Source organism: Megasphaera indica (assembly GCF_046614755.1).
Classification (GTDB): domain Bacteria; phylum Bacillota; class Negativicutes; order Veillonellales; family Megasphaeraceae; genus Megasphaera; species Megasphaera intestinihominis.
Map to the genome: position 1 here is coordinate 112,940 of NZ_JBKKJR010000001.1, position 191,750 is coordinate 304,689.

The 191,750-nt window shown below is 54.3% G+C and carries 179 protein-coding genes, 1 other RNA gene, 2 pseudogenes and 1 other annotated feature; of the genes and pseudogenes, 164 read left to right on the forward strand and 18 right to left on the reverse strand.

Annotated elements, in window-relative coordinates:
* Window positions 1–34: 34 nt before the first annotated feature.
* From ACFCTO_RS00580 to sufU, 11 genes are all read left to right on the forward strand, one after another.
* Window positions 35–685 carry an RsiV family protein gene (locus ACFCTO_RS00580; RefSeq protein ID WP_292262238.1) on the forward strand — a complete coding sequence of 217 codons (651 nt, stop codon included), beginning with the start codon at window positions 35–37 and terminating at the stop codon, window positions 683–685.
* 105 nt (window positions 686–790) lie between these two features.
* Window positions 791–952 (forward strand): rubredoxin, encoded by a 162-nt coding sequence (locus ACFCTO_RS00585; protein WP_054336352.1) that lies wholly within the window; start codon window positions 791–793, stop codon window positions 950–952.
* A 288-nt stretch (window positions 953–1,240) separates the two neighbouring features.
* Complete coding sequence (locus tag ACFCTO_RS00590) at window positions 1,241–1,636, forward strand: hypothetical protein (RefSeq protein WP_292261952.1); 396 nt, start codon at window positions 1,241–1,243, stop codon at window positions 1,634–1,636.
* A 71-nt stretch (window positions 1,637–1,707) separates the two neighbouring features.
* On the forward strand, window positions 1,708–1,848 hold the full coding sequence (gene scfA / locus ACFCTO_RS00595) for a six-cysteine ranthipeptide SCIFF (RefSeq protein WP_014017076.1): 141 nt from the start codon (window positions 1,708–1,710) through the stop codon (window positions 1,846–1,848).
* A 69-nt stretch (window positions 1,849–1,917) separates the two neighbouring features.
* A complete protein-coding gene (gene scfB, locus ACFCTO_RS00600; RefSeq protein ID WP_020310472.1) occupies window positions 1,918–3,351 on the forward strand; it encodes a thioether cross-link-forming SCIFF peptide maturase in 1,434 nt (477 codons plus the stop codon).
* The gene (locus tag ACFCTO_RS00605; RefSeq protein ID WP_020310471.1) at window positions 3,344–3,550 is read left to right on the forward strand and encodes a hypothetical protein; all 207 of its coding nucleotides are present in this window, start codon (window positions 3,344–3,346) and stop codon (window positions 3,548–3,550) included. Before scfB ends, ACFCTO_RS00605 begins: the two co-directional genes overlap by 8 nt.
* 165 nt (window positions 3,551–3,715) lie before the next feature.
* Window positions 3,716–4,453: a Fe-S cluster assembly ATPase SufC gene (sufC, locus tag ACFCTO_RS00610; protein ID WP_292108376.1), complete on the forward strand. Its 738-nt coding sequence runs from the start codon at window positions 3,716–3,718 to the stop codon at window positions 4,451–4,453.
* A 131-nt stretch (window positions 4,454–4,584) separates the two neighbouring features.
* Entirely contained in the window at window positions 4,585–5,949 is a 1,365-nt protein-coding gene (gene sufB / locus ACFCTO_RS00615; RefSeq protein ID WP_292261954.1) for a Fe-S cluster assembly protein SufB, read from the forward strand.
* A gap of 15 nt (window positions 5,950–5,964) precedes the next feature.
* Window positions 5,965–7,101 (forward strand): SufB/SufD family protein, encoded by a 1,137-nt coding sequence (locus tag ACFCTO_RS00620; protein WP_292261950.1) that lies wholly within the window; start codon window positions 5,965–5,967, stop codon window positions 7,099–7,101.
* Window positions 7,064–8,284, forward strand: coding sequence for an aminotransferase class V-fold PLP-dependent enzyme (locus tag ACFCTO_RS00625; protein ID WP_292261949.1), 1,221 nt, complete (start codon window positions 7,064–7,066; stop codon window positions 8,282–8,284). The genes ACFCTO_RS00620 and ACFCTO_RS00625 overlap by 38 nt, the downstream gene beginning before the upstream one ends.
* A 14-nt stretch (window positions 8,285–8,298) precedes the next feature.
* Entirely contained in the window at window positions 8,299–8,736 is a 438-nt protein-coding gene (gene sufU / locus ACFCTO_RS00630) for a Fe-S cluster assembly sulfur transfer protein SufU (RefSeq protein ID WP_020310466.1), read from the forward strand.
* Window positions 8,737–9,014: 278 nt separating this feature from the next.
* On the opposite strand, the gene lgt is transcribed toward sufU, so the two are convergent.
* Window positions 9,015–9,803 carry a prolipoprotein diacylglyceryl transferase gene (gene lgt, locus ACFCTO_RS00635; RefSeq protein WP_292260363.1) on the reverse strand — a complete coding sequence of 263 codons (789 nt, stop codon included), beginning with the start codon at window positions 9,801–9,803 and terminating at the stop codon, window positions 9,015–9,017.
* A gap of 125 nt (window positions 9,804–9,928) precedes the next feature.
* Here lgt and ACFCTO_RS00640 point away from each other — a divergent pair, with 125 nt between their 5' ends.
* From ACFCTO_RS00640 to rnhB, 9 genes are all read left to right on the forward strand, one after another.
* Window positions 9,929–11,683: a glycosyl hydrolase family 18 protein gene (locus ACFCTO_RS00640; protein WP_481325042.1), complete on the forward strand. Its 1,755-nt coding sequence runs from the start codon at window positions 9,929–9,931 to the stop codon at window positions 11,681–11,683.
* An 87-nt stretch (window positions 11,684–11,770) separates the two neighbouring features.
* Entirely contained in the window at window positions 11,771–14,251 is a 2,481-nt protein-coding gene (gene leuS, locus ACFCTO_RS00645; protein ID WP_292300349.1) for a leucine--tRNA ligase, read from the forward strand.
* A 245-nt stretch (window positions 14,252–14,496) separates the two neighbouring features.
* On the forward strand, window positions 14,497–15,111 hold the full coding sequence (locus tag ACFCTO_RS00650; RefSeq protein WP_292300351.1) for an NUDIX hydrolase: 615 nt from the start codon (window positions 14,497–14,499) through the stop codon (window positions 15,109–15,111).
* A 348-nt stretch (window positions 15,112–15,459) separates the two neighbouring features.
* A complete protein-coding gene (locus tag ACFCTO_RS00655) occupies window positions 15,460–16,611 on the forward strand; it encodes an acyl-CoA dehydrogenase (RefSeq protein ID WP_292260354.1) in 1,152 nt (383 codons plus the stop codon).
* A 73-nt stretch (window positions 16,612–16,684) separates the two neighbouring features.
* Complete coding sequence (locus ACFCTO_RS00660; RefSeq protein ID WP_292260351.1) at window positions 16,685–17,497, forward strand: electron transfer flavoprotein subunit beta/FixA family protein; 813 nt, start codon at window positions 16,685–16,687, stop codon at window positions 17,495–17,497.
* Window positions 17,498–17,517: 20 nt separating this feature from the next.
* The gene (locus ACFCTO_RS00665; RefSeq protein WP_020310461.1) at window positions 17,518–18,534 is read left to right on the forward strand and encodes an electron transfer flavoprotein subunit alpha/FixB family protein; all 1,017 of its coding nucleotides are present in this window, start codon (window positions 17,518–17,520) and stop codon (window positions 18,532–18,534) included.
* 297 nt (window positions 18,535–18,831) lie between these two features.
* Window positions 18,832–19,046: a binding site (T-box leader), on the forward strand.
* A gap of 36 nt (window positions 19,047–19,082) precedes the next feature.
* The gene (thrS, locus tag ACFCTO_RS00670; RefSeq protein ID WP_499876169.1) at window positions 19,083–20,990 is read left to right on the forward strand and encodes a threonine--tRNA ligase; all 1,908 of its coding nucleotides are present in this window, start codon (window positions 19,083–19,085) and stop codon (window positions 20,988–20,990) included.
* Between the two features lie 139 nt (window positions 20,991–21,129).
* Window positions 21,130–21,993, forward strand: coding sequence for a ribosome biogenesis GTPase YlqF (gene ylqF, locus ACFCTO_RS00675; RefSeq protein ID WP_499876170.1), 864 nt, complete (start codon window positions 21,130–21,132; stop codon window positions 21,991–21,993).
* A 2-nt stretch (window positions 21,994–21,995) separates the two neighbouring features.
* The gene (gene rnhB, locus ACFCTO_RS00680) at window positions 21,996–22,784 is read left to right on the forward strand and encodes a ribonuclease HII (protein ID WP_226884142.1); all 789 of its coding nucleotides are present in this window, start codon (window positions 21,996–21,998) and stop codon (window positions 22,782–22,784) included.
* Here the strand turns inward: rnhB and ACFCTO_RS00685 are convergent.
* Window positions 22,776–23,729 (reverse strand): magnesium transporter CorA family protein, encoded by a 954-nt coding sequence (locus tag ACFCTO_RS00685; protein ID WP_020310458.1) that lies wholly within the window; start codon window positions 23,727–23,729, stop codon window positions 22,776–22,778. The two genes, rnhB and ACFCTO_RS00685, sit on opposite strands and share 9 nt — an antisense overlap.
* A gap of 246 nt (window positions 23,730–23,975) precedes the next feature.
* On the opposite strand from ACFCTO_RS00685, the gene smc reads away from it, so the two are divergent.
* The 8 genes from smc (at window position 23,976) to ACFCTO_RS00725 (ending at window position 35,327) form a co-directional block, all read left to right on the forward strand.
* Window positions 23,976–27,530, forward strand: coding sequence for a chromosome segregation protein SMC (gene smc / locus ACFCTO_RS00690; RefSeq protein ID WP_499876171.1), 3,555 nt, complete (start codon window positions 23,976–23,978; stop codon window positions 27,528–27,530).
* A gap of 2 nt (window positions 27,531–27,532) precedes the next feature.
* On the forward strand, window positions 27,533–28,477 hold the full coding sequence (ftsY, locus tag ACFCTO_RS00695) for a signal recognition particle-docking protein FtsY (protein ID WP_292301212.1): 945 nt from the start codon (window positions 27,533–27,535) through the stop codon (window positions 28,475–28,477).
* Between the two features lie 11 nt (window positions 28,478–28,488).
* Complete coding sequence (locus ACFCTO_RS00700) at window positions 28,489–28,953, forward strand: NanQ anomerase/TabA/YiaL family protein (RefSeq protein ID WP_292301214.1); 465 nt, start codon at window positions 28,489–28,491, stop codon at window positions 28,951–28,953.
* A 14-nt stretch (window positions 28,954–28,967) separates the two neighbouring features.
* Complete coding sequence (gene thiM, locus ACFCTO_RS00705) at window positions 28,968–29,780, forward strand: hydroxyethylthiazole kinase (RefSeq protein WP_292301216.1); 813 nt, start codon at window positions 28,968–28,970, stop codon at window positions 29,778–29,780.
* Window positions 29,773–30,276, forward strand: a complete 504-nt coding sequence (thiW, locus tag ACFCTO_RS00710; protein ID WP_020310453.1) for an energy coupling factor transporter S component ThiW — start codon at window positions 29,773–29,775, stop codon at window positions 30,274–30,276. The genes thiM and thiW overlap by 8 nt, the downstream gene beginning before the upstream one ends.
* 121 nt (window positions 30,277–30,397) lie before the next feature.
* Window positions 30,398–30,988 (forward strand): TetR/AcrR family transcriptional regulator, encoded by a 591-nt coding sequence (locus ACFCTO_RS00715; protein WP_292301218.1) that lies wholly within the window; start codon window positions 30,398–30,400, stop codon window positions 30,986–30,988.
* A gap of 2 nt (window positions 30,989–30,990) precedes the next feature.
* A complete protein-coding gene (locus ACFCTO_RS00720; RefSeq protein ID WP_292107327.1) occupies window positions 30,991–32,163 on the forward strand; it encodes an efflux RND transporter periplasmic adaptor subunit in 1,173 nt (390 codons plus the stop codon).
* Window positions 32,164–32,174: 11 nt separating this feature from the next.
* Window positions 32,175–35,327, forward strand: coding sequence for an efflux RND transporter permease subunit (locus ACFCTO_RS00725; RefSeq protein WP_302484952.1), 3,153 nt, complete (start codon window positions 32,175–32,177; stop codon window positions 35,325–35,327).
* 234 nt (window positions 35,328–35,561) lie between these two features.
* Here the strand turns inward: ACFCTO_RS00725 and nadE are convergent, their stop codons facing one another.
* Complete coding sequence (nadE, locus tag ACFCTO_RS00730) at window positions 35,562–37,463, reverse strand: NAD(+) synthase (RefSeq protein WP_292300309.1); 1,902 nt, start codon at window positions 37,461–37,463, stop codon at window positions 35,562–35,564.
* A gap of 162 nt (window positions 37,464–37,625) precedes the next feature.
* Between nadE and ACFCTO_RS00735 the strand changes: the two genes are divergently transcribed.
* The 7 genes from ACFCTO_RS00735 to recO are packed head-to-tail and all read left to right on the forward strand — an operon-like array spanning window position 37,626 to window position 44,797.
* The gene (locus tag ACFCTO_RS00735; RefSeq protein WP_499876172.1) at window positions 37,626–39,377 is read left to right on the forward strand and encodes a B12-binding domain-containing radical SAM protein; all 1,752 of its coding nucleotides are present in this window, start codon (window positions 37,626–37,628) and stop codon (window positions 39,375–39,377) included.
* Window positions 39,374–40,324: a tRNA modification radical SAM protein MnmL/YtqA gene (gene mnmL, locus ACFCTO_RS00740; protein ID WP_292261351.1), complete on the forward strand. Its 951-nt coding sequence runs from the start codon at window positions 39,374–39,376 to the stop codon at window positions 40,322–40,324. The genes ACFCTO_RS00735 and mnmL overlap by 4 nt, the downstream gene beginning before the upstream one ends.
* Window positions 40,325–40,338: 14 nt before the next feature.
* Window positions 40,339–41,301, forward strand: coding sequence for a PhoH family protein (locus ACFCTO_RS00745; protein WP_499876173.1), 963 nt, complete (start codon window positions 40,339–40,341; stop codon window positions 41,299–41,301).
* A gap of 15 nt (window positions 41,302–41,316) precedes the next feature.
* Entirely contained in the window at window positions 41,317–41,790 is a 474-nt protein-coding gene (ybeY, locus tag ACFCTO_RS00750; RefSeq protein WP_370854615.1) for an rRNA maturation RNase YbeY, read from the forward strand.
* Between the two features lie 19 nt (window positions 41,791–41,809).
* Window positions 41,810–42,703, forward strand: coding sequence for a GTPase Era (gene era, locus ACFCTO_RS00755; RefSeq protein ID WP_499876174.1), 894 nt, complete (start codon window positions 41,810–41,812; stop codon window positions 42,701–42,703).
* Window positions 42,704–42,714: 11 nt separating this feature from the next.
* A complete protein-coding gene (locus tag ACFCTO_RS00760) occupies window positions 42,715–44,064 on the forward strand; it encodes a hemolysin family protein (RefSeq protein WP_292261356.1) in 1,350 nt (449 codons plus the stop codon).
* Entirely contained in the window at window positions 44,036–44,797 is a 762-nt protein-coding gene (gene recO / locus ACFCTO_RS00765) for a DNA repair protein RecO (protein ID WP_499876175.1), read from the forward strand. The genes ACFCTO_RS00760 and recO overlap by 29 nt, the downstream gene beginning before the upstream one ends.
* A 267-nt stretch (window positions 44,798–45,064) precedes the next feature.
* On the opposite strand, the gene ACFCTO_RS00770 is transcribed toward recO, so the two are convergent.
* A complete protein-coding gene (locus tag ACFCTO_RS00770) occupies window positions 45,065–45,547 on the reverse strand; it encodes a hypothetical protein (protein ID WP_292261359.1) in 483 nt (160 codons plus the stop codon).
* A gap of 190 nt (window positions 45,548–45,737) precedes the next feature.
* Here ACFCTO_RS00770 and ACFCTO_RS00775 point away from each other — a divergent pair, with 190 nt between their 5' ends.
* Window positions 45,738–47,075, forward strand: a complete 1,338-nt coding sequence (locus ACFCTO_RS00775; protein WP_292300311.1) for an MATE family efflux transporter — start codon at window positions 45,738–45,740, stop codon at window positions 47,073–47,075.
* Window positions 47,076–47,253: 178 nt separating this feature from the next.
* Here ACFCTO_RS00775 and ACFCTO_RS00780 read toward each other — a convergent pair whose 3' ends face one another.
* Window positions 47,254–48,816, reverse strand: a complete 1,563-nt coding sequence (locus ACFCTO_RS00780; protein WP_302484954.1) for a nitrite/sulfite reductase — start codon at window positions 48,814–48,816, stop codon at window positions 47,254–47,256.
* Between the two features lie 177 nt (window positions 48,817–48,993).
* On the opposite strand from ACFCTO_RS00780, the gene ACFCTO_RS00785 reads away from it, so the two are divergent.
* The 18 genes from ACFCTO_RS00785 to ACFCTO_RS00870 all read left to right on the forward strand — a co-directional run bounded on the left by ACFCTO_RS00785 (window position 48,994) and on the right by ACFCTO_RS00870 (window position 70,845).
* Complete coding sequence (locus ACFCTO_RS00785; RefSeq protein WP_292262511.1) at window positions 48,994–50,475, forward strand: sensor histidine kinase; 1,482 nt, start codon at window positions 48,994–48,996, stop codon at window positions 50,473–50,475.
* Window positions 50,472–51,158 carry a response regulator transcription factor gene (locus ACFCTO_RS00790; RefSeq protein WP_481325051.1) on the forward strand — a complete coding sequence of 229 codons (687 nt, stop codon included), beginning with the start codon at window positions 50,472–50,474 and terminating at the stop codon, window positions 51,156–51,158. Before ACFCTO_RS00785 ends, ACFCTO_RS00790 begins: the two co-directional genes overlap by 4 nt.
* Before the next feature lie 121 nt (window positions 51,159–51,279).
* Window positions 51,280–52,818, forward strand: a complete 1,539-nt coding sequence (locus ACFCTO_RS00795) for an ArnT family glycosyltransferase (protein ID WP_499876176.1) — start codon at window positions 51,280–51,282, stop codon at window positions 52,816–52,818.
* Between the two features lie 81 nt (window positions 52,819–52,899).
* Window positions 52,900–53,196 carry a hypothetical protein gene (locus tag ACFCTO_RS00800; RefSeq protein WP_499876177.1) on the forward strand — a complete coding sequence of 99 codons (297 nt, stop codon included), beginning with the start codon at window positions 52,900–52,902 and terminating at the stop codon, window positions 53,194–53,196.
* Between the two features lie 364 nt (window positions 53,197–53,560).
* The gene (locus tag ACFCTO_RS00805) at window positions 53,561–54,250 is read left to right on the forward strand and encodes a tRNA (adenine(22)-N(1))-methyltransferase (RefSeq protein ID WP_499876178.1); all 690 of its coding nucleotides are present in this window, start codon (window positions 53,561–53,563) and stop codon (window positions 54,248–54,250) included.
* Window positions 54,235–55,353: a Nif3-like dinuclear metal center hexameric protein gene (locus ACFCTO_RS00810; protein WP_499876179.1), complete on the forward strand. Its 1,119-nt coding sequence runs from the start codon at window positions 54,235–54,237 to the stop codon at window positions 55,351–55,353. Before ACFCTO_RS00805 ends, ACFCTO_RS00810 begins: the two co-directional genes overlap by 16 nt.
* 490 nt (window positions 55,354–55,843) lie before the next feature.
* Window positions 55,844–56,488 (forward strand): thiamine phosphate synthase, encoded by a 645-nt coding sequence (gene thiE, locus ACFCTO_RS00815; RefSeq protein WP_499876180.1) that lies wholly within the window; start codon window positions 55,844–55,846, stop codon window positions 56,486–56,488.
* A 952-nt stretch (window positions 56,489–57,440) separates the two neighbouring features.
* An RNA gene (gene rnpB, locus ACFCTO_RS00820) (RNase P RNA component class A) lies at window positions 57,441–57,788 on the forward strand.
* A gap of 265 nt (window positions 57,789–58,053) precedes the next feature.
* On the forward strand, window positions 58,054–59,277 hold the full coding sequence (locus tag ACFCTO_RS00825; protein ID WP_298677564.1) for an aspartate kinase: 1,224 nt from the start codon (window positions 58,054–58,056) through the stop codon (window positions 59,275–59,277).
* 9 nt (window positions 59,278–59,286) lie between these two features.
* Window positions 59,287–59,586 (forward strand): hypothetical protein, encoded by a 300-nt coding sequence (locus tag ACFCTO_RS00830; protein WP_020723737.1) that lies wholly within the window; start codon window positions 59,287–59,289, stop codon window positions 59,584–59,586.
* A 396-nt stretch (window positions 59,587–59,982) separates the two neighbouring features.
* Complete coding sequence (acpS, locus tag ACFCTO_RS00835) at window positions 59,983–60,348, forward strand: holo-ACP synthase (protein ID WP_337466044.1); 366 nt, start codon at window positions 59,983–59,985, stop codon at window positions 60,346–60,348.
* 805 nt (window positions 60,349–61,153) lie between these two features.
* The gene (locus tag ACFCTO_RS00840) at window positions 61,154–62,806 is read left to right on the forward strand and encodes an NAD(P)H-hydrate dehydratase (RefSeq protein WP_444321402.1); all 1,653 of its coding nucleotides are present in this window, start codon (window positions 61,154–61,156) and stop codon (window positions 62,804–62,806) included.
* Window position 62,807: 1 nt separating this feature from the next.
* A complete protein-coding gene (locus ACFCTO_RS00845; RefSeq protein ID WP_292262590.1) occupies window positions 62,808–63,740 on the forward strand; it encodes a ComEC/Rec2 family competence protein in 933 nt (310 codons plus the stop codon).
* Window position 63,741: 1 nt separating this feature from the next.
* A complete protein-coding gene (locus ACFCTO_RS00850) occupies window positions 63,742–63,960 on the forward strand; it encodes a DUF3006 family protein (RefSeq protein WP_020310910.1) in 219 nt (72 codons plus the stop codon).
* 586 nt (window positions 63,961–64,546) lie between these two features.
* Entirely contained in the window at window positions 64,547–65,506 is a 960-nt protein-coding gene (locus ACFCTO_RS00855; protein ID WP_294023894.1) for a hypothetical protein, read from the forward strand.
* Window positions 65,507–66,201: 695 nt separating this feature from the next.
* Window positions 66,202–67,263, forward strand: a complete 1,062-nt coding sequence (locus ACFCTO_RS00860; protein WP_499876181.1) for a protein tyrosine phosphatase — start codon at window positions 66,202–66,204, stop codon at window positions 67,261–67,263.
* 375 nt (window positions 67,264–67,638) lie between these two features.
* Window positions 67,639–69,030 (forward strand): S-layer homology domain-containing protein, encoded by a 1,392-nt coding sequence (locus tag ACFCTO_RS00865; protein WP_499876182.1) that lies wholly within the window; start codon window positions 67,639–67,641, stop codon window positions 69,028–69,030.
* Between the two features lie 474 nt (window positions 69,031–69,504).
* A complete protein-coding gene (locus ACFCTO_RS00870) occupies window positions 69,505–70,845 on the forward strand; it encodes an S-layer homology domain-containing protein (RefSeq protein WP_499876183.1) in 1,341 nt (446 codons plus the stop codon).
* 767 nt (window positions 70,846–71,612) lie between these two features.
* Here the strand turns inward: ACFCTO_RS00870 and ACFCTO_RS00875 are convergent.
* The gene (locus ACFCTO_RS00875) at window positions 71,613–71,843 is read right to left on the reverse strand and encodes a type II toxin-antitoxin system MqsA family antitoxin (RefSeq protein ID WP_481325404.1); all 231 of its coding nucleotides are present in this window, start codon (window positions 71,841–71,843) and stop codon (window positions 71,613–71,615) included.
* 6 nt (window positions 71,844–71,849) lie between these two features.
* Window positions 71,850–71,984, reverse strand: a complete 135-nt coding sequence (locus ACFCTO_RS00880) for a DUF4258 domain-containing protein (RefSeq protein ID WP_368043719.1) — start codon at window positions 71,982–71,984, stop codon at window positions 71,850–71,852.
* Window positions 71,985–72,400: 416 nt separating this feature from the next.
* Here ACFCTO_RS00880 and ACFCTO_RS00885 point away from each other — a divergent pair, with 416 nt between their 5' ends.
* The 3 genes from ACFCTO_RS00885 (at window position 72,401) to hpf (ending at window position 74,166) form a co-directional block, all read left to right on the forward strand.
* Window positions 72,401–72,673 (forward strand): DUF4160 domain-containing protein, encoded by a 273-nt coding sequence (locus tag ACFCTO_RS00885; protein ID WP_292107498.1) that lies wholly within the window; start codon window positions 72,401–72,403, stop codon window positions 72,671–72,673.
* A 4-nt stretch (window positions 72,674–72,677) separates the two neighbouring features.
* Window positions 72,678–72,980, forward strand: a complete 303-nt coding sequence (locus ACFCTO_RS00890) for a DUF2442 domain-containing protein (protein WP_292302429.1) — start codon at window positions 72,678–72,680, stop codon at window positions 72,978–72,980.
* A 661-nt stretch (window positions 72,981–73,641) separates the two neighbouring features.
* A complete protein-coding gene (gene hpf / locus ACFCTO_RS00895) occupies window positions 73,642–74,166 on the forward strand; it encodes a ribosome hibernation-promoting factor, HPF/YfiA family (protein WP_499876184.1) in 525 nt (174 codons plus the stop codon).
* 165 nt (window positions 74,167–74,331) lie between these two features.
* On the opposite strand, the gene putP is transcribed toward hpf, so the two are convergent.
* A complete protein-coding gene (gene putP / locus ACFCTO_RS00900) occupies window positions 74,332–75,837 on the reverse strand; it encodes a sodium/proline symporter PutP (RefSeq protein WP_499876185.1) in 1,506 nt (501 codons plus the stop codon).
* Between the two features lie 231 nt (window positions 75,838–76,068).
* On the opposite strand from putP, the gene secA reads away from it, so the two are divergent.
* The 21 genes from secA (at window position 76,069) to ACFCTO_RS01005 (ending at window position 98,300) form a co-directional block, all read left to right on the forward strand.
* The gene (secA, locus tag ACFCTO_RS00905) at window positions 76,069–78,534 is read left to right on the forward strand and encodes a preprotein translocase subunit SecA (RefSeq protein WP_302420474.1); all 2,466 of its coding nucleotides are present in this window, start codon (window positions 76,069–76,071) and stop codon (window positions 78,532–78,534) included.
* Between the two features lie 159 nt (window positions 78,535–78,693).
* Window positions 78,694–79,816 (forward strand): peptide chain release factor 2 gene (prfB, locus tag ACFCTO_RS00910; RefSeq protein WP_337518117.1). Its coding sequence is split into 2 segments (ribosomal slippage): window positions 78,694–78,762 and window positions 78,764–79,816, totalling 1,122 coding nucleotides; the frame shifts between segments, so codons are not numbered across the junction.
* 5 nt (window positions 79,817–79,821) lie between these two features.
* Window positions 79,822–80,508, forward strand: a complete 687-nt coding sequence (locus tag ACFCTO_RS00915; protein ID WP_292261503.1) for an LmeA family phospholipid-binding protein — start codon at window positions 79,822–79,824, stop codon at window positions 80,506–80,508.
* Between the two features lie 23 nt (window positions 80,509–80,531).
* Complete coding sequence (locus tag ACFCTO_RS00920; RefSeq protein WP_444309392.1) at window positions 80,532–82,580, forward strand: DUF5693 family protein; 2,049 nt, start codon at window positions 80,532–80,534, stop codon at window positions 82,578–82,580.
* Entirely contained in the window at window positions 82,573–83,706 is a 1,134-nt protein-coding gene (csaB, locus tag ACFCTO_RS00925) for a polysaccharide pyruvyl transferase CsaB (RefSeq protein WP_292261507.1), read from the forward strand. The genes ACFCTO_RS00920 and csaB overlap by 8 nt, the downstream gene beginning before the upstream one ends.
* Window positions 83,703–84,389: a cell division ATP-binding protein FtsE gene (ftsE, locus tag ACFCTO_RS00930; protein ID WP_292261510.1), complete on the forward strand. Its 687-nt coding sequence runs from the start codon at window positions 83,703–83,705 to the stop codon at window positions 84,387–84,389. Before csaB ends, ftsE begins: the two co-directional genes overlap by 4 nt.
* Window positions 84,379–85,266: a permease-like cell division protein FtsX gene (ftsX, locus tag ACFCTO_RS00935; protein WP_499876186.1), complete on the forward strand. Its 888-nt coding sequence runs from the start codon at window positions 84,379–84,381 to the stop codon at window positions 85,264–85,266. The genes ftsE and ftsX overlap by 11 nt, the downstream gene beginning before the upstream one ends.
* A gap of 1 nt (window position 85,267) precedes the next feature.
* A complete protein-coding gene (locus tag ACFCTO_RS00940) occupies window positions 85,268–86,440 on the forward strand; it encodes a murein hydrolase activator EnvC family protein (protein ID WP_299722324.1) in 1,173 nt (390 codons plus the stop codon).
* A gap of 158 nt (window positions 86,441–86,598) precedes the next feature.
* Window positions 86,599–87,756, forward strand: a complete 1,158-nt coding sequence (locus ACFCTO_RS00945; protein WP_337510113.1) for a S41 family peptidase — start codon at window positions 86,599–86,601, stop codon at window positions 87,754–87,756.
* A 135-nt stretch (window positions 87,757–87,891) separates the two neighbouring features.
* Window positions 87,892–89,163, forward strand: a complete 1,272-nt coding sequence (obgE, locus tag ACFCTO_RS00950; RefSeq protein WP_499876187.1) for a GTPase ObgE — start codon at window positions 87,892–87,894, stop codon at window positions 89,161–89,163.
* Between the two features lie 111 nt (window positions 89,164–89,274).
* Complete coding sequence (locus ACFCTO_RS00955; RefSeq protein ID WP_020310895.1) at window positions 89,275–89,568, forward strand: YhbY family RNA-binding protein; 294 nt, start codon at window positions 89,275–89,277, stop codon at window positions 89,566–89,568.
* Between the two features lie 13 nt (window positions 89,569–89,581).
* A complete protein-coding gene (proB, locus tag ACFCTO_RS00960; protein ID WP_020310894.1) occupies window positions 89,582–90,712 on the forward strand; it encodes a glutamate 5-kinase in 1,131 nt (376 codons plus the stop codon).
* 14 nt (window positions 90,713–90,726) lie between these two features.
* Entirely contained in the window at window positions 90,727–91,971 is a 1,245-nt protein-coding gene (locus ACFCTO_RS00965; RefSeq protein WP_302420478.1) for a glutamate-5-semialdehyde dehydrogenase, read from the forward strand.
* Window positions 91,972–92,118: 147 nt separating this feature from the next.
* The gene (gene nadD / locus ACFCTO_RS00970; protein WP_027895745.1) at window positions 92,119–92,760 is read left to right on the forward strand and encodes a nicotinate-nucleotide adenylyltransferase; all 642 of its coding nucleotides are present in this window, start codon (window positions 92,119–92,121) and stop codon (window positions 92,758–92,760) included.
* Window positions 92,718–93,314: a bis(5'-nucleosyl)-tetraphosphatase (symmetrical) YqeK gene (gene yqeK, locus ACFCTO_RS00975; protein WP_292301605.1), complete on the forward strand. Its 597-nt coding sequence runs from the start codon at window positions 92,718–92,720 to the stop codon at window positions 93,312–93,314. Before nadD ends, yqeK begins: the two co-directional genes overlap by 43 nt.
* A gap of 2 nt (window positions 93,315–93,316) precedes the next feature.
* The gene (locus ACFCTO_RS00980; protein ID WP_292301606.1) at window positions 93,317–94,285 is read left to right on the forward strand and encodes an LCP family protein; all 969 of its coding nucleotides are present in this window, start codon (window positions 93,317–93,319) and stop codon (window positions 94,283–94,285) included.
* Between the two features lie 27 nt (window positions 94,286–94,312).
* A complete protein-coding gene (gene rsfS / locus ACFCTO_RS00985) occupies window positions 94,313–94,696 on the forward strand; it encodes a ribosome silencing factor (RefSeq protein ID WP_014017001.1) in 384 nt (127 codons plus the stop codon).
* Window position 94,697: 1 nt separating this feature from the next.
* Window positions 94,698–95,552: a CvfB family protein gene (locus ACFCTO_RS00990; protein WP_499876188.1), complete on the forward strand. Its 855-nt coding sequence runs from the start codon at window positions 94,698–94,700 to the stop codon at window positions 95,550–95,552.
* A gap of 646 nt (window positions 95,553–96,198) precedes the next feature.
* On the forward strand, window positions 96,199–96,753 hold the full coding sequence (locus ACFCTO_RS00995; RefSeq protein ID WP_020310887.1) for an ECF transporter S component: 555 nt from the start codon (window positions 96,199–96,201) through the stop codon (window positions 96,751–96,753).
* 13 nt (window positions 96,754–96,766) lie between these two features.
* Window positions 96,767–97,588, forward strand: coding sequence for a pyridoxamine kinase (locus tag ACFCTO_RS01000; RefSeq protein ID WP_292301208.1), 822 nt, complete (start codon window positions 96,767–96,769; stop codon window positions 97,586–97,588).
* Between the two features lie 109 nt (window positions 97,589–97,697).
* Window positions 97,698–98,300, forward strand: coding sequence for a TatD family nuclease-associated radical SAM protein (locus ACFCTO_RS01005; RefSeq protein ID WP_294023930.1), 603 nt, complete (start codon window positions 97,698–97,700; stop codon window positions 98,298–98,300).
* Between the two features lie 242 nt (window positions 98,301–98,542).
* Here the strand turns inward: ACFCTO_RS01005 and ACFCTO_RS01010 are convergent, their stop codons facing one another.
* Window positions 98,543–99,016 carry a CBS domain-containing protein gene (locus ACFCTO_RS01010; protein ID WP_020310884.1) on the reverse strand — a complete coding sequence of 158 codons (474 nt, stop codon included), beginning with the start codon at window positions 99,014–99,016 and terminating at the stop codon, window positions 98,543–98,545.
* A gap of 383 nt (window positions 99,017–99,399) precedes the next feature.
* Between ACFCTO_RS01010 and ACFCTO_RS01015 the strand changes: the two genes are divergently transcribed.
* Together ACFCTO_RS01015 and ACFCTO_RS01020 are read left to right on the forward strand one after the other, a co-directional pair.
* Window positions 99,400–100,212, forward strand: a complete 813-nt coding sequence (locus ACFCTO_RS01015) for a histidine racemase CntK family protein (protein WP_292301206.1) — start codon at window positions 99,400–99,402, stop codon at window positions 100,210–100,212.
* Complete coding sequence (locus tag ACFCTO_RS01020) at window positions 100,209–100,373, forward strand: hypothetical protein (RefSeq protein ID WP_302484974.1); 165 nt, start codon at window positions 100,209–100,211, stop codon at window positions 100,371–100,373. Before ACFCTO_RS01015 ends, ACFCTO_RS01020 begins: the two co-directional genes overlap by 4 nt.
* Before the next feature lie 67 nt (window positions 100,374–100,440).
* On the opposite strand, the pseudogene pckA reads toward ACFCTO_RS01020, so the two are convergent.
* A pseudogene (pckA, locus tag ACFCTO_RS01025) lies at window positions 100,441–102,023 on the reverse strand (phosphoenolpyruvate carboxykinase (ATP)).
* A gap of 407 nt (window positions 102,024–102,430) precedes the next feature.
* On the opposite strand from pckA, the gene htpG reads away from it, so the two are divergent.
* Window positions 102,431–104,380, forward strand: coding sequence for a molecular chaperone HtpG (gene htpG, locus ACFCTO_RS01030; RefSeq protein WP_499876189.1), 1,950 nt, complete (start codon window positions 102,431–102,433; stop codon window positions 104,378–104,380).
* Window positions 104,381–104,682: 302 nt separating this feature from the next.
* On the opposite strand, the gene gltS is transcribed toward htpG, so the two are convergent.
* Window positions 104,683–105,945 (reverse strand): sodium/glutamate symporter, encoded by a 1,263-nt coding sequence (gene gltS / locus ACFCTO_RS01035; protein ID WP_499876190.1) that lies wholly within the window; start codon window positions 105,943–105,945, stop codon window positions 104,683–104,685.
* 81 nt (window positions 105,946–106,026) lie between these two features.
* Complete coding sequence (locus tag ACFCTO_RS01040) at window positions 106,027–107,235, reverse strand: tRNA(Met) cytidine acetate ligase (RefSeq protein ID WP_292301241.1); 1,209 nt, start codon at window positions 107,233–107,235, stop codon at window positions 106,027–106,029.
* A gap of 257 nt (window positions 107,236–107,492) precedes the next feature.
* Between ACFCTO_RS01040 and ACFCTO_RS01045 the strand changes: the two genes are divergently transcribed.
* The 3 genes from ACFCTO_RS01045 to ACFCTO_RS01055 are packed head-to-tail and all read left to right on the forward strand — an operon-like array spanning window position 107,493 to window position 109,980.
* Window positions 107,493–108,029 carry a hypothetical protein gene (locus ACFCTO_RS01045; RefSeq protein WP_020310879.1) on the forward strand — a complete coding sequence of 179 codons (537 nt, stop codon included), beginning with the start codon at window positions 107,493–107,495 and terminating at the stop codon, window positions 108,027–108,029.
* Window positions 108,030–108,060: 31 nt separating this feature from the next.
* Window positions 108,061–109,257: an acetate/propionate family kinase gene (locus ACFCTO_RS01050; RefSeq protein ID WP_292301243.1), complete on the forward strand. Its 1,197-nt coding sequence runs from the start codon at window positions 108,061–108,063 to the stop codon at window positions 109,255–109,257.
* Between the two features lie 36 nt (window positions 109,258–109,293).
* Window positions 109,294–109,980, forward strand: a complete 687-nt coding sequence (locus ACFCTO_RS01055) for an HAD family hydrolase (protein WP_292301244.1) — start codon at window positions 109,294–109,296, stop codon at window positions 109,978–109,980.
* Window positions 109,981–110,013: 33 nt separating this feature from the next.
* On the opposite strand, the gene ACFCTO_RS01060 is transcribed toward ACFCTO_RS01055, so the two are convergent.
* Window positions 110,014–110,403, reverse strand: coding sequence for a hypothetical protein (locus tag ACFCTO_RS01060; protein WP_292298685.1), 390 nt, complete (start codon window positions 110,401–110,403; stop codon window positions 110,014–110,016).
* 5 nt (window positions 110,404–110,408) lie between these two features.
* Window positions 110,409–111,320, reverse strand: coding sequence for a LysR family transcriptional regulator (locus ACFCTO_RS01065; RefSeq protein ID WP_014016983.1), 912 nt, complete (start codon window positions 111,318–111,320; stop codon window positions 110,409–110,411).
* A gap of 488 nt (window positions 111,321–111,808) precedes the next feature.
* Between ACFCTO_RS01065 and nifJ the strand changes: the two genes are divergently transcribed.
* From nifJ to arsB, 15 genes are all read left to right on the forward strand, one after another.
* Window positions 111,809–115,324: a pyruvate:ferredoxin (flavodoxin) oxidoreductase gene (nifJ, locus tag ACFCTO_RS01070; protein WP_499876191.1), complete on the forward strand. Its 3,516-nt coding sequence runs from the start codon at window positions 111,809–111,811 to the stop codon at window positions 115,322–115,324.
* A 270-nt stretch (window positions 115,325–115,594) separates the two neighbouring features.
* A complete protein-coding gene (locus tag ACFCTO_RS01075; protein WP_292302133.1) occupies window positions 115,595–117,214 on the forward strand; it encodes an EamA family transporter in 1,620 nt (539 codons plus the stop codon).
* Between the two features lie 587 nt (window positions 117,215–117,801).
* On the forward strand, window positions 117,802–119,778 hold the full coding sequence (recJ, locus tag ACFCTO_RS01080) for a single-stranded-DNA-specific exonuclease RecJ (RefSeq protein ID WP_499876192.1): 1,977 nt from the start codon (window positions 117,802–117,804) through the stop codon (window positions 119,776–119,778).
* 14 nt (window positions 119,779–119,792) lie between these two features.
* Window positions 119,793–121,997, forward strand: a complete 2,205-nt coding sequence (locus tag ACFCTO_RS01085; protein ID WP_418519578.1) for a RelA/SpoT family protein — start codon at window positions 119,793–119,795, stop codon at window positions 121,995–121,997.
* A complete protein-coding gene (dtd, locus tag ACFCTO_RS01090) occupies window positions 121,994–122,443 on the forward strand; it encodes a D-aminoacyl-tRNA deacylase (RefSeq protein ID WP_292260773.1) in 450 nt (149 codons plus the stop codon). The genes ACFCTO_RS01085 and dtd overlap by 4 nt, the downstream gene beginning before the upstream one ends.
* Window positions 122,444–122,458: 15 nt before the next feature.
* Window positions 122,459–123,094, forward strand: a complete 636-nt coding sequence (locus tag ACFCTO_RS01095) for an MBL fold metallo-hydrolase (protein WP_020310870.1) — start codon at window positions 122,459–122,461, stop codon at window positions 123,092–123,094.
* 3 nt (window positions 123,095–123,097) lie between these two features.
* On the forward strand, window positions 123,098–124,192 hold the full coding sequence (locus ACFCTO_RS01100; protein ID WP_292301902.1) for an AI-2E family transporter: 1,095 nt from the start codon (window positions 123,098–123,100) through the stop codon (window positions 124,190–124,192).
* Complete coding sequence (locus ACFCTO_RS01105; RefSeq protein ID WP_302485522.1) at window positions 124,164–124,694, forward strand: Fur family transcriptional regulator; 531 nt, start codon at window positions 124,164–124,166, stop codon at window positions 124,692–124,694. The genes ACFCTO_RS01100 and ACFCTO_RS01105 overlap by 29 nt, the downstream gene beginning before the upstream one ends.
* Window positions 124,615–126,150 carry a coproporphyrinogen dehydrogenase HemZ gene (gene hemZ, locus ACFCTO_RS01110; RefSeq protein ID WP_418519574.1) on the forward strand — a complete coding sequence of 512 codons (1,536 nt, stop codon included), beginning with the start codon at window positions 124,615–124,617 and terminating at the stop codon, window positions 126,148–126,150. The genes ACFCTO_RS01105 and hemZ overlap by 80 nt, the downstream gene beginning before the upstream one ends.
* Window positions 126,151–127,416, forward strand: a complete 1,266-nt coding sequence (gene hisS / locus ACFCTO_RS01115) for a histidine--tRNA ligase (RefSeq protein ID WP_054336406.1) — start codon at window positions 126,151–126,153, stop codon at window positions 127,414–127,416. It abuts the gene before it with no gap.
* A 7-nt stretch (window positions 127,417–127,423) separates the two neighbouring features.
* Window positions 127,424–129,217 (forward strand): aspartate--tRNA ligase, encoded by a 1,794-nt coding sequence (gene aspS / locus ACFCTO_RS01120; protein WP_020310866.1) that lies wholly within the window; start codon window positions 127,424–127,426, stop codon window positions 129,215–129,217.
* Between the two features lie 328 nt (window positions 129,218–129,545).
* Window positions 129,546–129,857 (forward strand): ArsR/SmtB family transcription factor, encoded by a 312-nt coding sequence (locus ACFCTO_RS01125; RefSeq protein ID WP_292260794.1) that lies wholly within the window; start codon window positions 129,546–129,548, stop codon window positions 129,855–129,857.
* Window positions 129,858–129,929: 72 nt separating this feature from the next.
* The gene (gene arsD / locus ACFCTO_RS01130; protein WP_499876193.1) at window positions 129,930–130,418 is read left to right on the forward strand and encodes an arsenite efflux transporter metallochaperone ArsD; all 489 of its coding nucleotides are present in this window, start codon (window positions 129,930–129,932) and stop codon (window positions 130,416–130,418) included.
* The gene (gene arsA / locus ACFCTO_RS01135) at window positions 130,415–132,148 is read left to right on the forward strand and encodes an arsenical pump-driving ATPase (RefSeq protein WP_302485524.1); all 1,734 of its coding nucleotides are present in this window, start codon (window positions 130,415–130,417) and stop codon (window positions 132,146–132,148) included. The genes arsD and arsA overlap by 4 nt, the downstream gene beginning before the upstream one ends.
* 118 nt (window positions 132,149–132,266) lie before the next feature.
* Entirely contained in the window at window positions 132,267–133,301 is a 1,035-nt protein-coding gene (arsB, locus tag ACFCTO_RS01140; RefSeq protein ID WP_292301542.1) for an ACR3 family arsenite efflux transporter, read from the forward strand.
* A 344-nt stretch (window positions 133,302–133,645) separates the two neighbouring features.
* On the opposite strand, the gene ACFCTO_RS01145 is transcribed toward arsB, so the two are convergent.
* A complete protein-coding gene (locus tag ACFCTO_RS01145; protein WP_292301540.1) occupies window positions 133,646–135,157 on the reverse strand; it encodes a dihydrolipoyl dehydrogenase family protein in 1,512 nt (503 codons plus the stop codon).
* Window positions 135,158–135,495: 338 nt separating this feature from the next.
* Between ACFCTO_RS01145 and rpsO the strand changes: the two genes are divergently transcribed.
* The 28 genes and pseudogenes from rpsO to ACFCTO_RS01285 all read left to right on the forward strand — a co-directional run bounded on the left by rpsO (window position 135,496) and on the right by ACFCTO_RS01285 (window position 162,219).
* A complete protein-coding gene (gene rpsO / locus ACFCTO_RS01150; RefSeq protein ID WP_014016966.1) occupies window positions 135,496–135,762 on the forward strand; it encodes a 30S ribosomal protein S15 in 267 nt (88 codons plus the stop codon).
* 139 nt (window positions 135,763–135,901) lie between these two features.
* Entirely contained in the window at window positions 135,902–138,052 is a 2,151-nt protein-coding gene (pnp, locus tag ACFCTO_RS01155) for a polyribonucleotide nucleotidyltransferase (RefSeq protein WP_499876194.1), read from the forward strand.
* A gap of 5 nt (window positions 138,053–138,057) precedes the next feature.
* On the forward strand, window positions 138,058–138,504 hold the full coding sequence (locus tag ACFCTO_RS01160) for a dCTP deaminase/dUTPase family protein (RefSeq protein ID WP_292106698.1): 447 nt from the start codon (window positions 138,058–138,060) through the stop codon (window positions 138,502–138,504).
* Between the two features lie 168 nt (window positions 138,505–138,672).
* The gene (locus ACFCTO_RS01165; protein ID WP_292281514.1) at window positions 138,673–139,233 is read left to right on the forward strand and encodes an NUDIX hydrolase; all 561 of its coding nucleotides are present in this window, start codon (window positions 138,673–138,675) and stop codon (window positions 139,231–139,233) included.
* 12 nt (window positions 139,234–139,245) lie between these two features.
* Window positions 139,246–140,418 (forward strand): phosphopentomutase, encoded by a 1,173-nt coding sequence (locus tag ACFCTO_RS01170; RefSeq protein WP_499876195.1) that lies wholly within the window; start codon window positions 139,246–139,248, stop codon window positions 140,416–140,418.
* 4 nt (window positions 140,419–140,422) lie between these two features.
* Window positions 140,423–141,727 (forward strand): thymidine phosphorylase, encoded by a 1,305-nt coding sequence (locus tag ACFCTO_RS01175; protein WP_499876196.1) that lies wholly within the window; start codon window positions 140,423–140,425, stop codon window positions 141,725–141,727.
* A 65-nt stretch (window positions 141,728–141,792) separates the two neighbouring features.
* Complete coding sequence (rlmD, locus tag ACFCTO_RS01180) at window positions 141,793–143,175, forward strand: 23S rRNA (uracil(1939)-C(5))-methyltransferase RlmD (protein ID WP_499876197.1); 1,383 nt, start codon at window positions 141,793–141,795, stop codon at window positions 143,173–143,175.
* Window positions 143,176–143,569: 394 nt separating this feature from the next.
* Window positions 143,570–143,839 (forward strand): chorismate mutase, encoded by a 270-nt coding sequence (locus ACFCTO_RS01185; RefSeq protein ID WP_499876198.1) that lies wholly within the window; start codon window positions 143,570–143,572, stop codon window positions 143,837–143,839.
* 2 nt (window positions 143,840–143,841) lie between these two features.
* Complete coding sequence (gene recD2 / locus ACFCTO_RS01190; protein ID WP_481325316.1) at window positions 143,842–146,001, forward strand: SF1B family DNA helicase RecD2; 2,160 nt, start codon at window positions 143,842–143,844, stop codon at window positions 145,999–146,001.
* A 12-nt stretch (window positions 146,002–146,013) separates the two neighbouring features.
* Complete coding sequence (locus ACFCTO_RS01195; RefSeq protein ID WP_481325315.1) at window positions 146,014–146,601, forward strand: ComF family protein; 588 nt, start codon at window positions 146,014–146,016, stop codon at window positions 146,599–146,601.
* Between the two features lie 288 nt (window positions 146,602–146,889).
* A complete protein-coding gene (locus tag ACFCTO_RS01200) occupies window positions 146,890–147,903 on the forward strand; it encodes an ABC-three component system protein (RefSeq protein ID WP_499876199.1) in 1,014 nt (337 codons plus the stop codon).
* On the forward strand, window positions 147,896–148,399 hold the full coding sequence (locus tag ACFCTO_RS01205) for an ABC-three component system middle component 2 (protein WP_499876200.1): 504 nt from the start codon (window positions 147,896–147,898) through the stop codon (window positions 148,397–148,399). Before ACFCTO_RS01200 ends, ACFCTO_RS01205 begins: the two co-directional genes overlap by 8 nt.
* Before the next feature lie 14 nt (window positions 148,400–148,413).
* Window positions 148,414–150,210, forward strand: a complete 1,797-nt coding sequence (locus ACFCTO_RS01210; protein ID WP_481325312.1) for a hypothetical protein — start codon at window positions 148,414–148,416, stop codon at window positions 150,208–150,210.
* A gap of 356 nt (window positions 150,211–150,566) precedes the next feature.
* Entirely contained in the window at window positions 150,567–151,067 is a 501-nt protein-coding gene (locus ACFCTO_RS01215; protein ID WP_481325311.1) for a hypothetical protein, read from the forward strand.
* Between the two features lie 126 nt (window positions 151,068–151,193).
* On the forward strand, window positions 151,194–151,364 hold the full coding sequence (locus ACFCTO_RS01220) for a hypothetical protein (RefSeq protein ID WP_499876201.1): 171 nt from the start codon (window positions 151,194–151,196) through the stop codon (window positions 151,362–151,364).
* Window positions 151,351–151,662 carry a hypothetical protein gene (locus tag ACFCTO_RS01225; RefSeq protein ID WP_499876202.1) on the forward strand — a complete coding sequence of 104 codons (312 nt, stop codon included), beginning with the start codon at window positions 151,351–151,353 and terminating at the stop codon, window positions 151,660–151,662. The genes ACFCTO_RS01220 and ACFCTO_RS01225 overlap by 14 nt, the downstream gene beginning before the upstream one ends.
* Window positions 151,652–152,779 (forward strand): annotated as a pseudogene (locus ACFCTO_RS01230) (DUF2800 domain-containing protein). The gene ACFCTO_RS01225 and the pseudogene ACFCTO_RS01230 overlap by 11 nt, the downstream one beginning before the upstream one ends.
* A gap of 12 nt (window positions 152,780–152,791) precedes the next feature.
* Window positions 152,792–153,358, forward strand: a complete 567-nt coding sequence (locus tag ACFCTO_RS01235) for a DUF2815 family protein (RefSeq protein WP_499876203.1) — start codon at window positions 152,792–152,794, stop codon at window positions 153,356–153,358.
* Between the two features lie 12 nt (window positions 153,359–153,370).
* On the forward strand, window positions 153,371–153,562 hold the full coding sequence (locus tag ACFCTO_RS01240; RefSeq protein WP_499876204.1) for a hypothetical protein: 192 nt from the start codon (window positions 153,371–153,373) through the stop codon (window positions 153,560–153,562).
* Window positions 153,563–153,621: 59 nt separating this feature from the next.
* The gene (locus ACFCTO_RS01245) at window positions 153,622–155,610 is read left to right on the forward strand and encodes a DNA polymerase (protein WP_499876205.1); all 1,989 of its coding nucleotides are present in this window, start codon (window positions 153,622–153,624) and stop codon (window positions 155,608–155,610) included.
* 87 nt (window positions 155,611–155,697) lie between these two features.
* Window positions 155,698–156,360 carry a Rha family transcriptional regulator gene (locus ACFCTO_RS01250; protein ID WP_499876206.1) on the forward strand — a complete coding sequence of 221 codons (663 nt, stop codon included), beginning with the start codon at window positions 155,698–155,700 and terminating at the stop codon, window positions 156,358–156,360.
* 3 nt (window positions 156,361–156,363) lie between these two features.
* Complete coding sequence (locus ACFCTO_RS01255) at window positions 156,364–156,588, forward strand: hypothetical protein (RefSeq protein ID WP_499876207.1); 225 nt, start codon at window positions 156,364–156,366, stop codon at window positions 156,586–156,588.
* On the forward strand, window positions 156,566–156,961 hold the full coding sequence (locus tag ACFCTO_RS01260) for a DUF7768 domain-containing protein (protein WP_499876208.1): 396 nt from the start codon (window positions 156,566–156,568) through the stop codon (window positions 156,959–156,961). The genes ACFCTO_RS01255 and ACFCTO_RS01260 overlap by 23 nt, the downstream gene beginning before the upstream one ends.
* 5 nt (window positions 156,962–156,966) lie before the next feature.
* Window positions 156,967–159,210, forward strand: a complete 2,244-nt coding sequence (locus ACFCTO_RS01265; RefSeq protein WP_499876209.1) for a phage/plasmid primase, P4 family — start codon at window positions 156,967–156,969, stop codon at window positions 159,208–159,210.
* 195 nt (window positions 159,211–159,405) lie between these two features.
* Window positions 159,406–159,657 carry a VRR-NUC domain-containing protein gene (locus ACFCTO_RS01270; RefSeq protein ID WP_499876210.1) on the forward strand — a complete coding sequence of 84 codons (252 nt, stop codon included), beginning with the start codon at window positions 159,406–159,408 and terminating at the stop codon, window positions 159,655–159,657.
* Window positions 159,654–161,024 (forward strand): SNF2-related protein, encoded by a 1,371-nt coding sequence (locus ACFCTO_RS01275; protein ID WP_499876211.1) that lies wholly within the window; start codon window positions 159,654–159,656, stop codon window positions 161,022–161,024. The genes ACFCTO_RS01270 and ACFCTO_RS01275 overlap by 4 nt, the downstream gene beginning before the upstream one ends.
* Window positions 161,021–161,470, forward strand: a complete 450-nt coding sequence (locus ACFCTO_RS01280) for an ArpU family phage packaging/lysis transcriptional regulator (protein WP_499876212.1) — start codon at window positions 161,021–161,023, stop codon at window positions 161,468–161,470. Before ACFCTO_RS01275 ends, ACFCTO_RS01280 begins: the two co-directional genes overlap by 4 nt.
* Window positions 161,471–161,859: 389 nt before the next feature.
* Complete coding sequence (locus tag ACFCTO_RS01285) at window positions 161,860–162,219, forward strand: HNH endonuclease (RefSeq protein WP_499876213.1); 360 nt, start codon at window positions 161,860–161,862, stop codon at window positions 162,217–162,219.
* Between the two features lie 114 nt (window positions 162,220–162,333).
* On the opposite strand, the gene ACFCTO_RS01290 is transcribed toward ACFCTO_RS01285, so the two are convergent.
* Window positions 162,334–163,410, reverse strand: a complete 1,077-nt coding sequence (locus tag ACFCTO_RS01290; RefSeq protein ID WP_499876214.1) for an Abi family protein — start codon at window positions 163,408–163,410, stop codon at window positions 162,334–162,336.
* Between the two features lie 134 nt (window positions 163,411–163,544).
* Here ACFCTO_RS01290 and ACFCTO_RS01295 point away from each other — a divergent pair, with 134 nt between their 5' ends.
* The 8 genes from ACFCTO_RS01295 to ACFCTO_RS01330 all read left to right on the forward strand — a co-directional run bounded on the left by ACFCTO_RS01295 (window position 163,545) and on the right by ACFCTO_RS01330 (window position 170,112).
* Window positions 163,545–163,784 carry a hypothetical protein gene (locus ACFCTO_RS01295; RefSeq protein WP_299000275.1) on the forward strand — a complete coding sequence of 80 codons (240 nt, stop codon included), beginning with the start codon at window positions 163,545–163,547 and terminating at the stop codon, window positions 163,782–163,784.
* Entirely contained in the window at window positions 163,720–164,958 is a 1,239-nt protein-coding gene (locus ACFCTO_RS01300) for a site-specific DNA-methyltransferase (protein WP_499876215.1), read from the forward strand. Before ACFCTO_RS01295 ends, ACFCTO_RS01300 begins: the two co-directional genes overlap by 65 nt.
* A gap of 61 nt (window positions 164,959–165,019) precedes the next feature.
* Window positions 165,020–165,883: a hypothetical protein gene (locus ACFCTO_RS01305; RefSeq protein ID WP_499876216.1), complete on the forward strand. Its 864-nt coding sequence runs from the start codon at window positions 165,020–165,022 to the stop codon at window positions 165,881–165,883.
* A gap of 107 nt (window positions 165,884–165,990) precedes the next feature.
* Window positions 165,991–166,893 carry an amidoligase family protein gene (locus tag ACFCTO_RS01310; protein ID WP_499876217.1) on the forward strand — a complete coding sequence of 301 codons (903 nt, stop codon included), beginning with the start codon at window positions 165,991–165,993 and terminating at the stop codon, window positions 166,891–166,893.
* A 76-nt stretch (window positions 166,894–166,969) separates the two neighbouring features.
* Window positions 166,970–167,581 carry a DUF4314 domain-containing protein gene (locus ACFCTO_RS01315; protein WP_499876218.1) on the forward strand — a complete coding sequence of 204 codons (612 nt, stop codon included), beginning with the start codon at window positions 166,970–166,972 and terminating at the stop codon, window positions 167,579–167,581.
* 111 nt (window positions 167,582–167,692) lie between these two features.
* Window positions 167,693–167,959 carry an Nmad4 family putative nucleotide modification protein gene (locus ACFCTO_RS01320; RefSeq protein ID WP_499876219.1) on the forward strand — a complete coding sequence of 89 codons (267 nt, stop codon included), beginning with the start codon at window positions 167,693–167,695 and terminating at the stop codon, window positions 167,957–167,959.
* Window positions 167,960–168,043: 84 nt separating this feature from the next.
* Entirely contained in the window at window positions 168,044–168,514 is a 471-nt protein-coding gene (locus ACFCTO_RS01325; RefSeq protein WP_499876220.1) for a phage terminase small subunit P27 family, read from the forward strand.
* The gene (locus tag ACFCTO_RS01330; RefSeq protein ID WP_499876221.1) at window positions 168,511–170,112 is read left to right on the forward strand and encodes a terminase large subunit; all 1,602 of its coding nucleotides are present in this window, start codon (window positions 168,511–168,513) and stop codon (window positions 170,110–170,112) included. Before ACFCTO_RS01325 ends, ACFCTO_RS01330 begins: the two co-directional genes overlap by 4 nt.
* 6 nt (window positions 170,113–170,118) lie before the next feature.
* Here ACFCTO_RS01330 and ACFCTO_RS01335 read toward each other — a convergent pair whose 3' ends face one another.
* A complete protein-coding gene (locus ACFCTO_RS01335; protein WP_499876222.1) occupies window positions 170,119–170,949 on the reverse strand; it encodes a class I SAM-dependent methyltransferase in 831 nt (276 codons plus the stop codon).
* A gap of 112 nt (window positions 170,950–171,061) precedes the next feature.
* Here ACFCTO_RS01335 and ACFCTO_RS01340 point away from each other — a divergent pair, with 112 nt between their 5' ends.
* From ACFCTO_RS01340 to ACFCTO_RS01385, 10 genes are read left to right on the forward strand one after another with little or no spacing between them, the layout of a single operon-like run.
* Window positions 171,062–172,318, forward strand: a complete 1,257-nt coding sequence (locus tag ACFCTO_RS01340; RefSeq protein WP_499876223.1) for a phage portal protein — start codon at window positions 171,062–171,064, stop codon at window positions 172,316–172,318.
* Window positions 172,308–173,012, forward strand: a complete 705-nt coding sequence (locus ACFCTO_RS01345; RefSeq protein ID WP_299000291.1) for a head maturation protease, ClpP-related — start codon at window positions 172,308–172,310, stop codon at window positions 173,010–173,012. The genes ACFCTO_RS01340 and ACFCTO_RS01345 overlap by 11 nt, the downstream gene beginning before the upstream one ends.
* 16 nt (window positions 173,013–173,028) lie before the next feature.
* Entirely contained in the window at window positions 173,029–174,219 is a 1,191-nt protein-coding gene (locus ACFCTO_RS01350) for a phage major capsid protein (protein WP_499876224.1), read from the forward strand.
* 3 nt (window positions 174,220–174,222) lie between these two features.
* Window positions 174,223–174,504 carry a head-tail connector protein gene (locus tag ACFCTO_RS01355; RefSeq protein WP_499876225.1) on the forward strand — a complete coding sequence of 94 codons (282 nt, stop codon included), beginning with the start codon at window positions 174,223–174,225 and terminating at the stop codon, window positions 174,502–174,504.
* Between the two features lie 13 nt (window positions 174,505–174,517).
* Entirely contained in the window at window positions 174,518–174,859 is a 342-nt protein-coding gene (locus tag ACFCTO_RS01360; RefSeq protein WP_499876226.1) for a phage head closure protein, read from the forward strand.
* Window positions 174,846–175,265, forward strand: coding sequence for an HK97 gp10 family phage protein (locus ACFCTO_RS01365; protein ID WP_299000297.1), 420 nt, complete (start codon window positions 174,846–174,848; stop codon window positions 175,263–175,265). Before ACFCTO_RS01360 ends, ACFCTO_RS01365 begins: the two co-directional genes overlap by 14 nt.
* Window positions 175,262–175,726, forward strand: a complete 465-nt coding sequence (locus ACFCTO_RS01370; protein WP_299000299.1) for a phage tail terminator family protein — start codon at window positions 175,262–175,264, stop codon at window positions 175,724–175,726. The genes ACFCTO_RS01365 and ACFCTO_RS01370 overlap by 4 nt, the downstream gene beginning before the upstream one ends.
* Window positions 175,707–176,789 (forward strand): phage tail sheath subtilisin-like domain-containing protein, encoded by a 1,083-nt coding sequence (locus ACFCTO_RS01375; RefSeq protein ID WP_499876227.1) that lies wholly within the window; start codon window positions 175,707–175,709, stop codon window positions 176,787–176,789. The genes ACFCTO_RS01370 and ACFCTO_RS01375 overlap by 20 nt, the downstream gene beginning before the upstream one ends.
* A 14-nt stretch (window positions 176,790–176,803) precedes the next feature.
* Window positions 176,804–177,232, forward strand: a complete 429-nt coding sequence (locus ACFCTO_RS01380) for a phage tail tube protein (RefSeq protein WP_499876228.1) — start codon at window positions 176,804–176,806, stop codon at window positions 177,230–177,232.
* A gap of 13 nt (window positions 177,233–177,245) precedes the next feature.
* Window positions 177,246–177,662: a phage tail assembly chaperone gene (locus tag ACFCTO_RS01385; protein WP_499876229.1), complete on the forward strand. Its 417-nt coding sequence runs from the start codon at window positions 177,246–177,248 to the stop codon at window positions 177,660–177,662.
* A 200-nt stretch (window positions 177,663–177,862) separates the two neighbouring features.
* On the opposite strand, the gene ACFCTO_RS01390 is transcribed toward ACFCTO_RS01385, so the two are convergent.
* Window positions 177,863–178,558 carry a hypothetical protein gene (locus ACFCTO_RS01390; protein ID WP_499876230.1) on the reverse strand — a complete coding sequence of 232 codons (696 nt, stop codon included), beginning with the start codon at window positions 178,556–178,558 and terminating at the stop codon, window positions 177,863–177,865.
* A 79-nt stretch (window positions 178,559–178,637) separates the two neighbouring features.
* On the opposite strand from ACFCTO_RS01390, the gene ACFCTO_RS01395 reads away from it, so the two are divergent.
* From ACFCTO_RS01395 to ACFCTO_RS01485, 19 genes are all read left to right on the forward strand, one after another.
* Window positions 178,638–180,758, forward strand: a complete 2,121-nt coding sequence (locus ACFCTO_RS01395) for a phage tail tape measure protein (protein ID WP_499876231.1) — start codon at window positions 178,638–178,640, stop codon at window positions 180,756–180,758.
* A complete protein-coding gene (locus tag ACFCTO_RS01400) occupies window positions 180,758–181,492 on the forward strand; it encodes a hypothetical protein (protein WP_370783991.1) in 735 nt (244 codons plus the stop codon). The genes ACFCTO_RS01395 and ACFCTO_RS01400 overlap by 1 nt, the downstream gene beginning before the upstream one ends.
* A complete protein-coding gene (locus ACFCTO_RS01405; RefSeq protein ID WP_499876232.1) occupies window positions 181,467–182,981 on the forward strand; it encodes an XkdQ/YqbQ family protein in 1,515 nt (504 codons plus the stop codon). The genes ACFCTO_RS01400 and ACFCTO_RS01405 overlap by 26 nt, the downstream gene beginning before the upstream one ends.
* Window positions 182,982–182,987: 6 nt before the next feature.
* Window positions 182,988–183,407: a DUF2577 domain-containing protein gene (locus ACFCTO_RS01410; RefSeq protein WP_065360657.1), complete on the forward strand. Its 420-nt coding sequence runs from the start codon at window positions 182,988–182,990 to the stop codon at window positions 183,405–183,407.
* Window positions 183,400–183,849 carry a DUF2634 domain-containing protein gene (locus ACFCTO_RS01415; protein ID WP_499876233.1) on the forward strand — a complete coding sequence of 150 codons (450 nt, stop codon included), beginning with the start codon at window positions 183,400–183,402 and terminating at the stop codon, window positions 183,847–183,849. Before ACFCTO_RS01410 ends, ACFCTO_RS01415 begins: the two co-directional genes overlap by 8 nt.
* Window positions 183,846–184,913: a baseplate J/gp47 family protein gene (locus tag ACFCTO_RS01420; RefSeq protein WP_499876234.1), complete on the forward strand. Its 1,068-nt coding sequence runs from the start codon at window positions 183,846–183,848 to the stop codon at window positions 184,911–184,913. The genes ACFCTO_RS01415 and ACFCTO_RS01420 overlap by 4 nt, the downstream gene beginning before the upstream one ends.
* Window positions 184,900–185,466, forward strand: a complete 567-nt coding sequence (locus ACFCTO_RS01425) for a putative phage tail protein (protein WP_499876235.1) — start codon at window positions 184,900–184,902, stop codon at window positions 185,464–185,466. Before ACFCTO_RS01420 ends, ACFCTO_RS01425 begins: the two co-directional genes overlap by 14 nt.
* Window positions 185,459–186,529 (forward strand): phage baseplate protein, encoded by a 1,071-nt coding sequence (locus ACFCTO_RS01430; protein WP_499876236.1) that lies wholly within the window; start codon window positions 185,459–185,461, stop codon window positions 186,527–186,529. Before ACFCTO_RS01425 ends, ACFCTO_RS01430 begins: the two co-directional genes overlap by 8 nt.
* Window positions 186,530–186,541: 12 nt before the next feature.
* A complete protein-coding gene (locus ACFCTO_RS01435; protein WP_233539609.1) occupies window positions 186,542–186,799 on the forward strand; it encodes a hypothetical protein in 258 nt (85 codons plus the stop codon).
* Between the two features lie 11 nt (window positions 186,800–186,810).
* Window positions 186,811–187,173, forward strand: coding sequence for a hypothetical protein (locus ACFCTO_RS01440; protein WP_499876237.1), 363 nt, complete (start codon window positions 186,811–186,813; stop codon window positions 187,171–187,173).
* A complete protein-coding gene (locus tag ACFCTO_RS01445; RefSeq protein WP_026385590.1) occupies window positions 187,166–187,396 on the forward strand; it encodes a hypothetical protein in 231 nt (76 codons plus the stop codon). Before ACFCTO_RS01440 ends, ACFCTO_RS01445 begins: the two co-directional genes overlap by 8 nt.
* A gap of 14 nt (window positions 187,397–187,410) precedes the next feature.
* Window positions 187,411–187,917 carry a hypothetical protein gene (locus tag ACFCTO_RS01450; protein WP_370838510.1) on the forward strand — a complete coding sequence of 169 codons (507 nt, stop codon included), beginning with the start codon at window positions 187,411–187,413 and terminating at the stop codon, window positions 187,915–187,917.
* Between the two features lie 12 nt (window positions 187,918–187,929).
* Entirely contained in the window at window positions 187,930–188,790 is an 861-nt protein-coding gene (locus ACFCTO_RS01455) for a hypothetical protein (RefSeq protein ID WP_499876238.1), read from the forward strand.
* 2 nt (window positions 188,791–188,792) lie between these two features.
* Window positions 188,793–188,972 carry a hypothetical protein gene (locus ACFCTO_RS01460; RefSeq protein ID WP_026385700.1) on the forward strand — a complete coding sequence of 60 codons (180 nt, stop codon included), beginning with the start codon at window positions 188,793–188,795 and terminating at the stop codon, window positions 188,970–188,972.
* Window positions 188,969–189,526: an N-acetylmuramoyl-L-alanine amidase family protein gene (locus ACFCTO_RS01465; RefSeq protein ID WP_370838508.1), complete on the forward strand. Its 558-nt coding sequence runs from the start codon at window positions 188,969–188,971 to the stop codon at window positions 189,524–189,526. The genes ACFCTO_RS01460 and ACFCTO_RS01465 overlap by 4 nt, the downstream gene beginning before the upstream one ends.
* Window positions 189,523–189,795, forward strand: a complete 273-nt coding sequence (locus tag ACFCTO_RS01470; protein ID WP_499876239.1) for a hypothetical protein — start codon at window positions 189,523–189,525, stop codon at window positions 189,793–189,795. The genes ACFCTO_RS01465 and ACFCTO_RS01470 overlap by 4 nt, the downstream gene beginning before the upstream one ends.
* Window positions 189,796–189,917: 122 nt before the next feature.
* Window positions 189,918–190,310 carry a hypothetical protein gene (locus ACFCTO_RS01475; RefSeq protein ID WP_026385703.1) on the forward strand — a complete coding sequence of 131 codons (393 nt, stop codon included), beginning with the start codon at window positions 189,918–189,920 and terminating at the stop codon, window positions 190,308–190,310.
* Window positions 190,303–190,464 carry an SHOCT domain-containing protein gene (locus tag ACFCTO_RS01480; RefSeq protein WP_299000320.1) on the forward strand — a complete coding sequence of 54 codons (162 nt, stop codon included), beginning with the start codon at window positions 190,303–190,305 and terminating at the stop codon, window positions 190,462–190,464. The genes ACFCTO_RS01475 and ACFCTO_RS01480 overlap by 8 nt, the downstream gene beginning before the upstream one ends.
* 49 nt (window positions 190,465–190,513) lie before the next feature.
* On the forward strand, window positions 190,514–191,659 hold the full coding sequence (locus ACFCTO_RS01485) for a recombinase family protein (RefSeq protein ID WP_499876240.1): 1,146 nt from the start codon (window positions 190,514–190,516) through the stop codon (window positions 191,657–191,659).
* The last annotated feature ends 91 nt before the right edge of the window (window positions 191,660–191,750 follow it).

The window sequence follows — 191,750 nt, forward strand, 5'->3', positions numbered from 1 at the left end:
TATAATAGAAAGAAATGAAAGAGGAGGGATTATGATGATGAAAAAGAAAGTCCTCACCGTTTTATGCGGCGCCTGGCTCATGGGGGCCGCCGCCATGGCCGCTTCGCCGGCCGTCATCCAGGATGCGCCCAAAGCCGTGTATACTCACAGCGATGGCAGCGTCCTCAGTATCCAATACCCGTCCATCACGATGACGGAAAATGCCGGAGCTGCCCAGCTGATAGCCCAGTATTTTGCCGATGAGCAGCAGCAGGCCAAGACCTTTTTCGACCAGCAGGGCAATAAAGGCGTCAAATTGACGGAAGAGAAGACCTATACCGTCACCTTGAACGATGGCAAATATTTGTCCTTCCTCGATGAAGGCTATCTCTATTTCGACAGGGCTGCCCATCCGACCAGCTGGAAGACCGGCGTCGTCTTCGATATGGCGACGGGCAAGCGCATCACCAACTGGCGTGACCTGGTTAAACCGGGCGATGAAAAGTATTTCACCCTCAAGAAAATCACCAATAAACTGACCCTGAGCGGCCACGTCCTGTCGACGTACTTCAACGGTCTGACAGAAGACCCGAAGAATTTCTATCTCGACAAGAGCCGCAATATCCACTTCGTCTTTGGCCAGTATGAGGTAGCACCGTATTCGTCGGGCATCATTGATATCAATATGGGCAGACAGGCAAAATAAGTCATAAAATAATCTTGCTTTTTTTGGACCAATATGATATTATAAACGTGTCAAAATAATTAATAAGAATTATTCGTTAATACGTTGATTCAGGAGGAAAAGAACATGGATAAGTACGAATGCAGCATTTGTGGTTACATTTATGACGAAGCTGAAGGCGATGCAGATAACGGTATCGCAGCTGGCACGAAATTCGCTGATCTCCCGGCAGATTGGGTATGTCCGACCTGCGGCGCTGATAAAGACGCTTTCGTAAAAATGGACTAACAAACTAGCAGCTAGCTGCTAGCCGCTTAAAAGGGACTGTCGCACGAATGTTTATTCTATCGTGTGCGGTCCCTTTCTCTTTATAGTTTGTAGTTTGGCGCCAAATATCTGGGCGGGCCTTTGGGACGGCCCTACGAACTGCTAGTTGCTAACGGCTAACTGCTAAAAAGGTCCTGTCGCATAGCGACAGGACCTTTTTATTGACAATATCCCGGAAGCACGATACAATGATTACAGTTAGACATAAATATTCGTCATGTTTCACATGATTTTGCAGGGGGTGCTTCTGTGAATTTAAAATATGTCAAAGGCAGTTACATGGATGAAATCATGTACGAAGGCCGGCCTGTCCTGTTTACCCTCGATGGCCTCGAAGAAGGTCATGAAGAGGAAGCACAGCAGTACGGTGAAGAAGTTTGGAACTGGGTTTTGGCGCACCGCTCCCGTGTCATCGCTCATGCGCCGCTGATTGCGAATTTCAAGAACAAGAAATGGCGCTCTGACGGCGAACCGGAAGTGACAGCCGAGGAAATCCGCAGTTATTTAAGTCGCATCACTTCGATTTATGCTACTTATAAGAAAGGCTTCGACGTATTCTTCGATACCAATGACGTATTCGATGAACGGTCCATCGTCATCAGCATGGGCAAGAATTTCTTCTTTGAAGGCTTCAAACTCTTGTAATCCTGTCATATTGTAGAATCACCGAGAATGTGGTAAAATAAGGAATAATCATTGATAGCGAGGTGAATATCATGGCAAAACACATCATTACGATCAACACAGAATCGATCCAGAAGACGGCACAGCACGCTGGCTGCAGCGAATGTCAGACGTCCTGCCAGTCCGCTTGCAAAACTTCTTGCACTGTTGGCAATCAGATCTGCACAAAATAAGTTACGTGAAGGAAAAGGGGCGTCGCTCACGCGGCACCCCCTTCTTTTTGTATGGAGGAAACATTATTCATGGCTGAAATTAAACCAATGATTCATAAATACTGTCAGAACGGGACGTACATGCTCCTCGACGTCAACAGCGGCATCATCAACGTCATCGACAAGATGACCTACGATGTCCTCGACGTCTATGACGGTACCAATAAAGACGCTGTCTATCAGGCCTTTGCCGGGACGTACGATAAAAAGGATTTGGACGAAACCCTGGGCGAACTGGATGAGCTCATCGAAAAGGAAATGCTCTTTGCACCGATGACGGAAAACTTCAAGGTCGTCGCCGAAGAAGAACCGGTCATCAAATCGCTCTGCCTGAACATTGCCCACGATTGCAACCTGCGCTGTCAATACTGCTTTGCCTCCCAGGGCGATTACGATACGCACAAGCGGGAACTCATGAGCTTCGACGTAGCCAAACACGCTGTCGACCTGCTCATCAAGAGCACCGAAGGCAAACGCCAGCACTGCGAAATCGACTTCTTTGGTGGCGAACCGCTGATGAACTTCGGCGTCGTCAAGCAGACCATCGAATACATCCGGGAACAGGAAAAAATCCACGATAAAGTCTTCAAGCTGTCCCTGACGACGAACGGCATGCTCCTCGACCCGGCCAAGGTCAAGTATTTGACGGATAATCACATTAGCCTCATCCTGAGTCTCGACGGCCGTCCGGAAGTCCACGACCGCATGCGTCCCGATGCCGGCGGTCACGGCTCGTACAAGACCTGTGCTGACAATCAGGTCTATGCGGCGAAACACCGCAACGGTGAAGAATATTACGTCCGCGGGACGTATACAAAATACAACCTCGATTTCACCAAAGACGTAGAACACATGGCCGACCTCGGCTTTGAAGGCCTGTCCATGGAACCCGTCGTCGGCGACGACTTGTCCTATGCCATCACCGATGACGACTTGCCCCGCATTTATGAAGAATACGACCGCCTGGCCGATTTCTACCTGAAACGCATGGATGAAGGCCGGCCCTTCATTTATTATCACTTCATCATGGACCTCTATCGCGGTCCCTGCATCGCCAAGCGCCTGCGCGGCTGCGGTGCCGGCCATGAATACATGTGCGTCGTCCCCAACGGCGACATCTATCCCTGTCATCAGTTCGTCGGCCAGGACGACTATGTCATCGGCAACGTCTATGACGGCGTGACCAATACGGAACTGCCGCCGCTCTTCCGCGACATGCACGTCCTCAACAAGCCCATCTGCTGCGACTGCTGGGCCAAGTTCTTCTGCAGCGGCGGCTGCCATGCCAATAACATCAAGTACGGCGGCAACATCCAGACGCCGTATGAACTGAGCTGCAAGATCCAGAAGAAGCGCATCGAATGTGCCATGTACATCCAGGCCGTCCTGGCTATGCGCGGCCAGAAAGCCCGCCTCTTCGGGGACCCGGAAGAAAATTGTGAAGGATGCGGCGCCTGTGAATAAGCTGACCAAGCTCATGAAGCTCAAGGTCTTCTTATGGATCGTCGTCTATGCCTATTTACTCTATGCCATCGTCGTCGACGGCCCGTCGGCAGGTCTTCTAGGCCTGCTGGCGGCAGCTGTCGCCGTCTGTGTCATGCAGGTATGGATGCATAGCAAGGCCCGGGCCCGGTGGATGCATAATAAATTTGATAAAAAATAACCAGAAACGCTACTAAATAGGTTGACTTTGTGGCGTTTATGGAGTACATTAAGAACAGTCCAGTAAGTGTATCTAAATGGTACACTTTATCAATACAAAAATTCGCGCTCTGTCCTGCTGCGCAGGGGAGAGGTGAAACGTATAACTTATGTAGGAGTGATACTGATGAGTGAATTATTAAGAGTAGAAGGCTTGCACATCGCTGTCGAAGGCAAAGAAATCCTCAAAGGCCTCGACCTGACGATCAACACAGGCGAAACACATGTCATCATGGGTTCCAACGGCGCCGGCAAATCGACGCTGTTCAATGCCATCATGGGCAACCCGAAATACGTCGTCACAGCCGGCAAGATCTTCTTTGAAGGCAAAGATATTACGGAAGCTCCCGTCAATGAACGCGCCAAAGCAGGCATCTTCATGGCCTTCCAGCAGCCTATCGCCGTCCAGGGCATTTCCGTTGAAAACTTCATTCGCAACGCCAAGAGCACCGTATCGGGTCAGCAGCAGCGCATCATGCCCTTCCGTAAGAAGCTCCACGCCCAGATGGAACAGCTGAAGATGGATAAGTCCTATGCTGAACGCTATGTCAACGACGGCTTCTCCGGCGGCGAACGGAAAAAGACGGAAATCCTCCAGATGTGCATGCTCGAACCGAAACTGACCATGCTCGACGAAATCGACTCGGGCCTCGACGTCGATGCCGTCCGCATCGTATCGGACACGGTATCCAAGTACCACAATGAAAACAATTCCATCCTGGTCATTACCCACCACAGTGAAATCTTGCAGCACTTGAAACCGGATTTCGTCCACATCCTCATCGACGGCAAGATCGTCAAGACCGGCGATGCATCGCTCATCCAGGCTATTGAAGCCAACGGCTACGACGCATACAAAGGATAGTAGGAGGTACAGCTATGGCTGATAATAAAGAAAAGCTGGTCGATCAGGAAAAAGAAAAACTGGTCGAACAGAAAGAAGAAAAAATCGCTGAAGAACGCCAGAAGATCGATACCTTCGCCGACTTCGGCAACATGTATAACTTTAAGAAAGATTTTACCTATTCCTATAAGACCGATGCCGGTCTGACGGAAGACATCGTCCGTGAAATTTCGGAAAAGAAACATGAACCGAAGTGGATGCTCGATTTCCGCCTCAAATCGCTGGATATCTTCAACCACATGGAATATCCCGACTGGGGCCCGGACATCAGCGAACTCGACATGGACAACATCGTCACTTATGTCCGCCCGAACGCTCAGATGAAAGCTGACTGGAACGACGTCCCCGATGACATTAAAGACACCTTCGACCGCCTGGGTATCCCGGAAGCCGAAAAGACGTCCCTCGCCGGCGTCGGTGCCCAGTACGACTCGGAAGTCGTCTACCACAGCATCCAGGACGAACTGGTCCAGCAGGGCGTCGTCTATACCGACTTCGATACGGCCCTGGAAAAATATGAAGACATCGTCAAGGCTCATTTCATGAAGCTCGTCCCGCCGACGGACCACAAGTTCGCCGCTCTGCACGGTGCCGTCTGGTCCGGTGGCTCCTTCGTCTACGTTCCGGCCGGTGTCGATGTCTCCATCCCGCTGCAGAGTTATTTCCGACTCAATGCACCGGGCGCAGGCCAGTTTGAACACACGATGATCATCGTCGAAAAGGGCGCGAAAGTCCACTTCATCGAAGGCTGTTCCGCTCCGAAATACAATGTCGCCAACCTCCATGCAGGCTGCGTCGAATTGTTCATCGGCGACGATGCATCCCTGACCTATTCGACCATCGAAAACTGGTCCAAGAACATGTACAACCTCAATACCAAGCGGGCCATCGTCGGCAAGAACGGCACGATCAACTGGGTCACGGGCTCCTTCGGTTCCCATACGTCGTGCCTCTACCCCATGAGTATTCTCCAGGGCGAAGGCGCACACTGCGAATTCACAGGCGTCACCTTTGCCGGCAAGGGCCAGTACCTCGACACGGGTTCGAAAGTCGTCCACAACGCACCGAACACGACGAGCAACATCAATTCTAAATCCATCAGCAAGAGCGGCGGCGTCTGCATCTATCGCGGCAGTGTCGTCATCAACCCGCCGGCTGACGGTGCCAAGGCCAACGTCAGCTGCGAATCGCTCATGCTCGACGAACAGTCGCAGTCCGATACGATTCCGGCTATCGTCGTCAAGAACGACAACATCGACCTCGGCCACGAAGCTTCCATCGGCCGTATTTCCGACGAAGCCATCTTCTACCTCATGAGCCGCGGCCTCAGCGAAGATGAAGCGCGGGCTATGCTCGTCCGGGGCTTCGTCGAACCGGTATCCAAGGCACTGCCTTTGGAATATGCCGTCGAAATGAATAACCTGATCAATCTCGAACTCAAAGGTTCGTTGAAATAGGGGAGGAGGAACATCATGGCAGTAAAGACAGAAAAAATCCAGTACAACCAACTCCCGCGCCCGACCTTCCGCTGGATGAAGGTCAATCACCTGGAATTGGACCCCTTGAAAGCCCAGGCTGCTCCGGCTTATACGCCGGAAGAACGCCACGACGGCGACGCAGCGGTGACCTTCTATGAAGGCAATCAGATGCCGGACCTCGGCGATTTCCAGGGTTCCAATGCGGAAGAACTCCAAAAAGCACTGAACCAGGCCAATTCTGGCTGCGCCGTCAGCGTCGGCGAAAACCAGAAAGGGTCGGTTCATTTGAAATACAGCCTCAGCGAAGCGATGCCTCAGCTTACGGCTCAGCTCAAAATCGAAGCCGCTGCCCACAGCGATTTGACGGTCTACCTGGAATTTGACGGCAGTGCCGATGACGGCTCAGTCAACTTCCTCACTTACGTCAAGACCGGCGAAGGGGCTCACGTCAAAGTCAGCAAGGTCCAGCTCAACGGCGAAAACGTCCGCCACGTCGAACACCGCTACGGCGATGCCGGCAAAGAAAGTACGATTGACTACGTCAGTGCCGAACTGGGCGGCAAGGCAGCCATCGTCTATTACAAGACAGACCTCATGCACGATGAAAGCAATTTCAACAGCCAGGCCATGTACCTCGGCCATGACGACCAGGTCGTCGACTTCTCTTACTGGGTTCCCACACAGGGCGTCAAGACCAATACGGACATCTTGACGACAGGCGCCCTCCTCGATACGTCGAAGAAGTTCTTCCGCGGTACTATCGACTTCCTCCGCGGCGGCAAGAAAGCCGTCGGTTCTGAATCGGATACGTGCATCCTGCTCAGCCCGAAGGTCCATTCCATTTCCGTACCGCTCCTCCTCTGCAAGGAAGACGACGTCGTCGGGAACCATGCTTCCAGTGCCGGTCAGATCGATAAGGACAAGCTCTTCTACCTCATGAGCCGCGGCTTCAATGAAACCGGCGCCCAGCTGATCATCGTCGAATCGAATATCCGCCCGGTCATCGATGCCCTGGGTGATAAAGATTTAGAAAATAAAGCGCTCCAGGCTGTACGCGAAAAGATGCAGTTCTGCCGCAAGAAAGGTGATTGCCATGCTAAATGTACGCAAAGATTTCCCCATCTTGACTAAAGTTCATAATGGACATCAGATCGTTTACTTTGATAACGCTGCGACGACGCAGAAACCGTACCAGGTCATCCACGCCATCGTAGACCTCTTGGAACACCACAACGGCAATCCCCATCGCGGTGCCCACGTCCTCAGCATCGAAGCCGGTGAATTGTACGACGAAGCCCGCGAAGCAGTCCGCAAATTCATCAACGCCGCTTCGACGGAAGAAGTCATCTTCGTCCGCAATACGACGGAAGCGCTGAACCTCGTAGCCCGCAGCTATGCAGAACCGCGCCTGAAGAAAGGCGACAAGATCGTCATCCCCATTTCGGAACACCATTCCGACCTGGTCACGTGGCAGCGCGTCTGCCAGAAGACCGGCGCCGTACTCGATTATATGTACCTCGACGAAGAAGGCCACTTCACAGAAGAAGACCTGGCTAAGATCGACGACAAGACGAAAATCGTCGCCTTTGCCGCTGTCAGCAACGTCTTCGGCATGAAGCGCCCGGTCAAGGAAATCGTCGCCAAAGCCCATTCCGTCGGAGCCATCGCCATCGTCGACGGTGCTCAGTCGACACCGCACATGAAGACCGACGTCCAGGATATGGACTGCGACTTCTTCGCCTTCTCGGGCCACAAGATGTGCGGTTCTGCCAGCACGGGCGTCCTTTACGGCAAGAAAGCCATCCTGGAAGACATGGAACCGTTCCTCCTCGGCGGCGACATGATCGAATATGTCAAGGAACAGTCGACGACCTTTAACGAACTGCCCTTCAAATTCGAAGCCGGTTCCCAGAACGTCGAAGGTGCCGTTGCCCTGCACGCTGCCATCGACTATTTGCAAGACCTGGGCATGGACAACATCGAAGCCCATGAAGAAGAACTGACCCGCCACTGCCTGGAAGGGATGAAGAAAATCCCTCATATCCACATCATCGGCAGTACCGACCCGGCTGAAAAGACCGGCGTCATTACCTTCACCATCGACGGCGTCCATCCCCATGACGCAGCGACCATCCTGGACAGCTTCGGCATCGCCATCCGTTCGGGCCACCACTGCGCACAGCCTTTAGGCGCTCACTTGGGCGTAGAAGCCTCGAACCGCGCCAGCTTCTATATCTACAATACCCTGGAAGAAGTCGACTACTTCCTGGAAAAACTGCCCCTCGTCCGCAAACAGATGGGCTTTAAAGATTAAGGAGATAGAAAGTCATGGAAAATATGAACGAATTGTATTCCGACATCATCTTGGAACACAATCAGTGTCAGGAAAATAAACATCCCCTGGAAGATGCCAACCTCAGCGAACACGGCCACAACCCGAGTTGCGGTGACGACATCACCCTCCAGGCCGACATCCAGGACGGCGTCATCAAAGACGCTGCCTATACGGGCCACGGCTGTGCCATCAGCCAGGCTTCGGCGGACATCATGATCGACCTCATCAAAGGCAAGACCGTCAAAGAAGCCCTGCGCCTGGTCGACCTCTTCCTGGATATGATCAAACGGGAAGTCACCGACGATGACCAGTTGGAAGAACTGGAAGACGCCATCGCCCTGAAGAACATCTCCAACATGCCGGCCCGCGTCAAATGCGCCGTCCTGGCATGGCATACCCTGAAAGATGCCCTGGAACGGGAAGAAAAGTAGCCGCTAGCAGTTAGCTGCTAGCGGCTTGTAGGGGACGCCCAGAGGGCGTCCCGCTTGTGGAAATCCCATAAATCAAAAGAGGCTGTTGCATTAAGCGCATGTTTTTGCTTAATGCAACAGCCTCTTTTGCGTGTACAGAGATTCAGGCGGGCCGCCAGCCTCTGCTGTCCATTCCAGCAACCGTCCTGCGCCTTCCGTTGGTCGGTACCTGACGGGCTGGAAAGGCTTTTAGGACGGCCCCTGCGGCCTGCAGACTGCGAGCCACGAGTCACGAACCACTAGCCACTGACTTTTTCATCCACGCTGCCTTTCCACTGGATGAGGATGAAGGCGATGAGGGCGATGGCGAAGGCGATGACGCTGGTCATCTGGGCCGATTTCAGGCCCAGCGTCAGGTTAACGTAGTCGCCGCGGAGGAATTCCAGGAAGAAGCGTTCGACGGCGTAGAGCATGACGTACAGGCAGAATACCTGGCCCTTTTTGTGGGGGAAGCAGCTGTAGAGGAGCAGAGCGACGAAGACCAGAACGTCAATCTGGCCTTCCCAGACTTCGGCCGGCCACAAGGGCTGATTGCCATACGTGTGATAGGCCAGGGTCGTGTCGGGATAGACGATGCCGAAGTCACCGCCTGTGGGATGGCCGAAGGCGTCGCCGTTCATGAGGTTGGCCATGCGCCCGATGGATTGGCCCAGGATGATGGCCGGTGCCAGGAGGTCGGCAAAGGCCCAGGTGTCGATGTGATGGTACTTCGTGTACAGGATGCCGGCTACGGCGCCGAAGAGCAGGCCGCCCTGGATGGCCATGCCACCCTGCCAGACGTAGGGGATTTCCGTCAGATGGTTGTGATAATAGGCCCAGTCGAAGAAGAAGACGTCCCATAGACGGCCGCCGACGATGCCCGACAGGCCGCAGTACATGGTGAAGTCAAAGATGTGGACGTGCCAGCCCCGGCCGTCGCGTTTCATGATATAGTAAGCCGTAATGCCGGCAGAAACGATACCCAGCATGAATAACAGCCCATAAGCCCGGATCGGGAAGGAACCGATAAAAAATAGATATTGATGCAATATAAAACACCCCTTTGTTGTGGTATAATGGAACAATGTGAACGGAACATGAAAAGGTTCACGGTTACCATAGAATTATACAGGATTGAGGACTTTTTTCCAATCCTCGTGAGGAGCAAATGACGATGAAATACAACCATGTTATGCGGACGTCCTGTCTGGCCGCCTTGATTTGTCTGTCCCTGAGTGCTGTTTCCTGGGCCAATGGGCCGGCTGCGGACAGCGCCAAGGCGTCGGACCCGGCCTTCAATGTACCTACCGTAGCCAATCCTATCCCTGATGAAGCCATCAAAGACCTGGAAATCGTCGAAGACCAGGGGCGTTGGCTCGTCTCTGACAAGGCGCTGGAACAATACGGCATCCGTGAAGCCGACCACGCCAAGGGGACCTACTGGTTCCGCCTGCCGAAGGCCCAGAACGGCTCGACGGCCTGGCAGAACGAAAACGTCCAGCTGACTCTGCCGGGACGAGCAGTCAGCGGCGGCCGGACCATCAATATCCGCCATGTCCGCCGTCCCCTGGGCATCAGCTACGTCCTGGGCAACGGGACGACAGAAAAGAACGAACTCCTGCCGCCATCCCAGCCCGTCCATACGGTACCGGAACTCCGCCAGGTACAGGACGCAGTACCGGCAGCGGCTAAGGAAGGGAAGATGGGGACCGTCCTCTTTTGGGACCCTGTCATGAAGGAAGACGCCAGCCTGCCGTCTTTGCAGACCCGTCAGCCCGTCATGTCGCCCTGTGCTTTCCGCCTGACGGAAAGCGGCGTCGAACTGCGCAATCCCGACTTCGATATGCTGGCTTCGACGTATACCAGCAAGGGATACGCTATGTGGCCTTTGATCGACAACAATTTCAACCCCAAACTGACCCATCAGGTCCTGAGCAACAGCCGTCTCCAGGACACGATGGTCCGCCAGCTCGTCGGCTATGCCTTATTATATGATTTCAAAGGCTATAACATCGACTTTGAAAACGTCAATTACAGCGATAAAGATGCTCTGACGGCTTTTGTGGCCAAACTGTCCCAGGCCTGCCATGCTTATGGTATCCAGCTTTCCATGGATGTCACGCCCGTCTCGGACAGCCCCAACTGGTCCCTGGTCTATGACCGGGCGGCCCTGGCTCCGCATCTCGACTACCTCATGGTCATGGCCTATGACCAGTTCGGCCGGGCCAGCACGACAGCCGGCCCTGTCGCTTCCTATCCCTGGGTCGAACGGGCTGTACAGAATACGATTGATCTCGTACCGCCGTCGAAAGTCCTGCTGGGCATGCCGTTGTACATGCGCTTGTGGTATGAATCCAGCGATGGCCGCGATTTGCCGAAAGACATCCACGACTGGCCGGCTGTCGTCGGCGCACCGCCGGCAAAGGGCGTGAAATACAGCGAGGCCAGAGAAGAAGCAGCTGAAGAAGCGGCTGGGCCGATGCTGGTCCAGGTCGTAACGGCGGAACAGGAAAATGTCCGTCGGGCCAAACAGCCGGTCATCATGCCTGTCGAACTCGATGGGGAAACGTATAAGCGCCGTGTCCTGCCGCGTCGTATCAAGACGGCCCCCAAAGCTGCAGCCACGGCTCCGGCGCGCAAGAGCGGCGGCAAGGGCAAGCTCTTCGTCCGCACGTTGACCATGGCCGACAGCGAAGACATCCTCAAGGCCTATAAGGACTATGTCGTCTGGAACGATGATCTGCAGCTCTATTATCTAGAACTGCCGCTGACGACGGGGACCGTCAAGATCTGGTTTGAAGATGAAAAGTCACTGAAAGCCAAAGCCGGCCTGGTCCAGACCTATGGTTTGGGCGGCGCTGCCTTCTGGCGCAAAGGCTTTGAACCGGCACATTTTTGGCAGCGTTTTGCAAAACATGAATTGACTTGACGACGCCCTGCCACTATAATAATACTCAAGACGCTGTAGTACAGTCTGTCTGTATTTTGACTGGGGCAGGATAGGAGGCTCTCACAATTGGAAAAGTATATTCCACAGGAAATAGAAAAGAAATGGCAGCACGTATGGGAAGAAAGTAAATGCGACTGCTGCACCGAAGACAACGGCAAGCCGCCGTACTACGTATTGGAAATGTTCCCGTATCCGTCGGGTAACCTGCACATGGGTCATGTCCGCAATTACACGATTGGTGACGTCATTGCCCGTTATCGCCGCATGAGCGGCTATAACGTCTTGCATCCTATGGGCTATGATGCTTTCGGTATGCCTGCAGAAAACGCAGCTATCAAACACAATATCCCGCCTGCAGAATGGACATACAGCAATATTGAAAACATGACACGCCAGCAGAAAGCCCTGGGCCTGTCGTATGACTGGGACCGCGAAGTCGCTACGTGCCACGAAAAATACTATAAATGGACGCAGTGGATCTTTGAACTGCTCTACAAACGCGGCCTGGCTTACCGCAAAGAAGCTAAAGTCAACTGGTGCGAAAAATGCAACACCGTATTGGCCAACGAACAGGTCATCGAAGGCAAATGCTGGCGCTGCGACACACCGGTCGTCAAAAAGGACTTGAAACAGTGGTTCTTCAAAATCACCGACTACGCAGACCGCCTGCTCGACGATCTGAAACTCCTGCCGGGCTGGCCGGAACGCGTCAAGACTATGCAGAAGAACTGGATCGGCCGCAGTGAAGGCTTGGAATTCAGCTTCGACATTCCCAGCCTGAAGGAAAAAGTAGCCGTCTACACGACGCGTCCTGACACGATTTACGGTGTCACTTTCGTCGTCCTGCCGCCGGAACATCCGCTGGTCCACAAGATTTTGGAAAACAATCCCAAGAAAGCCGAACTGGAAGCATTCTGCGAAAAAGTACGCAATACCAGCGATATCGAACGGACGAGCACGGAATCGGAAAAAGTCGGCATGTATACCGGCATCGACTGCGTCCATCCGCTGACGGGCAAGAGCGTCCAGATTTGGATCACCAACTACGTCCTCTACGATTATGGTACCGGCGCCGTCATGGGCGTACCGACGGGTGACCAGCGTGACTGGATGTTCGCTACGAAATACAACATCCCGAAGATCATCACTTTGCAGCCGAAAGACCACGAACTGAAGCTGGAAGAAATGGACCATGCCTATGAAGACAAGGACGGCGTCCTGGTCAATGCCGGTCCTTTCACGGGCATGGAAATGCATAAAGCCATGAAAGCCATCATCGACTACATGGAAGAAAAGGGACTGGGGAAACGCCGCGTCAACTATCGCCTGCGCGACTGGCTCATTTCCCGTCAGCGCTATTGGGGCGCTCCTATCCCTATCATCTACTGCCCGAAATGCGGCGAACAGCTCGTACCGGAAGACCAGCTGCCGGTCAAGCTGCCGGAAGACGTCAAGTTCACGGCTGGCGCCGTATCGCCGCTGGCTACGAGCGAACACTTCGTCCACTGCACGTGCCCGAGATGCGGCGGCCCGGCTACGCGTGAAACGGATACCATCGATACCTTCGTCTGCTCGTCGTGGTACTATCTCCGCTATACCGATGCCCGCAATGATGAAAAAGCCTGGGATCCGAAGAAAGCCAACCATTGGATGAACGTCGACCAGTATATCGGCGGCATCGAACACGCCATCCTGCACCTCATGTATTCCCGTTTCTTCATGAAGGTCTTCTATGACGCCGGCCTGGTCAACAATGTCGAACCTTTCGAACGCCTGCTGACACAGGGCATGGTCCTCCTCGACGGCAGCAAGATGAGTAAGTCCAAGGGCAACATCGTATCGCCGGAAGAAATCATCGCCAAATACGGCGCCGATACGGCCCGCCTGTTCATCCTCTTCGCGGCTCCGCCCGAACGCGACCTGGCCTGGTCTGACCAGGGCGTCGAAGGCTCTTACCGCTTCCTCAACCGTGTATGGCGCATTGTCCATCAGTTCCAGGACTTGGTCAAAGACGGCCTCGAAGGGACGGACTATACGGAAGCCGAAAAAGAACTGCGTTTCCAGGAATTCAAAGCCATTGCCAAGGTCACAGAAGACGTCCGCGGCACAGACGGCAACTACGGCCTCAATACGGCTGTCAGCTCGATTATGGAATACGTTAACGCCATGCATGCCTATGTCGGCGCTAACAAGACCATCCACAAGGCCGTTGCCTTGGAAGCCAACAAGAACCTGCTCAAGCTCCTGGCTCCCTTCACACCGCATATTACGGAAGAACTCTGGCAGAAATGCGGCTTTGAAGGCAGCGTCCATGCTCAGGATTGGCCGGAAGTCGACAAATCGGCTCTCGTCGTCGATGAAATCGAACTGCCTGTCCAGATCAACGGCAAAGTACGCGACCGCCTGACCGTAGCCGTCGACATCGACAAAGATGCCTTGCAGGAAAAAGTCCTGGCTTTACCGCACATCCAGGAATTCATCGGCGATAAGAAAGTAGTCAAATTCATCGTCGTACCGAAGAAGATCATCAACATCGTCATAAAATAAGTAGAGGCTCGCACGTGACGAGCCCGCCGGCCGCAGTTCGCAGTTTTGCCTCCCCTGATAGGGGAGGTGGCCTGAAAGGCCGGAGAGGTTGGGGTTAGCTATAAGCTGATGGCTAGCCACTGACAACTAACAGATACGGGCGCCCAGCGTGGCGCCCCTACAGTAAAAGGGCTTGTCGAAGTACGACAGGCCCTTTTACTTTGTACTTCTTTGAACTTAGTCTTTTCCTCAGAAAGGAGCCTTGTATGAAAGCATTTAAGCCATGGCCGGACCGTATCGTCCGCCAGAACACCTGTATGAATACGCGGGCTTGTGCCGTCTTAGTGCCGATTATCTACAAAGACGGGGAAGAACAGGCCGTGTTTGAAGTGCGCAGCAGCAAGCTGGGCTGGCAGCCTGGCGACGTCTGCTTCCCCGGCGGCCGCATCGACGACGGCGACGACAGCGCTCTGGAAGCGGCCCTGCGGGAGACGAAGGAGGAACTCGGCGTCGACCCGTCCCATATCCACGTCTGGGGCCCCCTGGACTACATGGAATCACCTGTAGGCGTCACCGTATGGCCCTTTGCCGCCTATATGGATACAGATGACTTCGTCCTCAGCCGGGGCGAAGTGGACCATACCTTTACGGTCCCTCTGTCCTGGTTCGATGAGCATGGACCGGAAATCGGCCGCGTCGAACTGGCTACCCGGCCGGCACCGGACTTTCCCAAGGGCCTGGATATTTCCCATCAGACAGGCTGGAAACAGCGCCGGACGTATAACGTCAAGATTTATACGTATGAAAATTATAAAATCTGGGGAATTACGGCACACATCCTTGACAACTTCCGGGGTATCCGTGCTATAATACAACCGTAAGCTTTCCTTAATATTTGTAACCAGCATAGTTAGGTATACGTACAAAAGCGTATACGGAAAAGCAAGGCGTACTCTGTCAAGAAGATTTTAATCTTTTTGCCTCCATTAGTACAAAAAAGTCTTGTTAAAGTTTTAGGATGAGAAAATGGAATAGTGATATTGTGCTTTATAGGCTTTTTGCTATTGATTTAACATGTGAAAAGTTGTACAATGCATTTGTAAGCACTGAGGCGGTGTGAATATATATCCAGACAGAATTTACTGTAAGGAAATGTATCGCCTCGATGTTCAGGTTTTTATCTTATGGCTTTACTAAACTAACTATACACTAAGGAGAGTGGAAACATCATGGATTTTAACTTAACAGATATTCAACAGGACTTCTTAAAACTCGCTCATGATTTCGGCGAAAAGAAATTAGCTCCGACCATTACGGAACGCGACCACAAAGGTATTTATGACAAAGACCTTATCGACGAACTGCTCAGCCTCGGTATTACTGGCGCTTACTTCGAAGAAAAATACGGCGGTTCCGGCGATGACGGCGGCGACGTTTTGAGCTACATCCTCGCTGTTGAAGAATTGGCTAAATACGACGCTGGTGTTGCTATCACCCTGTCGGCAACGGTTTCCCTTTGCGCTAACCCGATTTGGCAGTTCGGCACAGAAGCTCAGAAAGAAAAATTCCTCGTTCCTTTGGTTGAAGGTACTAAACTCGGTGCTTTCGGCTTGACCGAACCGAACGCTGGTACTGATGCTTCCGGCCAGCAGACTGTTGCTGTTAAGAACGACGACGGCACATACACGCTGAACGGCTCCAAGATTTTCATCACCAACGGCGGCGCTGCTGATATCTACATCGTCTTCGCTATGACCGACAAGAGCAAAGGCAACCACGGCATTACAGCCTTCATCCTCGAAGACGGCATGCCTGGCTTCACTTTCGGTAAGAAAGAAGACAAGATGGGCATCCATACTTCGCAGACCATGGAACTCGTATTCCAGGACGTCAAAGTTCCGGCTGAAAACATGCTCGGCGAAGAAGGCAAAGGTTTCAAGATCGCTATGATGACTTTGGACGGCGGCCGTATCGGCGTTGCTGCTCAGGCTCTCGGCATTGCAGAAGCTGCACTGGCAGATGCTGTTGAATACTCCAAACAGCGTGTACAGTTCGGCAAACCGCTCTGCAAATTCCAGTCCATTTCCTTCAAACTGGCTGACATGAAGATGCAGATCGAAGCTGCTCGTAACCTCGTTTACAAAGCTGCTTGCAAGAAACAGGAAGGCAAACCCTTCACCGTTGACGCTGCTATCGCAAAACGCGTTGCTTCCGACGTTGCTATGCGCGTAACGACTGAAGCAGTCCAGATCTTCGGCGGCTATGGCTACAGCGAAGAATATCCGGTTGCTCGTCACATGCGCGATGCTAAGATCACTCAGATCTACGAAGGCACGAACGAAGTTCAGCTCATGGTTACAGGCGGTGCTCTGTTAAGATAAGTGAAGTTTATGATGCAGGCTTGGCATCAGCCAAGCCTGTTACATAAAAAAAGATTTTAGGAGGCAAACGTAAATGGAAATATTGGTATGTGTCAAACAAGTTCCGGACACAGCAGAAGTTAAGATTGACCCCGTAAAACATACCGTCATTCGTGCTGGTGTTCCTAACATTTTTAACCCCTTCGACCAGAATGCTCTGGAAGCAGCTCTTCAGATGAAAGATGCTGACAAAGACGTAAAGATTACGTTACTCTCGATGGGTCCTGATCAGGCAAAAGACGTTCTTCGTGAAGGCCTCGCAATGGGCGCTGACGATGCATATCTTCTGTCCGACCGCAAACTCGGTGGTTCCGACACGTTAGCTACGGGCTATGCTTTGGCACAGGCTATCAAAAAATTAGCTGCTGACAAAGGTATCGAACAGTTCGATATCATCCTTTGCGGCAAACAGGCTATCGACGGCGATACCGCTCAGGTTGGCCCGCAGATCGCTTGCGAACTCGGTATTCCTCAGATTACGTATGCCCGCGACATCAAAGTCGAAGGCAACAAAGTTACTGTTCAGCAGGAAAACGAAGAAGGCTACATCGTAACGGAAGCTAACTTCCCGGTATTGATTACCGCTGTTAAAGACTTGAACGAACCGCGTTTCCCGACCATTCGTGGCACCATGAAAGCAAAACGCCGCGAAATCCCGAACTTGGACGCTGCTGCTGTTGCAGCTGATGACGCTCAGATCGGTTTGTCTGGCTCTCCGACTAAAGTCCGCAAGATTTTCACACCGCCTCAGAGATCCGGTGGTCTCGTTCTCAAAGTTGAAGATGACAACGAACAGGCAATCGTCGACCAGGTTATGGAAAAACTGGTTGCCCAGAAAATCATTTAATCTAAGGAGGAACAGTGAAAATGGATTTAGCAGAATATAAAGGCATTTATGTAATTGCTGAACAGTTCGAAGGCAAATTACGTGATGTATCTTTCGAATTGTTGGGCCAGGCTCGCATCTTGGCTGACACCATCGGCGACGAAGTCGGTGCAATCCTCATTGGTAAAGACGTAAAACCGTTGGCTCAGGAACTCATCGCTCACGGTGCTCATAAAGTATTCGTATATGATGATCCTCAGCTCGAACATTACAATACGACGGCTTATGCAAAAGTTATTTGCGATTTCTTCCATGAAGAAAAACCGAACGTATTCCTCGTTGGCGCTACCAACATTGGCCGTGACCTCGGCCCGCGTGTCGCTAACTCCTTGAAGACTGGCCTCACCGCTGACTGCACACAGCTCGGCGTTGACGACGACAAGAAGACCATCGTATGGACCCGTCCGGCTCTCGGCGGCAACATCATGGCTGAAATCATCTGCCCGGACAACCGTCCGCAGATGGGTACTGTCCGCCCGCACGTCTTCAAAAAACCGGAAGCAGATCCTTCTGCAACTGGCGAAGTTATCGAAAAGAAAGCTAACCTCTCCGATGCTGACTTCATGACCAAATTCGTCGAACTCATCAAATTGGGCGGCGAAGGCGTTAAAATCGAAGATGCTGACGTTATCGTTGCTGGCGGCCGTGGCATGAATGGTGAAGAACCGTTCAAGACCGGTATCCTCAAAGAATGCGCAGACGTCCTCGGCGGCGCTGTTGGTGCATCCCGTGCAGCTGTTGACGCTGGCTGGATCGACGCTCTCCATCAGGTTGGCCAGACTGGTAAAACAGTTGGTCCGAAGATCTACATTGCATGCGCTATTTCCGGTGCTATCCAGCACTTGGCAGGCATGACTGGTTCTGACTGCATCATCGCTATCAACAAAGACGAAGATGCTCCGATCTTCAAAGTCTGCGACTATGGTATCGTAGGCGATGTCTTCAAAGTTCTCCCGCTCCTCACAGAAGCTATCAAGAAACAGAAAGGCATTGCATAAGTTATCTAACCGTGTATAATCAAAAGGTCTATCGCTATGCGATAGACCTTTTTTGCTGCTGGCAGCTGGCCGTTAGTGTCTGACCGCTGGTTCGTAGGGGTTCGCACGTGGCGAACCCGTTTCAGCATATGTGTGGTTTCCTATTCAAGTTGCTAGAAACATCGTGCAAATACCTGGCGGGTCGCCCACGGGCGACCCCTACAAACTCAAAAAGAGGCTGTCGCTTTAAGACAGCCTCTTTTCTCTCTTGACAACCCCCATTTCCTGCCGTATAATTTACGCATACATAGAGATATGTAAGATGCTTTGAAAAGGACAACACTTGATAGCTCCTTTATTACAGAGAGAGGCACGATGGTGAGAGTGCTTTATAAAGTCTGGCAAGTTACCGCCTTGGAGCAGGATTCCCGAAGTAAGTAGGGGATCCCGGCCGCCCCGTTATCGCGCTTGAGTACATCGGATTTTCCGGTGAACTAGGGTGGAACCACGTGAGTTATGCTCTCGTCCCTTGAGGACGAGAGCTTTTTTTATTAAGGAGGATGTTTGTAATGGCAGAATTAGTATTAAAAGACGGAAGCAAAAAACAGTTTCCCGATGGCATCTCTCTTGCCGAAGCTGTCAAACAGCTCAGCAACAGTCTTGCAAAGAAAGTATTAGTCGCAAAGGTAAACGGTGAAGTCACGGACCTCCGCGAAACCATCGTCGACGGCTCGACCGTTGAATTCCTCACCTTCGCCGACCAGGAAGGGAAAGATACGCTCCGCCATACAGCATCTCATGTCATGGCACAGGCTATCCAGCACCTCTTCCCGGGCGTCAAGTTCGCCATTGGCCCGTCCATTGAAAACGGCTTCTACTACGACCTCGACACAGAACACCGTTTCACACAGGAAGACTTTGCTGCCATTGAAGCTGAAATGGCTAAGATCGTCAAAGAAAACCTTCCCATTACCAAAGAAGTCTTGTCTCGTGCCGACGCTTTGAAACTCTTCAAAGACGCTGGCCAGGATTATAAAGTAGAACTCATCGAAGACCTTCCGGAAGATGCCGTCATTTCCATCTACCGCCAGGGCGACTTCGTCGACCTCTGTGCCGGTCCGCACTGCGCTTCGACCGGTGCCGTCAAGGCCTTCAAGCTGCGCACCGTTGCCGGCGCTTACTGGCGCGGCGATGAACACAACAAGATGCTCCAGCGTATTTACGGGACCGCTTTTGAAAAGAAATCGGAACTCGATGAATACCTGAAGATGATGGAAGAAGCTGAAAAGCGCGACCATCGTAAACTGGGCAAACAACTCGACCTGTTCAGTTTCCACGAAGAAGGCCCGGGCTTCCCGTTCTTCCATCCCAAGGGAATGATCCTGCGCAACAACTTGCTCAAATTCTGGCATGAACTCCATGACGAAGCCGATTACGACGAAATCATGACCCCGATGATCCTCAACCGTCATCTCTGGGAACAGTCCGGCCATTGGGATCACTATCGCGACAATATGTATTTCACGACTATCGATGAACAGCCTTACGCCATCAAACCGATGAACTGCCCGGGCGGCATCCTGGTCTATAAGAGCAACGTCCACAGCTACCGCGACTTCCCGATGCGCATGGCTGAACTCGGCCTGGTCCATCGCCATGAACTCCACGGGGCTCTCCACGGCCTGTTCCGCGTCCGTTGCTTCACCCAGGACGATGCTCACATCTTCATGCTGCCGAGTCAGATGAAAGAAGAAATTTCCGGCGTCATGGACCTCTTCGACAAGGCTTACAAACAGTTCGGCCTGGAATATCACGTCGAATTGTCCACTCGTCCGGAAGACTCCATGGGCTCCGACGAAATCTGGGAACTGGCTACCAAGACCTTGCATGACGTCATCGAAGAACGCCACATCCCGTACGTCATCAACGAAGGCGACGGCGCATTCTACGGTCCGAAACTGGACTTCCACCTGAAAGACTCCATCGGCCGTACCTGGCAGTGCGGTACTATCCAGCTCGACATGCTCATGCCGGAACGCTTCGACATGACCTACATCGGCGAAGATGGCCAGAAACATCGCCCGGTCATGGTACATCGTGCCTGCTTCGGCAGTATCGAACGCTTCCTGGGCATCATTACCGAAAACTATGCCGGTGCTTTCCCGGTATGGCTGGCTCCGGTCCAGATCAAGTTCCTGCCCATCTCCGACAAACACCTGGCTTACTGCAAAGACCTGGCTAAGAAGTTCAAGAAATTGGGCATCCGCGTCGAAGTCGATGAAAGCAGCGAAAAAATCGGCTACAAGATCCGCAAGGCTCAGATGGAAAAAGTTCCTTACATGGCTGTCGTCGGCGATAAAGAAATGGAAAACGGCACCCTCGGCCTGCGTGACCGCTCCAAAGGCGATTTAGGCGCCAAACCGATCGACGAAGTCATCGCCCACATCCAGAAACTCACCGCAACAAGAGAAGGCTAATAGCGTGAGTTTGTAGTTTGCAGTTAGAAGTTTTAAAATAAAGCCATCTACTAAAAACTAACAACTAGTCACTAACAACTAAAAAGGGCTTGTCGTCGTTCGACAAGCCCTTTTTTCTCATCACCAAAGGAGATTCACTATGATAATCAATTGGTATCCCGGCCACATGGCCAAGGCCAAGCGCCTTATTCAGGAAAATCTCAAGATCATCGACGTCGTCATCGAACTCGTCGATGCCCGTATCCCTATGAGCAGCACCAATCCCATGATTAAGTCCCTCATCAGCGACAAGCCGTCTGTCGTCGTCCTCAACAAGGCCGACCTGGCCGACCCGGCCGTCCTCGACGAATGGGTGGCCTATTACAAGCAGCAGGGACGCAAGGTCCTGGCCCTGAACAGCAAAGGCGGCAAAGGGGTGAAACAGCTCATTTCCCTGGTCCGCTCCCTGGCGGCGCCGAAGCTGGCCCGCTGGAAGGCCCGGGGCCTCAAGAACCGCGCCGTCCGTACCATGATCCTGGGCATCCCTAACGTCGGCAAATCGACGCTCATCAACAAGTTGTCCCGCCGCAGTGCGGCCAAGACGGCCGACAAGCCTGGCGAAACGAAGGGCAAGCAGTGGGTCCACATCGGCGACCAGCTCGACCTCCTGGATACGCCGGGCGTCTTGTGGCCAAAACTGGAAAACCAGGTCTGTGCCTACCGCCTGGCAGCGACAGGGGCCATTTCCGATACGGTCTTCGACATGGAAACGGTCATCATGCAGCTCATCGAACAGTTATCGGCCCAGTACCCTGATGAATTGAAGGCCCGTTATAAACTGGAAACCCTCTGTGACAAACCGCTGGACACGATCGAAGCCATCGGCCGCAAGCGGGGCTGTATTGTTTCCGGCGGCATCGTCGACCTGGAAAAGACATACAAGCTCATCCTCAAGGAATTCCGCGAAGGCAAGATCGGTGCCATCTCCCTGGACCGGCTGGGCGAATGGGAAGGGGAGGACTGACCATGGACATCGAGAAACTCCGCGTCGCCGACCTCAAGGCCCGCCTGGCCGCTGGCGGTGACGTCCAGGACCTCCTGGCAGCCATGAAAGAAGACGGCCGCGTGTCGGTCCGCAAGCTGGCTGCCGCCTATATGCGCCAGAAAATCCGGGAAGAAGCCGAACGGGAACGGGTCCTGCACATGTATGCCCAGGAAACGGCTTACTACAACCAAGGGCTGTACCACGTAGCCGGCATCGACGAAGCCGGCCGCGGCCCGGCTGCCGGCCCGGTCATGGTGGCCGCCGTCATCCTGCCGCCCTACTGGGAATGTCCCGGCCTCAATGACAGCAAAAAAGTCCCGCCGGCCAAGCGGGACGTCCTCTATGATAAAATTATGGCTGAAGCCGTTGCCATATCCTGTGTGGCCAAGTCGGAAAAAGAAATCGACGAACTCGATATTTACCACGCCACCATGCAGGGCATGTACGACGCCGTGAACGGCCTGGCCGTGCCGGTTGAAGCCGTCCTGGTCGATGCCATGCCTCTTCGGGAACTGACCGTGCCCCATAAGTCCCTGGTCCACGGCGACGCCCTGAGCGCGTCCATCGCAGCCGCTTCGATTATCGCCAAAGTCACGCGTGACCGCCTCATGGTCGAATACGACAAAAAATATCCCCAGTACGGCTTTGCCGTGCACAAGGGATATTTGACGAAAATGCATATGGAAGCGTTGCAAAAATACGGGCCCTGTCCCATTCACCGCCGCTCTTTTGAACCCATAAAGAGCATGGTGAAGGGCCTTTCAGAATAAATCCTTCCGCCAGAGCATGATGACGGCGACGACGGTGCAGAACATGGCGATGCCTACGACGTAATAGAAGCCGGCTGTCGTGTCCTGGAAGGGGACGGGGACGTTGATGCCCCACAGGCTGAAGATGATCGTCGGGACGGCCAGCATGATCGTAATGGAAGCCAGGAATTTCATGACCAAGTTCAGGTTGTTGGAAATGATGGATGCAAAGGTATCGGACATATTCATGAGGATGTTGGAATACATCTCGACCATTTCGATAGCCTGCTTGTTTTCGATGATGACATCTTCCAGGAGGTCTTCGTCTTCTTCATACATCTTGATGAGGTGGTGGAGCGACGTATTGCGGCGCAGGCGCATGAGCCGTTCCATGACGATGCCATTGCTGCGCAGGGCCGACGTGAAGTACGTCAAGGATTTCTGTAATTCCAGGAGCAGGAAGAATTCCTTGTTGCGCATGGAATGGCGCAGGATTTCCTCGATGTCATCGGTCCGGCGGTTGATCTGCATCAAGTAGCGCAGGAACAGCGTCGCCGAACGGTACAGGATCTGGAATAAGAAACGCGTCTTCTTGAATGTATAGAACAGAGGATACTTATTCTCCGTAAAGGCGCGCATGACTTCTGTTTCTTGAATACAGAGGGTGATGATGAAGTCCGGTGTAATGAAAATGCCCAGGGGCAAGGTGTCATAACTGTCCGTTTCCAAGATGATTGGGATGTTGATGACGACAAAGATGTAGTTATCTTCGATTTCGACGTGGGAACGTTCTTCCGTGTCCAAGGCGGTTTTCAGAACATCAGTGGGGATTTCCGTGACCATGGATACGAGCTGTAAATCTTCGGAATCGGGATTTACGACGTGGATCCAGGATCCTTTTTCAGCCGATGCCAGGGAAATGTTGTCTTCCAGATGGCCGTTGCTGTGTTTATAAACTTGAATCATTACGGTACTCTCCCTTTCTGCAGAATGAGGGCCTTCAAACCCAAATTCTAATATAATCCATTAAGACAGGACTCGTCAAGGTTTTCCCTGATATTTTACACAAACTTTGCCCAGCCCTGGCTGGCGACGCCGTGGTGGCGGCAGGCTGGTAATTATGGTATCATTAACTGTACGAGTAAATAAGCAGGACTGCCATGCGGCGCCATACCGTGTCCGCCCGGGCAGTCCACAGAGAGAGTAGAAACTATGCAATTATTGAAAATGGAACTGCGGGGATTCAAGTCCTTTGCAGATAAGACGACCCTGACCTTCGACAAGGGCATTACGGCCATCGTCGGGCCCAATGGCAGCGGCAAGAGCAATATTTCCGATGCCGTCCGCTGGGTCATGGGGGAACAGAATGTCCGCCAGCTGCGGGGGCAGAAGTCGGAAGACATCATCTTTGCCGGGACCCAGACCCGCCGGCCCCAGGGGGCAGCGGAAGTCTCGCTGTACTTCGATAACAGCGACCACGCCTTGGATACGGAATTCACGGAAGTCGTCGTCACGCGGCGCCTCTTCCGCTCCGGCGACAGTGAATACTATATCAACCGCCGGCCGTGCCGCCTGAAAGATATCCATATCCTCTTCGCCGATACGGGTATCGGCCAGGACTCTATGGCTGTCATCGGCCAGAACCGCGTCGACCGCATCCTCAACAGCAAGCCCGAAGAGCGGCGGGTCATCTTTGAAGAAGTTGCCGGCATCAGCCGCTTCAAAGGCCGCAAGGCCGACGGCCTGCGCAAGATCGCCGAGACCGAGCGCAACCTGGAGCGCATCCGCGACCTCATGAGCGTCCTCGAAGAGCGGCTGGAACCATTGCAGGAACAGGCAGAAACTCTGCAGAAATTCCGCTGCCTCGACAGCGAGCGCCTGGCCTATGAAGGGACCGTGACCTTGCAGGAACTGCGCAACAGCGAACGCCTCCTGGCCAAAGCCGAGAACAGCCGCATGACGGCGGCGGCAGAAGAAGAAAAGGCCGCCCAGGAACTGGCAGCGGCCGAGGGAAAACGCAAGGCCCTGTTGGAGGTCATGGCGGCAGACGACGAAAAACTGCGCCGCCTCGATGAAGAAGCCATGGCCGTCCACAACGAGCTGGACAGCCTCGTCCACCGCCGTGAAGCCTGCCGGCAGCGGCAGGCCGAACTGGCCGATAACGAATCCCAGGCCGCTGACGACGCCGCTCAGCTGCAGCAGCGCCAGGCAGCCTGGCAGGAACAAAAAGAAACCCTGCAGGCCCAGAAGGACCAGAAAGCAGCTGAACTGGCTGCGGCTCAACAGGCCTTGACCTTGACCCAGACTTTGTTCGGCCAGGCTGAAGCCAAGGCCGAAGCGGCAGCCAAAGCCCTGCAGGAACGGGTCGACGCCAACTCCAAGCGCAGCCGCGACGCTTTCATGCTGCGCCGGGACAGTGAAGACCTGCGCCGCCGCCTGGAAGAAAATGAAGCCGCCTGCCAGCAGGCCCTGAAGCAGTGGGAAGACAAGAAGCAGACCCTGACAGCGGCAGAAGCCCGCCATGAGGAAGCCCGGGCCCAACAGGAAGCGTGCCAGAAAAAAGCCGCCGCCTTTGAAAAGCAGGCCGCCTCGCTGCGACAGAAGGCTCAGGAAAAGGGCCAGCGCCTGAAAAAAGGAGAAGACGAATACCGCCGCCTGCGCGGCGATGTCGACGCCGCCTCCCAGCGCATGCGCGTCCTCCAGAGCATGGAACAGGAACATGAAGGCCTGGGACGGGCGGTCAAAGTCGTCCTGACGGCCAGCCAGCCCTGGCGCAGCCGGCTGTGCGGCGCCGTCGGCGAACTCTGCCAGATCCCGTCGCGCTTTGCCGTCGCCATCGACGTCGCCCTGGGCGGTGCCGTCCGTTACGTCGTCGCCGAAGACGAAAGGGCGGCCAAACAGGCTATTTCGTATTTAAAAGACAGAAAAGCCGGCCGGACGACCTTCCTGCCCCTGGATACCCTGCGCAGCCGGCAGCGGACAGCCGATGAAGAACGGGCTGCCGGCGAACCGGGCATGCTCGGCTTCGCCTCCGATGCTATTTCTTATGATGCCAAATATGAAAAGGTCTTTTCATCCCTCTTAGGGCGGACCCTCCTGGCCGATACCATGGATACGGGCTCGGCTGTGGCCCGGAAATACGGCCATCGCCTGCGCATCGTCTGCCTCGACGGGACGCAGTTCAACGCCGGCGGCTCCCTGACCGGCGGCAGCGCCCGCAATCAGGAAGGTTCCCTCATCAGCCGGCGGGCGCTGCTGCAGGAATTGCAGGAGACCTGCCGCCGTGGCCAGCAGCGCCTGGAAACCCTGGCCGCTGAGGGCCGGGAACTGCGCCAGCAGGCCGAAGAATCTGCCCGGGAACTGGCCCAGGCCGAAGACCATTGGCGCAAAGCCAGCCAGGCTGCGGAACAGGCCCGCTGGCAGGGCGGTCAGGAAGAGAAGGGCCTGGCCGATATCCGCCAGGCCCTGGCTGATTTTGACCAGCGCGTCGAAGCCTTGGAAAAGGAACGGGCCGACATGCAGGCCCGGCTGGTCGCCAAGGAAGCCGCCCTGGCCGATATGGAAACGGGGCCGGCCGCCGATGTCCAGCAATGGCAGGACGCCTGTGATGCTGCCAAGGCCGAAGCCGCCCAGTGCCGCCAGACCTTGACGGAACGGCAGATTGCCGTAGCCAAACTGACAGAACAGGCCAGCCATGGCGACGACCAGCTGCGCCAGCATGACAAATGGCAGCAGGAACTGACGGTACAGGAACAGGCCCTGGCCCAGCGCCGCCGGGATTTGCGCCGCCGCCAGGAAGAAGCGGCCCGCCTGTTGACAGAACTGTCGAAAAATATTACCTTGAAAGAAGCCGATACGGTCCGCTGCGACCAGGCCAAAGAGGCTTTTTATCAGACCCGCAATGAGTCTTTGAAACAGAGCCAGGACCTGGATGGTGTCGTCGACGACCTGCGCCGGCGCCATCAGGATTGGCAGCAGCGCTGCAACGCCGCCGACATCCAGCGGGAAAAATACAAGAGCGATATCAGCCATCACGAAGAACGGCTGGCCATGCAGGGCCTGAGCCGCCAGGAAGCCATGGAGCGCCGCCGCGAAGGCTCGCTGAAAGAGCTCCACGACAAGGTCGCCTCCCTGAAAGGGCAGATTACAGCCCTGGGGACCATCAACCCGGCAGCTGAAGACGAATACAAGACGGCTCTGGAAAAGCGGGACTTCTACAACCGCCAGTGCGATGACCTGAAAGAATCGCGGGAAAAACTGCGGACTGTCGTCGCTGAAATCGACGCGGCCATGGCCGAACAATTCGCCAAGGCCTTCAAGGAAATCGGCGTCCACTTCCAGGATATCTTCAGCCGTCTCTTCGGCGGCGGTACGGCCCACCTGGCCCTGACCGACAAGGAACATATCCTGGAAGCCGGTGTGGAAATCTATATCCGCCCGCCAGGAAAGAAGCAGCAGTCCCTGACGCTTCTCTCCGGCGGCGAACGGGCCCTGACGGTCATTGCCCTGCTCCTGGCTTTTCTGGCCTATCATCCGGCACCGTTCTGCCTGGTCGACGAAGTCGACGCCGCCCTGGACGAAGCCAATGTCGAACGCATGGCCCGATACCTCAAGAATTACAGCGGTGCGACGCAGTTCATCGTCATCACCCACCGCCGCAAGACCATGGAAGCGGCCAATACCCTGTTGGGCGTGACCATGGAAGAAAAAGGCGTATCGCGCCTGCTGACTGTCAAAGTAGATGAATTGTTAAAGGAAGGAACATAACTATGGGATTTTTTTCAAAACTGCGCAAAGGCTTAGAAAAGACGAAACACTCGCTCATCCAGAATATCGAAACCGTCGTCCGCGGCTATGCCAAAATCGACGACGACATGTACGATGACCTGGAAGCGGTCATGCTCACCGGCGATATTGGCGTCGAAACGACGGAATACCTCCTGGACCAGATCCGGACCGGTGTCAAATCGAAGGAAATCAAAGACGGCAACGACGTCGTCCCGTATTTGGAAAAATGCATCGTCGCCCTGCTCAATGAAAACGATGAACCCCTGCCGGAAACAGACGGGACGCGGGTCATCTTCATCGTCGGCGTCAACGGCGTCGGCAAGACGACGACTATCGGCAAACTGGCCAAGTATTACAAGCAGCAGGGGAAATCGGTCATGCTCGCCGCCGGCGATACCTTCCGTGCGGCAGCGTCGGAACAGCTGACCATCTGGGCGGACCGCGTCGGCGTACCCATCGTCAAGCATCAGGAAGGCGCCGATGCAGCCGCCGTCGTCTTCGATGCCACGGCGTCGGCTAAAGCCAAGGGTATGGATATCCTCCTCGTCGACACGGCCGGCCGCTTGCAGACCAAGTCCAACCTCATGGAAGAATTGCGGAAAATGGCCCGTGTCGCCAGCCGCAACATCGAAGGAGCTCCGCAGGAAACGCTCCTCGTCCTCGATGCCACGACGGGCCAGAATGCCGTCAGCCAGGCCAAACTCTTCGGCGACGTCGTCCCCCTGACGGGCGTCGTCCTGACCAAGCTCGACGGGACGGCCAAAGGTGGCGTCATCTTGTCGGTCAAGCGGGAATTGGGTGTTCCCGTCCGCTGGGTCGGCGTCGGCGAAGGCGTCGACGACCTGCGTCCCTTCGATGCCGCCCAGTTCGCCGATGCCCTGTTCGATAAAAACGTCGCAGCCCGCGAAGCCAGCGACGAAGATTAGGAGGGAATCCCATGTTCGTAGGTAATATTTCCCAGTATGAAAAGGAAAGCCGTTTCCTGCCGGAATATATCCGGCCGTGGATCGAGAAATTGTCTTCCCTGGTCAAGTCGGACTTGAATCCCGGACGCCATACCTTCGATACGGTGAACTACATGAATGTCGACGTCACGGAAACGGCGCCGGCCAGCCAGCGTCTGATGGAAGCCCACCGCGACTACATCGACGTCCAGTACGTCCTCGAAGGCGAAGAGAACATCGGCTGGCAGCCCTTATGCCAGGCCGGCCCTGTCGTCGATGACAGCCGGGCCGACAGCGATGCCTGGTTCTACAATCCCGATGTCGCCGACGATACGGTCATTGCCATGACGCCGGGAACGTATGCCATTTTCACGCCGGCTGACGGCCATCGCTGCCTCTGCGCGCCGGACGGGGAGGGGAAGGCCATCAAGAAGGCCATCCTCAAGCTCCACGTCTAGAAGGGGGGATGAAGATGGAACTTATTCCGGCCGTCGCCAAGGCCCTTGAGGAACTGCGCCGTCAGCGGCCCCTCATTCACCATATCACCAATTTCGTCACCATGACTGACTGCGCCAATGCGACCCTGGCTATCGGCGCGTCGCCGACTATGACCAATGCCGTCGAGGAAGTCGCCGAAATGGCGGCTGCCGCCAGGGCCCTGGTCCTCAACCTGGGGACGCTCCAGGCGTGGACCCTGGAGGCCATGCTGGCAGCCGGTAAATCGGCCGCTGCCCACGGCGTGCCCATCGTCTTCGACCCCGTCGGCGCCGGCGGTACGACCTTCCGCACCCAGGCGGCCCTGCGCCTGCTGGATGAACTGCCTATGGCCGTCATCCGCGGCAACACGTCGGAAATTACCTGCCTGGCAGCCCATAAGAGCGGCCAGGATTTCGGCGTCGACAGCCGTCTAGGCCCAGCCGACCCGGCCCTGGCTTCGTCCCTGGCCAGCCATCTCGGGACGACCGTCGCCATCACCGGCGCCGTCGATGTCCTTTCCGATGGCTGCCAGACGGCCGAAATCCGCAACGGCTGTCCCATGCTGACCTATGTGACCGGTACGGGCTGCATGACGACGTCCCTCATCGCCTCCTTTGCCGCCGTGGCCGACCCGTTCACAGCCGCAGCCGGCGGCATCCTGGCCATGGGCATCGGCGGTGAGCTGGCCCTGGCAGAGGAGGGGAAGAATGGGCCGGGGACCTTTCACGCCCGTCTCTTCGATGCCTTTTATCAATTAAATGATGCTATCTTACAAAAATATGGAAAGGTTGTAGTACATCGTGAATAATACTGAACTCAAGAAAATGACAGTGACGGCGATTTTCATCGCCATCGGCGTCCTCCTGGCGCCTTTCGTATCCTTTCCCTTCGGCGGTGCCCGGGTCTTCCCGCTGCAGCACCTCATCAATGTCCTCTTGTCGGTCCTCGTGGGCTGGCGCTATTCGACGGCCGGTGCTTTCTGCATTTCATCCATCCGCATTGCCATGGGCGTCGGTACCGTCCTGGCCTATCCGGGCAGCATGATCGGCGCCGCTTTATCCGGCGTTTTGTATAAAAAAACAAATTCCATATGGGGTGCCGTCATCGGGGAAATCGTCGGGACCGGCCTTCTGGGCGGCCTCATCGCCTATCCTGTCGCCGCTTTCGTCCTCGATTCCAAAGTCGTCGCCTTATGGTTCTTCATCGTTGCCTTTTTGCCCAATACCTGTATTGGTGCGGCCTGTGGTGCTGTTTTATACAAAGTCCTGCCGATTCGGAAATTTGCCGAAGAATTGAGAAAATAATAATATCAACTTGTTTATTGACTTATAAGGTGCTGTATATTAAACTATAAATTGGTACTGAGTTTTATAGTTTGAGTTTCAAAAGCAGCACCTTGTATTTTTTTGAGTAGGACGTGTTTACATGACAGAAAATATCCGCGCCAAGATTCTGGCCGAAGCCCTTCGTGAAATCAACCGCCATGGCTCCGATTTCCACATGGACGACTTAGCCCGTAATCTGCGCATCAGCAAGCGGACTTTATACGAAAATTTTTCGTCGAAACAGGAAATCATCGAACAGGCCATCACCGATTTTACCGATAAGATCTATGCCTATCATCAGCGTATCGTCAGCAATCCGGCCATGACTTGCGAAGCCAAGCTCATCGCTTATTTCGACGTGCCCAGTGACAACTGGCAGGTCCTGTCCGTGCGGAAAACATCGGATCTCCTGGCAAAGATGCCCGGTACTTGTGAACGCTTGCAGTCCCGCTATAAAAAAGACTGGCTCCTTTTGGAACGGCTCCTCGATGAAGCTCAGGAGACAGGAGAATTCAAGCCCTTTGATAAGTTCCTGTTCTTGCGTATCCTGCATAGCGCAGCCGATGACATTATCGATTATTTTAATGATGTCAAACACGATTCCACCTTTAGTGACTATATGAAGCGCTGTATCAACGTCTTGCTCTATGGCATTAAAAATCAGGAATCGAAAGAAATAGGAGGAAAGTGAAGATGATACAAAAACGCAAACTTGCGACGATGAGCGTCACCGTACTCACCATCGCCGCGCTCTTAGCCGGCTGTGGGGCCAACCAAAGTGCGACTAAGGCTCCCGTTGCAGTCAACACGTACAAAGTCGTCGCCGCGGACACGCCGGTCAAGGCCGAGTACAGCGGTACTGTGACGGCAACAGACAAGGTGCCTGTCCGTCCCAAGATTTCCGGCCGTGTCGTAGAAAAATACGTCCAAGGCGGTCAGGAAGTCACGGAAGGGCAGCCGTTGTTCCGCCTCGACAGCCGGACCTATGACGCCGCCCTGGCCCAGGCCAAGGCTACCCAGGCCCAGTCCGAAGCCAATCTGGCCAATCAGCAGCTGAACCTGCGCCGTTACCAGACCCTGGCCAGCCAGGACGCCATCCCGCAGCAGACCGTCACCGACCAGGAAGCGGCTACGCAGCAGCAGCAGGCTGTCGTCGAAGCCAATGCAGCCCAGGTCGACGCTGCTCAGGATAACGTCGACGATACCATTGTCTATGCTCCGTTCAGCGGCAAATTGAACGTCGATGACGTACCTATCGGTACCTTTGCGACGGCCGGTTCGACGGCACTGGTCACCATTTCTTCGACCAATCCGGTCTATGTCGAATTCTCCATCAGTGAAGCCGAATACCTGCAGATGACCAAGCAGGCTGCGGACAACGCCGGCAGCTGGGGCGACCATCTCCTGCTCCGCTTGAGCGACGGCACCATGTATCCTTATGAAGGCCATGTCACCCAGGTCAACCACGGCATGGATGGCAACTCTGGCTCGATCATCGTCAAGGCCGTCTTCGACAATCCGGATAATCTCCTCATCCCAGGCCTCTATGCGACGGTCGTTTCCGATACCCAGATCCAGCGCAATGCCCTGTCCGTACCGCAGCGCGCCGTCCAGCAGACGCTGGGTAAATATTATGTATCCGTCATCGACGGCAATGGCGAAGCCCAGAACCGGGAAGTCACGCCGGGCCAGAAAGTCGGCAAATTCTGGATCATCAACGATGGTCTTCAGGATGGCGATACGATTATCGTCGACGGCTATCAGAAGGCCAAAGGCGCTGCCTTGGACCAGCACCTGCTGACCAAGGCCGATATCGACAACGACAGCTCCGATACGTCGTCGGACACATCATCGTCAAATAGTTAGGAGGCGGGATCGTGATATCTAAGTTCTTTATCGACCGGCCTATCTTCGCTATCGTCATTTCGCTGATCATTTCCATCTTCGGCCTGTTGTCGATGGCGACTCTGCCGGTTGCCAAGTATCCGCAGGTCACGCCGCCGCAGGTCCGCGTCTCGGCTACTTATATCGGCGCGAATGCCGAAGTCGTCGGCACGACCGTGGCCAGCGTCATCGAACGCCAGCTCGTCGGTGTCGATAACCTGGTCAATATGGAAAGCTCGACGAACGATAACGGGTCTTACTCCATGACCGTCCAGTTCAAGTCCGGCAGCGATGGTGATATGGACACGGTCAACACTCAGAACCGCGTCAGCCAGGTCCAGTCGACCTTGCCGTCAGAAGTTACCCAGACCGGCGTTACAGTCCAGAAGTCGACGAGTTCCATGGCTATGGTCTTCGCCCTGGTTTCCCCCAATGGCTCTTATGATGCGACGTTCATGAAGAACTATGCTACCCAATACTTCATGGATGAACTGAAATCCGTCCCGGGCATCGGCGACGTCCAGGAATTCGGGTCTGACTATGCCATGCGCATCTGGCTCAACCCGATGAAGATGAATATCTTGAAGATTACACCGACCGATGTCATCTCGGCTATCAGCACTCAGAATAAACAGGCCGCTGTCGGCACCATCGGCTCCCAGCCGTCGCCGAACAACCAGACCTACCAGTATACCCTGCGTACCGACGGCCGCTTGCAGACGGCGGAACAGTTCAAGAACGTCATCGTTCGCACCAATCCCGACGGTACCATGGTCCGCGTCGGCGACATTGCCGATGTCAGCCTGGGCTCCAAGGATTATTCCGTTGCCACTAACCTCAACGGCGGCAAGGCTGCCGGTTTCATGATCAGCCTGACAGCAGACGCCAATGCCATGCAGTCCGTCAGCGGCGCCCGCAAGGTCTTGGAAAAGGCTAAGCAGGCTTTCCCGGCTGATATGGATTATAAAATCGTCTACGATAGCACGACCTTCGTTACGGCGTCGATTCATGAAGTTATTGAAACCTTCATCGAAGCCCTGCTGCTGGTCGCCCTCATCGTTTACATCTTCCTTCAGAGCGGCCGGTCGACGCTGATCCCGCTCATCGCCGTCCCTGTATCCCTTCTGGGTACCTTTGCCTGCTTCAAGGTCCTGGACTTCTCCATCAACACCCTGACGCTGTTCGCCATGGTCCTGGCCATCGGCCTCCTCGTCGACGACGCCATCGTCGTCATCGAAGCCGTCGAATACGAAATCAAGTACAACGCCCGAAGTCCGCGGGAGGCGACGATCATCGCCATGCAGAACGTACAGAACCCGGTTATCGGTGTTGCCTGCGTCCTGGCCGCCGTCTTCATCCCCGTCGGCTTCATCAGCGGCATGAGCGGTATCCTCTACCGCCAGTTCGCCCTGACCATTGCCGTGTCGGTCCTCATTTCGGCCTTCGTCGCTTTGACCCTGACACCGGCCATGTGTGCGTCGATTTTGAATGTCCACAAACCCAATGACAACCCCAAGGGCATTTACAAGTTCTTCCAGAAATTCAATGATGCCTTCGATAGGCTCATCGCCTGGTATGGCCTGCGCCTGGCTCACTTGCAGCTTCACCTAAAATGGTGCGTGGCCTTCCTGGTCATCATCAGCGCCCTCACGGCAGGCGTCTTTAAAATCATGCCGACAGGCTTTGTCCCGTCGGAAGATAATGCCTTCGTCATGATGAACGTCACCTTGCCCGAAGGCATTTCCCAGACGGAAACGAAACAAGTCAGTGAACAAATCAGCAAATGGCTGGAACAGCAGCCGGGCGTGACCAGTGTCATGAACGTTGTCGGTTTCAGTATCCTGGCCAATGGGCCGAAATCGAATGGGGCTACGTCCTTCATCGGCATGAGTGACTGGGATGAACGTAAAGATAAATCCCTGTCCGTCGACGCCCTGGTCGGCAAGATCATGGGCATGGGCAATCAGATTCCTCAGGCTACGGTCATCGCCATGAACCCGCCGCCGATTGACGGCATGGGCACGTCGTCGGGCTTTACGATGCAGCTGGAAAACCGCGGCAGCCATACGACGGCCGAATTGTCAGCGATGGCACAGAAATTCATCGCCGCTGCCCGGAAGCGGCCGGAAATCGGGTCGGTCTACACGGCCTTTGCTGCCGATACGCCGGGCTATCAGCTCGACATCGACCGCGATAAAGTTGCCAAAGAAGGCGTTTCCCTGAGCGACCTCTATTCGACGCTCCAGTCCTTCTATGGTTCCTATCAGGTCAACGATTTCACCATGTTCGGTCGTAATTTCAAGGTCGTCGTTCAGGCCGCTCCGGAATTCCGTGAAACCATCGATGCCAATAACCACATCTACGTCCGCAACAGTGCCAACCAGCTCGTTTCGGTGGCCAACTTTGTCCGACCGAAAGCCATCGGTTCGGCGTCGATCCTCAACCGTTTCAACGACTATCCGGCCATCAAGATTCAAGGGGCCCCGGCTAATGGCTACAGCTCCGGTGATGCCCTTAAAGCGCTGGAAGAAGTCGCTAAAGACACGCTCAGTGAAGGCTATGCCTATGAATGGAGCGGCATGAGCCGTGAAGAAGTCGAAGCCGGCAACAAGACGGTCTACGTCTTCGCCCTGGCTATCCTCTTCGTCTTCCTCGTCCTGGCCGCCTTGTATGAAAGCTGGAAAGTACCCTTTGCTGTTATGTTCAGCCTGCCGGCCGGTGTTTTCGGGGCTTCGGCTTTTGCCTACCTCCTGAACCAGCAGAATAACCTGTACTTCCAGATCGGTCTGCTGGCCGTCATCGGCCTGGCCGCCAAGAACGCCATCCTGATCATCGAATACGCCAAAGTCCGTGTCGATGAACGCGGTATGGATCCCGTATCGGCTGCTATCGAAGCCGCCAAGATCCGTCTCCGCCCGATCATCATGACGTCCCTGGCCTTCGTCGTCGGCTCTATCCCGCTGGCCATGGCCAGCGGCGCCGGCGCCGCATCGCGAGTCACTATGGGCATCACCGTCGTCTTTGGTACGTCCATTGCGACTATCTTCGGCGTCTTCCTTATCCCCATGATGTTCATCATCGTAGAAACATTCGGACACAAACGGGTCCGTCCTAAACAAACAGTCGGAAGACTGAAAGATATGTAGTATGAAAAAAGGCTTGTCGCATGTGCGACAAGCCTTTTTGAGTATTCAGTTTGTAGTTTTTAGTGAAGGTTTTTAAATTTGAAACCATCTTCTACAAACTACAAACTCTGTACTACAAACTATGTTGAAAGAGCAACCTCTCAGTCAGCTGCGCTGACAGCTCCCCTAGCAGGGGAGCCGGGCCACGAGCCACTAACCGCTAACTCCTAACCCCTATCCACGAGCCACTAATCCCTAATCTCTCGCCAGCAGCCGTTCTTTCATTTCCAGGTAGCGCGTCGTGTAGTACGGTGCCAGCTGGGCTTCGCGCAGGTCGCTGCCGAAGGGGCGGCGGCTGATGGAGAGGATAGGCGGGCTCTGGATGCGCTTGGCGACGGCGAAGCCGGCGATGAGGCGCCACCACCGTTCCAGGTCGTCGATGAAGGCTTTTGCCGTCGGGAAGAGCTGATGGACATCGACGCTGCAGCCGATGTTCTTTTCCAGGGTGCCGTTGATGTACCATTCGAGGATGGTTTCCGGCGTGGCCCGTTGCCAGCGTTCGATGAAGGCGGAGAAGAGGTAGTCGTGATAGGGGTAGATGATCGGGTCGCCCTGGCCCTTGGTGATATCCTGCTTGTCCGACAGTTCGGCGCTGGGGACGATGTCGATGCTGCCCTGGGGCACGACTTCGCGCTGGAAGACCTGGTCATTGAGGTAGCGGGCCAGGTCGTAGACCTGATGCTTCCACAGGTCCGCCGTAGCCGCCAGGTAGCCGGCGCTGTCGCCGTAGAGGGTGGCGTAGCCGACGGACAGTTCGGCCTTGTTGGCATTGCACGTGAAGACGCCGCCAAAGGCTGCGGCCGCTGCGGCCAGGATACGGCTCGACCGGTCGCGGGCCTGGATGTTTTCTTCAATGAAACTGGTCAGTTCCAGATGGCCCTTGTCCTGGCCTTTCTGGCTGAGCCCGGCTCCTTCGAACTGGTGCCGCGTCAGTTCCAGGCTGTCCTGGACGGGGACGACCGTGTACAGGCAGCCGATGTTGTCGGCCAGTTCTTTGGCCAGGCTCTTGGTCATGTCCGAGTTGTAGCAGCTGGGCATGTTGACCAGCAGGATGTTTTCCGGCGGCAGTACCGTCGCATAGAGGGCGGCGTTGACGGCCGAGTCGATGCCGCCGGAGACGCCGAGGACGACTTTATGGACGCCAATGGCATCCATGAAGGATTTCAGGCCGTAGTGCAGGCTGGCGTAGATGTCTTCGATGGGAGACTTTTCCGGCTGCAAGTGCGACGGCGAGACGAAACGCTGGGCCTTTTCATCGAAGTCGACGATGACCATTTCTTCCGTAAAAGGCGTACATTCGACGTGTTGCGAACCGTCTTTCTGGTACGTGCTGCTGGCGCCGTCGAAGGTGTAGATGTTCTTGCCGTTGTTCTGGATACCCGTGCAGTTGACGTAGATGGCCGGGCAGTGGATCTTGTCGATGGCCTGGCCGAAGAGGCGGTGACGCCGCTGGGTCTTGCCCAGAGTGAAAGGCGAGTTGGAAATGTTGATGAACATGTCGATGTCGTACATTTTCCCTAAATAGCTCATGGGCTTGAAGGGATAGTTTTCGTCCCAGCTGTCTTCGCAGATGAGCGGTCCCATGCGGAACTTGCGGCCGTCGTCGAAGGGAATCTGGACGGGCGACAGGAAGTCTTCCGGGAAGGCATGGCGTTCCTGGGCGACTTCGATGAGCGACGTGAAGTAGCGGATGTCGCTGAATTCGCGGTAGTTGGGCAGGAGCGTCTTGATGTAGAAGGGGTAGGGCGAGCGGGCCGGCGAAATCCAGCGGCCGTTGTAAGCGATGAACATGGCGTTGTACTTCCGCGTCCGGCCGTCGAGGTTGACCCGGTCCGTCTCTTTGGCGACGTTGCCGAAGATGATGGCCATGCCGTCGGACAGGGCCTTGATTTCTTCACCGAAGCGGACGCAGTCGTCGATGTAGTCGGGCTGGTCCCAAATATCACCGATGAGATAGCCCGGAATAGCGAGCTCCGGGAAGACGATGAGGTCGCAGCCGGCTGCTTTGGCCTTGGCGATACATTCTTTCATGACGGCCGTGTTCTGCCGTGGATTGCCAGGGTGGACATTTGTCTGGGCAAGTGCTATTTTAAACAAGGAAAAGCCTCCTTTTCGTAGGGGAAAAACTATATACTATCTCATCTTATCATAAAAAGGGGCAGGCGAAAAGGCTGTCCCCGGCCAGGGGCGGAAAAGACATGACAGAACGCCGTCCTTGCGGTATACTTAATACATATAAAAATTTAAAGAGAGGCTTTCATGAAAACACTGCTTACCATCTTGAATTCCAAATTCATCCAATCGTCCCTGGCCCTGCGCTGCCTGTCGACGGCGTGTGACCACCAGGGCGTCGTCGTGTCCGTAGCCGAATATACGATCAATCAGAACAGCTATGACATCCTGCGCCACATCGCCTCGTTCGAGGCCGACGTCATCGGCTTTTCCTGCTATATCTGGAATATCGAAATGACCTGTCATCTCATCGACCTGGTGAAACAGGTCTTTCCCCAGACCAAGGTCTTCGTCGGCGGCCCGGAAGTATCCTATACGGCCCGGCAGATACTGGAAGATTATGAGCATATCGATTACGTCCTCCAAGGTGAAGGGGAAGAGATGGTACCGGCTTTCCTGAAATCCCTGGCAGCCGGCCGCGATGGGACAGAAGTCCCCGGCGTCCTCGGCCGCGTCGGCGGCGTCATCCAGGGCGACGAGACCTTCCAGGAAGTAGAAGACCTGGACAGCCTGCCTTTTCCTTACGAGCATCAGGACTTCCGCGAACTGGACCACCGCATCATGTATTATGAAAGCTCCCGGGGCTGTCCTTTCCACTGCCAGTACTGTCTGTCGGGCATGAACGACCGCGTCCGCTTCCGCTCGGTCCCGTTGGTCCTGAAGGAACTGCAGGCTTTCGTCGATGCCGGCGTCCATCAGGTCAAATTCGTCGACCGCACTTTCAACTGCAGCCCGGCCCATCACCGGCCGCTCATAGCGTACATGATTGCCGTCGATAAGCCCATCAATTTCCACCTGGAAATCGAGCCCGGCGTCCTTACCGATGACGACATCGACCTCCTGGCCCAGGCACCGAAAGGACGGATCCAGCTGGAAATGGGCATCCAGACGACGTATGAGCCGACGCTCCAGGCCATCCACCGTCATAATGACTGGCCGCGCATTACGCATATCATGGAACGCCTTGTCGCCTTGGGGACGATGCATCTCCATTTAGACCTCATCGTCGGCCTGCCTTATGAAGACTACGGCCATCTGCGCCAGTCCTTCAACGATATCTATGCCCTGCACCCCCATAAATTGCAGATCGGTTTCTTGAAGCTCCTCAAGGGCTCCGGCATCCGCTGCGACTATCCTGACGATTACCGGTACGACCCGCAGGGGCCCTATGAAGTCCTGGCGACGACGTGGCTGCCTTATGAAAAAGTCGCCTATATGAAGGTCCTGGAAGACGTCTTCGAGCGGACTTATAATTCCGGGAAATTCACTTATTTCTTCAACTGGCTCGGCCGCCGCTATGCTCCGGATTATATGAAACTCTACGAGGCCTTGACAGACGAGTGGCTCGTCCTGCATAATGACCAAAAGGCCTTGTCCGATGAGTCCTTGTGTCATTTCCTCTGCCACTGCATCGAAGATATCCTGCCCCTGACAGAAGACCAGCAGCGCTTGGCCAAAGACCTGCTGGCCCTGGATATGCTGACCTTTTTCCGCTTCCGCCTCCATCCCGATTTCCTCGGCTGGTGCGAAGCGCCGCGCAGCCAGACCGACGCCATCTTCCGCGACGAAGCCTGGCTCCGCCAATTTGCCAGGGACTATCATTTCACCAACTGGCGCGACATCAAGATGCGCTATCGCATCTGGCCTGCCAGCCCGGCCCTGAAAGGGGAACTGCGCCGCTACGGGCCCGTCCCGGAAGGCGCGGCTTATGTGCTGGCTGAAAAAAAGAAAGACCGGGCCGAATGGTGCGTCATCCCGGTCAAAGGAGAACCATCGTGAACGAACGTTACCGCGTCTACTCGACGTATTTAAAAGAAACATATGGCGAAAAAGTCTATAAACTGCCTATCAGCATCCCCGATACCTGTCCCAACCGCGACGGGACCCTGGGCGTCCGGGGCTGTGCCTTCTGCGGCTCCATCGGCGCCGGCTACGAGAACCTGCCGGCGACGGTGACCATTGGCCAGCAGATCGAGCAGAACATGGCCCACATCAAGCCCAAGTACAAGGCCAATAAATTCATCGCCTATTTCCAGAATTTCACCAATACCTACCTGCCGCCAGAGCGTTTCCGGGATTACCTCGCCGCCGCCTGCCAGCCCGATATCGTGGCCCTGGCCGTAGCGACCCGGCCGGACTGCCTCAACGAGACCTATCTCGATATCATGGCTGACGTCAAAGAAAGGTACGGCGTCGATATCCTCGTCGAACTGGGCCTGCAGACGGTCAACTATAAGACCTTGGCCAAGATCAACCGCGGCCATACCGTTGCCGAATACATCGACGCCATGGTCATGCTCCGGGCGTATCCTTTCCGGACCTGTACGCATGTCATCCTCGACCTGCCCTGGGACACCATGGAAGACACCGTCGAGACAGCCAAAATCATTGCCGCCCTCGGCTCTGACGAAGTCAAGCTCCACGCCCTGTACATCATTAAGAACACGGCCATGGCCGAATGGTATGCCCAGGGAAAGATCAAGCTCTGGACCTGCGAAGAGTACGTCCGCCGCGTCGTGGCCTTCCTCGAATACAGCCGGCCCGATACGGTCTTCCAGCGCCTCATCGGCCGGGCGCCGAAGGAAGCGACGGACTTCGCCAACTGGGGCATGGGATGGTGGCGCATCCGCGATATGATCGATGAAGAACTGGAAAAACGCGGCACCTGCCAGGGAGCCCGCTGTGACTACCTGCACGGCAAGGCCGTCCGTAAATTCATGAAATAAAGGAGTATCTCACTTTGGTAGAAAAGAAACTGCAATTTTCCGATTTGCGTGAAGCCCGGGCCGTCCTGGGCATGAAAGACGAATTCCTCAAGACGATGCAGCGCGAATTCCCGGACTGCCGCATTGCCGTCCGCGGCGATACGGCCATGATCGTCGGCAGCGAAGAGGATGTGGCCTATGTGACAGAAGTCTTCCGCATCCTGCGCTACTTGTTCCGGGAAAACACCTATCTGACGACGCAGCACGTCCGCTATTCGGCCAGACTCATCAAAGAAGGCCAATCGGAGGCCCTGCACAACCTCTATGAAGATACGGTCGGCATTTCTGCCCGGGGCCGCCTCATCAAGCCCAAGACGCTGGGCCAGAAACGCTACGTCGATTCCATCCGCAAGAACCTGGTCACCTTCGGCATCGGCCCGGCCGGGACGGGCAAGACCTATCTGGCCGTAGCCCTGGCGGCTTTTTATCTCAAGAACCGCGAAGTCGAACGGATCATCCTGACCCGGCCGGCTGTCGAAGCCGGGGAAAAACTGGGCTTCCTGCCCGGCGACCTGCAGGAAAAGATCGACCCGTACCTGCGCCCGCTCTACGACGCCCTGGCCGACATGTTCGGCTATGACCAGTTCCAGAAGATGATCGACCGCAACATCATCGAAGTGGCGCCACTGGCCTACATGCGCGGCCGGACCCTGGAAGAATCGTTCATCATCCTCGACGAAGCCCAGAACACGACGCGGGAACAGATGAAGATGTTCCTCACCCGTATGGGCAACCACTCGCGGGTCGTCGTCAACGGCGATGCGACCCAGATCGACCTCGTCGACCGGCGCATGTCGGGCCTGACGGAAGCCGAAAAGATACTCAAAGACGTCCGCGGCGTCGGCATGGTCTACTTCAGCGATGAAGACGTCGTCCGTCACGATATGGTAGGCCGCATCATCAGGGCCTACGAAACTTATTATCATCACGATCACTAGATTGGGGGAATTGCCATGAATATCAACATCAATTACGAAGATCCGTCGTTCCAGAACGATGAATATGAAAAAGTCATCGACCGCGTCTGTGAAGAAGCCGCCCTGGTCTACGGCCTGGGGCCGAAGGCTGAAATCAGCATCCTTCTGTGCCATAACGACTATATCCATACATTGAACAAACAGTACCGCAACATCGACCGGCCGACGGACGTCCTGTCCTTTGCCCTCAACGAAGGGGAAGAAGACGGCTATGACGGCCCCGATACGGCCCTCTTGGGGGATATCATCATTTCTCTGGAAAAAGTCCAGGAACAGGCCGACGAATACGGTCATTCTTTTGAACGGGAACTGGCCTATCTGACCATCCACGGCATGCTGCATATCCTCGGCTATGACCACATGGAACCGGACGATAAAGCAGAAATGCGCAAAGAAGAAGAATTCATTTTACAGCGCCTGGGCTATGTCCGCGAAGGCGAAGAATTATAAGGGAGGAATTACGATATCTATGGAATCATTTAAATCGGGTTTCGTCGCCGTCGTCGGCCGCCCGAATGTCGGCAAGTCGACACTCATCAACCGCATCATCAAGCATAAAGTCTCGATCGTCTCCGATAAGGCCCAGACGACGCGCAACCGCATCCTCTGCATCCATACGGACGACGAATGTCAGATCGTCTTCCTCGACACGCCGGGCATCCACAAGCCGAAACATAAGCTGGGGGAATTCATGGATGAAGCGGCCTATCAGTCCCTGCGCGACATCGACGCCGTCCTGTTCCTCATCTCGGGCAATGAAAAGAAGGGCCCTGGCGACCTCTTCGTCCTGGATAAGCTGAAAGACGTCGGCGTTCCGGTCTTCTTGATCATCAACAAAGTCGACCTCATGACGAAAGAAGAGATACTGCACAAGATTACGGAATATGCCGAACTCTATCCTTTCGCCCAGGTCATCCCCATTTCCGCCCTGAAAGGGGACAACGTCGATGCCGTCGTCGACGAACTGCGCAAGATCCTGCCGGAAGGGCCCAAGTATTTCCCTGACGACATGATCACGGACCAGCCGGAACGCCTTTTGGTCGCTGAAATCATCCGGGAAAAGCTCTTCCGCTGTACCCGCGATGAAGTGCCCCATGCCATCGCCGTCTATGTCGAAGAAATGAAGGACCGCGGTCACAACAAGGTCTATATCCGGGTCACGGTCTATGTCGAACGGGATTCGCAGAAGCGCATCGTCATCGGCAAGAACGGCACGGTCCTCAAAGAAGTAGGCAACCTGGCCCGCCAGGAAATCGAAAACCTCCTCGGTTCTTCGGTTTACCTCGACATCTGGGTCAAAGTCAAGCGGGACTGGCGCAATAAGTCGGGCGCCCTCAGCGAATTGGGCTATAAGAACGAGTAGGGGGCTGCATGATGGAAGTACAATCAATCGTCCAATGTCTGCTCGTCTTCCTCATCTGCCTGGCCGTCAGCGCCATCTGCGTCACCGGTAAATTCGCCTTTGCCCAGCTGCGCCGGGAATACCTGGAAGAACTCGTCCGCGACGGCGATACGTCGCTGAAACCGCTCTTGTCCCTCTACGACAAGCCCATCGTCTTTCTGGGGACGGCCCAGCTCGGCATGGCCTTGTCCGGGCTCATCGCCGGCGCTGCCGGATTCTGCGGCCTCTATGGCCTCTACGGCCTGCTGGCTCCGTATATCGGCCATACGTGGCTCATCTGGCTCATCGAAGTCTGCGCCGGTATCGTCCTCTGCTTCATCCTCTGGGTCTTTGGCGAGCTCATCCCCAAGTCCATCGGCCTCCAGCGCCCGGAAAAGAGCCTCAAGGCTCTGCGCCGCTTCATCCAGCCCTGGAGCCGGCCCTTCATGCCCTTCATCCTCTTCGGGAACTGGCTGGGCCGGGCTATCCTGGCAGACCGCAATCTCGATGTAACCAACGAAATCGATATGGCCCATTCGGAAGATGAAATCCGCATGCTGGTCACGGCCAGCCACAAGGAAGGGAAAATCGACCAGGTCGAAAGCGAACTCATCGGCAACGTCTTCGATTTCGCCGACCGCCTGGCCAAGGAAATCATGGTGCCCCGCCAGGACATCGTCTGCCTCTATACGGAAGATACGATGAACCAGCATTTGCAGACCATCCGCCAGTCGCGGCATACGCGCTATCCCCTCTGTGAAGACGATAAGGACCACGTCCTGGGCCTGGTCCACATCAAGGACATCATGGACCTCTATATCCACAAGCGCAGCAACTTGAACCTCATCAAGCGGCCGATCCTCATGGTCCCGGAAATCATGCCGGCATCGAAGCTCCTCCAGCTCATGCGCATGCGCCGGACCTACCTGGCCATGGTCGTCGATGAATACGGCAGCACCGTCGGCCTCATCGGCCTGGAAGACATCCTGGAAGAACTGGTCGGCACGATCCAGAACGAACACACCCAGGAAAAAGAAGAAATCCAGCCCCTGCCTGACGGCGCCTATGAATTTGCCGGGACAGTCCTCCTCGACGACGTCGAAGAGCTGCTGCACATCCCCGTCGAAGACGATGTCGATACCGATACCATCGGCGGCTACGTCTTCAATGCCCTGGGCCATACGCCGAAAGTCCATGACGAAGTCACTATCGGCGCCTACTGCTTTACAGTCCTGGAAATGCAGCGCTTCCGCATCGTCCGCCTGAAAGCCGTGCCCCTGCCGGGAGCGGCTGCCCCTGGGGAAGACAGCGGGGATGAAGAAGATAAGACTCATGAATCGTAGCGGCTACTATGGCCGCAAACCGTCGCGGTCCTATGAAGGCATCATCCTCACCGTCCGCAAGACCAGTGCCAAACAGCTCGTCGTCACGGTCCTGACCCGGCAGGCCGGCATCCTCCACGTCCTGGCCCGCCGCAGCACTCAGGGCAAGATGGGTTACGGCGCCTTGACGCCTTTGGCCGAGATGACCTTTGACGTCTTTGAAAAAGACGGCGTCTACACGCTGACGGAATACGACTGCCGCAGCAACCAGCGCCTCCGCGAGCTGACCTGGGACGGCTATATCTATTCGCAGATCTTCGTCGAAATGGTCCTCTTCATGGCCGGCGGCGGAGCCGATGAAGTCCTGTACAATCTGGTCCACCTCTATGGCCGGGCCATCGAACTCAAGGACATCCGCATCGTCACCATCATCGCCGGCTGGCAGCTCATGGCCCTGACGGGCTTCCTGCCGGACATCGACACGGCCCGCGTCTTCTGTCAGGGCCAGGGCTACTGCCGGCAGCCCGTCTATTACATCGACGATGAAAGGCCGGAAAACATGAAAGAACTGCCCCTGACGCCGTCTGTACGCCAGACCTGGAAGACCCTGGTCCACTATCCCTGGGGAACCCAAGAAACCGTGAACCTGCGCATGGCCGACCTGAAATTCCTGGAAGCCCTGCTCTACAACTACGTCAACCAGTGCAGCGAACGCCAGATGAAGACACCGGAATTATTAGTGGCTCGTGGCTAGTGGTTAGTGGCTCGTGGCTCGCGGATCGTAGGGGGCGGCCCACCTGGCTCTCTTGATAGGAGAGCTGTCAGCAAAGCTGACTGAGAGGTTGCTCTTTTAAATAGTTCGTGTTTCGTAGGGGTCGCCACGTGGGCGACCCGTTAGGGATTTGTGTGATTCTTCTAGCAGACTGGTCGGGAAATCGTACATATTTCAGAGCGGGCGCCCCACGTGGACGCCCCTACAAAAAAGAGGCTGTCGCGCATGCGGCAGCCTCTTTTTGCTCCCTCACCGCTTATGCAGCGGGTCGTATTTCCAATGATGGGCGTATTCTTTTAAACTTTCGGCGACGGCGTATTGGGCCGTATCAGTATAGACCATCTGCGTATCTACGGACTCTTCCCAGATGGGGACAGGCCAGTCGCGGGGCGGTTCGATGTAATAGAGCAGGAATTCCCTGGTCTTTTCGATGAACCATTCCGGCAGGCGGGGGTGGAATTTCTTGTAGAAGATGAACAAGTGGATGTGATTGGGCATGACCGTGAACTCTTTGATGATGGCAATCTGGTTGTTCCGCTGCATGGCCTTGAGGGCCCGCGTCGCCGCCATGCCCCAGGCGGTCGGCCGCCAGATGTGCTGTCCCTGATAGCGCAGGACTTTCCCCAGTGTCTCTTCTTTTTGATACGTACAAAAGGTGATGAGCTGGCACCGGGGAACGGTAGAGAAGGGTTCCCGCCATGCAGGAAGGGAGAAAAACGGTCTGTGATACATGGGCAACACCTCCGAAAAAAACAAAACGTTTAAAACAAGATGCGTGTTACGCCTATTGTACCCTGGAAATATGAAAGGGAAATTAAAAAATCAGGGGCCTTGATTAAAAAATGATTAAAACTTGTTTTTGTGCCCTATCATGCTATAATAAAACTATTTCACTCCTCGTTATTAGAGAAAGGACGATTCCATGGTTCGCAGTATGACTTCGGGCAATCCCATCCGCCTCATCCTGGCTTTTACGGTGCCCCTTTTAATCGGCAATGTTTTCCAGCAATTCTATAATATCGCCGACATCATCATCGTCGGCCGCACTATCGGCGTCAATGCCCTGGCCGCTGTCGGCGCCGTGGCACCCGTCTTTATGGCCGTCTTCGGCCTGACGATCGGTTTGTCTTCCGGCTTTTCCGTCATCACGGGTCAGCGCTTCGGTGCCGAAGACATGGACGGCGTGCGCCGGTCTGTGGCGACGTCGGCCATGCTGGCCCTGGTCATCACGCTGATGCTGACGGCCTGCGTGAGCCTGGCCATGCCGCTCATCATGCGGCTCATGAACATTTCAGATGTCCTCTACGACGACGCCTATCATTACATGCTCATCGTCGTCCTCGGCCTGGTAGCCATGATGAGCTATAATCTCCTGTCCTGCATCTGCCGGGCCCTCGGCGACAGTCGGACGCCGCTTTATTTCCTTATCGTGTCGTCTCTCTTGAATATCGCCCTGGCCCTGTTGTTCATCGTCGCCTTTGGCTGGGGCGTCCCCGGCTCGGCCATCGCCCTGGTCATCGCCCAGGCCGTATCGGCCGTGCTCTGCCTGTGTTTCATGCGCCGCCGCTTTCCCATGCTGCGCCTGACCCGGGCCGACTGGAACTTCGACTGGCCCTTTGCCTGGCAGCATTTGCGCCTGGGCCTGCCCATGGCTGTCCAGTTCCTTATCATTTCCATGGGCATCCTGGTCCTGCAGTCGGTCTGCAATACCTTTGGCCCTGAAACGATTGCCGGCTTCGTATCGGCGACGAAAATCGAACAGCTGGCCTTGCAGCCCATGATTTCCTTCGGCATCGCCATGGCTGTCTATTCGGCACAGAACTACGGCGCCAGCCAGTATGGCCGCATCCGCCAGGGCGTCCGTCAGTGCTCCCTCGTGTCCCTGGTATTCTGCCTGGCCGCAGCCGTGGCCATGTACAGCTATGGCCAGGAACTCATCAGCGTCTTCACGACGGACCACGACGAAGTCCTCAGGGAACAGGCTTTCCTCTATCTGAAGATGTCCGTCCCGTTCTATCTCTTCCTGGGCCAGATCTTCGTCTACCGCAACGCATTGCAGGGCATGGGCATTTCCAGCGTGCCCCTCATCAGCAGCATCCTGGAACTGGGCGGCCGCAGTGTATCGGCCCTGGTCCTGGCCGCCATGTGGGGCTACTTCGGCATCTGCTGTGCCAGCCCTATCTGCTGGGTCCTGGCCTGCTTATTTACAGGCGGTTCCTATTTCTGGGTCATGCACACCATGAAGGCCAAAGGCCGTTAAGGCGATTGTCGCACGAAGGCTTCTGCCATCATGTGAGGTTCCTTTCGCTTTATAGCTTGTAGTCCGGAGTTTGTAGTTTGTAGAAGATGGTTTTAAAGTTAAAGCCATCCGCTAACCACTAACTGCTAGCCACTAACAACTTAAAAGGGCTTGTCGCACATGCGACAAGCCCTTTTTCCTATTCAAACTGATTGACTAATTCTATGAGTTTTTCTTTATGCTGGGGATACCATTCGCCGTAGGACTGGTTGGCATCGAGAAGGGTCTGGTTGAGGGCCAGGAAGAAGTCGGGCAGGTGCTCGATGGTGATGACACCGATTTGTTCGCCCATGACGCCTTTACCGATGGCGTAGTTGCCGCCGGCGTAGATGTTGAAGGCCGGTTCCATCTTGTCGCCGACTTTTTTGCTGGCGCCGCGCAGGCCCAGAGGAGCCAGCTGCTGGACCGTGCAGTTCGACGGACAGCCAGAGAAGTGGCATTTCGGCAGGAAGTGGCTGTCGATGCCGCGGTCTTTGAAGAGCTGGGCCAGTTTGACGAAGGTGCCGTGAGAATCGCGCAGGCCCTGCTGGCAGACCGTAGCGCCGATGCAGCTGACGGAATGTTCAAAGGCCGTCGTCGCCGTGTCGTTCGCCGTGAGGGCAGCGACTTTACGGGCTTCGTCTGCCGTGAGGTTGATGATGTAAGCCGTTTCGTCGGCATTGAGGCGGATTTCTGCGCCTTCCATGGTCTGGAGGGTCTTGAGCAGTTCGCGGAAGACGGAGAGTTTCGGCGTGCCGCCTAAAGGCTTGTATTCGACGTAATAGAGGCCGTCCTGTTTCTGTTTGCCAATGCGGCCGTCTTCGAGGACACTGTCATCGGCGCCGCTCTTAGCTAACGGCGTTTCTTCTTCGATGGTCAGGCGGTAATCGCCTTCGGCCTTGGCTTTGGCGACGGCATCGCGGACGGCCTGGCGGAAGGCATCGTCGCCGAGCTTGGTGAGGATGAAACGCGAACGGTTCTGGCCGCGGTGTTCATAGTCGCCGTATTTCATGTAGACGTCCCGGCCATAGCCCAGGATGTAATAGGAAATATCCAGCGGATCGACGCCTTCGTCGATGAGGATACCGAAGCGCGAGCCGTTGAGTCCGAAGCCGCCGCCGGCATAGACGTCAAATTTGTGGTCCGGACGGGCGACGAAGCCCAGGTCCTTGAAGGTCGCATGGCCTTCGTTGTCCAGGCCGCTGGAGAAGCTGATTTTATATTTACGCGGCAAGTTGAATTTGGGAATGCAGTTGATGACGAAGTTGGCCGCTGCCTTGATGTACGGCGTCATGTCGAAATATTCGCCCGGAGCGACACCGTGGAGCGGGCTGGCCGTGATGTTGCGCGGATTGTCGCTGCCGGCGCCGACGCAGTAGATGCCGTGGTCGAAACATTCCTGATAGAGGGCGAGGACTTCTTTTTCGCCCAAATGATGGAGCTGCAGGGCCTCACCTGTCGTGAAGTGGACGAGGTCGATGTCGTAGCGGTCGAGGACGTCCTTCAGGAAAGCGATGTGTGCCGGTTCGATGGCACCGCCGGAAAAGCGCAGGCGCAGCATGCTGCTATGGGCCCCCCGTTCGCCATAGCTGCCGAACTTGCCCGACGTGCCCTTATATTTGGCCGGCGGTAATTCCTTGGCGTAAAAAGCCCGCGTTGCTTCGACGAACTGTGGGAAGCGGCGGCTGATTTCTTCCTTTGTTTCTTTTGTGATTTGAGTCATTTCATAAACACCCCTTATTTAATCCTAATCTCAAAACTATACTAGATTTGTACCCTATTATAACAGACTTTTTTAAAGAGGGCAAAAAGATTCACCAGAAAATTTGCTTTTTGTTATATTTTTGTTTAATCTCAAGATATATAATAAAAGAAATTTTAGAGAAACCAGGTGAGGACTATGCAACTCCGGGACTGGCCGCTGCGCAAGCGCCTCCTTTTTTCCAACTTCATCATGATTTTCATTCCCGTCCTGTTTACGGCCGTCGTCAGCATCGCCATCTTTTTGGCCCTGCAGTTCGGCAACATTAACCGGGCCAGTATCATTTCCTTTATCTGGCCCGAGAGCGGTCAGAACATGTCCATCCAGTTCGAGCTGAGCCGCCTCCGTGTCCGGGCCGACCAGTATAATGGCAACATGGACCGTCTCCTCCAGGCCGCCGATCATTTGGAGGACCAGGGCCTCAATGTATCCATTTGGCGCGATAAGGAAGACCTCTACGATACGGATGGCATCGACAAGGTGTACCTGCGCCAGCAGGTCATGGCCGGTCATCGTCAGGGCCATGCCGACTTTACCTGGACTGGCGAAGGCCTGCGCTTTTACTACGTCTCGCCTCATACGGACATCCATTTGGCCGTCGCCGGTGCCGTGCCGAGTTATCCCGAAAACGAGTACATCGACTTGTCATCGAAGGACATCTTGAAGGTCGCCTTTTACGTCCTGGCTATTCTGACTATCTTGCTGACCATCCTCGTCGGCCTGAAACTGTCGCGCTGGATGGCCGGCCAGATCGTCGGTCCCGTCGAAAGGCTGCGCAATATGGCCGATGCCATCAGCCAGGGCGATTTGGACCATCCCGTCCCGATTTTGTCGCGTGACGAAATCGGCGATACCTGCCAGGCTTTTGAAAAGATGCGCCTCCAGCTGCGGGCTGCCCGGGATACGCGGGATAAATACGACAAGAACCGCAAGGAACTCCTGGCCGGCATTTCCCATGATTTGTCGACGCCTTTGACGAAAATCGAAGGCTATGCCAGCGGCATCCTCGACGGCATCGCCAATACGCCGGAAAAAGAACGGCACTACCTGGGCATGATCGTCGATACGTCGCGCCACATGGCCAGCCTGGTCCGGACGCTCTTCCTCTTTTCCAAGCTCGACCTGGGTCAGGTGCCCTTCCATTGGGAAGACGTCGACGTGGCGGCCTACTTAAAGGATTATATCGGTGAACAGGCCGACCATTTCCACCAGCAAGGGCTGGACGTGACCTTCCAGTCCTCCCTGGACAAGGCCGTCATTTCTATGGACCGTCAGCAGTTCCAGCGGGTCATTGAAAATATCCTGGGCAACAGCCTGAAATATAAAGACCAGGCCGTCGGCCATCTGGCCATTACCCTGACCGATGGCGGGGAAGGGGCATATCTCCTTTCCTTTGCCGATGACGGCTGCGGCGTCGAAGAGAAGGAACTGCCGAAGCTCTTTGAAAGTTTCTACCGCACCGACAAGGCCCGGACCAATGTGGCCAAGGGAAGCGGCTTGGGACTGGCCGTGGTCCAGCAGATTGTCCATGCCATGAAGGGAAAAATCTGGGCCCAGGCGACAGTGCCTAAGGGATTGACCATTTGCATTTCGTTACCGAAAGGGGAATCACATACATGAAACGTATCTTGATTATTGAAGACGACCAGGGCATTGCCGAATTGGAAAGGGACTACTTGGAAGCCAATGGCTTCAGTGCCGACATCGCGGTCGATGGCAAGATAGGGGAAAAGAAAGCCCTGGAAGACGCCTATGACCTCATCCTGCTGGACATCATGCTGCCCAGCCGCGATGGCTTCCAGATTTGCCGGACTATCCGCGAAGCCAAGGACATCCCGATCCTCATGGTATCGGCCCGGCAGGAAGACATCGACAAGATCCGCGGCCTCGGCCTGGGCGCCGATGACTACATCGTCAAGCCCTTCAGTCCCAATGAGCTCGTAGCCCGCGTCAAAGGCCACCTGGCCCGGTATGAACAGCTCACGTCCCGCGAAGTCCATCGCGACGTCCTGCACTACGGCGATTTGGAAATCGATGAGAGCGGCCACCGCGTCTTCGTCAAGGGGAAAGAAGTGACCCTGCCCAATAAGGAATTCGAGCTCCTCTTGTTCTTTGCCAAGAATCCGGGCATCGTCTTCAGCAAGGAGACCCTCTTCGACCGCGTCTGGGGCAGCGAAGCCCTAGGGGAAACAGCGACCGTGTCGGTCCACGTCAACCGCATCCGCGAAAAAATCGAAGAGGATACGGCCAACCCCCGCTACATCGAAACGGTCTGGGGCGCCGGCTACCGCTTCCGGGGTTAGCCTGACGGAATTTTTTACGGTCCTTTCTCGTTTTGTTATCGCTCTGTTTATCTTTTATTTAACTTCCCTTCCTATACTGATACCATCAAAACGGTAACGAATAGGAAGGGGAGTTTTTATTATGTATGAATTTCGTGCAAAACAGGAAGACGTGGCCCTGTCGGTATGGCAGCGCCTGTGGCAGAAAATCATGGCTTCGCCGGCTGTCATCCTCCTGGTCCTGGCAGCCATCCTCTGTTTTGTGGCTAACCACCTGCTGGTCGTCACGGACCCTGTCGAATCGAACTATGTTTTGACAGCTAAGGAAATGCTCGCTTCTGGTGACTACTTCTCACCGCGCATCTTCGGCAATTACTGGTACGATAAACCGATTTTCTTCTATTGGGAACTCATTGCCGCCTTCAAGCTCTTCGGCATCAGTAATTTCTCGGCCCGCTTTTTCCCGGCCCTATTCGGTATGGCCGGCATCCTCCTGACCTATGGCTTCACGGTCCGCCTCTACGATAAGAAGACGGGATTCCTGACCGGCCTCATCTTGCTGACGACGGTAGAATATTTTTACCTCTCCAAGGCCATCATTACGGATATGCCCCTCTTCGTCTTTTATTCGGCCTGCCTCATGGCCTTTTACATCGCCTACAGCGAAGGCAAACCGCGCTGGTACTACCTAGCCTACGCCTTTGCCGGCCTGGCCGTCCTGACCAAAGGGCCTATCGGCTTCTTTCAGCCCGGGCTGATCATCCTGCTCTTCCTCGTATGGCGCCGGGACCTCAAGGCCCTGCTGCACATCAAGCTCTTTTCCGGCCTGATCCTGTTCCTGGCCATCACCCTCATCTGGTATGGTCCGATGTACGCCATGCATGGCAGCGACTTCGTCAGCCAGTTCATAGGCGTCCATAACGTCCTGCGGGCTACCGTTTCCGAACATCCTCAGTTCAATGTCTGGTATTATTACAGCGCCATCTTCCTGGCCGGCTTCGTACCCTGGGTCTTCACCCTGCCCCTGGCCTGGCGCGACTATGGCCTGACCCGGAAAATCGCGGCGGCCTGGCGGGAAAAACGACTGCGCCTGCCTGCCTTGTCCATGAAGACCCAGTTCCTCATCGTCTGGGCGGCTACGATTTTCGTGACCTATCAGCTCATGGCGACGAAATACATGACCTATACCTTCCCGTATATGATTCCCCTGGCCATCGGCTTTGCGTCGTATTTGAAGAAATATGACCGCCTGGTCCTCAACATGGCCGGCATCGTCCTGGCCATTTACGTAGCCGCTACGTGTACAGTCATCGTGCCTCAGTGCCAGCAGGCTTCGGCTTATGATGCCGCCCAGGTCGTCAGCGGCCTGGCCGATAATGAAACGATTGTCGTCACCTATGGCGGCCGCTACCCCGTGTCCCTGACCTATTATTCCGGTCATTCGGCTTACCGCCTGGAACCGGCTGAAGACATCGCTCATATGCTGCCTGGTGGCATCAGCTGGAATGCCAAGAACGTCATGCCCTTCATGGCCATCGAAGACCTGCCCGACCATGCTAAAGTCCTGGCCGTTGTCCGCAACCGCGATGAAGCCCACTTCCTCCAGGAAGTACCGGGGACCTGGAAATGGCGCACCCAGAAAGGCGTTTGGGCCATATACCAAAAAGAAGCTGATTTGTAGCCCTCCTGAAATGGCCTTGTGACTGAATTGTAACGGCTCATGAGTATACTATGAGTAACCTAAATAAGGAGAGTGATACTTATGAAGAAGTTCAACTATATAGTACGCATGATGCTGGTTTTGGTCGTTACCTTCATGACCTTCAGCGGCGCCGCCCTGACGGCCCAGGCCACAGGCCCCAGAGATTATCCACAGCGCTGGGAACAGCGCGATGACCGCGACTATCGTCATGATCACCGCAACTGGGAAAAAGAACGGAAAGATTGGGAAAAGAACCATAAGACATCGACCCAGAAAGATGTCGACAAAGCCAACCGTAAGGCCAACATCGCCATCGGCGTGGCCGCCGTCGCAACCATCATCGCCTTGACGAAGTGAGTGGGAATAATAGTGGCTAGTGGTTCATGGATCTCCTTATAGGAGAGCTGTCAGCGAAGCTGACTGAGAGGTTGCTCTTTAAAGTTTGTAGTACGGAGTTTGTAGTTTGGAGAAGATGGTTTTAAATTTAAAACCATTCGTTAGCCACGAACCACTTAAAAGGGGCTGTCGCACATGCGACAGCCCCTTTTTTTCGACGAACGATGAACGACCTACGACTCTAACCGCTAACTGCTAACCCCTAACTGCTAACCCCTAACTACTAGCCCCTAACCGCTAACCCCTACCCCCCTTTCAATTCTCGTCCCGTCTGTTATAATAGGGAGTGCAATTAGATTCTGTTTATAAAGGAAGTGTTTATATCATGAAATTAACGGACCGCCTGGCTGCGGCTGTATCCCTCATTCCACAGGGGGCCGTCATTGCCGACATCGGGACCGACCACGCCTATATCCCGGTCTCCGTCTGTGAGAGCGGCCATTGTCCGTCGGCCATTGCCGCCGACATCGTTCCGGGACCGCTGGCAGCGGCCGTGGCCCACGTCCGCGGTGCCGGCTTGACCGACCGCATCGACTGCCGCCTGGGCGACGGCCTGACCTGCATCAAAGCAGGGGAAGTCGACGGCGCTGTCATTTGCGGCATGGGCGGCCCGCTGATGGTGCGGATACTCCAGACTTCCTATGCGGTCTGGCAGTCTTTGAAATTTGTCGTCTTGCAGCCCCAAAGCGATGCCGGTGCCTTGCGCCGCTACCTGTATGAGCATGGCTGGCACATCGAAGACGAACGGCTGGTCATCGACGACGGCCGCCTTTACGAACTGATGCGGGCCGTGCCGGGACAGGCCGGGGTCCTGCCGGACTGGATCTATGATATCGGTCCCGTGAACTGGCAGCGCCGCGACCCGCTGCTCAGCCGCAAGATAGACATTCTCATGGAAACAAAAGGGCACATCCTGGAAGGCCTGAAGAAGAGCCGCAAAGATGTGCACGAACGGATGGAAAAAATAGAAAGCGAATTGCGCTTCTGGAGGGAATTGAAATGGCAACTACAGTAGGTGAAATCGTCAAAGTATTGAAAGCTTGGGCGCCGTTGTCGCTCAAAGAATCGTGGGATAATCCGGGCCTGCTCATCGGCAGCCCTGACGAACCGGTCGATAAACTCATGGTCACCCTGGACGTCATGATGGGGACCGTCGATTATGCCATCGAACACGGCGTCCAGATGATCGTCAGCCATCACCCGGTCATTTTCGATGGCTTGAAATCCCTGCGGACCGACACGTACAGCGGCCGCATGTACCAAAAACTCCTGGCCCATCACATTTCCGTCTACAGCGCCCATACCAACCTGGACAGTGCCGACGGCGGCGTCAATGACGTCCTGGCCCGCCTCCTGGGCTTGACGGATTTGAAGGGCCTCGTCCCCGTAGCCGAAGATAAACTCTATAAAATCGCCGTCTACGTCCCGGAAAGCCATGGTGACGCCGTCCGCCAGGCCTTGGCCGACGCCGGTGCCGGCTATATCGGCAACTACAGCGACTGTTCCTTTACGGCCAAAGGCGAAGGCCGTTTCAAAGCCCATGAAGGGACGCATCCCTTTATCGGTGAAATCGGGCAAGTCGAAAAAACGGCAGAAGAACGGATCGAAACCATAGTCCCCGAAAGCAAGCTCCGTCAGACCGTACAGGCCATGCTGGCCGCTCATCCCTATGAAGAACCGGCGTATGACCTGTATCCGCTGAAAAATGCCGGTCATCCCTTCATGATGGGCCGCGTCGGGACCTGGCCGACACCGGAACCGGCTATGGACGTCTTGAAGAAAATCAAAGTCCTCCTTCATCGCGATGCCTTGTCCTATGCCGGCGATACGGACGTCATCGTCCGCCGCGTCGCCCTTCTCGGAGGCGGCGGAGCTGGCTTCATCAAATTGGCGAAAGACGCCGGTGCCCAGCTCTACCTCACAGGTGACGTCAAATACCACGACGCCCAGGAAGCCATCCGACAGGGCATCGTCGTCGCCGACGGCGGCCACTTCGGCACCGAATCGCCTGTCGTCGCCGACCTCTGCCGACGCCTGGAACGAGCTGCCGAAGAACAGCAATGGCACATCACCTGCGAAACCGACCCGACCAGTAAGGACATGCTTCATTATATGTAAAGCGCCTCACGGCGCGCCGTTCGCAGGTCGCAGGCCGCAATGGCTCCCCTGATAGGGGAGCTGTCAGCGAAGCTGACTGAGAGGTTGATTTCCTGTCAGATAGTGCCGCTGTGAAATTCAACCACAGCCCATTCTTATCCAATGGCGGGTTTTTACGAGCCACGAGCCACGAACAACGAGCCACGGCTCTTTCCTCGGATTTAGAGGCGGCAGTTCACTGCGACAGACTCATGAAATAAACGCCGTTCGCAGGTCGCAGATGGCAGGCCGCCATGGCTCCCCTGATAGGGGAGCTGTCAGCAAAGCTGACTGAGAGGTTGATTTCCTGTCAGATAGTGCCGCTGTGAAATTCAATCACAGCCCATCCTTGTCCAATGGCGGGTTTTTACGAGCCACGAGCCACGAACAACGAGCCACGGCCTTTTCCAAGGCGAACCGCGGCCTGCGGGGCCGTCAGGCCCCATTAATTCCCATAGAAAGGAAACGTATCATGACTAAAGAAGAACATGTAAGACATTTATTAGAAGACCCGGTATATGCCATTATGGGCAACGAGGAACTCTGCCTGGGCCGTAGCAATATGGACGTCGCCAAGAAATTGATCGCGGCTGGCGTCACGATTATCCAGTACCGCGAAAAACATAAGAAATGGCGCGCCAAGTACGAAGAAGCCAAAGCCATTGCCCAGCTCTGCCACGAACACGACGTGACCTTCATCATGAACGACTCGACAGACCTGGCCATCGCCTGCGGCGCCGACGGCATCCACGTCGGCCAGGATGATGCACCGGCCCAGATCGTCCGTCAGCTCGCCGGCCCGGACGTCTTCATCGGTGTATCGACCAATACCGTCGATGAAATGAAACAGGCCCTGGCTGACGGAGCCGATTACGTCGGCTTCGGTCCCATGTTCCCGACACAGTCCAAGAAAGACGCCGACGAAGTCGTAACGCCTGAAGCCAAGGAATATGCCCTTAAATTCGACCTGCCCGTCGTCACCATCGGCGGCATCAGCCTGGCTAACATCCGCAGCCTCTACGACGAAGGCTTCCGTTCCTTTGCCATGATTTCCGCCATCGTAGGCCAAAAAGACATCAAAGGCGCCGTAGAAGAAATCCGCCGGACCTTGCGTTAGCTATAAGCGAATAGAGCTTATAGCGCCGGTCGCAGTTCGCAGACCGCCGTCCGCTCGGACTCAAATGCGGCTTCGCCGCGACAGACTCAAACTGACAACGACGCTTCGGGAAACCCTCAGCGCGTAGCGGGCCGCCCGCCGTCCGCAGATGGCCGTCCGCAATGGCTCCCCTGATAGGGGAGCTGTCAGCGAAGCTGACTGAGAGGTTGATTGGCTGTTTCCTCGGATTCATATGCGGCGTTGCCGCGACAGACTCATGAAATAAACGCCGTTCGCCGTCCGCGGATGGCCGTCCGCAATGGCTCCCCTGATAGGGGAGCTGTCAGCAAAGCTGACTGAGAGGTTGATTTTCTGTCAAATAGTATCGCCGTCCGCTCGGACTCAGATGCGAAGTTCTGCCGCGACAGACTCATGATTGTATTACGACCATGTATCACCTGTCATAAATTCCGGCTGTGCCCAAGATTCACGGCGGGACGCCTTTCAGGCGTCCCCTACGGTATCGCATACAGGCGATGAATGGAATATCGTTTACGGGATATAATAAAAACACATGGCAAAGGCCTTGTGCGTAGGGGCTGTCCCAAGCCTTTTTGGCCCGTCAGGTGCCGACCGACGGAAGGCGCAGGACGGTTGCCAAAACGGACAGCTGTGGCTGGGCAGCCCGCTGTGAAATTCAACCACAGCCCATTCTTGTCCAATGGCGGGGGTTTACGAGCCACGAACAACGAGCCACGGCTTTTTCCATGAGCCGAGGGGTTACTCGAGGCGATGTCGTCAATTTGAGCTTGTCGCCGCGTAGCGGCAACTGAGTCCAAGGCGGCCTGCGACCTGCGAACGGCGGCCTGCGACCTGCGGAGCCATCAGGCCCCTGATTCGATGAACGGAATCGGCCTGCGGGCCCGTCAGACCCTTGACTCTCATCATCAAATATGGTATCCTATACGAATGATGAGTATGAAAAGCAATCGCTAGTGCTTTTGCATTAGAGGAAAGTCCGAGCTCCGTAGGGCAAGATGCCGGCTAACGGCCGGCGAAGGTGACTTTAGGGATAGTGCCACAGAAATGTGTACCGCCACGCAAGTGGTAAGGGTGGAACGGTGCGGTAAGAGCGCACCAGCGGTGCAGTAATGCATCGGCTAGGTAAACCCCATCTGGAGCAAGACCGAATAGGGGAGGGATGAAGCGGCCCGCTGATCTTCCGGGTTGTGTCGCTTGAACATGCCGGCAACGGTATGTCTAGATAGATGATTGCTGCTGCGCAAGCAGAACAAAACTCGGCTTACTGATTACTCATCACCTTGTGAATCTAAAAGGACTGTTACACGAAGGCATAGGCCATCGTGGACAGTCCTTTTTTTTTTGTTTGAAAACGGCCATTTCATCACGATGAACGGAACGGCGGCCTGCGAACTGCGGCCTGCGGGCCTTTAGGCCCTACAAGCCCTTTACATTTCCCCTTGTCCATGATATCATTTCAATAAGTGGTTTCAGATGGTAATAAACCATAATAATGAATTACCATGATAATGAATACTTAAACAAACAAAAGCGAGGGATTTAAGTTGGCATTAATCGTTAAGAAGTTCGGCGGCAGCTCCGTTGCGACACCGGACAAAATGCGGGCTATTGTACAACGAGTCTTAAAAGGCAAAAAGCCTGAAGACAAAATCGTCATCGTTGTTTCGGCAATGGGGGATACTACCGACGATTTAGTGACATTAGCAAAGCAGATTACCTCTAAGACTTACGGCCGTGAAATGGATATGCTCCTGACGACGGGCGAACAGGTCTCCATCGCCCTCATGGCTATGGCTTTCCAGGAAGCCGGCCAGAAGGCTATTTCCTTTACCGGTGCTCAGGCCGGCATCAAGACCAGCGATGCCTTTAACAAAGGCCGTATCTTGGCATTGAAACCGGGCCGCATCATGAAAGCGCTGGATCAGGGCAATATCGTCGTCGTCGCTGGCTTCCAGGGCATTACGGGCCATGGCGATATCACGACGCTGGGCCGCGGCGGTTCCGATACGACAGCCGTTGCCATTGCCGGTGCCATCCATGCTGATGTTTGTGAAATCTATACCGACGTTGACGGCGTATACACGTCCGATCCCCGTGTCGTTCCCAATGCAAGGAAAATCGAACAGATTACATACGGCGAAATGCTGGAAATGGCGAAACTCGGCGCCGGTGTCATGCAGCCCCGTGCCGTCGAAATGGGCAGCCGCTTCGGCGTCCCCATCCATGTACGCTCGACTTTTTCTGAAGATGAAGGAACTATGATACAGGAGGATTGCTCTATGGAAGTCAAACAGTATCTCATCCGCGGCGTCGCTTCGGATAAAAATGTTGCAAAAATCACCGTTTTAGGGATTCCCAATAAACCGGGCTTCGCTTATCGCGTTTTCGCTGAATTGGCAGAAAAACACGTCGACGTCGACATGATCGTCCAGAGTGTCCGCATTGCCAACGAAGGCGTAACGGATATTACCTTTACCATTGCCCGTACGGACCTGGAACAGGCCAAAGCTGTCTTTGCCAATCTGCGCAAGGAAATGCCTGTCGAAGATATCCTCATCGATGATAAGATGGCTAAAGTTTCTGTCGTCGGTGCTGGCATGGCCGGTCATCCGGGCATCGCTGCCGGCATGTTCGGTGTCCTCGGCGATAACGGCATCAATATCGAAATCATTTCCACTTCGGAAATCAGCATCACCTGCCTGATTGCAGAAGATGTCATCGACAAAGCCGTCAAAGCTATCCACGCGCACTTCTTCGACGAAGACTGAGGGGGATACATGTCTGTATTGGATAGCTTTACAGAAGAGATGTTGCAGTCTGAACTGCCCAAACGGGTCATCCTCGAACGCCTGACCCATGGCCTGGAAGTAGAAAAGCCGCCGCAGTTTGCCATTCCGGCTCCCAAATACACCTTTGAGACCAATCTGCACGGCTTCCGTTACGACTATCAACATCAGACCGTCACCATTTCCTATAAAGTAGCCCACGGCCTTCATGACGATATGACCGTATCCTTTATGACTTTCCGGGTCATCCTGGAAGGATTGGGCGTTTGTATCCGAATGCAGAAGTGGTAGTGAAATACAGAGGGGGTTGTCGCCAATGCGGCAGCCTCCTTTTTGTGGTGAAGGAGGGGAAACGCCGTTCGCAGGCCGCAGATGGCAGGCCGCAACGGCTCCCCTGATAGGGGAGCTGTCAGCGAATCTGACTGAGAGGTTGATTTTCTGTCAAATAGCATCGCCGTCCGCTCGGACTCAGATGCGAAGTTCTGCCGTGACAGACTTATGAAAAAAACGCCGTTCGCAGGCCGCAGATGGCCGGCCGCAGATGGCCGGCCGCAATGGCTCCCCTGATAGGGGAGCTGTCAGCGAAGCTGACTGAGAGGTTGAGAGGCATGCGTAGGAGCCGCCAGGCCCCAAAAACTCGACGAACGATGACGTGGGCCGTCAGGCCCAAAAAGGAGGGGAAATGCGATGCACTGCGGAACCGATATCGTACAAATCAGCCGTATAGCGGACATGGCCGCCCGTCACGGCCGTTCTCTGGGCCGCTTTTTTACGGAACAGGAACTGGCTTATTGTCAGCGGAACGATGGTACCTGGCGGGCTGAATCGCTGGCCGGTATCTTTGCTGCCAAAGAGGCTTTGTTCAAGGCCTTGGGGACCGGTTTCCGCCAGGGAAAATGGACGGACGTCGAAGTCTGCCATGACTCGTTGGGAGCTCCGTATTATCAGTTCTATGGCTATTATGCCCAGGCCGTGGGCCAGGATGGCCAGCTGCCGTCCCTGTCCATCGCCCACGACGGCGATTACGCCATTGCCTTCACCGTGTTAGGGTAGAAAAAAAACGCAGTCCGCAGACCGCAGATGGCCGGCCGCAATGGCTCCCTTGATAGGGGAGCTGTCAGCGAAGCTGACTGAGAGGTCGATTTTCTGTCAAATAGCATCGCCGTCCGCTCGGACTCAGATGCGAAGTTCTGCCGCGACAGACTTATGAAATAAACGCAGTTCGCAGGCCGCAGATGGCCGGCCGCAACGGCTCCCTTGATAGGGGAGCTGTCAGCAAAGCTGACTGAGAGGTTGATTTTCTGTCAAATAGTATCGCCGTCCGCTCGGACTCATATGCGAAGTTCTGCCGCGACAGACTTATGAAAAAAACGCAGTCTGCAGACCGCAGATGGCCGGCCGCAATGGCTCCCCTGATAGGGGAGCTGTCAGCAAAGCTGACTGAGAGGTTGATTTTCTGTCGAATAGCATCGCCGTCCGCTCGGACTCAGATGCGAAGTTCTGCCGCGATAGACTTATGAAATAAACGCCGTCCGCAGGCCGCAGATGGCCGGCTGCAATGGCTTCCCTGATAGGGGAGCTGTCAGCTGGAGCTGACTGAGAGGTTGATTGGCTGTCAGATAGTGCCGCTGTGAGGTTCAACCATAGCCCTTTCTTGTTTAATGGCGGGGTTTTACGAGCCACGAACTACGAGCCACGAGCCACGGCTTTTTCCATGAGCCGAGGGCTTCCCGAGGCGATGTCGTTCCTTTGAGTTTGTCGCCGCGCAGCGGCATTTGAGTCCATGGCGGCCTGAGATGGCGGGGCCGTCAGGCCCCTTTACACGTGCCCTTTTCAATAAAAATAGGAGAGAATTACTATGCAAAAAGTTACTACTGCCGCTCAGATGCGGAATATGGATCGGATAGCTATGCATGGCATATATGCCATTGCGCCGGCTGTCCTCATGGAAAATGCCGGCCATGCCGTTGCCGAACGGGCCGGTGCCTGGCTGGAAGGCTGGGATGGCAAGGATGTCGTCCTCTTTTGCGGCAAAGGCAATAACGGCGGCGACGGCTTCGTCATTGCCCGCCACATCTTAGCCGCCGGGGCCAGAGCCTATGTCTATGTCCTCGGGGAAGAAGCCGACTATAGCGATGAAGCGCGTCAGCACCTGCATACGCTGCAGCAGCTGGCCGACGATGAAACGTGCCTGCTCTTGCCGGCGCCGCAGTCGGAAGCTGACTGGCAGGTCCTGCAAAAACGGCTCCTCGCCTCTTCTGTCGTCATCGATGCCATGCTGGGGACGGGCTTCCACGGCAGCCTGCGCCAGCCCATTGCCTCTATCGTAGCGGAAGTCAACGCCGCTGCCGCCGCCGGTGCCGTCACGGTCATCGCCGTCGATATGCCGACTGGCGTCAACTCCGATACAGGTGCTGTCAGCAACGGTGACGACGATGAAGACGGCCCGCTCTTTGCCGATATGACCGTCACCTTTGGTGCCCTCAAACGGGGCCTGGTCCTCTATCCCGGCCGGGCTTGTGCCGGCCACGTTGAAGTCGACCCCATCGGCATGCCTGGTCCGTTGCTCATGCAGCTCGAAGAAGACCCGGCTTATTTGCTGCAGGAATCGGATATCGCTGAAATCGTCGTGCCCCGCAGCCCGGACAGCCATAAAGGGACTCACGGTACCATCGCTATCGTCACCGGCAGCATCCAGATGGCCGGAGCCGCCCTCATGGCCGCTCATGGAGCCGTCCGCAGCGGGGCCGGCAAGGTCTTCCTCCGCGTGCCCGGTGCGACGGCGCCGTACTGCATCGGCGCCCAGCCGGAAATCATGGTCCGCGGCGTCGGTACTGGCGACCACTTCACTGCTGCTGATGCCGATGAAATCATTGCTGAAAGCAAGAATTGGTCCGTCCTGGCCATGGGCCCCGGCATGGGCCGCGACGCCGGGACGAAAGAATTTCTCCTGAAAGTCCTGGCCGCTGTGGATTGCCCTGTCGTCCTCGATGCCGATGCCCTCAACCTGCTGGCCGGAGAAAAGGCCCTCATCGCTTCGCGGGGCAGCCGGATTATCATGACGCCGCACTTGGCCGAATTTTCTCGCCTCAGCGGCCTGTCCATGACGGAAATCAAAGCGGACCCCATTGCGGCAGCCCGTCATTTTGCCTCGGAATGGAAAGTCAACCTCGTCCTCAAAGGGGCGCCGACGCTCATCGTTTCGGCCCGGACGGGGAACGTCTACATCAACTCCACGGGCAATGCCGGCATGGCCTGTGGCGGCATGGGGGACGTCCTGACCGGCATGATTGCCGCCATGACGGCCCATCAGGGCATGAGCGATTTGTGCAGTGCCGCCTGTGCCGGTGTCTATCTCCACGGATCAGCCGGCGATGCCTGCCGCAAAGCCCGCGGCCCCTATGGCTTTACGCCCATGGAAACAGCCGATGCCCTTCCCGGCGTCCTGGCTTCTTTAGAAGAAGATTTGGCCCTGCCCATTTTGCAGCAGCCCTTGATTGGAGGAAAATAAATTGAAAAAAAGAAAACTCTTTACCGCCGCCCTGGCCCTGGTCATGAGCTTCATGCTCGTCCTGGCCGGCTGTGGCAACAGTGCGTCGTCCAGCTCGTCTGGTGGGGCCAAGGCCGTCCAGTCCCTGAGTGCCTCTGACAAGGACCTGCGCATATCCGTCCTCAACGTCGGTCAGGCCGATGCGACGCTCATCCAGTATAAAGGCAAGAATATGCTCATCGATACAGGCGAAGTCGACAGCCGGGCCGATTTGGTCAAACAGCTCAAGGAACGCAAGGTCAAGGATATCGACATCATCGTCATCACTCATCCCCACGGCGACCACCTGGGCGGCATGGCGGAACTGTTCAAGGACTTCAAAATCAAGCAGATCTATGACAATGGCCAGAGTGCCAATACGGCCATGTACCGCAATTACCTGAAGAACATCAAGGCCAAGAATATTGCTTATAAGACCTTGAAAAAGGGCGATACCTTCACCCTGGGCGATGACGTTACCTTTACCGTCCTGTCGCCGGGCAAGCCTTTCACTAAAGAAAATACCCAGGGCGTTTCTGAAAGCGGCCTGACCAATGACAATTCCATCGTCTGCAAGATGACCTATGGCCAGTTCTCTATGATGTTTACTGGCGATGCCCAGAAAGAAGTCGAAGAAAAGATCCTCAAGGACTATAAACCAGCTGACCTCAAATCGGACGTCCTCAAAGTCGGCCATCACGGCAGCAAGACCTCGTCGTCCGACGCCTTCGTCAAAGCCGTAGCCCCGAAAGCGGCAACCATTTCCTGCGCCGCCGGCAACCAGTACAAGTTCCCGCACGAACCGACGCTGAAGACCTTGCAGAAATACAACGTCGAAGTCTATCGTACCGACCGCAACGGCGTCATCACCATTACCACCGACGGCTCGTCATACAGCATCGAAAAGGAGCATTGATATGAAAAAAGAACTCGTCGGCAGCATCGACCGCATAACCGAACAGACAGCCTACATCATCCTCAACGACGATGAACACGAACTCCAGTTCCCACTGGAACTCTTGCCAGACGGCGCCGATGAAGGCATGGCCTTCACTATCACCATCGAACGCAACGAGGAAGAAGAAAAACGACTGGCCGAAGAAATCGAGGCCTTGAAAGAAGGCCTCTCCCAATAGGGAGAGGTTTTCTTTTTAAGCCATTGGCTCTCTTCATAGGAGAGCTGTCAGCGAAGCTGACTGAGAGGTTGAAGTAGGGAAAAGAACGCAGACCGCAGGCCGCAGATGGCAGACCGTCGCGGTCCTGCGGACCGAAAAAAATACACGGCCAGCGGCCGAATTGTAGGGGCTTCCCGTGAGAAGCCCGCCAGAGAGATTTCATCACATCCCATTCGAGTATAATGGCAAGCTTTTACGAGCCACGAGCTACAAATCACGAGCCACGGCTCTTTCCTCGGACTCAGATGCGGCGTTCCGCCATGACAGGCTCAAACCAACAACGACGCTTCGGGAAACCCTCAGCGCGTAGGGGGTATCAGTTCTAAAATTCGATGAACGAACTGCGACCTACGATGAACGGATTTTCGCCTGGCCGCTAGGCCCCAATTTACATTAACGATTCCTTAAGTTTTCGGAAATTCGATTAAAAAACGATTAGAATTTCTGTTTGCCCCTGTTTTGTGGTGTATCATGGAATCATGAGCCGCTCTATTGCGGAGCGGGAACGATTATTATACAATAAAAATGAATCTGGAGGTGTGATGTCATGTCCGATTCGGCACAACAGGCCAAGGCGCAAAAGAAAGCGTATGACGAGGCGTGCAAGCGGGTCCTTTCAGAGCGGGGCATTATGGCCCATATCCTGAAGGCCTGCACGGAAGAATTCAAGGATTGTGATTTGCAGGATATTGCCCAACGCTATATCCAGGGTGAACTGAGCATCAGTCGCATTGCGGTGGAACTGGAAGCTATTTCGCCACGCATCGAGAGTGAGCAGACAGAAGACAAAGCCAGCGCAGAAGGAACGGTCTATTACGATATCCGGTTCCATGCCGTAGCTCCCGGGGATGGAAAACTCATCCAGCTCATCATCAACTTGGAAGCGCAGAACGATTTCAATCCGGGCTATCCCTTGTTGAAGCGAGCTGTCTATTATTGCGGACGCATGATTTCCAGTCAGTATGGGACAGTCTTTGTGAAATCTCATTACGAAAAAATCCAGAAGGTCTATTCCATCTGGATTTGCACGATGCCAACGAAAAAATGGGAGTACAATATTTCAAGGTATCGTCTCACGGAAGACCATTTAATTGGTCATACACAGGCCGAACGAAGTCATTATGATTTGATCAGTATCGTCCTGGTCTGTCTGGGAAGCAAGAGCTATAAACAGTTAAAAGGTATCCTGCGGCTGCTAAACATGCTGCTCTTAGATAACATGGGTTCCCAAGAAAAGCAGGAATTGCTAGCAAAAGAATTTAACGTAACGGTAACGCCGCACTTGGAGAAAGGAGTGGCAACAATGTGTAACTTGAGCGAAGGTATTGAACGGCGTGGCGAAAAACGCGGACGTAAACTAGGCGAAAAACGTGGTTGGAATTTAGGGAAGCAGGACGATGTACTGGAAATGCTGAAAGATGGCGTACCTTTTGAAAAAATTGCTCAGTATACCAAGCTATCCCTGGAAGTTATTGCTGATATCGCGAAGAAAAATAAATTGATTTAATTTTCGTGAAAAAACTTTTTAAAAATATGGCATTTAGCCGATAGGGAAGGGACTGTTGCTTGAAAGCATAGACTATCATGCGCAGTCCTTTCTCAGATTCAAATGCGGCGTTGCCGCGACAAACTTATGGAATAAACGCAGTTTGCCGGCCGCAGCTGGCAGACCACAAAAATAGCCCCAATCGGGGGCATTCGTAGGGGCTGTCCCGAAAGCCTTTTTGGCCCGTCAGGTGCCGACTAATAGGAGGCGCAGGACGGCTGCTCAAACGGACAGCTGTGGCTGGGCAGCCCGCTGCAATATTTAGCCACAGCCTATCCTGGTATAATAGGTAAGTCTGTAGGGGCTTCCACGTGGGAAGCCCGCTAGAGAGATTTGACCACAGCCCATTTGAGTATAATAGCAGACTTTTTACGAGCCACGAACGACGAGCCACGAGCCACTATTTTTTCACGAGCCGAGGGTCACTCGAGATGATGTATTCAATTTGAATTTGTTGCCTTGAGTCCAAGGCGGCCAGCGGGGCCGTCAGGCCCGAAATTCGATGAACGACGAACGACATACGATGAACGAAAAAATGCGGCGGTCTGCAAACGGCGACCGGCGGGGCCGTTAGGCCCCTTATATATATTCCCTAACACGTTTTACTAAACACACATAATGCATGAAAATAAATAATTACTACAGGAGGTAATTTTATGATTGGGTATAAAAAAATCGCAGTCATCTTGGCCGTTTTTTCGGCTATGGGGATGGCTGTTCAAGGTCAGGGAAATGGCGACAGTATCGCGCTTTCTCAAGGTGTACGAACTCCCTTGCCAGCTTTGGCGCCGATGGCGTATCGCGGTCATTTCTGGCGTATTGATGCGGAAAATAATGCCTCGCTGCCTCGTAATTTCCGCACTTGTCAATCGCCTTTTCATGCGGTAGAACATAAATATGCATCGGAAGTCGATGCGTCTTATGTTCCGTCCCGGAAGGGCTTGGATGACCTGCGTATTTCCGGGTCCGGCCAGTTTTCGGCCCGCCAGTTCGACGCCCTCATCCATGAGCTGCGGAAAAAGACCAAGGGTCCTATTTATGACGTCGACTTGCGCCAGGAGTCACACGGCTTTTTTGACGGCACGGCCGTCAGCTGGTATGGCCGTCACGATTGGGGAAATATAGGAAAGTCCCAAGCCGAGGTTCTCATCGATGAACAGCAGCGCTTGCAGGCCGCTTTGGGGACAGACGTCACGGTCTACGACCAGGGGAAAGGCGATTTGCCCGTTCACCCTCAGATTATGACCGTACGACGCGTCCAGACGGAACAGGAACTGGCAGAAAGCAAGGGCGTCCACTACGTCCGCCTGGCCAATACGGACCATCTCTGGCCGACGCCGGGCGAAATCGACGCCTTCCTAGTTTTCGTCCGCACTTTGCCAGACGATGCCTGGCTCCATTTCCATTGCGAAGCCGGAGCCGGCCGGACGACGGCTTACATGGTCATGTACGATATGATAAAGAATCCCGACGTACCTTATCGGGATATCGTCTATCGCCAGTATGAAATCGGCGGCAACTACACGCCACATGACGTATCCCGTCCCAAACGAGGCGATTGGAAAGGCCCGTATTATCATGAAAAACACGAAATGGTGTCATTATTTTATCAGTATGTACAGGACCAGACGAAACAGGGATGGAGCCAGTCATGGTCACAATGGTTGCAGAATAAAAGAATGAGAGTCAATAACGTTTATAACGATAACGACATATAAAACGACAAGAACTGTATAAATAACCATTTACAAAATTTTTATGCAAAAATAAGCTTTAGGGAATCAAAAAATAAGATTAAAAAATGGAAGCTGAATGGCGCTGTTAAGCCAATCTTTATTTTGCTAAAACTGAGTTACAGATATGGAGTTTTGACAAACTTCAGGAAAAGTTGTATAATAATCGCAACAGGTGTGGTGCGGATGCAGGCAACACCTGCGGAAAGAGCAAAAAAACAGTACCTTTTTCAAGGCAGTAAAAGAGAGGAAACTAGGACAACTCGCCAATGAACCCTTGGAAAAAATACGTTTCGGTGCTCGCTAGTAACGGTGTAAGACTTTACGAAACTTATTTTTATTGGAAAAGGGGTAATTCTCATGAAATCCAAAGTATTAGCAGCTCTCGTAGCAACTATGGCTGTTGGCGCAACCTGCGCATTCGCAGCTAACCCGTTCGTCGACGTACCGTCCGACAGCTGGGCTTACAAATCCGTCGTAGAATTGGCTGACGCTGGTATCATCCAGGGCGTTGACGGCCAGTACTTCCAGGGCAACCGTAACATCACCCGTTACGAAGCCGCTGAAATGGTCGCAAAAGCTATGGCTCACATGGACAAAGCTTCTGTCGAACAGCGCGCCCTCATCAACAAACTGGCTGACGAATATGCTGACGAACTCAACAACCTCGGCGTTCGCGTAAGCGCTTTGGAAAACCGCGTTGGCAACGTTAAATTGACCGGTGACGCTCGTATCCGTTACATCAACCAGGGCGGCGATGATCAGAAAACCGATAAACATGATGGAACGACTACTGACCACAAGGTTAAAAACGATGATTCTTGGACTTATCGTGTCCGCGTTCGTGCCAATGCTCAGGTCAACGACCGTACGAAAGTCGTCTATGGTATCAGCACCAACAATGTAAGCTTCGCTGATAACACGACTGCTAGCAATAGCAAAAATGACAATATCTTCACTGACCGTGCTTATGTTGACTACAACTTCGGCGGCAATAACTGGGATTTGATGGTTGGCCGCTATGAATACGACATGGGCGGTGACCGTGGCTATGGCTTCCTCTATGGCGATAACTTTGATGGCGCTCAATTGAAGTACCAGAATGACAAGTTCGCTGCTACGGCTGGTTATGGTAAATTCAAAGAAGGCATCATCGGTGGCAATACAGCTGTTGGTGCTTGGTGGAAAGATGAAAATGGCAACTTTGAAAACAAAGTATCGAATGAAGCTTCAAAAACTGCTTACGGTGAATTGGAAGGCTTCTTCGGCGGCGGCCGCGTAGCTGGTTCTGCAGTAGGGGTATATTATAATAATATTATGCCGCAGAATGATGCTGACAATCTTGACGTTTGGGGTTCTTATGCTAGCGTTAACTTCGGTAAATGGAATGCCTTCGCTAACTATGAAAACTACAAAGATGCTATTGATGGAAAAGACGATGCTGAAGTTTGGATTGGCAAATTAACCTATAACAAGGCTAACTTCGCTACGCCGAAGTCCTGGGATGCTTGGGTCGAATACCTCAATGCTGATGATGCATTTGTTGATGAAGAAGGAAACTTCCTTGGTTCGACTCGCAGCTGGAGAAATGGCAACCTCTTGAACAACGTTAAATCTTGGGGTGTCGGCGTTGACTACACCTTCGCTAAGAACGCTCAGTTCCAGGTAATGCAGTCCTTCGCTTCCAGCGCTAAAGACGGCAACAACGACCCGGGCGAAGAAACACGTGCTCAGTTCGTATTCGTATTCTAATCTCTCCTTTTTTCAGGAAGATTGCAAAAGACCACTCAGAAATGGGTGGTCTTTTTTTATGGATGAATAAAGGGCAATGCCAATTTTCTATGAAATGTTTAACGACATGTGAAATCGATATGGACAACCCCAATAGAGCGAATATAAATGGTATAGCTTTTTTTGCATATGCTAAATTGGCATAATTAGTGAAAGATGGCTTATTTAAGCAGTTTAGTAGCCTTATTTAATGAACTTGTATTTACGAAATTTTGACAAAAGTTACAAAATACGGTATAGTGAAAAAGAACTAGTGTAGTGCATTGCAGGTATACTAGTGAAAAGAGGTACGAAGAAACAGACGGTCTGAGGCAGTAAAAGAGAGGAAACTAGGACAACTCGCCAATGAACCCTCAGAAAATATGTTTCTGTCTCTCGCTTGTAACGGAGTAAGACTTTAGGAAACTTATTTTTATTGGAAAAGGGGTAATCCTCATGAAAACAAAAGTATTAGCAGCTCTCGCAGCAACTATGGCTGTTGGCGCAACCTGTGCTTTCGCAGCTAACCCGTTCGTCGACGTACCGTCCGACAGCTGGGCTTACAAATCCGTCGTAGAATTGGCTGACGCCGGCATCATCCAGGGCGTTGACGGCCAGTACTTCCAGGGCAACCGTAACATTACCCGTTACGAAGCCGCTGAAATGGTCGCAAAAGCTATGGCTCATATGGACAAAGCTTCTGTCGAACAGCGCGCTCTCATCAACAAATTGGCTGACGAATATGCTGACGAACTCAACAACCTCGGCGTTCGCGTAAGCGCTTTGGAAAACCGCGTTGGCAACGTTAAATTGACTGGTGACGCTCGTATCCGTTATATCCACCAGAGCGAAGGCGACAAAGATAAAGCCGGCGAACCGGTTAATGCAGCTACGAAGAACGATGATTCCTGGTCCTACCGTGTCCGCGTCCGCGCTAATGCTCAGGTCAACGACCGCACGAAAGTTACTTATGGTATTAGCACTAATAGCATAAGCTTTGCTGACAATAGCACGGCTAGCGATAGCGATAATAACAATATCTATACGGACTTGGCCAACGTCGATTACAACTTCGGCGGCAACAACTGGGACCTCCTCGTAGGTCGTTATGAATACGACATGGGCAATGGCCACGGCTATGGCTTCCTCTATGGCGATACCTTCGACGGCGCTCAGTTGCAGTATCACAACGACAAATTTGCTGCAACCGCTGGTTATGGTAAATTTAAAGAAGGCTCGATGGCTACGGATACCGATGGTGTCAAGACCGGCTACGGCGAATTAGATGGCTTCTTCGGCGGCGGTCGTGCAGCTGGTTCGGCAGTTGGTGTTTACTACAACGATTATACTGTTGCTGGTGGCAAGGATCGTACCGGTAGCTTTGGCTTTGATGATTCTTGGGGCGCTTATGCTAGTGCTAATTTCGGTAAATGGAATGCCTTGGCTAACTATGAAAAATATAACAATACGGACAGCTCTAAGGACGATCCCGAAGTATGGGTTGGCCGCCTGACCTACGGTGCTGCTAACTTTGCTACGCCGAAATCCTGGGACGCTTGGGTTGAATACCTCAATGCAGACGATGGTTTCGCTGATAATGGCGACTTCATTGGATCCACCTATGGCTGGAGAGAAGGCAGCCTCTTGAACAACGTTAAATCTTGGGGCGCTGGCGTCGACTACACCTTCGCTAAGAACGCTCAGTTCCAGGTAATGCAGTCCTTCGCAACCAGCGCTAAGAAAGGCGATGCTGATCCGGGCGAAGAAACACGTGCTCAGTTCGTATTCGTATTCTAATCTCTCCTTTCACAGGAAGATTACAAAGACCACTCAGAAATGGGTGGTCTTTTTTTGCACAAAAAAGACGCAGGCCACAAAAAAACACGGCCAACGTCCATGTGCGTAGGGGCCGACCTTTTAACCTCTCAGACCGCCTTTGGCGGCCAGCTCCCCTATAAAGGGAGCCTTGTGCGGCCCGCTGCGATATTCGACCACGGCCCATTCGGTTTTAATGGTATGTTTTTTGATTACGAATAACACGCCACGGCCTTTCCTTGGACTCAGATGCGGCGTTCCGCCGCGACAGACTCATGATTGTATTACGACCATGCGCCGTCCGTCATAAATTCCGGATATGCACAGAATTCAGGCGGGCCGCCCGTTGGGACGGCCCCTACGGTATCGCAGCCAGGCGATGAAAAAAGAGCGTGGTCTGCAGGCCACAAAAAATACACGGCCCATGGCCGAACTGTAGGGGCTTCCCGTGCCTTTTCAGTCCGTCAGGTCATGACTGTAAGGAATGGCAAGACGGCTGCTGAAACGGACCGCAGTAGAGGGGAAGCCCGCCAGAGAGATTTCATCACAGCCCATTCGAGTATAATGGCAGGTTTTTACGAGCCACGAACGACGAACCACGAGCCACTATTTTTTCACGAGCCGAGGGTCACTCGAGGCAATGTAGTCAATTTGAGTTTGTTGCCGCGAAGCGGCATCTGAGTCAAAAAAAATAGCTGTCTTCTCATTAAGAGAGACAGTTATTTTTTGAATCGAATACAAAGTTTTTCTTATGCTGCGGAATGATAATTGACTACGGCAATTTCTGTCATTGAATTACGGACGCTGTTTACGATATGTTCCAGCTGTTCGGCTACTTCATCAGTATATGAAGTTTCATCACACTGGGTACATACCTGTGATGGAACATTGCGAACGATGACGATACAATTTCCTAAATCTACCATAAAAGTCGTCAGCTGGTTTTCAATTTTTCCCTTGCACAAAAAGCAGGTCGACATGATATTTCACACCTTTCTCCTTGTAAAAGATGAATCCCACATAGTTTCATCGGGACGATAAGCTGTAATAATCCACAATTTATCATCACCGATTCCGCAGACAACATGCAAAGGTTTATTTAGTGAAGTAATTCCTAAGATTAACCAACATTATCGTATCATATCCCTGTGTTAAAGTACAAGTAATCAGGCTATTGCGTCGGAGATGAGAACAAATAAGAACGCAAGCCGCAGTTCGCCGCGGTCCTGCGGACCGCAAAAATACACGGCCAGTGGCCTTGTGCGTAGGGGCCAACCTGATTAAGGCGTCCCGTTGCGAGATTTCATCACAGCCTTTTCGAGTATAATGGCAGGCTTTTACGATGAACGAAAAAGGATAGTGTCATTATTCTGAATCTGTTGCGCGCAGCAGTATTTAAATTCGACGTAAGTTTCTATTTATGGTGCAGTTATACGGCCATAGAAATGTGTAGGATTTAGTCTTAATTTGCCCTATGTTTTCTAAAGAAATTTGAGTATAATATAAATATAGTTTTGCTTTCAGTATTAGGGATGTGATGATGATGCCTGTAATTAGTATGTTTTTTGGTATTCGTATTACGATTTATTATAATGACCATAATCCACCACATATTCATGCAGAATACGCAGGTAATAAAGCGTTAATTGATATTCAAAATGCTTGTGTTATTCGTGGATTCTTACCAAGCAGGCAATTAAAAATTGTTTTAGCTTGGTGTGTATTGTATCAAGATGAACTTATGCAGAATTGGGAACTGGTTAAAGATGGAAAGGAACCTGTTCCTGTACCGCCAATGAGAAAGGGCTGATTTTATGGATAATTTCATTCCGGAAGTTTTACAGGCTGTTCCCGGTGAAGGTTATTCTATATTTGTGTATTTCAATGATGGAACCGTACGGAAATATGATGCTTCTCGATTAGTTACTCAGCCAGGGGTTTTTCGGAAGTTACAGGATATGGATACATTTCGTTCATGTATGACTGTGTTGAATGGTACTGTCGCTTGGGATTTAGAAGGCAATCGTGATGAAACACGATGCATTGATATTGATCCCTTTACCGTTTATGATTCGCCAGTCGTCAAAGACCCGTTAGAAAGTATGCAGACGGCATAAAATAATACACGACGGCACTATCTTTAAATGAAATGCTGTTGTGCTTTCCTCGGACTCAGATGTGGCTTCGCCACGACAGACTCATGATTGTATTACGACCGAGTGCCACTCGTCATAAATTCTGGCTATGCACGGGATTCGCGACGGGACGCCCTCCGGAACATCCTCCGGGTCGTCCCCTACGGTATCGCATACAGGCGATGGAAATGAGCGCAGATCGCAAAAAAAATACACAGCCAGCGGTCTTGTGCGTAGGGGCCGACCTTTTAACCTCTCAGACCGCCTTTGGCGGCCAGCTCCCCTATAAAGGGAGCCTTGTGCGGCCCGTTGCGAGATTTGGCCATACCTATTCTTGTATGATGGTAGGTTTTTACGAGCCACGAACGACGAGCCACGAGCCACTATTTTTTCACGAGCCGAGGGTTACTCGAGGCGATGTATTCAATTTGAGTTTGTTGCCGCAAAACGGCATCTGAGTCCGAGACGGCCTGCGACCGGCGGGGCCGTCGGCCCCAAAATAAAAAAATTCAAATTTTTTTGTTTTTTTAGAAGGAATTTGCATCCCCGTGTTGAATACTATACATATAAGGGAAGAGACCACAAGGAATGAAAGCCATACATTCTTTAGACAGGATCTCCCCACGAAAGGAAGGGATGTTTTATGGCAACCATCGTTAGAGGTAAAAATTTAGAAATTACACCGGCTCTGAAAGATCACGTTGAAAAACAGGAAAAGAAAGTTACGAAATACTTTGATGACGAAGTCAATGTCCAGGCCCTGCTTTCTGTAGAAAAAGATCGGAAAATCGCTGAAATCACGTTGAAAGTCGACGGTGTCGTTCTCCGCGGCGTCGAAGCCAACGATGATATGTATGCTGCTATCGATTTAGTCTATGATAAACTGGTCCGCCAGATTCATAAATACAAAACAAAAATCGCCCGCCGCATGAAGAAAGGTGCTTTCAATGACGCTCTTGTCGAAGGGCCGGCTGTTCCGGAAGAAACCTTTGAAGTCGCCCGCGTCAAGAAATTCGCCGCTCGTCCGATGGACGTCGAAGAAGCTATCTTGCAGATGAACCTCGTAGGCCACGACTTCTTCGTCTTCCTCAATTCCAAGACCGATACGATTAATGTCGTCTATAAACGGAAACACGGGAAATACGGCCTCATCGAACCGGAATATTAGGGGCTAGCCGTTAGCAAGCTAGCAGTTAGCAACTAGTGAATAAAAAAAGCTGTCGCATTAAGCAGGAATGCATAATGCGACAGCTTTTTTAAGTATTCAGTTTGCAGGAGAGGCAAATAATGGCGGTCTGCGACTGCGACCTGCGGGCTCGACACGTGCGAGCCCCTACTCTTCCTCATTATGGAGGACGCTGATTTTGGGGGTATGGTGGATGGCTTGTTCAAATTCGTCCTGGATTTCCTGGCTCGGTCCGCCGTCGAGTTTGCTGACGATGTAGATGGCGATGAGCGAGAAGAGGAAGCCCGGTACGATTTCATAGAGGCCGAACCAGGCGAACTGTTTCCAGATGAGGACGGTCAGGCCGCCGACGATGATGCCGGCCAGGGCGCCGTTCTTGGTCATGTTCTTCCAGTACAGGGACAGGAGGATGGTCGGGCCGAAGGCGGCACCGAAGCCAGCCCAGGCATAGGAGACCATGGTCAGGATGTAACTGTTCGGGTTGAGGGCCAGGACGATAGCCAGGGCGGCGACGACGAGGACCGTCAGGCGGCTGACGTAGATCAACTCTTTATCGCTGGCGTTCTTGCGGACGAAGGTGTGGTAAAAGTCCTTGGAAATGGCCGATGCCGTGACCAGGAGCTGGGACGAAGCGGTACTCATGATAGCAGCCAGGACGGCGGACAAGATGAGGCCCGATGCAAAGGGCGGGAAGAGATGGCGGCTCATGACCAGGAAGACTTTTTCCGAATCGGCGCCGACTAAGGGGGTCGGGATGATGACTTTGCCTACCAGGCCGACCAGGACGGCAGCGGCCAGGGAGATGACGACCCAGGTCATGGCGATGTGTTTCGATTTCTTCAGTTCCGTCGGGTCGCCGATGGCCATGAAGCGGACCAGGATGTGCGGCTGGCCGAAGTAGCCAATGCCCCAGGCCAGGGCGGAGATGATGCCGATGATGCCTGTCGTCGACGTGTCCGGAGCCATTTCCAGCAGGTTCGGTGCCGTCGTAGCCAATCGGGTCATGACGGCGTCACAGCCGCCGAAGGCAATCATGCCGACCAAGGGGACCAGGACGATGGCCAGGAACATCATGCAGCCCTGGATGAAGTCGGTCCAGCAGACGGCCATGAAGCCGCCCAGGAAGGTGTAGATGACGACGACGCCGGCACTGAGCAGGAGGGCCGAGAAGTAGTCCATGCCGAAAACCGATTCAAAGAGCTTGCCGCCGGAGACGAAGCCCGATGACGTGTATATAAGGAAAAATATAAGGATGAAAATAGCCGAGATGATGCGGATGATATTTTTTTCATCGTGGAAGCGGTTCTTCAAATAGTCCGGCATGGTCAGGCTGTTATTGGCCACTTCGGTATAGTTACGCAGCCGCTGGGAGACGAACTGCCAGTTGAGATACGTGCCGATGGCGATGCCAATGGCAATCCAGGCGGCAGAGATACCTGTAGAATAGGCGAAGCCCGGTACGCCCATGAGCATCCAGCCGCTCATGTCCGACGCTTCGGCACTCATGGAAGTAATCCACGGACCCAGGCTGCGCCCACCGAGGATGTAATCGCTCAGCCGCTGCTGGGACCGGGAATAATAGACGCCAATCGCCAGCATTGCCAGTAAGTAGAGGGCAAAGGCTGTCAATATGGACACATCATATTGCATCATAATGATAAAACCCCTTTCACGTGGTGGATAAATAAATAATAAAATCATTTTAGCATATTCATGCGGCATTGTATATGGGAAAATACCTGTTCTTTCCCAAAGGAATACGTGTATATTTTCTTAAATCCCTTTGAAACGGTTGCAAAATAGGCGGCAATCACGGTATAATGTATAATTGATATAATATCACAGAGTAGATTGCAAATTGTGTAAATTGGAGGTCTCGGATAGGTGTTTAATAAACTGATACAAAGACTGCTCGGGAATAACACGGAGCATGAATTAAAGAAGATGTGGCCCATTGTCCGCCGCATCAATGATCTGGAACCGAAATTGGCAGGCCTGAGCGATGCGTCGCTGCAGGAGAAGACCTTCGAGTTCAAGAATCGTCTGGCCAACGGTGAAACATTGGACGACATTCTGCCCGAAGCCTTTGCCGTCGTCCGCGAAGCTTCGCGTCGTGTGACGGGGATGCGCCATTTTGACGTCCAGCTCCTGGGGGGCATCGTCCTCCACCGCGGGGATATCGCCGAAATGCGTACTGGTGAAGGCAAGACCTTGGTCGCGACGCTGCCGGTATACCTCAATGCCCTGACGGGGAAGGGCGTCCACGTCGTCACCGTCAATGACTACCTGGCTACTCGTGACAGTGAAGACATGGGCCGTATCTATAAGTTCCTCGGTCTGTCTGTCGGCCTCATCGTCCACGACCTCACGTATGACCAGCGCCGCCGGGCATACAACGCCGACGTCACGTATGGGACGAACAATGAATTCGGCTTCGACTACCTGCGCGATAACATGGTCATCAGTGCCGACCAGATGGTACAGCGGCCGCTCAATTATTGTATCGTCGACGAAGTGGACTCGATCCTCATCGACGAAGCGCGGACGCCGCTCATCATTTCCGGCCCGGGTGAAAAATCGACGGACCTGTACTACACGCTGGCAGGCATCGTCAAGACCTTCACCAAGGACGACTACACGATGGACGAAAAACAGAAGACCATCGCGCCGACCGACTCGGGTGTTGCTAAAGTCGAAAAGATGCTGGGCATCAGCAACATGTTCGATAACGACCACCTCGACTTGAACCACCTGGTCATCCAGGCCTTGCGGGCGCGCTTCATGATGCACCGCGATAAGGATTACGTCGTCAAGAACGGTGAAATCGTCATCGTCGATGAATTCACCGGCCGCCTCATGTTCGGCCGCCGTTACAGCGATGGCCTCCATCAGTCCATCGAAGCGAAGGAAAACGTCAAAGTCCAGGGCGAAAGCAAGACCTTGGCTACGATTACCTTCCAGAACTACTTCCGCATGTACGATAAGCTGGCCGGCATGACTGGTACGGCCAAGACGGAAGAAGACGAATTCAATAAGATTTATAAGCTCGATGTCTACGTCATCCCGACTAACAAGCCAGCCATCCGTAAGGACTTGCCAGATGTCATCTACAAGACGAAAAACGCTAAGTACCGCGCCGTCGTCCGGGAAGTCAAGAAGCGCCACGCTACGGGCCAGCCGATCCTGGTCGGTACGACATCTATCAACCAGTCGGAAATCCTCAGTCAGCTCTTGGACAAGGAAAATATCGTCCACAACGTGCTCAACGCTAAGTACCACGAAAAAGAAGCGGAAATCATCAAGAACGCCGGTCAGAAAGGCATGGTCACTATCGCTACTAACATGGCTGGCCGCGGCACGGACATCAAGCTCGGGCCAGGCGTCGCCGAATTGGGCGGCCTGATGATCATTGGTACGGAACGCCACGAAAGCCGCCGTATCGATAACCAGCTGCGAGGTCGTGCCGGCCGTCAGGGCGACCCTGGTACGACGCAGTTCTTCCTGTCTTTGGAAGACGACCTCATGCGTATCTTTGGCTCAGAAAATATTTCCAAATTCATGGATAAGCTGGGCATGGATGAAGACGAACCGATTACGGCCAAGATGATTACCCGGTCCATCGAAAAGGCTCAGAAGAAAGTCGAAAGCCATAACTTTGAAATCCGTAAGTACGTCCTGGAATACGATGATGTCATGAACCAGCAGCGTGAAGTCCTCTACAGCCAGCGCTGTCAGGTCCTGACAGCGGATTCCCTGCGCGATACCATTATGGGCATGGTCGACGATATCATCCACGAAGGCCTGGATAAATACGCTGACGAAAAGCTCTATCCGGAAGAATGGGACTTTGCCGGTCTCCTAGCTCAGATGCAGCAGTATTTCGTACCTAAGAACGCTACGACAGTAGAAGAACTGGAAAACTTGAGCCGCGTCGAAGTCCAAGATAAATTGAAACAGATCGCCGTCGACCTCTATGACGAACGTCTCAAGGAAATTGGCGAACAGACCATGAAAGAACTGGAAAAGGCTATCATGCTCCGCGTCGTCGACAGCAAGTGGATGGACCACCTCGATGCCATGGATGCCCTCAAGGAAGGTATCAATCTGCGGGCTTATGGCCAGAAGAATCCGCTCGTCGAATACAAATTCGAAGCCTATGAAATGTTCGAGGAAATGATCGAATCGATTAAACGGACCGTCGTTACTTTCCTCTATCATATCCAGGTCACGTACAGCAAGCCCGTACCGCAGGCGGAAGATCATCTCCAAGGGGCTCATGAAGTCCATGAAGAAAGCAAACCCGTCAGCGCCGAAGATATCAAAAAAGACGAAGAACGGGAACGGCAGTAATGTTTGACGTTTGACGTTGTGGGGATAAATTTAAACCCATATTATCCCGTGTAGAGGCGCCTGGGCGAATCCTGTGAACAGCCCGTTGTAGGGGCGCCCGCGCGAATTATGTGAACATTCCATTATAGTTATGTTTTATGAAAGATGGTGATACTTGTGTTGTTAGATGAAATGCGTAAACCGCTGGAAGACCTCAAACATAGAATACAAGAAATCGGGGATTCACTTTAACTTACCTCGGAAAAAAGAACGTATCATGGATTTAGACATGCAGATGAGTGACCCGACCTTCTGGGATGACCCGGATAAGGCCAAGAAGATTTCCCAGGAAGCGACGCTTCTCAAGACGGAAGTCGAAGGCCACGAAGAACTCGTCCGCAAAGCTGACGACCTCAGCGATTATTTGGAAATGGCCATGGAAGACGGCGATGCCTCTTTTGCCGAAGACATTGAAAAGCAGTACCACGACTTGCTCAAGGACATTGAAAAGCGGGAAGTGCGGCTCCTCTTGTCCGGCGAATACGATAAGTGCAACGCCCTCATTACCTTCCACGCCGGTGCCGGCGGTACGGAAGCCCAGGACTGGGCGCAGATGCTCATCCGCATGTATACCCGCTGGGCTGAACGCAATGGCTATAAACTGACTATCCTGGATATGCAGCCCGGCGATGAAGCCGGCGTCAAGAGCGCCGCTTTCCGCGTCGAAGGCGAATACGCCTATGGCTATTTGAAATCGGAAAAAGGCGTCCATCGCCTGGTCCGCATTTCGCCTTTCGATGCTGCAGCCCGGCGCCACACGTCCTTTACGGCTGTCGATGTCATGCCGGAACTGCCGGACGACGTCGATGTCGAAATCAATATGGACGACGTCCGCGTCGATTACTTCCGCGCCTCCGGTGCCGGCGGCCAGCACGTCAACAAGACGAGTTCCGCTGTCCGCATGACCCATATGCCGACGGGCATCGTCGTCCAGTGCCAGAATGAACGGTCACAGCTGCAGAATAAGGAAATGTGCCTGAAGTACTTGCGGGCTAAACTCTTTGAATTGGAACAGGAAAAGCAGGAAAAACTGAAAGCCGAAATCGGCGGCGTCCACCAGGCTATCGAATGGGGGAGCCAGATCCGCTCGTACGTGTTCCACCCGTACAACCTGGTCAAGGACCACCGGACCAATGTCGAAACGGGCAATATCCAGGCTGTCATGGACGGCGACCTGGACATCTTCATCGAAGGGTATTTGCAGCAGGAAAAAGAAAAGAAGTTAGCAAAGCAGGAGCTCTAAAGTAAATGAAAAAATGGATGATTTTCTTTGTCATCGTCGCAGCCCTCTTGGTCGGCGCCAATTCCTATGCGCCCCAGCTGGCCGAAGCCGGCCTCTGTCAAGCCTTGTCGGCGACACTCAATCTGCACAGCGATGATGTCCGCGTCCAGGCGTCGCCAGGGGCGAAGATCTTCCTCGGCGACATCGACGCCATTACGGTCCATGCCAATAATTTCCAGGCTGGCGATCTGACATTCGCCCACTTCGACTGCAATCTCTACGGCGTCCATTTCAAGCCGCTCCTGGCCCTGGCCGATCAGGAAGTCCGGGTCACCCGGGCCGAGAGCGGTGAGATGACGGCATCCATCCGCAGCGAAGAACTGGAAAAGTTCCTGGTCAAGAAGGTCCAGGGACTGACGGACCCGCAGGTCTCCTTTGAAGACGACGCCGTCCGCGTCCAGGGACGGGTGAAGCTGGGCGGCCTCGTGTCGGCCCAGGCTGATGTCCGCGGTCATTTTGGCATGAAAGGGTCGAAGCTCATGTTCATCCCGTCGTCCGTGACGGTAGAAGGCATGGGCATGCAGATCAGCACGACGCAGATGGCCAATGCTGAGATTTACGACTTTGCCGGGTTTCCCTTGGGAATCCAGCCGGACAGCGTCACCATGCGCGACGGCCTTCTGACCATCCATGGCCAGGTGAGCAACTCATAGATAAGGTGAAGAGAATGACAAACATGAATAAACGCAGTATGCTGGCGATGATACTGGCCGTCTTTATCGGCCTCGTATGTGCGCTGGGCATGTGCGTACAACGCAATGCGATAGAAAATGAGTCGACGACGATAGAACAGGCTATGGACTATGATGCCATCGTCGTCATGGCCCGTAACGACGGCTACGACCTCGACACGGCACTCCAGATGTGCCGCGATGCCGGCGTTACGAGCTTTACCATTTACGATACTACCCTCAATAAGCTGACCCAGCGCGGCGAACTGTCGCTGGTGACGAAACTCGGTGCCGACCTCTATTATCCTCAGTTCGGCATTACCGACAAATCCTATGACTACTACCTCATCGGCAAGCTCCAGGGCCAGACGGACCTCTATTTCGACGAAGTCGTGTCCGACCTCAAGACCCGCCTGGGTGACGATAAAGTCAAGATCATGTCCCATGGCCCGTACCGTATTGCCGGTATTCAAGGTGTCATGCCGGGCTTAGGCGATGTCAACCTGGGTATCCTCAGCGCTGACGCCAAGACTATCAGCGACCACGGCTTCCACGTCATCCTGCGGCCGACGAATTACAGCAACCCGACGAAGGAACAGGTCGCTCATTTCTTCGACCGCGTCGACCAGATCAAGAACGTATCGGGCATCATGTTCGTCGGCAAGGAAGTCCTGGGCTATACGCCGGTCAACGCCGAACGCAAGACCATGCTGGACTATACGGCGGACAACCTGAACGACAGGGACATTCCTTTCTATATGATCGAATCGGTCAACCAGCTCCAGTATAATCAGCAGGACGGCATGTATGACCTGGCCGGCCTGGTCCATTACCGCACGGCCCGCGTCTATGCCATGGCCAAGGAAGAACTGGAAAAGATTACGCCCGAAGAAGCGGCTATGCGCTTTTACATCAGCGACCTGGAACGCAATGCCCGGGTCAATCTCTATCCGCTCTATAAGAAGCCTCTCCACGGCATGAACCTGACCCAGACCAACTTGTCTTACGTCAAGATGGTTTCGCAGAAACTAACGGACCGGGGTTACACCCTGGGTCGGGCTTCCATCATGCCGGCCTATTATCCGAACCGCCTGCTCCTGGCCATTACGGCAGCGGCAGCAGCCTGCGGCTTCGTCTTCGTCCTCAACCTGCTCCTGCCCTTGACGGACCGCAAGAACTACATCCTCATGGGCCTGGGCATCGTCTGTGCCGTCATCGGTGCTATCGTTGCCAAAGGGGCCTTGTTCCTCCAGGTCTGGGCTATCGGCTGTGCGACGGCTGCGCCGACAGCGGCCATTCTCCTGGCCCTGGACCACTGGAAGAAGATGAAAATCACTAAGAAACTCGGCTATGGCCGCGTCGTCCGCGATGGCACCATCGGCTTGTTCTTTGCCGTCGCCGTGGCCATGATCGGCGGCCTCTATATCGCCGCCATGCTGGGCAATATCCGCTTCTTCATGGAATTCGACTTCTACCGTGGCGTCAAGCTGACCTTCATCCTGCCCCTGATCCTGGTGGCTATCGGCTATCTGCGCCGCTTCCCGCTCATGGGGCAGACCATCGCCTCGCCGGAAGACCTAAAGGTCTTCGTCAAGGATTTCCTCAATATTCCCATTAAGATGGGGACCATCCTCATCCTGGCCGTCCTGGCCCTGGCTGGCGTCATCTTCGTCGGCCGCAGCGGCCACACGGCAGGCGTCCCCGTACCGGGCGTGGAAGTCGCTATGCGCCGCTTCCTGGAAAATGTCCTCTATGCCCGCCCGCGGGAAAAGGAATTCCTCATCGGCCATCCGGCCTTCTACCTCATGGTTGCTGCCCTGTACCGTAAATGGCCGCAGCTGCTGCACTTCTTCCTGGTCATTGCCGCTGCCATCGGCGTCGGCTCTATGGTCGAAACCTTTGCCCATATCCGCACGCCTTTCCTCATGTCCTTCATCCGCGGCATCAACGGCTGGGTGACGGGCATGGTCATCGGTATCGGCCTGATCATCGCCATTGCCATCGTCAGCTATGTGACGACGTGGCTGGGAAAGCAGGTGGCCCATCGTGACTAGAGTCGTCATTTCCGGCTATTACGGTTTTGCCAATGCCGGCGACGAAGCCATGCTGGCGGCCATTGTCGGCTCCCTGAAAGACATCATTCCCGACGTATCGATTACGGTCATCACCGGCAACTGCCGCATGACCCGGGAAAACCATAACGTACAGGCTGTACACCGCCTGAACTTCTTTGCTATCGCAGCGGCCATTCGCCGCTGTGATATTCTTATAAGCGGCGGTGGCAGCCTTTTGCAGGACGTGACCAGCGCCCGCAGCCTCTATTATTACTTGTGGATCATGAAAATCGCCCTGTTCTTCAAGAAGCCCGTCATGCTCTACGCTCAGGGCATCGGCCCCGTCCGCGGTGCCAAGGCCCGCCGGGCTGTGCGCGATGTCTTGCAGCGCGTCGCCGTCATCGGCGTCCGCGATGCCGATTCCAAAGCCGAACTGGCCGCCATGGGCGTGACCCGGCCGCCTATCCACGTCACGGCCGACGCCGTCTTGTCCATGCATCCCGTCGACAAGAACATCGGCCTCTATATCCTCAAGAAACACGGCATCACCGGCATCCGCCGGCGCCTGGGCATTGCTGTCCGCAACTGGCAGGACCATGAAGCCTATAAGGACGCCATTGCCGCTGCTGCTGACGAGCTGCAGGAAACACAGGACGTCCACGTCATCTTCATCCCCATGCAGTACCCGGCCGACGTCGAAGCCGGCCGCGACATTGCCAGCCGCATGAAGACGAAAGCCGTCGTCCTCGACGGCCACTATACGACGGTGGAATTCATGTCCCTCATGGGCTGTATGGATGCGGTCATTGCCAACCGCCTGCATGCCCTCATCTTTTCGGCTATCATGCAGGTGCCGGCGACGGCCGTGTCGTATGACCCGAAAATCGACAGTTTCATCGACCTCATCGGCGATAGGGTCTGCGGCACGACAGAAGACGTCCAGGCTGCGGATATCGTCGCCGACGTGAGCCAGAAATTGGCCCTCGGCCATTTGGCGCCGGAAATCAAGGCCCGCCTCAATCATCTGCGGCGCCAGTCCCTGCGCAATGCCTATCTGGCCCTGCGCATCCTGGAAGGCCGCAAGGGCGTCCGCAAGCGCCTGCAACAGCATCGGAGGTCCTTATGATTGAATTAAAGAACGTATCCAAGGTCTATGACAATGGCTCCATTGCCCTGGACCACGTATCGCTCCACATCGGCAAGGGCGAGTTCGTCTTCGTCGTCGGCGCCAGCGGTGCCGGCAAGTCGACGCTCATCAAGCTCTTGTCCCATGAAGAACTGCCATCGCGGGGTTCGGTCTTCGTCAACGGCATTGAAGTCAATAAGCTGGCCAAGAACCGCGTGCCCTATCTGCGCCGTAAAATGGGCATCGTCTTCCAGGATTTCCGCCTCCTGCCCAATAAGACGGCTCAGGAAAACGTGGCCTTTGCCATGGAAGTCATCGAAGCGCCGCGGCGCCTCATCCGCCGCCGTGTCCGCGATGTCCTCGACCTGGTCGGCCTGGTCGGCAAGGCCGATGCCCTGCCTAAGAACCTCAGCGGCGGCGAACAGCAGCGCGTAGCCATCGCCAGGGCCATCGTCAACCGGCCGCTGCTGCTCATTGCCGATGAACCGACGGGGAACCTGGACCCGGAAACGTCGCGGGACATTATGGAAGTCTTCAAGAAAATCAACCACATGGGGACGACAGTCCTCATGGTGACTCATGATAAGACCCTCGTCGACATGATGAACAAGCGGGTCATCGAAATCGACGGCGGCAAAGTCGTCCGCGATGAACAGAAGGGGGGCTATGACGATGAAAATTAGGACCATGCGCTACTACATGGCCGAAGCCATTCAGTCGTTCTGGCGCAACCGCTTCATGTCCATCGCGTCCATCGCTACCGTCGCCTTGTCCCTGTTCATCCTGGGCATTTTCCTGACCCTCGTGGCCAACCTCGATTATTTTGCTGAGAGCCTGGAAAGCCAGGTCGAAATCACGGTCTACCTCAAAGACGACGTGACCCAGAAGGACATCGACAGCGTCGGCCGCCGCCTGAGCGCCCTGCCCGATGTGAAGTCCGTATCCTTTACCGACAAGGACCAGGCCATGGACATCCTCAAGGAACGCATGAAGGACCAGCCGGGCATCCTAGACGCCCTGGACGGCAAGAATCCCCTGCCCAGTTCTTATGAAGTGACCTTTACCGAACCGGAAGCTGTGCGCCGGACAGCCGACATCGTCGCTGACTATCCCGAAGTCGAAGGGACCCATTACGGCCAGGAAATCATCGAACAGCTCTTCCAGATCACACGCATCATCCGCTGGGGCGGCATTGCCCTGATCATCTTCCTGACCCTGGCCATGCTGTTCATCATTTCCAACACCATCCGCCTGACCGTCTTCGCCAGGCGCAAGGAAATCGCCATCATGAAATACGTCGGCGCGACGAACTGGCTCATCCGCTGGCCGTTCCTCCTGGAAGGGCTGCTCCTGGGCTTCATCGGCGGCGTCCTGGCCGACCTGGCCTTGTGCCAGTTCTACGGCTTCGTCGTCACGGCGGTCCACCAGTCGCTGGCCTTCCTGCCCATGGTCAGTGTTTATCCCTTTATGTACCGCACGGCAGCCATCCTCTTGGTCATCAGTATGATCATCGGCGCCCTGGGCAGTACGATTTCGCTGAAACGATATATGAAGGTGTAATATGGTAAGAAAATATATCATCCTCGCCGTGACGGCAGCCCTGTTATCGCCGTGTCTCCTGACCTTTGCCGACGATGACCTGCAGGGCCAGCTGGACGACGTCCAGACCCGCATGGCCGAGCAGAGTGAGAAGAAGGCCCAGGCCCAAATGGTCATCGACAACGTCAGCGATAAGCTCTATGAAATCCAGAAGAGCCTGGAAGCCGCTCAGGGCGAATACCAGGCGGTGACGGCCGATTTGGCGGCGACGGAAGAAAAAATAGCCGCGACCCAAGCTGAGCTCGACGAGAACCGGGCGCGCCTGCAGAAGCGGGAGAAAGTCTTTACCAAGCGCATCCGCAATATCTATATGCACGGCCAGCTGAGTTATCTCGACGTCGTCCTCGGCGCCAAGGATTTCAGCGACTTTTCTAACCGCCTGGAACTCCTGCGCCGCGTCGTCGATGCCGATATCTCCCTCATTTCTGACATCCGTCAGGAACGGGCAGCTATCGAAGCGGCTCAAAAAGAATTAGAAGTACAGCGCGACCGCCAGGCCCAGCTGCGCGATGAAGCGAAGGCCAAGCGCGACGAAATCGCCGCCCATAAAGACGAACAGCAGGCTGTCCTCTACCAGGCCCAGAATGATAAGGCCACGGCTGAGAAGGCCTATGCCGAATATCAGCAGGCTTCCCAGTCCCTGGGCGACAAGCTGCGCCAGCGGGCTGCCGAAGAAGCAGCGGCCCAGGCCGCGCCGCCTGCCCCGGACAGCAGCGATGGCAGCGATTCCCAGCCCGTCAGCAGCGGCGGGACGGGAGCCATGATCTGGCCCGTCAACGGCGTCATCACGTCGCCTTACGGTTACCGGACCCATCCCATCTTCGGGACGACCATCTACCATAGCGGCATCGACATCGGCGTCGATTATGGCACGCCCGTCCAGGCAGCCGATGGCGGTACCGTCGTCGAAGCCGGCTGGATCAGTGGCTATGGCTACGCCGTCGTCATCGACCACGGCAACGGCCTGTCGACGTTGTACGGCCACAACCAGGAACTCGCCGTTTCGCCGGGCCAGGCCGTCTCTCAGGGCCAGGTCATCGCCTATGCCGGCTCGACGGGCAACTCCACGGGCCCGCACGTCCACTTTGAAGTCCGCGCCAATGGCGACCCCGTCGACCCCCAGGGGTATTTGTAGGGGAAGTCGGCGCGTCACGGCTTCTGTTGCCAGGCACGAGTACCTAATCGTTTTTCGTTCGTCGTTCGTCGTTCATCGTGATGGGTAATTTTTTATCTTTTACGATCAACGATGAACGGACTACGATGAACTTTTTTTACACACAAGGAGGCACCCTGATGGGGAAACATAGTTTACGGCAGACGTGGGAGCGCGTCCGCCGGCCGCTGGGATATGTCTGCAGCGGTATGATCATCATGATTGTCGCCATGGTTGGCCTCTTTTGGTATTATACGGGCCGGCCTTCGTCGATGTTCGAGTTTTTCCGGACCTTGGAAATCATCGAAAGCCATTATGCCGAAAATGTCGATAAAAACGCCATCTTTGACGGTGCCTTGAAGGGCATGGTCGGTACTTTGGGCGATAAACATTCGACCTATCTCGGCGGCGATTTGTATAAAGATTTTTCCGCCCAGATGAGCGGCACTTACGCCGGCATCGGCGTCTACATCGCCTCTACCGATGAAGGCATCCTCATCGCCGGTGTCATGGAAGGCAGTCCGGCTGAGGAAGCGGGTCTCCAGCGCGGTGATATCCTGGTGTCCATTGATGGCACGTCCGTCGAGGGCTATCAGCTGGAAGATGTGTCCAAGAACATCCGCGGGCCTGTCGACACCAGCGTTGACCTCGTCGTCCGCCGCGATGGCGAAGAACAATCCTTTACCGTCCAGCGCCGCCAGATCCACGTGCCGACAGTCGCCGGCAAGATGGTCGACGGAACGGACGTCGGCTATATCCGCGTGGCCGTCTTCAGTGATGGCACGGCTGACGATTTCACCAAGGAATTCACCAAGCTCCGCGAACAGGGCATGAACAAGCTCATCCTCGACCTGCGTGACAACCCGGGCGGCATCGTCGAACAGGCCGTCGGCGTGGCCAGCAATTTCGTTCCGCCCAACAGTACCATCGTGTCTTATACGGAACAGGATGGCAAAGTGGATCAGTACACGGCTCAGGGGACGGATGACCCGATTCCCATCGTCGTCTTGGTCAATGAAAATTCGGCCAGCGCTTCGGAAATCGTCGCCGGTGCCGTCCAGGACATGAAACTCGGACCCATCGTCGGCGTCAAGACCTACGGCAAGGGGACCGTCCAGGGCGTCTTCCCCGTCGACTCGGCATCGGCTGTCAAAGTGACCGTCGCCAAGTATCGGACGACGAATGGCCGCGAAATCGACGGCGTCGGTATCGAACCGGATGTCGTCGTTCCCTTGACGCCGTCCGACCCGGAAGACAGCCAGTTTGAGAAGGCTTTGGAAATTATTCAGGAAAAATGACTTTACAGATGAGCGAATATGCTTTAAAATTTGATAGTAACGTCAATTAGATATTTTTGGACAGATAGACAGGAGACATGGTATATGTATGCTGTGTCTCTTTCTGTATCCGCATGTATTCCTATGAGGTGAAATATGTTTATAGACAGAGCAAGAATTTTTGTACAGTCCGGCAAGGGCGGCGACGGCATGAGCAGTTTCCGTCACGAAAAGTTCGTCCCCAAGGGCGGGCCGAACGGCGGTGACGGCGGCCAGGGCGGCAACGTCGTCCTCGTCGCCGACCGCAACGTCAATACCCTGGTCGACTTCCGGTTCCGCCGCCTGTTCAAGGCCAAGCCCGGCGGAAAAGGTGAAGGCAGCAACAAGTACGGCCGCAATGCCGAAGATTTATTGATCACTGTTCCCTTGGGGACCATCGTCAAAGATGAAGAAACGGGCCAGGTCATGGCCGACTTATCCCGCGACGGCCAGCGGGCCATCGTCGCCAAAGGCGGCCGCGGCGGCCGCGGCAACTGGCATTTCCGCACCAGTGCCAACCGGACGCCGACCTTTGCCGAACGAGGCGAACCGGGGGAAGAACGGTGGCTGCGCCTGGAACTGAAGGTCCTGGCTGACGTCGGCCTCCTGGGTTACCCCAGCGTCGGCAAGTCGAGTATCCTGCGCAAGGTTTCGGCAGCCCAGCCGGAAGTCGCAGCTTACCACTTCACGACGCTCAACCCGATTTTGGGTGTCGTCAACCTGCCGGACCACCGCAGTTTCGTCATGGCCGATATCCCCGGCCTCATTGACGGCGCCAGTGAAGGCGTCGGCCTGGGCCACGATTTCCTGCGCCACATCGAACGGACGAAGATCCTCATCCACGTCGTCGACGTGTCGGGCATCGAAGGGCGCGACCCCATCGAAGACTATGAAAAAATCAATGCCGAACTGGCGAAATACAGCGAAAAACTGGCGCGCAAACGCCAGGTCGTAGCGGCCAACAAGATCGACCTCCTCGGCGATTCGGACAACCTGGAACGGCTCATGGACTACATGACCGCTCACGGCGTCGAAGTCTATCCCATCTGCGCCATGACCGGCGAAGGCATGGACAAGCTCCTGGAATGGGTCTGGACGATGCTCGAAGAGTACGTCGAAGAACCGGACGAAACGACGGAAGAAGTCGTCTATAAAGCCCAGAATAAGCCGGACTTTGAAGTCAAGCGCGACGACGACGGCGCCTTCGTCATCACCGGCGCCCGCATCGAAAACCTCGTCGCTATGACCAACTTCGATGACGACCAGTCCCTGCGCCGCTTCCAGCGCATCTGGCGCTACATGGAACTGGACAAGCTCCTCCAGGAACACGGCATCCAGGACGGCAACACCGTCCGCATTTATTCCATGGAATTTGAATACCACAAATAACGCAGGCCGCCATTGGCTCCCCTGATAGGGGAGCCATCGTAGGGGCCCGCACGTGGCGAGCCCGCCTGAGTCCAACATATTTTATATAATAATGAACCTAAGGAGATCCATATGAACAATAAAGATAAGAAGCAACTCAAGGGCATGGCCAGCCTCATGCCGTCTGTCGTCCAGATCGGCAAGGACGGCCTCAGCGATGCCGTCATCGACAGCGCCCGTGCCGCTATTACGGCGCGGGAACTGATCAAGGCCCACGTCCTCAACAACGCCAATCTGCCGACGAAGGAAACCATGGAAGATTTGGCCGACATGCTCGGCGCCGAACTCATCCAGGTCATCGGCCACTACGGCGTCTTATTCAAGAAGAAAGATAAGAAATCTCATTACGAATTTATTAAAGACTAGGACGTGAGGCTTTGTGAACAGTACAAGCAGGGACTTCGGCCAGAAGAAACGCATCGTCGTCAAGGTCGGGTCCAGCACCATTTCCCATGCTACGGGAAAATTGAACTACCGGCGCATGGAACACCTGGTCCGGGAACTGGCGGATCTCCAGAACCAGGGTAAGCAGATGATCCTCGTCAGCTCCGGCGCGACCAATGCCGGCATGGCGCCGCTCCACATGGACCACCGGCCCAGGTCGATACGGGAAAAGCAGGCCCTCGCCGCCGTCGGCCAGGGCGTCCTCATGCATACGTATGAACGGCTCTTCCGCGAATACGGCCAGGTCGTCGGCCAGGTCCTTCTGACCCGCATGGATTCCCAGGACCGGAGCAAGTTCATGAACTCCCGCAACGCTTTGCTGACGATGCTCGACATGGGCGTTATTCCCATCATCAATGAAAATGACGTCGTCGCCGTCGATGAATACAAAATCGGCGACAACGACACGCTGTCGGCTATGGTCAGCGGCCTCGTCGATGCCGACCTGCTCATCCTCTTGTCCGACATCGACGGCCTCTACACGGACAATCCGCGGACCCATGATGATGCCAAAATCATCCCTGTCGTCGACAACATCGACAAGCACATCTATGAAATCGCCGGCGACGCCGGGTCCAGCATGGGTACGGGGGGCATGTACACTAAGATACAGGCCGCGTCCATTGCCACGGCAGCCGATGTGGACATGGTCATCGCCTCGGGCAGTGAAGACGGCATCATCAGCCGTATCTGCGCCGGCGAAGAAGTGGGGACGCTGTTCAAAGCTAAAGAAACGCCGCTGCACTCGAAGAAGCGCTGGCTCGTATCGGGCAGCAAGGCTCAGGGCCGGCTCGTCGTCGACCAGGGCTGCCGCAATGCCATCATCGACCACGGTTCGAGCCTCCTGCCCGTCGGCATTACCGCCGTCGAAGGCATCTTTGATGAAGGGGACATCGTCAGCGTCGTCTACGACGGCCTGACCATTGCCAAGGGCATCAGCAACTACAGCAGCGTCAACATCAATGCCATCAAGGGCCTGCAGTCTGCGGACATTCCCAAGGTCCTGGGCCACAATGGCATTTATGAGGAAGTCATTCATCGCGATAATCTCGTCGCCATGTATTAAAGGGGGTATTTTCTATGATATCCGAAGTATTCCGCAAAGGCCGCGACGCCAAGGAAGCCTCGTACGTCCTGGCCGCTGCCTCTACGGCGGAAAAGAATCAGGCCCTGGCCGCCATCGCCGACGGCCTCGTCGCCCATGAAGCCGATATCCTGGCAGCCAATGCCGTCGACTTGCAGCGGGCTAAAGCCAAGGGCATGGCGCCGGCCATGGTCGACCGCCTGACGCTGACCAAAGAGCGCATCGCTGCCATGGCCGAAGGCGTCCGCCAGGTCATCGCCCTGCCCGACCCGGCCGGCGTCGTTCTCGACGAATGGGACCGCCCCAACGGCCTGCACATCCGCAAGGTCAGCGTGCCCTTAGGCGTCATCGCCATCATTTATGAATCGCGGCCCAACGTCACGGTCGACGCCGCCGTCCTCTGCGTCAAAGCCGGTAATGCCTGTGTTCTCCGCGGCGGCAGTGAAGCCATCGCTTCCAATACGGCCCTGGCTGCAGTCATCCGTGAAAGCCTGGCCGCAGCCGGCCTTCCGGCCGATGCTGTGAATCTCATCGAGGATACCGACCGGGCCCTGGTCAAAGAACTCTTGACCTTGCGCCGCTATATCGACCTGGCCATTCCCCGCGGCGGGGCCGGCCTGATCCGCATGGTCGTCGACACGGCGACAGTGCCCTGCATCGAAACGGGGAGCGGCGTCTGCCACGTCTACGTCGACAAGGATGCCGATTTGGACATGGCCGTCAGAATCGTCGAAAACGCCAAGGTCTCGCGGCCGTCGACGTGCAACGCCATGGAAACGCTCCTGGTCCACCGCGACGTGGCCCAGGCCTTCCTCAAGAAACTGGCGCCGGTCATGAAAGCCGACGGCGTCGAGCTGCGTGGTGACGACGAAGCCTGCCAGTCCAGCGCCATGAAGGCTGCCAGTGACGACGACTGGGCGACGGAATACAACGCCCTCATCATGTCGGTCAAGGTCGTCGGCTCCCTCCAGGAAGCGCTGGACCATATCCGCCGTTTCAGCACCCATCATTCAGAAGCCATCATCACGGAAAACAAGGCCACTGCGGCTGCCTTCCAGGCCGCCGTCGATTCGGCCGCTGTCTACGTCAACGCGTCGACGCGCTTTACCGATGGCTTTGAATTCGGTTTTGGCGCCGAAATCGGCATCAGCACGCAGAAGCTGCATGTCCGCGGACCCATGGGGCTGGAAGCCCTCGTGTCCTATAAATACCTCGTCGACGGCGACGGTCAGGTCCGTTGAGGCTGCGGAAGCTGCGCGGGTATGGACGGACCCTGCGCCAGTACGCTGCGTCGCCGAAGACACAGTTTGAATACCGGCATTATGCCAGATTTTTATTGCTTTACGCGTTAGCAGTAGCTATCGCCTGGGGAGGAATCTATTGGTACCATGGAAATCACTAGGCTCGGCATCATGGGAGGGACCTTCAATCCCATCCATTTAGGGCATCTCATGATCGCTGAAGAAGCGCGCCAGACCTTTCACCTGGACAAGGTCCTCTTCGTGCCGTCATACATCACGCCCAATAAGAACGTCAACGGCGCGACGGCCGAGCAGCGCCTGGCCATGACGCGCCTGGCTACGGCTGACAACCCGCATTTTACAGTCAGTGATATGGAGATGCGCCGCAAGGGCAACTCCTATACGGTCGATACGCTGCGCTTCCTGAAGAAGCTCTACGGACCGTCGTATATCTTGTATTTTATATCCGGCACAGACACAATCCACGACCTGCACAACTGGAAGGAACCGGAAGAAATCCTGAAGCTGTGCCAGTTCGTCGGAGCGACCCGGCCCGATGGCTCAGAACAGATTGATTCCATCATCGCCTCTTTCGGAGAGCTGGGGAAGCATATCCTCAAGCTGCCCGTACCGACCATGGAAATCTCATCGACAGAACTACGCCGCCGCATCCGCTTAGGGCTATCTGTGCGCTATATGATACCGCCGGCTGTGGCCGAATACATCAGAAAAAATGGAGTATATCAATGTACAACGAAGAATTCAAAGATAGAATCAAAGAGGATTTAAAGAAATCTCTGTCTTCTCATCGCTATACCCATGTACTGGGTGTAGCAGTAGCGGCCCGCGAATTGGCAGACCGCTACGGCTGCGATGCCGATACGGCTGAAGTAGCCGGCCTTTTGCACGATGCTGCCAAACAGCTGCCCCTGCCGGAGATGCAGGCACTGGCGGAAAAATCCTTTCCCGTCCTGCCGGCACCTATCCTGGCTAACGGCGGCCTGCTCCACGGCTATGCGGCCGTGACCATCGCCAAGGAGCGCTATGGCATTACCGACCCGGCCCTCTTGGGGGCCGTCGCCCACCACACGACCGGGGCGGAACAGATGAGCACCCTGGAAAAAATCATTTTCCTCGCCGATTACATCGAAGTGAACCGCGACTTCGACGGTGTCGACGACCTGCGCCAGGCAGCCAGGCGCGACCTCGATGAAGCCGTCCTCTTGGGCTATGATTCGACAATCCGCCATCTCCTCGACCAGGGCAAACCTATTTTCGTCGGCACCGTCGTCAACCGCAATGCCCAGATCGACGTCGTCCGTGCCGCAGATGGGAAGGCCTGAGGATGACACAGGAGAAACGAAGAAAGATATTATACCGCATCCTGACCGTCGTCGCCGCCATCGCCATCGTCCTGGCAGCCCGGTCCCTGTACCTGCATTACCAGTCCATCAAAGAGGCGCCGATCCAGCAGGATGTGCCGGACACGAGCCAGACCCAGAGCGACAGCTCCGTCTTTGCTCAGACCAGCCCGGACAAGCCGCTCTACGTCCTGCTCCTCGGCACCGATGGCGGGGACCCGCAGCAGGCGAATTTCGTCGGCGTCGCAGCTATCAACAAGGCCAAGAAGCACATCGACATCATCATGCTGCCTGACGATACGAAAATCGAAGGGCGCAAGGAAAAGGGCATCCAGGAATTGCAGGATGTCTACAGTGAAGGCGGCATGAGCCTGGTCCGGGCCGTCGTCGAAGACATTTTCCACATCCCCATCCCGTATTATGCGACCTTTACGGCCGATTCCTTCTCGAAGATGGTCGACCTCAGCGGCGGTGTGCCGATTTACGTCGAAAAGAACATGTACCACGGCGACGAAACGACGGGGAAGACCGACATCAACCTCTTCCAGGGCTATCAGACCCTGACCGGGAAGGAAGCCGCCGGCTATATGCGCTATATCGATGCGGACGGCTATCTGTCGCGGACGCAGCGGCAGGAACGGTTCATCAAGAACTTCTATGAAGACCGGCAGGACTGCTTCGGCGTGACCAATGCCTTCTTCATGTACCGGGCCTGGCACAACGTCGATTCCAACATTTCCGCCAAGGACATGGCCCAGCTGGCCTTCGATTTCCGCGGCGTGACGGCTGACAACATCGATTTCTATATCCTGCCCGGCGAAATGGCCATGAGCGGCAAGAACGGCGATACGAAATACTACTGGACCTACGATCCGGTCGAAGTCCAGAAAGTCATTGGCCGCACGAACAACGCCATCTCGACGGCGCCGGAACCGGATGATACGAAACAATAATTACGTCATAAAGGAGTTACTATATACATGCCAATTACCATGAAAGCAGCGAAAGCTGAACAACCGAAAGAACTGAAGAGCTATGAAATTGCCTGCAAGGCCGCTGACGACAAGAAAGCCTGGGACATCGTCACCCTCGATATGAGCGATTCGTCCCTCATGGCGGACTACTTCGTCATCTGCAGTGCCCGCAACAACCGGCAGTCCCAGAGTATTGCCGACAATATCGAAGAACAGATGGAAAAGAACGGCTATGATGTCCGTCACGTCGAAGGCTACCGCGAAGGCAAGTGGATCCTCATCGATGCCGGTGAAGTCATTGCCCACGTCTTCGTCGAACAGGATCGTCAGTATTACGACCTGGAAAACTTATGGTGCGACGCACCGCGCATTGCCTACGAAGGTGAATAAGATGATGACACTTCAGGAAAATAGTATTGTTACGCTGGAAGTCCTGCGCCAGAGCGATATGGGCGTCTTTTTGAACGGCGGTACGGGCAATACGAACGACGATATTTTACTCCATAAGAACCAGCAGACAGGCGACGTCAAAGTCGGCGACAAAGTGACGGTCTTCTTGTACCACGATCCGTCGGGCCGCCTGACGGCCTCCATGCGCCTGCCGAAGATTAAAGTCGGCCAAATCGGCTATGCGCCGGTCATCAATACGACACGCTTCGGCGCCTTCGTCGACGTCGGCACGGAACGGGGCATCTTCATGCCCTTTGCCGAAATGAAAGGCCGCCCCAAGGAAGGGGAATACGTCTGGGTCAAGCTCTATGAAGACAAGTCCCACCGTCTGGCCGTCTCTATGGAAGTGGAAGACGAAATGCGCCGGGCTTCGCGGGCGGCGACGGACGCCAAAGTCGGCGACTGGGTCGAAGGGGCGGTCTACAACATGACCGACCAGGGGGCATACCTCATGACCTGCGAACGCTGGATCGCCTTCCTGCACCGCAGCGAATTCAACGGGCCCATCCTCATCGGTCAGATGATCAAAGGCCGCATCACCTACCTGCGCGAAGACGGCCGCATCAACATCTCCCTGCGCCAGACCAAGGAAAATGCCATCAATCCCGATGCCGAACGCATCCTGGACTTCCTCAAGCAGCGCAAGGGCAAGATGCCCTATGGCGACAAGACGGCACCGGCCGTCATCAAAGCCAAATTCGGCCTGAGCAAAGCCGCCTTCAAGCGCGCCTTGGGCCACCTCATGAAAGAAAAGAAAATCCACCAGGACCAGGGCTGGACCTATTTGGATATGTAGGGGCTCGCACGTGGCGAGCCCGCCGTTCGCCGTTCGCAGGCCGCAGGCCGCAGCGCCATGAATCATGTCGCCATAGGGGCCATCGCATTTTGATATGTAGGGGCTCGCGCGTGGCGAGCCTGCATGTGGCACGTTGTGGGAATCCCGCAAGCTGGTGTGATTGAGCGGTTCGTATAACCAACGGGACCGTGCACGAAGACATATGTCGTCGTGCACGGTCCCGTTTTGATTTTATAGGGGCTTGCACGTGGCAAGCCCAATCCAGAATATGAACGCTTTTCCCGTTTGAGGAGAGTGCCGCCAAATACCCGACGGGCTCCCCACGTGGGAGCCCATACGGATTGAACTTTTTCTGTTAGATTCAGGCGGGACGCCCTTTGGGACGGCCCCTACGGATTGAACTTTTTCTGTTGGATTCAAGCGGGACGCTCTTTGGGATGGCCCCTACGGATTGAACTTTTTCTATTGGATTCAGGCGGGACGCCTTTTAGGCGTCCCCTACGGATTTATTTTTTTCTGTTAGACAGAAAAAAATAAATCTGTCCCATTTACAATGGGGTGGATATACCCTAAAATAGAGTACAGATTAATCATAACCATACATTGGCCAATGTGTGAAACTCTATAACCGTTAGGGGGATTTCACATGTCATCATATTCTATGGAACACAAACAATCGGCCACTTCGGCTGGGAGCCTTTGTTATGCGGCCGTTTTGACGGCGTTGGTCTTCGTCCTCACTTTTGTGCCGAAGATTCCCATTCCACTGGGCTATGCTCATTTGGGAGACGCGATTATTTTTGCGTCGGTCCTGTTCAGTACACGCCGGCAGGCGGCCCTGGCTGCCTCTATCGGGTCGGCCCTGTCCGATTTCATCGGCGGTTTCCCGATTTGGATCATCCCGACGCTGATTATCAAGTACGTCATGGTCGAAGCCGTCTTTTATACGGTACGCCCGGACAAACGGGAATGGACGCTGACGTCGCCGCGCGTCTTCATCGGTTTCTTCTTATCCGCTGCCTGGATGGTCTTGTCTTATACCGTATCGGGCAGTCTCCTCTACGGCAGCTGGGCCGTCGGCATCCCCATGGTGCCGGGGCTCATCGGGGAAGGCGTCGTCAATATGATTGCCGCTTATGCACTGGCCGCTTGTCTGGTCAAGGCTAAATTCCATGGTTATGGTTATAGCCTGAAAAGATAAGGAATGATTGTATATGCATCAGAAGAAACTGGCTCTGGTCAATGATGTGACCGGTTATGGCCGCTGCAGCATCGCCGTGGCCCTGCCCATCGTGTCGGCCCTGAAGGTCCAGGGCTGCATTTTGCCGACAGCCATCTTGTCGGTCCATACGGGCTTCCACGACTATTATCTCGACGACTATACGGACCACATGGTGCCGTATATCGAGAGCTGGAAGAAGAACGGCCTGACCTTTGACGGCATCAGTACGGGCTTCCTCGGCTCGGCCCGGCAGATCGACATCGTCCTCGATTTCCTCCGCGATTTCAAGGGACCCCATACATTGGCTATCGTCGATCCCGTCATGGGCGACAATGGCCAGCTGTATCCGTCGTATACCCAGGAGATGTGCGATGAAATGCGGCGTCTCCTGTCCTATGCCGACGTAGTGACGCCCAATGTGACCGAAGCCTGTGAGCTTTTGAACCTGCCGTACCGGTCGGACCGCGACCTGAGCGAGGACGATTTCGCCGCCATGGCCAAGGCCCTGGCCGCCAAGGGACCGCAGGGCGTCATCTTGACGGGCATCCACGAGGGGCCGTACATCGGCAATTTCATCTATGACCAGGGGAAGATGAGCTGGGTCCGGGCCAAAAAGGTCGGCGGCGACCGAAGCGGTACAGGCGATGTCTTTACGGCCATCGTATCGGCGTCCGTCGTCCGCGGCGAAAGCCTGGAACAGGCCGTACAGAAGGCGTCGGACTTTATCTGCCGCGTCATGGCCTATACGGAAGAACTGGACCTGCCGCCCAACGCCGGATTGGCCTTTGAAGAATATCTGACGACACTGAGATGATGTCTGCCATTCAGGCAGCTCTAAATAACAAAAAAGGGGATAGGGTATTATGATCGTTTACACTGTAGTAGGACAAGGACAATATGTAGATCTCGCAGATGGCTTGAAGATGAAGCCTGAAGGGCAGTGGAGCATGTACGTCAATCTGACCAACCGCTGTACCTGTTCGTGTACTTTCTGTCTGCGCTCCATGAAGAAGATGGCCGAAAATGAAACGCTGTGGCTGAAGCGGGAACCGACCGTCGATGAAGTGAAGAAGGCTCTCGATGGCGCTCCCTGGGACCACATCAACGAAGTCGTCTTCTGTGGCTTCGGCGAACCGACGGAACGGCTGGCCGATTTGACGGCCCTCTTGAAGTACGTCAAGGAAACGCATCCCGGCGTAAAGACCCGCGTCAATACCAACGGCCTGTCCGACCTGGCCTATGACCGCGATACGGCTCCCGATTTTGGCGGCGGCATCTTGGATACCATTTCCATCAGCATGAATGCGTCCAATAAGGAACGCTACCTGGAACTGACGCGCAGCAAATTCGGCATCCAGTCTTATGACGCCATGCTCAAATTCGCCGTCGACTGTAAACAGTACGTCCCCAACGTCGTCCTCACCGTCGTCGACCACGTCGAAGACAGCGAAGAAATCAAGAAATGCCGCGCCATCTGCGACAAACTGGGCCTCCACCTCCGCGTCCGCGTGTATGAAGATAAATGAGTTTGCAGAATAAATAACGATGTAGGGGCTCGCACGTGGCGAACCCGCTGCCATAATGGGTTTGTAGTAGCCCAACATGTAAAGCATACGATTCCGAATAGGACGAGAATTAACCTCTCAGTCAGCTACGCTGACAGCTCTCCTAGCAGGAGAGCCGGGCCGCCAGCCGTCAGTAGCTAGCTGCTAACTGCTAGCTGCTAACTGCTAAAAAAGCGCTGCCGCATATGCGACAGCGTTTTTTTTCACTGCGTATTTTCACCGTATTCGTTATAGAGTTGTTTGAGGATGTTCTTTCGTTCTACCATGCCCAGGAGCTTCTTGTCCTTGACGATGGGGATGGCTTTCAGGTGTTCTGCGACCATGACGCTGGCCAGGTCTTCCATGGTAGCGTCCGGGCCGGCCATGATGACTTTTTTGGTCATGAGTTGTTCGGCCGTGCAGGCAAAGAGTTTCTTGAAGCCCTGCTGGTATTCCTTGAGGTTGCCGTAATAAATGTTGGCTCCCAGGAGGTTGACGTATTGGGGGACACAGGGCTTGACTTCCTTGTACAGGAGGTCTGCGTCGGTGACGATGCCGATGATTTCCTTGTCGTCTTTGATGATAGGAATGGCCGTGATGTTGTTTTCTACGAACATATCGACGAGGTCAAAGATAGACGTATCTTTCTGCGCCGTAATGACATTTTTTTCCATGATATCTGCTGCCGTTTTCGACATAAGATCAACCCCTTTATCATAAATTCGATGGGAGCATGACTCCTATTCAATTACATTATACCATATTTTGGGCGTATAGGGACGTCTATTGCCGTCCCGCCGGTCGCTATCCGCTAACCTCTTAAACGGGCTTCCCACGTGGAAGACCCTACAGCGGTCTGCGGCCTGCGGCCTGCGAACTGCGAACTGCGGCCTGCGTTCTCTACTAAATTTAAAACCATCCGCTAACAACTAACTGCCAGCTGCTAAACTCTTAAACGGGCTTCCCACGTGGAAGCCCCTACAGCGGCCTGCAACCGGCGAACTGCGAACTGCGGCCTGCGTCCTTCGCCAAATCATGGTATAATAGGAACATATTTTACTAGACTAAAGGAGCGATGGACATGACCATAGATTATTTAGTAGCCGACCCTAGCGGCAATACGACGATTCTGGTGCTGACGCCAGTGCCGAAAGAGGAACACAGTGCTTTGGCGGCGAAGTTATTGGCCCTGCCGGGCATCGAAGCGGAACAGGTCGGCTATGTGACCCGCGAAGCGGGCAAGCCCCTGCGCGTCGACATGATGGGCGGCGAGTTCTGCGGCAATGCATCGCGGTCGGCGGCGGCCTGGGCCCTGGCCTGTGACGGCGGGACACAAGGCGTATACGATGTATCCTGCTCGGGCTGCGATACGGTCCTGCCGGCTAAGGTTGCCCAGAAAGGCGATGGCCTGTACGAAGCCTTCATTGAAATGCCTTATCCCGAAGATGTGAGCGGCGTCCTCGTCGACGCCGGCGATGTGCCGGCCCGTTTTTTCCGCGTCGATTTGCCGGGGATTACGCACTTCGTCCACTTCGTGCCTGATTTAGAAGGCATTGATAAAGAGAAATACTGGCATATCCTGGCTGATTACGTCGATGGCGAGGATTTCCCGGCTTACGGCCTGATTCTCTGCGATACGAAGGAACAGACCATGATTCCCGCTGTCTACGTCCGCGATACGGACACGCTCTATTGGGAAAACAGCTGCGGCAGCGGATCGGCAGCCGTCGCCGCGGCCCTGGCCTGCACGACCCATAAGAACGTGGCCTGCTACATGAAGCAGCCCGGCGGTACCCTGGCCATTGCCGCCAAAGTCGGCGAACAAGGGGAACTGCAGCAGATCTTCATCGGCGGTCCCGTCAAATTGAGCCAAGTCCAAAAGGCAACTATATGATGAACGATAACGGGATTCCCACAACGGGCCGCCTAGCTACAGCTGTCCGTTTTGGCAACCGTCTTGCGCCTCTCGTTGGTCGGCACCTGACGGGCCAAAAAGGCTTAGGACGGCCCCTACAGTGCGACATCTATGATATCGCTGCGGCCTGCGGCCTGTGAACTGCGGCCTGTGAACTGCGACCTGCGGCCGGCGAACTGCGGCTTGCGAACTGCGGCCTGCGAACTACTACACCCGCGGCCCAGCCTGGATGATTTCTTCGGGCATGTCGGGGTACTTGGTCTTGAAGTTTTCGTAGAACATGGCGGCGACTTTCTTGGCCATGATGTCATAGGACTTCTTGTTGTCCCACGTCGCCCGCGGGTTGAGTATCTGGTTGGGCACGCCTGGGCAGACCTGGGGGATGTCGACGTTGAAGCGCATGTCGTGACGGTAGGGGACGTTGTCGAGTTGGCCGTTCAAGGCGGCGGTGATCATGGCCCGCGTGTATTTCAGGTCCATACGGCTGCCGATGCCGTAGGGGCCGCCGGTCCAGCCCGTATTGACCAGGTAGACCTTGGTGTTGTACTTTTCGATGCGTTCGCCGAGCATGCCGGCGTAAATATCTGGCGCCAAGGGCATAAAGGGTTCGCCGAAGAGGGTCGAGAAGGTCGGAATCGGTTCGGTAATGCCCTGTTCCGTGCCGGCGACTTTCGACGTGAAGCCCGTGACGAAGTGGTACATCGCCGCTTCTTTACTGAGCCGCGAAATGGGCGGCAAGACGCCGAAGCTGTCGGCCGTGAGGAAGATGATGACCGTCGGGATGCCGCCTTTGCCGGGCTGGGCCGCATTGGGGATGTAGTCGATAGGGTGGCCCGCGTATTTTCGGTTATCTTGCTGTCGAAGTAGTTGGGATGGCGCGTGTCTTCGTCGAGGACGACGTTTTCCACGAGGGTCCCGGCCTTGATGGCATTGTAGATATACGGTTCCTTTTCGGGGTTGAGGTTGATGCATTTGGCGTAACAGCCGCCTTCAAAATTGAAGATGCCCCGCGGCGACCAGCCGTGTTCGTCGTCGCCGATGAGCTTGCGGTTCGGGTCGGCCGAAAGGGTCGTCTTGCCCGTGCCGGACAGGCCGAAGAAGATGGCCGTTTCCTTGGTGACCGGGTCCATGTTGGCCGAGCAGTGCATGGGCAGGACACCTTCGTTGGGCAGGAAATAATTCATGACCGAAAAGACGCTCTTCTTGATTTCCCCGGCATAGCGCGTACCGGCGATGAGGACGGTACGCGATTCGTAGTCGACGAGGATGGCCGCCTGGGAATGGGTGCCGTCGATCTGCGGATTGCACTGGAAGCCCGGGGCGACGAGGATAGTGAAGTCCGGTTCGCCATACTGGGCCAGTTCTTCCGCTGTCGGCCGAATGAGGAGGTTGCGGATGAAGAGACATTCGCTGGCCAGTTCATTGACGACGCGGAATTTCTTGCGGCACAGCTCGTCGGCGCCGGCAAAGCCGTCGAAGAGGTAAATGGGCCGGTTCTGGAAGTAGGCCAGGATTTTGCTCTTGAGGGCGTTGAATTTTTCTTTGGAAATGGGCCGGTTGATGTTGTTCCAGGCGATGTAGTCGTGGATGGACGGCGTATCGACGATGAACTTGTCATCCGGTGCCCGGCCGGTATATTTGCCGGTCCGCACGACCAGGGCCCCAGTGTCGCTGAGGACGCCTTCGCCATTCAAGAGGGCCTGTTCCGTCAGCCAGGCCGGCGACATATTGCGGTATACTACTTTGGGATTCATGAGTCCTATGCGTTCTAAACCATATGTCTGTTGCATATCTATCACTCCTTTGAGATTAGTGGCTCGTAGGGGCCGCCCGCTGGGCGGCCCGTTTGTGGAAACCCTATAATCTGGCACCGCAGACTGCGAAATAACCTCTCAGTCAGCTGTGCTGACAGCTCTCCTAGCAGGAGAGCCGGGCCGCCTTGACAGGACGGCACCTACGGCGAACTACGGCCTGCGGTCGGCGAATTGTGAATGCCTATCTCTTTTTCTCATATCAACATGCTAAATATAGTATAATACAATCTGGTACACTATTTCAAATTGCATACTGGATACACGATAAAGGTCAAATCCTTAAAAAATACTTGACTATTTGACTTTTTGCTGTATGATATTGGTGTAAGGGTACCTGAAGGTATCCGCCACTACGGCAGAATCGTACAAAGGAGTGTTTGAATATGGCGAAAGAAACCCATGAATTTCAAGCTGAAACGAAACAATTACTGGACTTGATGGTCCATTCTATTTATACGAACCACGAAATCTTCCTTCGCGAACTGATTTCCAATGCATCCGATGCCATCGACAAGCTGCATTACCAGTCCCTGACCAATGGCGATCTCCTCGAAGGCGATACGGCCTTTGAAATCCATTTGACACCTGATGCCGATGCTCACACGCTGACCATCTCCGATAACGGCCTGGGCATGAATAAACAGGATTTGATGGAAAACCTCGGTACTATCGCCCAGTCCGGCACCAAGGCCTTCCTGGAAAAATTGAAAGAATCCCAGGATGCTGACAGCACGGATAAGGACCTCATCGGCCAGTTCGGTGTCGGTTTCTATTCGGCCTTCATGGTCGCCGATAAAGTCACGGTCGTCACCCGCAAGGCCGGCGAAGAACAGGCTTATAAATGGGAATCCACTGGCGACGGCGAATACAGCCTGGAAGAATGTCAGAAACCGAAACACGGCACGACGATCATCCTCAGCCTGGGCAAGGACTTCTACGGCGACGACAGTGAAGAAAACTATACCGACAAGATGACCCTCCAGAGCCTGGTCAAGAAGTATTCCGACTATATCCGCTACCCGATCACCATGGACTTCACGACCAAGGAAAAACCGAAGGACGCCGACGGCAAGGTCATCGAAGACGCACCGGAAGAAGAACATACGGAAACGCGGACGCTGAACTCCATGCAGCCTTTGTGGACGCGCAATAAATCGGACATCAAACCGGAAGAATATAAGGAATTCTTCCAGCATCAGTTCTACGAATGGGAAGAACCGATGGAAATCTTCCACAACCGCGTCGAAGGGGCCGTCGATTACACGGCACTGCTCTTCATCCCGGGCAAGGCTCCGTTCAACCTCTACTATGCCGATTATGAACCGGGCATCCAGCTTTATTCGCGCCACGTCTTCATCATGGATAAATGCAAGGACCTCCTGCCGGATTACCTGCGCTTCGTCAAAGGCCTCGTCGATTCGCCGGACCTGTCGTTGAACATTTCCCGTGAACTGTTGCAGAAGAGCCGCGAATTGAGCCTCATCGGCCGTAACCTGGAAAAGACCATCCTCAAGACGTTGAAACGCAACCTGGAAAAGGACCGTGAAAAATACGAAAAATTCTGGGCTGAATACGGTAAATCCCTGAAAATCGGCGTTTACAGCGGTATGATGACCGGTGAAAACAACGTCGAAAAATTGAAGGACCTGCTGCTCTTCATGTCGTCGAAAGATGGCAAACTGTGCACCATCAAAGAATACGTCGACCGCATGAAAGACGGCCAGCAGAAGATCTACTACGCAACGGGCAAGGATAAAGAAGCCATCGAAGGCCTGCCGCAGATGGAAATGCTCCGCGACCGCGGCATCGAAGTCCTCTACATGACCGACCCGGTCGATGAATTCTCCGTCGAAGCCATCGGTGAATACGAAGGCCACCGCTTCCACTCCATCAGCCGCGGCGACCTGGACCTGGAAGACGACGCCTTCAAGGAAGAAAAGAAGAAGAACGAAGAACTGGCCAAGGATAATGAAGGCCTCTTGAAGGACATGAAAGAATTCCTGGGCAATAAAGTCGCCGATGTCCGCTTGTCCAACCGCTTGAAGAGCGGTGCCGTCTGCCTCGTCGCCGATGCTGCCGGCCCGTCGCTGGCCATGGAACAGGCCTTTGCCGCTGCCAACAACCCCATGCTCAAGGCCCGCCGCATCCTGGAAATCAATCCGCAGCATGAACTGTTCAGCAAACTGACGGCCGTCCACGACCAGGGCAAAGACAGCCAGTCCTTCAAGGACTACTGCAATCTGCTCTACGATCAGGCCCTGCTCCTGGAAGGCATCATGCCCGACGACCCCGTCGCCTTTGCCAATAAAGTAGCCAGCCTGATGGCAAAATAAAATTCCATACAGAAAAGCCCCTCCCGGTGTGTGACCGGAAGGGACGTTCCTCCAGCAAAAAGGCTTGTCGCATATGCGACAAGCCTTTTTGCCGTAGGGGCCGTCCTGTTAAGGCGGCCCGTTTGTGGGAATTCCGCAAACTGACACCGCAATTCGTAGGCGGCAGATCGCTGATTAACCTCTCAGTCAGCTGCGCTGACAGCTCTCCTAGCAGGAGAGCCGGGCTGCCATAGGGGCCGCGAGCTACGAGCCACGAGCCACGAGCCACGAGCCACAAACTGCTAACCGCTAACTCCTAACCCCTAGTGGAATATGTTGATGAACACGGTGATGATCGATGCGTTGACTGGGTCGATGATGAGCGAGCCGATGAGGGGGATGACGAAGAAGGCCGTCGGTGCCGGGCCGAAGAGTTCGGTCATGGCTGTCATGTTGGCGATGGCGTTCGGCGTAGCGCCCAGGCCGAAGCCGCAGACGCCGCTGGTCATGACGGCTGCTTCGTAGTCCTTGCCCATGGCGCGGAAGACGATGAAGTAAGCGAAGATGGCCATGAACAGGGCCTGGCTGAGGAGCATGACGACCAGGGGGATGGCCAGGTCGGCGAGCTGCCAGAGCTTGAGGCTCATGAGGACGCAGGTCAAAAAGACGGTCAGGCTCAGGTTGCCCAGGACTTCGCTTTCGCGCTGGTAGATTTTGTAGGCGTGCGTGAAGTCGGCGATGTTGCGGATGATGGCGGCGACAATCATGGAGCCGATATAGCCCGGGAAGACCAGGCCGATGCTGCTGAAGAAGCCGCTGACCAGGGTGCCCAGGCCCATGGCCAGGAAGAGGTGGGCCATGGCGTTCATGAAGCGGTAGTTGTCGATGGTCTGGCCGATTTTATTTTCAATCTTAATGGCGTTTTCTGCGCGTTCTTTATTGCCGGCGACGGCTTTGAGCGTCGAAACGGTGCCGGCATTGAAGGACGGGTCGAAGCGTTCCGATTCGGCCGAGCTGACGAGGTGGAATTTGTGGACCAGTTCTTCGCCAATCGGGCCGCCGATGACACCGCCGGCGACGAGGCCGAACGTAGCTGCTGCGACGGCAATGGTCGCGCCGCCGTCGAGGCCGATGCTTTCCAGGAGCGGGCCGAAAGCCGCTGCCGTACCGTGGCCGCCGACCATGGGGATGGACCCCGTTGCCAGGCCCAGGAGCGGGCTCAGGTTAAAGGCCATGGCCAGGCCGGAGCCGATGATGTTCTGACAGATGATCAGAATTGTAGTGACAATGGCCATTTTCAGGACCATGATGCCGCCGCGCTTGATGAGGCTGATGCTGGCCGTATAGCCGACGCTGGTGAAGAAGAGCATCATGCAGATGTTCTGCATGATCATATCCTGTTCGTATTTCCAGATGCCCTGCGTATATAAGATGCAATTTACGATAGCGAATAAGATGCCGCCGACGACGGGGGCAGGGATACAATACTTGCGCAGGACGCTGATCTTGACGCGTAGTAAGACGCCGATGTAGTAGACGACGATGGCCGCAGCCAGGGTCTGATAAATATTAAGATTTAAAGACACACGGAAAACCTCCTTATAATTTTAAAAATACAATACATATCATAACAGATTTTAGGCTACAAAACAATTGTAAAAGTAATCTTATTTTTTGATAGATAAGAAAAGAGGCGAGTGGTAGTAATCCTGATGGCCTTTCCGCTGGTCCTCTTTAGAAAAACAAAAAGACTGGATGTCGCTGGCCTTGAGGTCCAGTTTCAGCTGCTCCCGTCCCAGAGGAGAAAGGCCGGAAGCGTCGGAACGCACTTTGGTGACCACCGGGAGTTGTCCCTTGGCCCCTTTCAGGAAGGCCGCGCCGTGCCCGTTGAGGGCCAGGAGACGGGCATATTGCGGTCCTGCCTCATAGGATTGGTCCATGAGGTCCCGCGAAGGCTGCAAGAGCGTATAGGCGCCCATGCGGCAGAGGCGGCTGTAGGCATAGCGCCGCGTCTTGATGCTCCTGAGGGCCTGGTCGTAACTGCCGCTTTCCATGAAGGCGCGGTGCCAGCGGTTTTCCAATCCTTCCGTAAAGGCCGGCAGACTGCGCAGCTGGTCCGGCGTCAGCAGGCGGTTCTGGCTGGCGACGAAATCGCCGTAGCGGCCGTAATCAGTGAAGGTGCCCTGGGCCAGCTGGTCTTCGGCACCGGCCAGGCTGGCCGCTGTGAGATAAGGCCGACAGGCGGCGGCTGTCCCGCTGCAGCGCATGGCCTGGCGCAGGGCCGAGGCGCTGGCAAAGGCGGCACCGAGGCCGGGATCGCCGTGCCGGCCCTGGCGGGGCAGGGGAAGAAAGGTCAAGGGCTGTTCCTGTTTCAACATGGCCCGGGCATATTCAAAGGCCAGCAGGGCATTGGGCTGCTGCAGCAGCCGGGCTTCGTCAGGGGCCGCGGCCATGAGTGCGTCAGTCAGCTGCTGTCCGGCTGAGGATTTTTTTGCTGCCTTCAGGCAGGCTGTCAGTCCCTCGGAGCGGCGGGCCAGGGAGAGAAAGTCAGCCGCCGTTCCGCCTTCGACGCCGCAGGCCAGGGCCTGGCAGCCCAGGCGGGCGGCTAAGGTGACGCCGCCTTGAGCGAAACCGGCCGCGCTGGACAGGGCATAGACGGCAGGGAGTTCGATGACCACATCGGCACCGCCGTCGATGGCCCAGGCCGCGCGGTGCCATTTATCGAAAAAAGCCGGTTCGCCGCGCTGGACGAAGGCGCCGCTCATGATGATGACGATGGCCGCCTCCGGGCCGGCTGCCTGGCGGACCTGGTGGATTAAACGGGCGTGACCGGTGTGGAACGGGTTGAATTCGGCGATGATGGCAAGGGATTCCATAGAGCCTCCTGTATGTTCAAAATTTCACAAAATCTCGAAAAAGTATAGCCTGACGAGAATTGTATTATATGTTTTAAATAAAATCGTGCTAATGGTTATAAGTATACGGGGCAGGCCGGGAAACGTCAATGGTGTATACTCATTCCTGCCAAGGGAGAGGCGAAAGTATTTGCAATTCGTCGCTTTTTTTAGGTGACGCTATAAATCTTTTATGCTATAATGAACCTAGTCTGTAGAAAGCATAAATAGGTGATTACATGAAAGGATTGAAATTATTAGCAGTTGCGGCCATGACCGCAGCTGTCGTATTGTTGTCCGGATGCGGCAACATGACGATGCTCGAAGAATACAGCTTCGGGTATGTCCAGCTCAAAGCCGGGAATTCGGAAGTCTATGTCATGACACCGTTCGACCTGGCCCATGTAAGCCGCCAGAATGGGGAAGGCATGATGTACATCAACAACGATAAGCACATCAATGTCGTCGCTGTCTCCGAAACGGCTGGCGAAACGACGCCTGTAGCCATGGCAGAAGAATATGTTGCCATGCTGAAACAGACACCGGATGTTTCTGATCTGCAAACGAAGGTCACCGACGCGGAAGAAAGCGGCCGCAAGACCACCGTTGTCGACGCTTCCTATACGGAACCGCTCAACGGCCAGCCGGCCAAACTCATCGTGCGGAGTCTCTTCTTTGAAGATAATGGCCAGATATGGCACGTCATGTACATGTACAAAGACGGCGATGCCCTGGCTAAAGAAGTAGTTGACCACGTATTTGGCCAGCTCAAATAATTCTAAGACAAATGAAAGAGGGTAAATTTTCATGATCGTATTGGTTGTAAACTGCGGCAGCTCGTCCTTGAAGTACCAGCTCATCAACATGGACAATGAAGAAGTAATGGCAAAAGGTTTGGTCGAAAAAATCGGCCTTCCCGATTCGCAGCTGACCCACAAATGGAATGGCCAGAAGAAAGAAATCAAACAGTCCATCCCGGATCACCAAGTCGCTGTCAAACTCGTCCTCGACATCCTCACCGACGCTGAATGCGGCGTCATCAAATCCATGGATGCCATCGACGCTGTCGGCCACCGCGTCGTCCATGGCGGCGAAGAATTCGCTGCTTCCACGCTCATTACAGATGAAGTCATGAAAGCCTTGGAAAAATGCTCGGCTATGGCTCCGCTCCACAATCCGCCTAACATCATCGGCATCAACGCCTGCAAAGCCATCATGCCCGGCGTTCCTCAGGTCGGCGTCTTCGATACGGCTTTCCATCAGACCATGCCGGCAAAAGCCTTCATGTATGGCCTCCCGTATGAACTCTACAAAGAAGACCACATCCGCCGTTATGGCTTCCACGGCACGAGCCATCGCTATGTAGCTGGCGAAGTCGCTAAAGTCATGGGCGTACCCGTTGAAAAACTGCGCATCATCAACTGCCACCTCGGTAACGGTTCTTCCCTGGCTGCCATCAAATATGGCAAATGTGTCGACACGACCATGGGCTTCACACCGCTCGCCGGCGTCCTCATGGGCACCCGCTGCGGCGATATCGACCCGGCTATCGTCCTCAACGTCATGGACAACCACAACCTTTCGACGAAAGAAATGGATACGCTCATGAATAAGAAATCCGGTGTCCTCGGCATTTCCGGCGTTTCCAGCGACTTCCGCGACCTCGGCCAGGCTGCTGCTGAAGGCAACGAACGCGCTCAGCTCGCCCTCGACATGTTCCACTATCAGGTCCGCAAGGAAATCGGCGCTTTCGCAGCTGCCATGGGCGGCGTAGACGTCATCACCTTTACGGCTGGCGTCGGCGAAAACGGCATCGAAGACCGTGCAGCCATCGCTGAAGGCCTGGAATACCTCGGTGTGAAACTCGACCCGCAGCGCAACAACGTCCGCGGCAAAGATGCCCTCATCAGCACGGATGATTCGACGGTCAAGATGTACGTCATCCCGACGAACGAAGAAATCATGATCGCCCGCGATACGAAGGACATCGTATCCAAACAGTAATGACCAAAGTGCGTGCCCGAAGATGGAGTGAATACTGTGAAATTACTATACTGGGACATTGACGGAACCCTCTTGAATACGGGCCGGGCCGGTCTGTACGCCATTGAAGAAGTCTTCCACGACCTCAAGGGCGCCGACGTGCCCGTGCCGAAAATCGCCGCCGGCGGCCGGACGGATAATTTCATCTGCCAGCAGCTCTTGTATAAAGCTACAGGCATCATGCCGACAGACGATGAAGTTCATGCCTTTTGCCGGGGCTATGAAAAGAAGCTCCTGAAATGGCTGAAGCGCAAGGCCGAAGAAGGCGTCGTCCTGCCCCACGTAAAAGAGAACCTGGCTTTCTTCCAACAGCGAAAGGATTACAGGCAGCTCCTCCTGACCGGCAACAGCGCCATCGGCGCCCGCATGAAGATGGACGTCTTCGGCCTGTCCCAGTACTTCGATTTCTCTCATTCTGGGTTCGCCTTCAATTATTACTATCGCGATGATCTGGCCCGCAATGCCCTGGCCATCGCCAAGGAAGCCTGGGGCGATGCCATCGAGATGGCTTATGTCATCGGCGACACGCCTTACGACATCCAGTGCGGCAAAGCCATCGGCGCCCGCACGATCAGCGTGGCTACAGGCCGCTATTCCTATGAGGAACTGGCCCAGTGCGCGCCCTGGAAGATACTGCGGTCCCTGCCGGAACCGGAAGCCTTCCTGAAAATCATCGAAAATTAAAAATTAAAGAAGAGTGTAAAAAAAGACCCGGACTCATAAGGAGTCCGGGTCTTTTTCCGGTTCTTCGATGCGCCAGGTGTTTTCGAGGACGCGGAAATTGAGGCGGTGCCATTTCTTTTCGATATCGTCCAGTGTCTGCGAGGCGGAATATAACATATTATTTTGTTTCTTGGCCTGCTTTTCCAGCTGTGCCATGCGGACGCGCTGGGTGGATACGGTGTCCGCCAGTTCATAGACCTGGAACTGCAAGGCGGCGATCCAGAAGAATTCCAGCAGGGCGACGATGACGACGCATTTCTGGGCCTTTGGCAGACCGTGCCAGGCCTGGCAGAAGCGGCGGCGCAGGCGGGAGAGGGCCGCCCGGCCGTGCTGCTCCTTTTGGCGGATCCCCGTCAGGTCAGGAGGGAATTTGTGTCTGTCCATAAGCCTTATAAGTTGGAAATGACGCGGGCCTTATTGCGGACGAAGTCGAGCCACAACTGGGCGGCATGGGAGAGGTAGTGGCCCCGTTTCCAGATGACGTAGAGGACGTGCATGATTTCCGGTTCTACCAGGGGACGGACGACGACCGATTCCGATACGCGGGGATTCGTTTCCTTCGTCGGGCACAGGCGGCTCGGCAGGAGAGCGACGCCCAGGTTGGCGACGACGGTCTGGATCATGAGGTCCCGCTGGCTCGTTTCGAAGACGATCTTCGGCTGGAAACCGATTTTCTTACAGTGCTGGATGATTTCGTCGTGCAGGTTGAAGTCGTCGCGGTAGAGGACCAGCGATTCATTGGCCAGCTTCTTGAGGGGAATCGTCTTTTCCTTGGACAGGATGTTGTCCCGGTGGATGATGACATTCATCGGGTCCTGGGTCAGGAAGAACGATTCAAAGTCCTTTTCCTTCGGCTGCGTGCAGACGATGCCCAAGTCGATGAGGCCTTCCTGGACGCTGATTTCGACTTTCTTCGAGCCGTGTTCGTAGAGGTCCAGTTCGATCTGCGGGTATTCCTGCTTGAACGCCCCCAGAAGGTTGGCGAAGATCGGTGCGCCCGTGATCGGCGGCAGGCCGATGAGGACCGTCCCTTGTTCCAGCTTGAATTCGTTTTCAAAGTCCGTCTTCAAGTGTTCGAACATGAAGACGACGCGCTTGGCGTGGGAGAGGAAAATCGTGCCGGCATCGGTGAGTTCGACGGCTTTGGCGTTGCGCATGAAGAGGACGACGCCCAGTTCTTCTTCCAGGGCCTTGATGGTACGGCTGATGGCGGACTGGGAAATGTGCAGCGTCCGCGCGGCTTTGCTGAATGATTTCTTGTCGGCTACTTCGACAAAGTATTTAAGATGATGAAAATCCATACTAACACCTCCACTAATGGTGTACACCGAATCGGCACTTTAATACACACTCGATTGGTATACGTTTACAAAATAGCACTGAACGATGCATAAACTAGCATCACATTCCTATTGAATTTAGCATTACTTAGGCATATAATTAACCTGTAAGAAAAAGTTACAAAGTCGTTCGGTTTGTGATGGTCAGCAAGCTTCAAAAGGCATGTTGGTGTGCAAATCTGTAATATCACTATAATAGTATTACAGATTAAGAATATTAGCAATACCTTTTTTGAATATTGTTGAACCTTCCCGCTTTTCATTGCATTTTTTTCAAGATAGGGACGTGTATGGGCGATACGTGAACAGAAGTCATCCATGGAACCTGGGTGAGGGTCCGCGCTGTCCGTATGAGGATGCAACAGGACGTCTTTATAGCTTTCTTAAGCCTATCAGTATGGTTTTTCCATATTGAAAGTATACTTTTATCTAAGGAGCGTGTTTTATCTATGAGCAAATTTAAAACCATGGATGGTAACGAAGCAGCTGCATGGGTGTCCTATGCATTTACTGAAGTTGCCGCAATTTATCCGATCACGCCGTCTTCTCCTATGGCAGAACATGTCGATGATTGGGCAGCCGCTGGCATGAAAAACATCTTCGGCCACAAAGTCAACGTTGTTGAAATGCAGTCCGAAGCTGGCGCAGCTGGCGCATTCCACGGTTCTTTACAGGCTGGTGCTTTGACAACTACGTACACGGCATCTCAGGGCTTCCTCCTCATGATCCCGAACATGTACAAAGTTGCCGGTGAACTCCTCCCGGGCGTATTCCACGTAGCTGCTCGTGCTTTGGCTAACCATGCACTGAACATCTTCGGTGACCATCAGGACGTTATGTCTGCTCGTGCAACAGGCTGCTGTCTCTTGGCTGAATCCAATGTTCAGGAAGTCATGGATCTCGGTGGTGTCGCTCATTTGGCAGCAATTAAAGGTTCCCTGCCGTTCATCAACTTCTTCGATGGTTTCCGTACTTCTCACGAAATCCAGAAAGTTGAAGTCATGGACTTCGAAAACTTCAAGAAACTCGTTGACTGGGACGCTATCGAAGCATTCCGCAAACGTGCCCTCAACCCGGATCATCCGGAAATCCGCGGCACTGCAGAAAACCCGGACGTATACTTCCAGCACACAGAAGCTTCCAACAAATTCTATGATGCTATGCCGGATATCGTAGCTGGCTACATGGACAAGATTTCTGAAATCACTGGCCGTACGTACAAACCGTTCAACTACTACGGTGCTCCTGATGCTGAATACGTTGTCGTATCCATGGGTTCTCTCTCCGACGTCGCTAAACAGACTGTCGAATACTTGCAGAGCCAGGGCGAAAAAGTCGGTGCCATCAACGTTCACCTCTATCGTCCGTTCTCCAACAAATACCTCCTCAACGTTCTTCCGAAAACTGTTAAGAAGATCGCTGTCATCGACCGTACGAAAGAACCGGGCTCCCTCGGCGAACCTCTCTACCTCGATATCGTTGGCTTCGTAACTGAAGAAAACCTCAACATCGACGTTATCGGCGGCCGTACAGGTATGGGCTCCAAAGACGTTCTTCCGGAAGACTTCCTCGCTGTCTTCAAAGAACTCAAGAAAGAACATCCGCTCAACGGCTTCACGCTGGCTATCAACGACGACGTTACCAACCTCAGCCTTCCGCGCGAACCGAAGATGCCGCTTGACACGACTGGCCTTACGTCCTGCAAATTCTGGGGCTTCGGCTCTGACGGTACTGTCGGCGCTAACAAATCCGCTATCAAGATCATCGGCGACCACACGGATATGTATGCTCAGGCATACTTCGCTTATGACTCCAAGAAATCCGGCGGCGTAACAATTTCTCACCTGCGTTTCGGTACTCGCCCGATCGATATGCCGTACCTCATCGACGCAGCTGACTACATCGCTTGCCATCGTCAGTCCTATGTAAAACGCTTTGACATCCTCCGCGGTATCAAAGAAGGCGGCACATTCATGCTGAACTGCACCTGGACCGACGAAGAACTGGAAAAAGAACTTCCGGCTCGCATCAAACGCGCTATCGCTAAGAACCATGTTAAATTCTACACCTTGAACGGTGACGCTATCGGCCAGAGACTCGGCCTCGGCACTCGTATCAACATGGTCATGCAGGCTGCATTCTTCGCACTCGCTAAGATCATTCCTATCGATGACGCTGTTAAATACTTGAAAGACTCCATCGTCAAGAGCTATGGCAAGAAAGGCCAGAAAGTCGTTGACATGAACAACGGCGCTGTTGATGCTGGTATCAAAGAATTCCATGAAGTTAACTATCCGGCTTCCTGGGCTGACGCTAAAGACGAAGTCGTCGAAGGCCGTCCGGCTCCGAAGTACTTCACAGAAGTTGCAAAACCGATGCTCGAACAGGTTGGCGACGATCTCCCGGTTTCCGCATTTGCTGGCCGCGAAGATGGCACCATGCCTTCCGGTACTGCTAAATTCGAAAAAGCAGGCCCGGCTCTCCACGTTCCTTCCTGGGATGCTGAAAAATGTATCGGCTGCTTGCAGTGCTCCTTCGTCTGCCCGCACGCAACCATCCGTCCGGTCCTCACGACTGACGAAGAACTCAAAGCTGCTCCGGCTGGCTTCCAGACGGCTGCTAAAGCTAAATCCGGCAAACAGTATCATGTTTCCATCATCGTTGACCAGCTCGACTGCCTCGAATGCGGTTCCTGCGTAAACGTCTGCCCGGTTCAGGCTCTCACGATGGTTCCGAACACCGACGCAGAACGTCAGAAGATGGATCTCTGGTACTATGGTACGGAACAGGTTGCTCCGAAAGCTAACCCGCAGAACAAGAAGACCGTCATCGGTTCTCAGTTCGAAACTCCGCTCCTCGAATTCTCCGGTGCATGCGCAGGCTGCGGCGAAACTCCGTATGTTAAACTCGTTACACAGCTCTTCGGCGACCGCATGATGATCGCTAACGCTACGGGCTGCTCCTCCATTTGGGGTGCATCCGCTCCGGTTTCCCCGTACACCATGAACGCTGCTGGCCATGGCCCGGCTTGGGCAAACAGCCTCTTCGAAGATGCTGCTGAATTTGGTCTCGGCATGTTCCTCGGCGTAGACAAAGTCCGCAAAGACTTGGCTGAAAACCTCGACGCTGCTAAAGCCGTTGCTTCTCCGGAACTCCAGGTTGCTCTCAGCGATTGGGCTGCCAACATGTACGAAGGCGAAGGCTCTCGTGAACGCGCTGATAAACTGACGGCTCTCCTCGAAAAAGAAGCTGCCGGCAAACCGGTCCTCGAAGACTTCCTCGCTAAGAAACAGTTCTTCGTTAAACGTAGCCAGTGGATCATCGGTGGTGACGGCTGGTCCTACGATATCGGTTACGGCGGTGTTGACCACGTCCTCGCTTCCGACCACGACGTCAACGTCCTCGTCCTCGATACTGAAGTTTACTCCAACACTGGCGGTCAGTCCTCTAAAGCTACCCCGACTGCAGCAATCGCTCAGTTCGCTGCTGCCGGCAAACGCACGAAGAAGAAGGACCTCGGCATGATGGCTATTTCCTACGGCTATGTATATGTAGCTCAGGTAGCTATGGGTGCTGATAAGAACCAGCTCATGAAAGCTATGACGGAAGCTGAAGCTTACCATGGCCCGTCCCTGGTTATCTGCTACGCTCCTTGCATTAACCACGGCATCCGTAAAGGCATGGGCAAGAGCCAGCTCGAAGAAAAACTCGCTGTCGAATGCGGTTACTGGGATCTCTTCCGTTACAACCCGGATCTCAAAGCTCAGGGCAAGAATCCGTTCAGCCTCGACTCCAAAGAACCGGATTACAGCAAATTCCAGGAATTCTTACAGGGTGAAGTTCGTTATGCTTCCCTTAAGAAAGGCTTCCCGGAAGAAGCAGACGCTCTCTATGCTAAGACAGAAGCAGACGCAAAAGCTCGTCGCGAATCCTATGTACGTTTACAGAAGGGTTTTGAAGACTAATTTGATTGCACTCGCTGCATGAGAATAGAAGAAAGGCCCCGCATGAAGGTTTCGACCCTCATGCGGGGTCTTTTCTCTTTGTAGCTAAGTCCTAGCCCCTAACGGCTGACTGCTAACTGCTAGCCGCCGACTGCTAACTGCCAACCCCTAACCCCTAACTGCTAAAAAGGAACTGTCGCACTGCGACAGCTCCTTTTTTATTGCCATCCTTTCTCAATAGGTATATAATAAAGCGTGTTTTTATAACCATTTTGAAAGGGGTCTTTCTGTATGTCATCTAAAATGGGTACATTATGTATTGTTCTGACAGCCATAGCCTTTGGTACGATGGAAATTTCCTTGAAGATTGCCGGAACGGCGTTCATGCCTTTCCAGCTGACTTTCCTTCGGTTCCTCGTCGGCGGGCTGTTGCTCATGCCGCTGGCTGTCCGCGATTTGAAGAAGCGCAGCATCCACCTCAATCGTTCTGATTGGGGCTATTTGGCTGTCCTCGGGCTGATTAACATCTGCTTCAGCATGATCCTCTTCCAGATCGGGGTCAACATGGCCAATGCCGGCCTGGCAGCTATCGTTTTCTCCAGTAACCCGATTTTTGTCATGATTTTTTCGTATTTCATCATTCACGAAGCCTTTACCCGCAAGAAGGCCATTACCCTGGTCTTGAGTATCATCGGCCTGGTCATCGTCGCCAATCCCATGGCCATCATCCGCAGCGGGAATATCGGCCTGCTCGTGTCGCTGGCGGCAGCTATTTCCTTTGCCCTCTATACGACATTGGGGAAACTGCGTATTGAAAAACTGGGCGGCAACGTAGAAAACGCCTTCAGCTTCCTCATCGGCTGCGTCTTCCTGTTTTTCATCCTCTTGTTCCACGGCGACCCCATCGTGGCCGGTATTAATTCTCATACCGTATGGCCCCTTATTTACTGTTCCTTAGTCGTCACGGGTTTCGGCTATCTGTGCTTCATGAAGGCCATCGAACTGACAGGTCCGTCCAATGCATCCTTTGCCTTCTTCATCAAACCGATCATCGCCTTGATCTTGTCGGCCATCATCTTGTCGGAACCGATTACGGTCAATGCCGTCGTCGGCCTGGCCCTGATCCTCCTGGGCTGCACCATGGCCGGGCCGATTGAACACCTGCTCTTCCGTCACCATGCTATCGGTGAAATCGAAGGCCGCGAAAATCATCCGGCCTGGATCAAGGAAGATACAGAAAGTCCCTTGGTCATTACCATTTCCCGTGAATACGGCAGCGGCGGCCGCAACATCGGCAAGCTCGTTGCCCGTAAGCTCGGCATCCCTTATTACGATACGGAAATCCTCAACCTGACCCGTAAAGAACATCCGCAGACCTTCGCCGCCTGGTGTAAAGACCGCAAGCGTATGCTCGGCCCCTTACTGACCAAGGTCTATGACGATTATATCCACTACGCGTCGGGCTATGAATCGAAGCAGCAGGAAATGTTCCGCGATGAATCCGAAGTCATCCAGGCTCTGACAGAAGGGAAGTCGTGCGTCATCGTCGGCCGCCTGGCCAACTACATCCTGCGCAAACGGCCGAATACCTTCAACGTCTTCATTTCGTCCGACCCGGACTGGGCCATCCAGCGCATCATGCTCCGCGAACACGTCGATGCCGACAAGGCACGGAAGATCCGCAACCACGTCAACCACGAACGGCGCGACCACTGCATGTACTGCACCGATTCCTATTGGGGCTACGGCGCCAACTACGACTTGAGTCTCAAATCCAGTGACTACGGCATCGTCAAGACAGCCGACCTCATCCTGCAGGCTGCCCAGCACCGCCTGACTATCTCCAAAGAAGATATCAACCCTGCTGCCGACCACAACGCCGTCTCCGCGCCGGCTGTAGCCGAATCGTGATTTTGTAGTTTGTAGTAGGGCTTGCACGTGGCAAGCCCGCAACTGGATATGTATGGATTTTCCCGTCCGGATTCGTAGAGAATTCACCCAGATACCGAGGCGGGTCGCCCACGTGGCGGCCCCTACAGATTTCCTGTCGTAAGGCCTGTAGGGGCTTGCACGTGGCAAGCCCGCAACTGGATATGTATGGATTTTCCCGTCCGGCTCCGTAGAGAATTCACCCAGATACCGAAACGGGTCGCCCACGTGGCGATCCCTACAGATTTCCTGTCGTAAGGCCTGTAGGGGCTTGCACGTGGCAAGCCCGCAACTGGATATGTATGGATTTTCCCGTCCGGATTCGTAGAGAATTCACCCAGATACCGAAACGGGTCGCCCACGTGGCGACCCCTACAGAAAAAGCGCTGTCTTCATATGACAGCGCTTTTTTTACGCCTGCCATATTTAAACAAACTTTAAAATTTTCTCAAAATTAACAAATAATGGCAAATAGCTATAGATTTAGCCTTTATTTTGAGAATAGAAAGTGATAAAATAATAGTTGATTTATTGATAGTGATTATTCTTGAGAATGTGTCGTGATAGCTATGGAGAAACGATGGCAGTTCGGCAGTCCCGACGAGGGGCTCATGGAGGCCTTGTCCGCACAATTACATATATCCCCGGTCTTGGCACAGGTACTGGCCAACCGCGGCATCGCCGATGTCCGGGCAGGGGACCATTTTCTTCACGATACTTTGGCCGATATGGCCGATCCTTTCCTGATGAAAGGCATGGAGAATGCCGTCATCAGGCTGGAGCAGGCGATAACTGAAAAGCAGCGCATCGTCATCTACGGTGACTATGACGTCGACGGCATTACGTCGACGTCTCTTGTTTATTCCGTCCTCCGCGACCTCGGCGCATCGCCGCAGTTCTATATTCCCGAACGGGAGAGCGAAGGCTATGGCCTCAACGAAGGGGCCCTGGAGCAGCTGAGCCGGCAGGCCGACCTGCTCATCACCGTCGACTGCGGCATTTCGTCACACGACCTGGTCCAGCAGTTCTCGCCGGTCCTGGATATGATCATTACGGATCATCACGAACCACCGGAACAGATCCCGCCAGCCCTGGCCGTCCTCAATCCCAAGCAGGCTGGCTGCCCCTATCCCTTTAAGGAGCTGGCCGGCGCCGGCGTGGCCTACGTCTTCTGCCGGGCCCTGTGGCAGCATCACTGCCATGAAGACCTGCCGGGCTATACGGACCTGGCGGCCTTGGGGACTATTGCCGACCTGGTCCCCCTGACCGGCGAGAACCGCATCCTCGTCCGCCATGGACTGGCGGCCATGAAAGAAGGGAAGCGGACGGGCATCAAGGCCCTCCTCGATGCGTCCAATCTCAGCGGCAAGGATATCACGGCCGGCCGCATCGCCTTTACGGCGGCGCCGCGCCTCAATGCGGCCGGACGCATCAGCCATGCGACGAAGGGTGTCGAACTGCTCCTGGAAACCGATGCGGCCAAGGCGGCGGCCGATGCAGCCGAACTGAGCCGCCTCAACACGGAGCGCCAGGACATCGAGCACACCATTGCCCAGGAAGCCATCGCCCAGATCGAAGGGCAGGCGAGGGGCCGCGACGGCGTCCTCATCGCCTATCATGAGGGCTGGCACGTCGGCGTCATCGGCATCGCCGCATCGCGCCTGGTAGAGACGTATTACCGGCCGTCCTTGGTCATCACCGTCCGCGACGGCATCGGCAAGGGCTCGTGCCGCAGTATCAGCGGTTTCAACATGTACGAAGCCCTGCAATACGCCCAGGATTTGCTCATCCAGTTCGGCGGCCACACCATGGCGGCGGGCTTTTCCGTCAGGGCCGAGAACATCGAAGCCCTGCGCCGGCGCCTGCTGGACTATGCGGCAGCGCATATGACGGCCGCCGACTACGTCCCCTTGGTCCACATCGACAAGGAATTGGAACCGGCCGATGTGACCTTGGACCTCATTGCCGAACTGTCCCGCCTGGAGCCCTATGGCATGGGCAACAGCCGGCCCGTCTTTTCCCTGAGCGGGGCTACGGTAGAGGAAATCCGTCCCATCGGCCGGGAAAAGCAGCACGTCCGCCTCGTCGCCCGCGGCGCCGACAGGACACGCCTTTCCGGTGTCGCCTGGTCCCAGGCGGGCCTGTGCGACGCCATCGTCGAAGGCGACGTCATCGACGTGGCCTTCCAGCTCGAACGGAACGACTTCAATGGCATGTCGTCGCCGCAGCTGGTCATCCAGGACGTCCACCTGCCAGGCCGCCACATCGTCCTCAACCGGGCGGTCATGGTCGATATTTACATGGCCCTCAAGAAATGCATCCCCGACTGGGGCATGCCGGTCTGGCAGGTCCGCCGCCGTCTGGCTGCGGCCCAGGGGGACTGCTATGACGTCCACACCATTTACGCTGCCATCGTCGTCCTCCGGGAAATCGGCGTCCTAAAAATACGCCATGATGACGACGGCCCAGCTTATTATTTTCCTATCCTTACGGGGAAAATGGATCTTCATGCGTCGCCGACGTATGAATTGTACTGCAAGGAGTGAGGAGGTTTCATATTATGGAATTTAAAGATAAAGATGTCGAATTCAAACACCTCATCGACACGATACATACGTACCTGCCCCAAGCCAAATGCGATGACGTGACCAAAGCCTATAACCTGGCCGAAGAGGCCCACAAGGACCAGCGCCGCGTCAGCGGGGAACCGTATATCCTGCATCCCCTGGCCGTCGCCCAGATACTGGCAGATATGAAAATAGATACGACGACCATTACGGCGTCGCTCCTCCACGATGTCGTCGAAGATACGTCGTACACCTTGGAAGATATCAAGAAGATGTTCGGCAAGGAAGTAGCCTTCCTCGTCGACGGCGTCACCAAGTTGAGCCGCCTCAATTACCGTACCAAAGAAGACCAGCAGCTCAACAGCATGCGCAAGATGTTCCTGGCCATGGCCAAGGACGTGCGCGTCGTCGTCATCAAGCTCGCCGACCGCCTGCACAACATGCGTACCCTGCGCTACATGCGCAGCGACAAGCAGAAGCGCATTGCCCAGGAAACGCTGGAAATCTTTGCCCCCCTGGCACACCGCTTAGGGATTTTCAATATCAAGTGGGAACTGGAAGATTTGTCCTTCCGCTACCTCGAACCGGACAAGTATTACGACCTCGTCGACCAGATGAAACAGAAGCGCCACGTCCGCGAAGAAATCGTCAACGAAGCCATCGACGTCCTCAAGAAGGCCCTCGACGATGCCCACATCCACTGCGAAATCAACGGCCGGCCCAAGCATTTTTACAGCATTTATAAAAAGATGAAGAAAGATAACCGCGACTTGAGCCAGGTCTATGACCTCTTCGCCATCCGCGTCATCGTCGACGACGTCAAGGACTGCTACGGCGTCCTGGGCATCGTCCACAGCCTGTGGAAGCCACTGCCATACCGCTTCAAGGACTACATCGCCATGCCCAAGCCCAATAACTACCAGTCCCTGCACACGACGGTCATCGGGACCAGAGGGCAGCCTGTAGAAATCCAGATCCGCACCTGGGAAATGCACCACATCGCCGAATACGGCGTCGCCGCCCATTGGCGCTATAAAGAAGGCAACCAGACGGCCAACAAGGACGCTTTCGATGAAAAGATGGGCTGGCTGCGCAACCTCCTGGAATGGCAGGACACGAGCAATCCGAAAGAATTCGTCAACGCCCTGAAGCTCGACGCCTTTTCCGACGAAGTCTTCGTCTTTTCGCCGCGGGGCGACGTCATCGACCTGCCCCAGGGTTCTATCCCCATCGACTTTGCCTACCGCATCCACACCGACGTCGGCCACCGCTGCGTCGGCGCCAAGATCAACGGCAAAATCGTCCCTTTGGACTATAAATTGAAGAACGGCGACATCGTCGAAATCATTACGTCCAAAGTCGGCAAGCCCAGCCTGGACTGGCTGAACATCGTCGGCAGCTCGGAAAGCCGCTCGAAGATACGCAGCTGGTTCAAGAAGGAAAACCGCGAAGAAAACATCGCCAAGGGCCTGGATGCGCTGGAACGGGAATGTAAGCGCCTGGGCCACGACTGGAAAGCCCTCAACGTCGGCGGCCGCCTGGGCCGCGTGGCCAAGCAGATGAACGCCGGCTCCGAAGACGACCTGGTCGCCGCTGTCGGCTACGGCGGCTTTGCCGTCAATACGGTCCTCATCAAGCTCCTGGAACTGCACAAGAAAGACCTGCAGAAGCAGGAAGAAAAGACCAACAGCCTGGCTGCCCTGGAAAAACTCAAGACCAAGAAACCCGTCAAGCACAACGGCACGGGCATCCTGGTCAAAGGCGAACCGGGCCTGCTGGTCCGCCTGGCCAAATGCTGCAGCCCTGTACCGGGCGACCCCATCATCGGCTTCATCACCCGCGGTCGCGGCGTCTCGGTCCACCGCGCCGACTGCCCGAACGTCACGCACGGCCAGAACGACGTAGACCGCCTCATCGACGTCGAATGGGATTACGACGGCAACGAACGCTTTGAAGTGAACATGGAAATCGTCGCCTACGACCGCACGGGCATCATGGCCGAAATCATGGCCACCCTGGCGGAAATGAAGATTTCCATCCTCAGCGTCAACGCCAAGACCAGCGATACCAAGAACGTCACCATCCACATGGGCATCAGCATCAAGGACCTGGCCCAGTTTGAATTCGTGGCCACCAAGATACGCCGCCTGAAGGATGTCTACGCCGTCGAACGCTATACGGGAGGGAGCCAGACATGAGAGCTGTCGTACAAAAGACCCTGACGTCTTCTGTGACCTCGGACGGCGTCCTCACCGGCCAGGCAGGCAGCGGCCTGACGGTCCTCCTCGGCGTTTCCGTCAAGGATACGGAAGCCGACGTCCGTTACCTGGCCGACAAGATCGTCCACTTGCGTATCTTTGAAGATGACCAGGGCAAACTCAATCACTCCCTCCTCGACGAGGGTGGGGAGATGCTGGTCATTTCCCAGTTCACCCTGTACGGCGATGCCCGCCACGGCCGCCGTCCCAGCTATATCGAAGCGGCCAAGCCCGAACAGGCCGAAGCATTATATGAGCAGTTCGTCGCCGCTGTCCGCGCCTTCGGCGTCACCGTGGCGACAGGCCGTTTCCGGACCCATATGGTCGTATCCCTGGCAAACGACGGGCCTGTGACCATCCTCTTGGACAGCCAGAAAACATTTTAAGGGGGAAGTATACTTATGAGCATGAAATATATCAGTATGGAACTCGGTCCCATCATGACCAATTGTTATATCGTCTACGACACGGATACGAAAGAAGCCATGGTCGTCGATCCGGCCTGGGATTATCCCGCCATCGACAAGGCATTGACCAGCCACGGCCTGACGCTGAAATTCATCTTCCTGACCCATGGCCATGCCGACCACATCGGCGCCCTGCAGGAACTGCGCCAGCGCAAGAACGTACCGGTCTACGTCGGCGCCGGCGATGCCGACCTCATTTCCAATTCGCACAATAACCTGTCCCTGTTCATGGGCCAGGCCATCGAATGTACGTCGGCAGACCACCTGGTCAAGGACGGCGATGAACTGACATTGGGCCATCTGCACTTCACAGTCCTGGAAACGCCGGGCCATACGCCGGGCGGCCTCAGCCTGTACGGTGAAGGCGTCGTCTTTTCCGGCGACACGCTGTTCCGCTATTCCGTCGGCCGTACCGACCTTTACGGCGGCTCGTCGAAGACGCTGCTCCACAGCCTGGAAACGAAACTCATGACCCTGCCTGACAATACGCTGGTCCTGCCCGGCCACGGCCCGGCTACGTCCATCGGCGACGAACGGCGTGGCAATCCATTCCTGGACGGAGGCTGGTAAACCATGGTTGCCTATAAGGGCGCGGAGTTCTGGATGCGCGTCACCCTGGCCATCCTGGCCGGTGCGCTGTTCCTCACGGTCCATGCCGTCTACTGGCCCGTCGTCATTTCCCTGATCCTGACGTTCATCCTCATGCCTATCCGCGATGGCGTCATCAAAGGGCTGCGGCGCCTGACCGGCCGTCATGTACCCATCGACCTTGCCATCCTCATCTCCTTTGTCATCCTCATCGTCATCGTGACGATTATTACCAATATCATCGTCAAGCCGCTGGTCATCCAGGTCAATCTGCTGGCAGCCAACTTCAACGATTTGGTCAGCCAGACGGCGGCCCTGGTGACGCAGCTTGAAAATGAGCAGACCCAGTTCTATATCCCGGACCAGGTCAAGAAAATCGTCAACGATGCCTTCGTCAAGATCGGCAATTACGGCATCGAGGGCATCACCAACCTCATCCAGTCCGTCTTTGCCATTGCCGGGACGGTCGTCGAATTCTTCGTCGTACCGATCATTACTTTCTACTTCATGAAAGACGGCGGCCACATGGTCAAGATCTTCGTCGATATCTTTCCCGAAAGCTATCGCAGCCATCTGGCCGGCCTCTTCCAGGAAATACAGCACGTCCTGAGCCGCTACATCCGCGGCCAGATCCTCATGAGCTGTATCATTGCCACCCTGACTTTCCTCGGCATGTGGGCCATGGGCGTACCGTACCCCATGGTCATCGGCCTCTTGGCGGCCATTACCGAATGGATACCCATCGTCGGGCCTATCGTCGGCGCCGTGCCGGCTATCCTGCTCAGCGCGACGGTCAGCCTGTCCCTGCCGCTGAAAGTCATCATCTTCTATATCGTCATCCAGCAGATCGACAGCCACCTCATCATGCCTCAGGTCATGGGGGCCGTCATCAGCCTGCATCCGGTCGTCATCGTCATCGCCCTGCTCATCGGCGGGACCCTCTTTGGCGTAGCCGGCATGATCCTTACCGTCCCGGTGACGGCAGTCTTACAGATTTTGTGTAAACATTTATGGTTTTACAATACATATAAAGAAAAGGCGATGAAGCACAATGGAAACAACGAGAACCGAAACCAATAAGAAAGAAATCATGGATACCATGATGAAACGCATGAAAGAAAAAATCAAGTTCAAGAAATGCAAGATGACGTCTCAGCGGCAGATCATCCTGCGGGCCTTCGTCGAAAGCCCGATTCGCCATATGAGCGCCGAAGAAGTCTTCGAGATGGTCAAGAAGACGGCACCCGACATCGGCTTGGCTACGGTCTACCGGACGCTGGACCTCTTCACCCAGATGGACCTCTTGAAGAAACTCGATTTCGACGACGGCTGCAGCCGCTATGAATTGAATGACCGCGACAATGAAGGCCATTTCCATCATCATCTCATCTGCCTGGGCTGCGGCAAGGTCTGGGAATGTGAAGACGACCTCCTGGAAACGCTGGAAACGATCCTGGAAAAGCGCCTCCACTTCCACACCGTCGACCATCAGCTGAAGGTCTATGGCTACTGCGAAGCCTGCCAGAAGAAACGGGAAGAAGAAGCGGCCAAAGAAGCCGAAGCTGCGAAAGAAGCGGAATAAGATGGCCCTCCAGACCTATACCTATGACGGGCCGGAACGCTTCCATTCCCTCGTCGGTCAGGTCATGGCCTCCCTGGGCTATGTCGGCGGCCGGGAAATCCGCGACGTCGGAGCGGCTGTCGTTGTCCGCGATGACGGCGGTCATCTCTACGTGGGCTGTACCTTTCAGGACGGCGGGGCGCCCTGGTCTTCTGAGGCCCGCCTCGTCGGGACGGACCGGGAACGGGCATCCCTCAAGGACTGCCTCATCCACTGGCACAACCGCTTTTCCGGCCACGGCCCCAGCCCGTGGGGGACGCTCATCGGCGTGCGGCCGACGAAACTGGTTCATCACCTCTTCGACCAGGGCTTCACAGCCGACCAGGCCGAACAGGCCTTGCAGACGTCGTACTGCGTGGCGCCGGCCGTCGCCCGGGACCTGGTGGCCATGGCCCGGCTCCAACGGCCTTACGTCACCGACAGGGGCCGGAAAGTGGCCCTCTACGTAGGGATTCCCTATTGTCCCAGCCACTGCCTGTACTGCTCCTTCCCGTCGCGCCTCATCGGCAGGGAAGGGGAGGCGGAACTCACGGCTTTTCGCGATGCCGTCCTGGCCGACCTCGACGACCTGGCCGACCTGTGCCGGACCTATGACCTGGAAGTCACGTCGCTCTACGTCGGCGGCGGTACGCCGACGTGCCTGCCACTGCCGGTCCTGGAAGTGATGATGACGCGGCTGGCCCGGAATTTCCCAGCTGCCCGCGAATGGACTGTCGAAGCGGGCCGGCCCGATACGGCGACGCCGGACATGCTGGCCATGCTTCGCCAGGCCGGTGTCGATCGCATCAGCGTCAATCCCCAGACGTTGCAGCAGCATCTCCTCGATGCCCTGGGCCGGCGCCATCGGGTCGAAGATATTTACACCATGTATGAGAACTGCCGGAAACTGGGTTTTTCCGTCATCAACATGGACTTTATCGCCGGCCTTCCCGGGCAAACCGTGGCAGATATGCAGGAAAATATGGAAATTGTTTGCAAACTGCACCCGGAAAATGTTACAATTCATACGTTAGCATTAAAAAAACGGGCACCCTTATTCCATCATGAATTGCGGGCCGCCATTCCGCCAGCCGAAGAAACGGGCCATATGGTCCGCCTCTGTCAGTCCATCCTGACGGCCGGCGGCTATGTGCCGTACTACATGTACCGCCAGAAGTACATGGCAGCCAGCTTCGCCAACATTGGCTATGCCCTGCCGGGCAGCGTCAGTGCCTATAATATCGAGATGATGGAAGAACGGCAGTCCGTCCTGGCAGCCGGACCGGGCGGGGCGACGAAGTTCCTCTGCCGCGACGGCCACACCTTGGAAAAGGTGTATATGCCGAAAGACGTCGATGCATATGTGCAGGCGCTGGCCGAAAGAATAGCCCAGCGCCGCCGTTTGTGTGCTATCATATACGGAAAAGAGGATGTTTAAATGGCTATTACTGCACCGAGAGGCACGCAGGATTTCCTGCCGGAACAGACGGCAGAGTGGCAGCTGCTGGAAGCAAAGATCCGCCAGATCTGCTCGCTCTACGGGTTCGGCGAAATCCGCACGCCTATGTTTGAAAGTACTGAATTGTTTTTACGCGGCATCGGGGAAACGACAGACGTCGTCACCAAGGAAATGTATACCTTTGAAGACCGCGGCGGCCGCAGCATGACATTGCGCCCGGAAAATACGGCTTCTGTCGTCCGGGCCTTCCTGGAACACAAGCTCTACGGCGACCCGCAGGTCCACAAGTTCTACTACATGGGCCCCATGTTCCGTCATGACCGCCCCCAGGCTGGCCGTTACCGCCAGTTCACCCAGTTCGGCGTCGAAGAAATCGGCTCCAAGGACCCGGCTGTCGATGCGGAAATCATTGCCATGGCCTTCCAGCTCTTCCGGGAACTGGGCCTCAATGATCTGGTCCTGCACCTCAACTCCGTCGGCTGCCCGAAGTGCCGTCCCGTCTATCGCCAGAAGCTCCTCGATTTCTTTGCCGACAAACGGGACCAGCTCTGCGACGACTGCAACGAACGCCTGGAAAAGAACCCTCTCCGCGTCCTCGACTGCAAGGAAGACGGCGAAAAGATGATGCAGATGGGCGTACCTTTGATCACGGATAATCTCTGCGACGACTGCAAGGAACATTTCCACAAAGTCCAGGAATATCTGACGGCCATCGGTATTCCCTTTACCCTCGACCCGCGCCTGGTCCGCGGCCTCGATTATTATACCAATACGGCCTTTGAAATCATGTATGCTCCTTTGGGCGCACAGAGCACGGTCTGCGGCGGCGGCCGTTACGACGGCCTCATCGAAGAAGTCGGCGGTCCGTCGACACCGGGCATCGGCTTTGCCATCGGCATGGAACGGCTGCTCCTGACCTTGAAGGAACAGGGCCTCCTGCCGCCGGTCGAAAAGAAGCAGCCCGTCTTCATCGTCGCCCTCGGCGATGCGGCCAAGACCAAGGCCTTCGAACTGCAGCAGCAGCTCCGCGAAAAGGGCCTCTATGCTGAAATCGACCTCCTGGGCCGCAGCATGAAGGGCCAGATGAAATCGGCCAACAAGCTCAATGCCGATTACACGGTCATCATCGGCGAAGACGAATTAGCCGCCGGTGAAGCCCAGGTCCGCAATATGGCCAGCAAAGAACAAGTCAGCGTTCCCCTTGATGGGATTGTTGCATATATGGAAACACACAAGAAGGGATGATTTACGAATGGATACAATGGAAGGTTTACACCGCTCCCAATACTGCGCTGAAGTAAGTGAAGCGGACAACGGCAAAGAAGTCGTCTTGACTGGCTGGGTCGAACGCCGCCGCGACCACGGCGGACTGATTTTCATCGACCTCCGCGACCGTACGGGCATCGTACAGGTCGTCGCTTCGCCGGACTATGAAAAGGTTTCTTTCGATAAAGCTGAACAGGTACGTACGGAATACGTCCTGGCTGTACGCGGCATCGTCCGCATGCGCGATAAAGATACGATCAACCCCAAGATGAAGACCGGGACCATCGAAATCCGCTGCGAAGAACTGCGTATCCTCAATTCGTCCAAGACGCCGCCGTTCTACATTGAAGACAACATCGACGTCGACGAAAAGATCCGCCTCAAATACCGCTACCTCGACCTGCGCCGTCCGGAAATGCAGAAGAACCTCATCATGCGCCATAAAGTAAAACATGCCATGCGCACGTTCCTCAACGAACACGGCTTCATCGACATCGAAACGCCGGAACTCTGCAAGAGCACGCCGGAAGGCGCCCGTGACTACCTCGTACCGAGCCGTGTCAACGAAGGCAAATTCTACGCCCTGCCGCAGTCGCCGCAGATTTTCAAACAGCTGCTCATGATTTCCGGTATGGACCGTTACTACCAGATCGCCCGCTGCTTCCGCGATGAAGACCTGCGCGCCGACCGCCAGCCGGAATTCACCCAGCTCGACATGGAAATGTCCTTCATGGACCAGGAAGAAATCCTGACCCTCGTCGAACAGATGGTACATTACATCTTCAAAGAAACCCTGGGCCACGACGTCAAGCTCCCGATTCACCGCATGACCTGGGACTACGCTATGGAAAACTACGGCTCCGATAAGCCGGACCTGCGCTTCGACATGAAGTTCACGGACGTCACGGAACTCGTCAAGGACACGGACTTCAAAGTCTTCCGCAGCGTCATCGACAACGGCGGTCAGGTCAAAGCCATCAACGTCAAAGGCGACGCCGACATTCCCCGTCGTGAACTGGACGGCCTCGTCGAATACGTCAGCCACTACGGCGCCAAAGGCCTGGCTTGGATCGGCTTCCTCGAAGACGGCACGCTCAAATCGCAGATTAAGAAGTTCTTTGGCGAAGACAAGCTCCGTGAAATCGGTAAAGCTTGCGGTGCTGAAAAGGGCGACCTGGTCCTCATGATTGCCGACAAACCGAAAGTCGTCGCAGCCGCTCTCGGCGAACTGCGTAAAGAAATGGCCCGCCGCATGAACCTCATCGACGAAGACGAATTCGCCTTCACCTGGGTCGTCGACTTCCCCATGTTCGAATACAGCGAAGAAGAACACCGCTACGTCGCTATGCACCATCCGTTCACGGCCATGCGCGACGAAGACCTGGACAAACTAGAAACCGACCCGGCTCACGTCTATGCCAAGGCCTATGACCTGGTCCTCAACGGCATCGAACTCGGCGGTGGCTCCCTCCGTATCTACCAGCCTGACGTACAGCAGCGCGTCTTCAAGGCCATCGGCCTGACACCGGAAGAAGCAGAACAGAAATTCGGCTTCCTTCTCCGCGCCTTCGAATACGGCGCACCGCCCCACGGTGGCCTGGCCTTCGGCTTGGACCGCATGATCATGCTCATGCTCAAACGCAAGTCCATCCGCGACGTCATCGCTTTCCCGAAGACCCAGAACGCTATCGACCCCATGAGCGAAGCTCCGTCGACAGTCACCAAAAAACAGCTGCATGAACTCCACATCCAGGTAGAAGAAGACTTGGTAAGCAAATAGAGAGATGAAAAAAAGCTTGTCGCATGTGCGACAAGCTTTTTTTCGTGGCGCGATCCTATGGACCGCTTTCGTAGGGGCCGTCCTAAGCCTTTTTGGCCCGTCAGGTGCCGACCGACGAGAGGCGCAGGACGGTTGCCAAAACGGACAGCTGTGGCTAGGCGGCCCGCTTGTGGGAATCCCGTGAATGGCTTTTCCAAATGAACGCGATTGGTTTACGAGCCACGAGCCACTAACAACGAGCCGCTAGCAGACACATTGACAAACGTCAATATGTCTGCTATACTCTAACTATAGATTGATAAACTTCGATATGAAAGGAGGCGCCGTGATGGAGGAAAGGGAAGCGGTCCGCGTATTCAAGGCTTTGGGTGATGAAAAGCGGCTGCGCATCTTGTCGCTCTTGCGACAGGGGGAACGCTGTGCCTGCGTGCTCCTGGAACACTTGAACCTGTCCCAGCCGACGCTGTCCCACCACATGAAGATCCTCTGCGATGCCCAGCTGGTCACAGGCCGCAAGGAAGGGAAGTGGGTCTATTATTCCCTCAACCGCGCCCAGGCCCAGGTCCTGGAACAGGCCGTTCACGACTTATTCCAGCCCAGTGCCGTGCCGGCAGAGGACGAAGCCTGCCGCTGCCAGTGAGGCAGGCCCTTTTTTCAGCTTATACATTGATAAATGTAAATATATAAATTTCTATTTAGGAGGTCTTTCATCATGAAACATATGGAAATCTTTGAACAAGCAATGTGCTGCCCGACCGGTCTCTGCGGTCCGTCTATCGATCCGGAACTCTTGCGCATATCGACGGTCCTGGACACGCTGAAACAGCACGGCATCGACGTCGGCCGCTATAACCTGACCAGTGCGCCCTTGAAATTCGTCCAGACGAAGACCGTGACGGACTTCCTCCAGCACCACGGTCCTGAAGACCTGCCCCTCATCCTCGTCGACGGCGCCGTCCAGTTTGCCGGCCGCTATCCGACGAATGATGAATTTGCCAGCCTCATCGGCTTCGACCCGGCCATCCTCGACGCAGCCCAGGCCGCTGGGAACAGCTGCTGCTGCGGCGACAGCGCCGAAGAAACAGCTTCCTGCTGCTGTGGCGATACACCGGCTGAAAGCGAAGCCTCGTCGTGCTGCTGCGGTGACACGCCGGCGGAACCGGAAAGCCCGTCGTGCTGTTGCGGAGGTGACTGTAAATGATCCTCTACGATCCCTTTCACGTCGTCCAGACGAAATACCTCTTCCTGACCGGCAAGGGCGGCGTCGGCAAGACGTCCGTCGCCTGTGCCACGGCCGTCGCCCTGGCCGATGCCGGTAAGAAGGTCCTGCTCATCAGTACCGACCCGGCGTCGAATCTGCAAGACGTCTTTTCCATGGAACTGACCAATAAGGCCACGCCTATCGCCGCCGTGCCCAACTTGGCCGTAGCCAACCTCGACCCGGTCCAGGCCGCGGCCGAATATCGGGAAAGCGTCATCGGGCCCTATCGCGGTCTCCTGCCGGAAGCGGCCCTGCGCAACATGGAAGAACAGCTGTCCGGCTCGTGTACCGTAGAAATCGCCGCCTTCAACGAGTTCACCAATTTCCTCACCGATGAAGCCGTTGCCTGTGGCTACGACCACATCATCTTCGATACGGCGCCGACAGGCCACACCCTGCGCATGCTGCAGCTGCCGTCGGCGTGGAGCCAGTTCATCCAGAAGAGCAAACACGGCGCGTCCTGTCTGGGCCAGCTGTCGGGCCTGGAATCGCGGAAAGAACTGTATAAACAGGCCGTCCAGACCCTGGCCGACGGGGACAAGACGACGATGCTCCTCGTCGCCCGTCCCGATGCCCTGCCGCTGAAAGAAGCGGCCCGGGCGTCGAAGGAACTGGCCGCCCTGGGCATTGCCAACCAGCAGCTCATCGTCAACGGCCTGTTAGCCTCGTGGGATGACGATGCGACCAAGACGTTATACGAAAAACAGCAGGCCGCCCTGAAGGACATGCCCGAAGCCATCGCCAATCTGCCGCGCTTCCAGATTCCCTTGCGGACGTACAACATCACCGGCCTGGACCACGTCCGGGCCCTGCTCAAAGGGGAAGTGAAGGAGGCGGCGACGGAACTGACGCTGGAACGGGTCCAGCCCCTGCAGGCCGTCATCGACGACCTGGAAGCCCATCAGCGCAAGGTCATCTTCACTATGGGCAAGGGCGGCGTCGGCAAGACGACCGTCGCTGCCGCCATCGCCCTGGGCCTGGCCCGCCGCGGCCATCGCGTCCACTTGACGACGACTGACCCGGCCGCTCACTTGCAGTACGTCGTCAGCCAGACAGACAACCTGACCTTGAGCCATATCGACCAAGGGGAAGAGCTGAAGAAATACCAGGACGAAGTCCTGAGCCAGGCCAAAGCCAACGGCCTGGGCCCGTCGGACCTGGCCTACATCGAAGAAGACCTGCGCTCGCCGTGCACCCAGGAAATCGCCGTCTTCCACGCCTTTGCCGACATCGTCGAAGCCGCCGATGACCAGATCGTCGTCATCGACACGGCGCCGACAGGCCACACGCTGCTGCTCCTGGAATCGACAGAAAGCTACGACCGGGAAATCCGCCGGACCCACGGTTCGACGCCGCTGTCAGTACAACACCTGCTGCCGCGCCTGAAAGGGGACGAAACAGAAGTCGTCATCGTCACCCTGCCCGAAGCGACGCCGGTCTATGAAGCCCTGCGCCTGGAAGCGGACCTGAAGCGGACGAAACTGCGCTCGAAATGGTGGGTCATCAACAAATCCTTCTATCAGGCCCGGACGACGAGCCCCCTGCTAAAAGCCAAGGCCTCTCACGAAATCGCCTGGATCAACAAAGTCGACGACCACACCCAGGGCCACACAGCCCTCATCGCCTGGCGCCCCGACGAAGTCCGCGGGGAAGTCCTGGGAAAATTATAGTCTGTAGTTCAGCGTTTGTAGTTTGTAGTAAAAGGGCTTGTCATCGTGTAGCAAGCCCTTTTTCAGATATTAAACATTCATATATTTCAATTTATCTATTTATAGGAGGCGCGTTATCATGGAACATGAATCACACGCAGGCATCAGTTTTTTTCAGCGATATCTGACCCTTTGGGTCTTGTTATGTATGGTCGTCGGCGTAGCCATCGGTTATGCCCTTCCGGCTGTGCCAGCTTTTTTAGATACCTTACAGGTCATGGGGATTTCTATTCCCATTGCCATTTTGATTTGGATCATGATTTATCCGATGATGATGAAAGTCGATTTTCAGAGCATCAAAGCCGTAGGACGCCAGCCTAAAGGCTTGTTCGTCACGTGGATTGCCAACTGGCTCATCAAGCCTTTTACCATGTATGCCATCGCCTGGTTCTTCCTTTTTGTCCTTTTCAGTTCTTGGATTCCGACCGACCTGGCTCGGCAATACTTGGCTGGTGCCGTACTGCTCGGTGCCGCTCCCTGTACGGCTATGGTTTTCGTCTGGAGTACACTGGTTAAAGGGAATCCGGCTTATACCGTCGTCCAAGTCGCGACGAATGATTTAATCATTCTCATCGCTTTTGTACCTATCGTCAAGTTCCTCTTAGGGGTTTCACAAGTTACTGTTCCTTATAGTGTCCTCTTTGTCAGTATCTTCCTGTTCGTCGTTATTCCCTTGGCAGGCGGTATCCTGACCCGGATGACTGTCGGCAAACGAAAAGGTCTCGATTATTTTGAACAGCACTTTGTACACAAATTCGATTCGGCAACGACGTGGGGCCTGTTGCTGACGCTGGTCATCATTTTCAGCTCCCAAGCCCAGGTCATCTTATCGAATCCGCTCCACATCGTCCTCATCGCTATTCCCCTTACCTTGCAGACTTTCCTCATCTTCCTCATTGCCTATGGAGCCTGCCGGCTGCTGAAACTGCCCTTCGACATTGCCGCCCCGGCCGGCTTCATCGGCGCTTCCAACTTCTTTGAATTGGCCGTTGCCGTAGCCATTGCCCTCTTTGGCGTCACCAGCCCAGCAGCCTTGGCGACGACCGTCGGTGTCCTGACCGAAGTCCCGATTATGCTGACCCTGGTCCGCATTGCCTTAGCAACTAAAAACTAGCTCCGCTAGTCCCTGGAATTGTAGGGGCTTGCTGCAGCAAGCCCGCTCCAGAATATGTGTGCTTTCCCAATCCGTTTTCTGGAGAAATCGTCCCCATATCCAACGGGCGCCCCCTCTACTGCGGTCCGTTTCAGCAACCGTCCTGCCATTCCTTACAGTCATGACCTGACGGGCTGAAAAGGCACGTGGTCGCCCCTACAAATAAAAACCATCCGCTAACCACGAACCACGAGACACGGAATTCCCGCAAGCGGGCCGCCTTTACAGGACGGCCCCTACGAACCACCAACCACGAGCCACTAGCCACTAAAAAGCGGCTGTCTTCAAAGGACAGCCGCTTTTTCCTACTTCCCTTCATAATAATAACGCGTCCACATGACGACTTCCGACAGGGACGGGTGGGGCGTCATGGTTTCGCTGAAGGTGTAGACCGATTTGGGATTGAGGGTCCGCGTCAGCGGTTTGGCCCGCAGGGCCTGGACCGTCGGCGACGCGATGTCTTCGTGGATGGGATGGACGACGTGGGTGCCGCTCATGAGGTTGTTGATGAAGGGCTGGATGAGGATGGACGCTTCAGGGCCGACGATGTGGGCGCCGAGGATGAATTTCGTCTTCTTGTCGATGACCAGCTTGACGAAGCCGTCGTCTTCATCGCCCGGTTCATAACCCATGGCATAACCCTTGGCCGATGCGGAATAATGGTTGATGGCCGTTTCGACGTCATAGCCTTTCTTCACGGCCTGGTCTTCCGTCAGGCCGACGTGGGCCGCTTCGGGATAGGTGTAGGTGACGGCCGGCACGGCGTCGTAATCGGCCCAGCGCCACGTTTCCGGTCCGTTTCCGGAAAAGAGGTTGTGCGCCAGGATTTCCGCTTCGTAATTGGCCTTGTGGCGGAAGGGGGCCAGACCGTTGACGTCACCTAAGGCCCAGATATTCTCAGCCGTCGTTTCCAGGAATTCGTTCGTTTCGATGTAGCCGCGCTTGTCCAGGCGGACGTCGGTATTTTCCAGATGCAGCAGTTCCGTCATGGGCCGGATGCCCGGAGCGACCAGGATTTCTTCGGCTGCTACTTCGCCTTCTTCGCCTGTCGTGCGGTCGCGGAAGGACAGGACCTTCAGGCCATCGCGCTGGCTGACGGAAACCGTGTCTTTATTGAGGCGGATGTCCATGCCGTAACGCTGGAATTGCTTGAGGATGAATGCCGATACGGCCGGATCTTCCTTGGGCAGGAGGCGGACATTGTGCTGGACCATCGTGACCTGGGTGCCGGCGGCGTCGAAGACGTGGGCGAATTCACAGCCGATAGGGCCGCCGCCGATGATGATCAGGCTCTGGTAGGGCTTTTTCGGATACGACGGGCCAAAGAACGATTCCGACGTCAAATAGCCCGCTTCTTCCAGGCCAGGCAGGGTGGGGATATTCGTCCGGCCGCCAGTGGCGACGAAAATCTTATCGCCCGTCAAAGTGACGTTACTGCCGTCATTCAGGGCGATGGCGACAGTGTGGTTGTCGACGAAAGACGCCGTGCCGTTAAAGGTGTCGACATTGGGGAACTGGTCGTAATAACTTTGAATAGCCGGACTTTTATCGACCTTTTCCCACAGCCGCTTGGACAAGATATCCCAATCCAGGCGGACGTTGTCGGCAAAGACACCGATACGGCTCCCTTCGCGGATTTCGCGGATGCGGTTGGCCGCCGTGACCATGACCTTCGTCGGGATACAGCCGCGGTTCAGGCAAGTCCCGCCGAACCGGCCCCGTTCAATGACCGCCACCTGCAAGCCCTGGGCCAGGGCCGCGTCGGTCACAATATTGGCTGCCCCCGTACCGATGACAATGACATCATATTTCTTCATAGACAATACTCCTTTATGTATAACAAAATATTAAATACAACTTTTTTAGTATAGTATAAGCGAAAGCAGCCTTTTTGACAAGGCCATATGAACTGCTAGCCACTAGTCACTAGTCACGAGCTGCCAGCCGTCAGCCGTTAGCCGTTAGCCGTCAGTAGCCAGCCGCTAGCCGCTGACTGCTAGCCCATAGCCACGAACCACGAAAATCCCCTTTACACAACCGCCTGGGTATAGTATAATAGCTATGTCGTACGGGTGCTCGGTGTCTCGATGACTCCGACGATCACTTAGCACTTTGCGAATAGATTTAATTTTTTTACACATGGAGGAAAGATACAATGTTAAGCGTAGAAGAAAAAAAAGCAATCGTAGCTAAATTTGGTGCCAATGAAAACGATACGGGTTCTCCGGAAGTACAGATCGCGCTCCTCACGAGCCGCATCATCTATTTGACGGAACATCTCCGCAGCCATAAAAAGGACCATGCATCCCGCCGCGGCCTGTTGAAACTCGTCGGCCAGCGCCGTAACTTGCTCGGTTACTTGCAGAAACACGATCTCGACCGTTATCGTGCAATTCTCGAAAAATTGAACTTGCGTAAATAATCTCGCATACTGTGAGGCTGATGCTGATGTGACTGCATCAGCCTCTTTTTTCAGGACACAGGGTGGTAGGTTGTAGCCTGGGTATATCGCCAATGTTCCCGGACTAGTGCCTATCACCTGTGAATTCAAGGAGGTAACAATGGAAGAACAGAAATTCCAAATGGATTTCGCCGGCCGCCCGCTGGTGATTGAAGTCGGCAAACTGGCTAAACAGGCCAGCGGTGCCGCATTGGTCCGTTATGGCGATACGGCCGTTTTCGTCACGGCTACGGGCTCGAAGGAAGCGCGTGAAGACGCTGACTTTTTCCCGCTCACTGTCGATTACGAAGAAAAGATGTACTCCGTCGGCAAGATTCCCGGCGGCTTCATCAAACGCGAAGGCAAACCGCCTGAATCGGCAACCCTTTTTGCCCGCCTCATCGACCGTCCGATCCGCCCGCTCTTCCCGAAGACATACCGTCATGACGTCCACGTCGTGGCTTATGATTTCTGCGTAGACCATGACAACGCTCCGGAAATCGCCGCTATGATCGGCGCATCCGTATCGCTGTGCATGTCCCATATCCCCTTTGCCGGCCCGATTGCCGGTGTCCGCGTCGGCCGCGTCGATGGCCAGTTCATCATCAACCCGACCGTCGCCCAGAGCGAACAGAGCGACATGGATATCGTCGTCGCCGGTACGAAAGACGCCATCCTCATGGTTGAAGGCGGCGCTCACGAAGTCCCGGAAGAACAGGTCCTGGACGCCATCATGTTCGCCCATGAAGAAATCAAGAAAGTCGTCGAATTCCAGCTCGGCTTCCTCGACAAGATTTCCGTACCGAAACAGGAATTCGTCGAAAAAGAACCGCCGGCAGATATCGTCGAAGCCGTCCACGCTTATGGCGAAGAAGCCATGAAGACGGCTATCTTCACGGCTGACAAAGTCGAACGCGAAGAAAAGATGGACGCTGTCGAAGCCGACATTTATGAACACTTTGCCGACATCTATCCGGACAACGCCGATGATGTCGCTGAAGTCACGCAGAAGATGATCAAGGAAATCGTCCGCCACATGATCGCCGTCGACAAGATCCGTCCCGACGGCCGCCGTGTCGACGAAGTCCGTCCGGTCAGCTGCGAAGTCGGCCTCTTTGCCCGCACTCACGGCACAGGCCTGTTCACCCGCGGCCAGACGCAGATCATGAGCTTCTGCACCCTGGCTCCACTGTCGGAATGCCAGCACATCGACGGCGTCGGCCTGGAAACGGACCGCCGCTACATGCACCACTACAATTTCCCGTCCTTCTGCGTCGGCGAAACGAAATCGTCCCGCGGTCCCGGCCGTCGTGAAATCGGCCACGGCAAACTGGCAGAACGCGCATTGACCCAGGTCATGCCCAGTGAAGAAGAATTCCCGTACGCCATCCGCGTCGTATCGGAAGTCCTCGAATCGAACGGCTCCAGCTCCATGGGCAGCGTCTGCGGCAGCACCCTGGCCCTGATGGATGCCGGCGTACCCATCAAAGCACCCGTTGCCGGTGTCGCCATGGGCCTGGTCACCAAAGGCGATGACTTCACCATCCTGACCGATATCCAGGGCATGGAAGACGCCTTGGGCGACATGGACTTCAAAGTCGCCGGTACCATGAAAGGTGTCACGGCAATCCAGATGGATATCAAGATCAAAGGCCTCAGCCGTGAAATCCTGGCCCAGGCTCTGAAACAGGCCCACGAAGGCCGTATGCACATCATGGGCAAGATGATGCAGGTCATCAGTGAACCGCGAAAGGAGCTCTCTCCCTACGCTCCGCGCATCATCTCCATGCACATCAAGCCGGATAAGATCCGCGACGTCATCGGGCCGGGCGGCAAGATGATCAAGCAGATCACCGAAGAAACAGGCGCCAAGATCGACATCGACGATTCGGGCCTGGTATACATCGCTGCCGTTGACGGCGAAAGCGGTCAGAAAGCCAAAGAATGGATCGAAAAACTGACTGAAGACGTCGAAGTCGGCAAGACCTACGTCGGCAAAGTCACGCGCATCATGAACTTCGGCGCTTTCGTCGAAGTCCTGCCGGGCAAAGAAGGCCTGGTCCATATTTCCCAGCTGGCTAAAGAACGGGTTGAAAAAGTCGAAGACGTCGTCCACGTCGGCGATGAAATCATGGTCAAATGCGTCGAAATCGACAGCCAGGGCCGTGTCAACCTGTCCCGCAAAGCTCTCCTGGGCGGCGGCGACGAAGGCCCGTCCCATCGCAGCCGGGGTCCCCGCGGCGGTCACAGCCACGACCGTCAGAAACGGTAGGGCTTATGGCAGGCAGAGGATTTGAAATCGTCACGGCCTATGAAGGCTGTGGCATCCATCTTCCCGTCCGCAAGACGGCCAAGAGTGCCGGCTATGACTTGGAAGCCGCAGAAACGACGGTCCTGGCACCGCATGCCGTCACCGTCGTCCCGACAGGGCTGAAGGCTTTCATGGAAGACGATGAATACCTTTCCATCTTCATCCGCTCCAGCCTGGCCTTCAAGAAGGGCCTCATGCTGGCCAACAGCACGGGCATCGTCGACAGCGATTACTACAACAATGCCGACAATGAAGGTCATATCATGATTGCCTATTACAATACCAATGATCAGGCCTATACCCTGGAAAAGGGCGAACGCATCGGTCAGGGCATCTTCATGAAGTACCTGACCGTCAACGACGACGCTGCCAGCGGTATCCGCACTGGCGGCATCGGCAGCACGGGAAAGTAAAAAAGTGAAAATGAGATAATATACCTATCTGGAGGGTTTTGCCTCCCCTGATAGGGGAGGTGGCCCAACGGGCCGGAAGGGTTGTACTGAAAAAACAACCTCTCAGCCAGCCTGCGGCTGCCAGCTCCCCTATTAGGGGAGCCTTTTTTTGAAAGGATGATGAATCAAGTGAGTATCAGCAAAGAAACACTCGTTTCTCGTAAAGAAATCATGAAGGGCCGGGTCCTGCACGTCACGGTCGATACGGTTTCCATCGACGACGGCCAGGGCGGCGAAAAGAAGACGGCCACGCGCGAAGCGGTCTGGCATTTCGGCGCCTGCGCCATCCTGCCGCTGACCAATGACGGCAAGATCATCCTCGTCCGCCAGTATCGTTATGCCGCCGCCCAGGCCATGCTGGAAGTGCCGGCCGGCAAAATCGAACACGACGGCGAATCGCCCGATTACTGCGCCGCCCGGGAACTGGAAGAAGAAGCAGGCGTCACGGCTTCGGAAATCCTGCCCCTAGGTTATACCTATACGTCGCCGGGATTCTGCAGTGAACGGATTTACCTCTATCTGGCCCGGGGCCTCCAGAAAGGGAAGCAGCACCTCGACGACGACGAATTCATGAACGTCGAATACTACACGCCCAAGGAAATGGAAGACCTCATCGATAAGAACGAAATCACCGATGCCAAGACTATCGCAGCTTTTGAAAAAGCCCGCAAATATCTGCCGGGATTATAAGGAGGGAGCCCTATGAAATTCAATCGCATCATCGTCATCGTCACGGACAGCGTCGGCGCCGGCGATGCACCGGATGCCGAAAAATTCGGCGACAAAGGAGCCGACACATATGGCCACATCGACGCCAATGTACCCTTGAAGGTGCCCAATCTGCGCCGCCTGGGTCTGGGCCGCGTCGCCCATATCCATGAGGAACCGGCCGATGTCGTCGGCTCGTATGGCCTCATGCAGGAAATCTCGGCCGGCAAGGATACGACCAGCGGCCATTGGGAATTCATGGGCAATCCCGTGGAAAATCCCTTCCCGACCTTCCCCAATGCCTTCCCGCCGGACCTCTTGAAAGCCTTTACGGAAAAGACGGGCTACGGCTACATCGGCAATGAAATCGCGTCGGGCACGGAAATCATCGAACGCCTGGGGCCGGAACATTTCCGCACGGGCCTGCCCATCGTCTACACGTCGGCGGACAGCGTCTTCCAGATTGCCGCCCACAACGACGTCATCCCTCTGGAAGAATTGTACCGCATCTGCGACATTACGCGCCGCGAAGTCTGCGTCGGCCCTTATGAAGTAGGGCGCATCATCGCCCGGCCCTTCGTCGGGACCCAGGGCCATTTCGTCCGCACTGGTGACCGCCGCGATTACAGCCGTCTGCCCAAGCGGAAAATGGTCTTCTCCCATTTGTCCGAAGCGGGTTATGCCGTCGTCGGCGTCGGTAAGATCGGCGACATCTACGCCCACATCGGCCTGACCGAATCGTACCACACGGCCAACAACCACGAAGACATGGAAGCCCTGCGGACCCAGCTGGCAGCCCATCGCCAGGATAAGGGCCTGCTCATGGCCAACTTCGTCGACTTCGACAGCATGTACGGCCACCGCCGCAACGTCCAGGGCTATGCCGACTGCCTGGAAGCCTTCGACCAGGAACTGGGCCAGCTCCTGACGGAAATCCACGACGACGAACTGCTGGTCATCACGTCGGACCACGGCAACGACCCGACCTGGCACGGCACGGACCATACGCGCGAACGGGTACCGCTCCTGCTCTACAGCCCGGCCCTGAAGGAATCGGTCGACCTGGGCATCCGCCGGACCTATGCCGACCTGGGCATGAGCATTATGGACAATTTCGGCCTGACAGGCCTTGAATTCGGTACCAGCTTTTTATCGGAACTGAGGTGATCCTATGTGGCCCATCGACTGCATCGAACACAAACGGGACGGCAAGGTCCTGACGAAAGAAGAAATCTCGCGCTTCATCACTGACTATACGGCAGGGCGCGTCGCCGACTACCAGGCAGCGGCCTGGCTCATGGCCGTCTATTTCCAGGGCATGACCTATGAAGAAACGAAGGAACTGACCCTGGCGATGGCTCATTCCGGCGATATGGTCGACTTGTCGTCCATTCCGGGCATCAAAGTCGACAAACACAGCACCGGCGGCATTGCCGATACGACGACGCTCATCGTCGCGCCCTTAGTGGCGGCAGCCGGCGTCCCCGTCGCCAAGATGAGCGGCCGCGGCCTGGGATTCACAGGCGGCACGGCAGATAAACTGGAATCCATCCCCGGCTTCCACGTCGTCCTGCCGGAAGACCAGTTCCTGGAACAAGTGCGCCGCATCGGCCTGTCCCTCATCACCCAGTCCGGCGAAATCGCACCGGCTGATAAGCTGCTCTACGCCCTGCGCGACGCGACGGCGACGGTAGAGAGCATCCCTCTCATCGCCAGCTCGATTATGAGCAAGAAAATCGCCTCTGGTGCCGATGCCATCGTCCTCGACGTCAAATACGGCGACGGCGCCTTCATGAAGACCCAAGAACGGGCGCGGGAACTGGCCCGGACCATGGTCGGCATCGGCAACCTCACCGGCCGGCCGACACGGGCCGTCGTCACGTCCATGGAAGCGCCTCTGGGCACGGCTATCGGCAACTGCCTGGAAGTCGATGAAGCCGTCGAAGCCCTGTCGGGCAAAGGCGGCCGGCGGCTCATGGAAGTCGTCGAAGCCATCGGCGCCCAGATGCTCATCGTCGGCGGCAAGGCCCAGGACGAAAGGCAGGGGAGAGCCATGATCAGCGACCTCGTCGCTTCCGGCAAGGGCCTGGCTAAGTTCCGGGAATTCGTCAAGGCCCAGGGCGGCAGTACGTCGTGGATCGGCAAGCGGCCCCTCACCAAGGCGCCCCAGGTCTTTACGGCCGTCTGCACCGATGAAGGCTACATCACCCGCATCGACGGTCGGGCCCTCGGCGAAATCGCCATGGCCATGGGCGCCGGCCGGGCCCGCAAGGAAGATGCCATCGACCCCATGGTCGGCATCCGCCTGTTCAAAGAGCTCTATGACCCGGTCCATCCCGGCGAAGCCCTGTTCACCTTGTACGGTAAGGAAGGTGCCGATATGATGGACCTGGCCCGGCAGGTCGCCGACCACATCATCGTCACGCCCGACCAGGCAGACATCATCGAACCCGTCGTCAGTGAAGTGATAGTATAAAGTTTGTAGTTTGTAGTTTACAGTGTAGGGGCGCCCACGCGGGGCGCCCGCCTGAAAGGATGTCCATGAAAGAATTACGCCATATCCCCGTGCAGAAGGGGAAAATCTATGAATTGTCCGTCGTCCGCCTCGGTACGAGCGGCGAAGGCATCGCCCGTCATGAGGGCTTCACGGTCTTCGTGCCTTTTGCCCTGCCCGGGGAAAAAGTGCGGGCCAAGATTACGCTCGTCAAGAAGAACTACGCCGCCGCCGAGCTCGTCGAAATCCTCGAAGCCTCGCCGGACCGCGTTGCGCCGAAGTGTCCCGTCTACGACCGCTGCGGCGGCTGCCAGCTCCAGCACCTCAGCTATGAAGGGGAATTGAAGGAAAAGCGCCAGCAGGTCCGGGATGCGCTGGAACGCATCGGCCATCTGCAGGGCCTCGACGTCCTGCCGACCCTGGGCGCCCATACGCCCTGGCATTACCGCAATAAGATGCAGTTCCCCGTCGCCGCTGCCGGCAAGGGCAAAGTCGCTATCGGCTGTTTCGCTGCCGCCACGCACGAAGTCATCGACGTGACGGACTGCGCCATCCAGAAAGAAGGGAACAACGCTATCGTCGCCGTCGTCCGCCAGTGGATGAAGGACTTCAAGATCCCCGCCTATGACGAAGACGCCCGGACGGGCATCGTCCGCCACGTCATGGGCCGCGTCGGCGTCCATACGGGCGAAATCATGGTCTGCCTGGTCACGGCCTGCGATATGGTGCCGCACATGAAAGACCTGGTCCAGCGCCTGCGCCGCGACATCCCGGGTCTGACCAGCGTCGTCCAGAACGTCAACAAGCGCCACACCAACGTCATCTTGGGACCCAAGACCAAGACCGTCTACGGGAAAGGGACCATCCACGACTCCATCGGCCCCCTGACCTTCCACATTTCCGCCCAGTCCTTCTTCCAGGTCAACAGCGAACAGGCCCAGCGCCTCTATGAAACGGCCCTCGACTTTGCCGACCTCAAAGGCGGTGAAACCGTGGCCGACGTCTACTGCGGCACCGGGACCATCACCCTGTTCCTGGCCCAGAAAGCCAAGCAGGTCTACGGCATCGAAATCGTCGCCCCGGCCATCCGCGACGCCGTCCGCAACGCCAAAGACAACCGCGTCGGCAACGCCCAGTTCATCTTAGGCGATGCCATCTATAAATTGCCGGAACTCATCAAAAACGGCGTCCGTCCCGACGTCATCGTCCTCGACCCGCCCCGGGCCGGCTGCGGCGAACCGGTCCTCAAAGCCATCGCCCAGAGCAAACCCCAACGCGTCGTCTACGTCTCCTGCAACCCGGCCACCCTGGCCCGCGACCTAGCCTACCTGGACCAGCATGGCTACCACACCACCAAAGTACAGCCCGTAGACATGTTCCCGCGGACCCACCACGTCGAGTCCGTGGCCTTGGTGACCAGAGCTCACTAATTGAATCGGGATTACCTAAACAGGACCTGCGCACATAACTGTGCACAGGTCCTGTTTCTGTATGCAAAAAATTATAGCTGAGACGAAAGATAAACAGAAACAAAACAATCAACTAACCCCGATTGGGGTTGCGTAGGGGCTGTCCCAAGCCTTTTTGGCCCGTTGCGAGATTTCATCAAAGCCCATTCTGGCATCGTCATAAACTTTGGCTATTCACAGGATTCTCGGCGGGACGCCTTGTTCAGGACGTCCCCTACGAAATCGCATACAGGCGATGAGAGGGTTACTAATTTTCAAATCCGATTTTGCATAGAGTACACAAGATGAATAAAATGGCCTGAATCCGCTTTTTTTGCTATAATAAAGGTATTATGCAGAAGGGAAGGGCTAGTGTATGGAATTAGAAGAATGTCGCCGGGAAATCGACGTATTGGACCGGGATTTGACGAAAATACTGGAACGGCGCATGCAGGTCGTCGCTGAAGTCGCCGCCTATAAGAAGGAGCATCATATGGAAATCTATGACCCCCGCCGGGAACGGCAGGTCCTGGATAAGATCGCCAATCTGACCGTCCAGAAGGAATTGTCGCCGTATCTGCGGCGTATTTATCAGTGCATCATGGATGAGAGCAAGAAATATGAACGGGAGTATATGGGGCTGTGAAGATGGAACAAATCGTAGTACGAGGCATTGCGGAACGCCTCTTATTTGAAGCGCCCGATTCGGATTACCGCGTCTTCCGCCTGCACGATGAAGACGATGATGCGACGTATACCGTTACCGGCCACGGGACGAAACCCCTCGTCGGCGACCGCCTGGAAGTGAAGGGCCACTGGGTCCAGCATAAGCGCTATGGCCGCCAGTTCGCCGCTGACGGCTGGAGCCGCATCATCCCCGAATCGGTCGACGGCATCGAACGCTTCCTTGGCAGCGGCGCCGTCAAGGGCATGGGACCGGCCCTGGCCCACCGCGTCGTCGCAGCCTTTGGCAAGGATACCATGGCCGTACTGGAAAAAGACCCGCAGCGGCTCCTGGAAGTCGAAGGCATCGGCCCGAAGAAGCTGGCTGTCATTACGGAATCCTTCTATGAAGAAAAACAGGTCAACGACATCGCCTATGACTTGGAACAGCACGGCGTCGCCGGCCGTTATGCCAGCCGGCTCTTGCAGAAATACGGTGACGACGTCCACTACGTTCTGACGGAAGAACCGTACCGCATGATCGCTGAAATCGACGGCATCGGCTTCAAGACGGCCGACCAGATCGCCCTGGCCTACGGCATGGACCGGCAGGACCCGCAGCGCCTCAGCGCCGGCCTGACCTATGTCCTGCGGACGATGACCCAGAATGGCCACGTCTGTATCCCCGATACGGAACTGGTCCGGCGGGCGGCTTTCATCCTCCAGGCCGATGCCCTGGGGCTGCACGACATCCTCCGGGAAGCCATCGAAGTGGGCCAGCTCTGTACGGCCGATTTTGAAGGGACTTTGTACGTCTACACGCCGGAAGCCTATGAAGAAGAGGAATATATTGCCGGGCGCATCGGCGAAATGGGGAATATGAAGCCCCTGCCCATGAAGACCCACGTCCAGCTCTTCCTCGACCGCTGGCAGGATGCGCGCCATTTCGAGCTGGCCGACAAGCAGCGCGAAGCCGTAGAGAAATCCCTGCAGTCCGGCATGACCGTCATCACCGGCGGCCCTGGGACGGGCAAGACGACCGTCGTCCAGACCATCATCCGCCTGGCCGAACAGGAAGGCCTGCGCATCCTGCTCTGTGCACCGACGGGACGGGCGGCCAAGCGCCTGGCCGAAACGACGCAGCGCAAGGCCAAGACCATCCACCGCCTGCTCGTTCCCGACGGCCACGTCGGGGCCATGCAGGTCTTTGAATACAACGAGACGAAGATGCTGCCGGCCGACCTGGTCATCGTCGATGAAGTATCCATGCTCGACATGGAAATGATGTACCATCTCCTCAGCGCTCTGAAGCCGCAGTGCCGCTGCATCCTCGTCGGCGACGCCGACCAGCTGCCGTCGGTCGGGGCCGGCGCCGTCCTGCACGACATCATCGCGTCCGGTCAGGTCCCGGTCGTCCGCCTGGATACGATTTTTCGTCAGAAAGAAGGGGGCCGCATCGTCACCAATGCCCATCTCATCAACAGCGGCCGCCTGCCCGTCGTCAATGAAGACACGGAATTCCGCTTCGTCGAAATCGACAACGAAGCCGACGGCGCCGAAAGGATAAGTGCCCTCTATAACAGCGAATTATTGGAAACGGGCGATAAATTCGCCGTCCAGGTCTTGTCGCCGATGTATAAGAACCCCTGTGGCGTAGATAACCTCAATCAGCTCATCCAGGAACGGTTCAACCCGCCGGCCGAAGGGAAGGCCGAACTGAAAGGGAAGAACGTCGTCTTCCGCGTCGGCGATAAGGTCATGCAGAAGCACAACGACTATGAAAAAGGCGTCTTCAACGGCGATATGGGTGAAATCTTTGCCATCCAGAAGGACATGGTCTATGTCCGCTATCCCGAACAGGATGTCAAATACGAAGGCCAGGAAGTCGATGAAATCACCCTGGCCTATGCCATTACCGTCCACAAGAGCCAGGGCAGTGAATACCACACGGTCATCATGGTCCTGGTCAACAGCCACGCCATCATGCTCCAGCGCAACCTCTTCTATACGGCCGTCACCCGGGCCAAACGCAAAGTCATCCTCGTCGGCACCAAGCGGGCCGTCCAGACAGCCGTCCAGAACCAGCGCACGAGCCGCCGCTTCACACTGCTCATCCCACGCCTGCAAGGAGAACTCATCGTCTAGGGAGGGAAGACCATGTCCCTGATCACGCAGCTTTTCAACCTCTTATATCCGCCGCGCTGTCCGTCCTGCGGCGCCATGGTAGCCCATGATGGCGACTGGTGCCCGGCCTGCCTGGCCGCCATCTGGCATCCCCGGCGCATCAACAAGCCGACGGCTGTGAGGCACCTCAGCGCCTGTTACTGCCTGACCGATTACCGCGGCGCCATGCGCCATGTCCTGCACGACATCAAATATAACGGCAAGCCAGGGAAGTGCCAGGCCTGCCGGACCCTGCTCGACCGCTTCCCCTGGCCGGAACGGTTCGCCCGCATCGACGTCGTCGTCCCCGTGCCGCTGGCACCGGAAAAATTACAGCGCCGCGGCTTCAACCAGGCCGAAGCCCTCTTTCGCGACTGGGCCTTGGCCCGCTGGACCTGGTGCGATGCCTTGCAGCGCCTGCGGCCGACGAAAGTCCAATGGCAGCTCCGGCGGGACGAGCGGACCGAGAACGTCCACAATGCCTTTGCCGTCAAAGAAACCATCGACGTCGGTAAAAAACACATCCTCCTCGTCGAGCAAAGATGCTTGGGATTGATACAATATTGGGAACGGTGTGCATAGCGGAAATGTCCATATATAGCGAGGTCTTGGCAAACGTCGGCAGATGGCCGGCATTTTTTATGCTTTGAAATGCGGGTGGAATCAGAAGGAATCGTATAAGTTCTTAACAGCACTATGAATATGCTATTAACGATAGTAATGGCATCGTTAATGACATAGAAAAATAGTTATCGCGTTATCTGACTAGTTTTCTATTGTTCGGTAGTATTACTATGGATAGGATAAAAAATGTAGTACAATATTATTATCAATGAAAAGTGCGTTATCGTCTGGACGAGGTGATAATTCATGCGGGTTTACAATTATGCATCTTTTGCTGAGGTGTTTTCGAAAGGCATTATCAAACCTAATATGACTAAAGTTGCCAAAATCTTATTTGAGCCAATCATTAGTCTTGGAGACTGTGTCAATAGACGTGGGGAGCCATATACCATCGATAATAAGTCGGCAAGCCTTTGGTATAAACAAGAAGCAGACATTCCAGGCAATTTGAAAAAAGCAGCGAATGATGGTCGTGTATATAAGGGAATAGGGGAATATTTTACTGATGAAGTTTTGGACAAAGTCCTTAGTGGGGTTAAGGCCGATGATATGATGAATGACTTGCTAAATCTCATCAAGGAATCAGATTTGTCTGAAATGGAAAAAGGTGATTTAAATAAACTGTATGAGAATGGTGATTTGGGAGGATTTTTAGGTAGAGCGCTCTTGTATGCCATATTGCAAAACAATATGAAAAAGGATGCATCTTATGAGGACTATTCGAAAACAGCCCAGGCAACAGCCGCAGATATTAACCATGAAATAGAAGCTTTCAGGCAGTTTGTTGGGCAATTCAAAAAGCCTGCTCCACTGTCTCCACCTTTAACTATTGCAACAGAAGAAATGAAATATGTAACAGAGCTATTCCGCGTTTATCAGGAAAAAACAGGAGTGGAATGTAATTGTGTAAAGGATCTCGATTCATGTCCTAATATGAAAAAGAATTTTAATAGACAGAGAAAAGATTACTATTTAGCAGAAACTATTAGGAGGGGACTTCGAGATACCGTAGCACCACAGGAGGAGGAAAATTTTGAGGCAGTAAAAGAAGAAATGTATGAAGGTGTCGTAACGACGGAAGAAAAAGATTATGCTTGTGGCTATGACAGAATGAACGCTGTAATGGAGCATGCGACATTGGTTGAGCTTTCTTCTAATTTACAAACAGTGACTCTGAATTGGATTGGACCAGGGGAAAAGAAGGGAATTTGTCATATGTTGGTCAATGATGAGAAACTCAGTTGGATAGAGGGTGATTAAGCTGCAAAAGGATATTTTCAATACATTCAGTATCTGTAACCAGGGTGAAACAGTAAGGAAAAACAAAGAAGTATTCAATACAGTTTTCGAAATGGAATTAAGAATTATGCTACTGATGAGTTCTGTACCAGAACTGTTTTTTTCGAGTACTCGTATATTGGCATTTGACTTCATCAATTGTTATGCAAGGGTTTTTGGTATAGCTCTTGAGAATCTGCATGGCAATAATGATTTTATGTATGCTGAAATGGCGGGAAGACGTTCGTTGATTACCGAAGCAATCAAGAAGTTAGTACGGCATGGAATATTGAAAGTCAAAAATAATCATGGATATCAGTATAAAATCACAGAATATGGATTGGAGATATCAAATGGCTTTCATAGTACATATGCACAGGAATACCGCAGGGTATCAAGGATTTCCGCGAAAAAATATAGTTGCAAAAATGATGAGGAATTGCTTCAAGAAATTCAGTATCGTCCTATTGCAAACTAAAGGGGTAAATGTTTATGTTTTACATAAAGTGGCTTAAGATTACTGCAAATCAAAAAGAATCAAGAATAGACTTTGCTCCGGGTCTGAATATAATTTATGGTCCATCCAATACCGGAAAAAGTATGGTGTTGGATTGTATAGACTATATGATGGGAGCCGGGACTCATCGATTCGATATCAATTTGAAAGTGGAGAAAATTCAAATAGGGATAGATGTCAATGGGGAAAGCCTTTCTATCAGCCGGGATATTAACACTAAATCTTTCGAAGTAATTAGTCATGTATACGGTATAGAAACAGCTACTTACAAGATAAAGGGAGGAAAAAAGAATCCACCTATTAATGATGTCTGGATGAAGCTTTTGGACATTCCTCTTGATACTAAGATTCTTAAAACGCAGGAAGGAAAACCGCAGGCTTTGACGGTTAGAACGTTTTATCATACGTTCATCATAGATGAGGACCGAATTCATGATAAAGCCAGTGTCCTTAAAGGAAAGCATGGATTGGGAGGAAAGGTAGGAACCCCGGCTTTAACCGCATTATTGTACCTGGGGACGGGTAATAACTATCTTCCAAAGTCGGCTTTTATTGATCCAAAAATAAAGAAAGCAAAAGATGAGGGAGTGCTGAAAATTGTCAACAGAGGCATGGGCTTCTTAGAAAGGCAAAAGTCATCTTTTGATGATACATTACCTTTGCTTCAACCCGTTGAATTGCAGAATAAAATCAATCAAACAATCGATGAAATCGGAGCTGCTAAAGGAATCCTTAAAGAAGCTTTGACCTCATGTCATGAAATTGGAGAGAAAATCAATAAAGTGATGCGGCAGATTTCAGAAGACGAGGTCTTGATGAATCGGAATCAACTCCTTTTATCACAATATAAGGCAGACATTAAACGCCTGACTTTTATTGCGGAAGGGAATATGGTTTCTAAAAAAATCAAAAAAGTAGAAAGATGTCCTTTCTGCAATGGAGAACTTCCTCATGAACATGAAGAGGACTGTATAGGTTCTGCTATTGCGGAAGAGCAAAAAATTGAGATTCAGGTCAAGGATTTGCAATCAGTCCAGGAATCTATACAGGAAGAATATGTTGCTTTAGAAAAGAAAAAAGATATGCTCATTAATCAGAGAAATGAGCAGGAAGAGAAAATACGAGGAGAACTTGAGCCTAAAATCCGGCAGTTGAAAAAGCAACTTGATGATTTTAAAACCTCATTGAGATTTGCTGAAATGAATACCATGGTTGACCAATTTTCAACATTTCTTAAGCAAGAACGTGATGCTGTTGAGAATGAAGAAACTACTGACATTCATTTGAATGTAAAAGAGAAATTCAAGGAGGTCTTTAAAGAACTCCTTGACACGGAAGTAGACGAACTTTTAAGATACTGCGATTATCAGAACTATTTGGATTCATATTTTGATATCGATAGCTATGATATTGTCGTTAATGGTCATGAAAAAAAGAGCCAAGGTAAAGGATTCCGTGCTTTTTTGAACACGATACTAGCTGTTGCAATGGAAAATTGTCTAGAAAAGATGGGGTATTATCATCCTGCGCTTTTTGTTGTAGATTCTCCGATCCTTTCATTAAAAGAAAAAGATTCAAAGAGAGATTCGTATGTTACGGAACCCATGAAAGAGCATTTGTTTAGATATTTTTTGATAAGGAAGAATTCTCCACAAACGATTGTTATTGAAAATGAAATTCCATCTATCGATTATGAAGGTGCAAACATTATTCACTTTACAAAAAATAAGGGGATAGGAAGATATGGCTTGATTGACGGATATCAAGAATAAACTATTTGCAATAGGTTTCTCACTAAGGTGAGGAGCCTATTTTTTTTGCCTTTTTTCAGCAAACCATTTTATTCCATTTTACGCCACTTCATGTCAATTACACGATTTTGATTTTGGAATAGACTATAGGCAGGCAAGGGAGAGAACCCCTGGCCACAAATAAATCGTAGTCCGAATAGCGCTATAAGGGCGGCGGTTGCATAAAGCAGACAGTACAGCCGATGGTTGTACTTTTCTGATCATGCATCCACCGTGTTTTTCTATGCCTATTTGGGCTGTCAGAAAACTGGCGCTGATGCTGTATCAGCGCCAGCTTTTTGTCTCCGCCGTTCTTCTCGGACGGAATGGAGACAAAAATGGACAAAAAACAGACAAGCAATGAGAAACGTTTTTACATTCCTCTGGAACTCACTCCAGAAACCGTCATCACCGAGGAGTACAAGGATTGTGAAGTCCGCTGGTCAAAAATCGGTTGCCGGAAGGTACGTACTATCCTGATTCCAGCAAACAAAGAGCAGTACTATGAATTCATGCGTCCGCTCTGGCGGGAAGATAAACGCCAGCAGCGGCATGGTGCCGATGAGATATCGGCAGACAAGGCGCAGGATGACTACGAGCTGGAGGTGCCTGACGACTTCAACTTAGAGGAAGAAGTCGTGAAGGAAGAGTTGCTGGCAGTGCTGCGCCATGAACTGGCAGCTCTGCAGGATATCGACCGGACCATCCTTCTGATGATTGCCGACGGTGCTAGCGAAGCGGCAACCGGGAAGGCAGTCGGCTTAAGCCAGAAAGCGGTGAACAAGCGCAAACACAAGCTGTATGCACTCTTGAAGGAACATCTCAAAGACTTCCGTTAAATGGGGAAAATCCGGCTGCAAAAAAAGTAGCCGGATTTTTTTTGGAATCGGTACTTAACGATGATGCGGTTGTCCTATTACTGGTGAAGGGCGAACGAAGAAGCTCTTCAGGAAGGAGGCAGACAGATGATTCACACACAGACACCTGAAAATCTGGCTCAGCAGCAAAAGCTGGACCGGGAACTGGCGGCGGTGCTGATGGCCATCAGCGTCACGACCCGCAGTATTGCCAGGAACATCCATCTCTTATCAATGCAAAGACATGTGAAAGGAGTCAATCTGTATGACAAACGATGAACTGCAGAAACTGACAGCAGCCCTGACCGATTGTGGCAAGGCGCTGCTGAAGATTTCCGAGGCCATGGCGGTGAAAGAAGATAATCCGCCAGATTCAGAAGTAAAATCAAAACAAACGGAAAAGCCGCTGACACTGGAAGATGTCCGCAAAGTCGCTGCTGACAAGGCTCGCAAGGGATTCACCTCAGAAGTCCGCAGTCTCATCCAGAAGTACGGGGCGGACAAGCTGTCCGGCATTGATGCGGTGCAGTACGAAGCATTCCTGAAGGAACTGGAGGTGATTGGCCATGCCGGATAAACACGCGGTGCTGTCCGCATCTTCCTGTTATCGTTGGCTGGCCTGCCCGCCGTCTGCGAAGGAATGTGCTAAGCTGCCGGATACCTCCAGCGAATTCGCCCGTCAGGGAACAGATGCCCATACGCTCTGCGAATTCAAAGTGAAGACGGCCATGGGGCAGAAGCTGGAAGATCCGACGAAATCCCTGACGTACTTTGATGAGGAGATGGCGGAGTGTACCGATGAATACGCACAGTTCGTCATGGAATGCCTGGCATCGGCCAAAGCATCCTGCAAGGACCCGCTGATTATGGTTGAACAACGGCTGGACTTTTCCAAGTGGGTACCTGGCGGTTTTGGTACCGGTGACTGCCTCATCGTGGCCGACGATACCCTGACGGTCATCGATTACAAGCATGGCCTGGGAGTCCTGGTGGATGCCGAGAAGAATCCGCAGATGATGTGCTATGCCCTCGGCGCACTGAATCTGTTCGATGGAATCTATGATATCCGCCAGGTGTCCATGACCATCTTCCAGCCCCGCCGGGACAACGTCAGCACCTGTACCATGAGCAAGGAAGTACTACTCCAGTAGGCCGAAACGGTGCTGAAGCCCGCCGCGGAGCTGGCGGCCAAAGGCGAAGGGGAGTACAAGGCTGACGACCATTGCCGTTTCTGCAAGATTAAGGCGACATGCCGCAAGAGGGCTGAATATAACCTGGAACTGGCCCGGTATGATTTCGCCGTCCCATCCACGCTGCAGGATGAAGAAATCGAAGCCGTCCTTTCTAAGGCTGATGAACTGGTGAACTGGGCCGGAGATGTCAAAGAATACGCTTTGCAGCAGGCCCTGTCCGGCAAGCAGTGGGACGGATGGAAACTGGTCGAAGGACGGTCGAACCGCCGCTACGTAAGTGAAGAAGCAGTCGCCGCCAAAGTGGAAGACGCGGGCTTCGACCCATATGAAAAGAAGCTGCTCGGCATCACGGCGATGACGAAACAGCTCGGCAAGAAGAGGTTCGAAGAATTGTTGTCAGATTTAGTTGAAAAGCCGCAGGGCAAGCCAGTTTTGGTGCCGGAATCGGATAAACGCCCGGCCATGCACACCGCGGCAGACGATTTCAATATTGAAAATTAGGAGGAATTTATCATGACAAAAAAATTTACTAATCCTTGTAAGGTAATCACAGGAGTCAATACCCGCTGGTCTTATGCAAATGTTTGGGCCCCGAAGTCTATCAATGGTGGTACGCCGAAGTATAGTGTATCTCTCATCATTCCGAAGTCCGATACGGAAACGGTCGAAAGCGTCCGAGCTGCTATCAAGGCTGCCTATGATGAAGGCCAGGGCAAACTCAAAGGTAATGGTCGGGTGGTACCGGCTCTCGAAGCTATCAAGACCCCGCTCCGTGACGGCGACTTGGAACGCCCTGGTGATGATGCGTATAAAGACAGCTTCTTCGTCAATGCCAATTCGGCTACCAAGCCGGGCATCGTCGATGCCGACTGCCAGAATATCTTGGAACGCTCTGAAGTCTATTCTGGCGTCTATGGCCGTGCGTCCATCAACTTCTATGCCTTCAACAGCAATGGCAACAAGGGTATTGCCTGCGGCCTGAACAACCTGCAGAAAATCCGTGACGGCGAACCCCTCGGCGGCAAACCCCGTGCAGAAGATGATTTTGCTACGGCTGACGATGATGATTTCCTGGCATAAGGAGGCGCGATTATGGAAACTGTGATGAGACTGATTCTGGATGGCCTGTACTGCCTGGTTGCACTGTGCGCCGGCGGGTTCTTCGTGGACATGATCTATACAGATATCAAAAAAGACCAGCGGGATGAAGAAATGGCCCGGCACCGGGAAGAACGGGAAGAAGAATATCATCGCAAGCAGATGGAATCCTTCCGGAACAAGTAGTAGTGAATAGCGGCGGCGGGGCCTTGTGCCTCGCCGTTTTTTTTTTCGAGGTGAAGAGTATGAAAACCATCAGTATCGATATTGAAACATTCAGCGATGTCAGCCTGGCTAAATGCGGCGTGTACAAATACGCAGAATCGCCAGCCTTTGAACTTCTTCTCTTTGGTTATGCCGTGGACGGTGGCGAGGCACAGGTCGTTGACCTGGCGCGGGGAGAACGCATCCCGGATGATATCCTGGATGCCCTGACCGATGAATCTGTCACTAAGTGGGCGTTCAATGCCAGTTTTGAACGAGTCTGCCTGTCGCGATACCTGCGTGACCTGGGAATGAGCCTGGATCCGTTCCATGACCATCATCCGCTTTCCCGGGATTGTGCCAGGTTCCTCAATCCGACGGGATGGAAATGCTCCATGGTCTGGTCGGCCTACATGGGCCTGCCGCTTTCCCTGGAAGGCGCAGGGGCCGTGCTGAAGCTGGACAGCCAGAAGATGAAGGAAGGCAAAGACCTGATTCGATATTTCTGCGTTCCCTGCAAGGAAACCAAATCGAATGGCGGCAGGACAAGAAACCTTCCTCAGCATGACTTAGACAAATGGACCTTGTTCAAGTCCTATAACAAACGGGATGTGGAAGTGGAAATGGCCATCCAGGAGCGCTTGAAGAAGTATCTCGTACCGCAGCAGGTATGGGATGAATATCATCTCGATCAGGAAATCAACGACCGGGGCATCGCCATTGACCGGACACTGGCTGAAAATGCCATCGCCATCGATGCCCGCAGCCGGGACAGCCTGATGGCTGCGCTGAGAGAAAAGACGGGCCTGGAGAATCCGAATTCCGTTATTCAGATGATCGGCTGGCTGGAACGGCATGGGATGAAGACCGATTCTTTGGGAAAGAAGCAGGTACAGGAACTGCTGAAGACGGCAGAAGAACCGCTGCGCAGTGTACTGCTGCTCCGGCAGAAGCTGGCCAAATCCTCAGTCAAAAAATACCAGGCCATGGAAATGACGGCCTGCGAGGATAGCCGGGCCAGAGGCATGTTCCAATTCTATGGGGCCAACCGGACCGGGCGATTTGCCGGTCGGCACATCCAGCTGCAGAATCTGCCCCAGAACCATCTGCCGGATCTCGCAGAAGCTCGGGAATTGGTACGCCAGGGAAATTATGAAGCCCTGAACCTTCTGTATGATTCCATCCCCAATGTCCTTTCCCAGCTGATTCGTACGGCCTTTGTACCCCGGCAGGGGTTGAAGTTTGTTGTATCGGATTTTTCGGCCATTGAAGCCAGGGTGTTGTCGTGGCTGGCAGGAGAAACCTGGCGCTCAGACGTGTTTGCCAGGAATGGCGATATCTATTGTGCTTCGGCCAGCTCCATGTTCGGCGTTCCCGTGGAAAAACATGGCGTCAATGGCCATCTCCGGCAGAAGGGGAAAATCGCAGAACTGGCCCTTGGTTATGGCGGCTCCGTAGGTGCGCTGAAGGCCATGGGAGCCCTGGACATGGGCCTTACAGAAAAAGAGCTGTATCCTCTGGTGCAGTCCTGGCGGTCGGCCAATCCGCATATCGTCGATTTCTGGTGGCAGGTAGATGCCGCCGTGAAGACGGCCATCAAGGAACATATCCCCATGCGGGCCGGCTGCATCTGCTTCCTCTGCCAGAGCGGCATGCTGTTCATCCAGCTCCCAAGCGGACGGCGGCTTTCCTATGTGAAGCCCCGGATAGGCGAGAACCGTTTCGGCGGGGAATCCGTCACCTATGAGGGCGTTGGCGCAACGAAGAAGTGGGAACGGCTAGAGAGCTACGGCCCGAAGTTCGTGGAAAACATCGTCCAGGGCATCAGCCGCGATATCCTCTGCTATGCCATGCAGACGTTGCGGTGCTGCGCCATCGTCGGCCATGTCCATGATGAACTGATCATCGAATGCCGCCGGGATGCCAGTGTCGATGTCATCTGCGAGCAGATGGGACGTACACCTCCGTGGGCCGAAGGATTGTTGCTTCGGGCAGACGGATACGAATGTGAATTTTATCAAAAAGATTGAAATGGAGGTACTTAAAGCAGTGGATTCTGTCCTGTTACTGATAGAGGACGAGTTCCTCGGAAATTTTAACGAAAGGTGGAATCCGCTATGAAGAATTTGATTCCTGAAGATGATTACGGTGTGTTTGCTGACCCGAAAGGAGTAGCCAGGGTCGATAGCCTGTTTGTCGCTGCAACTTTTGAAAAAGGCCATCGTCACGTATTGCGGGATATCGCCAGAATCATTGAGCCCAGATCTGGGCTCAGTGAAAATTTCATTCATGACAATTTTATACTCAGTACCTACAAAGATGCCAGAGGAAGGAAACTGCCGCGTTACCTGCTGACCCGTGATGGCTTCACGATGCTGGTCATGGGCTACACAGGTCCGAAGGCGATGCACTTCAAGGAACTCTACATCCAGCGTTTCAACGAGATGGAACAATGTGTCCAGTCGCTCCTGTCTGCCCGGCAGGAATTCCCGATGCTGACGGATATGATCTGCCGCCTGCATGAAAGCCCGAAGCCGTACCACTTCAGCAACGAATGCGACATGCTGAACCGCATTGTTCTCGGCATGTCTGCCAAGCAGTTCCGGCTGGCCAACGGCATTGAAAAAGGGCAGAGCATCCGGCCTTATCTGACCGCGCAGCAGATTCATGCTCTGGACCGGCTGCAGCACCTGGATTACGGCCTGCTGTATTCCTGTCCGGATTTCCAGCAGCGCAAACAGATGCTCATGAACTATTACAAGACGGAACTGGAGGGATGAGGCATGTTTTACGTCAAGGAACCGATTAACGATGCCATGGAGGTCACGGTTGAAATCAGCGATGAGAATGTATTTTGCTGCTGCCCGGTTTGCGGCAGGGAAGTGCTGGTGGATTTGGAGGAAGTCCTGGGCGACGGGAAGGGCGACCTGTCCGGGACAGCCGTCCTGTGCGAAGACTGCTCCCGGGAACTGATGGAGGTGCGTGATGGAGATGGATCCGAAGCGTAATGCGGAACACTACCCGGACCCGACAGCCTATCAGGCCATCCGGAATGCGGAACCGGCAAGGTTCCCGTTCCGGCCCGTGGTGTATGTCTGCTCGCCCTATGCCGGAAATGTGGATGCCAATACAGCCAGAGCGAGGAAATACTGCCGCTATGTGACAGATCAGGGAGGCATTCCGCTGGCTCCGCATCTGTATCTGCCCCAGTTCCTAGATGAAAAGACGGAGCGTGACCTGGCCCTTTTCATGGATATCGTCCTTCTGTCCAAGTGTGCGGAACTCTGGGTGTTCGGCGATGTTATCTCGGACGGGATGCAGAAAGAAATCGAGTATGCCAGACGCAAAAGGAAGCCTGTCCGGTATATCAAGGAGGTTTAAGAATCATGGAATTTACCCTTTATACGGCTGCTGTTACGGGGGCAGAGGCCAATTGCCGTTATCCGGAACAGCGGAAAATCGGCTGTGCGGAAGACCTTGAAGCAGCGGCTGCGTTTGACCATGTCTGTGTGGCATTCAAAAATGATTACCGGAAACGGGAGAACTTTCTCTCATCGGATGTTCTAGTCATGGACTGCGATAATTCGCATACGGAAAATCCTGCTGAATGGATGACCATGGAGAAATTCCTGGCCATGATACCGGAGGTCTCGGTGGCCATCGTCCCATCACGGAATCACATGAAGCCCAAAGACGGGAAGTGTGCCAGGCCGCGCTTCCATGTTTATTTCGGGATTCCCAGAATCACAGAGGAACCGTGCTATACGGAGCTGAAACGGGCTGTTTATCACGCATATCCTTTTTTCGATGAAGCGGCCCTGGATGCAGCCCGTTTCATCTATGGCTGCCCGGCTGAGAAGGTGCTGTGGCAGGATGGGGAAATGACGATTGACCAGGTGCTTAAGGCCCGGGAAGCCGGGACACACAGCATTCCCCAGGGACAGCGCAATAATACCATGAGCCGCTTTGCCGGCCGGGTCATCAAACGGTATGGAGCAACAGAGAGGGCATACTCTATTTTTCTTGAAGAAGCCGAAAAATGCGACCCGCCGCTTGCTGATTCGGAACTCAATAAAATCTGGCAGAGTGCTGTGCGTTTTGGTGAGCGCATTGCCAGACAGGAAGGGTACGTCAGTCCGGACCGGTATAATAACGATTTTGCCAGCCGGGGCAGCCTGAAGCCGGAAGACTACTCGGATATCGGTCAGGCCAAAGTGCTGAAGCGGGAATATGGTGATGAGCTGCGGTATACGGAAAGTACCGATTTCCTTCGGTACAACGGTATCTATTGGGCTGAATCCCATCAGGAAGCCATCGGCGCGGTGGAAGAATTCCTGGAACTGCAGCTGGCAGATGCCAGGGACCAGATGGAAGCTGGCAGAAAAGCGCTGCAGGAAATGGGCGTTGCGGCAGAACTCATCGACAAAGGCGGCCGGATGCTGGAGAAAGTCATCGAAGGCAGTCAGCAGAAAGCCTTCCAGTCCTACCAGGCGGCTTTGGCATATTATGCCTTTGTCATGAAGCGGCGGGACATGCGCTATATCATTTCGGCCCTGCAGGCCCTGAAGCCGATGCTGCTCATTCCCATCCAGGCCCTGGATGCGGATGAATTCCTGCTCAACACGCCTTCGTTTACGTATGACCTGCGGCAGGGGATGGCGGGCAGGCGGAATCACCGTCCGGAAGATTATATTACCAAATGTACCGCTGTCGATCCAGGAGAGGAAGGGGAAGCGGTCTGGCAGCAGGCCCTGGGCGAGTTTTTCACAGGCGACCAGGAGCTGATTGATTACGCCCAGGAAATCTGCGGACTCATGGCCATTGGCAAGGTGTATGTGGAAGCCCTGGTCATTGCCTATGGTGATGGACGGAACGGGAAATCTACGTACTGGAACTCCATCGCCCGGGTGCTGGGGAGTTATTGCGGCGGCATTTCTGCCGATGCCCTGACGGCGAACTGCAAGCGGAACATCAAGCCGGAAATGGCGGAACTCAAGGGCAAGCGCATGGTCATCGCGGCCGAGATGGAAGAAGGTGTCCGGCTTTCCACTTCCGTCCTGAAGCAGCTCTGCTCTACGGATGAAGTCGGCGCCGAAAAGAAATACAAGACGCCGTTTACCTTTGTACCGACCCATACGCTGGTCCTGTACACCAACCATCTGCCACGCGTCGGGGCCAGTGATGAAGGGACATGGCGCCGGCTTATCGTCATCCCCTTCAAGGCACAGTTTGAAGGCCATGGCGAAATCAAGAATTATGCGGATTATCTGGTGGAGACAGCGGGACCTGCTATCCTGCGCTGGATCATCGAAGGGGCGGAGAAGGTCATTGCCAGCGAGTACCATCTGACCATGCCGAAATGTGTGCGGGATGCTATCCAGGAATACCGCGGGCAGAATGACTGGCTCCGCCATTTCCTGGAAGAATGCTGCGATGTGAATCCATCATGCCAGGAAAAGTCCGGGGCTCTTTATACGGCCTACCGCTTGTACTGCCAGCAGATGAATGAGTATACCCGCAGCACGACGGATTTCTATGGAGCCCTGGAGAAAGCCGGGTTCGACAGGCGCAAGCGGAAAGCAGGGTATTTCATTTACGGATTGAAACTGAAAGTCACAGATTTCTTGTGAGAAAAGGGAAGGGTGCAGGTCGGTGCAGGTCTATCCATAAACTCCCTTTAGGGCTGAAAAATAGAAAAAATGCCTTTAAGGAAAGTTTGCGGAACGACCTTCAACGACCTGCACCCCTGTAAAAAAGAGGTGATACAGATGCGGGAAAAAGAGATAGAACATCATCTGGTGATGGAAACCAGGAAGGCAGGCGGTATGGCAGTGAAGTTTGTTTCGCCATCGTTTTCAGGCATGCCGGACCGCTTGGTCCTATTGGGTGATGGGAAGATGGGCTTCGTGGAAGTGAAGGCACCGGGGCAGAAGCCGCGGCCGCTGCAACTGAGGCGCCATGCCATGCTGCGGAGACTGGGCTATCAGATCTTCGTCCTGGATGACATGGAGGATATCCCCGCTGTCCTGAATGCCATCGCCCACACGCCCGATGGGAAAGGAGGCGGAGGTGCATGAAGTTCATGCCGCATGAATATCAGAAATACGCCATCGAATATATCAAGTCCCATCCCGTTACGGCCCTGTTCCTGGACATGGGCCTTGGCAAGACGGTGACGACGCTGACGGCCATCCGGGACTTGATGTATGACACCTTTGAAGTACAGCGGGTGCTGGTGGTCGCTCCGCTGCGGGTGGCGAGAGACACCTGGCCGGATGAAATCAAGAAGTGGGACCATTTGAAATGCCTTACCTGTTCCGTCGTGGTCGGCAGCGTGGCAGAACGGCGGCGGGCCTTGCAGCAGGATGCGGATATCTATATCGTGAACCGCGAGAACCTGGCCTGGCTCTATGAGAACAGCCGCCTTGATTTCGATATGGTCGTCCTGGACGAACTGTCGAGTTTCAAGAACTACCAGTCGAAGCGGTTCCGGGCCATGAAGGTCTTGCGCCCCAGAGTGAAACGCATCGTCGGCCTTACGGGAACGCCCAGCGGCAACGGACTGATGGACCTTTGGGCCGAGTTCCGTATCCTGGATATGGGAAAGCGACTGGGGAGATATATCAGCCAGTACCGCAACCTATACTTCCAGCCGGATAAGCGCAACGGCATGGTGGTGTATTCCTATAAGCCTCTGCCGGGAGCGGAAGAAATTATCTATCACCAGATTGCCGACATCACCGTGTCTATGAAGGCAACAGACTATCTGGAGATGCCGGAACTGGTGAGTGTGGCGAAGGAAGTCAGACTGAGCGAAAAGGAAAAGAAACGGTATGATGAACTGAAGAAGTCCCTGGTGCTGGAGCTTCCAGGCGGCGAAATCACAGCCGCCAATGCTGCGTCGCTTACCTTGAAGCTTTCACAGATGGCGAACGGCGCCATTTATACAGATGACAAGGATGTGGTGACCACCCATGACCGGAAGCTGGATGCCCTGGAAGACCTGGTGGAAAGCGCCAACGGGAAACCGGTCCTGGTGGCCTATTGGTTCAAGCACGATAAAGACCGCATCCAGCAGCGGATGGAAGCCCGGGAACTGAAGGAGCCGCAGGACTTCGCCGACTGGAACGCAGGAAAGATTCCCGTGGCGCTTATCCATCCGGCCTCTGCCGGACACGGGCTGAACCTGCAGCAGGGCGGTTCCATTCTGATCTGGTTCGGCCTGACCTGGAGCTTGGAACTCTATCAGCAGACCAACGCCCGGCTCTGGCGGCAGGGGCAGCAGAGCCGCACAGTCATCATACAGCACATTGTAGCCAAGGATACAATTGATGAGCGTATCCTGAAAGTCTTGGAACACAAAGACGGAACCCAGGCCGCACTGATTGAGGCGGTGAAAGCTGACCTGAGCATGACGAAAACGGGAAATGGGGGTATACTATGAAGCAGGAACCGGAAGGAGAAGGAACACGTATGGAAGCCAAAGCGTACCTGGAACAGGCACGGAACATCAACATGCAGATAGACAGCAAGCTGGAGCAGGTATCCGCTTTGCGGCAGCTGGCCATCAAGGCGTCATCGACACTCAGCCCGGTGCCACCGAGCGGGACACCCAACCCGCACCGTCTGGAAGAAACCATCGCTCGCATGATGGATATGGAGCATGAAGTGGATGAAGCCATCGATGGCTTGGTCGAACTCAAGGCAGACATCATGAAGGCCATCAGCCGGGTGCCGGACGACCGGGAACGGGTTGTCCTGGAACTACGCTATCTGGCCTTCAAGGACTGGGCGTCCATCGCCGATGCTATCGGGCTCCACATTCGCCAGGTGTACCGCCTGCATGACGAGGCTCTGAAACACATTGAAATTCCTGGCAAATGTCACTGAATGTCACTAAAGCAGCACTTGATGTCACTGGCTTCTGTAAGATATACTATAATCAGCAAAAAAAGAATGAAGGACCGAGGCTTGAACGCCATCGGCCCTTTTTTGATGCGGGAAAAATAAAAGAGAGAACCTGTCAGTAACTCCAGCGCAAGCTGCTGAAAACAGCAACGGCATTCTGGCCATAGACAGGTTCTCTCTTGGCGGCAAAGGCTATGCAGGTATCTCAGGAACCAGAATCTTCTGCAGCAGCCCTCGGCACTCCCGCCGTCAACATATCCTTTGCCTGAAGAACACGGGATTTGCTGTGGGAGTACCCCTGTCACTAGCAAGCCAGACTGTTCTTGTAATCTTAGTATAACAGGTTTGTACAGAGGAAGGAAGAATACTTTATGCCAAGAAGACCGCAGACACCGTGCAAGTATCCGGGATGTCCGAGGCTGGTACCGTATGGGAGAAAATATTGTGACGAACATGAACAGCAATGCCAGGGCGAACGGAAAAACGCCGTGCTGCGTGGCTATGGACGGGAATGGCAAAAAGCCAGGAAGTTCTTTCTGAAACGACACCCTTGGTGCATCCTTTGCAAGGAAAAGGGACGGCTCGTTCCGGCAACTGTAGTAGATCATATCAAGCCGCATCGCGGCGACCCGGATTTGTTCTGGGACGAAAGAAACTGGCAGCCCTTGTGCAAGCGTTGTCATGACCATAAGACGATGACCGAAGACCGGGAAATAAGATATCAATATTAGTCAAAAAAAGAGACTCGACGCATCGAGTCTCTTTAGGGCCTAGTCCGAAGACGTCAGCCACTTTCTTCAAAATTATTATAGCAAATAAATTCCCCAAAAGCAAGAAAATTATAATTATGACCTTGTGAGGAATGCTTTTAGTGATTCCATATTCTGCCTTGTTCCTGAACCAAGAATTTGATTCCAAATAGGAGTTGAAATTTGTTGGCGTAATAGTTCTTTGCTATTATTATAACCAGAAATGAGTTGTTTACATTCTGTTTTTGTTACTTGCATTTTTCTTAGCACATAAATGATTAATATGATGTAAGCATCAATATATTGAAAATCAATTTGTTGAACAGATGTTTCTTTCTGCAAGAGGCTGACAAGGCGTGGACTAATTTTATTGGTACGGAAGCGAGCATCAAAAATTACATTGTTATGAGCGATTGCATTACGTAGATCCTTAATTGTAAAGATAATATCTTTAGTCAATTCACCGTCGGCGTCCAGATTTGAAGGTAGTCCTAACAACTTAGAGGTATAGAGTTTTACACTTTTATTACAACACCAAAAGAAGGTGCCAAAATCTCCAAGTGTCATGGATTCAAATATAGCCCAGATAGGAATTTCACGATCTTGATTGAAGAAGTGATTAACAATTTGATTATGTTGACCATAGTCACGTTTAAGCGTATTGTTAATGGAACCGCGTAATGTCATTCGCTTAGTGAAAAAACGTTTATATTCACGACTACCAGCTCCAAATGTTTTATAATAAGTCAGAGAACGATTAAAGATGTCATTAAGTTTTTCGGATTTGCTATCAGCAAGGACAGCCTCAATGACATAGCTTTTGAGCGCTGTTTCGATGAACATGACTTTTGAATACAGCAATGATTTTAAATGCATATCAAAATTATTAATGGCGAGTAGTTCATCGAAGGTGCGGAAGGATATTCGATTTTGAGGAGTGCGGATGAAACGATATCCTTTATATCCGTGGTAATAGCCAAGGTTTCGTAAAGCATGAGCCTGGTTGCTTTTTATGGACATGTTATGATTATTACGTAAATAACGCATCATTTGTCTTATAGTGAGCATGAAACTGACCTCTCCCGTTTTCTTTTTATTATAACATTGGAAATGAGAAATGAATAGAATAATAATGGGCGGGGGGATGTCAATCTCTGTAGCTCTTCCGTCCATGACCGCCGCCCCCTCAAATGGGAAAAACCGCGAAATTCATAAGGGGGGATATAAGAACGGTCTTCAACCGAATATCAGGCAGCTCCAGGCTTCTGGCCCGGGGCTTTTTTATTGCCAGGAAGAAGGGGACCTTCATGAATGACTGCCAGCGCAGGCAGATTGAAGCCATGCGGAAACAGGGGATGGGATACAAGGCCATCGCCCGGGAAACGAAGCTGTCACGGGACAGCGTACGGAATTATTGCCGCTGGCATCATCTGAACGGATACGGAGCCGCCATTGCCGCGGCATCCAGAAAGGAAACAGTGTATGAAGACATCGGATATGGAATGGAAAGTCCTGCCCATCGGCCAGCTGAAGCCTGCGGCATATAACCCCAGGAAGCAGCTGAAGCCCGGCGACAAGGAATATGAAAAAATCAAGCACTCCATCCAGGAGTTCGGTTATGTAGAACCCATCATCGTCAACTATGACATGACCGTCATCGGCGGGCATCAGCGCCTGACTGTGCTGAAAGAATTGGGCTATGAAGAAGTCCAGTGCGTGGTTGTCCATCTCGAGGATGAACACAAGGTCAAGGCCCTCAATATCGCACTCAATAAAATCACTGGCGCCTGGAACGAACAGCTCCTGGCTGATCTCATCGTGGATTTGCAGAGCGTCGATTTCAATGTAGACCTGACGGGCTTTGAAGCCCCGGAAGTGGAGCAGCTCTTTTCCAAAGTCCACAACAAGAAGGTAAAAGAAGATGACTTCGATGTGGACGGAGAACTGGAACAGCCGGCTATGGCCAAGGCAGGGGATATCTGGCTTCTGGGGGAACACCGCGTCATCTGCGGCGATGCCGCGCTGCCGGAAACCTACACACGGCTGATGGACGGCAAGAAAGCTAATCTGGTGCTGACGGATCCTCCGTACAATGTGGATGTGGAAGAAACGGCCGGGAAAATCAAGAACGACAATATGCCGGACGATAAATTCTATCAGTTCCTGTTCAGCGCTTTCGTCAACATGGAGCAGAACATGGAACAGGATGCATCTATCTATGTGTTCCACGCCGATACGCAGGGGCTGAACTTCCGCAAGGCCTTCAAGGACGCAGGCTTCTACCTGTCCGGCTGCTGCATCTGGAAGAAGAACGCCCTGGTCCTGGGCCGCAGTCCGTACCAGTGGCAGCACGAACCGTGCCTGTTCGGCTGGAAGCTGAACGGGAAACACCAGTGGTATTCCGACCGCAAGCAGACAACCATCTGGGAATATGACCGGCCGAAAGCCAGCAAGGAACATCCGACCATGAAGCCCGTGGCGCTCATGGCCTATCCCATACAGAACTCGTCCATGAGCCACTGCATCGTCCTGGACCCGTTCCTCGGATCCGGCTCCACGCTCATGGCCTGCCAGCAGACGGACCGCATCTGTTATGGCATCGAGCTGGACGAGAAGTTCGTCGATGTCATCGTGAAGCGGTATATCAGCGAGTGCGGGAGTGAAGGCGTGTTTGTACTGCGTGGGAATGAGAAAATTACTTATGATAAAGTGCAAGAATGACTTGCTATTATCGGCGTTCAGAGTGATATATGTACTAGCAAAACAAGGAGGTACATAGACCATGACAATTCAGATGAACCTGAACGACCGCAAGGAACTGGCCAGACGGCTGATTCCTTTCAACCATAACGAAAAGCTTCATTACACCGGAACGCCGGCCTTTGCCTACGAAGGGCAGGGCTTCCGCATTCTTCGCAGCGGCGATATCGAATGCGATGATGAAAAGACAGAAGCCGCCATCACGGCTTTCCTGCAGGAAGCAGGCATCCTTCCGCAGCTGGAACCGGCAGAAGAATCGGCATCCAAAATGCTGCAAGAGCCGCTGGAGCAGGATGAAACCCCAAGAAGGGAAGTAATTCCGCAGATGGCAACGGAGCCGGATATGATGGAAATCAAGGTCCCCATTGATGGCATGGACGGTGCGCAGCTCCGCAACCTGGTCTTCATGCTCCATGCCCAGCAGTACCTGCTGAACCGGGCTGCAGGGCATGACAACATCCGTGTGCCGGACAGGCTGGTGAAAGACCTGAAAGAAGAATCAGGTACAGACAGGACATCCTTCTTTGCCATCTATCAGAACTACGGAAAGGAAGGGCAGGGGTTCCTGATTGCCGCAGATACGGTGACATTCTGTTTCGCCGCGACCGGCAATGCTGTGAAGAACCGTGCCCTAATTGAACTGGCGGCTTTCATGGTCAGCGCGGCGAAAAAGGCGAAACGGGTCCAGCCCGCCACACGGAAGCCGGAAAACGAGAAATACTACCTGCGGATGTGGCTCCTGCGCATCGGAATGGGAACCAAAGCCAGCCACGAATCGCGCATGGCCCTGCTGAAAGGCATGAACGGATGGAGCGCTTTCCGCACGGAAGAAGAGGCTATGGCTCATGCCAGAAAGCAGAAGGAACGCCGGCATCCGAACCTATAAACCTTCGATTTAATTCATAATTATTCTCAAAATAGCTTGCTATTGTGTGCCTTTAGAGTGATATATAGTGTACCGAAAGAACACACGCACACATGGAAAGGACAGAGATGATTATGAAAACACTGCACTTTGGAATCGAAATGGAAATGACAGGGATTACGAGAAGCCAGGCCGCCAGCCTCATGGCCCGCTTCTTCGGGACGGAATGTCGGCACGAAGGCGGAGCCTACGATACCTACACTGCAAGGGATGAACAGGGACGGAAATGGAAAGCCATGAACGACTCCAGCCTGGTTCCCCAGAAGAAGGTGAACGGAAACATTACAGATGCTTCCAGCTTCTACCGCACGGAAGTGGTCAGTCCCATCCTTTCCTACGAAGACATCCCGAAGCTGCAGGAACTGGTGCGGACGCTTCGCAAGGCCGGAGCTTTTGCCAACAAGTCCTGCGGCATCCACATCCATGTCGGGGCCGAACAGTTCACGGCAAAGACCCTGCGGAACCTGGTGAACATTATGGCGAGCAAGGAAGACATGATTTACCGCGCTCTCCAGATCAACCCCTTGCGGGAAAGCCGGTACTGCCGGAAGACGAACACCGCTTTCCTGAAGGATCTCAACCGGAAAAAGCCGGTCACCCTGGACGGCATCGCTGAACTCTGGTATCAGGAAGCGCCTTATGGACGGAATCATCATTACAACAGCACCCGCTACCACGGGCTGAACCTGCACGCCACCTTCACCAAGGGAACCGTCGAATTCCGGCTTTTCAACGGGACGCTCCACGCCGGGGAAATCAAGGCATACATCCAGTTCTGCCTGGCTGTCGCCCATCAGGCCCTCACGCAGAAGAAGGCCTCGGCACGGAAGACCGAGACGGATAATGAGAAATACGCCTTCCGGTGCTGGATGCTCCGGCTCGGACTCATCGGCGACGAATTCAAGACCTGCCGCCTCCACTTCCTCAAACACCTCACAGGCAACTCCGCATGGCGCAACGCCGCCGCTTGAAGGGGATAGCCTTCCGGGCAGCTTCGGCTGCCCTTGGGGTGGTAGAAGGGCATTCCCTTCAGAAAGGATGAGAGCGATGAAACAAAGAATCTACATTGCCTACGGCAGCAACATGAGTGAAGCGCAGATGGCAAGACGGTGTCCTGATGCCGTTCTTGCGGGAACGGGCCGGATCCGGGGATATGAACTTCTCTTCAAAGGTTCCCTGACAGGATGTTACGCCACTATCGAGAAGAAGGCGGATGCCTTCGTGCCGGTCGTCCTCTGGCGCATTTCGGCAGCAGATGAACGGCGACTTGATGCCTATGAAGGCTTTCCGCGGTTCTATTACAAAAAAGAAGTGGAAGTGGAAACCGATGACGGCACCGTCTGCGGTCTGGTGTATATCATGCACGAAGACCGGCATTTTGGCATTCCGGAACCGTGGTACTACCAGAACGTGGAGCGGGATTACAGCAAGTTCGGTTTCAACCTGTCCATCCTGTGGCTGGGATTACAGAACAGCCGGGCGAGGAAGAATGGCATACGAGTACGGCTGATTTCCATGGATGATGTGCAGGCGCCGCCTGCAGGTACCGAAGGCACGGTCCAGTACGTCGATGATGCCGGAACTATCCACGTGCATTGGGACACGGGCGGCAGCCTCGGACTGGTACCCGGAGCCGATGAATGGGAACTAGTCAAATAAAATGCATAAATAACCGAAAAAATGACTTGCTATTATGTGCGTCCAGAGTGATATATATGACGAAGGGGATATGCCCCGAAGGAAAAAGCACACGAAAGCGAGGAAACGACGATGACAAAGAAAGCAAAAGACTACCGGCTTCCCGAAACGGCCACGATGGAAACACTGGAGATGAACTGGAGCTGCATCCTACAATTCGGAAACAAGGTCCTGCTGGCAGGGCATTACTTCAGCAAGGACAGGGATTACTGGTACGGTGCAGTTTATGGATTTACCACCAGAGACCATACCTGTGAAGGGGAAATCAGGCTGACGGCAGTCAGCGACGAACTGTTCGATGATAATGGCCACGCCATCGAATGGGCCATGAAGAATTAAAAAAGAGAGTCAGAGGGGACCGCAGATGCGGCCTTCTCTGCCGTACAGCCCGCAAGGGCTTTTTTTATTGGGAGGTGAGCGCCATTGGCTGTACGAGGAAGAAAACCGAAACCGACGGCACTCAAGGTGCTGGAAGGCAATCCCGGCCATCGTCCTCTCAATAAGAAGGAACACATGCCAAAGGGACGGCTCCCTCGCTGCCCGGACTGGCTGGAAGACGACGCCAAGAAAGAATGGAAGCGGCTGGGGAAAGTTCTCGCTGAGATGGGGATGCTGACCCATCTGGATATGATGGCCTTTGCCGGATACTGCCAGGCGTATGCCCGGTGGAAAGGGGCCGAAGAGTTCATCACCCAGCATGGGGATATGGTGCGGACGCCGAACGGGTACCTGCAGCAGGTGCCGCAGGTATCCATTGCTCAGACGAACCTCAAGATTATGCTGAAGTTCTGTGAGCAGTTCGGTCTGACCCCGTCTGCCCGGAGCCGCATGATCGGGGAAGAAAACGGGGCAGAAACAGAAACGGATGAAATGGAACTGCTGCTAAGGGGGTGACAAGTTTGGCGTTTGTATATAAGCCGTCAGCGTTCATGCTGCCGGATTCCCGTTATGATGAAGAAAAGGCTGACCGTGCCGTCGCTTTCATCGAGCATCTCTGTCATACCAAAGGAAAATGGGCCGGGAAGCCTTTCCTCTTATTGCCCTGGCAGGAACAAATTGTGCGTGACCTGTTCGGCATCGTCAAGAAAAACGGGAAGCGGCAGTTCCTGACGGCCTATATAGAAATTCCAAAGAAGAACGGGAAAAGCGAGCTGGCTGCAGCCATCGCCCTGTACCTTCTTTATGCCGATAACGAGCCGAGTGCCGAAGTGTATGGTGCGGCCTGTGACCGCAACCAGGCTTCCATCGTCTTTGATGTGGCACGGCAGATGGTCGAGATGAGTCCGGCCCTGATGCGCCGTTCCAAGATACGGTCGGCCGGGAAGCGCATCATCAATTACCGCAACGCCGGGTTCTACCAGGTATTGTCAGCGGAAACGGGAACCAAGCACGGACTCAATGTGTCCGGTCTGGTCTTTGATGAAATCCACGCCCAGCCGAACCGGAAGCTCTACGATGTCCTGACCAAAGGATCCGGCGATGCAAGGGAACAGCCGCTCTTTTTCATCATCACCACAGCGGGCAATGACAAGAACAGCATCTGCTACGAACTGCATACCAAAGCCCTGGACCTGATGGCGGGCCGGAAGAAGGATGCCACCTTTTACCCCGTGGTCTATGGCCTGGAGCATGAGGAAGACTGGACGGACGAAGCGAACTGGTACAAGGCGAACCCGTCCCTAGGACACACCATACAGATTGACCGCGTCCGGGAAGCATATCGGAATGCCGTCGAAAATCCGGCGGAGGAGAATGTCTTCAAGCAGCTCCGGCTCAATATCTGGACTTCGGCCAGCATCCGCTGGATACCGGAACAGGTCTACGACAAGGGGAATCTTCCCATTGACCGGGACTTCCTGCGGGGACGGATGTGCTACGGCGGGCTGGACTTGTCCAGTACGTCGGATATCACGGCCCTGGTTCTGGCTTTCCCGCCACGGAGCGATGACGAGAAATACATCCTGCTTCCTTTCTTCTGGCTGCCGGAAGACACGCTGGAACTGCGGTGCCGCCGGGACCATGTCCTATACGACGTCTGGCAGAAGCAGGGCTTCATCCAGACGACGGAAGGGAACGTCATCCATTATGGTTTCATCGAGAAGTTCATCGAACGTTTAGGAGAAACCTATAATATCCGGGAAATCGCTTACGACAGGTGGAACGCCACCCAGATGGTGCAGAACCTGGAAGACATGGGCTTTACCATGGTGCCTTTCGGCCAGGGGTTCAAGGATATGTCGCCGCCGTCGAAGGAGCTGTTCAAGCTTCTGATGGAAGGGAACATTCTCCATGGCGGCAATCCCGTCCTCAAATGGATGGCGGGCAATGTTGTCATGCGGCAGGACCCGGCGGGGAACATCAAGCCGGACAAAGAAAAATCCGTCGAAAAAATCGACGGAATCGTGGCGTCTATCATGGCACTGGACCGCTGCATCCGCAACGGGATAGGCAGCGGCAGTGTCTATGACGAACGGGGTGTTATTGCTTTTTGATTTTTATTACCAGGTAATTTGGCAGATGTTCATTCTGAACACCCAATCGAAAAGATACGCCATTCCCCTTAAAAGTGGAGAGATGCCTTCCTTTTTAAGGTCTACATAGCCTGTCAGGTATTTTCGTACAGATACCTTAATGTCGTCGTCCAATCTTAGGTCATGAAGTGGGTTATTGCAGTAGAACATTCCCTTTATGCCATGTATTCCCATTGTTTTCAATGTTCTCTTCATCAGTACCTTTATACCGAAGCTGCCGATAGTATCAAATACGAGGCAACCGTGGGGAAAGGCACCCTTTAGCCTCAGAATAAGTTGATGTACCTCTTTTTCTCTGAGATACATAAACACTCCGGCTGCAAACAGGAAAACTCCTTGAAATACATCAATGTATTGAGTCCAAGTATCATCATTTAAATCAGCCGCGATATTGATTTCTCGGCCAATAGGGGGAAGAAGCGAATTTCGTATGGAAATAATGTCTTTCTTGTCGATATTGTATAGATTCATTCTTCCGTTATCTCCTAAGCGAGGGGTCTGATCTAATCCGCATCCCATATTCACAACAGCTGCATCTGGATGGGAAGATAGATAGTCTTGCATCTCATAAAGAATAGCTTTGCTTCGAAGAATACCTTCTAAGGCACCGAACTTCCAAACAAAAGAATCTTTCTTTTTATCAAGCGCAGAAAAATCGTAATTCAGATGTCTGATTACGTCATCCGCATAAGGGTCTAGGAGAATGTGAGGGAAGAGTTCATTGCCAAGTTTCCTGGCATAGAGGGGAATGATTAATGTTTCTTGCACCGTATTTTTTTCAATAGTTATTCTGCCCATGAGCGCTCATTTCCTTTCTGAGATTTACTATTATGAAAATAGTTTACCAATAATAAAACGTGTTTGTAAACTATCAATTACTAGGTTAAGTATCCCTTTTCAGGAGGTTTTCATGCAAATCCCATTTTTATCCAGCCTGTTCCGTACCCGGGACAAGCCGCAGAACTATTATATCGGCACGGATTTCCGTTACCTGTTCGGCCCGTCAACGAGCGGCAAGACGGTGAACGAGTTCACGGCCATGCAGACGACGGCGGTGTATGCCTGCGTCCGCATCCTGGCGGAAACCCTAGCAGCCCTGCCGCTCCAGCTGTACCGTTACACGCCTGGCGGCAAGGAGCGGGTCTATGATCATCCGCTGTACCATCTGCTGCATGATGAGCCGAACCCGGAGATGACATCGTTCATCTTTCGGGAGACTCTTATGAGTCATTTGCTCATCTGGGGCAATGCTTACGCCCAGATTATCCGTGACCGATTAGGGCGGGTACAGGGACTATACCCGCTCAGGCCGGACAAGATGACCGTCTGCCGGGATGACCGGGGAAAGATTTTTTATCTGTATACCAAGACAGGAGATGAGAATCCGAACATCAAGCCGTACGGGCAGGTGGCCCTGCAGAAGGAAGAAGTGCTGCATATCCCCGGCCTTGGTTTTGACGGCCTGGTCGGCTATTCGCCTATTGCCATGGCCCGCAATGCCGTGGGCATGACCATGGCCTGCGAGGAATACGGGGCGTCTTTCTTTGCCAATGGAGCCAGTCCCAGCGGGGTGCTGGAACATCCCGGCGTTCTGAAGGATCCGGGCAAAGTCCGGGATTCGTGGAATGCCGTCTACCGGGGGACGGGCAATGCTCACAAGGTAGCTGTGCTGGAAGAAGGCATGAAGTACCAGCAGATCGGCATCCCGCCGGAAGAAGCACAGTTCCTGGAGACACGGAAATTCCAGCTCGATGAGATTGCCCGGCTCTATCGCATCCCGCCGCACATGATTGGCGACCTGGAGAAAAGTTCCTTCAATAACATCGAGCAACAGTCCATGGAATTTGTGAAATACACTCTGGACCCATGGGTTATCCGCTGGGAGCAGGCCATGCAGAAAGCTCTGTTCCTGCCGGAAGAGAAGAAGCAGTATTTCCTGAAGTTCAACGTGAACGGCCTCTTGCGCGGCGACTACGAGAGCCGCATGACCGGGTACAGCATCGGTCGGCAGAACGGCTGGCTGTCCGCCAACGATATCCGGGAGATGGAAGACATGAACCCTGTGCCGGATGAGGAAGGCGGCAACCTGTACCTGGTGAACGGCAGCATGACCAAGCTCAAGGACGCCGGGGCCTTTGCCCAGAAGGGAGAAACGAATGAAACATAAATTTTGGAGATGGGTGACAAATGTTGCCCACGATGCCTTTGGCAGCGAACGGACGCTGTACCTGGACGGACAGATTTCGGACGAGACCTGGTGGGGCGATGAAGTGACCCCGAAGGCGTTCAAGGATGAACTGAACGCGGGCAGCGGAGATATCACCCTCTGGATCAACAGTCCGGGCGGTGACTGTTTTGCCGCTGCCCAGATCTATAACATGCTCATGGATTATCCCGGGAACGTCACCGTCAAGATTGACGGCCTGGCGGCTTCAGCGGCTTCCGTTATCGCCATGGCCGGGACGAAGGTCTGCATGTCGCCGGTGGCCATCCTGATGATCCACAATCCGGCGACCCTGGCTTATGGGGACAAAGCCGAGATGGAAAAGACCATCGGCATGCTGAGCGAAGTCAAGGAGAGCATCATCAATGCCTATGAAATCAAGAGCGGCCTGGCCCGTACGAAGATTTCGCACATGATGGATGACGAGACTTGGCTCAATGCCCGGAAGGCCGTGGAACTGGGCTTTGCCGATGAAATTCTTTTTGACCAGGAAGACGGAGAACAGCAGCCGGAAGCCATGCTGTACAGCCCGGTCATGGTGACGAATTCCTTTGTACAGAAACTGAAACCAAAGAAACCCTTGCAGAAAGTGCCAGCCGCTTCCTTAGAGAAACGGCTGGCATTGCTCATTCATTGACAGGAGGACAAATACAATGGATACGATTTTAGCACTGCGCGAGAAGCGCAAGAACCTCTGGGATGCGGCGAAAGCCTTCCTGGATATGGCCCGTGATGAGAACGGCATGGTATCGGCAGAAGACGCTGCCCGGTACGACAAGATGGAAGAAGATGTGGTGAACCTGGGCAAGGAAATCGACCGCCTGGAACGCCAGCAACAGCTCGATGCCCAGCTGGCCCAGCCGACATCTTCTCCCATCACGGAACAGCCCGGTGCAGGGAACCAGGTGCCGGAAAAGAAAGGCCGTGCATCCCTTGCTTACCAGAAAGCCTTCTGGGACAGCATCCGCCATAAGAACTTTATCGATGTACAGAATGCCCTGAGCGTGGGCACGGATGCTGATGGCGGCTACCTGGTGCCGGATGAATTCGAGCATCAGCTCATCGACAAGCTCCAGGAAGAGAACTTCTTCCGCAGCCTGGCGACGGTCATCCATACCAGCGGCGACCGCAAGATTCCTGTCGTGACGGGACATGGCGAAGCATCCTGGATGGAAGAGAACGGCCTCTATCCGGACAGCCAGGATACCTTCGGCCAGCAGTCCATCGGGGCGTACAAGCTGGGGACGGCTATCCGTGTGTCGAAAGAACTCCTGAATGACAGCGTCTTCGACCTGGAAAGCTATATCGCCGGCGAATTTGCCCGCCGTATCGGCACGAAGGAAGAAGAAGCCTTCCTCATCGGCGATGGGAGGAACAAGCCGACCGGTGTATTTCCGTCTGCGGAACTGGGCGTGACGGCCAATGGCGCATCCATCACCTTTGATGATGTCATCGACCTGTATCACTCCCTGCGTATCCCGTACCGCCGCAAGGCCGTATGGCTCCTGAACGATGCTACGATCAAGGCCTTGCGCAAAATCAAAGACAACAACGGCAACTACATCTGGCAGCCGTCCGTCACGGCCGGGACACCGGATACCATCCTGAACCGTCCCTGCTACTGCACATCCTTTGCCCCGGAACTGGCGGCCGGCAACCGTCCCATGCTCTTCGGCGATTTCAGCTACTATTGGATTGCCGACCGGGAATACCGCTCCTTCAAGCGGCTCAACGAACTGTATGCCGCCAACGGTCAGATTGGTTTCCTCGCAAGCCAGCGCGTCGATGGCATGCTGATGTTGAAGGAAGCGGTCAAGGCCCTGGAGATGAAGGCGAAGGGATAAGCCATGCTGGTCAGCCTGGAAGAATCCAGGGAATATCTGCGGATTGATGAGGATGATACGTCCAATGATGACGTCATCCTGTCTTCCCTGGAAACGGCCCAGGCCTTGTGCCTGGACTTGGCCCGCTGCGAGGAAGCGGATGCCGAAGAGAATCCCGTCGTGTTTCATGAAGCCATCCTCTATGCCGCTGCCTTTTTGTATGAGCATCGGGAAGAAGCCGATTATTCCGGCCTGCTGAAGCGGCTGCGGTGGCTGCTGTTCGGGGTGCGGCGGAGCTATTTTTGAAAGGGGGATGCCTATGAAGACCGGGCTTTTGAACAAGCGAATTGAAATTCTGGGGAAGCAGGCGGCGACGGATGCATACGGTTTTGATACCCAGACCGACGTCGTGGTGTACCGCTGCTGGGCATCCATTGAGCCTGCCCGGGGCAAAGTGTTCTATGAGATGGAACGCAAGGCGGATACGGAGTACAGCAAGATTACCATCCGCTGGCGTCCGGGCGTCACTCATGACATGAAGGTGAAGTACCAGAATCACCTGTATGACATCGACACCATCGTGGACCCGTACATGCGCCACGAAGCCCTGGAACTGTACTGCACGGAAGAAGTGAGGGGGATGGACAATGAGCGGAAGTGACTTTGAGGTCAAAGGATTGGATGACCTTTCGGAAAAACTGCTTTCTGTCATTGAAGAGTTTCCCGGCACTGCTGAAAAGGGCCTGGTGACGATTGGCAACAAGCTCAGGAAGGAGTGCGTGAAGAACACGCCGGAAGGCAGCACGGGCAAGCTGAAGAAAGGCTGGAAGCACAAGGTGGAAGGCTATAACGGTTCGGAGCTGACCTATGAACTGGTCAACCGGCACCCGGTCCATCACCTGCTCAATAACGGCCATGTCAAGAAAACGCCGGGCGGCAGGACCGTTGGCTATTATGAAGGCCAGCACTATACGGAGAAATCCGTCAAGGCCTTCGAAGCCCGGGAGTTGCAGCCGGGCCTGGAGAAACTGGCGAAGAAGCTCCTGAAGAAAGCAGGCGGCACATGATTCATGACATCGACATCCTGCAGGCCGTACAGCAGAAGCTGAAGGAACGGTTCCCGTATCCCGTGTATCTGCAGGAAGTGAAGGAAGGGTTCCGTCCGCCAGCGTTTTTCCTGAAGACGATGACGGTGGCTTCGCCCCAGAGCTGCAAGGAAGTGTACCGGGATACCGATATTTACATCACCTATATACCGCAGAAGCAGACGGCCAGCGCATCCATCTATGAAGTGCTGGCTGCTGCAGAAGACCTGTTCCGTGACGGGATTGCCGTCCAGGACAGGTTTTTTGCTGTCCGCTCGATGAACGGGGAACTCATCGGTGCCGACAACGACGGCGGCCGGCTGACGCTGACCGTCCAGTACTATGATTCCGCCGATGAAACGGAAGCAGCCGAACGGATGAAAGTGCTGCATCAGCGATATCAGGGAAAGGAGACAACAAAACATGAAAATGCCATCCATTAATGTCGTGTTCAAGGAAAAAGGCATCAGCGCCATCGAGCGCAGTGAGCGCGGCATTGTCCTCATGATCCTGAAGGAAGAGACCCTGCCTTCGGTGACAGAAGTGAATCTGTACACGGCAGATGACATCCCCAAGGAACTGTCCGACAGCAACCGGGAGCAGCTAGAACTGGCGCTCCGGGGCTATGTGAACAGCCCGAAGAAGGTCATCGCCGAAATCATCAGCAGTGAAGCCGAGGACTATACGGATATCCTGAAGGTCATCGAGAACAAGCGCTTCGATTACCTGGTCATCCCGGACATCGGAACGTCGCACATCGATACCATCGCCACCTGGGTCAAGGGGATGCGTACCAATAAAGACAAGATGATCAAGGCCGTCCTGCCAGACTGTACGGCAGATACGGAAGGCGTCATCAACTTCGTCAACAAGACCATCCGCACGAAGAGCAAGACCTATACGACGGCCCAGTACTGCAGCCGCATTGCCGGCATCATCGCCGGGACGCCCATGACGATTTCCTGCACCTACGCACCGCTGCCGGAAGTCATCGGCTGCGATGTCTGGACGAAAGAGGAAATGGACACCATGGCCGGGGCAGGGGAGTTATTCTTCTTCTTTGACGGTGAAAAGGTGAAACTGGCCCGGGGCATCAACTCCCTGGTGACCACCGTCCAGGACAAGGGGACGAGCTTCCAGAAAATCAAGCTCGTGGACCTGATGGACATGATGCACGATGATATCCGCACGACGGCCCAGGACCATTACCTCGGGAAGTACGCCAACAGCTATGCGAACCGCTGCCTCCTGGTGACGGCCATCCAGGGATATCTTGACCAGCTGGCCCAGGAAGGGCTGCTGGAACAGGACCAGAACACAGCCTATATCGATGTGGAATCCACGAAGATATGGCTGGAATCCAACGGCAAATACACCAAGGCGGAATTGGCAGATATGTCCGATATGGACATCAAGCTGGCCAATATCGGCAGCAATGTGTTCATCGCCGTCAAGGCATCGCTGCTGGATGCCATGGAAGACGTGACGATTACCATCAATATCTGAGGAGGTGAAGCCGGATGAACAGTATGGAAGCCAAACGGGTCATGAACGGCAAGTACGCTGACCTGTATATCGACGGCGACCTCATGGCCGAAGCAACGGCATTCAAGGCCGAGGTCACGCTGACCAAGGAAGAAGTGAAGATGCTCCGCCATGTAGGCAAGGGTTACAAGGTCACAGGCTACGACTGCAAAGGCCAGTTGAAGCTGCACAAGGTGTCGAGCTACATGATCCGGAAGATGAACGACAACATCAAGGCGGGCAGGCAGACTGTCGTGACCATCGTTTCCGTCCTGGATGACAAGGATGCCATCGGCAGCGAGCGCATTGTCATCAAGGATGCGACCTTTGACAGCCTGATTCTGGCCGACTGGGAAGTGGACAAGATGGGGGAGGAAAGCTACAGCTTCACCTTCTCGGACTGGGACCTCTTGGATTTAACATAAGGAGAACAAGCACATGAATATGGTAGACCGACTGTTGAAAGCAGATGTAATGAACAAGCTGGCCGAACGGCCTGAAAAGAAAGTGAAGATGGAACGGCTCTCGAAGCTGTTCGGGTTCGATTTTGTCATCACGCTCCGGGCCATCGACCCGGAACGCTATGCGGATATCCAGAAGATGGCCGTGGATTTCACCAACGGCAGTGCCGATAACATCGACATTTATCAGATGCAGACCCAGACGCTCCTGGCGGGGATTGCAGACCCGGACCTCAAGAACAAGGACCTGCTGGAAAAATTCGGGGCCGTACTCCCTGGTGACATCATCCGCAAGCTCTTCCTGGCCGGAGAGATTGCCGACCTTACGGCACAGATTACAGAACTCAACGGCTATACGACCCAGGAAAAGGCGGACAAAGCCGTAAAAAACTGATCCGGACCGATGGCGAAGTGCAGGCGATGTATCTCCTGTTCCGGGAGCATCACCTGCTGCCGTCAGCGGTCATGAAACTAGGATACGGTGAACGGCAGGTGTTGTACGCTTTTGTTCGGTATGAGATGGAAGAACGCAATAAAAAAGTATCTTTAGCATTATCGGATTAACTGCTGAAAATACGGCTATCTGGCATAAAGTCATAAGGTAGGCTCAATCCACTTAGATATTTCATAGACGAAGTCGCTTTTTTTCTTGCATTGTGGGTGGGCGACACGTAGTACATGAAAGGCTTGATTGCCCAGCGTGGAAATGGCTTCCTGCCAGGGCATTTTTCTTTTCCCAATATCTTTAAAACCGTTGTAATGAATATTATAACGGTCAAAGACGTTAGGGATGTAATCGTCATAATACCAAGATGTATAAAAAATGACATGAGTAGGATGTATTACCTTTAATTCCTGCTGAAGGACTTTTAGGTTTAGGATACAGTTGGATTTTACAAAATCTGAGGTAGTATCCTTTCCTCCGGAATTGTTGCATTTGACAATATTGGTAAATGCGATGTGTTCTATGGAATCGTCACCGAATATTCTCAGAGTGATAGCACGAGTATAGCTCCAGTATGGCCAGCTTTTGTTCCACAGAGATTCACGGGTATATTGAAAGGGATTGCGGAAGCCGTCTTCAATCGTGCCGGGATTGTTTCTGGCATTTTTACCGACAAATAGAATTCTCTTGGAAGTTTTATTAAAATCGGAACCTACGCACCAACAGCCAATCGGCAAGGATAAACGCTCTCTCTTATGACATTCTTCACAGATTTTGCAAGTTCCAAGCCCCATATGGTGATATCGTTCAGCTAATCTTTTTTCTGTTTCATTGAAATAGCGCATTGGAATTCCTCCGTAAAGATAGATTTCTTTTATCTTACTATATTTTTATAGCTGTAACAACATTAAGAGGTGATATCTATTGGCCAATAACGTCATCGATGCTGCTATCCGTTTGCGGGATTTGTTCACGCCGACGGTGCGGAGCGTCAATGCCAGCCTGGGAACCATGAAGGCCCAGATGGCGGCGGCAAAACAATCGATCAGCGGCCTGTCGGACAAGCTGACGGAGCATGAGCGCATCCAGAAACGGACGGCAAAGAGCATCGAGCAGACGGGAAGCAAGATTTCCGGTATGTCAGACAAGATGGCCCTGCTGTCGGCACCTATCCTGGCGGCTGCGACGGCAGGCTTCAAGCTGCACAGCGACTTTGCCAATGGCATCGCCAAAATTTCGACTCTGGTGGATACGACGGTCGTTTCCATGCAGAAGGTCAGTGATGAAATCCGTGCTGTCAGCGATGAGACCGGGGCAGGCGTTGCCGACCTTTCCGAATCGGTCTACCAGGCCATCTCGGCGGGTGTTGATGCCGGCCATGCTGTAGGCTTTGTCAAGGATATGACCATCGCCGCCAAGGCCGGGTTCACAGATACGACAACTGCCGTAAACGGCGTCACGACCGTCCTCAATGCCTATGGTAAATCGGCAGAAGAGGCCACGGCGGTGACGGACCAGATGCTCCTGGCACAGAACTTCGGCAAGACATCCTTTGGCGAGATGGCCCAGTCCATGGGCAACGTCATCCCCATTGCGGCACAGCTCAATGTCAGCACCCAGGAACTGTTCGGTTCCATCGCCGTCCTGACCAAGAACGGTATCCGGACCAGCGAGGCCATTACAGGACTCAAGGCGGCCTACAGCAACATTCTGAAGCCGTCTTCTGAAGCGGCGAAACTGGCTCAGTCCCTTGGTCTTGAGTTCAACGCGGCTCATTTGCAGAGCGTAGGATGGGTGAAGTTCCTGGGCGAAGTGAAGCGGGCCACGGGCGGTGATGCCGAACAGATGGCCCAGCTCTTTGGTTCTGTCGAGGGCCTGAACAGCATCCTGGTCCTGACGGGCAAGGGAGCCGGGGATTTCGATAAGGTCATGGACCAGATGGCCCAGTCTGCCGGCATGACCCGGGAAGCCTATGAGAAGATGCTGACCCCGTCGGAGCAGATGCAGATTGCTATGAACCAGCTGAAGAATGCCGGGATGGACCTGGCTGTTTCCTTTACCCCTTATTTCAAGACCATGTCCCTGCGGGTGAAGGAACTGGCGGCCTGGTTCCGGTCGCTGACGCCGGAGCAGAAGACGCTGATCGGCCAGGTGGCTTTCGGCATCGTGACCTTCCAGCTCTTCGGTTCCACCCTGGGACGGGTGCTGACGATAGGCGGACGGGCCTTTGGGACGTTCAGCTCCATCGCCGCGGGCATCAGCAAGGCCGGGAGCGTATCGAAGTATCTGGCTGCCCAGTTCAAGGGCCTCATCACGGTGGCAAGAGGCATCGCCATCGTTGCCAAAGGCATGGGCAGTACGTTACTGACAGTGGGCAGGCTGATGATTACGGTCATCCGGGCAGTCGGCGCAGCAGCGATGGCCAATCCCATCCTGATTGTCATCGCTGCCGTCATCGCAGGGCTGTATCTCCTCTGGAGCAACTGGGATACGGTTTCGCAGTATATCGAACAGGCCATCCAGGCGGTGTCGGATGCTGTGGATGCCGGGATGCAATGGATTGCTTCGGCCTGGGACGGAGCCATGAACGGCATCAGCGAGACGGCTTCCAGCATCTGGGAGAGCATCAAGGATACTTTCCGGAGCGGTGTGAACTGGGTCATCGACCAGGTGAACGGACTCATTGCCAGCGTCAACGGTCTGTCCATTGACATCCCGTCTCTGACAGGCGGGGCGCCGACTCATGTGGGATTCAATATTGAACCCATCAGTCATTTTGCCGGAGGCGTCGAGAACTTTGGCGGTGGTTTTGCGGTCATCAACGAAAACCACCGGGGCGAGCTGGTCCACCTGCCAAACGGCAGTACCGTGATCCCGCATGATGAAAGCATCCGGCAGGCTATGAACGCAGGCAGCCACGCCATCACTATCCGCATCGACACGATGAACGTCCGCAGCGAGCAGGACATCGATGCCGTAGCCGACAAGCTGGTGGAAAAGATCCGGCTGTACGGCATGAACCGCATGAAAGGAGCTACCATCTGATGGCCTCATTATTAGAATCCATCCTGAATGCCATCGGGCAGGCGTCACAGGATCTGACGATTTCCCTGGCTGCGGGCAGCTCTGTCGTGACCTTTCCCGTGCTGCCTTCGGAACTGATGGTTTCCGTCAATACGAATCATGGCACGGTGAATATCAACAACTACGGGGAGTATCTCATGAAAGGCAGGACCGGGCTGAAGTCCCTGACGCTGGCGGGATTTTTCCCCGCCCAGGATTATCCCTTTGCCATGATGATGATGTCGCCTTATACCTATATCGCCGAACTGGAAGCCATGCGTACAGGTGGCGAGGTCTGCCAGCTCACGGTATCGGACACGCCCATCTCCATGCCCTGTCTGATCAGCTCCTTCAAGTTCGGGGAAAAGGACGGCAGCGGCGATGTGTATTATGAACTGGTGCTGACGGAATACCGCTATGTCACAGCGGCGGAAACTGGGAAAACGGACCCGGCAACGGGGCTGAAGAAACGCCCTGAGTCGTTCTGGCAGAAGATGAAGAAGAATATCACCTATTATCCGGGCGACGGCATCGGCAATGTCGTGGGCCGGGCCGTCGGGAAATCGGTCACGATCAATAAGGAGCAGTTCTCCAAGTTCCAGGTCTACCGCAGCATCATCCGCAGCGGCGGCCTATCGGCGGGGGACATCATCCGGCTGACGACCATGAACCTGAAAAGGAATGATGAAAATGTTCCAGTTGGAAAAGATAAATAAGGCCGATACGGAAAACCAGCAGGCAGATAAACCGCAGAACACGGACTTGTCTGCCTATGCCCTTTCCTATACCTGGTCGGGCGATGTGGAGCAGGCCGGGAGAAAGCTGGAATTTGATATCGCCTATACCACGAAAGACAAGGACTGGACGAATGCCGTCCTGGAGCTGGGGGATGAAGTGTGTCTTTCCTATACCGATGAGGTCACGCAGGAGACGTACCCCGTTTTCCAGGGACGCATCTTTTCCCGGAGCCGGGACAGCGAGTCCTATGCCATGCGCTTTGTGGCCTTCGACAACATCATCTATCTGGCAAAATCCCGCATTACCCGGAAATACGCCAATGTGACCGTGGCTGATGCCATCCGGCAGACCATCCATGACTTTTCGATTGAAGCCGGGACGATGCCGGACCTTTCCGTGGTATGCAGTTTCATCGCCGATGACATCTCAGCGACCGATGCCATCAAGCAGGCGCTGTCTTACCAGTCGGCACAGGATGGCAAGGGCTATCATATCTACATGACGGACGGGAAGTTGAATGTGGTCTGTACCAATGACCAGGTGGTTGAAAACTTCCTCATCAGCGATGAAACGAATCTCACCGGGGCATCTGTGTCCGAGTCCATCGAAGACATGGTGTCGAAAGTGGTGGTCGTAGACAGTGCGGGCCAGATGAAAGGAGAGATGCCGAATGGCACCGACATCGAACGATTCGGCACCATCCAGGCCATCTGCAAGGCCGACCCCAAGCAGGACGATGCCTCACAGGCCCGGGTCATGTTGAAGACCGTTGCCCATGACATGTCCGTCAAGGCGATCGGCCATATCCAGTGCATTGCTGGCTTTTCCGTGGACATCCAGGAAGAACAGCTCAAAGGGCGGTTCTTCATCAAATCGGACAGCCATCGGATTGAGGGCAACAGGCATACCATGGAGCTGCATCTGGTCTTCCATAAACTGCTGGATGAGCAGAAACAGGAACTCGATAGCGCGTCCTACAACGCCAATCCGGATTACGTGCCGCCTGCAACGGCCGCTTCGGGCAGCAGGGGCGGGGCGTCCATGAACGGGAATGCCGCCGGAGGCGATGTGGTGGATTCGTGCATGGAGAATTTCGATGGCACCGTTTCGCCTTATGGTTCCAATGGCTGTGTGGACCGAGCAACGGTTACCGCTGCCGGGTATTCACCCTTTGCCGCGCAGGAATACAACAACAACGTCAAAGGATGCGACCAGCTCCGGGCCGATGCCGAAGCCCAGGGACTGGCGATTCCCTACAATCCGGCACAGCTGGAGAAAGGCGACATCATCATGTACAACCGCTACAGCAAGCCGGACCCGAACTGGCATGTCGTGGTCTATGACGGCAATGGCGGCTGCTGGGGCAACAGTTCCAGCGTGTACGGGTGCTTCCATCATTACGAAGGCAGCATCGACATGGGGAGCGACTACTATCCGGCGACCATCATCAAGACATCGAGGGGGTGACGGGAGATGCAGAAAAATCCATATATCAGCCTGCTGAACCTCATGGAGCAGGTATCGAGGAGCAGCAACAGTCCGTCCATCCAGATTGGCGAGATACTCCAATCCCCGCCGGACATCCAGGTGAAATACAACGGCATCGTCCTGACCAAAGAGGAACTGTGGATTTCCCATTACCTTCTGGCAGGCTACGGCAGGACGGCCCGCGGCCATCTGGTATCGGCTACCCAGAACCGGGCAGGCGGCAGCGGAGATGCGGCGTATCAGTCGCATAACCACGACATCCATAACGACTACACCGATTCGGTGATTACCACGGATACCCTGAAGCCGGGTATGAAAGTTGCCATCATGCCTATGCTGGTGAACGGAAAAATCCAGCAGTATGTGATTTTAGATGAGATTGTGAGGTTGGACGGATATGGCTGATCCTTTTGTGGCCTTGGCATCCGGAGCGGATGCCCGCGCCAGAGAAATATTGCCGCTCCTTTCGGAATACGGCTATGACTTTGAGAAACATCGGTTCCGCTATGACGAGAACGGGAACAACATCACCGTGACAGAAGATGAAGCTCTCAAGGTGTGGATCTATAAAGCCCTAATGACGGAACGATACCGGTATCTGGCCTACCATGATGAATACGGCATTACCATTGAACCCTATCAGGGAACGATGCCCAACAACGTCTATACGGCAGACCAGATCTGCCAGAACATCCGGGAGGGGCTGGTCGTCAATCCCTATATTGCCCGGATCAACCGGGTGGATGTGGAAAAGCGGGAGAAAGATGATTTGTTCATTCTAGTGGATGTGACATCCATTTACAGCGATGAAAGCATTACGGTTGCCGCAGAAAGGAGTCTTGCATGAGCGATTTGTTCGATGCCCAGACAAAAGACCAGATTGAGAGCCGCATGGTGCAGACCCTGCACACGCTGACCGATACGGACAAGACGGCCATCGAGGGTTCGTTTGCCCGGGACATGATTGATACCAATGCCGTGGAATTCGAGAACAGCTATGCCGAGATGGCCATGCTGCGGGACGCGGCGTTTGCTGAAACTTCCTGGGGTGACTATCTGACGCTCCGGGCCGAGGAATTCGGCATCCAGCGGAAACAGGCGGTGAAAGCCAATGGCCAAGTGACGGTTACCGGGCAGTCCGGGGCTTACATCATACGTGGCAGCCTGTTCCAGACGAAAGACGGGCTGCGCTTCTATACGACAGAATCCGCTACGATTCCATCTGACGGAACCGAAGCAAGCATTGCTGTCCAGGCCGCAGATACAGGGGTGAAAGGGAATGTGGCACCGGGGACGATTACGGAAATCCCTTATTCCATCCCCAACGTGTACAGCGTAATAAACCCGGAGAAATGCACGGACGGGGCTGATGAGGAAACGGATGCGGCCCTTCTGGCACGGCTCCTGTTCCGGGTCCGCCAGCCCATCACGTCCGGCAACGCCAACCACTACCGCTCCTGGGCCATGTCCGTGGACGGGGTGGGCAACTGCAAGGTCATCCCACTCTGGAACGGGAACGGTACGGTGAAAGTCATCATCGTAACGGCAGAGAATGAATCGGCTTCCAGTGAGCTGATCCAGAAAGTGGCCCGGTACATCGAATCCCAGCGGCCCATCGGGGCCGCCGTGACTGTGGCATCTCCGGCACCTGTATCTGTGGATATTGCGGCAGAAGTGTACGGCACCGTCAATGCGGATGCGGTGACGGCTGCAGTGTCCGCCTATTTCAAGAATACGGGCTTCAGCCTGTCCTATGTCAGCCTGGCCCAGATCGGCCGGCTCATCCTGAGTGTGGATGGGATTACAGACTACCGGAACCTGAAACTCGGCGGCAAGACGGAGAATATCCGCCTGACCAATGAGCAGATCCCCGTAGTCGGGAAGGTGGTGCTGAACCTTGTCAGCGAATGAGTGGATGAGACAGCAGCCCATTGATGTACTGGACTACCTGCCGAAATTCCTGGGGAAAGACCCGATGTTCAAGAAGACGGCGGATACCTGCAGCACGGAGCATAACCGTCTGCGTCTGGCCTTGCAGGATTTGGCGGACAACTTCTTCGTGAACACAGCCACCTGGGCACTGCCGCTTTATGAATCGTTCCTTGGCATCAAGCCCGGCGACGGGGATACCGACGAATTCCGCAGGCAGCGGATTCTCTTTAAGCTGCAGCATGTGGATGTATCCACGGTGGATTTCATGAACTCCATCGTGAACCTGTACAGTGTCGGCCACATCGAGGAAGTGAATGAAGAATATTATTTCAAGGTGTACTGCATTATGAATGACAAGGATACCGTAACGCTTTCGAAGCTGATTGCCCAGCTCGACATCTACAAGCCGGCCCATCTGGGCTATGCCATCTATTGGGGCTATTCCTGGAACGGGAAGATCCACTGGGATGGCGAGGCGACGTTCTCGACAGCGACCATCGTATCCGGGAAAGGAGTGACGGCAAGTGGCTGAGTATATCAAGGAGAAGTGGTCGGCAGATTTTCCGGACCGGGCCGGGCAGGAAGTCCGGCCGACAGAAGCCGTAGAAAATACGCTGGATTATGATGTTCTGTTCCCTCAGTATCTTTCGGAAGACCCGGTGGTCTTCAATCAGCAGAACAGGACCGTGTCCCAGCTGGTCAGCAATGATGCCCGGCTCTATGAGCGGATTTCTGCGACGGCAGCTGACATTAACGCCCATCTGACCGATGCCAAGGCCCATGCCAGCGGCATCAGCGGCAATGCGGCCAGTGCGTCGAAACTGCAGACGGGACGGAAGATTCACCGGGTGCTGTTTGATGGCACGAGGGACATCACCCTGTCGGATTTCAGCGGCTGCGGTGAGAAGACAGCAGGCCAGAGCGGCATGGTCCCGTCACCGGCTGCGGGGAAGCTGAATACGGTCCTGCATAGCAACGGCAGCTGGGGTAAGGTCACTTATGCGGATATGGACGAAGAGGCTGTGGCAAAGATCCAGGCTTGTCCGTTCCCTGTCAATGCCATCTACATTTCTACGGACGGGAAGAATCCCGCAACGTATTGGCCGGGTACGACCTGGGTGGCCTTTGCCATGGGGCGGTGCCTGATCGGGGCCGGGGCAGCAGACAGCGGGACCATGTACAAGGCCGGGGACAAGCTGGGCGAAGAGAAGCACACCAATACCCTGGCGGAAATACCAATTCACAAGCATAGTGGTTCAACGGCTAAAAGTGGTGGACATAATCATAACCGAGGGGACATGGAAATATGGGGGAACTTTGGGGGAGATGACGCCGTGCGTGGCCAACAGGGGTTACCTGCGCCGGGGGGCTCCTTTTATCCAGGCGGAATTGCCAGATATGATGCTAAATCTGGATATGAGGGTGATGAAGATGGCGTAGTCGTAGAATTTCGTGCTTCCCGCACCTGGTCAGGGAATACGTCATGGAATGGAGAACATGCGCATACCTTTGATACAGGAAATGCTGGGGGCGGTACAGCCCACAACAATATGCAGCCGTCCATTGTCGTGTACATGTTTCAGCGGACGGGATAGGAGGTGAGAAATATGGCTGAATGGTTACAGATGGCCGCATCTCTGGTATCGGTCCTGATGCTCTGCGGCGTTATCTTCAATTTCAGCGTCATCAAACCCTTAAATCAATCAGTACGGAGCCTGCAGGAGTGCATTGATCATCTGCGCAGGCAACTATCCGATACGGAATCCAAACGACAGCAGATGGCAGAGCGGTTGTCCCGGGTGGAAGAAGCTACGGGGCACGTGCAGCATCGCCTGGATGTGATTGAGCAACGGCAGAATGAGTAGGAGGTGATAGAATGGGTTTTTCGGTCATTCGAAACCGGCTCTTTTTGACAAGAGGGGATTCTGCTGAAATCACGCTGATTATTCGGGACCGGGTGACAGGTGCCATCTTTATCCCAGGTCCGGATGATCAGCTTACTTTTACCGTTAAGCGGGAGCTTTCAGATGAAAAGACAGTGATAGAAAAGCATCTGGATAGTGGTATTCTGCGCCGAGAAAATGACTGTGTTCTGATCCTGATACCAGAAGATACAGCACAGCTTCCATTTGGAACCTATTGGTATGATGTGGAATTGGTGCTGGACTCTGGGTATACAGACACAATCATTCCAACCAGTCCGTTTATTATAACGGGAGAGGTAACAACCCATGGATAAGTATAAAGGCACTGTAAAGGGAATAAATACTCTGCAAGGGATTCTATCCGTGCCGGTGGTACCTTCCAGAAATTATCAAAAAAAAGTGGTCATTCCTAATAAAGAGAAACAAATCATCCGACCAGATGCGGGCTACGATGCCTTGCAGCGGGTTACGGTAGCTGCCATTCCGTCGAACTATGGCAGAATTAGCTTCAATGGATATGAGTTAAAGGTTGAGTAAAGGAGAATAACATCATGGCGAAAAATGTAAAAATCAATTCCGTAGTGTATGCAGAAGTCCCTCAAGTTTCGATTCCACTAGCAGAAGGAGAGGGAGCCGCCACTTTTTATGATACAACAGGGGCGACTGCAGTATCTGTGGATATCCTGAATGGGAAAACTGCATTCTTGGGAACCGGTTCAGTGACAGGCTCTATGCCAGATAATGGGGCTGTCAGTGGCAGTATTGGCAAGGTGGACGGTTCGTATACTATCCCGGCAGGCTACCATAATGGCAAAGGCGCAGTTACCATCACGAACGAGGAACAAGCCAAGCTGGTCGCGGATAACATCAAGGCAGGTGTGACGATTTTGGGAGTAGCTGGCAAGGCTAGTGTGGTGGATACGGCAGATGCTACCGCAGCTGCGAGTACTATTGTGTCGGGTAAAACCGCCTATATTAACGGAGCGAAAGTGACAGGTTCCTTGACCTCTGTAGCAGTATCCCAGGATAGTCTGACCAAAGTGCTGACCATTGAATAGGAGGACTGAGCCATGAAGGTGGATGTTAAGATTGCGGGAGCTAATTACACGGAAGTTCCATCCATATTATTACCCCTTACAGCGGGAGGCAAAGCAAGGTTTTGTGAAGTGTCCGATACGACAGCCGAAATTGGAGATGTTGCTCGGGGAAAAAAGTTCTATACGGCCGATGGGGAACTGGTGGAAGGGACAGCGAACGTATCTGTTGGTGTGGATACCCGGAAGAAAATAACCCTGGTGCAAAAAGACCATCAAAAAGTTACGATTACCTGCAATCATCCAGAGTTATCGATGCAATATGATACGGATAGAAATGCTGTGTATGCTACGGAATATCAAAATATGCTCGATATTACCCTAAAAGCAGACAATGATTATTATGTCGGGAAAATCACAGTTAATGGTAAAGAACAGGGCACTGTCAGTTCGAATCATCAATATGCTTCTGCGTCTATGCCGATTAGTGATGGCATGATTGTCAGTGCCACGGATGCAGTTTTGATTCCCACCAGTCCCTTTACGACTGTGAACCTTACACTGCAAGGACAAGGCTCACCGTTCCTTTTAGGAAGTCTGCTGATGACCTTAGCGCAGAGTCCGGACAGTCCTAAGATAGAAGGGATTGTTGTTGCCGAGGATGCGGATAATAAAGGGATGATATTCCTGGTAAAAGAAGAACAGCGCTATGCTGCCTGTAAGGCTGAAGTCACAACGGGAACGGGGGTCAAGGAAATCATAGACTTGACATATAATATAGACACAGATTTAGGGGCAACAATGTCTGGGAAAATTTCTGATACTTTATACACTTATTTAAAAGAGCGTTCGGAATCGAATGCAGAAGTGACACTACAGATTAAGGTGGTAGCGTAAGTATGTTTGAAAAAGTGAATATCCCTGATTGCATAGTCGTCATCGGGCTGGTCATGGCACTGATCTTGGCGATTTTTTATGCCCTCAACGAGCTGGCCATGTCCATCGCTTCTGGCTTGCTCGGTTACATCGGCGGGACCGTGAAAACCGCTGTTCATCAGAAAGGAGAAGAAAAGCAATGAAAGTATTCCTGAACCCCGGCCATGCGCCGAACGGGCATCCCGACCCAGGTGCCGTCAATGAAGAAACGGGCCTACGCGAGAGTGATGTAGCATTGGCCGTTGGTAAATCCGCTGCAAGCTATCTAAATGCTGCAGGCGTAGAAACAGAACTGCTTCAATCGGATAGCCTGTATGAAATTTGTGAAACCGCCAATAGCAGTGATGCCGACATCTTCGTGTCCATCCACTGCAATGCCGCTGAAGCCGAAGAAGCCAACGGCACAGAAACCTGGGCCTGTGCTGGCAGTTACTGTGGCAGCATGCTGGCCAACTGCATCCAGAGCCAGCTGGTCGATGCTCTCGGTACCACTGACCGGGGCGTGAAAATCGCAACGCCCGGCGTTAACGGCCTGTATGTTCTCACGAACACGGACATGCCAGCTGTCCTGGTCGAGTTGGCCTTCATCACTAATCCCAGCAATGAAGAAATCCTGGCCTATGCTCAGGATGCCCTGGCCAGAGCAGTAGCCCGGGGTGTCACTGATTATGAACAACTGATCTTAGGAGGTAAATGACTATGAACCGTGAAGAAATCAAGAAAGCCGTCGCCGATACGGTTGTATCTTTTGCCAGGAGCGAAGCCGAAGCGGCCATCAAGTCCATCGACCTGGAGGACATCCAGAAGCTGGTGGAAGCGCAGATGAAGAACCTCACAGACCCACTGGAAGTGGAAATCCAGACCACCACCAGTTGGTGGGTGAAGATTCGGAACAGGCTGTATATTACTTTGCTGCAGCAAGCGGTCAAAGCTATTGTGGCTGATGCAAAGCAGAAGATTGTATGAGAAAAGCCGATACGGAACATCGGGAAGGATGTTCCGTATCGGCTTTTTTGTTTTTATAGTACTTAGTAATAGCCGTTCTGTCCTGTTACTCCTGAAGACCAAAAATTTAGGAGGTATCCATCATGACGGACGAACAGAAACAACAGATTATTGCTCTGCGCCGAGCTGGGGCAGGGTATGGCAGGATAGCGATGCAGCTCCAGATTTCCATCAATACGGTGAAGTCGTTCTGCCGGCGGCACAGTCTGGTAACCAGGATAGATGGAGCAGTATGCGAGCAGTGTGGGAAGCCTATTGATCAGAATCCGGGGCGGAAGCGGAAACGGTTCTGCTGTGATGCCTGTCGGAACAAGTGGTGGAACGCACATCTGACGCTGGTGAAGCGGAAGGCAGTCTATACTTTTACTTGCCCGGCCTGCGGAAAAGCATTCACTGTCTATGGCAATAGTCATCGGAAGTTCTGCTCTCATGCTTGCTATATTGCTTACCGGTTCGGAGGTGTCCGCCATGGATAAGAAGTTATTTTTTAATGAAATAACTTTTCAGGTAACGATAAATCTGGCAAGGAAAATGTTGAATGATAAACTTATTACCAAGAAGGAGTACCAGTCCTTCAAGAAGGAAATGCTTCATAAATATCAACCGTTTTTCGGAGGGCTATACACTTGATAATTCTACTGGTTAGAGTGATATATATAGTTGGAAGGAGGGCTCAACTATGGAAAAGAAAATGTGGAAAATAGAACAGAAGGTTACCGAAATTTCCAAACGGAAGCGGGTTGCTGCCTATGCCCGAGTCTCTGTAGAGTCAGAGAGAATGCAGCATTCCCTATCGGCTCAGATTAGCTATTACAGTTCATTGATACAGAAAAATCCTGCGTGGGAATATGCGGGGGTATATGCTGATTATGGTATTACTGGAACAAAGATTATTAAGAGAAAAGAGTTTCAACGTATGCTTGCAGATGCAGAAGCTAGAAAAATTGATATTATTCTTACGAAATCCATCCAGCGGTTTGCACGTAACACGGTTGACCTGCTTAAGACGGTTCGGCACCTAAAAGAGATTGGTGTCGAAGTCTGGTTTGAAAAAGAAAACATTTGTAGCCTAAGTGGTGATGGAGAGCTGATGCTGACAATCCTTGCCTCCTTTGCTCAGGAAGAAAGCCGCTCTATCAGCGACAATATCAAGTGGAGGTTTCAAAAAAAATACGAAAAAGGAATTCCCCATGCAAAGTTCTTCATTTATGGGTACCGATGGAAAGATGGAGAACTAGTTATCCAGAATGAGGAAGCAGCGATTGTTCGGAGAGTCTTTAAGGGGTATTTAGCAGGGAAAACGCGAAGAGATATACAGCGAGAGCTTGCCAATATCGGAGCTCATACGATGTACGGCAACCTATTTCAGGATTCTACTATAAAGCAGATGTTGCAGAATCCTGTATATAAAGGGAACCTGGTCATTCAAAAGACCTTCGTAATAGATCCAATTACCAAACACCAGGTCATAAACCATGGAGAAAAGGATAAGTATGTAGTGGAAAATCATCATGAGGCCATTATTGATGCAGCGACATTCAATCAGGTTCAGGAAGAGATGGCGTGGCGTAAGGAGGCGGGAAAGCAACGTGGCGGATATGCCAGAAATTTCCTAAACACATCCTGCTTTACAGGAATCATCAAGTGCGGTATTTGTGGAAAGAGCTACATCCATAACATAAGAAAGTACAAAGGCAAACCGAGTGAATACTGGTCGTGCCTGTCAAATAAAGGAAAAGCGGAGGAACGGTGCGGGGCCTATGGTGCCATTCCACAGCCTGCTCTTGAACGCGCTTGTATGAGTGTGGTCCTATGTCAAGTTTGAGTACAAATTAAATTGAGGTTTCTATCAATCAGTTATCCAGCAATCAAAGCTGCCTTTTTCTTGTAGTTTGCATATAATTTTTCATAGTCAT

What these genes read in the sequence shown, in the direction of transcription:
- ACFCTO_RS00580 (WP_292262238.1), top strand. Translation starts at nt 35, where the DNA reads ATGATGAAAAAGAAAGTCCTCACCGTTTTATGCGGCGCCTGGCTCATG.
- ACFCTO_RS00585 (WP_054336352.1), top strand. Translation starts at nt 791, where the DNA reads ATGGATAAGTACGAATGCAGCATTTGTGGTTACATTTATGACGAAGCT.
- scfA (WP_014017076.1), top strand. Translation starts at nt 1,708, where the DNA reads ATGGCAAAACACATCATTACGATCAACACAGAATCGATCCAGAAGACG.
- scfB (WP_020310472.1), top strand. Translation starts at nt 1,918, where the DNA reads ATGGCTGAAATTAAACCAATGATTCATAAATACTGTCAGAACGGGACG.
- sufC (WP_292108376.1), top strand. Translation starts at nt 3,716, where the DNA reads ATGAGTGAATTATTAAGAGTAGAAGGCTTGCACATCGCTGTCGAAGGC.
- sufB (WP_292261954.1), top strand. Translation starts at nt 4,585, where the DNA reads ATGTATAACTTTAAGAAAGATTTTACCTATTCCTATAAGACCGATGCC.
- ACFCTO_RS00620 (WP_292261950.1), top strand. Translation starts at nt 5,965, where the DNA reads ATGGCAGTAAAGACAGAAAAAATCCAGTACAACCAACTCCCGCGCCCG.
- ACFCTO_RS00625 (WP_292261949.1), top strand. Translation starts at nt 7,064, where the DNA reads ATGCTAAATGTACGCAAAGATTTCCCCATCTTGACTAAAGTTCATAAT.
- sufU (WP_020310466.1), top strand. Translation starts at nt 8,299, where the DNA reads ATGGAAAATATGAACGAATTGTATTCCGACATCATCTTGGAACACAAT.
- ACFCTO_RS00640 (WP_481325042.1), top strand. Translation starts at nt 9,929, where the DNA reads ATGAAATACAACCATGTTATGCGGACGTCCTGTCTGGCCGCCTTGATT.
- ACFCTO_RS00650 (WP_292300351.1), top strand. Translation starts at nt 14,497, where the DNA reads ATGAAAGCATTTAAGCCATGGCCGGACCGTATCGTCCGCCAGAACACC.
- ACFCTO_RS00655 (WP_292260354.1), top strand. Translation starts at nt 15,460, where the DNA reads ATGGATTTTAACTTAACAGATATTCAACAGGACTTCTTAAAACTCGCT.
- ACFCTO_RS00660 (WP_292260351.1), top strand. Translation starts at nt 16,685, where the DNA reads ATGGAAATATTGGTATGTGTCAAACAAGTTCCGGACACAGCAGAAGTT.
- ACFCTO_RS00665 (WP_020310461.1), top strand. Translation starts at nt 17,518, where the DNA reads ATGGATTTAGCAGAATATAAAGGCATTTATGTAATTGCTGAACAGTTC.
- thrS (WP_499876169.1), top strand. Translation starts at nt 19,083, where the DNA reads ATGGCAGAATTAGTATTAAAAGACGGAAGCAAAAAACAGTTTCCCGAT.
- ylqF (WP_499876170.1), top strand. Translation starts at nt 21,130, where the DNA reads ATGATAATCAATTGGTATCCCGGCCACATGGCCAAGGCCAAGCGCCTT.
- rnhB (WP_226884142.1), top strand. Translation starts at nt 21,996, where the DNA reads ATGGACATCGAGAAACTCCGCGTCGCCGACCTCAAGGCCCGCCTGGCC.
- ACFCTO_RS00685 (WP_020310458.1), bottom strand. Translation starts at nt 23,729, where the DNA reads ATGATTCAAGTTTATAAACACAGCAACGGCCATCTGGAAGACAACATT.
- smc (WP_499876171.1), top strand. Translation starts at nt 23,976, where the DNA reads ATGCAATTATTGAAAATGGAACTGCGGGGATTCAAGTCCTTTGCAGAT.
- ftsY (WP_292301212.1), top strand. Translation starts at nt 27,533, where the DNA reads ATGGGATTTTTTTCAAAACTGCGCAAAGGCTTAGAAAAGACGAAACAC.
- ACFCTO_RS00700 (WP_292301214.1), top strand. Translation starts at nt 28,489, where the DNA reads ATGTTCGTAGGTAATATTTCCCAGTATGAAAAGGAAAGCCGTTTCCTG.
- thiM (WP_292301216.1), top strand. Translation starts at nt 28,968, where the DNA reads ATGGAACTTATTCCGGCCGTCGCCAAGGCCCTTGAGGAACTGCGCCGT.
- ACFCTO_RS00715 (WP_292301218.1), top strand. Translation starts at nt 30,398, where the DNA reads ATGACAGAAAATATCCGCGCCAAGATTCTGGCCGAAGCCCTTCGTGAA.
- ACFCTO_RS00720 (WP_292107327.1), top strand. Translation starts at nt 30,991, where the DNA reads ATGATACAAAAACGCAAACTTGCGACGATGAGCGTCACCGTACTCACC.
- ACFCTO_RS00735 (WP_499876172.1), top strand. Translation starts at nt 37,626, where the DNA reads ATGAAAACACTGCTTACCATCTTGAATTCCAAATTCATCCAATCGTCC.
- ybeY (WP_370854615.1), top strand. Translation starts at nt 41,317, where the DNA reads ATGAATATCAACATCAATTACGAAGATCCGTCGTTCCAGAACGATGAA.
- era (WP_499876174.1), top strand. Translation starts at nt 41,810, where the DNA reads ATGGAATCATTTAAATCGGGTTTCGTCGCCGTCGTCGGCCGCCCGAAT.
- ACFCTO_RS00760 (WP_292261356.1), top strand. Translation starts at nt 42,715, where the DNA reads ATGGAAGTACAATCAATCGTCCAATGTCTGCTCGTCTTCCTCATCTGC.
- recO (WP_499876175.1), top strand. Translation starts at nt 44,036, where the DNA reads ATGAAGAAGATAAGACTCATGAATCGTAGCGGCTACTATGGCCGCAAA.
- ACFCTO_RS00770 (WP_292261359.1), bottom strand. Translation starts at nt 45,547, where the DNA reads ATGTATCACAGACCGTTTTTCTCCCTTCCTGCATGGCGGGAACCCTTC.
- ACFCTO_RS00775 (WP_292300311.1), top strand. Translation starts at nt 45,738, where the DNA reads ATGGTTCGCAGTATGACTTCGGGCAATCCCATCCGCCTCATCCTGGCT.
- ACFCTO_RS00780 (WP_302484954.1), bottom strand. Translation starts at nt 48,816, where the DNA reads ATGACTCAAATCACAAAAGAAACAAAGGAAGAAATCAGCCGCCGCTTC.
- ACFCTO_RS00785 (WP_292262511.1), top strand. Translation starts at nt 48,994, where the DNA reads ATGCAACTCCGGGACTGGCCGCTGCGCAAGCGCCTCCTTTTTTCCAAC.
- ACFCTO_RS00790 (WP_481325051.1), top strand. Translation starts at nt 50,472, where the DNA reads ATGAAACGTATCTTGATTATTGAAGACGACCAGGGCATTGCCGAATTG.
- ACFCTO_RS00795 (WP_499876176.1), top strand. Translation starts at nt 51,280, where the DNA reads ATGTATGAATTTCGTGCAAAACAGGAAGACGTGGCCCTGTCGGTATGG.
- ACFCTO_RS00800 (WP_499876177.1), top strand. Translation starts at nt 52,900, where the DNA reads ATGAAGAAGTTCAACTATATAGTACGCATGATGCTGGTTTTGGTCGTT.
- ACFCTO_RS00805 (WP_499876178.1), top strand. Translation starts at nt 53,561, where the DNA reads ATGAAATTAACGGACCGCCTGGCTGCGGCTGTATCCCTCATTCCACAG.
- ACFCTO_RS00810 (WP_499876179.1), top strand. Translation starts at nt 54,235, where the DNA reads ATGGCAACTACAGTAGGTGAAATCGTCAAAGTATTGAAAGCTTGGGCG.
- thiE (WP_499876180.1), top strand. Translation starts at nt 55,844, where the DNA reads ATGACTAAAGAAGAACATGTAAGACATTTATTAGAAGACCCGGTATAT.
- ACFCTO_RS00830 (WP_020723737.1), top strand. Translation starts at nt 59,287, where the DNA reads ATGTCTGTATTGGATAGCTTTACAGAAGAGATGTTGCAGTCTGAACTG.
- acpS (WP_337466044.1), top strand. Translation starts at nt 59,983, where the DNA reads ATGCACTGCGGAACCGATATCGTACAAATCAGCCGTATAGCGGACATG.
- ACFCTO_RS00840 (WP_444321402.1), top strand. Translation starts at nt 61,154, where the DNA reads ATGCAAAAAGTTACTACTGCCGCTCAGATGCGGAATATGGATCGGATA.
- ACFCTO_RS00850 (WP_020310910.1), top strand. Translation starts at nt 63,742, where the DNA reads ATGAAAAAAGAACTCGTCGGCAGCATCGACCGCATAACCGAACAGACA.
- ACFCTO_RS00855 (WP_294023894.1), top strand. Translation starts at nt 64,547, where the DNA reads ATGTCCGATTCGGCACAACAGGCCAAGGCGCAAAAGAAAGCGTATGAC.
- ACFCTO_RS00860 (WP_499876181.1), top strand. Translation starts at nt 66,202, where the DNA reads ATGATTGGGTATAAAAAAATCGCAGTCATCTTGGCCGTTTTTTCGGCT.
- ACFCTO_RS00865 (WP_499876182.1), top strand. Translation starts at nt 67,639, where the DNA reads ATGAAATCCAAAGTATTAGCAGCTCTCGTAGCAACTATGGCTGTTGGC.
- ACFCTO_RS00870 (WP_499876183.1), top strand. Translation starts at nt 69,505, where the DNA reads ATGAAAACAAAAGTATTAGCAGCTCTCGCAGCAACTATGGCTGTTGGC.
- ACFCTO_RS00875 (WP_481325404.1), bottom strand. Translation starts at nt 71,843, where the DNA reads ATGTCGACCTGCTTTTTGTGCAAGGGAAAAATTGAAAACCAGCTGACG.
- ACFCTO_RS00885 (WP_292107498.1), top strand. Translation starts at nt 72,401, where the DNA reads ATGATGATGCCTGTAATTAGTATGTTTTTTGGTATTCGTATTACGATT.
- ACFCTO_RS00890 (WP_292302429.1), top strand. Translation starts at nt 72,678, where the DNA reads ATGGATAATTTCATTCCGGAAGTTTTACAGGCTGTTCCCGGTGAAGGT.
- hpf (WP_499876184.1), top strand. Translation starts at nt 73,642, where the DNA reads ATGGCAACCATCGTTAGAGGTAAAAATTTAGAAATTACACCGGCTCTG.
- putP (WP_499876185.1), bottom strand. Translation starts at nt 75,837, where the DNA reads ATGATGCAATATGATGTGTCCATATTGACAGCCTTTGCCCTCTACTTA.
- ACFCTO_RS00915 (WP_292261503.1), top strand. Translation starts at nt 79,822, where the DNA reads ATGAAAAAATGGATGATTTTCTTTGTCATCGTCGCAGCCCTCTTGGTC.
- ACFCTO_RS00920 (WP_444309392.1), top strand. Translation starts at nt 80,532, where the DNA reads ATGAATAAACGCAGTATGCTGGCGATGATACTGGCCGTCTTTATCGGC.
- ftsE (WP_292261510.1), top strand. Translation starts at nt 83,703, where the DNA reads ATGATTGAATTAAAGAACGTATCCAAGGTCTATGACAATGGCTCCATT.
- ftsX (WP_499876186.1), top strand. Translation starts at nt 84,379, where the DNA reads ATGAAAATTAGGACCATGCGCTACTACATGGCCGAAGCCATTCAGTCG.
- ACFCTO_RS00940 (WP_299722324.1), top strand. Translation starts at nt 85,268, where the DNA reads ATGGTAAGAAAATATATCATCCTCGCCGTGACGGCAGCCCTGTTATCG.
- ACFCTO_RS00945 (WP_337510113.1), top strand. Translation starts at nt 86,599, where the DNA reads ATGGGGAAACATAGTTTACGGCAGACGTGGGAGCGCGTCCGCCGGCCG.
- obgE (WP_499876187.1), top strand. Translation starts at nt 87,892, where the DNA reads ATGTTTATAGACAGAGCAAGAATTTTTGTACAGTCCGGCAAGGGCGGC.
- ACFCTO_RS00955 (WP_020310895.1), top strand. Translation starts at nt 89,275, where the DNA reads ATGAACAATAAAGATAAGAAGCAACTCAAGGGCATGGCCAGCCTCATG.
- ACFCTO_RS00965 (WP_302420478.1), top strand. Translation starts at nt 90,727, where the DNA reads ATGATATCCGAAGTATTCCGCAAAGGCCGCGACGCCAAGGAAGCCTCG.
- nadD (WP_027895745.1), top strand. Translation starts at nt 92,119, where the DNA reads ATGGAAATCACTAGGCTCGGCATCATGGGAGGGACCTTCAATCCCATC.
- yqeK (WP_292301605.1), top strand. Translation starts at nt 92,718, where the DNA reads ATGTACAACGAAGAATTCAAAGATAGAATCAAAGAGGATTTAAAGAAA.
- ACFCTO_RS00980 (WP_292301606.1), top strand. Translation starts at nt 93,317, where the DNA reads ATGACACAGGAGAAACGAAGAAAGATATTATACCGCATCCTGACCGTC.
- rsfS (WP_014017001.1), top strand. Translation starts at nt 94,313, where the DNA reads ATGCCAATTACCATGAAAGCAGCGAAAGCTGAACAACCGAAAGAACTG.
- ACFCTO_RS00990 (WP_499876188.1), top strand. Translation starts at nt 94,698, where the DNA reads ATGATGACACTTCAGGAAAATAGTATTGTTACGCTGGAAGTCCTGCGC.
- ACFCTO_RS00995 (WP_020310887.1), top strand. Translation starts at nt 96,199, where the DNA reads ATGTCATCATATTCTATGGAACACAAACAATCGGCCACTTCGGCTGGG.
- ACFCTO_RS01000 (WP_292301208.1), top strand. Translation starts at nt 96,767, where the DNA reads ATGCATCAGAAGAAACTGGCTCTGGTCAATGATGTGACCGGTTATGGC.
- ACFCTO_RS01005 (WP_294023930.1), top strand. Translation starts at nt 97,698, where the DNA reads ATGAAGCCTGAAGGGCAGTGGAGCATGTACGTCAATCTGACCAACCGC.
- ACFCTO_RS01010 (WP_020310884.1), bottom strand. Translation starts at nt 99,016, where the DNA reads ATGTCGAAAACGGCAGCAGATATCATGGAAAAAAATGTCATTACGGCG.
- ACFCTO_RS01015 (WP_292301206.1), top strand. Translation starts at nt 99,400, where the DNA reads ATGACCATAGATTATTTAGTAGCCGACCCTAGCGGCAATACGACGATT.
- ACFCTO_RS01020 (WP_302484974.1), top strand. Translation starts at nt 100,209, where the DNA reads ATGATGAACGATAACGGGATTCCCACAACGGGCCGCCTAGCTACAGCT.
- htpG (WP_499876189.1), top strand. Translation starts at nt 102,431, where the DNA reads ATGGCGAAAGAAACCCATGAATTTCAAGCTGAAACGAAACAATTACTG.
- ACFCTO_RS01040 (WP_292301241.1), bottom strand. Translation starts at nt 107,235, where the DNA reads ATGGAATCCCTTGCCATCATCGCCGAATTCAACCCGTTCCACACCGGT.
- ACFCTO_RS01045 (WP_020310879.1), top strand. Translation starts at nt 107,493, where the DNA reads ATGAAAGGATTGAAATTATTAGCAGTTGCGGCCATGACCGCAGCTGTC.
- ACFCTO_RS01050 (WP_292301243.1), top strand. Translation starts at nt 108,061, where the DNA reads ATGATCGTATTGGTTGTAAACTGCGGCAGCTCGTCCTTGAAGTACCAG.
- ACFCTO_RS01060 (WP_292298685.1), bottom strand. Translation starts at nt 110,403, where the DNA reads ATGGACAGACACAAATTCCCTCCTGACCTGACGGGGATCCGCCAAAAG.
- ACFCTO_RS01065 (WP_014016983.1), bottom strand. Translation starts at nt 111,320, where the DNA reads ATGGATTTTCATCATCTTAAATACTTTGTCGAAGTAGCCGACAAGAAA.
- nifJ (WP_499876191.1), top strand. Translation starts at nt 111,809, where the DNA reads ATGAGCAAATTTAAAACCATGGATGGTAACGAAGCAGCTGCATGGGTG.
- ACFCTO_RS01075 (WP_292302133.1), top strand. Translation starts at nt 115,595, where the DNA reads ATGTCATCTAAAATGGGTACATTATGTATTGTTCTGACAGCCATAGCC.
- recJ (WP_499876192.1), top strand. Translation starts at nt 117,802, where the DNA reads ATGGAGAAACGATGGCAGTTCGGCAGTCCCGACGAGGGGCTCATGGAG.
- ACFCTO_RS01085 (WP_418519578.1), top strand. Translation starts at nt 119,793, where the DNA reads ATGGAATTTAAAGATAAAGATGTCGAATTCAAACACCTCATCGACACG.
- dtd (WP_292260773.1), top strand. Translation starts at nt 121,994, where the DNA reads ATGAGAGCTGTCGTACAAAAGACCCTGACGTCTTCTGTGACCTCGGAC.
- ACFCTO_RS01095 (WP_020310870.1), top strand. Translation starts at nt 122,459, where the DNA reads ATGAGCATGAAATATATCAGTATGGAACTCGGTCCCATCATGACCAAT.
- ACFCTO_RS01100 (WP_292301902.1), top strand. Translation starts at nt 123,098, where the DNA reads ATGGTTGCCTATAAGGGCGCGGAGTTCTGGATGCGCGTCACCCTGGCC.
- ACFCTO_RS01105 (WP_302485522.1), top strand. Translation starts at nt 124,164, where the DNA reads ATGGAAACAACGAGAACCGAAACCAATAAGAAAGAAATCATGGATACC.
- hemZ (WP_418519574.1), top strand. Translation starts at nt 124,615, where the DNA reads ATGGCTACTGCGAAGCCTGCCAGAAGAAACGGGAAGAAGAAGCGGCCA.
- hisS (WP_054336406.1), top strand. Translation starts at nt 126,151, where the DNA reads ATGGCTATTACTGCACCGAGAGGCACGCAGGATTTCCTGCCGGAACAG.
- aspS (WP_020310866.1), top strand. Translation starts at nt 127,424, where the DNA reads ATGGATACAATGGAAGGTTTACACCGCTCCCAATACTGCGCTGAAGTA.
- ACFCTO_RS01125 (WP_292260794.1), top strand. Translation starts at nt 129,546, where the DNA reads ATGGAGGAAAGGGAAGCGGTCCGCGTATTCAAGGCTTTGGGTGATGAA.
- arsD (WP_499876193.1), top strand. Translation starts at nt 129,930, where the DNA reads ATGAAACATATGGAAATCTTTGAACAAGCAATGTGCTGCCCGACCGGT.
- arsA (WP_302485524.1), top strand. Translation starts at nt 130,415, where the DNA reads ATGATCCTCTACGATCCCTTTCACGTCGTCCAGACGAAATACCTCTTC.
- arsB (WP_292301542.1), top strand. Translation starts at nt 132,267, where the DNA reads ATGGAACATGAATCACACGCAGGCATCAGTTTTTTTCAGCGATATCTG.
- ACFCTO_RS01145 (WP_292301540.1), bottom strand. Translation starts at nt 135,157, where the DNA reads ATGAAGAAATATGATGTCATTGTCATCGGTACGGGGGCAGCCAATATT.
- rpsO (WP_014016966.1), top strand. Translation starts at nt 135,496, where the DNA reads ATGTTAAGCGTAGAAGAAAAAAAAGCAATCGTAGCTAAATTTGGTGCC.
- pnp (WP_499876194.1), top strand. Translation starts at nt 135,902, where the DNA reads ATGGAAGAACAGAAATTCCAAATGGATTTCGCCGGCCGCCCGCTGGTG.
- ACFCTO_RS01160 (WP_292106698.1), top strand. Translation starts at nt 138,058, where the DNA reads ATGGCAGGCAGAGGATTTGAAATCGTCACGGCCTATGAAGGCTGTGGC.
- ACFCTO_RS01170 (WP_499876195.1), top strand. Translation starts at nt 139,246, where the DNA reads ATGAAATTCAATCGCATCATCGTCATCGTCACGGACAGCGTCGGCGCC.
- ACFCTO_RS01175 (WP_499876196.1), top strand. Translation starts at nt 140,423, where the DNA reads ATGTGGCCCATCGACTGCATCGAACACAAACGGGACGGCAAGGTCCTG.
- rlmD (WP_499876197.1), top strand. Translation starts at nt 141,793, where the DNA reads ATGAAAGAATTACGCCATATCCCCGTGCAGAAGGGGAAAATCTATGAA.
- ACFCTO_RS01185 (WP_499876198.1), top strand. Translation starts at nt 143,570, where the DNA reads ATGGAATTAGAAGAATGTCGCCGGGAAATCGACGTATTGGACCGGGAT.
- recD2 (WP_481325316.1), top strand. Translation starts at nt 143,842, where the DNA reads ATGGAACAAATCGTAGTACGAGGCATTGCGGAACGCCTCTTATTTGAA.
- ACFCTO_RS01195 (WP_481325315.1), top strand. Translation starts at nt 146,014, where the DNA reads ATGTCCCTGATCACGCAGCTTTTCAACCTCTTATATCCGCCGCGCTGT.
- ACFCTO_RS01200 (WP_499876199.1), top strand. Translation starts at nt 146,890, where the DNA reads ATGCGGGTTTACAATTATGCATCTTTTGCTGAGGTGTTTTCGAAAGGC.
- ACFCTO_RS01210 (WP_481325312.1), top strand. Translation starts at nt 148,414, where the DNA reads ATGTTTTACATAAAGTGGCTTAAGATTACTGCAAATCAAAAAGAATCA.
- ACFCTO_RS01215 (WP_481325311.1), top strand. Translation starts at nt 150,567, where the DNA reads ATGGACAAAAAACAGACAAGCAATGAGAAACGTTTTTACATTCCTCTG.
- ACFCTO_RS01220 (WP_499876201.1), top strand. Translation starts at nt 151,194, where the DNA reads ATGATTCACACACAGACACCTGAAAATCTGGCTCAGCAGCAAAAGCTG.
- ACFCTO_RS01225 (WP_499876202.1), top strand. Translation starts at nt 151,351, where the DNA reads ATGACAAACGATGAACTGCAGAAACTGACAGCAGCCCTGACCGATTGT.
- ACFCTO_RS01235 (WP_499876203.1), top strand. Translation starts at nt 152,792, where the DNA reads ATGACAAAAAAATTTACTAATCCTTGTAAGGTAATCACAGGAGTCAAT.
- ACFCTO_RS01240 (WP_499876204.1), top strand. Translation starts at nt 153,371, where the DNA reads ATGGAAACTGTGATGAGACTGATTCTGGATGGCCTGTACTGCCTGGTT.
- ACFCTO_RS01245 (WP_499876205.1), top strand. Translation starts at nt 153,622, where the DNA reads ATGAAAACCATCAGTATCGATATTGAAACATTCAGCGATGTCAGCCTG.
- ACFCTO_RS01250 (WP_499876206.1), top strand. Translation starts at nt 155,698, where the DNA reads ATGAAGAATTTGATTCCTGAAGATGATTACGGTGTGTTTGCTGACCCG.
- ACFCTO_RS01255 (WP_499876207.1), top strand. Translation starts at nt 156,364, where the DNA reads ATGTTTTACGTCAAGGAACCGATTAACGATGCCATGGAGGTCACGGTT.
- ACFCTO_RS01260 (WP_499876208.1), top strand. Translation starts at nt 156,566, where the DNA reads ATGGAGATGGATCCGAAGCGTAATGCGGAACACTACCCGGACCCGACA.
- ACFCTO_RS01265 (WP_499876209.1), top strand. Translation starts at nt 156,967, where the DNA reads ATGGAATTTACCCTTTATACGGCTGCTGTTACGGGGGCAGAGGCCAAT.
- ACFCTO_RS01270 (WP_499876210.1), top strand. Translation starts at nt 159,406, where the DNA reads ATGGCAGTGAAGTTTGTTTCGCCATCGTTTTCAGGCATGCCGGACCGC.
- ACFCTO_RS01275 (WP_499876211.1), top strand. Translation starts at nt 159,654, where the DNA reads ATGAAGTTCATGCCGCATGAATATCAGAAATACGCCATCGAATATATC.
- ACFCTO_RS01280 (WP_499876212.1), top strand. Translation starts at nt 161,021, where the DNA reads ATGAAGCAGGAACCGGAAGGAGAAGGAACACGTATGGAAGCCAAAGCG.
- ACFCTO_RS01285 (WP_499876213.1), top strand. Translation starts at nt 161,860, where the DNA reads ATGCCAAGAAGACCGCAGACACCGTGCAAGTATCCGGGATGTCCGAGG.
- ACFCTO_RS01290 (WP_499876214.1), bottom strand. Translation starts at nt 163,410, where the DNA reads ATGGACGGAAGAGCTACAGAGATTGACATCCCCCCGCCCATTATTATT.
- ACFCTO_RS01295 (WP_299000275.1), top strand. Translation starts at nt 163,545, where the DNA reads ATGAATGACTGCCAGCGCAGGCAGATTGAAGCCATGCGGAAACAGGGG.
- ACFCTO_RS01300 (WP_499876215.1), top strand. Translation starts at nt 163,720, where the DNA reads ATGAAGACATCGGATATGGAATGGAAAGTCCTGCCCATCGGCCAGCTG.
- ACFCTO_RS01305 (WP_499876216.1), top strand. Translation starts at nt 165,020, where the DNA reads ATGACAATTCAGATGAACCTGAACGACCGCAAGGAACTGGCCAGACGG.
- ACFCTO_RS01310 (WP_499876217.1), top strand. Translation starts at nt 165,991, where the DNA reads ATGATTATGAAAACACTGCACTTTGGAATCGAAATGGAAATGACAGGG.
- ACFCTO_RS01315 (WP_499876218.1), top strand. Translation starts at nt 166,970, where the DNA reads ATGAAACAAAGAATCTACATTGCCTACGGCAGCAACATGAGTGAAGCG.
- ACFCTO_RS01320 (WP_499876219.1), top strand. Translation starts at nt 167,693, where the DNA reads ATGACAAAGAAAGCAAAAGACTACCGGCTTCCCGAAACGGCCACGATG.
- ACFCTO_RS01335 (WP_499876222.1), bottom strand. Translation starts at nt 170,949, where the DNA reads ATGGGCAGAATAACTATTGAAAAAAATACGGTGCAAGAAACATTAATC.
- ACFCTO_RS01340 (WP_499876223.1), top strand. Translation starts at nt 171,062, where the DNA reads ATGCAAATCCCATTTTTATCCAGCCTGTTCCGTACCCGGGACAAGCCG.
- ACFCTO_RS01345 (WP_299000291.1), top strand. Translation starts at nt 172,308, where the DNA reads ATGAAACATAAATTTTGGAGATGGGTGACAAATGTTGCCCACGATGCC.
- ACFCTO_RS01350 (WP_499876224.1), top strand. Translation starts at nt 173,029, where the DNA reads ATGGATACGATTTTAGCACTGCGCGAGAAGCGCAAGAACCTCTGGGAT.
- ACFCTO_RS01355 (WP_499876225.1), top strand. Translation starts at nt 174,223, where the DNA reads ATGCTGGTCAGCCTGGAAGAATCCAGGGAATATCTGCGGATTGATGAG.
- ACFCTO_RS01360 (WP_499876226.1), top strand. Translation starts at nt 174,518, where the DNA reads ATGAAGACCGGGCTTTTGAACAAGCGAATTGAAATTCTGGGGAAGCAG.
- ACFCTO_RS01365 (WP_299000297.1), top strand. Translation starts at nt 174,846, where the DNA reads ATGAGCGGAAGTGACTTTGAGGTCAAAGGATTGGATGACCTTTCGGAA.
- ACFCTO_RS01370 (WP_299000299.1), top strand. Translation starts at nt 175,262, where the DNA reads ATGATTCATGACATCGACATCCTGCAGGCCGTACAGCAGAAGCTGAAG.
- ACFCTO_RS01375 (WP_499876227.1), top strand. Translation starts at nt 175,707, where the DNA reads ATGAAAATGCCATCCATTAATGTCGTGTTCAAGGAAAAAGGCATCAGC.
- ACFCTO_RS01380 (WP_499876228.1), top strand. Translation starts at nt 176,804, where the DNA reads ATGAACAGTATGGAAGCCAAACGGGTCATGAACGGCAAGTACGCTGAC.
- ACFCTO_RS01385 (WP_499876229.1), top strand. Translation starts at nt 177,246, where the DNA reads ATGAATATGGTAGACCGACTGTTGAAAGCAGATGTAATGAACAAGCTG.
- ACFCTO_RS01390 (WP_499876230.1), bottom strand. Translation starts at nt 178,558, where the DNA reads ATGCGCTATTTCAATGAAACAGAAAAAAGATTAGCTGAACGATATCAC.
- ACFCTO_RS01400 (WP_370783991.1), top strand. Translation starts at nt 180,758, where the DNA reads ATGGCCTCATTATTAGAATCCATCCTGAATGCCATCGGGCAGGCGTCA.
- ACFCTO_RS01405 (WP_499876232.1), top strand. Translation starts at nt 181,467, where the DNA reads ATGTTCCAGTTGGAAAAGATAAATAAGGCCGATACGGAAAACCAGCAG.
- ACFCTO_RS01410 (WP_065360657.1), top strand. Translation starts at nt 182,988, where the DNA reads ATGCAGAAAAATCCATATATCAGCCTGCTGAACCTCATGGAGCAGGTA.
- ACFCTO_RS01415 (WP_499876233.1), top strand. Translation starts at nt 183,400, where the DNA reads ATGGCTGATCCTTTTGTGGCCTTGGCATCCGGAGCGGATGCCCGCGCC.
- ACFCTO_RS01420 (WP_499876234.1), top strand. Translation starts at nt 183,846, where the DNA reads ATGAGCGATTTGTTCGATGCCCAGACAAAAGACCAGATTGAGAGCCGC.
- ACFCTO_RS01435 (WP_233539609.1), top strand. Translation starts at nt 186,542, where the DNA reads ATGGCTGAATGGTTACAGATGGCCGCATCTCTGGTATCGGTCCTGATG.
- ACFCTO_RS01440 (WP_499876237.1), top strand. Translation starts at nt 186,811, where the DNA reads ATGGGTTTTTCGGTCATTCGAAACCGGCTCTTTTTGACAAGAGGGGAT.
- ACFCTO_RS01445 (WP_026385590.1), top strand. Translation starts at nt 187,166, where the DNA reads ATGGATAAGTATAAAGGCACTGTAAAGGGAATAAATACTCTGCAAGGG.
- ACFCTO_RS01450 (WP_370838510.1), top strand. Translation starts at nt 187,411, where the DNA reads ATGGCGAAAAATGTAAAAATCAATTCCGTAGTGTATGCAGAAGTCCCT.
- ACFCTO_RS01455 (WP_499876238.1), top strand. Translation starts at nt 187,930, where the DNA reads ATGAAGGTGGATGTTAAGATTGCGGGAGCTAATTACACGGAAGTTCCA.
- ACFCTO_RS01460 (WP_026385700.1), top strand. Translation starts at nt 188,793, where the DNA reads ATGTTTGAAAAAGTGAATATCCCTGATTGCATAGTCGTCATCGGGCTG.
- ACFCTO_RS01465 (WP_370838508.1), top strand. Translation starts at nt 188,969, where the DNA reads ATGAAAGTATTCCTGAACCCCGGCCATGCGCCGAACGGGCATCCCGAC.
- ACFCTO_RS01470 (WP_499876239.1), top strand. Translation starts at nt 189,523, where the DNA reads ATGACTATGAACCGTGAAGAAATCAAGAAAGCCGTCGCCGATACGGTT.
- ACFCTO_RS01475 (WP_026385703.1), top strand. Translation starts at nt 189,918, where the DNA reads ATGACGGACGAACAGAAACAACAGATTATTGCTCTGCGCCGAGCTGGG.
- ACFCTO_RS01480 (WP_299000320.1), top strand. Translation starts at nt 190,303, where the DNA reads ATGGATAAGAAGTTATTTTTTAATGAAATAACTTTTCAGGTAACGATA.
- ACFCTO_RS01485 (WP_499876240.1), top strand. Translation starts at nt 190,514, where the DNA reads ATGGAAAAGAAAATGTGGAAAATAGAACAGAAGGTTACCGAAATTTCC.